Source organism: Streptomyces sp. NRRL F-5126 (genome assembly GCF_000721265.1).
Lineage (GTDB): Bacteria > Actinomycetota > Actinomycetes > Streptomycetales > Streptomycetaceae > Streptomyces.
In genome coordinates this window covers 57672-288357 of record NZ_JOFZ01000005.1, presented here as the reverse complement: position 1 = coordinate 288357, position 230686 = coordinate 57672, and the positions used below count along the sequence as shown (strand labels likewise).

The 230686-nt window shown below is 71.9% G+C and carries 188 protein-coding genes and 3 pseudogenes (1 of these 191 running past the window's edge); 63 read left to right on the top strand and 128 right to left on the bottom strand.

Features of this window, described 5'->3' with window-relative positions; all coding sequences use genetic code 11:
• Positions 1 to 44 precede the first annotated feature (44 nt).
• Both IH48_RS0112460 and lpdA read left to right on the top strand, forming a co-directional pair.
• Positions 45 to 992 (top strand): asparaginase, encoded by a 948-nt coding sequence (locus IH48_RS0112460; RefSeq protein WP_037841736.1) that lies wholly within the window; start codon positions 45 to 47, stop codon positions 990 to 992.
• A gap of 91 nt (positions 993 to 1083) precedes the next feature.
• Entirely contained in the window at positions 1084 to 2484 is a 1401-nt protein-coding gene (gene lpdA, locus IH48_RS0112455) for a dihydrolipoyl dehydrogenase (RefSeq protein WP_030902976.1), read from the top strand.
• A 24-nt stretch (positions 2485 to 2508) separates the two neighbouring features.
• On the opposite strand, the gene pspAB is transcribed toward lpdA, so the two are convergent.
• Entirely contained in the window at positions 2509 to 3126 is a 618-nt protein-coding gene (gene pspAB, locus IH48_RS0112450) for a PspA-associated protein PspAB (RefSeq protein WP_030902973.1), read from the bottom strand.
• Positions 3127 to 3199: 73 nt separating this feature from the next.
• Entirely contained in the window at positions 3200 to 4105 is a 906-nt protein-coding gene (gene htpX / locus IH48_RS0112445; protein ID WP_030902970.1) for a zinc metalloprotease HtpX, read from the bottom strand.
• 123 nt (positions 4106 to 4228) lie between these two features.
• Here htpX and IH48_RS0112440 point away from each other — a divergent pair, with 123 nt between their 5' ends.
• Entirely contained in the window at positions 4229 to 5452 is a 1224-nt protein-coding gene (locus IH48_RS0112440) for a GDSL-type esterase/lipase family protein (protein ID WP_051839634.1), read from the top strand.
• 24 nt (positions 5453 to 5476) lie between these two features.
• Here IH48_RS0112440 and IH48_RS0112435 read toward each other — a convergent pair whose 3' ends face one another.
• Positions 5477 to 6397: a serine hydrolase gene (locus tag IH48_RS0112435; protein ID WP_030902966.1), complete on the bottom strand. Its 921-nt coding sequence runs from the start codon at positions 6395 to 6397 to the stop codon at positions 5477 to 5479.
• The gene (locus IH48_RS36995; protein ID WP_234434222.1) at positions 6394 to 7491 is read right to left on the bottom strand and encodes a LysR family transcriptional regulator; all 1098 of its coding nucleotides are present in this window, start codon (positions 7489 to 7491) and stop codon (positions 6394 to 6396) included. The genes IH48_RS0112435 and IH48_RS36995 overlap by 4 nt, the downstream gene beginning before the upstream one ends.
• 82 nt (positions 7492 to 7573) lie before the next feature.
• Between IH48_RS36995 and bla the strand changes: the two genes are divergently transcribed.
• Positions 7574 to 8509 carry a class A beta-lactamase gene (bla, locus tag IH48_RS0112425; RefSeq protein WP_030902962.1) on the top strand — a complete coding sequence of 312 codons (936 nt, stop codon included), beginning with the start codon at positions 7574 to 7576 and terminating at the stop codon, positions 8507 to 8509.
• Between the two features lie 43 nt (positions 8510 to 8552).
• Positions 8553 to 8949, top strand: a pseudogene (locus IH48_RS33200) (GNAT family N-acetyltransferase).
• A gap of 186 nt (positions 8950 to 9135) precedes the next feature.
• On the opposite strand, the gene IH48_RS0112415 reads toward IH48_RS33200, so the two are convergent.
• The 5 genes from IH48_RS0112415 to IH48_RS0112395 form a co-directional block, all read right to left on the bottom strand.
• The gene (locus tag IH48_RS0112415; protein ID WP_078849664.1) at positions 9136 to 10581 is read right to left on the bottom strand and encodes a PucR family transcriptional regulator; all 1446 of its coding nucleotides are present in this window, start codon (positions 10579 to 10581) and stop codon (positions 9136 to 9138) included.
• Positions 10582 to 10656: 75 nt separating this feature from the next.
• Positions 10657 to 11943: a cytochrome P450 gene (locus tag IH48_RS0112410; RefSeq protein ID WP_078849663.1), complete on the bottom strand. Its 1287-nt coding sequence runs from the start codon at positions 11941 to 11943 to the stop codon at positions 10657 to 10659.
• Entirely contained in the window at positions 11940 to 13166 is a 1227-nt protein-coding gene (locus IH48_RS0112405; RefSeq protein ID WP_030902953.1) for a beta-ketoacyl-[acyl-carrier-protein] synthase family protein, read from the bottom strand. Before IH48_RS0112405 ends, IH48_RS0112410 begins: the two co-directional genes overlap by 4 nt.
• Positions 13163 to 13423: an acyl carrier protein gene (locus IH48_RS33195; protein WP_051839632.1), complete on the bottom strand. Its 261-nt coding sequence runs from the start codon at positions 13421 to 13423 to the stop codon at positions 13163 to 13165. Before IH48_RS33195 ends, IH48_RS0112405 begins: the two co-directional genes overlap by 4 nt.
• A 5-nt stretch (positions 13424 to 13428) precedes the next feature.
• A complete protein-coding gene (locus tag IH48_RS0112395) occupies positions 13429 to 14664 on the bottom strand; it encodes an SDR family oxidoreductase (RefSeq protein WP_107059287.1) in 1236 nt (411 codons plus the stop codon).
• 328 nt (positions 14665 to 14992) lie between these two features.
• Between IH48_RS0112395 and IH48_RS0112390 the strand changes: the two genes are divergently transcribed.
• The 3 genes from IH48_RS0112390 to IH48_RS0112380 all read left to right on the top strand — a co-directional run bounded on the left by IH48_RS0112390 (position 14993) and on the right by IH48_RS0112380 (position 19258).
• A complete protein-coding gene (locus IH48_RS0112390; RefSeq protein ID WP_158710280.1) occupies positions 14993 to 17407 on the top strand; it encodes an MMPL family transporter in 2415 nt (804 codons plus the stop codon).
• Positions 17408 to 17621: 214 nt separating this feature from the next.
• Positions 17622 to 18866: a glycosyltransferase gene (locus IH48_RS0112385; RefSeq protein WP_030902946.1), complete on the top strand. Its 1245-nt coding sequence runs from the start codon at positions 17622 to 17624 to the stop codon at positions 18864 to 18866.
• Positions 18863 to 19258: a hypothetical protein gene (locus IH48_RS0112380; protein WP_030902943.1), complete on the top strand. Its 396-nt coding sequence runs from the start codon at positions 18863 to 18865 to the stop codon at positions 19256 to 19258. The genes IH48_RS0112385 and IH48_RS0112380 overlap by 4 nt, the downstream gene beginning before the upstream one ends.
• Before the next feature lie 3 nt (positions 19259 to 19261).
• On the opposite strand, the pseudogene IH48_RS33190 reads toward IH48_RS0112380, so the two are convergent.
• A pseudogene (locus tag IH48_RS33190) lies at positions 19262 to 20085 on the bottom strand (SigB/SigF/SigG family RNA polymerase sigma factor).
• 300 nt (positions 20086 to 20385) lie between these two features.
• Here IH48_RS33190 and IH48_RS0112370 point away from each other — a divergent pair.
• Entirely contained in the window at positions 20386 to 20625 is a 240-nt protein-coding gene (locus IH48_RS0112370) for a CDGSH iron-sulfur domain-containing protein (protein ID WP_037841734.1), read from the top strand.
• On the top strand, positions 20622 to 21686 hold the full coding sequence (locus IH48_RS0112365) for an iron-containing redox enzyme family protein (protein WP_051839625.1): 1065 nt from the start codon (positions 20622 to 20624) through the stop codon (positions 21684 to 21686). The genes IH48_RS0112370 and IH48_RS0112365 overlap by 4 nt, the downstream gene beginning before the upstream one ends.
• Here the strand turns inward: IH48_RS0112365 and IH48_RS0112360 are convergent.
• Positions 21665 to 22390 (bottom strand): winged helix-turn-helix domain-containing protein, encoded by a 726-nt coding sequence (locus tag IH48_RS0112360; RefSeq protein WP_051839624.1) that lies wholly within the window; start codon positions 22388 to 22390, stop codon positions 21665 to 21667. The two genes, IH48_RS0112365 and IH48_RS0112360, sit on opposite strands and share 22 nt — an antisense overlap.
• A gap of 190 nt (positions 22391 to 22580) precedes the next feature.
• Here IH48_RS0112360 and IH48_RS36605 point away from each other — a divergent pair, with 190 nt between their 5' ends.
• From IH48_RS36605 to IH48_RS0112335, 5 genes are all read left to right on the top strand, one after another.
• Positions 22581 to 24701 carry a molybdopterin oxidoreductase family protein gene (locus IH48_RS36605; RefSeq protein ID WP_037841796.1) on the top strand — a complete coding sequence of 707 codons (2121 nt, stop codon included), beginning with the start codon at positions 22581 to 22583 and terminating at the stop codon, positions 24699 to 24701.
• Complete coding sequence (locus tag IH48_RS36600) at positions 24698 to 25909, top strand: NAD(P)/FAD-dependent oxidoreductase (RefSeq protein WP_234434221.1); 1212 nt, start codon at positions 24698 to 24700, stop codon at positions 25907 to 25909. Before IH48_RS36605 ends, IH48_RS36600 begins: the two co-directional genes overlap by 4 nt.
• A 119-nt stretch (positions 25910 to 26028) precedes the next feature.
• Complete coding sequence (nirB, locus tag IH48_RS0112345) at positions 26029 to 28638, top strand: nitrite reductase large subunit NirB (protein WP_030902933.1); 2610 nt, start codon at positions 26029 to 26031, stop codon at positions 28636 to 28638.
• Entirely contained in the window at positions 28635 to 29024 is a 390-nt protein-coding gene (nirD, locus tag IH48_RS0112340) for a nitrite reductase small subunit NirD (RefSeq protein ID WP_078849660.1), read from the top strand. Before nirB ends, nirD begins: the two co-directional genes overlap by 4 nt.
• Positions 29025 to 29139: 115 nt before the next feature.
• The gene (locus IH48_RS0112335) at positions 29140 to 29490 is read left to right on the top strand and encodes an SCO4225 family membrane protein (RefSeq protein WP_199809939.1); all 351 of its coding nucleotides are present in this window, start codon (positions 29140 to 29142) and stop codon (positions 29488 to 29490) included.
• Between the two features lie 132 nt (positions 29491 to 29622).
• On the opposite strand, the gene IH48_RS0112330 is transcribed toward IH48_RS0112335, so the two are convergent.
• From IH48_RS0112330 to IH48_RS0112320, 3 genes are read right to left on the bottom strand one after another with little or no spacing between them, the layout of a single operon-like run.
• Entirely contained in the window at positions 29623 to 31377 is a 1755-nt protein-coding gene (locus IH48_RS0112330) for a glycoside hydrolase family 15 protein (protein WP_030902928.1), read from the bottom strand.
• Between the two features lie 5 nt (positions 31378 to 31382).
• Positions 31383 to 33194, bottom strand: a complete 1812-nt coding sequence (locus tag IH48_RS0112325) for a thiamine pyrophosphate-requiring protein (RefSeq protein WP_030902925.1) — start codon at positions 33192 to 33194, stop codon at positions 31383 to 31385.
• 53 nt (positions 33195 to 33247) lie between these two features.
• Positions 33248 to 36349, bottom strand: a complete 3102-nt coding sequence (locus IH48_RS0112320) for an FAD-binding and (Fe-S)-binding domain-containing protein (RefSeq protein WP_078849659.1) — start codon at positions 36347 to 36349, stop codon at positions 33248 to 33250.
• Between the two features lie 631 nt (positions 36350 to 36980).
• On the opposite strand from IH48_RS0112320, the gene IH48_RS0112315 reads away from it, so the two are divergent.
• The gene (locus IH48_RS0112315) at positions 36981 to 39203 is read left to right on the top strand and encodes a catalase (RefSeq protein ID WP_030902922.1); all 2223 of its coding nucleotides are present in this window, start codon (positions 36981 to 36983) and stop codon (positions 39201 to 39203) included.
• Between the two features lie 290 nt (positions 39204 to 39493).
• Here the strand turns inward: IH48_RS0112315 and IH48_RS36590 are convergent, their stop codons facing one another.
• The 3 genes from IH48_RS36590 to IH48_RS0112290 all read right to left on the bottom strand — a co-directional run bounded on the left by IH48_RS36590 (position 39494) and on the right by IH48_RS0112290 (position 42574).
• A complete protein-coding gene (locus IH48_RS36590; protein ID WP_037841731.1) occupies positions 39494 to 40354 on the bottom strand; it encodes a hypothetical protein in 861 nt (286 codons plus the stop codon).
• Positions 40355 to 40608: 254 nt separating this feature from the next.
• Positions 40609 to 41226: a DUF397 domain-containing protein gene (locus IH48_RS37485; protein ID WP_324604299.1), complete on the bottom strand. Its 618-nt coding sequence runs from the start codon at positions 41224 to 41226 to the stop codon at positions 40609 to 40611.
• A 961-nt stretch (positions 41227 to 42187) separates the two neighbouring features.
• Positions 42188 to 42574: a winged helix-turn-helix transcriptional regulator gene (locus IH48_RS0112290; RefSeq protein ID WP_051839622.1), complete on the bottom strand. Its 387-nt coding sequence runs from the start codon at positions 42572 to 42574 to the stop codon at positions 42188 to 42190.
• Between the two features lie 66 nt (positions 42575 to 42640).
• On the opposite strand from IH48_RS0112290, the gene IH48_RS0112285 reads away from it, so the two are divergent.
• From IH48_RS0112285 to IH48_RS0112270, 4 genes and pseudogenes are all read left to right on the top strand, one after another.
• Positions 42641 to 44122, top strand: coding sequence for an MFS transporter (locus tag IH48_RS0112285; RefSeq protein WP_030902912.1), 1482 nt, complete (start codon positions 42641 to 42643; stop codon positions 44120 to 44122).
• Between the two features lie 59 nt (positions 44123 to 44181).
• Positions 44182 to 44643 (top strand): annotated as a pseudogene (locus IH48_RS36985) (hypothetical protein); the annotation flags it as partial.
• A 194-nt stretch (positions 44644 to 44837) separates the two neighbouring features.
• Positions 44838 to 45734, top strand: coding sequence for a phosphotransferase family protein (locus IH48_RS0112275; protein ID WP_030902907.1), 897 nt, complete (start codon positions 44838 to 44840; stop codon positions 45732 to 45734).
• A gap of 4 nt (positions 45735 to 45738) precedes the next feature.
• Positions 45739 to 46998 (top strand): MFS transporter, encoded by a 1260-nt coding sequence (locus IH48_RS0112270; RefSeq protein ID WP_051839620.1) that lies wholly within the window; start codon positions 45739 to 45741, stop codon positions 46996 to 46998.
• Between the two features lie 51 nt (positions 46999 to 47049).
• Here the strand turns inward: IH48_RS0112270 and IH48_RS0112265 are convergent, their stop codons facing one another.
• Entirely contained in the window at positions 47050 to 47379 is a 330-nt protein-coding gene (locus IH48_RS0112265) for a hypothetical protein (RefSeq protein WP_030902905.1), read from the bottom strand.
• Positions 47380 to 47555: 176 nt separating this feature from the next.
• Here IH48_RS0112265 and IH48_RS0112260 point away from each other — a divergent pair, with 176 nt between their 5' ends.
• Positions 47556 to 48008 carry a peroxiredoxin gene (locus IH48_RS0112260; RefSeq protein ID WP_030902904.1) on the top strand — a complete coding sequence of 151 codons (453 nt, stop codon included), beginning with the start codon at positions 47556 to 47558 and terminating at the stop codon, positions 48006 to 48008.
• Positions 48009 to 48072: 64 nt separating this feature from the next.
• Here IH48_RS0112260 and IH48_RS0112255 read toward each other — a convergent pair whose 3' ends face one another.
• Positions 48073 to 49068 (bottom strand): aldo/keto reductase, encoded by a 996-nt coding sequence (locus IH48_RS0112255; protein ID WP_030902903.1) that lies wholly within the window; start codon positions 49066 to 49068, stop codon positions 48073 to 48075.
• A gap of 126 nt (positions 49069 to 49194) precedes the next feature.
• Here IH48_RS0112255 and IH48_RS0112250 point away from each other — a divergent pair, with 126 nt between their 5' ends.
• Entirely contained in the window at positions 49195 to 50055 is an 861-nt protein-coding gene (locus IH48_RS0112250) for a helix-turn-helix transcriptional regulator (protein WP_030902901.1), read from the top strand.
• A 22-nt stretch (positions 50056 to 50077) separates the two neighbouring features.
• On the opposite strand, the gene IH48_RS0112245 is transcribed toward IH48_RS0112250, so the two are convergent.
• The 8 genes from IH48_RS0112245 to IH48_RS33185 all read right to left on the bottom strand — a co-directional run bounded on the left by IH48_RS0112245 (position 50078) and on the right by IH48_RS33185 (position 61968).
• The gene (locus IH48_RS0112245; protein WP_030902899.1) at positions 50078 to 50299 is read right to left on the bottom strand and encodes a hypothetical protein; all 222 of its coding nucleotides are present in this window, start codon (positions 50297 to 50299) and stop codon (positions 50078 to 50080) included.
• Positions 50300 to 50748: 449 nt separating this feature from the next.
• Entirely contained in the window at positions 50749 to 51510 is a 762-nt protein-coding gene (drmC, locus tag IH48_RS0112240; RefSeq protein ID WP_030902897.1) for a DISARM system phospholipase D-like protein DrmC, read from the bottom strand.
• Positions 51507 to 53417, bottom strand: coding sequence for a DUF1998 domain-containing protein (gene drmB / locus IH48_RS0112235; protein WP_030902895.1), 1911 nt, complete (start codon positions 53415 to 53417; stop codon positions 51507 to 51509). Before drmB ends, drmC begins: the two co-directional genes overlap by 4 nt.
• Positions 53414 to 57292 carry a DISARM system helicase DrmA gene (gene drmA, locus IH48_RS0112230; protein WP_030902892.1) on the bottom strand — a complete coding sequence of 1293 codons (3879 nt, stop codon included), beginning with the start codon at positions 57290 to 57292 and terminating at the stop codon, positions 53414 to 53416. Before drmA ends, drmB begins: the two co-directional genes overlap by 4 nt.
• 119 nt (positions 57293 to 57411) lie before the next feature.
• On the bottom strand, positions 57412 to 59643 hold the full coding sequence (locus IH48_RS0112225; protein WP_051839618.1) for a hypothetical protein: 2232 nt from the start codon (positions 59641 to 59643) through the stop codon (positions 57412 to 57414).
• A 123-nt stretch (positions 59644 to 59766) separates the two neighbouring features.
• On the bottom strand, positions 59767 to 60687 hold the full coding sequence (locus IH48_RS0112220) for a hypothetical protein (RefSeq protein WP_037841728.1): 921 nt from the start codon (positions 60685 to 60687) through the stop codon (positions 59767 to 59769).
• Between the two features lie 253 nt (positions 60688 to 60940).
• Complete coding sequence (locus IH48_RS0112215) at positions 60941 to 61144, bottom strand: DUF397 domain-containing protein (RefSeq protein ID WP_030902885.1); 204 nt, start codon at positions 61142 to 61144, stop codon at positions 60941 to 60943.
• Positions 61141 to 61968 carry a helix-turn-helix domain-containing protein gene (locus IH48_RS33185; protein ID WP_078849657.1) on the bottom strand — a complete coding sequence of 276 codons (828 nt, stop codon included), beginning with the start codon at positions 61966 to 61968 and terminating at the stop codon, positions 61141 to 61143. Before IH48_RS33185 ends, IH48_RS0112215 begins: the two co-directional genes overlap by 4 nt.
• Positions 61969 to 62084: 116 nt before the next feature.
• Here IH48_RS33185 and IH48_RS0112205 point away from each other — a divergent pair, with 116 nt between their 5' ends.
• Positions 62085 to 62312 (top strand): hypothetical protein, encoded by a 228-nt coding sequence (locus tag IH48_RS0112205; RefSeq protein ID WP_030902882.1) that lies wholly within the window; start codon positions 62085 to 62087, stop codon positions 62310 to 62312.
• Positions 62313 to 62720: 408 nt separating this feature from the next.
• On the opposite strand, the gene IH48_RS0112190 is transcribed toward IH48_RS0112205, so the two are convergent.
• The 5 genes from IH48_RS0112190 to IH48_RS0112170 all read right to left on the bottom strand — a co-directional run bounded on the left by IH48_RS0112190 (position 62721) and on the right by IH48_RS0112170 (position 74793).
• Positions 62721 to 66977 carry an Eco57I restriction-modification methylase domain-containing protein gene (locus IH48_RS0112190; protein ID WP_030902878.1) on the bottom strand — a complete coding sequence of 1419 codons (4257 nt, stop codon included), beginning with the start codon at positions 66975 to 66977 and terminating at the stop codon, positions 62721 to 62723.
• Positions 66974 to 70210 carry a DISARM system SNF2-like helicase DrmD gene (gene drmD, locus IH48_RS0112185; RefSeq protein WP_078849656.1) on the bottom strand — a complete coding sequence of 1079 codons (3237 nt, stop codon included), beginning with the start codon at positions 70208 to 70210 and terminating at the stop codon, positions 66974 to 66976. Before drmD ends, IH48_RS0112190 begins: the two co-directional genes overlap by 4 nt.
• 116 nt (positions 70211 to 70326) lie before the next feature.
• A complete protein-coding gene (locus tag IH48_RS0112180; protein ID WP_030902875.1) occupies positions 70327 to 71508 on the bottom strand; it encodes a hypothetical protein in 1182 nt (393 codons plus the stop codon).
• The gene (locus IH48_RS0112175) at positions 71505 to 72005 is read right to left on the bottom strand and encodes a DUF4365 domain-containing protein (protein WP_030902873.1); all 501 of its coding nucleotides are present in this window, start codon (positions 72003 to 72005) and stop codon (positions 71505 to 71507) included. Before IH48_RS0112175 ends, IH48_RS0112180 begins: the two co-directional genes overlap by 4 nt.
• Before the next feature lie 142 nt (positions 72006 to 72147).
• Positions 72148 to 74793, bottom strand: coding sequence for a GmrSD restriction endonuclease domain-containing protein (locus tag IH48_RS0112170; RefSeq protein WP_234434219.1), 2646 nt, complete (start codon positions 74791 to 74793; stop codon positions 72148 to 72150).
• A 52-nt stretch (positions 74794 to 74845) separates the two neighbouring features.
• Between IH48_RS0112170 and IH48_RS0112165 the strand changes: the two genes are divergently transcribed.
• Complete coding sequence (locus IH48_RS0112165) at positions 74846 to 76975, top strand: UvrD-helicase domain-containing protein (protein ID WP_030902867.1); 2130 nt, start codon at positions 74846 to 74848, stop codon at positions 76973 to 76975.
• 36 nt (positions 76976 to 77011) lie between these two features.
• Here the strand turns inward: IH48_RS0112165 and IH48_RS0112160 are convergent, their stop codons facing one another.
• The 7 genes from IH48_RS0112160 to IH48_RS0112130 all read right to left on the bottom strand — a co-directional run bounded on the left by IH48_RS0112160 (position 77012) and on the right by IH48_RS0112130 (position 84611).
• Positions 77012 to 78748: a CocE/NonD family hydrolase gene (locus IH48_RS0112160; RefSeq protein ID WP_030902865.1), complete on the bottom strand. Its 1737-nt coding sequence runs from the start codon at positions 78746 to 78748 to the stop codon at positions 77012 to 77014.
• Positions 78745 to 79701, bottom strand: a complete 957-nt coding sequence (locus IH48_RS0112155) for an MBL fold metallo-hydrolase (protein ID WP_030902862.1) — start codon at positions 79699 to 79701, stop codon at positions 78745 to 78747. The genes IH48_RS0112160 and IH48_RS0112155 overlap by 4 nt, the downstream gene beginning before the upstream one ends.
• The gene (locus IH48_RS0112150; RefSeq protein WP_030902859.1) at positions 79698 to 80624 is read right to left on the bottom strand and encodes an alpha/beta hydrolase; all 927 of its coding nucleotides are present in this window, start codon (positions 80622 to 80624) and stop codon (positions 79698 to 79700) included. The genes IH48_RS0112155 and IH48_RS0112150 overlap by 4 nt, the downstream gene beginning before the upstream one ends.
• Positions 80625 to 80628: 4 nt before the next feature.
• A complete protein-coding gene (locus IH48_RS0112145; RefSeq protein ID WP_030902858.1) occupies positions 80629 to 81759 on the bottom strand; it encodes an FAD-dependent oxidoreductase in 1131 nt (376 codons plus the stop codon).
• 12 nt (positions 81760 to 81771) lie between these two features.
• Positions 81772 to 82725, bottom strand: coding sequence for a phosphotriesterase family protein (locus IH48_RS0112140; RefSeq protein ID WP_030902856.1), 954 nt, complete (start codon positions 82723 to 82725; stop codon positions 81772 to 81774).
• 55 nt (positions 82726 to 82780) lie between these two features.
• Positions 82781 to 83755 carry an aryldialkylphosphatase gene (locus tag IH48_RS0112135; RefSeq protein ID WP_030902854.1) on the bottom strand — a complete coding sequence of 325 codons (975 nt, stop codon included), beginning with the start codon at positions 83753 to 83755 and terminating at the stop codon, positions 82781 to 82783.
• 94 nt (positions 83756 to 83849) lie between these two features.
• A complete protein-coding gene (locus IH48_RS0112130) occupies positions 83850 to 84611 on the bottom strand; it encodes a TetR/AcrR family transcriptional regulator (RefSeq protein WP_078849655.1) in 762 nt (253 codons plus the stop codon).
• A 110-nt stretch (positions 84612 to 84721) separates the two neighbouring features.
• On the opposite strand from IH48_RS0112130, the gene IH48_RS0112125 reads away from it, so the two are divergent.
• From IH48_RS0112125 to IH48_RS0112105, 5 genes are all read left to right on the top strand, one after another.
• Entirely contained in the window at positions 84722 to 85585 is an 864-nt protein-coding gene (locus IH48_RS0112125) for an NmrA family NAD(P)-binding protein (RefSeq protein WP_030902848.1), read from the top strand.
• 88 nt (positions 85586 to 85673) lie between these two features.
• Positions 85674 to 86846 (top strand): cytochrome P450, encoded by a 1173-nt coding sequence (locus IH48_RS0112120; RefSeq protein WP_030902845.1) that lies wholly within the window; start codon positions 85674 to 85676, stop codon positions 86844 to 86846.
• The gene (locus IH48_RS0112115; protein ID WP_030902843.1) at positions 86843 to 87031 is read left to right on the top strand and encodes a ferredoxin; all 189 of its coding nucleotides are present in this window, start codon (positions 86843 to 86845) and stop codon (positions 87029 to 87031) included. The genes IH48_RS0112120 and IH48_RS0112115 overlap by 4 nt, the downstream gene beginning before the upstream one ends.
• A complete protein-coding gene (locus IH48_RS0112110) occupies positions 87028 to 88173 on the top strand; it encodes an NAD(P)/FAD-dependent oxidoreductase (RefSeq protein WP_030902840.1) in 1146 nt (381 codons plus the stop codon). Before IH48_RS0112115 ends, IH48_RS0112110 begins: the two co-directional genes overlap by 4 nt.
• Before the next feature lie 10 nt (positions 88174 to 88183).
• Entirely contained in the window at positions 88184 to 89104 is a 921-nt protein-coding gene (locus IH48_RS0112105) for a LysR family transcriptional regulator (RefSeq protein WP_030902837.1), read from the top strand.
• A gap of 24 nt (positions 89105 to 89128) precedes the next feature.
• On the opposite strand, the gene IH48_RS0112100 is transcribed toward IH48_RS0112105, so the two are convergent.
• From IH48_RS0112100 to IH48_RS0112070, 7 genes are all read right to left on the bottom strand, one after another.
• The gene (locus IH48_RS0112100) at positions 89129 to 89737 is read right to left on the bottom strand and encodes a TetR/AcrR family transcriptional regulator (RefSeq protein WP_030902834.1); all 609 of its coding nucleotides are present in this window, start codon (positions 89735 to 89737) and stop codon (positions 89129 to 89131) included.
• Between the two features lie 87 nt (positions 89738 to 89824).
• Positions 89825 to 90508, bottom strand: a complete 684-nt coding sequence (locus tag IH48_RS0112095) for a 3-oxoacid CoA-transferase subunit B (RefSeq protein ID WP_030902831.1) — start codon at positions 90506 to 90508, stop codon at positions 89825 to 89827.
• The gene (locus IH48_RS0112090; RefSeq protein ID WP_030902829.1) at positions 90508 to 91200 is read right to left on the bottom strand and encodes a 3-oxoacid CoA-transferase subunit A; all 693 of its coding nucleotides are present in this window, start codon (positions 91198 to 91200) and stop codon (positions 90508 to 90510) included. Before IH48_RS0112090 ends, IH48_RS0112095 begins: the two co-directional genes overlap by 1 nt.
• On the bottom strand, positions 91197 to 92495 hold the full coding sequence (locus IH48_RS0112085) for an FAD-dependent monooxygenase (RefSeq protein WP_051839616.1): 1299 nt from the start codon (positions 92493 to 92495) through the stop codon (positions 91197 to 91199). The genes IH48_RS0112090 and IH48_RS0112085 overlap by 4 nt, the downstream gene beginning before the upstream one ends.
• A gap of 34 nt (positions 92496 to 92529) precedes the next feature.
• Positions 92530 to 93240: a maleylpyruvate isomerase family mycothiol-dependent enzyme gene (locus tag IH48_RS0112080; RefSeq protein ID WP_030902825.1), complete on the bottom strand. Its 711-nt coding sequence runs from the start codon at positions 93238 to 93240 to the stop codon at positions 92530 to 92532.
• A complete protein-coding gene (locus IH48_RS0112075) occupies positions 93240 to 94094 on the bottom strand; it encodes a fumarylacetoacetate hydrolase family protein (protein ID WP_030902823.1) in 855 nt (284 codons plus the stop codon). Before IH48_RS0112075 ends, IH48_RS0112080 begins: the two co-directional genes overlap by 1 nt.
• The gene (locus IH48_RS0112070) at positions 94091 to 95260 is read right to left on the bottom strand and encodes a cupin domain-containing protein (RefSeq protein ID WP_030902821.1); all 1170 of its coding nucleotides are present in this window, start codon (positions 95258 to 95260) and stop codon (positions 94091 to 94093) included. Before IH48_RS0112070 ends, IH48_RS0112075 begins: the two co-directional genes overlap by 4 nt.
• A 77-nt stretch (positions 95261 to 95337) precedes the next feature.
• Here IH48_RS0112070 and IH48_RS0112065 point away from each other — a divergent pair, with 77 nt between their 5' ends.
• The 5 genes from IH48_RS0112065 to IH48_RS0112045 all read left to right on the top strand — a co-directional run bounded on the left by IH48_RS0112065 (position 95338) and on the right by IH48_RS0112045 (position 100106).
• Complete coding sequence (locus IH48_RS0112065; protein WP_030902820.1) at positions 95338 to 96114, top strand: IclR family transcriptional regulator; 777 nt, start codon at positions 95338 to 95340, stop codon at positions 96112 to 96114.
• A 189-nt stretch (positions 96115 to 96303) separates the two neighbouring features.
• The gene (locus IH48_RS0112060) at positions 96304 to 97944 is read left to right on the top strand and encodes an MFS transporter (RefSeq protein WP_078849654.1); all 1641 of its coding nucleotides are present in this window, start codon (positions 96304 to 96306) and stop codon (positions 97942 to 97944) included.
• A 79-nt stretch (positions 97945 to 98023) separates the two neighbouring features.
• Positions 98024 to 98344: a hypothetical protein gene (locus IH48_RS0112055; RefSeq protein WP_030902814.1), complete on the top strand. Its 321-nt coding sequence runs from the start codon at positions 98024 to 98026 to the stop codon at positions 98342 to 98344.
• 194 nt (positions 98345 to 98538) lie between these two features.
• Positions 98539 to 99513, top strand: a complete 975-nt coding sequence (locus tag IH48_RS0112050; RefSeq protein WP_030902811.1) for a GlxA family transcriptional regulator — start codon at positions 98539 to 98541, stop codon at positions 99511 to 99513.
• A complete protein-coding gene (locus tag IH48_RS0112045) occupies positions 99510 to 100106 on the top strand; it encodes a DJ-1/PfpI family protein (RefSeq protein ID WP_030902807.1) in 597 nt (198 codons plus the stop codon). Before IH48_RS0112050 ends, IH48_RS0112045 begins: the two co-directional genes overlap by 4 nt.
• A 431-nt stretch (positions 100107 to 100537) precedes the next feature.
• On the opposite strand, the gene IH48_RS0112040 is transcribed toward IH48_RS0112045, so the two are convergent.
• From IH48_RS0112040 to IH48_RS0112025, 4 genes are all read right to left on the bottom strand, one after another.
• Positions 100538 to 101827 (bottom strand): GDSL-type esterase/lipase family protein, encoded by a 1290-nt coding sequence (locus IH48_RS0112040; RefSeq protein ID WP_051839614.1) that lies wholly within the window; start codon positions 101825 to 101827, stop codon positions 100538 to 100540.
• 80 nt (positions 101828 to 101907) lie between these two features.
• Positions 101908 to 103230: an MFS transporter gene (locus IH48_RS0112035; protein WP_051839612.1), complete on the bottom strand. Its 1323-nt coding sequence runs from the start codon at positions 103228 to 103230 to the stop codon at positions 101908 to 101910.
• Between the two features lie 106 nt (positions 103231 to 103336).
• Positions 103337 to 104065 (bottom strand): enoyl-CoA hydratase/isomerase family protein, encoded by a 729-nt coding sequence (locus IH48_RS0112030; protein WP_158710278.1) that lies wholly within the window; start codon positions 104063 to 104065, stop codon positions 103337 to 103339.
• A gap of 56 nt (positions 104066 to 104121) precedes the next feature.
• The gene (locus IH48_RS0112025; RefSeq protein ID WP_030902799.1) at positions 104122 to 105345 is read right to left on the bottom strand and encodes a CaiB/BaiF CoA transferase family protein; all 1224 of its coding nucleotides are present in this window, start codon (positions 105343 to 105345) and stop codon (positions 104122 to 104124) included.
• 185 nt (positions 105346 to 105530) lie between these two features.
• Here IH48_RS0112025 and IH48_RS0112020 point away from each other — a divergent pair, with 185 nt between their 5' ends.
• Complete coding sequence (locus IH48_RS0112020) at positions 105531 to 106238, top strand: FadR/GntR family transcriptional regulator (RefSeq protein ID WP_030902798.1); 708 nt, start codon at positions 105531 to 105533, stop codon at positions 106236 to 106238.
• 22 nt (positions 106239 to 106260) lie between these two features.
• Here IH48_RS0112020 and IH48_RS0112015 read toward each other — a convergent pair whose 3' ends face one another.
• A complete protein-coding gene (locus tag IH48_RS0112015) occupies positions 106261 to 106470 on the bottom strand; it encodes a DUF397 domain-containing protein (RefSeq protein ID WP_030902796.1) in 210 nt (69 codons plus the stop codon).
• Complete coding sequence (locus IH48_RS0112010; protein WP_030902794.1) at positions 106458 to 107294, bottom strand: helix-turn-helix domain-containing protein; 837 nt, start codon at positions 107292 to 107294, stop codon at positions 106458 to 106460. The genes IH48_RS0112015 and IH48_RS0112010 overlap by 13 nt, the downstream gene beginning before the upstream one ends.
• A 196-nt stretch (positions 107295 to 107490) precedes the next feature.
• Between IH48_RS0112010 and IH48_RS0112005 the strand changes: the two genes are divergently transcribed.
• Positions 107491 to 107727 (top strand): hypothetical protein, encoded by a 237-nt coding sequence (locus IH48_RS0112005; protein ID WP_030902791.1) that lies wholly within the window; start codon positions 107491 to 107493, stop codon positions 107725 to 107727.
• Positions 107724 to 107957, top strand: a complete 234-nt coding sequence (locus IH48_RS0112000) for a hypothetical protein (protein WP_051839608.1) — start codon at positions 107724 to 107726, stop codon at positions 107955 to 107957. The genes IH48_RS0112005 and IH48_RS0112000 overlap by 4 nt, the downstream gene beginning before the upstream one ends.
• Positions 107958 to 107990: 33 nt before the next feature.
• Here the strand turns inward: IH48_RS0112000 and IH48_RS0111995 are convergent, their stop codons facing one another.
• A complete protein-coding gene (locus IH48_RS0111995; RefSeq protein WP_420705475.1) occupies positions 107991 to 108866 on the bottom strand; it encodes an SDR family NAD(P)-dependent oxidoreductase in 876 nt (291 codons plus the stop codon).
• A 69-nt stretch (positions 108867 to 108935) separates the two neighbouring features.
• On the opposite strand from IH48_RS0111995, the gene IH48_RS0111990 reads away from it, so the two are divergent.
• A complete protein-coding gene (locus tag IH48_RS0111990; protein WP_030902785.1) occupies positions 108936 to 109610 on the top strand; it encodes a TetR family transcriptional regulator in 675 nt (224 codons plus the stop codon).
• Here IH48_RS0111990 and IH48_RS0111985 read toward each other — a convergent pair.
• Positions 109607 to 110581, bottom strand: coding sequence for a helix-turn-helix transcriptional regulator (locus tag IH48_RS0111985; protein WP_030902782.1), 975 nt, complete (start codon positions 110579 to 110581; stop codon positions 109607 to 109609). The genes IH48_RS0111990 and IH48_RS0111985 overlap by 4 nt on opposite strands.
• Before the next feature lie 117 nt (positions 110582 to 110698).
• Here IH48_RS0111985 and IH48_RS0111980 point away from each other — a divergent pair, with 117 nt between their 5' ends.
• A complete protein-coding gene (locus IH48_RS0111980; RefSeq protein WP_030902779.1) occupies positions 110699 to 111121 on the top strand; it encodes a VOC family protein in 423 nt (140 codons plus the stop codon).
• A 71-nt stretch (positions 111122 to 111192) separates the two neighbouring features.
• Here IH48_RS0111980 and IH48_RS0111975 read toward each other — a convergent pair whose 3' ends face one another.
• Positions 111193 to 112926, bottom strand: a complete 1734-nt coding sequence (locus IH48_RS0111975) for a glycoside hydrolase family 6 protein (RefSeq protein ID WP_030902777.1) — start codon at positions 112924 to 112926, stop codon at positions 111193 to 111195.
• 530 nt (positions 112927 to 113456) lie between these two features.
• On the opposite strand from IH48_RS0111975, the gene IH48_RS0111970 reads away from it, so the two are divergent.
• Positions 113457 to 114164 (top strand): helix-turn-helix transcriptional regulator, encoded by a 708-nt coding sequence (locus tag IH48_RS0111970; RefSeq protein ID WP_324604298.1) that lies wholly within the window; start codon positions 113457 to 113459, stop codon positions 114162 to 114164.
• A 1-nt stretch (position 114165) separates the two neighbouring features.
• Here IH48_RS0111970 and IH48_RS0111965 read toward each other — a convergent pair whose 3' ends face one another.
• The 13 genes from IH48_RS0111965 to IH48_RS0111905 all read right to left on the bottom strand — a co-directional run bounded on the left by IH48_RS0111965 (position 114166) and on the right by IH48_RS0111905 (position 131085).
• Positions 114166 to 115071: an NAD-dependent protein deacetylase gene (locus IH48_RS0111965; RefSeq protein WP_030902774.1), complete on the bottom strand. Its 906-nt coding sequence runs from the start codon at positions 115069 to 115071 to the stop codon at positions 114166 to 114168.
• Between the two features lie 45 nt (positions 115072 to 115116).
• The gene (locus IH48_RS0111960; protein ID WP_030902772.1) at positions 115117 to 117186 is read right to left on the bottom strand and encodes an iron ABC transporter permease; all 2070 of its coding nucleotides are present in this window, start codon (positions 117184 to 117186) and stop codon (positions 115117 to 115119) included.
• Between the two features lie 4 nt (positions 117187 to 117190).
• Positions 117191 to 118255, bottom strand: a complete 1065-nt coding sequence (locus IH48_RS0111955) for an iron-siderophore ABC transporter substrate-binding protein (protein ID WP_030902771.1) — start codon at positions 118253 to 118255, stop codon at positions 117191 to 117193.
• 64 nt (positions 118256 to 118319) lie between these two features.
• Positions 118320 to 119183: an ABC transporter ATP-binding protein gene (locus IH48_RS0111950; protein WP_030902769.1), complete on the bottom strand. Its 864-nt coding sequence runs from the start codon at positions 119181 to 119183 to the stop codon at positions 118320 to 118322.
• A gap of 168 nt (positions 119184 to 119351) precedes the next feature.
• Positions 119352 to 120191 (bottom strand): helix-turn-helix domain-containing protein, encoded by an 840-nt coding sequence (locus IH48_RS0111945; protein ID WP_030902767.1) that lies wholly within the window; start codon positions 120189 to 120191, stop codon positions 119352 to 119354.
• Positions 120192 to 120254: 63 nt separating this feature from the next.
• Positions 120255 to 122627: a glycoside hydrolase family 3 N-terminal domain-containing protein gene (locus IH48_RS0111940; protein WP_037841718.1), complete on the bottom strand. Its 2373-nt coding sequence runs from the start codon at positions 122625 to 122627 to the stop codon at positions 120255 to 120257.
• Entirely contained in the window at positions 122624 to 124576 is a 1953-nt protein-coding gene (locus IH48_RS0111935; protein ID WP_030902762.1) for a glycoside hydrolase 5 family protein, read from the bottom strand. Before IH48_RS0111935 ends, IH48_RS0111940 begins: the two co-directional genes overlap by 4 nt.
• Before the next feature lie 89 nt (positions 124577 to 124665).
• Positions 124666 to 125727, bottom strand: coding sequence for a LacI family DNA-binding transcriptional regulator (locus IH48_RS0111930; RefSeq protein ID WP_030902759.1), 1062 nt, complete (start codon positions 125725 to 125727; stop codon positions 124666 to 124668).
• Positions 125724 to 126551, bottom strand: a complete 828-nt coding sequence (locus IH48_RS0111925; RefSeq protein WP_030902757.1) for a carbohydrate ABC transporter permease — start codon at positions 126549 to 126551, stop codon at positions 125724 to 125726. Before IH48_RS0111925 ends, IH48_RS0111930 begins: the two co-directional genes overlap by 4 nt.
• 13 nt (positions 126552 to 126564) lie before the next feature.
• Positions 126565 to 127506 (bottom strand): carbohydrate ABC transporter permease, encoded by a 942-nt coding sequence (locus IH48_RS0111920; protein ID WP_030902754.1) that lies wholly within the window; start codon positions 127504 to 127506, stop codon positions 126565 to 126567.
• A 33-nt stretch (positions 127507 to 127539) separates the two neighbouring features.
• Positions 127540 to 128829, bottom strand: coding sequence for an ABC transporter substrate-binding protein (locus IH48_RS0111915; RefSeq protein ID WP_030902752.1), 1290 nt, complete (start codon positions 128827 to 128829; stop codon positions 127540 to 127542).
• Positions 128830 to 129053: 224 nt separating this feature from the next.
• The gene (locus IH48_RS0111910; protein ID WP_030902751.1) at positions 129054 to 130073 is read right to left on the bottom strand and encodes a P1 family peptidase; all 1020 of its coding nucleotides are present in this window, start codon (positions 130071 to 130073) and stop codon (positions 129054 to 129056) included.
• A gap of 388 nt (positions 130074 to 130461) precedes the next feature.
• Positions 130462 to 131085: a TetR/AcrR family transcriptional regulator gene (locus IH48_RS0111905; protein WP_030902748.1), complete on the bottom strand. Its 624-nt coding sequence runs from the start codon at positions 131083 to 131085 to the stop codon at positions 130462 to 130464.
• A gap of 178 nt (positions 131086 to 131263) precedes the next feature.
• Here IH48_RS0111905 and IH48_RS0111900 point away from each other — a divergent pair, with 178 nt between their 5' ends.
• The 3 genes from IH48_RS0111900 to IH48_RS0111890 all read left to right on the top strand — a co-directional run bounded on the left by IH48_RS0111900 (position 131264) and on the right by IH48_RS0111890 (position 133698).
• The gene (locus tag IH48_RS0111900; protein ID WP_030902745.1) at positions 131264 to 131929 is read left to right on the top strand and encodes a peroxiredoxin-like family protein; all 666 of its coding nucleotides are present in this window, start codon (positions 131264 to 131266) and stop codon (positions 131927 to 131929) included.
• Positions 131930 to 132043: 114 nt separating this feature from the next.
• Positions 132044 to 132802: an SDR family NAD(P)-dependent oxidoreductase gene (locus IH48_RS0111895; protein WP_030902741.1), complete on the top strand. Its 759-nt coding sequence runs from the start codon at positions 132044 to 132046 to the stop codon at positions 132800 to 132802.
• Positions 132803 to 133008: 206 nt separating this feature from the next.
• A complete protein-coding gene (locus tag IH48_RS0111890; RefSeq protein ID WP_030902738.1) occupies positions 133009 to 133698 on the top strand; it encodes a TMEM175 family protein in 690 nt (229 codons plus the stop codon).
• A gap of 581 nt (positions 133699 to 134279) precedes the next feature.
• Here IH48_RS0111890 and IH48_RS0111885 read toward each other — a convergent pair.
• The 3 genes from IH48_RS0111885 to IH48_RS0111875 all read right to left on the bottom strand — a co-directional run bounded on the left by IH48_RS0111885 (position 134280) and on the right by IH48_RS0111875 (position 136479).
• The gene (locus tag IH48_RS0111885; RefSeq protein ID WP_030902735.1) at positions 134280 to 134672 is read right to left on the bottom strand and encodes a type II toxin-antitoxin system death-on-curing family toxin; all 393 of its coding nucleotides are present in this window, start codon (positions 134670 to 134672) and stop codon (positions 134280 to 134282) included.
• Positions 134669 to 134863 carry a ribbon-helix-helix protein, CopG family gene (locus IH48_RS0111880; protein ID WP_007445201.1) on the bottom strand — a complete coding sequence of 65 codons (195 nt, stop codon included), beginning with the start codon at positions 134861 to 134863 and terminating at the stop codon, positions 134669 to 134671. Before IH48_RS0111880 ends, IH48_RS0111885 begins: the two co-directional genes overlap by 4 nt.
• Positions 134864 to 135150: 287 nt before the next feature.
• A complete protein-coding gene (locus IH48_RS0111875; protein WP_030902728.1) occupies positions 135151 to 136479 on the bottom strand; it encodes a class I SAM-dependent RNA methyltransferase in 1329 nt (442 codons plus the stop codon).
• 423 nt (positions 136480 to 136902) lie between these two features.
• Here IH48_RS0111875 and rpmB point away from each other — a divergent pair, with 423 nt between their 5' ends.
• Complete coding sequence (gene rpmB, locus IH48_RS0111870; RefSeq protein WP_030902726.1) at positions 136903 to 137127, top strand: 50S ribosomal protein L28; 225 nt, start codon at positions 136903 to 136905, stop codon at positions 137125 to 137127.
• A 183-nt stretch (positions 137128 to 137310) separates the two neighbouring features.
• Here the strand turns inward: rpmB and IH48_RS0111865 are convergent, their stop codons facing one another.
• The gene (locus IH48_RS0111865) at positions 137311 to 139362 is read right to left on the bottom strand and encodes an APC family permease (RefSeq protein WP_030902724.1); all 2052 of its coding nucleotides are present in this window, start codon (positions 139360 to 139362) and stop codon (positions 137311 to 137313) included.
• A gap of 307 nt (positions 139363 to 139669) precedes the next feature.
• Here IH48_RS0111865 and IH48_RS0111860 point away from each other — a divergent pair, with 307 nt between their 5' ends.
• Both IH48_RS0111860 and IH48_RS0111855 read left to right on the top strand, forming a co-directional pair.
• Positions 139670 to 140338, top strand: a complete 669-nt coding sequence (locus tag IH48_RS0111860) for a potassium channel family protein (protein ID WP_030902723.1) — start codon at positions 139670 to 139672, stop codon at positions 140336 to 140338.
• On the top strand, positions 140338 to 141006 hold the full coding sequence (locus IH48_RS0111855; RefSeq protein WP_030902722.1) for a potassium channel family protein: 669 nt from the start codon (positions 140338 to 140340) through the stop codon (positions 141004 to 141006). The genes IH48_RS0111860 and IH48_RS0111855 overlap by 1 nt, the downstream gene beginning before the upstream one ends.
• 587 nt (positions 141007 to 141593) lie before the next feature.
• On the opposite strand, the gene IH48_RS0111850 is transcribed toward IH48_RS0111855, so the two are convergent.
• The 11 genes from IH48_RS0111850 to dut form a co-directional block, all read right to left on the bottom strand.
• Positions 141594 to 142406, bottom strand: coding sequence for a DUF3159 domain-containing protein (locus IH48_RS0111850; protein WP_030902721.1), 813 nt, complete (start codon positions 142404 to 142406; stop codon positions 141594 to 141596).
• A gap of 6 nt (positions 142407 to 142412) precedes the next feature.
• Positions 142413 to 142799, bottom strand: coding sequence for an OB-fold nucleic acid binding domain-containing protein (locus tag IH48_RS0111845; protein WP_199809938.1), 387 nt, complete (start codon positions 142797 to 142799; stop codon positions 142413 to 142415).
• A gap of 57 nt (positions 142800 to 142856) precedes the next feature.
• Positions 142857 to 143579, bottom strand: a complete 723-nt coding sequence (locus IH48_RS0111840; RefSeq protein WP_051839606.1) for a response regulator — start codon at positions 143577 to 143579, stop codon at positions 142857 to 142859.
• A gap of 26 nt (positions 143580 to 143605) precedes the next feature.
• Positions 143606 to 146149 (bottom strand): sensor histidine kinase, encoded by a 2544-nt coding sequence (locus IH48_RS0111835; protein WP_030902715.1) that lies wholly within the window; start codon positions 146147 to 146149, stop codon positions 143606 to 143608.
• 197 nt (positions 146150 to 146346) lie between these two features.
• Positions 146347 to 147084: an ABC transporter ATP-binding protein gene (locus IH48_RS0111830; RefSeq protein ID WP_030902713.1), complete on the bottom strand. Its 738-nt coding sequence runs from the start codon at positions 147082 to 147084 to the stop codon at positions 146347 to 146349.
• Between the two features lie 84 nt (positions 147085 to 147168).
• Positions 147169 to 147861 carry a K(+)-transporting ATPase subunit C gene (gene kdpC, locus IH48_RS0111825; protein ID WP_030902709.1) on the bottom strand — a complete coding sequence of 231 codons (693 nt, stop codon included), beginning with the start codon at positions 147859 to 147861 and terminating at the stop codon, positions 147169 to 147171.
• Between the two features lie 5 nt (positions 147862 to 147866).
• Positions 147867 to 149978, bottom strand: coding sequence for a potassium-transporting ATPase subunit KdpB (gene kdpB / locus IH48_RS0111820; protein ID WP_030902707.1), 2112 nt, complete (start codon positions 149976 to 149978; stop codon positions 147867 to 147869).
• A 44-nt stretch (positions 149979 to 150022) separates the two neighbouring features.
• Positions 150023 to 151714 carry a potassium-transporting ATPase subunit KdpA gene (kdpA, locus tag IH48_RS0111815; protein ID WP_030902705.1) on the bottom strand — a complete coding sequence of 564 codons (1692 nt, stop codon included), beginning with the start codon at positions 151712 to 151714 and terminating at the stop codon, positions 150023 to 150025.
• 4 nt (positions 151715 to 151718) lie between these two features.
• Positions 151719 to 151826: a potassium-transporting ATPase subunit F gene (locus IH48_RS35760; protein ID WP_030902703.1), complete on the bottom strand. Its 108-nt coding sequence runs from the start codon at positions 151824 to 151826 to the stop codon at positions 151719 to 151721.
• Between the two features lie 324 nt (positions 151827 to 152150).
• Entirely contained in the window at positions 152151 to 152957 is an 807-nt protein-coding gene (locus IH48_RS0111800) for a DUF3710 domain-containing protein (protein ID WP_030902701.1), read from the bottom strand.
• A 1-nt stretch (position 152958) separates the two neighbouring features.
• A complete protein-coding gene (gene dut, locus IH48_RS0111795; RefSeq protein ID WP_030902699.1) occupies positions 152959 to 153486 on the bottom strand; it encodes a dUTP diphosphatase in 528 nt (175 codons plus the stop codon).
• Positions 153487 to 153542: 56 nt separating this feature from the next.
• Here dut and IH48_RS0111790 point away from each other — a divergent pair, with 56 nt between their 5' ends.
• Complete coding sequence (locus IH48_RS0111790; protein WP_030902697.1) at positions 153543 to 154001, top strand: DUF3093 domain-containing protein; 459 nt, start codon at positions 153543 to 153545, stop codon at positions 153999 to 154001.
• Between the two features lie 29 nt (positions 154002 to 154030).
• Here IH48_RS0111790 and IH48_RS0111785 read toward each other — a convergent pair whose 3' ends face one another.
• The 4 genes from IH48_RS0111785 to IH48_RS0111770 form a co-directional block, all read right to left on the bottom strand.
• Positions 154031 to 154864: a hypothetical protein gene (locus tag IH48_RS0111785; RefSeq protein ID WP_030902694.1), complete on the bottom strand. Its 834-nt coding sequence runs from the start codon at positions 154862 to 154864 to the stop codon at positions 154031 to 154033.
• A gap of 14 nt (positions 154865 to 154878) precedes the next feature.
• On the bottom strand, positions 154879 to 155175 hold the full coding sequence (locus tag IH48_RS0111780; protein WP_030902691.1) for a DUF4193 domain-containing protein: 297 nt from the start codon (positions 155173 to 155175) through the stop codon (positions 154879 to 154881).
• Between the two features lie 405 nt (positions 155176 to 155580).
• The gene (locus IH48_RS0111775; protein ID WP_030902689.1) at positions 155581 to 156816 is read right to left on the bottom strand and encodes a sensor histidine kinase; all 1236 of its coding nucleotides are present in this window, start codon (positions 156814 to 156816) and stop codon (positions 155581 to 155583) included.
• A 5-nt stretch (positions 156817 to 156821) separates the two neighbouring features.
• A complete protein-coding gene (locus IH48_RS0111770; RefSeq protein ID WP_030902687.1) occupies positions 156822 to 157475 on the bottom strand; it encodes a response regulator transcription factor in 654 nt (217 codons plus the stop codon).
• A gap of 384 nt (positions 157476 to 157859) precedes the next feature.
• Here IH48_RS0111770 and IH48_RS36585 point away from each other — a divergent pair, with 384 nt between their 5' ends.
• Positions 157860 to 158033, top strand: a complete 174-nt coding sequence (locus tag IH48_RS36585; RefSeq protein ID WP_199809937.1) for a hypothetical protein — start codon at positions 157860 to 157862, stop codon at positions 158031 to 158033.
• A gap of 129 nt (positions 158034 to 158162) precedes the next feature.
• Here the strand turns inward: IH48_RS36585 and IH48_RS0111760 are convergent, their stop codons facing one another.
• Both IH48_RS0111760 and IH48_RS0111755 read right to left on the bottom strand, forming a co-directional pair.
• Positions 158163 to 158996 carry an inositol monophosphatase family protein gene (locus IH48_RS0111760; protein ID WP_234434217.1) on the bottom strand — a complete coding sequence of 278 codons (834 nt, stop codon included), beginning with the start codon at positions 158994 to 158996 and terminating at the stop codon, positions 158163 to 158165.
• A gap of 11 nt (positions 158997 to 159007) precedes the next feature.
• Positions 159008 to 160135 (bottom strand): ferrochelatase, encoded by a 1128-nt coding sequence (locus IH48_RS0111755; protein WP_030902684.1) that lies wholly within the window; start codon positions 160133 to 160135, stop codon positions 159008 to 159010.
• A 118-nt stretch (positions 160136 to 160253) separates the two neighbouring features.
• Between IH48_RS0111755 and IH48_RS0111750 the strand changes: the two genes are divergently transcribed.
• Complete coding sequence (locus tag IH48_RS0111750) at positions 160254 to 161573, top strand: MFS transporter (protein WP_030902683.1); 1320 nt, start codon at positions 160254 to 160256, stop codon at positions 161571 to 161573.
• Positions 161467 to 162879, top strand: coding sequence for a D-arabinono-1,4-lactone oxidase (locus tag IH48_RS0111745; protein ID WP_078849646.1), 1413 nt, complete (start codon positions 161467 to 161469; stop codon positions 162877 to 162879). Before IH48_RS0111750 ends, IH48_RS0111745 begins: the two co-directional genes overlap by 107 nt.
• A gap of 25 nt (positions 162880 to 162904) precedes the next feature.
• Here IH48_RS0111745 and IH48_RS0111740 read toward each other — a convergent pair whose 3' ends face one another.
• Positions 162905 to 163801 carry a hypothetical protein gene (locus IH48_RS0111740; RefSeq protein WP_037841710.1) on the bottom strand — a complete coding sequence of 299 codons (897 nt, stop codon included), beginning with the start codon at positions 163799 to 163801 and terminating at the stop codon, positions 162905 to 162907.
• A gap of 454 nt (positions 163802 to 164255) precedes the next feature.
• Between IH48_RS0111740 and sepH the strand changes: the two genes are divergently transcribed.
• From sepH to IH48_RS0111725, 3 genes are all read left to right on the top strand, one after another.
• Positions 164256 to 165362 carry a septation protein SepH gene (gene sepH, locus IH48_RS0111735; RefSeq protein ID WP_078849645.1) on the top strand — a complete coding sequence of 369 codons (1107 nt, stop codon included), beginning with the start codon at positions 164256 to 164258 and terminating at the stop codon, positions 165360 to 165362.
• A 118-nt stretch (positions 165363 to 165480) separates the two neighbouring features.
• A complete protein-coding gene (locus tag IH48_RS0111730; RefSeq protein WP_199809936.1) occupies positions 165481 to 166077 on the top strand; it encodes a PadR family transcriptional regulator in 597 nt (198 codons plus the stop codon).
• The gene (locus IH48_RS0111725; protein WP_030902674.1) at positions 166050 to 167558 is read left to right on the top strand and encodes a DHA2 family efflux MFS transporter permease subunit; all 1509 of its coding nucleotides are present in this window, start codon (positions 166050 to 166052) and stop codon (positions 167556 to 167558) included. The genes IH48_RS0111730 and IH48_RS0111725 overlap by 28 nt, the downstream gene beginning before the upstream one ends.
• Positions 167559 to 167619: 61 nt before the next feature.
• Here the strand turns inward: IH48_RS0111725 and IH48_RS0111720 are convergent, their stop codons facing one another.
• Together IH48_RS0111720 and IH48_RS0111715 are read right to left on the bottom strand one after the other, a co-directional pair.
• Entirely contained in the window at positions 167620 to 168462 is an 843-nt protein-coding gene (locus tag IH48_RS0111720; RefSeq protein ID WP_030902673.1) for a sulfurtransferase, read from the bottom strand.
• A 27-nt stretch (positions 168463 to 168489) separates the two neighbouring features.
• Complete coding sequence (locus tag IH48_RS0111715; RefSeq protein ID WP_030902671.1) at positions 168490 to 169059, bottom strand: NADPH-dependent FMN reductase; 570 nt, start codon at positions 169057 to 169059, stop codon at positions 168490 to 168492.
• A 330-nt stretch (positions 169060 to 169389) separates the two neighbouring features.
• On the opposite strand from IH48_RS0111715, the gene IH48_RS0111710 reads away from it, so the two are divergent.
• Positions 169390 to 169767, top strand: coding sequence for a hypothetical protein (locus tag IH48_RS0111710; protein ID WP_030902668.1), 378 nt, complete (start codon positions 169390 to 169392; stop codon positions 169765 to 169767).
• A gap of 51 nt (positions 169768 to 169818) precedes the next feature.
• Here IH48_RS0111710 and IH48_RS0111705 read toward each other — a convergent pair whose 3' ends face one another.
• The 4 genes from IH48_RS0111705 to IH48_RS0111690 all read right to left on the bottom strand — a co-directional run bounded on the left by IH48_RS0111705 (position 169819) and on the right by IH48_RS0111690 (position 175769).
• A complete protein-coding gene (locus IH48_RS0111705; protein ID WP_030902666.1) occupies positions 169819 to 170469 on the bottom strand; it encodes a thymidine kinase in 651 nt (216 codons plus the stop codon).
• Positions 170470 to 170554: 85 nt separating this feature from the next.
• Complete coding sequence (locus IH48_RS0111700) at positions 170555 to 171787, bottom strand: alkaline phosphatase family protein (protein ID WP_078849644.1); 1233 nt, start codon at positions 171785 to 171787, stop codon at positions 170555 to 170557.
• Positions 171784 to 172380: a DUF5998 family protein gene (locus IH48_RS0111695; protein WP_030902662.1), complete on the bottom strand. Its 597-nt coding sequence runs from the start codon at positions 172378 to 172380 to the stop codon at positions 171784 to 171786. Before IH48_RS0111695 ends, IH48_RS0111700 begins: the two co-directional genes overlap by 4 nt.
• 92 nt (positions 172381 to 172472) lie before the next feature.
• Entirely contained in the window at positions 172473 to 175769 is a 3297-nt protein-coding gene (locus tag IH48_RS0111690) for a bifunctional GNAT family N-acetyltransferase/acetate--CoA ligase family protein (RefSeq protein ID WP_030902660.1), read from the bottom strand.
• 92 nt (positions 175770 to 175861) lie between these two features.
• On the opposite strand from IH48_RS0111690, the gene IH48_RS0111685 reads away from it, so the two are divergent.
• Complete coding sequence (locus tag IH48_RS0111685) at positions 175862 to 176143, top strand: HPr family phosphocarrier protein (RefSeq protein WP_030902659.1); 282 nt, start codon at positions 175862 to 175864, stop codon at positions 176141 to 176143.
• A gap of 264 nt (positions 176144 to 176407) precedes the next feature.
• Here the strand turns inward: IH48_RS0111685 and IH48_RS0111680 are convergent, their stop codons facing one another.
• Positions 176408 to 177775: a M16 family metallopeptidase gene (locus IH48_RS0111680; RefSeq protein ID WP_199809942.1), complete on the bottom strand. Its 1368-nt coding sequence runs from the start codon at positions 177773 to 177775 to the stop codon at positions 176408 to 176410.
• A gap of 17 nt (positions 177776 to 177792) precedes the next feature.
• Positions 177793 to 179166: a M16 family metallopeptidase gene (locus IH48_RS0111675; RefSeq protein ID WP_078849643.1), complete on the bottom strand. Its 1374-nt coding sequence runs from the start codon at positions 179164 to 179166 to the stop codon at positions 177793 to 177795.
• Positions 179167 to 179377: 211 nt separating this feature from the next.
• Here IH48_RS0111675 and IH48_RS0111670 point away from each other — a divergent pair, with 211 nt between their 5' ends.
• Complete coding sequence (locus IH48_RS0111670; RefSeq protein WP_030902656.1) at positions 179378 to 181831, top strand: DNA gyrase/topoisomerase IV subunit A; 2454 nt, start codon at positions 179378 to 179380, stop codon at positions 181829 to 181831.
• 29 nt (positions 181832 to 181860) lie between these two features.
• On the opposite strand, the gene IH48_RS0111665 is transcribed toward IH48_RS0111670, so the two are convergent.
• Positions 181861 to 182532 carry a response regulator gene (locus IH48_RS0111665; RefSeq protein ID WP_030902654.1) on the bottom strand — a complete coding sequence of 224 codons (672 nt, stop codon included), beginning with the start codon at positions 182530 to 182532 and terminating at the stop codon, positions 181861 to 181863.
• Positions 182529 to 184316 carry a sensor histidine kinase gene (locus tag IH48_RS0111660; protein ID WP_051839604.1) on the bottom strand — a complete coding sequence of 596 codons (1788 nt, stop codon included), beginning with the start codon at positions 184314 to 184316 and terminating at the stop codon, positions 182529 to 182531. The genes IH48_RS0111665 and IH48_RS0111660 overlap by 4 nt, the downstream gene beginning before the upstream one ends.
• Before the next feature lie 216 nt (positions 184317 to 184532).
• Here IH48_RS0111660 and IH48_RS0111655 point away from each other — a divergent pair, with 216 nt between their 5' ends.
• Positions 184533 to 185954 (top strand): GntP family permease, encoded by a 1422-nt coding sequence (locus IH48_RS0111655; RefSeq protein ID WP_030902650.1) that lies wholly within the window; start codon positions 184533 to 184535, stop codon positions 185952 to 185954.
• Between the two features lie 33 nt (positions 185955 to 185987).
• Here the strand turns inward: IH48_RS0111655 and IH48_RS0111650 are convergent, their stop codons facing one another.
• Positions 185988 to 187160 carry a citrate synthase gene (locus IH48_RS0111650; RefSeq protein WP_030902648.1) on the bottom strand — a complete coding sequence of 391 codons (1173 nt, stop codon included), beginning with the start codon at positions 187158 to 187160 and terminating at the stop codon, positions 185988 to 185990.
• Positions 187161 to 187258: 98 nt separating this feature from the next.
• Between IH48_RS0111650 and IH48_RS0111645 the strand changes: the two genes are divergently transcribed.
• The gene (locus tag IH48_RS0111645; protein ID WP_030902646.1) at positions 187259 to 188512 is read left to right on the top strand and encodes a citrate synthase; all 1254 of its coding nucleotides are present in this window, start codon (positions 187259 to 187261) and stop codon (positions 188510 to 188512) included.
• A gap of 52 nt (positions 188513 to 188564) precedes the next feature.
• On the opposite strand, the gene IH48_RS0111640 is transcribed toward IH48_RS0111645, so the two are convergent.
• The 10 genes from IH48_RS0111640 to IH48_RS0111595 all read right to left on the bottom strand — a co-directional run bounded on the left by IH48_RS0111640 (position 188565) and on the right by IH48_RS0111595 (position 204371).
• On the bottom strand, positions 188565 to 190175 hold the full coding sequence (locus tag IH48_RS0111640; protein ID WP_030902643.1) for a glycoside hydrolase family 13 protein: 1611 nt from the start codon (positions 190173 to 190175) through the stop codon (positions 188565 to 188567).
• Positions 190176 to 190472: 297 nt separating this feature from the next.
• A complete protein-coding gene (locus tag IH48_RS0111635) occupies positions 190473 to 191429 on the bottom strand; it encodes a carbohydrate ABC transporter permease (RefSeq protein WP_030902640.1) in 957 nt (318 codons plus the stop codon).
• A 10-nt stretch (positions 191430 to 191439) separates the two neighbouring features.
• Positions 191440 to 192402 (bottom strand): carbohydrate ABC transporter permease, encoded by a 963-nt coding sequence (locus IH48_RS0111630; RefSeq protein WP_030902636.1) that lies wholly within the window; start codon positions 192400 to 192402, stop codon positions 191440 to 191442.
• 7 nt (positions 192403 to 192409) lie between these two features.
• Positions 192410 to 193777, bottom strand: a complete 1368-nt coding sequence (locus IH48_RS0111625) for an ABC transporter substrate-binding protein (RefSeq protein WP_030902633.1) — start codon at positions 193775 to 193777, stop codon at positions 192410 to 192412.
• Positions 193778 to 193933: 156 nt separating this feature from the next.
• On the bottom strand, positions 193934 to 194944 hold the full coding sequence (locus IH48_RS0111620) for a LacI family DNA-binding transcriptional regulator (RefSeq protein WP_030902631.1): 1011 nt from the start codon (positions 194942 to 194944) through the stop codon (positions 193934 to 193936).
• Between the two features lie 118 nt (positions 194945 to 195062).
• On the bottom strand, positions 195063 to 199340 hold the full coding sequence (locus IH48_RS0111615; RefSeq protein WP_051839602.1) for a discoidin domain-containing protein: 4278 nt from the start codon (positions 199338 to 199340) through the stop codon (positions 195063 to 195065).
• Between the two features lie 368 nt (positions 199341 to 199708).
• The gene (locus IH48_RS0111610) at positions 199709 to 200389 is read right to left on the bottom strand and encodes a response regulator (protein ID WP_030902625.1); all 681 of its coding nucleotides are present in this window, start codon (positions 200387 to 200389) and stop codon (positions 199709 to 199711) included.
• The gene (locus tag IH48_RS0111605; RefSeq protein WP_234434216.1) at positions 200386 to 201588 is read right to left on the bottom strand and encodes a sensor histidine kinase; all 1203 of its coding nucleotides are present in this window, start codon (positions 201586 to 201588) and stop codon (positions 200386 to 200388) included. The genes IH48_RS0111610 and IH48_RS0111605 overlap by 4 nt, the downstream gene beginning before the upstream one ends.
• A complete protein-coding gene (locus IH48_RS0111600; RefSeq protein WP_030902618.1) occupies positions 201585 to 202106 on the bottom strand; it encodes a hypothetical protein in 522 nt (173 codons plus the stop codon). Before IH48_RS0111600 ends, IH48_RS0111605 begins: the two co-directional genes overlap by 4 nt.
• A gap of 138 nt (positions 202107 to 202244) precedes the next feature.
• A complete protein-coding gene (locus IH48_RS0111595) occupies positions 202245 to 204371 on the bottom strand; it encodes a DNA gyrase/topoisomerase IV subunit B (RefSeq protein ID WP_030902616.1) in 2127 nt (708 codons plus the stop codon).
• Between the two features lie 446 nt (positions 204372 to 204817).
• Here IH48_RS0111595 and IH48_RS0111590 point away from each other — a divergent pair, with 446 nt between their 5' ends.
• The gene (locus IH48_RS0111590) at positions 204818 to 205048 is read left to right on the top strand and encodes a DUF7455 domain-containing protein (protein WP_030902613.1); all 231 of its coding nucleotides are present in this window, start codon (positions 204818 to 204820) and stop codon (positions 205046 to 205048) included.
• A gap of 136 nt (positions 205049 to 205184) precedes the next feature.
• Here the strand turns inward: IH48_RS0111590 and IH48_RS0111585 are convergent, their stop codons facing one another.
• From IH48_RS0111585 to IH48_RS0111565, 5 genes are all read right to left on the bottom strand, one after another.
• Positions 205185 to 206063, bottom strand: a complete 879-nt coding sequence (locus IH48_RS0111585; protein ID WP_051839599.1) for a serine protease — start codon at positions 206061 to 206063, stop codon at positions 205185 to 205187.
• A 151-nt stretch (positions 206064 to 206214) separates the two neighbouring features.
• A complete protein-coding gene (locus tag IH48_RS0111580; RefSeq protein WP_030902607.1) occupies positions 206215 to 207777 on the bottom strand; it encodes an RNA polymerase sigma factor in 1563 nt (520 codons plus the stop codon).
• 340 nt (positions 207778 to 208117) lie between these two features.
• Entirely contained in the window at positions 208118 to 209005 is an 888-nt protein-coding gene (locus IH48_RS0111575) for a FadR/GntR family transcriptional regulator (RefSeq protein ID WP_078849641.1), read from the bottom strand.
• Between the two features lie 169 nt (positions 209006 to 209174).
• Entirely contained in the window at positions 209175 to 210971 is a 1797-nt protein-coding gene (locus tag IH48_RS0111570) for an ATP-binding cassette domain-containing protein (RefSeq protein ID WP_030902603.1), read from the bottom strand.
• A 124-nt stretch (positions 210972 to 211095) separates the two neighbouring features.
• Positions 211096 to 211860: an NUDIX hydrolase gene (locus IH48_RS0111565; protein ID WP_030902600.1), complete on the bottom strand. Its 765-nt coding sequence runs from the start codon at positions 211858 to 211860 to the stop codon at positions 211096 to 211098.
• A gap of 240 nt (positions 211861 to 212100) precedes the next feature.
• Here IH48_RS0111565 and IH48_RS36205 point away from each other — a divergent pair, with 240 nt between their 5' ends.
• Positions 212101 to 212241: a hypothetical protein gene (locus IH48_RS36205; RefSeq protein ID WP_158710277.1), complete on the top strand. Its 141-nt coding sequence runs from the start codon at positions 212101 to 212103 to the stop codon at positions 212239 to 212241.
• Positions 212242 to 212529: 288 nt separating this feature from the next.
• Here the strand turns inward: IH48_RS36205 and IH48_RS0111555 are convergent, their stop codons facing one another.
• From IH48_RS0111555 to IH48_RS0111525, 7 genes are all read right to left on the bottom strand, one after another.
• A complete protein-coding gene (locus IH48_RS0111555; protein WP_030902598.1) occupies positions 212530 to 213858 on the bottom strand; it encodes a DUF4192 domain-containing protein in 1329 nt (442 codons plus the stop codon).
• A 142-nt stretch (positions 213859 to 214000) separates the two neighbouring features.
• Positions 214001 to 216160, bottom strand: a complete 2160-nt coding sequence (locus tag IH48_RS0111550; RefSeq protein ID WP_030902596.1) for a RecQ family ATP-dependent DNA helicase — start codon at positions 216158 to 216160, stop codon at positions 214001 to 214003.
• Positions 216161 to 216292: 132 nt separating this feature from the next.
• Positions 216293 to 216955 (bottom strand): hypothetical protein, encoded by a 663-nt coding sequence (locus IH48_RS0111545; protein WP_030902592.1) that lies wholly within the window; start codon positions 216953 to 216955, stop codon positions 216293 to 216295.
• Between the two features lie 125 nt (positions 216956 to 217080).
• Positions 217081 to 217791: a ribonuclease HII gene (locus tag IH48_RS0111540; protein WP_030902589.1), complete on the bottom strand. Its 711-nt coding sequence runs from the start codon at positions 217789 to 217791 to the stop codon at positions 217081 to 217083.
• A gap of 207 nt (positions 217792 to 217998) precedes the next feature.
• Entirely contained in the window at positions 217999 to 218946 is a 948-nt protein-coding gene (locus tag IH48_RS0111535; RefSeq protein ID WP_030902587.1) for an ADP-ribosylglycohydrolase family protein, read from the bottom strand.
• Between the two features lie 50 nt (positions 218947 to 218996).
• Entirely contained in the window at positions 218997 to 219644 is a 648-nt protein-coding gene (locus IH48_RS0111530; RefSeq protein ID WP_030902585.1) for a histidine phosphatase family protein, read from the bottom strand.
• Between the two features lie 47 nt (positions 219645 to 219691).
• The gene (locus tag IH48_RS0111525) at positions 219692 to 220297 is read right to left on the bottom strand and encodes a YdbC family protein (RefSeq protein WP_078849640.1); all 606 of its coding nucleotides are present in this window, start codon (positions 220295 to 220297) and stop codon (positions 219692 to 219694) included.
• Between the two features lie 131 nt (positions 220298 to 220428).
• Between IH48_RS0111525 and IH48_RS0111520 the strand changes: the two genes are divergently transcribed.
• Positions 220429 to 220953, top strand: coding sequence for a TerD family protein (locus tag IH48_RS0111520; protein ID WP_030902579.1), 525 nt, complete (start codon positions 220429 to 220431; stop codon positions 220951 to 220953).
• A 265-nt stretch (positions 220954 to 221218) separates the two neighbouring features.
• Here the strand turns inward: IH48_RS0111520 and IH48_RS0111515 are convergent, their stop codons facing one another.
• Entirely contained in the window at positions 221219 to 221992 is a 774-nt protein-coding gene (locus tag IH48_RS0111515) for a TetR/AcrR family transcriptional regulator (RefSeq protein WP_051839661.1), read from the bottom strand.
• A gap of 143 nt (positions 221993 to 222135) precedes the next feature.
• On the opposite strand from IH48_RS0111515, the gene IH48_RS0111510 reads away from it, so the two are divergent.
• Entirely contained in the window at positions 222136 to 223332 is a 1197-nt protein-coding gene (locus IH48_RS0111510) for an FAD-dependent monooxygenase (RefSeq protein ID WP_030902573.1), read from the top strand.
• Between the two features lie 310 nt (positions 223333 to 223642).
• Entirely contained in the window at positions 223643 to 226873 is a 3231-nt protein-coding gene (locus IH48_RS0111505) for a TIM-barrel domain-containing protein (RefSeq protein WP_078849639.1), read from the top strand.
• Positions 226874 to 227037: 164 nt separating this feature from the next.
• On the opposite strand, the gene IH48_RS0111500 is transcribed toward IH48_RS0111505, so the two are convergent.
• The 4 genes from IH48_RS0111500 to IH48_RS0111485 all read right to left on the bottom strand — a co-directional run.
• The gene (locus tag IH48_RS0111500) at positions 227038 to 227340 is read right to left on the bottom strand and encodes a hypothetical protein (RefSeq protein WP_030902563.1); all 303 of its coding nucleotides are present in this window, start codon (positions 227338 to 227340) and stop codon (positions 227038 to 227040) included.
• A gap of 52 nt (positions 227341 to 227392) precedes the next feature.
• Positions 227393 to 228571: a hypothetical protein gene (locus tag IH48_RS33180; protein ID WP_158710276.1), complete on the bottom strand. Its 1179-nt coding sequence runs from the start codon at positions 228569 to 228571 to the stop codon at positions 227393 to 227395.
• Between the two features lie 1178 nt (positions 228572 to 229749).
• The gene (locus IH48_RS0111490; RefSeq protein WP_030902561.1) at positions 229750 to 230070 is read right to left on the bottom strand and encodes a helix-turn-helix domain-containing protein; all 321 of its coding nucleotides are present in this window, start codon (positions 230068 to 230070) and stop codon (positions 229750 to 229752) included.
• Positions 230067 to 230686: the 3' portion of a tyrosine-type recombinase/integrase gene (locus tag IH48_RS0111485; RefSeq protein WP_030902560.1), read on the bottom strand. 508 nt of this gene lie beyond the right edge of the window; the window shows 620 of its 1128 coding nt (coding positions 509-1128); its start codon lies beyond the right edge, outside the window; the stop codon is at positions 230067 to 230069. Before IH48_RS0111485 ends, IH48_RS0111490 begins: the two co-directional genes overlap by 4 nt.

Genomic DNA, 230686 nt, shown 5'->3' with positions numbered 1-230686 from the left:
TAACTGTCAACAGTTGACTCGCGTACTGGAAGGCGGACGTACTGATGCACAGCGTGGTGGCCGAGGTCTGGCGTGGGGACTTCCTGGAGTCCGTGCACCACGGGACGGTCCTCGCGACCGGCCCGGACGGTTCCGAGATCCTGCGCATCGGGGACGTCGACGCCCCGATGTACCCGCGCTCCTCCAACAAGCCCCTCCAGGCGCTCGGCATGCTCCGCGCCGGGCTCGGCCTGGACGGCGAGCTGCTGGCGCTCGGGTGCGCGAGCCACTCGGGTGAGGACATACACCTGGACGGCGTGCGGGCGATCCTCGCGTCGGCCGGCCTCGGCACGGACGCCCTGCGCTGCACGGCGGCCCTGCCGATCGGCGAGGGTGCGCTGCGCGCGTACCTCGCGGGCGGCGGGCAGCCGTCCCCGCTGACGATGAACTGCTCGGGCAAGCACGCCGCGATGCTGGCGACATGCGTCGCGAACGGGTGGGACACGGACACGTACCTCGACCCGCACCACCCGCTCCAGGACGGCCTGCGCGAGACGCTGGAGGACATGGCGGGCGAGAAGGTCGCGTCCACGGGCGTCGACGGCTGCGGCGCGCCCCTGTTCGCCATCAGCCTGCGCGGCCTGGCCCGTGCCTTCGGCCGCATGGCGTCGGCGCCCGAGGGCAGCCTCGAACACCGCGTGGCCCGCGCGATGAACACCCACCCGCGCTACGTCGGCGGCACGGGCCGTGACGTCACCCGGCTCATGGGCGCACTGCCGGGCGCGATCGCCAAGGACGGGGCCGAGGGCGTGTACGCGCTGGGCCTGCCGGACGGTTCGGCGGTATCGCTCAAGATCGCGGACGGCTCGCAGCGGTCGCGCCCCGTGGTGATGGTCGCGGCGCTGCGCCGCCTCGGGGTGGACGTGGAGGGCGACGAGACGCTCAGCGCGCTCGCCACCGCGCCGGTGCTCGGCCACGGCGAGGTGGTCGGCGCCGTCCGCCCCACGTTCTGACGCGGGCGGCGCACCGATCGCCACGATCGCGTCCCCCGATCGTGGCGATCGGGTTGCATGCCGGCACGGGCGGCATGAGGATTGTCCTTCTGTGAGCCAACATTTCGACGTCCTCGTCCTCGGCGCCGGCCCCGGCGGCTACACCGCCGCCGTGCGCGCCACGCAACTCGGCCTGACCACCGCGGTGGTGGAGGAGCGCTACTGGGGCGGCGTCTGCCTCAACGTCGGCTGCATCCCGTCCAAGGCCCTGCTGCACAACGCCGACATGGTGCGGTTCGTCGCCAATGAGGCCGCCGCCTACGGCATCGGCGTCGGCGGCGACGTCTCGGCCGACTACGGTCCCGCCTACGCGCGCAGCCGCAAGGTCGCCGACGGCCGGGTGCGCGGCGTGCACTACCTGATGAAGAAGAACTCCATCACCCAGTTCGACGGCCGCGGCTCCTTCACCGACGACCACACGGTGACGGTGGCGCTCACCGACGGCGGCACCGAGACGGTGACGTTCGGCCACTGCATCATCGCGGCCGGCGCCACCCCCCGGCTGCTGCCCGGCACGTCGCTGTCGGACCGCGTGGTCACCTACGAGAGCCAGATCCTCAGCGAGACGCTGCCGGGGAGCATCGTCATCGCGGGCGCCGGCGCGATCGGCGTGGAGTTCGCCTACGTGCTGCGCAGCTACGGCGTGGACGTGACCATCGTCGAGTTCCTCGACCGCATGGTGCCGCTGGAGGACGAGGAGGTCTCGAAGGAGCTGGCGAAGCAGTACCGCAAGCTCGGCATCGAGGTCCTCACCGGCACGGCGGTCGAGTCCATCGACGACTCGGGCGCGCGCGTACGCGTCACCGTCGGCAAGGGCGGCGAGCGCAGGACGCTGGAGACGGACAAGGTGCTCCAGGCCATCGGCTTCGCCCCGAACGTCCGGGGCTACGGCCTGGAGGCGGCCGGGGTGCGCCTCACCGAGCGCGGCGCCATCGACGTCGACGGGCGCTGCCGCACGAGCGTGCCGCACATCTTCGCGATCGGCGACGTGACGGCCAAGCTGATGCTGGCGCACGCCGCGGAGGCGATGGGCATCGTGGCGGCGGAGACGATCGCGGACGCGGAGACGATGGAGCTCGACTACGTCATGATCCCGCGTGCCACGTACTGCCATCCGCAGATCGCCAGCTTCGGCTGGACGGAGGCGCAGGCGCGCGAGCGCGGATTCGACGTCCGGGTGGCGAAGTTCCCCTTCACCGCGAACGGCAAGGCGCACGGACTCGGCGACCCGGTCGGCTTCGTCAAGATCATCAGCGACGGCCGGTACGGCGAACTGCTCGGCGCCCACCTCATCGGGCCCGAGGTCACCGAACTGCTCCCCGAACTGACGCTCGCCCAGCAGTGGGACCTGACGGTGCACGAGGTCGCGCGCAACGTGCACGCGCACCCCACGCTCGGCGAGGCGGTCAAGGAGGCCGTCCACGGCCTGGCCGGCCACATGATCAACATGTAGCGCCGAGCGCCGGCCGTAGGCCGGTCACAAACCCGGTGCGCCCCACACGGGGAACCAGCGGGCCAGGTCGGGCTCGACCCGCAGGTCATTGCCGAGCAGGGCACGGACCTGGAGTTCGCGCTGGTTGTCCCGCTTGTCGGTGGCGCCGGGAACGGGGGCAAATGGGTAGAAACTACCTCGTTTGTAGAGGTACACGAGCGCGAGCGGCCGCTCGTCGGCGTCGCGGAAGCCGACAAGGGAGCAGAGCAGCTGCGGGCCGAACCCGCCCTCCTGCAGCAGGGTGTTGACCGCGTGCAGGTCGTTGACCAGGGCAGCCGTGTCATCGGGCGGCCGACGCGCGAGCAGCCAGGTGTAGCCGTACGAGTCCTGGCTGAACTCCACGGGGTGGCGCCCCCGGCCGGCGTCGGTGCCGGAGTCGGCGGAGGCGGAGTCGGCGTACGCGTTCAGCAGGTCCTCGACGTCCTGCTTGATCCTCGCGAAGCCGCCGCCCTCGACGGCCGCGAAGCACACCGAGCCCAGGCCCGTGGGCGTGTAGCCGGCCCCCGCCTTGAGGGTCAGCGCGGCGGACGGGACGGCGAAGAGCTGGTCGAGGTCGGGGCGGACGGGTTTGCTCCGGCCGAGGATGGTGTCGAGGAGGCCCACTCAGGCCACCCCCTCCCTGTGAGGATGTCGTCGGCGGACTCCAGGCAGGGCCTAAGGCCCTGTCCGTACGCGATCACGGGCGGCCGAGTTCGACGGAGATGCGGGCGAGCTGCTCGAGCCGCTGTTCCAGCGTCGGGTGCGAGGAGAACAGCCGGCCGATGCTCTGCTTCGACGAGAACGCGGGTACGAAGTAGAAGGCGTTGTACGGCTCGGCCCTGCGCAGGTCCTCCGTCGGGATCCGCGCCATCTGGCCGCTCACCTTCGTCAGCGCGGAGGCGAGCGCCGAGGGGCGGCCTGTCAGCTGCGCGGCCGTGCGGTCGGCGGAGAGCTCGCGGTAGCGCGAGAGCAGCCGCGTCAGCAGGAAGCCGATCACGTAGACCACGGCGCTGACCACGGGGACCAGCAGGATCGCGAGCCCGGCGGGGCCCGCGTTGCGCGCGCTCCTCGACAGCCCGCTGTAGAGCGCGATCCTGGTGATCACGCCCGCCAGCACTCCGAGGAACGAGGCGATCGTCATCACGGCGACGTCGCGGTGTGCGACGTGCGACATCTCGTGCGCGAGTACGCCCTCCAGCTCCTCGGGCTCCAGCCTGCGCAGCATGCCCGTGGTGACGCAGACCAGGGCGGTGCGCTCGCTCCTGCCGGTGGCGAACGCGTTCGGAATGTCGCTGCGTGCGATGGCGACCTTGGGCTTGGGCATGTCGGCGAGCGCACAGATCCGGTCGACAGCGCCGTGCAGTGCGGGTGCCTGTTCCTGGGTGACCTCGTGCGCGCCCATGCCGAAGGCGGCGATCTTGTCGCTGAACCAGAACTGCACGACGAAGAGCACCCCGGCGAGTACCAGGATGATCGGCCAGAACTTGCCCAGCGCGACAAGCAGCACGCCCACCAGCACGACGTAGAGCAGGCCGATCAGGAACATGGAGGTCACCATGCGGGTGGTCAGTCCGCGGTCCTGCTTGTAGCGGGTCTGTGTCATCGAACGCCTCCGTCGTTTCACGCTCCCGCCTACATCTTGCTCCTTTCCCCGTCCGAACGTGATAAGCGGGGGATATGAATAACGGGTGTGCGGTCCGCCCGCCCGACCGGCAGACTTCCCCCCATGAACGACAGGCTCGACGACGCCCCCGACGCCCCGGCCGCGCACCGGGCGGCGGACCTGATCACCACCCCCATCACCGCCGCCCTGCTACGCGGTGTGCTCGATCTCGAACAAAGGGAGAGGGGTCTGCTGCCGCACCGGCTGCCGGCGCGGGCACGCGCACAGAACAACGACGGCCAGCTGGCCATGGCGGAGGCCCAGCCCTCCGGAGTGCGCCTGGTGTTCCGCACCCGCGCCACCGCCATCGAGCTGGACACCCTGCGCACCAAGAACGCGTACGTGGGCGTCCCGCCACGCCCCGATGGGCGCTACGACCTGCTCGTGGACGGCCGGCCGGCCGCGCAGGCGAGCGTGACCGGCGGCAACGTCCTGCTGATCGACATGGCCGCGGGGACCACGCAGACGCAGCCGGGGCCGGTCGGCACGGTCCGTTTCGCCGGCCTGCCCGACCGCGGCAAGGAGGTCGCGATCTGGCTCCCTCACACGGAGATCACCGAGCTGGTCGCGCTGCGCACCGACGCCCCCGTCGAGCCGGTCACGGACAGCGGCCGCACGAGGTGGCTGCACCACGGAAGCTCCATCAGCCACGGCTCCAACGCCGACAGCCCCAGCACCACGTGGCCCGCGCTGGCCGCCTCGATCGCGGGCGTGGAACTGACGAACCTGGGGTTCGGCGGCAGCGCCCTGCTCGACCCGTTCACCGCCAGGGCGCTGCGCGACACGCCCGCCGACCTGATCAGTCTCAAGATCGGCATCAATGTCGTCAACGCCGACCTCATGCGGCTTCGGGCGTTCGGCCCCGCGGTGCACGGCTTCCTCGACACCATCCGCGAGGGCCATCCCACCACGCCGCTGCTGGTCGTCTCGGCTCTGCTGTGCCCCATCCACGAGGACACTCCCGGTCCTTGCGCCCCCGACCTCGAGAACATGGAGGACGGGCAGCTCCAGTTCCGCGCCCTGGGCGATCCCGCCGAGGTGCGGGCGGGGAAGCTGACGCTCAACGTCATCCGGGAGGAGCTGGCCCGCATCGTGCGCGAGCGAGCGGCCGACGACCCGAACCTGCACTACCTCGACGGCCGCGAGCTGTACGGCGAGGCGGACTTCGCCGAGCTGCCGCTGCCCGACCAGCTCCATCCGGACGCCGCCGCGCACCGCCGCATCGGCGAGCGCTTCGCCGCGCTGGCTCTGGCCCCCGAGGGGCCGCTCGCCGCACGCCGCGCCTGAGCGGCTCGCTGCCCCCTACCGGGTTCACCGGCCGCGCAGGTGGTCGTGGAGTGCGCGGGCCACCCGCGCCATGGCCGCCTCCGCGGCCGGCTGCGCCGCCGCGGGGACGCGTGACTCGGTGAGCGCGGCCACGGCGAGCATGTCGCCGTCCTCGTGCTCGACGACGCCGACCTCGTGGCGCAGGTTCAGCAGCGTCCCCGTCTTGGACGACCAGGTCTCCGCGTCGGAGGCGAAGTCGGGGGCCAGCCGCTGCCTGAACACGTTCTCGCGCATGAGCAGGCGCAGGCGCTCGGCGACCTCGGGTGGTACGCGGGTGGGCTGCCACAGCTCGTGCAGCAGGTCGGCGAACGCCCGCGCGGAGCCGGCGTTGGCCCGGCTCGCGTCCAGCTGCGCGACCTGATGCCCCTGCCCGGGTGTGGAGGCCCCGATCGCCAGGGCGTGGGCCAGCCCCGCCCTGTGCGGGGTGAGGCTGCCTGCGGCGGCGTCGGAGAGATCCCGCATGCGGTGGCGTACGGCGATGCCCTCGAAGCCCGCGTCACGCAGCGCGCCGTGGACGTCCCGCGGTGGCACGAGCCCGAACAGCGCGTCGGCTGCCGCGTTGTCGCTCATCGAGACGCTCAGGTACAGCAGGTCGTCGACCGCGACACGGGCGGGGTGGCTGAAGCGGCTCAGCCCCACGGGGCCCGAAGCGGAACCGTCGCCGGGCGCGCGTTCGCCGCCCGGCAGCACGTCGATCGCCTCCGCCCCGTCGAGCAGACCGGCGTGCCGCCGCTGGAGCACGGCCAGCGCGAGCGGCAGCTTCACCAGGGAGGCGACGGGAAGCACCCGGTCGGCGTCGATCCCGACCTGCTCGCCGCTCGCCAGGTCGCGGACGAGGAACGAACCCGCGAGCCCGGCGTCAGCGAGTACGCCCCTCAACTCGGCGACCAGCCGGACGCTGTTCACGCCTGCCCCCCGCCACGATGGGCCCGACGCTCCTCGGCCGGGCGCGGCCGGTCAGGCCGGCCACCGTCCGCACGGCCCGCGCAGACCGCCGCGTGGCCCGGTGGGACGGCCGCATGCTCCTGGGCGGCGGCTCCTGTGCGCGGTGGTGCGCCCTCCGGTGACGGCTGCGGCGCACGCGGCGCCCCCAGCGCCTGTGCCACTTGCTCCCGCAGCGCCCCGGTGAACCTCGCGGTGTCCGAGGAGCCCGCGGCCGCCCCGGGGCCGTGCGCGGCGGTGGCCGACGCGACGTAGCCGCGTGCGGCAGGGTCGCCGGCTATCCCGCGCCACTCCATGTCCCATTCGCGCGCCTGCTGTTGCGAGCAGACCAGCAGGTCGTCCCGTCCGCACAGCACGGCGGCCACGGCTCCCGCGCCCGACGAGGCGACCGCGATCTGGGCGGGCAGCAGCGCGGCACGGTGGCCGAGTTGCTCCAGGCGGCCGCGCACGTGCGGCACGTCGTCCTCGGGCTGCAGCCAGAGGTGCCGGGCGGCCCGCGTCCTGCCCGGGCGCAGCGTCTCGAGGCGCAGGGGACCGTCCTGGCCGGACGCCGCGTGCCCCGCGGGCACCGCGCCTGGCGCGGAGGCGACGCCCAGCGGCACGGTCCAGTCCGCCTCCGCCGGCGGCACGGCGAGGAGGGCGACCCTGACGTCGAGGGACCTCAGCAGCTCCGCGCGCTCGCCGGGCCCCGCCGCCTTGAAGTCGAGCGCCGCCCCTTCGCGGCGCGCCGCCGCGTCGAGCTCGGCGAGACGCATGACGGAGCAGGTGGCGGGGACGGCCACGGCGAGCGGGCGCAGCCTCACCTGCTCCGCGTGGAACTCCATGGCGTCGGCCAGCCGGACGAGCCGTTTCGCGGACGGGAGCATGGCCCGGCCGAACGCGGTGAGCGCCACGCGCCGCGTGGACCTGTCGAAGAGGCGCTCGCCGAAGTGGCCCTCAAGGGCGGCGATCCGCCTGCTCGCGACGGACTGGGGCACGCGGGCGGCGGAGGCTCCGAGCGTCACGCTCCCGTACTCCCCCACGCGCACGAACACGCGGCAGGCTGCTATCAGGTCCACGGCCCGATCGTATGCGGAAACGGCATGAGTACGGTCATGCGGGTCTTTGACCGCATGAATCGGCGGGACGAGGCTGCCGTGCATGTACCTCGCGAAACTACGGATCGCCCTGCCCGCCGCCGTGCTCGCCACCACTTCCGCACTGCTGGCAGGGTGCTCCTCCGCCTCCCCCGCCTCGTCAGGCGCGTCGTCCTCGGCCCCGGCCGCCGCCGTGTCCGCGAGCGCGTCCCCCGCGGCGCTCGACCGGAAACTGGCAGCGCTCGAGAAGCGCTATCACGCGCACGTCGGCCTGTACGTACTCGACACGAAGACCGGCCGGACCGTGAGCTACCACGCCGACCGCCGGTTCGCGCACTGCTCCACGATCAAGGCACTCGCCGCCGGCGTGCTGCTCAAGCGGACGAGCGACGCGCGACTCGACCACGTCATCACGTACCGCAAGGCGGATCTGGTCAGTTACTCGCCGATCACCTCGAAACACGTGGCACACGGCATGACACTGCGTGCGGTCATCACCGCCGCGCTCGAATACAGCGACAACACCGCCGAGAATCTGATGCTGGCTCAGCTCGGCGGCCCCGAGTCGCTGGAGAGCGCCCTGCGGAAGATGGGCGACGCGACGACGAACGCCGACAGGACGGAGCCGTCTCTGAACGACGCCACACCGGGTGACACCCGCGACACCAGCACGCCGCGCGCGCTCGGCACGGACCTGCGCGCCTTCCTGCTCGGCGACGCGCTGCCGGCCGGCCGGCGGAGCATGCTCAGGAACTGGATGGTGCACAACACGACCGGCACCGACTACATCAGGGCGGGGGTGCCCGCCGGCTGGAAGGTCGGCGACAAGACGGGCAGCGGCGGCTACGGGACGCGCAACGACATCGCGATCGCCTGGCCCCCGGCGCGCGGCCCGGTCGTCATCAGCGTGCTGACCGACCGCGGCACGGCGAACGCGCCGTCCGGCGACGCGCTCATCGCCGACGCGACCAGGACCGCGCTGGCCGCGCTCGGCGGTTGATGCCGGGCGCGCCCGGCATCAACCCGCTTGCGATACTCCGGCCATGAATGGCGAGCCGGCAACGGAACGGACGGCGGGCAACCGCCCGGGGTGGCGGCTGCGTTCCGCCCTGGCGGAGGACGTCGAGGTGATCGCGGAGTTGAGGGCCGGGGTGATGCGCGCGGACCTCGAACGCCTGGGGCGCTACGACGAGCACCGGGTGAGGCAGCGGCTACCTCGCGCCGGACCACCAGGGTCTCGGCCTCGGCTCCGCCGTCCTGCGTGCGGTGCTTGAACGGGCGGACGCCCAGGCCGTGGGCGTCGGGCTGATCGTCCTGCGGGGCAGCGCCGCCCGCCGGCTGTACGAGCGCCACGGATTCGCGGTGGAGTCCCAGGACCCGATCGACGTCGTCATGTCCCGCCCGCCCGGCGGCTCCGCGGCGGCCCCGGCCGCGCCGTGAACCGCCGGCGGGGTCACGGCCAGGCCGCCACGGCTCCCCCGTGGGCGTGGCGGCGTGGCCCGGTCGGCCGCGTCGCGGCCGTGCCAGTTGGACAGTAGAGGAGCGCCACGGACCAGGGCGAGGTCTGACTCGCACAGCGACCGCGCCCGCCGGTTTCGTTCCGCACAGCGAGCGCGCCGCTCGCGTTCACAGCAGGCCGAGCGCCGTGAGCGCCAGCCACAGTTCGTACGTCGCGCTCGGCGCGTCCAGCAGGGATCTGCCGGTGGCCTCCTCCGCGCGCACCAGGCGTTTGCGCAGCCCGGGCGGTGAGAGGCCGAGCGACGCGGCGCCCGCGGCGAGCCGGGTGTCGGCGCGCAGCCAGGCGCGCACCGCGTCGCGGCACGCGGGGGTGAGCGGGGCGACGCGGGCGCGCGCCCACGTCAGCGTCGCGGGGGCGGCGAGCAGCGCGTCCAGGTCGGCGAGGCGGCCGGGCGCTGGCGGGGTGTGCGGGGCGCGCAGCCGGAGCGCGAGCCACACCGCGGACCGGGGGCCGACGCCGCGCAGGAGGTCGAGTCCGAGTAGTTCCTGGACGAGCCGCAGCCGCGCGGTCAGCGTGTTGCGGTGGATCTTCAAGTGCTGGACGGCGCCCGCGCCGAAGGTCAGCCAGGAGGCGAGGGTGGCCAGCAGTTCCTCGGGGCCCGGGTCGGAGCTCCTGCCGGGCTGGTGGGCCAGTACGGGTCGTAGCAGCTGAGCGGCCCAGCGCGCGCCCTCGTCTCCCAGCAGCGGCGCGAGCCCGTCGTGGCGGCCGAAGCGCGACCACCGTCCGGGCGCGCGCCGGGCCACCGCGAGCGCGTGGAAGGCCTGCTCGTAGCCGAGGGCCGTGTCCCGCAGCGGCACGTCGGCGCTCACCCCTATCCGGCACCCGGGTATCTCGTCGAGCACCGCGTCCTCCCAGCTGGGGACGTCCGCCGGCACCAGGGCGATGAGGTGGCGTGAGCGCACCGGGCACGGCACGACCCACGCCACTCCCCCGGCCGTGCGCTCTAGGCGCTCGCCGGCCGCGGCGCGGTCGAGGCCCGACGACTCCACCACGCACACGCGCAGCGGCCCGGGCAGGATGTCCCCCATGGCACCGGCGACGCGGTGCGCCAGCGTCACGCTGCCGGCGACGAGCAGGTGCAGCACCGCCTCGCGCCCGTGCGCCCGCACGTCCGCCATGCGCCGGCGGTCACGCGCGCACTCGTCGGAGCGCAGCGCCAGCTCGACCAGGGGCGCCGCGTCCGCGAGCAGCGTGCCGTGGCGGAAGCCGTCGCGTCCGTGGAGCACGAGGTACGCGCCGCTGCCCACGGCCGCCATGTGCACCGTATGCTGCCGGTCCGTCCCGGTGACCCCGGACGGCATGCCCCGCCTGTACAGGTCGCCGACGGCGGCGACGGTGTCCTGGGCCGGGCTGCCGGGGGCTGCCGCGACCACCGCTCCTTCGCCCGTCACCACCGCGGCCGTGCCGCCGGCGCGGCGCGCCAGCCAATCGACGAGCGCCGCCACCGGCCGGGCGCCGCCCGCGAGCCTCACCAGCGCGAGTGCGTCCTCGGCACGTGCCGTACCGGAACGGGGGTACGTGCCTGCGTCGGTACCGCGCGGCGCCTCTCCCATGACGGACACGGTAACCGTGCGGATCCGGGACGCGGCAACCGTGCGCCGGCCCGGGGCGTGGGGGCCCGGGCGCGGTCAGCGTCCTCGTGCGTGCGCCGTGCGGGCCGCGGCGCCGGTGTGGACGGGCAGCCGGCGCAGGCGGCGCAGGCACTCCCCGTGCCAGTCGAGTTCGTCCGCGCGCAGGACGGACGACATGGCGGGGAAGCGGGCGAACAGCCCCGTCAGAACGTCGTGGACGACGCGGCGGCCCAGGCCCGCGCCGAGGCAGTAGTGGGGGCCGTGCCCGAATGTCAGATGTCCTGCCGGGTTCGGCCGCCGCGGGTCGGCTCTCAGCGGCCGCGGCCAGGCGGCGGCGTCCAGATTGGCGCGCAGCAGCGCGGCCACGACGACGGAGCCCCGCGGCAGGTCGGTGCCCGCGATCCGGCAGTCCTCGCGGGTGAAGCGCCAGCTCCCGTACTGGAAGGCCGGGTTGAGCCGGAGGATCTCCTCGGTGAGTGGCACGGTGGTGTCCTCGCCGCGCCGCAGGGCGTCACGCAGCCGCGGGCGGCCCAGGACGGTGAGCACCGCGGCGGGCACGACGGTGGTGAGGGAGTCGAGAGTGCCGACGAGCAGCATGCCGGCCATGCCGGCCAGTTCCTCGTTGGTGAGCAGGCCGTCCGTGTGCGCCCGCAGGAGTGCGGAGGCCGGCGTGGCGCGGGCCGCGCCGCGCGCGGCCCCGACGACGTGGAGTACGGAGCGGGTGAACGCCCGCTGCGCCGCCGTCTGACCCGGGGTGCCGGGGCCGGTGGTGCCCGCGTCGACGACGGCACGCACGGCGGCCCTGCGCTGGTGGGGCGGGAGCGCGAGTACTTCGCCCGCCGCGGCGTCCGCGACGGGAAGCGCCAGGTCGGCGACGATGTCGATCCGCTCGTTCGCGGGCAGGGCGCGGAGCAGTGCGGCCGTCGTCTCCCCGATTCGCGCGGCGGAGCGCGCGGCCGCGGCCGCGGTGAAGAACGGGGTGACGAGGGAGCGCATGCGGCGGTGGCGCTCCCCGGAGGCGGCCAGCAACTGCGGCGTGCGGGCGAAGAAGTCGTCGGGGTAGTGGCGCGCGGGGAAGCCCTGCACGGTCCCCACCTCGCGCACGTCGTTGGTGAGCCGCGCGTCGGCAAGGACGGCGCGCGCGGTCGCCGCGTCCTCGGCCGCCCAGGCACGCAGGCCGCCGCCCAGGGTGACGGGCCTCAGGCGAGGCGCGTTCGGCGGCGCGTGCCGGGCGTCCGGGACGGTGAATCCCCTCTCGTGCAGTACGGGACAGGCCAGCCGCGGCGCGTCGCCCCCGGCGGGTCCCGGCGTCCCGCCGCCCGCCACGGCTGCGTCCGTGCTCATGGCCCGGTGAGGACGAGGGCGGTGTTCTGGCCGCCGAAGCCGATGGAGGTGCTGACCACCGCCGACATCCGCCGCTGCCTCGGCCGCTTGGTCACGACATCGAGGTCCACCGCGGGGTCGGGCCGGTCCAGGTTGGCGGTGGGGTGGATGCACTGGTGCTGCAGGGTCAGCACGCTGACGGCCGCCTCGATGGCGCCGGCGCCCGCGATGGCGTGCCCGATGACGCTCTTGGTCGCGGTGACCGGCGGCGGGGTGCCGAAGACGGCGCGCAGGGCCTGCGCCTCGCTGGTGTCGTTGGCCTGCGTCGAGGTGGCGTGCGCGTTGACGTGGTCGATGTCGGCGGGTTCGAGGCCGGCGTCGCGCAGGGCTCCGTGCAGCGCGAGTACGGTGCCGCGTCCTGTGGGGTGGGGCGTGGTCCAGTGGTGGGCGTCGCTGGTGATGCCGCATCCGGCGAGTTGGGCGCGGATCGACGCGCCCCGCGCCCTGGCGTGGCGCGACTCCTCAAGGACGAGGATCCCCGCGCCCTCGCCGAGTACGAAGCCGTCGCGGTCGGCGTCGAAGGGGCGCGAGGCGCCCGCCGGGTCGTGGTGGCGGGTCGACAGGGCGCCCATCCGCCAGAAGGCGCCGGCGGCGAGCCGGGAGTAGGCGGCGGACTCGCTGCCGCCGGCCAGCACGATGTCGCAGGTCCCCGAGGTGATCAGGTCGCGCGCGAGCGCGATGGCCGTGGCCCCGGACGCGCAGGCGGTGGAGACCGCGAAGTTGGGTCCTGTGGCGCCGCAGTCGATGGCGATCTCGGCAGGCGCCATGTTGGGCATGGAGCGCGGCACGTCGGTGGGCGACAGCGCGCGGTGGGCGCCGCGTGCCAGGTGCCCGTACTCGCGCTCGGCCGTGTCCTGGCTGCTGGCGCCGACGCCGATGACGACGCCCACACGCGTGGAGTCCCAGGCGGCCGGGTCGAGGCCGGAGTCCCCGAGCGCCTCGCGGGCCGTGGCCAGCGCGAGGTGCACGAAGCGGTCCGTGCGCCACACGATGCGGCGCCCGATGAGGCGCACGGCGTCGAAGTCCGGGACCTCGCAGCAGAACGTGACCGGCAGGTCCCCGAGCCTGGGCGTGTGGGCGGCGGTGGGGGTGCCGTCGCACAGCCGCTCCCAGGTCGCCTCGGCGCCGATGCCGGCGGGGGTGGTCATGCCGAGGCCGGTGACCGCGACGGATCGGCGCGTCACGGCGCGGTGGTCGCGGTCGGGCAGAGCCCTGCGACGGCGTCCGCAGCCTCCGCGAGCGTCATGCTGGGCGAGAACCCGCTCTCCATGTCGGGGAGTTGGATGCCGAGCTGCTCTTCGAGCACGACGACGGTCTCGGCGAGGGCGAGCGAGTCCATCTCCAGCTGTTCGAAGGTGGTCGACGCGTCGATGTCGGCGGGGTCGACCCCGAAGTGCTCGGTCATGATGGCGGTGAAGCGGTCCAGCATCGGGCTGCTCATGCTTCCTAACCTCTCGGGGTGGGGGCGGCCTGGCCGTTCGGTGCGTGGGGTGCGTGCGGGACACGGGGCAGGTGGGTGGGGGGTGCGAGCGCGGCGTCCAGGTAGGCGCTGTCGATCGGGCGCGGGAAATCCGTCACGCGGCGGCGCTCCAGGTCTGCCGGCACGGCACGGGCGTAGGTCCTGTGCAGGCCGAGGTAGGCGGTGACCTCCACGCCGTACGCGTCGAGGCCGCGTTCCAGGTCGGTGGGGTCGTCCCGCTCGGTGACCAGCGAGAGCCGCAGACCGGGTACGGTGCGCTCGATCGCCGCGTTGACGAGGGACACCGGCGTGTCGTGCGGGTGCACGACGTGGTGGACGGCCACGCCGGGCCGCCCCGTGGCGCGGTCGGCGAGGCAGAGCATCGACGTGACCGCGTCCTGCACGGCCAGCAGGTTGACCGTCGCCTCGGGGTTCCCGAGCAGTCGTACGTGGACCGGCGCACCGGTCCCCCGCCCGGCCGAGCCCGGTGCCGCCACCCCCAACTGCCGCAGGACCAGCGCCATTTTCGCGGCGAGCACGGCATAGGTGTGGCGCGGTGCCCTGGGCAGGGCCCTGCGCGCGCTCAGCAGCACGGAGGGGCGGTACACCGTGGCGCCGCGCCCGGCGGCGGCCGCCCATGCGTGGACCAGTTCCTCGGCGCGGTGCTTCGACTCCTCGTAGGGAGTGACGAATCCGCCGTGCGCCGGGAGACGCTCCTCGGGGATCACGCCGTGGCTGCGCCGCCCGGCGACGAAGGCGGTGCTGATGTGGTGGAGGTGCGGCCGGCGCGCACCGCTTTCCGTCCATTCGAGAACGCGCCGCGTGCCTTCGACATTGGCCAGGTGCAGTGCGTCGGGGTCACCGTTCAGGGTGGTGAGGGCGGCGCAGTGCCAGACGGCCGAGACGGTGTCGGCGAGTTGGCGGTAACGCATTTCCGGCAACCCGAGGCGCGGGCGGCCCAAATCGATCCGCACGGGCGTCACCTGCCCGGGAATTCTCGCGAGTGTGCTCTCGCCTGCGCCCGCGGAACGGAGTGCGAGGGCCAGGGAACGGGCCACCGCGTGTTCGTCGCGGCGCCCGAGGGCCACGACGTGGCAGCCGCGTTCGAGGAGGCGGATGAGGAGGTGGGAGCCGAGGAAGCCGGTCGCACCGGTCAACGCGACGGTCCGGTCGGCGCGTCGGCCGTTCTCCGTTTCCACCGTCGCTTTTCCGGGTGATGACATCGGGCTTTCCGCCTCCTTCGTCCTCTTCACGGGCTTCCACGGATTCACTGCCTCACGGCGAACGGATTTGGGACTGTACTCGCCGCCGGGTCGTCCGGCGGTTCCGACATGGGTATTTCGCGCGGGCCTTCGGAAGAACGCTTTTCTGGTTTTTCCATTCGCCGCGCATATCACCCCATCACCTCCGGCAAATGGCGGGTCGTGTCCGAGGCCGCGTGCCGTGCGGCGGCCGTTCGTCGTTCCGTCAGGGGACCGGCAGGCCCTCAGGGTGGGCGGCGGCACGGCGACGGAGGTGCACGGGATGGGCGGGACGGGCGCGAGGTGGCGCGTGCGGCAGCGGCGACGGAGTGCGGGCACGGTACGGGACGGTGCCCCACTACCGGCTCTCGACCGGGCGCTCGCCGCCGTCGGCCGGCTGGCGGTGCGGCGGCGCGGTGCCGTGCTGCTGCTCGCCGCCTGCCTGGCCGCGCTGTGCGCCGTGCTCGGCCACTCCGTCAGCACCCGGCTCGTCAACGGCGGTTTCGTTCCCGGTTCGGCACCGTCCGCCCGGGCACACGCCGACATGGCTTCCTTCGGGGGCGGCGCACCCGACCTCGTCCTGCTGGCGCGGACCAGCGCCTCGGTCGACGGCACGGCGGAGCGGCGGGCCGGTCTGCGGCTGGTCTCCCGGCTGCGGGCCGACGGCGGTGTGCGCGACGTGGACTCGTACTGGACCGGCGAGTTGCCGCGCTCCCCGTCCGGGCGGGCCGGAGGCGGCGGGCCGGCGAGCCTGCTGCGGCAGGAGCTTCGCTCCGCCGACGGCCACACCGCGCTGGTCCTGGTGCGGCTGCGGGGCGGCGCCACTGAGGCACGCGGGACGCTGGCCCGGCTGATTCCCGAAGCAACGGGCTCCCAAGGGCCGTTGACGGTACGGGTGACGGGGCAGGCCGCGGCGCTGGAGGATCTGCAGGAGCAGAGCCAACAGGACCTGCGGACCGCGGAGACCGTGGCCGCGCCCGCCGTGCTCCTCCTGCTGCTGTGGGCGTTCGGCAGCCTGTGGGCGGCGCTGCTGCCGCTGGCGGTCGGCGGGCTGGCCGTCGCGGGGGCGACGGCCGTGCTGACGGCGCTCACGACGGTGACACCGGTGTCGGTGTTCGCGCTGAACCTCACCACCGCGGTGGGTCTTGCGATGGCGGTCGACTACAGCCTCTTCCTCGTCGTGCGCTACCGGCAGGAGCGCGCCGCCGGCACACCGCACGACGAGGCACTGGCCCGGATGATGCGCTACGGCGGCCGCACCGTGGCGGTGTCAGCGGCGGTCGTCGGGGCGGCGCTCACCGGTCTGCTGATCTTCCCGCTGTACTTCCTGCGGTCCCTGGCGTGGGCGGGGCTCGCGGTCGTCGCCCTGGCCGCGGCAGGCGCCCTGTTCGCCGTGCCCGCCGCACTGTCCCTGCTGGGAGCGGAACGAGCGGGCCGTGACTGGTTCGCCCGCCGGCGGCACAGGGGCGCCCCGGAGGAGGGCAGGTGGTTCCGGCTCGCGTGTGCGGTGATGCGGCGGCCCGTGCTGGTCACAGCGGCCGCCGTGGTGTTCCTCGGGACGCTGGCGCTGCCGTTCCACGGCGTCCACTTCGGGCTCAGCGACGAGCGCGTGCTGCCGAGGTCCGCGCCCGTCGTGCAGGCCGCGCGGTCGCTGCGGGCCGGCTTCCCCGCCGTCGCGGGCTCCGAGATCGACGTGGTGCTGCCGCACTGGCGCGGTGAGACCCCGGCGGGACGGCGCGAGTTGGACGTGTACGCGCGCCGGCTGTCCGCGCTGCCCGGCGCGCACGGTGTGCGCACCACGACCGGGCTCTACGCCGAGGGCCGCCGGGTCCTGGCCTGCCCGGCTCCCTCGCGGGCTCCGGTCGTCCAGCGGGCCACCTGCGCCGACCTGCTGGGCCGCCACACCTCGACCACGGGCACGTGGGTGGCCGTGAGCGGGCCGAACGCGCCGTACGGTGTGGCGTCCATCCGTCTCGTGCACGCGGTCCGCGGCACCGCGGCGCCCGTCGCGGCCCGGCCGGCCGGTCCCGCGGCCGAACTCGCCGACCTCAAGAAGGTGCTCGTCGAACGGATGCCGTACGCCGCGACGTTCGTCGTCCTGATCACACTCCTGCTCCTCGCACTGTTCACCCGCAGCGTCTTCCTGCCGGCGAAGGCCCTCGTGATGAACACACTCAGCCTGACCGCCACGCTCGGCGGGATGGTGTGGATCTTCCAGGACGGCCATCTGCGCGCCCTGGTGGGGCACTTCACCGTCACCGGCACCACCGACCTGCTCACGCCGGTGGTGGCGATGTGCCTCGCCTTCGGGCTGTCGATGGACTACGAGGTGCTGCTGCTCTCCTGCATCGGCGAGGCGCGGCTCGGCGGCCGCGACACGGTGCGGGCGACCGCGGTCGGCCTGCAGTCGGCGGCGCCGCTGTTCGTCGCCTCGGCGGCCGTCGTCGTGGTGGTGCTGCTCGCCCTCGTGTTCGCGGGCATCACCGTGATCAAGCTCATCGGCGTCACCGTCGCGCTGTCCCTCGTCATCGACGCGCTCCTGATCAGGCCCGTGCTCGTCCCCGCGGTGATGGCGCTGGCCGGGCCCGCGAACTGGTGGTGGCCGCTGGGTCGCCGCGCCGCCGCCCACGCCGGGGTTGCCGTGCCGGGGCCCGCGACGGCATCCGACAACGGCTCTCAGGTGCCCGCGGCGCTCGACAGGCGCGGCCCGGGAGGCGCGGGGTGAGGCACGGTCGCACCCGGCGGGGCCGGTGACGGGGCGAGAAGGGTACGGCGCACCGGCGCCAGGGGCGAGCCGGGTTCGGCCGGTGGTTGAGATGCCGCGTCCGTCACGGTGATGCTCCCTGCTTTCCCGGTGCGGTGCCTTGCCAACCGGGTACTCCCGGTTCGTGCGCTCGTGGACAGGCGGGGGCGGCGCTCAGACGACCGGAGGTGGCCCGATGAACAGGCACAAGCGCACACCGAGCCCGCCCAGGCACATCGCTATGGTCTCCGTGCACGCGAGCCCGCTCGCGGCGCTCGGCGACCCCGGCGCGGGGGGCCAGAACGTGTACGTGGCGGGGCTGGCGGGGCGCCTCGCCCGGCGCGGCCACCGCGTCACCGTCTACACCCGGCGCGCCGATCCCGGCCTGCCCCCGCACGTCCGCACGGCGGACGGCTACCTCGTGGTGCACGTCCCCGCCGGGCCGGCCACGTACGTCCCGAGAGACGAACTGCTCGGCCATATGCCCGCGTTCGGCGAGTTCCTGACCCGTAGCTGGTCGCTGGAGACCCCCGATGCCGCGCATGCGCATTTCTGGATGTCCGGCATGGCGGCGCTGGCGGGCGCCCGGCAGCACGGTGTGCCCGTCGTGCAGAGCTATCACGCTCTCGGCACCGTCGCGAGGCGCCACCAGGGCGACGAGGAGATCGGCCCGCACGAACGGCTCGCCGTCGAGCGGGCCATCGGCCGGGAGGCCGCGCATGTGGTCGCCACCTGCACGGACGAGGTCGCGGAGCTGCGCGAGATGGGCGTGCCGCGGCGGCGCATATCGGTGGTTCCGTGCGGCGTCGACACGGACCGCTTCACGCCCATGCCCGGCACACGGCGTCCGCAGGGCGCGCCTCAGCGGCTGCTGGCCGTCGGACGGCTGGTGCGGCGCAAGGGGTTCGACCGGGCGATCCACGCGCTGGCGGACGTGCCCGACGCGGAGTTGCTGATCGCGGGCGGCCCCGAGGCCTCGCTCCTGTTCGCCGACCCCGAGGCGGAGCGGCTGCGCAAGACGGCCGAGGAGTGCGGCGTGTCCGAGCGGGTCAAGCTGCTGGGGGCGATCTCCCGCGAGGAGATGCCGCATCTGATGTCGGGGGCGGACCTCGTCCTCTCGCTGCCGCAGTACGAGCCGTTCGGCATCGTGGCGATCGAGGCGATGGCGTGCGGGAAGCCGGTACTGGTGACTGCCGTGGGCGGGCACCTGGACACGGTGGTCTCCGGTGTGACGGGCGCCCTGGTGCCCACGTCCGCCGGCCACGACCTCGCGGACACGATCAGGAAGCTGCTCGACGACCCGCGGCGGCTGGAGCGCCTCGGCGCCTCGGGCCGTGAGCGGGTGCTCGACCGGTACACCTGGGACCGGGTGACGGACGGCGTCTCGCGCGTCTACAACCGGCTGTCGCGCGCCCCCTCGCCGGTGGGGTCCCCGCGATGACCGCGCCCGCCACGGCGAAACCGCACCGCGAGGGTCTGATGCCGCGGCTCGGCGGGGGCGCGTCCCCCGTGCGTACCGCCGTGTGCGACGTGCGCGACCGTGACACGGTCCGCACGCTCTTCGAGGAGGCGGCCGAGGCGACGGCGATCGGCGCGGACGAGTTCGCGTCCGCGACGGACACCATGTTCATGGGGCCCTGCACACGTCGCTCCAAGCCCTCCACCACCTCGGGCGGGAGCCCGGGCGGCGGCCGGTTCGGCCCGGTGGGGTCGGTCGGCGGGCTGCTCGGCGGGTCTCGCGCACGGTGTGGCGCCCGCGCATGGGGCAGCGCGCTCAACGACCGTGCCGCGACCCGGTACAAGGAGCGCGACCCGGCGTGCGGGCGGGGCTGACGGTCAGCCCACCGGCCGCGGGACGCGTTCGCGCGAGACCTCGCGGCGGATGCGCTCGCAGGAGCGGCTGATCAGCCGGGAGACGTGCATCTGCGAGATGCCGAACTCGCCCGCGATGTCGGACTGGCTCATCCCGCGGAAGAACCGCAGGTAGAGGATGCGCTTCTCGCGTTCGGGCAGCCGGCGAAGCCGCGGCCTGACGGTCTCGCGGTCGACGACCCTGTCCATGCCGGGGTCGGGGCTGCCCAGCGTGTCGCCGAGGGAGCGCCCGGCCTCCCCCGCGGTGAGTTCGGCGTCGAGCGAGAGCGCGGCGAAGCTGTTCAGCGCCTCGTTGCCCTGCCGCACCTCCGTCTCGGTGAGGCCGGCCGCGGCCGCTGTGTCGGACGTGGAGGGTTCCCGACGCCCGCCGCCGCGAGTTCCTGGCGCGCCAGGCGGACCCGGCGGCGCAGTTCCTGCACGCGGCGCGGCACGTGCACGGTCCACATGCAGTCGCGGAAGTGCCGTTTGAGCTCGCCGTCGATGGTGGGGACGGCGTAGCTCGCGAACGCTGTGCCGCGCTCCGTGTCGTAGCGAGTCACCGCCTTCACCAGGCCGAGGGCCGCCACCTGCTTGAGGTCCTCGAGGGATTCGCCCCTTCCCCGGTACTTGGCCGCCAGGCGGTGGGCGAGCGGCAGCCACTGCCGCGTCACCTCGTCCGTCAGCCTGGCCTTCTCCGCGCACTCGCCCAGTGCGGCGATGCGGAGGAACGCGTCCTGCGTGTCGGGCGCGTCGTCGTGCGGGTGCCTGTTGCGTCGGGTCGCCGTCCCGGCCTTCACATCTGTTGCCATCGCTACGCTCACTGCTCCTCGGACCCTGTCGCTGTCCTGGAGGGCGCGGTCCGGGCTGCACGCCAGGGTCCGCACCCTGAACGTGCCTGCTCTCCGAAGCACGACGACCGCCTGCCCCCGGCTCCCCGGCGCAAACACCGTCCCGGCGGGACTTCTCGGACGTGCCGGACGGGCACCGCCGGGGCCCCGGCGGACTCGGCGGTGTGACGCGGTCCGCGAGGGGCACCCGTACCGCGCCTGCCCCCGCCAGGCCGCCTGGTCGACTGGTTCGGGCCGCCCCTCACGGAGGAGAGATACGCCATGCACCCACCGGCCGAACGCGCACGTCGCGTCACGATCGACCCCGGCGGCCCCCTCGTGGTGGAGGGGCCCGTCGAGGTGGCGCTGGACGACGGCAGTGTCGAGCGCTCCGAGCGGCCCGCGGTCGCGGTGTGCACGTGCAGGCGTTCCCGGCGCTACCCGTGGTGCGACACGAGCCACCGGCGCCGCTCGCGGCCGGCCGGCCCCGACGCGGGCAAGGAAGGCGGCAGTGGAGCATGACCGCCAGGGCGGGACTGCCGAAGCCGCGCGGACCGCTGTCGGGGGCCCTGGTCGGCGCCCTGCGCGACGCGCAGGACATGGAGCGGGACGTACTCCCGCGGGCAGCGTCCGCCGACCCCTGCGGCGACGACCTCCAGCTCGCCCTCTACATCCTGTACGAACTGCACTACCAGGGGTTCGACGGCGTGGGCGACGAGCACGAGTGGGACCCCGGCCTGCTGCGGCTGCGCGCCGCCCTGGAGGCCACGTTCCTCGACGCCCTGAGGGGCGACGTGGCGCAGGGCTTTCCCGCGTCGCGCGTCGACGAGGCGCTGTCGGACCTGCTCGTCGAGCCCGCGCGTGACGACGGCACCGGCCTCAGCCACCATCTCGCACGCGAGGGCACCCTCGGCCAGTTGCGCGAGCACGCGGCGCTGCGCTCGCTCTACCACCTCAAGGAGGCCGACCCGCACGCCTGGGTCATCCCGCGCCTGCGCGGACGCGCCAAGGCGGGGATGGTCGCGGTCGAGTACGACGAGTACGGTGCGGGCCACGCGGACCGGCTGCACCAGCGGCTCTTCGCCGACCTGATGGGCGACCTCGGCCTCGACGCGTCGTACAACCACTACCTCGGCGCCTGTTGCGCCGAGATGCTGGCCGTGGTCAACCTCATGTCCCTGCTGGGCCTGCACCGCGCCCTGCGCGGGGCTCTCGTCGGACAGTTCGCGACGGTCGAGGTGACCTCGTCACCCGGCTCGCGCCGGCTCGCCGACGCCATGCGCCGCACGGGCGCGGGGCCCGCCGCGGTCCGCTTCCACGACGAGCACGTCGAAGCGGACGCCGTGCACGAGCAGTTGATGCGGCACGAGGTCGTCGGCGGGTTGCTGGCCGACGAGCCCGAGCTGGAGAAGGACGTCCTGTTCGGCATCGGGGCGACGGTCCTGCTCGAAGACCGCTTCTCGGCCGCCGTGCTGGCCGCGTGGCGCGAGGGCCGCAGCGCGCTGCGCGAGCCGCTGTGGGCGAGGCGCCGGAACGCGCCGCCGCCAGGCGTGGGTCGTGCTCAGCCGGTCGCCAGACGGTAGCCGCGTTTGGGGACCGTCCTGATCAGGTCGCGGTGCTGCCCGAGCGCCGATCTGAGCCGCCCGATCGCGGCCTCCACGGCGTGCCCGTCCGCGCCGGTCTCCGGCCACGCGCGACGCAGCAGCATCTCCCGGCTCACCACCCGGCCGGGGTGCTCGGCCAGCGCCCCCACGACCGCGGCCTGCCGCGGCGTCAGGCGCAGGCTCTCGCCCGACACGAGCAGGGCGTCGCCCTGGAGGACGACGTGCCGTCCGGCGACCTCCATGTCGCGCCGCGCCCTGGTGGGCAGCGTCACGGTGACGGTGCGCACCAGCGCGGCGAGTCCGGCGCGCCCCGGCCACACCGCGGGCACCCCCAGGACGCGCAGCCTGCGCCCGGGCGCGGGACCCGACGCCACGGGCACCACGTCCGCCCGCATCGCGTCGACCACGGCCGCGCGCCTCCCGCACGCGTCGGCGGCGGCGAGGAAGGTCACGAGGGCGGGCGCGCCGATGAACGTCACGGCATGCACCTCGCGCCTGGCCGTCCGCTCCGCCAGGCTCCGCACCGGCGCGTCCAGGACGCGGGCGCCACGCGCGGCCAGCGCGGCCACGAGCTCATCGTGGCCGCGCGCCGCGACGACCCCCACGGTGAAGCCGGCGAGCGGCCCGCCGGGGAAGGGCGTGCGTGGGCCGTGCCGGGCGGAGGGGTTGTCAGGGTTCGCCATGGACGCAGGCTGGGCGCAGCGGGTTTCCGGCACGTTGCCCGGGTGTCTCGGCGCCGTGTCCGTCGTGCTCGCGGTGTTACGTCGAAGGGCGGCCGCGCGGCACCGCGACCGGCGCGGTGTGAGGGACGCGTACCCGGCGTGCAACACGGCGGACCCCTCGGCGAAACCGGCGCCCGCCACGCTCGGTGCCATGGACGACACCGGCACGGACACCCACTGCCCGTACTGCTCGCTGCAGTGCGGGATGCGCGTCGCCGCCACGCCCGGCGGCGGGGCTCAAGTACGCGAGCGGCCCGCGTACCCCGTCAACCGCGGTGTGCTGTGCGGGAAGGGGCGGTCGGCGGCCGAGGTGCTGCGGCGCGGGACGCGCCTGGCCACGCCGCTCGTGCGGGACGGACGCGACGGTGCCCTGCGCCCGGCGTCGTGGCGCCAGGCGCTGGACGTGGCGGCGCGCGGCCTCGCCGACGTGCGCGGCAGGTACGGCCCCGACGCGGTGGGCGTGTTGGGCGGTGGCGGGCTCACGAACGAGAAGGCCTACCTGCTCGGCAAGTTCGCGAGGGTCGTACTGGGCACCGCGAACATCGACTACAACGGGCGCTTCTGCATGGCGTCCGCCGCCACGGCGCACCGGCGCGCCTTCGGACTCGACCGCGGCCTGCCGTTCCCGCTCGCCGACGTCGCGCGCACCGGCTGCCTGGTGCTGGTCGGCGCGAACCCCGCGGAGACCATGCCGCCCGCCGTGCGTCACCTGCGGGAGTTGCGGGCACGCGGCGGCACGCTGATCGTCGTCGATCCGCGCCGCACCGCCACCGCCGAGCTGGCCGACCTCCATCTGCGCGCCAGGCCGGGCAGCGACCTGGCGCTCGCCCTCGGCCTGCTGCACCTGGTGATCGCGGACGGCAACGTGGACGGGGAGTTCGTCGCGGCCCGCACGACGGGCTACGAGGAGGCGCGCGCCGCCGCGATGGCGCACTGGCCGGAACGTGCCGAGCGCCTCACCGGCGTCCCCGTGTCCGAACTGGCGCGCGCAGCAAAGATGTTCGGCGAGGCGGACACCGGCATGGTGCTCACCGCGCGGGGCGCGGAGCAGCACAGCAAGGGCACCGACACCGTCGGCGCGTGGATCGACCTGTGCCTCGCCACCGGCAACGCGGGCCGCCCGTACAGCGGCCCGGCCACCCTGACAGGCCAGGGCAACGGCCAGGGCGGCCGGGAGCACGGCCAGAAGGCCGACCAGCTCCCCGGCTACCGCGACCTGGACGATCCGGCGGCGCGTGCGCACGTGGCCGCCGTCTGGGGCGTCGACCCCGGGGCCCTGCCCGTGGCGGGGCGCTCCGCCTACGAACTCCTCGGCACGCTCGGGCTCGACGGCGGTGCGCGCGCCCTGCTGGTGATGGGCTCCAACCCGGTGGTGTCCGCGCCGCGCGCGGCGCACGTCACGGAGCGGCTCGGCGCCCTCGACCTGCTGGTGGTCAGCGATGTCGTGCTGTCGGAGACCGCACGCCTGGCCGACGTGGTGCTGCCGGCCGCGCAGTGGGCCGAGGAGAGCGGCACCACCACCAACCTGGAGGGCAGGGTGATCCTGCGGCAGCGCGCCCTCGACCCGCCGGAGGGCGTACGCACCGACCTGGCGATCCTGCGCGGGCTCGCGGCGGCGCTCGGCCGGCCCGAGGGCTTCCCGGACGACCCGGAGGAGGTCTTCGACGAGTTGCGGCGCGCCTCGGCCGGCGGCCCCGCGGACTACGCGGGCATCAGCCACCGCCGGCTCCGCGGGGGCGACGGCGTCTTCTGGCCGTGCCCCGACGAGGCGCACCCCGGCACGCCGAGGCTCTTCCTCGACCGTTTCGCGCACCCCGACGGCCGCGCCAGGTTCGCCGCCGTGACGCACCGGCCGGCCGGCGAGGAGCCGGACGCCGAATACCCGGTGTACCTCACGACGGGGCGTGTGACGGCGCAGTACCAAAGTGGCGCGCAGACCCGCCTGGTCCCCGCGCTCAACGCGGCGTCGCCGGGCCCGTTCGTGCAGCTGCACCCGCGTCTCGCGCGCAGCCTCGGTGTGGTGGACGGCGAGCCGCTCTCGGTCACCAGCCGGCGCGGCCGGGCCGTGGCACCCGCCAGGGTCAGCGAGGCGATCAGGCCCGACACCGTCTTCATGCCGTTCCACTGGCCGGGCGAGGGGCGCGCCAACACCCTCACCAACCCGGCGCTCGACCCGGCCTCCGGCATGCCGGAGTTCAAGCTGTGCGCGGTCCGCGTCGAGCGCGCGGGTGCGGCCGCACCGGCGGCGCCCGGTGCCGGAGCGGCCGCGTGAACGGCCCGCGCGTCGCCGTCGTGGGCGCGGGCATGGCGGCCGCGCGGTTCGCCGAGCGGTACGCCGCGTTCGGCGGCGCGGGAAAGGTGACGCTGTACGGCGCGGAGCCCCACCGCCCCTACAACCGTGTCCTGCTCGCCGACGTGCTGGCGGGCCGCTTCGCGCCGCGCGACATCGCGCTGCCGCCGGGTACGGCGCGCGTGCGTACGGGGGCCGAGGTGGTCCGTGTGGATGCCGCCGCGCGCACGCTGGCGCTCGCGGACGGCTCGGTGCACGGCTGGGACCGCCTCGTCCTCGCCACGGGCGCGAACCCGGTGCTGCCGCCGATACGGGGCGTGCGGCTGCCCCACGGTGCGGGTCTTGCCGGGGGCGTGCACGTCCTGAGGACGCTCGACGACTGTGCCGCCCTCGCGCGCGACGCGGCGACGGCGCGGCGGGCCGTCATCGTCGGCGGCGGGGTGCTCGGGGTGAGCGCCGCACACGCGCTCGCCTCGCTCGGCGTGGCCGTCGAGATCGTCCACCAGGGGCCGCACCTGGTCGAGCGGCACCTCGACGCGGACGCCGCCGCGGTGCTCGCGCGGGGCCTGGCGCGGCTCGGCGTCGTGTCGTACCCGGGCAGCAGGGCCCGTGCGGTGCGGTGCCGCGGGGGCCGCGTGTCCGCGGTCGAACTCGCCTGCGGTCCTGGCCTGTCGTGCGACCTCGCCGTCCTCGCGTGCGGCGCCAGGCCGCGCACGGCGCTCGCGTACGCGGCCGGGATCGGTGTGCGGCGCGGTGTCGGCGTCGACGACGCCCTCGCCACGTCCGCGCCCGGCGTGTACGCGATCGGTGACTGCGCCGAGCACGACGGGGTCCTGCACGGCCTGGCGACGCCGGCCTGGGAGCAGGCGGACGTCCTCGCCGCCCGGCTCTCCGGCGCCCGCCCGTCGGCCCGCTACCGGGGCTCGCGCGCGCCGGCCAGGCTGGCGGCGGGCCCCCTGCAGTACGCGGCCTTCGGCGAGGTCGACGAGGACGCGGACCCAGGCCTTGACGTGCTGCGGCTCGTCGACGCGACCCGCGGCAGCTACCGCAAGGTGCTGATGCGGGGCGACCGGCTGGCCGGCGCCGTCCTCGTCGGCGACATGACGGCCGTGGACGCCATCGCGGAGGCGTTCGGCCGGCGCGACGGCCCGGCCACCGGGGACCTTCACCATCTGCTGGTCCCCGGCTGAGCCGCGCGGGCGGCGCGGGCGGCGCATGCGCCGAAAGGCCCGCCGGGAAGCCCGTCGACACAGCCGGTCCAGGACACCTACGGCCGCCATCGGCCGCCTCACACCCCACGGAGCCCACGATGACCCGTCCCACGGCGCCCCTCGCGCCCCGTCACGCAGGCCGCAGGCATGTCGTCCTGATCGGGCACGGCATGGTCGGCCAGCGCTTCCTCGAAGCCCTCGTCGCGCTGCCGGGCGCGGCCGCCCTGAGGATCACCGTGCTCGCCGAGGAACCACGCCCCGCCTACGACCGGGTCCACCTGACGTCATGGTTCTCCGGCACGAGCGCGGACGAGCTGACGCTGTGTCCGCCCGGGTTCGCCGCGGAGCACGGCATCGACCTGCGCCTCGGCGACCCGGCCACCGCCATCGACCGCGCCACGCGCACGGTGACCACCGCGAGCGGGGCCGTTTTCGGCTACGACACGCTCGTACTGGCCACCGGCTCCTACCCGTTCGTGCCGCCGGTGCCGGGTACGGACGCGGCGGGCTGCCACGTCTACCGGACACTTGACGACGTGGCGGCCATCCGCGCCGACGCAGCCGGGGCGCGGGTCGGCGCGGTGGTCGGCGGCGGGCTGCTCGGGCTCGAAGCGGCGGGGGCGCTGCGCGCCATGGGGCTGGCGACGCACGTCGTGGAGTTCGCGCCGCGCCTGATGGCGCTCCAGGTCGACAAGGGCGGCGGCGACCTGCTGCGGCGCAAGGTGGAGGACCTCGGGGTGCGGGTGCACACCGGCGTGGGCACGCAGGCCGTGCTGGCAGGCGACTCGGGCCGGGTCCGTGCCATGGCCCTGTCCGACGGCGGCGAACTCGCGGCGGATCTGGTGGTGTTCTCGGCGGGCGTGCGCCCACGCGACCAGCTGGCGCGGGAGTGCGGGTTGGAGGTCGGGCAGCGCGGCGGGATCGTCGTGGACGACGAGTGCCGCACGCGGGATCCGCGCGTCCACGCGATCGGCGAGTGTGCCCTCACCTCGGACGGCCGCGTCCACGGCCTCGTGGCGCCCGGCTACGCGATGGCCGAGACGGCGGCCCGGGCCGTGGCGGGCGGCGAGCCCGCCCCGTTCACCGGCGCCGACACGTCGACCGAGCTCAAGCTGCTCGGTGTGGACGTCGCGAGCTTCGGCGACGCCCACGGCGCCACGCAGGGGGCCCTCGACGTCGTGTACAGCGACGGCCGTTCAGGTGTCTACCGCAAGCTCGTCGTCGGCGGCGACGGGGCGCTGCTGGGCGGGGTGCTCGTCGGCGACACCGGTTCCTACGGCGTGCTGCGCCCGCTGGCGGCCGCCGGGCGGCCCCTGGACACGGCCCCCGGGCAGCTGGTGCTGCCCGCCGGGCTCGCCCCTGCCACCGGTCCGGTGGAACTGCCGGACGACGCCGTCGTCTGCTCCTGCCACAACGTCACCAAGGGCAGGATCAGGGCGGCCGTCGCCGACGAGGGGTGCACGAGCGTCCCCGAGGTCAAGAAGTGCACGAAGGCGGGCACCGGCTGCGGCTCCTGCGTCAAGGTGCTCGGCACCGTCGTCGACGGGGAGCTGGCCTCGCGAGGCGTCACCGTGGAGGACCGGCTGTGCGAGCACTTCGCGCACACCCGCGCCGAGCTGTACGACATCGTCCGCGTGAAGGGCGTCGCCACGTTCTCCCGCCTCGTCGAGGAGCACGGCACCGGTGAGGGGTGCGACGTGTGCAAGCCGGTGGTCGCCTCCATCCTGGCGTCGCTCGCGGGCGGCCACATCCTCGACGGCGAGCAGGCGGCCCTTCAGGACACCAACGACCACTTCCTCGCCAACCTCCAGCGCAATGGCTCGTACTCGGTGGTGCCGCGCGTGCCCGGCGGGGAGATCACCCCGGAGGGCCTCATCACGATCGGCGGGATCGCCCGCGACTTCGGCCTGTACACGAAGATCACCGGGGGTCAGCGGATCGACATGTTCGGGGCGGCCGTCGACCAGCTCCCGGCGATCTGGCGGCGGCTCGTCGATGCCGGGTTCGAGTCGGGGCACGCGTACGGCAAGGCCCTGCGCACGGTGAAGTCCTGCGTGGGGCAGGCCTGGTGCCGTTACGGCGTACAGGACTCGTCGGCACTCGCCATCGAGCTGGAGCTTCGCTACCGGGGCCTGCGCTCGCCGCACAAGCTCAAGTCGGCGGTCTCCGGCTGCGCACGCGAGTGCGCCGAGGCGCAAGGCAAGGACTTCGGCGTCATCGCCACGTCGTCCGGCTGGAACCTCTACGTCGGCGGCAACGGCGGCATGACACCGCGCCACGCCGACCTGCTCGCGCAGGATCTCGACCACGACACGCTGGTGCGGATCATCGACCGGTTCCTGATGTTCTACATCCGCACCGCCGACCGCCTGGAGCGCACCTCCACCTGGCTGGAGCGCATCGAGGGCGGCCTCGACCACGTACGTGCCGTCGTCGTGGACGACTCGCTCGGCATCTGCGCGGACCTGGAGGAGCTGATGGCCCGCCATGTGGAGGCCTACGAGGACGAGTGGGCGGCCACCCTCGCCGACCCGGACCGGCTGCGCCGGTTCACGTCCTTCGTGAACGCGCCGGGCACCCCGGACCCGGCGGTCACGTTCGTGAGAGAGCGCGGGCAGATCCGCCCGGCGCGCACGGGCGAGCACGGCACGCCACTGCAGCGACCGGTGCTGATCGCCGGCGACCGTGTGGAGGTGCGCACCGCATGACGCTGACGACGACGAGCGCCGGTCCGCGGGCGGCCCTGGAATCGGTGGAGATCCACGACGGCCGGCGGTGGCACCACGTGTGCGCGCTCACCGACCTCGTGCCCGGGCGCGGTGCGGCCGTGCTGCTCGGCGGCGAGCAGGTCGCCGTCTTCCGCGACCGGTCCGGCACCGTGTACGCCGTGGCGAACCGGGACCCGTTCAGCGGCGCCCACGTGATGTCCCGCGGGCTGCTGGGCAGCCGAGGGCCGGTGCCGACGCTGGCGTCGCCCATGTACAAGCACGTCTTCGACCTGCGCGACGGCCGCTGCCTCGACGAGGACGCCGCGCCCGACGGCTCCCCGGCCGTCCTGCGCGTGTGGCCGGCGCGCCGCACCACAGCGCGGTGAGTGTCCGCACGGACGGGGTCTGAGTTCCGGTACTCATGCGCGGTCGGATCCCTGCCCGGAGCATGGGGCATGTCCCTGCTTCCCCCCGGGGCCCGACCGTGCAGACTGGAGAGAGATGACGCGCGCCGACAAGCGCTACCGGCGGCCGCGGGCCGCCGCCGTGGACAACTGGTTCTCGCGCTGCTACCTGATCGTGGTGGCCGCTGTGCTGCTGTGGGTCGTGGCCGACACGCTGTTCGTGCCCCATGCCGACGCGTCCTTCGCGGGCGTGTGGCCGTTCTTCCTGACGGCGCCGACCAGCCTGCTGCTGCTCGCCGTGCCGGGGTTGGACGGCTGGGGCCTGCTCGCCGGGATCGCGGTCGCGGCGGTCGTCAACGCGACGCTGCTCGGCCTCCTCGTGCGCGCGCTTGCCCCGTCGGGCCGTGGCGGCGGCTCCGGAGCGGGCCTGCGCCCGAGCCGCCGGTGACAGGGGCCCGCCGGGCCGGGGGTTGTGCTTGCCCCGCCACGTTGTGCCGCGGTGCGCACCGGTGATGACGACTCCGGGTCATGCGTCCGCCTCTCGTGGGTGGGTGGCCGGTGTGCTCAGGCCCCGGTGTGCTCAGGCCCCGGCGAGTCGTACGGAGCTCTCCAGCATCAGCGCGTGGACGAACGCCTGGGGCAGGTTGCCGCGCATCTCGCGCTGCGCGATGTCGTACTCCTCGGAGTAGAGCCCGGCGGGGCCGCACGCGGCGCGGTTGCGCTCGAACCACCGGTAGGCGGACGCCGTGCGCCCCTGCTGGTGCTCCGCCATGGCGACCGCGAAACCGCACATCACGAACGCGCCCTCGGCGTGCGCCAGCGGCCGGCCGTCGTGGCGGAAACGGTAGGCGAAGTGGTCGTCGGTCAGCTCGGCCTTGTACGCGTTGAGCGTCGCCGCGGTGCGCGGGTCGTCGGCCGGGATCGCGCCGCGCAGCGCGGGCAGCAGCAGCGCCGCGTCGAGGCCGTCGTCGTCAAAGGCGCGCTGCCACCGCCCTGTGGGGTGCAGGCCCTCGCGGTCGGCGTCGGCGACGATGGCGTCGGCCAGCGCGTTCCAGCGTCCCGCGAGCGAGGCGGGCGCGGCTTCCCGCGCGATGGAGCGCAGGCCGGCCGCGCAGATGAGCCTGGAGTGCGTCCAGCGCCGCGGGTCGAGTTCCCAGACGCCCGCGTCCGGCTCCGTCCTGCGCCGGGCGATGGCGTCCGCCGCGGTCTGCGCGGCCTGCCAACCGTCGGGCCCGAGCCTGTCGTGCCGGGCTGCTGCCGCCAGCAGGAGCAGGCACTCGCCGAACGCGTCGAGCTGGAACTGGTGGCGTACCTGGTTGCCGACGAGGTCGAACCCGCCCGGGTAGCCGGGCAGGTCGAGCTTGCGCTGGTCGGGGATGGGACTGCCGTCGACGGTGTAGGCGGGCGCCAGGCCGGGGCCGTCCTCGTGGAGCCGCGCGGAGATGAACCGCACGGCGTCGTCGAGCAGGGGGTGGGGGCCTGCGGCCGCGACCGCCTGGCCCGCGTAGCACTGGTCGCGGATCCAGACGTACCGGTAGTCGTAGTTGCGGCCCTCCTCTGCTCGCTCCGGCAGGCTGGTGGTCGCAGCGGCGACCATCCCGCCGGCCGAGCCCGTCAGGCCGCGCATGACGGCGTAGGCCTGCCGGGTGTCGCGCACCGCGAGCGTGCCGGACAGCTCGGGCACCGCGTCGCGCCAGGCGTTCTCCGTCGCCTGCCACGCCTCGTCGGGGTCGGGCGGTGGCCCGTCGAGCGGCCGGTCCGAGATCTCCAGCACGAGGTCGTAGGGCGTGCCGGGCCGTGCCTCGAAGTCGAGTCGGAGCCGCTGGTCGTGGACGCGCGCACGGCCCGCCCCCGACCAGCGCAGCGACATCCCGCCCACGCGAGCGTGCCACACGCCGTCCTCGTCGCGCCGCAGGTCGCGCACCGGGTCGGCGCCGAAGTCGCCCGCCGGGTCGAGCAGGGCCCGCAGCTCAACGGGCGCGTCGTGGGCCAGGACGCGGCGCAGGACGACCGTGCGGTGCGGGTCGCCGGGGAAGGCCAGCGCCTCACGGCACTCCACGACTCCGCTCTCGCGGGTGACCCAGCGGCTGCGCCAGATCAGCGAGCCCTCCTCGTAGTAGCCGCCCCACACGTAGCGCACGCTCGGGTTGAGCGCGTACACGCCGCCCCCGCCGATCAGCGCGGAGAAGACCGCCGGCGAGTCCCAGCGCGGCGCGCACATCCACACGTACTCGCCGTCGGGTCCGACGAGCGCGCCGCGTTCGCCGTCCGCGAGCAGCGCGTAGTCGCGCAGCGATCGGGGGCGGTAGGGGACCTGGGTCTTCTTCGTGGTCATCCGCCTCAGCCCTCGCCCCCGGGCCGGCCGCCGTGCTGCCGGTGTCCTGGCAGCATCTCCTGCATCTTGGACTTGATGCCCTGCCTGATCATGCCGGTGCGGTCCGGGTCGCCGTGCAGCACGGACGAGGCGGCCGCCTCGATCTGGTCGAGCGATGCGTGCGGCGGGATCGGGGGGACGGCCGGGTCGGTGCGGAATTCGATGACGAACGGCCGGTCGGCGGCGAGCGCGCGCTGCCAGGCGCCGACCACGTCCTCCGGCTTCTCCACGCGCACGCCGTCGAGGCCGATGGAGCGGGCGAAGTCCGCGTAGGGCACGTCGGGCAGGCTCTGCGACGGCAGGAACTGCGGGGCACCCTCCATGGCGCGCATCTCCCAGGTGACCTGGTTGAGGTCCTGGTTGTTGAGTACAGCCACGATCAGGCGGGGGTCCTGCCACTCGGGCCAGAACTTGGCCGCCGTGATGAGCTCGGCCATGTTGTTCATCTGCATGGCGCCGTCGCCGACGAGTGCGATCGCGGGCCGGTCCGGGTGGGCGAACTTCGCGCCGATCGCGTACGGCACGCCGGGGCCCATGGTGGCCAGGTTGCCGGACAGCGAGCCGCGCATGGAGCCGCGCATCCGCAGGTGGCGCGCGTACCAGTTGGCGGAGGAGCCCGAGTCGGCGGAGATCATGGCGTCGTCGGGCAGCAGTTCGTCGAGTGCGTGGATGGCGTACTCGGGGTTGATCGGCTCGGCGTCGACGGCGGCCCTGCGCTGCATGACCTCCCACCACCTGGCGGTGTCCTTCTCGATCTTCTCGCGCCACGCGCCGTGCTTCTTGCGCTCCAGGTGCGGCATGAGCGCGTTCAGTGTGGTGCGGGCGTCGCCGACGAGGTTGACCTCGAAGGGGTAGCGCAGGCCGACCATGAAGGGGTCGATGTCGATCTGCACGGCCCTGGCCTGGTCCAGGTCGGGCATGAACTGCGTGTAGGGGAAGCTGGAGCCGATCATCACGAGCGTGTCGCACTCCTGCATCAGCTCGTAGGACGGCCGGGTGCCGAGGAGCCCGATGGCGCCCGTCACGTAGGGCAGTTCGTCGGAGAGTACGTCCTTGCCGAGCAGCGCCTTGGCGACGCCGGCGCCGAGGTGGTCGGCGAGCTGCTCGACCTCGGCGCGTGCGCCCCTGGCGCCCTGGCCGACGAGGATCGCGACCTTCTCGCCCTCGTTGACGACCTCGGCGGCGCGCCTCAGGTCGGCCTCGTCGGGGACCGGCGCGTAGCGTCCGATGCCGAGGCTTGAGGGGACCATCTTGAAGGCGTGCGTCGGCGGCGAGTAGTCGAGTTCCTGCACGTCGGCCGGGATGATGATGGCGGTGACGGTGCGCTTGGCGTAGGCGGTGCGCATCGCGCGGTCGATGACGTTGGGCAGTTGCTGCGGCACGGTGACCATTTCGCAGAAGTCCGCGGCCACGTCCTTGTAGAGGCTCAGCAGGTCGACCTCCTGCTGGTACGAGCCGCCCATGGCGCTGCGGTTCGTCTGGCCGACGATGGCGACCACCGGCACGTGGTCGAGCTTGGCGTCGTACAGGCCGTTGAGCAGGTGGATGGCGCCGGGCCCCGAGGTCGACGCGCAGACGCCGGCCCGGCCGGAGAACTTGGCGTAGCCGACCGCTTCGAACGCGGCCATCTCCTCGTGCCTGGCCTGGATGAACCGCGGTTCGTCCTCCGCACGTCCCCAGGCGGCGAGCAGTGCGTTGATCCCGTCGCCCGCGTAGGCGAAGACGCGGTCCACGTCCCATTCGCGCAGGCGCTGGAGAACGTAGTCGGAGACTTTCATGGACACGGTCGGTTCCTTTCGTCGTGTGGTGGCCGTGGCGCGCTCGCGGTTCCTCAGCGGCGCAGCCTGCGCAGCACGGTGTAGGCGGCGGTGGTCACGGCGCCCGCGGCGGCCACGGCGGCGGCGCCGGTGACCAGGCGCGCGGCCCCTTCATCGGGGGCCTCGGGGCGGGATGCGGCCTTCTCCGGGTGGTCCTGCGGCACGGAGCCGTCGAGTCCGAGTGCCAGCGCCTCGGCGAGGTGCAGCACTCCGCGACCTGTGCCGCCCTGTTCGATCTGGGTGCGGCAGCTGAAGCCGTCGGCGAGGACGAACGCGTCGGGTGCCGCCTCGCGGACGGCGGGCAGGACTCCCTGCTCCGCGATCCGCATGGACACGTCGTGGTGGCCGGCCTCGAAGCCGAAGTTGCCTGCGAGTCCGCAGCAGCCCTCGTCGAGTACGTCGGCGTCGATGCCGGCGCGCCGCATCAGCTCGCGGTCCGCGTCGAACTTGGTGACGGCGTGCTGGTGGCAGTGTGTCTGCACCGTGGCGGCGCGGGTGAGTGCGGGCGGCTGCCAGTCGTCGGGGGCGTGGCGCAGCAGCAGTTCCGAGAAGGTGAGGAACTGCCCGGCGAGGCGCTTGATGTCCTCGTCGTCCGGCATGAGTTCGGGCGCGTCGGCGCGGAAGACGGCGGTGCACGACGGTTCGAGGCCGACGACCGGCGTGCCGGCCTCGATCCACGGCCGCAGCGTTCGCACGCTGCGACTCAGCACCCGCTGCGCGGTGTCGAGTTGGCCGGTGGAGATCCAGGTCAGGCCGCAGCACACGGCTTCCGTGGGCACGGCCACGTGGAACCCGGCGTCCTCCATGACGCGCACGGCCGCCTTCGCGATGGAGGGGTGGAAGTAGGTGGTGAAGGTGTCGGGCCACAGCAGGACCGCGCGCGGGTCGCCGGGGTGCGGGTCGGGTACGGAGCGGGAGCGCCACCACTGCACGAAGGACTCCTGCGCGAACAGCGGCGCTTCCCGGTCGGCCACGCCGGCGAGCTTCTTGCCCAGCCTGGACACGACCGGCGCGCGCAGCACGGTGTTGATCAGCCCGGGTGCGATACGGGAGGCGCGTGCCCACAGCGGCAGCCGGCCGAGCGCGTAGTGTGCGGCCGGACGCAGCCGCCCCTGGTAGTGGTGGGAGAGGAACTCGGCCTTGTAGGTGGCCATGTCGACGCCGGTCGGGCAGTCGGACCTGCACCCCTTGCAGGCGAGGCACAGGTCGAGCGCGTCGCGTACCTCGGTGGAGCGCCAGCCGTCGGTGACCGGGGAGTCCGCGTGGCCGCCGATCATCTCGAACAGCAGCCGTGCGCGGCCGCGCGTCGAGTGCTCCTCCTCCCCCGTCGCACGGTAGGACGGGCACATGACGCCGCCCTGGTGGCTGCGGCAGTTGCCGATGCCTACGCAGCGCAGCACCGCCTGGTTGAAGGAGTGGCCGTCCTCCGGGTAGCCGAAGTGGGTGTCGGTGTCGGGGCGCGGCCGCCAGTCGGCGCCGAGCCGCAGTTGTCCGTCGACGGGGTTCGGGGAGACGATCTTGCCCGGATTCATGCGGTCGTCCGGGTCGAAGAGCCTCTTGAGTTCGCCGAAGGCGCGGACGAGCCGCTCACCGAACATCCTCGGCAGCAGTTCGCCGCGCGCCTGCCCGTCGCCGTGCTCGCCGGACAGCGAACCGCCGTAGGACGCCACCAGGTCGGCGGCCCTGTGCAGGAACTCGCGGAAGGTGGCGACGCCGTCGGCGGTGCGCAGCCCGAACGGGATACGGGTGTGCACGCACCCCTGCCCGAAGTGCCCGTACAGGGAGGGGTGGTCGTAGTCGAACTCGGCGAACAGCGCCTTGAGGTCGCGCAGGTAGTCGCCGAGCCGCTCCGGGGGCACCGCGGAGTCCTCCCAGCCCTCCCATGTCTCGCGGTCGTCCGGCGGGCGCGCGGTGACGCCGAGGCCGGCCTCGCGCGCCTTCAGCATGCGCTGCTCGCGGTCTGGGTCCTCGGACAGCGCGACGCGCGGATCGTCCATGTCGCGTTTCAGTGCGCGCAGCAGCTCGTGGGCCTGCCGGTCGACGTCGTCCTTGCTGTCACCCGAGAACTGGACGAGCAGCCAGCTGCCGCCCTCGGGGAAGGACTTGAGCGATTCGAGGTGGCTGCCCTCCTCGCGCATGAGCTGCGCCATCCGGCCGTCGAGTGCTTCCAGTTGGGAAGGTCCGCTGTGTTCGAGGAGCGCCGGGACGTCGTCGGCGGCGGCGCAGATGTCGTCGTAGCCGAGGACGAGGATGGCCTGCGCGGCGGGCTTGGGCACCACGTCGAGCTCGGCGTGCAGGACCGTCACGAGCGTGCCCTCGCTGCCGACGAGGGCGCGGGCGACGTGGAAGCCGCTCTCCGGCAGCAGGCTGTCCAGGTTGTATCCGGAGACCCGGCGCGGGATCTTCGGGTAGCCGCGGCGGATGTCGCCGAGGTACTCGTCCGCGAGCGAGCGCAGACCTGCGTAGAGCTCGGCGCGGCGGCCGCCGGCCGCGACGATCTTCTCGTACTCCTCCTGGGACGTGGCGCCCGTCCACATCCGGGTGCCGTCGTAGGTGAGGACTTCGAGGCGGCGGACGTTGTCGACGGTCTTGCCGTAGGCCTGCGCGGACGCGCCGCACGAGTTGTTGCCGATCATCCCGCCGAGCGTGCAGTGGCTGTGCGTGGCCGGCTTCGGCCCGTACATCAGGCCGTGCGGGGCGAGCTGCCGGTTCAGCTCGTCGAGGACGATGCCCGGCTCGACCACGCAGGTGCGGGCCTCGGGGTCGATGGACACGACGCCGCCGCAGTACTTCGTCCAGTCGATGACCACGGCCGTGTTGGTGCACTGGCCGCCCAGGCTGGTACCGCCGCCGCGTGAGAGTACGGGCGCGCCGAACCGGGCGCACACGGCCACCGCGACCGCCCCCGCGTCGACCGTGCGCGGCACGACGACGCCGATGGGCACCTGCCGGTAGTTGGAGCCGTCCGTGGCGTAGGCGCCGCGGCTCCCGGCGTCGAAGCGCACCTCGCCGTCCACCTCGGCGCGCAGCGCGCTCTCCAGGGCTGTCGCGTCCAGTCGCAGCGGACTCCCAGCGACTGCGGCGGTGGGAGGGGCGGATTCCTCGGTCGTCGTCATGCGTGCCTTCCCAGCAGGGGCGGTCCGCTCCGCCGGGCCTTCGTGAGGCACACGGAACGGAGGCGCCGGACCGGTCGCCCTGCTCCCATGGGTCGTCTCGGACGATTTCGCAAGCGTTGTTCGGAAGGTGTGCCCGGCCGGCCCCCGGTCAGTGGTGGGGGCAGGCCGGTTCGTCTCTCACGGCGACGGCTGCTCCGTCTCGCTGCGACATGCCCGGCTCCTTCCCTGTGCGTGTGTGCCCGCTCCCCCAGGGTGAGCCCACTCTGGCAGTCCGACTACCCGAGATCTCCGCCGGCACGCGCGCCCCCCGGCAGAGGCGTCGGACCGGCGACGAACACGAGGGCAAGAAGACCAGTTCGGATTACGTGTAGGACGCCGCGAGCCGTGCCGGACGCCAGCGCGGTGTGATCCGGGGCTCGCCACCCGCGGCGGCAGTCACCTGGGCCTCAGCGGTGCCTTGCGCCGAACGGGTGTGCCGCCGGCCGGCGGAGGTCCGCTGCCGCGGCCCGGAACACCGGCGTGACGCAAGAGGCGCAATGCCGAGTGCCCGGCCGCGCGACCGCTGGTATGCCTGGCTTCATCACGTTTTGTCGTTGTGTCGTCCCCCGCGCCCAACCAACAGGAGCGAAGTGTGAGTGACAAGAAGGCGTCCATCAGGGCCGCCGCCGCGAAAGCCGTAGGCGCAGTACTCGGAGACGACAGGCCGAAGGACGGTGTGCCGGGCAAGCCGGGGAGCGGCGCACCGACGGTGGAGGAGCGCACCGCCCCGCAGGACCCGCTGCCGCCGAAGGCGGACCAGTCGGGCCCGGAGACGGTCAGCCCCACGGGCCAGGCCACGGGCGACAACCCCGCCCGGATGGCGCAGAGCGGCCCGTACCTGACGACCGCACAGGGAGCCCGCCTGTACGACAGCGACCACTCGCTGAAGGCGGGGCCGCGCGGCCCGGTGCTCCTCCAGGACCACCACCTGCGCGAGAAGATCACCCACTTCGACCACGAGCGCATCCCGGAGCGCGTCGTGCACGCGCGGGGAGCCGCCGCGCACGGCGTCTTCCGCGGCTACGGCACGGCGTCGAACATCTCCAAGGCCGCCTTCCTGGCCAAGGACGTGGAGACCCCGGTGTTCGTGCGGTTCTCCACCGTCCTCGGCTCGCGCGGCTCCGCCGACACCGTCCGGGACACCCGTGGCTTCGCGACGAAGTTCTACACCGAGGAGGGCGTCTTCGACCTCGTCGGCAACAACATGCCGGTGTTCTTCATCCAGGACGCGATCAAGTTCCCGGACATCATCCATGCCGGAAAACCGCACCCGGACCGGGAGATCCCGCAGGCGCAGAGCGCACACGACACCTTCTGGGACTTCGTGACACTGCACACGGAGGCCACACACCACACGCTGTGGAACATGTCGGACCGCGGCATCCCCCGCTCCTTCCGCATGATGGAGGGGTTCGGCGTCCACACCTTCCGGCTCGTCAACGCCGAAGGCGTCTCCACACTGGTCAAGTTCCACTGGAAGCCGAAGCTCGGTGTGCACTCCCAGGTGTGGGAGGAGGCACAGATGACCTGCGGCTTCGACCCCGACTTCCACCGCCGCGACCTGGCGGACGCCATCGAGGCCGGGGCCTTTCCGCAGTGGGAACTCGGCGTGCAGACGTTCCCGGACAACCCTGAGCAGATGTTCGAGGGGATCGACCTGCTCGATCCGACGAAGATCGTGCCGGAGGAACTGGCGCCCGTGCGGACCATCGGGCTGATGACGCTCGACGCCAACCCGTCGAATTTCTTCGCGGAGACGGAGCAGGTCGCCTTCCACGTCGGCAACATGGTTCCGGGCGTGGACGTCACCAACGACCCGCTGATGCAGGGGCGGCTGTTCTCCTACGTCGACACCCAGCTCACCCGGCTCGGCGGGCCCAACTTCCCGCAGCTGCCGATCAATCGCACGCACGCCCCGGTCAACGACATGCTCCGCGACGGCATGCACCAGACGGGCGTGCACCGCGGTGTGGCCCCGTACCGGCCCAACTCGCTCGACGGGGGCTGCCCGTTCCTCGCAGGCGAGGACACGGGCGCGTTCATCGAGGTGCCCGTCGAGGTGCCGCAGAGCAGGAAGGTGCGCGACGCCGCCGCCTCTTTCGACGACCACTTCAGCCAGGCGCGCCTGTTCTGGCTCAGCATGTCGCCGGTTGAGCGCGAGCACATCACCGCCGCGTACACGTTCGAGCTGGGCAAGTGCTACGAGCAGGCGGTCAAGGAGCGCGGCCTGAAGTCGCTCGCACGGATCGACGCGCAACTGTGCGAGCAGGTCGCCACCGGCCTCGGCCTGCCCGCGCCCGCGCCGGAGGAGCCGCTCGCCGACCCGCGGCCGAGCCCCGCGCTGTCGCAGGTGGGGAAGGTATGGCCGCTGGACGGCCGCGTCGTCGCCATCGTCACGGACGGGGAGTCCGACCTCGACGGTGTGCGGGCCGTGCGTCAGGCGGTACTCGACGCCGGCATGGTGCCGCTGGTCGTCGCGCCTTCCGGCGGCAGGCTGGACCCGTCCGGCGACCCGATCACCGTCCAGCGGACGTTCGCCACAGCCCGGTCCATCGAGTTCGACGCGGTGCTGCTGGCCGGGGTGCCTTACGGCGACCCGGTGGATTCCCGTGTGGTGCTGCTGCTGTCGGAGGTGTTCCGCCACGGGAAGGCGATCGGTGTGTGGGCCGGCGGCCGGAGCGCCCTGCCCGCTGCCGGTGTTTCCGCGGACGCGCCCGGGGTGGTGGGCGGCGACAGCGGTGTGGCGACGCTTGAGCAGGTCAAGGAGTTGCTCGGTACGCACCGCGTGTGGGACCGCTTCCCTCCGTCGGCCTGACACGGCGCGGCGGCCGGATGCGTCCCGACCCCGCCCGCGAGGTCGCCGTCACATCGCCGCACCACCCGGAGGGCCACCGCGCCATGCTGCGCCCGATGTCCTTGGACAAGCCGCCTGACGCGGTGTTCTGCTTCACCGACGAACTGTCTCTCGGCGCGCTGCGGGCGGCGCGCGAGGGCGGCCTGCGGGTGCCGGGAACGGCCTCGCCGGCCGCAGCCCGCAGCTCATCGCCGACCGCCTCTACGGGCGCCTCGACGCGCTGCCCGGTCGGCGACGTCCGGCACTTCACCTCACGCGGCGCACCGGCCCGGGACGGGCCCGCACTCCGCGCACCGCGCGTCGGGGTCGCGGCTGCGGAAGGCGCGCTCACACCCGTCGCAGGTGATCAGGGGCGCGGGCCGCGCCGGGGCCGCCTCGGGCGGTGGGGCGGGCAGCGGTGGCGGCAGGAGGGCGGAGAGCCGGTGCTCCAGGAAGCGCGGCGGGTGGTGGATGGGCACGGCGGCCGGCGGCAGGTTGGCGGTAAGGGTACGGACGACCTGCGCGGGCGTGACCTGGCGGCCCAGCCACTCCTCGACGGCGGGCGCCAGCCTGCGGACGTCGCGCGCGGCGAGGACCAGACGGCCGTCGACGGCGCGGAGCCCGGCGAGGAGGTCCGCGGCGGGGCCCGTGGCGGGGCCCGTGGCGACGGGGTCGGGCGCGGGCGCCGCAGGAGCGGACGCGCGGGCGGGCACGGGCACGGGCAGCGCAGCGGGCGCCGCCGCGGGTACGGTTCCCGGCAGGCAGCCGGGCTTGTCGTAGGAGAGGGTGCGGGTGGCGAACCGGCCCCCGCCCAGCGGAACGCGCCTGCGTTCCAGGTAACCCGCTGCCTCCAGCTCGTTGAGGGCACGTCGGACGGTGGTCTCGCCTTCGCGGAAGCGGAGGGTGAGGGCCTTGGCGGTCACGCTGACACCGTCGGGAAGGGACTGGATGTACACGGCGATGCCGATCGCGGCGGCGGAGAGCCCGCGATGCTGGGCGAGGTGGTTGCCGACCACCGTGAACCGGTCGGTGTGCCGGTGACGTACGTGGATCACCCCGGCGCTGGGGGCGTCCTGCGGGATCACATGGGCCGGGCGCGGGGGCGCGCCCGCGTTAGACTGCGGATCAGCCATCGGGAAGCTCTTCTTCCAGATCGGTCAGGCTCCCGCCAGGATTGCGAGTCCTGTCGGGGGCCGTCTTTATTTGTGGGGTGTCGGGACCGACCGTACCCCACCACTCCGACTTCCTGAGCACCCGTCACCCGATCGTGTGGCGGGTGTACTTCGCGCCCGCGCCCGGTTTTGGTTGGGCGGTTCCTCACCCGTTTCTTTGAAGGAGGACGCGCCCCACCGGGACGCGCAAATCCGCGCCCCGGTGGCGGGCGGGGCTACGCGTGCCGGAGGTGCCGTACGAATGCACTCCAGGCGGCTTTGGGGATGAGCAGCGCCGGGCCGGCGGGGTTCTTGCTGTCACGGACCGGGACAACATCCGGTATGTGTTCAGCGACCTCGACGCAGTCGCCGCCCTGCGTGTTGCTGTAGCTGGACTTTCGCCACCTTGCGGCGCTGGCCTCTCGTCGGGAGACGGCCGTCACGGTGAGGGTCGCCTGCGCCCGGAGATGACCGAATGCCAGGACGTACTCTGCGACTGTCTCTTGCGTCTCCACAAGCTCTCCGGAGTGCGAACTCTCCACGTAGGCAACGCCGGCGCGGTTGGCGAACGACATGTACTTGCGGGCCCAATCCGGAAACGGCGTGCGGCGCACGTGGCCCCACAGGTCGACGAGGTCGCCGTCCGCGTCCAGCAGAAGATCCAGCTTGCCGTTGACGTCCTCCGGAGGCACCTCCTTGCCCAGCTCGAACTGCGCGATGCGGCTGTGGGCGATCGGAATCCCATCGCCGAACTGCCGCTGCGTAAGCCCCGCCCGCACGCACAGCTTGCGTAACTTCGCGCCGTAGAGCGCGGCGAGAGAGGCGCTCGGATCGAGCTCCCTCGGTGCGGGCACTGCCGACCCCCGTTTCCGTTCCGACGTCCCGAAAACCGTAACCCTTGGTGAGCGTGCCGCTACCCGCTCATGCTCAGTCCTGTGAAGCAGTGATCGACCTGGAGAGGTGCGCGCATGGAAGCAAACGGGCCCAGGAGTACGGACGCGAAGCTCCGGGAGGCAGGCGCGGCACGCAACGAACTGCGGGCGGCGCCGGCCGCAGCAGGCCTCTCGCTGCCGGACCGACGTAGCCCGCCAGTTGGCAGCCGCCTTGCGGAAGGCCGCCCCGTGACGCAGGGGCCGGCCGAACCGGGCGACCGGGACGAGGACACCTCACACGTCTCGGCGCGCCGCGCCGCGCCGCGTTGCCGGCCAAGGTTCGCGAGGCCCGAACCGGACGCCCGGGCCCCGCGAAATCAGTGGTTCTCGATCATCCACACGACCAGGCCCATGAGGCCGAGCCCTGCACCGTAGGCAACGCCTCGGGCGAAGTGGGCGACGATTCCACGGCGGTTCCGGCTCACCCATCGCCGCATCCTGACCCGGCGGGTGAGCACCTGATCATGGCGCGTGATGGTTCCGGACGGCGGGGAATGGGGATTATCCTCCATGGCGGCTCCGTAGGTCGATTGCGGAGTGTCGTCGTGTTGGGGAGCTCTGTCGCGGCGCTGCTTCCAGGCTCCCGCCGTCCGGAGCTCCTCGCACGAGTCGAACTGTCGGCCAGGCAGGGCAGGATGACAGCTCGTCTGTTTCTCATAGTCCGCCGTGCAGGCACGCACCCGCCCCTGCGGTCTGGAACAGTCTCCCGGCAGGGAACTTGTGCAGGTCGGACAAAGCCCGGTTGCCTGCCTCCTGACGGCTTCCGGCACTTGTGGCCGGATGGCATCGGCAGGCCGAGAGGCGGGCCCGTGCGAGGTATGGCCGTTGAGGGCGTCCGCCCATAGGTGTTCGTTTCAACCGCTGCCGGGTCCCTGCGCGGGTGTCAGGGAGCCGATGCGGCGGCGTCGTAGGTGGCGCGGGCGGTGGTGATGTCGGCTCGGTGGCGTTCCGCCCAGCCGACGAGCCCAGTCAGGGTCGCGTGGAGTTCGCGGGCCATGGGTGTGAGGCTGTATTCGACCTTGGGCGGCACGGTGGGGTAGATGGTCCGGATGAGCAGGCCGTCGCGTTCCAGCTTGCGCAGGTTCAAGGTGAGCATGCGTCGGCTGATGCCCTTGATGGCGCGCTCCAACTCGGTGAACCGGACCGGACCGTTCGCGGCAGCGACGAGAATTCCGATGCTCCACTTTCCCGCGACGTGGTCGAGGACTTCGGTGAGGGGGCACGCCTCGTTGCTGACCTGCTCGGACACATCGGTGTGACTGCGTGACACGAAAGTGCCTCCTTCCGGTGCGCGCCATGGTTACAGAAGATGACGGCTGTAACAAGTCGTGCACCAATGGAAGGGGGCCCCTTGCCCAGAACCGTCTCCTCGGCACCGACATCCCGTTGGGCGGCCTTGGCCGTGCTCTGTGCTGGTCAGTTGATGGTCATCCTCGACGGGACCATCGTGAACGTGGCGCTGCCGACCATCCAGCAAGACCTCGGATTCTCCTCGTCGGGCCTGGCCTGGGTGGTCAACATCTATCTGGTCCCCTTCGGCGGTCTGCTACTGCTCTCCGGTCGGCTCGGCGACCTGATCGGGCGCAAGCGCGTCTTCATCACCGGCTTGGGCATCTTCACGACCGCCTCGCTGCTGTGCGGTGTGTCGCAAGATTCGGCAATGCTGCTCGCCTCCCGGTTCGTCCAGGGCATCGGCGGCGCGGTGACCTCAGCCGTCACCCTGGGCATGGTCGTCACGCTGTTCCCGCAGCAGAAGGAAAGGGCCAAGGCCATCGGCGTCTACAGCTTCGTCCAGTCCGCCGGTGGCTCGTTGGGCCTTCTCGCCGGCGGCGTCCTGACGCAGGCCATCGGCTGGCACTGGATCTTCTTCGTCAACGTTCCGATCGGCTTCGTGGCCGTGCTATTGGCCGGGCGCATGCTCGCGTCCGAGCACGGCAGCGGGCTCGGTGAGGGGTTCGATGCGATGGGGGCGCTCCTGGTCACCTCCGCACTGATGCTCGGTGTCTACACGATCGTCGAGACCGCCGGCTACGGCTGGGCATCCGCGCACACCTTGGGCTTCGGCGCTGCGGCACTCGTCCTGCTCCTGGCAATGGTCGCCCGTCAGGCGAAGGCGAGTCACCCGCTTCTGCCGCTGCGTGTGTTCCGCTCGCGCAACGTCTCAGGAGCGATGGGCATCCAGGCCCTCATGGTGGCCGGGATGTTCAGCTTCCAGTTCCTGTGCGTGCTTTACCTGCAGAAGGTGCTCGGCTTCGACGAGGTCCACACCGGCCTCGGCGTTTTCCCGGTCTCGGTCGCGATCGGCGCGTTGTCGCTCGGCTTCTCGGCCAGGCTGATTTCACGCTTCGGCCCCCGTGGCGTACTCCTTCCAGGACTCTTCCTGATCACGGCGGGCCTCGCCGTCCTCAGCCGCGCGCCGGCGGACGGGAGTTACCTCGCGGACGTCCTGCCCGCACTGCTGCCGCTCGGTATCGGCTTCGGCCTCGCGATGCCGTCGCTGGCCACGCTCGCGATGTCAGCGGCCACGCCCCAGGACTCAGGGATCGCCTCCGGCATGTTCAACACCATGCAGCAGATCGGCAGCGCCTTCGGCCTCGCGGCCCTCAGCACTCTCGCCGCCTCGCACACCAATGCCCTCCTGGGCGACGGCTCCAACTCCACCTCAGCACTCACGGGCGGCTACCAGTTCGCCTTCCGCATCGGCTCGTGCCTCGTCGCCGCTGCTCTCCTCCTCGCCGCCACTCTGCTGCGCCCTGCCACCACGGCGCAACGTGCGGCGGCCGAGAAGAAGCCGGTCACGGAGAACGCCACTCGCTGACCAGACGACGACGCCACCCCGGGGCCGGGGAGGATCTGTGTTTGCAGGAGGAGATGTGCCTGTCGTGCCATCGCCGACGGATCCCGAACGACGTGATCTTCGGCAATCTCAATCGAGGTGCTGGTGTCCGGGATGGGGTACGAGCGAGTGGCGGACGCGACGTGCTCGCCGACCACCTTGCGCAGGCGCCGTGACGAGTGGACGGCCGCCGGCGCTGGCGAGGTCGCCCTACACCTGGCCGCGCTCTCCGCGTACGACCCCATGATCGGCCTCGCAAACGCTCACAGCGCACCGATGTCAAGACGCTGGGCCCGCTTCCCGAACAACCGGCGCTGAGCCTGGATGCGGGCTACGGCTACCGGCCGGTCCACGTCGGCCTCGACACGCGAGGCATCACCGCGAAGATCGCCGAACGGGGCGAACAGACCCCGATCCACTCCGAGGGATGGTGGGTCGTAGAGCGCACGAACTCGTGGATGAACAACTTCGGCCATCGGCGCGGGTGCACCGAACGGCACCGCGTTCTTCGTCGCCCTCGCCACCGAGATCATCAGGTGACTTACTGGCGGACGCCCCAAGTCGGCCGACTCGCCGGGGCGCGGACTCGGTGACGCGATCGACGGGCTGCCGGGAAGGCACGGTGGGAAGGCGGCACAGCGGCCGCTCACTACAGTGGATGCCGAACCGAGCAGCTCCGGCGAACTGGGGACGGCGCTTGACACTCCCGCACCTCGAACTCACCGACGGTTTCACCGTGAGCCGACTGACACCGGCATCCGGCGGTCAGAACAACTGGGTGTTCTTCGGCCGCTCCCCCGACTCCGAGGCGGTTGTCGCCAAGGTGGAGGGCGCTGCCGGTGGGCTGTGTGCCGAGTACCACGCTCTGGCATGGGCGGTGCGGCACACGGCAGCCGTGCCGCACGTGTACCGGTGGGGCGAGGTCCGTAGCGGGGAGTACGAGGGTGCCAGATGCCTCGTACTGGAGCGGGTGCGGGGGCACCGCCCCGTCACCCCGTTCGACTGGCGGCGCATGGGTACCTGCCTGGCAGGCCTGACGCGGCTGCCCGTCGGCGGCTCGGGGATCCGCCTGTTGGACGCGGACGACACGGTGAGCAACCACGAGCGCGCCACGGCGGTGCTGGTGGCACAGTTGCCCGGGGCGCAGGCCGCTGCCGTGAAGCGAGCGGCTGCGGCCGCCACCGGGCCGTCCCTGTCACGCCCGGTGTTCACCCACGGGGATCCGGGGCCCGGGAACTTCATGGTCAGCGACGACGGTCCTGACCACCTGATCGACTGGGAGACCGCCCAGGCGACCCCTTTGGGCCTTGATCCCGCCCGCGCAGCGGTCTTGGCGCTCCTCAGTCCCGATCCCGCGGACCGCGGCCTGGCCGAGCGCCGAGCCGCTGCCGTCTGGCACGGCTATGCCGGGGACACCGGCTGGCAGCCGGACGCGGAGACGACCCGCTGGTGGCTGACCGTGGCATGCGTGCAGTTCCTCGCGGGGCGCTGGCGGCGGCGCGGCGACGCGCGGGTGCGCCCGTGGCAGGACGCCGTGACCGTGCTGGACGGGCTGGAACGGATCGTCGGCGCTCTCGACGAGTGCGAAGGATGACGGGATGGACTGGGGCGGACAGCAGGTCTTACGCGATCGCAATACGACGCTGTACCTGAGTGGTGTCGTGGTCTCAGGTTTTGGCACCTCGGCCATGTTGCTGGCCGCCGGCGTGTGGGCCAAGTCGCTGACCGGGTCGGACAGTCTGGCCGCCCTGACGCGGTTCTGCGTGTGGGCGCCCCTTCTCTTCGGCCCGCTGATCGGCACGGTGGCCGACCGCGTGCGTCGGCGGCCGCTGCTGATCCTGGTCAGACTCGGTATGGCCGTGGCGCTGATGCCTCTCCTCGCCGTCGACTCCAGAGACCGGATCTGGATCCTGTTCGCCGTGCTGACCGTGTACGGCGTCAGCTCCGTGCTGCTGGATGCGGCGGAGGCCGCATGGGTGGCGACCACCGTGCCGGAAGCGCTGCGCGGTGACTTCAACGGCCTGCGGATGACGGTGAGCGAGGGCATGAAACTGGTCGCCCCGCTTCTGGGAGCCGGCCTGTTCGTGCGATTCGGCGGCGGGGCCATGGCCCTGCTTGACGCGGTCACCTTTGTCGTCGCCGCAGCGGCTTTCACCCTCATACGCGTTGCCGATCCTGCGCCCCGCCCTGCCGCCGCCCGCCGGTGGAGCACCGAGGCCGCCGAGGGAGTCCGCTACCTGCGAGGCCGCCCGCATCTGTGGCGCCTGGTTCTGGCCGGTGCCGCAACCATGGGTGTGGCCGGGCTGAACGGCGCGGCCGTGTACGCGGTGGTCGATGCCGGCCTGCACCGTCCGCCCGCGTTCGTCGGAGTGCTCTACGCCGCGCAGGGCACCGGCTCCGTGCTCAGCGGGCTGTTCGCAGGCCATCTGCTGCGGCGGATGCCCGAACGAGTCTTCGCCGCAGCGGGCATCGTGCTGTTCGCGTCGGGCGTCGCCCTGCGCGTCATCCCCTCGGTGCCCGTCTCCCTGTTCGCCGGCGCCATGATCGGCGCGGGCCTGCCCTGCGTGCTGATCGCGGCCATGACCGCCGTCCAGCGTGAGACACCGGGCGAACTCCTCGGCAGGGTGGCGGCCACCGCGAACACCCTTGTCTTCGCGCCCAACGCTCTCGCCCTGGCCGCCGGGGCCGGCCTGGTGGCTCTCGTCGACCATCGGATCCTGCTGCTCACAGCCGGCGCCGCAGGGGTCATCACTGCGGTGGGCTGCCTCCCTGGCAGCGATGCCCGAGCGCATGCGGCAGCCCCCGGGCCGCAGGAGGTGGGAACCGACGGCGAGAACGCAGAGGCCGCAGGGGCTTGAGGGCATCACAGGCGCCGCGGTGCGATACGACGCCTTTCGTCCCGCACCGGTTCACTTGGTCATCTCGGTGAGGATCCGAGTGACTGCGGCCGGATCGTCGGGGGTGATGGTGGGGTATACGCGGCGTCCGACGTGGATCACGAGCGCCGTGTTCTTCTTCGGCCGCGAGGGGTCGAGGTTCCACCAGTGGATGAAGTCTCCTGAGCCCCAGATGCGCCACTTCCGCGCCCTGCTCAGTCCGGTGAGAGGGAGGGTTTCGACGTCCTGGATCGAGGCGTAGCGGATCCGCTTCGCGCCCCATGGGTAGTAGCGGCGGATGGTGAGCCCCTGGTCGTCGCAGCGGATTGCTCCGTCGTCATAGACGGCTTTGTGCGTGCTCATGGCATCTCCTCGTGTTCGACCAGCCCAGAGTGCCAGCACTGCGGTTCAGTCGGAGGCGACCCGCGCTTTCATGTCACCGGCCTCGTAGCAGGGCGCGGCGTCGACGAACCGCGCTGGGCGTGAGTGCACCCTGCGACACGGCGGCGAACTCGTGGGTCGAGTGGCATGGTGGGGTCATGAAAGAAGGCGAGCTCGTCCCTGACTTCGAACTGCCCGACCAGACCGGTGAGAAGCGCTCGCTCAGCGGGCTGCTGGCCGGTGGGCCCGTGGCGTTGTTCTTCTACCCCGCCGCGATGTCGGCCGGCTGCACGAAGGAGGCATGCCACTTTCGCGACCTGGCCGGCGAGTTCGCCGCCGCCGGTGTGCAGCGCGTAGGGATCAGCCGGGACGCGCCGGCGAAGCAGAAGGAGTTCGCCGACGCGCACACGTTCGACTACCCGTTGCTGTCCGACGAGGACGGCGCCGTCGCGGGCATGTTCGGTGTCGCGCGTGGCGGCCTGCTGGGCAGGCTCACACCGGTGAAGCGCTGGACCTTCGCCATCGGCACCGATCGGCGCGTGGTCAAGGTCATCAGCAGCGAGACGAACATGACCCGGCACGCGGACGAGGCGCTGCGCGCCTTTGGGTGATCTGTTCCCTGGTGTCCGAGCCAGGAGTCCGGGCCGCCGGAGCGGGCCCGGCGGAGAGTGGGGCTCAGTTCCCGACGCCGAGGCCGGACATGAACGCGGACGGGTACCGGTCGCCACGCGCGGCGCCCGCCGGCACTGCCTTCTCGATCTCGGCGAGCTCGTCCGCGGAGAGGTTCAGTTCCATCGCCGGCAGCGCCTCGGCCAGTCGCTCCCGGGTGCGGGCACCGACCAGAGGCACGATGTCCTCGCCCTGTGCGGCCACCCAGGCGATGGCCAGCTGGGCGACGGTGCAGCCCTTCGCGTCGGCGATCCGGCGCAGGGCCTCGACGAGGGTGAGGTTGTGCTCCACGTTCCCGGCGGAGAACCGGGGGCTGAAGCCTCGGCCGTCGCCGGGGTCCATGGCACGGCCGGCAGACCAGTGCCCCGAGATGAGTCCACGGCTGAGGACGCCGTACGCGGTCAGGCCGATGCCGAGCTCCCGCAGCGTGGGCAGTACGTCCGCCTCCACCGCTCGGGAGATCAGCGAGTACTCGATCTGCAGGTCGGCGACGGGGTGAACCGCGTGCGCCCGGCGGATCGTCGCCGCGTCGACCTCCGAGAGGCCGAGGTGGCGCACATAGCCGGCGTCGATCATCTCCTTGATCGCGCCGACGGTTTCCTCGATCGGCACCGCCGGGTCCAGCCGCGCGGGACGGTAGATGTCGATGTGGTCGGTGCCCAGTCGGGTCAGCGAGTAGGCCAGGAAGTTCTTCACAGCCTCAGGGCGGCCGTCCTGTCCACCGAACCCGGGGCCCGGCGCCCGCAGCATGCCGAACTTGACGCTCAGCCGGTAGCTGTCCCGGTCCCGGCCACGCAGCGCCTCGGCGAGCAGCAATTCGTTGTGGCCCATGGCGTAGAAATCGCCGGTGTCGATCAGCGTGACGCCCGCCTCCAGCGCGGCGTGCACGGTGGCGATACTCTCCGAGCGGTCGGCCTCGCCGTAAGCGCCCGACATGCCCATCGCGCCCAGGCCTAGCGCGGAAACCGCAGGGCCGGTGGTGCCCAGATTTCGAGTCTGCATCGGGTTCTCCTTCGTCGCGGGTCTCCCAACGAGCCTGCGCCCTTACCGCGGCACCCGGGAGTGGAGCGTTCATCCTGGGAGAGCCGGTCCCTGGCTCGGCTGCCTGCCGCGAGGGACCATGGGGTCATGGAACGTGACCAGCTCGCGGACTTCCTGCGCCGCCGCCGCAAGGCGATCCGCCCGGCCGATGTCGGCCTCGCCGACGGCCCCCGGCGCCGCACCACGGGGCTCCGTCGGGAAGAGGTGGCCATGCTCGCCGGCATGTCGGTGGACTACGTCGTACGGCTCGAGCAGGGCCGCAGCAGCCAACCCTCGACCCAGCTCCTGGGCTCGCTGGCCCGGGCACTGCGCCTGTCCGACGACGAGCGCGACCACCTGTTCCACCTCGCCGGCCACCACCCACCGCCCGCCGACGGGGTGGCGCGCCTGGCCCGAGCCGGCCTGATCCGCATGCTCGACCTGCTCGGCGACACCCCGGCGATGGTGCTGTCGGACCTGGGTGAAGTCCTCGCACAAAACCGCGCGGCCGCTTTGCTGGCGGGCGACCGCGGCGGCTTCTCCGGCGACCTGCGGTACCCCGTGTACCGCTGGTTCGCCGACCCCGCTTCCCGCGCGGTCGTCGCCCCCGAGGAGCGGGAGGGTTACGGGCGCCACCTCGTGGCCGACCTGCGCGCGGCCGTCGGCCGCCGGTCAGGTGACCCCACGGTCGCCGGACTCGTCGACCGGCTGCGGACCGCGAGCACCGACTTCCGCCGTCTCTGGGACGAACACGAGGTGGCGGTCCGCCGCGCCGACCGCAAGACCCTGCTGCACCCGCGGGTCGGCCGCATGGTGATGGAGTGCGAAACACTGGTCACGCCTGACCAGGGCCAACAACTGCTGGTACTCACCCCTGCGGATTCCGAGACGCGCGAGCGGCTGGAACTGCTGCGCGTACTCGGCAGCCAGGAATTCTCCACCGGGGTGACGGGCACGCCGACCCGCTGATCCGCGTGCACGCGGGCGAGGCTCAGCCCTGCGCGGACATCGCCTGTTCGCGGGCGTAGATCGCGCCACCGTGCTCCAGGCGTGACGCGTACGCGGCCAGCGGCATGTGCCGCAGCGCCGCGAGTTTCGCGCCGTAAACGCGGACCGTCAGCGGGAGCAGGCCGACGGCGGCGACGATGCGTTCCGCGGCCGCGCGGTCGGCCAGAACGCGGTGCGCGCCGACCAGGCCGCCGAGGAACTCCACCGCGTCACGCAGCGGGTAGGGGCCGAGTTCGATGCGGTGAGCGAGCCGATGCCGGGCAGGCCGCGGCGTGTGGTGACCACCGCGGCGCTGTCGCCCGCGCCGGGCAGCAGCGGACGTACGGACGCGGCGATCCGCCGGACCTCGGCGAGCAGGCACGGCACCGGCCGGGGCGTGCCGTCGGGGCGGCGCATCCGGATCAGCAGGCAGCCGTCCGGGAAGTCCGCGGCCAACCGGTGCGTGGACGGCCAGGGCGGTCTTGCCGGCGCCGAGCGGCCCCGACAACTGCACCGACCTGCGGCGCGTTCCGACGGTGTCCAGCAGTTCGGCGGTCTCGGGCGTACGGCCGGTGAAGTTGTCAACCGTACAACTCCGCTGGCCAGGACAACCCGTGGCCGTGCACCGGTTGCGTGCAGGCAGCGGTCAGGGCGCCCGCGCGACGTCGGCCCGGCTCACCACAGGCGCTGCAAGACACCCGTGCGCTGGAGTTCCCTCACGTGTTCCGTGGCTCTCGCAGGAGCGGTGCCGCCCTTGACGAGGGTCCCCGCCTCGATGTTGCGGTCCACTCCCGCTTGCGTGAAGTTGGCACTGGTGATCAACAGGCTTCGGCGGTCCACCGCCGCCAACTTCGCGTGTGTCTTGGCCCCGGGCGCCCCCCTGCTGCCTGGCGGCCAGTGCCACAGGCGCGCCCCCTCCACATCGGCGAATGCGCCGGCCGGTTCCTCTCCTGCGAGGGCACTGCCGGCTCCTTGCAGCGTCTCCACCACGATGTCCACGCCGACGCCCCGCGCGACGGCGGCGCGCAGGGCCTCGATCAGCGGGGGGTAACGGCGCGCCGAATAGGTCATCAGGATGGCCTCTTCGCCTGCTTCGGCGATGAGGCCGAGCAGTGCACGGCCGGTGGACCGCACTGGCACGCGGTGCGAGGAGGGCCCGCTCCACACCAGCGACACCTCCAGTCCCCCGTCGCGCTCGGCGCGGCCCGCGGCGAACCCATGGAGGCAGGCCGCGGCTGCTTCTCGTGACAGGCCGTCCGCAGCCGTCGCGTCGAGCACGGCCGCGGCGGCTTCCGCGTAACCGGGCGCCGACCTGGCGGTGAGCAGTGCGGCACGGGACCGCCCGGCGGACATCTCTTCGGCCAGCATGCTCAAGGCGGCGGTCCCCGCGGCCGTCTCGACCTCAGCGGCCGCCTTCAGCAGCCGCGCCCATTTCACGTGAGGCCGTTCAGGAGCGCCAGGTCGGGGTCGCCGATGGGCACGACGAACCGGCGGTCCAGGAAGCGGTTGCCTCGCTCGCAGGTCGTTTCCGACACGAAGAGGCACACGTGGCAGGCGGCTCCGTGGAGGAAGTCCTCGTGTGGGGGCCGGGGCAGCCGGTCCGCGCACAGGGGGTCGGACGAGCAGCGTTCGGCGTCACGCAAGGCCCGCCGGACGACTCTGCCGAGCTTCTCGGGTTCGGCCAGCGCCACCAGCCCGCCCAAGGTCCCCTCGGCGTCCGGCACCGCCGTGTAGATGAGGATGCCGGTGCGCCGATTGTCGCCGCTTCCCGCGTAGATCCGTTCGGAGAGACTCGCCGAGGAATAGCCGCACTCCAGCGAGATGGCCCTGATGAGCAGGTGCGAGAGGGTGTGCAGTGCGATGTAGCGTGCGCCCGGCCAGCCTCGCAGGGGGTCGTCGTTGTCCTGGACACGACCCGAGTAGCGGTTGCGGCGGAACTCGACGTACGCCTCGCGGTGGGCTGCGAGGGCGGCGCTGTCGGCCACGCTCTTCTCCCAGTCGGCGACGAGCGCCTCGGACAGCCGCAGGAAGATGCCCTCGCCGCGTACCTCACTGGCAGGCACCCAGGCGGGGACGCGGCTGCGCGAGAGGGGCGCCCGGGCCACCAGGGTGGGGTCTTCGGGGTCCGGGGCGTCGAGCCGGGTGAAGCCGATCAGCGCCCGCACTTCCCGCAGCCGCTGTGCCTGGAGGACGTGGGAGAAGACGCCTTCGAACGCCGGTGACACGGGAACGGGATTGAGCGCGAAGTCCTCGGTCGCCTTGGGGGCTTGGGGGCTGGTGAAGATCTCCCATTCGGGCGTGAGGAGGTCCGGGTAGGAGGGGGCCTCCGAGGGCGCTGCGTCGGTCTCGGCGGCCCGGTGCGCCTCGATGGTGTCGAACACCTCGGCCTGGCTCCACTGGTGCAGCGGCTTGCACTGCGGGAAGTCCCAGATCATGTCGAGGAGTTGCGGGGATGTGGCCTTGCGCAGGTACTCCCACAGCTGCTCGACCTTGCCCCGCAGGGCGCTGCCGCTGGTCGGCGGCACCGCGAGGACGCTGAGGGTCTGGGCGAACCACTGGTTCGATGCGCCGATGACGAGGGGCTTGGGCCGCTGATCGCATCCGGCGGGGTCGAAGGTGGAGAGGTGCGGGTGACGCCCGCGGCAGCGCGGCAGCGTGGCCTCTCCCCGCTGCCCCATGGCGTCCCGGATGTTGCGTTCGTCGCCGCAGCTGACGCACCGCACCTTCACGTTGGCCGCCTGGTTGCCGCCGTGGTCGAGCATTTCCAGCCGCGGGTGGGTCGCCTTCGCGCAGTCGCCGCCGCGGTGGACGAACGACGCGTAGGGGAAGTCGTCCAGGTGCCCGGCCTGGCAGACCAGGACGAAGCGCGCGGCCACCGCGAGGGGGTGTTTGCCCTTGCGTTTGGCCGTGCAGTTGCCATGTGAGAACCGGGCCTGGTCGGGCCGGCGGGGTCTGGCGTTCTCGAACGTGAAGACCTGGGAGTCCAGGCCGGCCAGTGTGTTGCAGGCGGTGCAGCGCAGCCACTGCGGGAAGGGCAGGACCGGCACGCCCACGCGCGACGCGGGCCCGGTCGGATCGCTGTCCGTCCCGTCCATCCAGGGCGCCGGGCGCAACTGGGTGACCTGCGCGCCGTACGGCTCCCCTATCAGGCCGTTGACGGCCCGTAGCAGCCTCGGCTCCTTCAGGTCCTCCCACTCGAACGTGTCATAGTTCCAGTCGTCGATCCCCCTGACCAGGACGGCGAAGTTGGGGAGGTCGACGAGCGCGCCGACGCCGCCCGTGTACATCAGGTGGCTGGGGCGTACGGCTCCGACTCTGCGGCGGTGCTGGGTCGTGTCGGTCATGCCTGCGCCTTCTTCCCGTGACTGCCGGTCCTGCCCGTGCCGCCGTCCAGCACGGCGCCGGTCTCGTCGCCCTCGGACACGTCGTCGTCCTCGGGGCCCGCCTGGCCGCCGGGAGGTGCGGTGTAGCTCCACGGGGGCGCTCCGCCGACGACGTCGTAGAGGCCGCTGCCCGGCACGAGCAGGTTGATCTCGTTCTCCGTCTCGCGCATCGACCGGGCCACGGTGAGTTCGTCCCACAGGGCCCCGGTGGCCCGGCCGAGCAGGCCACGGAGCCGCTGCCCCTGCCAGGTGGCTTCCTCGTACCCGAGACGTGCGCTGCCCTCCTTCTTCAGCGCCCACGCGTCTTTCAGGACGTCGATGCGCTCCTTGAGGTACTCGCGGGCGCGTGGCCCTCCGACCGTCTCCGCGCGGGCCAGGAAGCGGGCGGTGACCTCCGCCGCGACCGGACCATCGAGGTCGACGTCGTAGGCGTCCTGGTTACGGGAGTGCGGCGCGGCGGAGTTGCGTACGGCGGCGATCCAAGCGGCCGCCGTCGTGCGGTCGAGGGACCGCCGGGCGAAGGGGGTGACGGACAGGGCTTCGACCTGGCGGTAGAAGGTGGCGTGGTAGTGCCCGAAGTCCTCGAAGTGCGCGAGGTCCCTGGGCCGGGTCCAGTTGTAGAGCGTGACGACGAGTCCCGGGCGCCGGGCGTCACGGCCCACGCGGGAGGACGCCTGGATGTACTCAGCCGTGTTCTTCGGCTGGCCGACCACGAGCATGAGGCCGAAGCGGGAGACGTCGACACCGACCTGGAGCATGGACGTCGCGATGACCGCGTCGACGGCTCCGTTGCCTTCGTTGCGGAGCCCGAGCTTCGCGACGTCGACGCGCTGCTTGTGCTGGGCCGCGGCGCGGAGTTCGTCGAGGACGGCCTGCCTGCGCACCGTGGTGTCCATCGACTCGTCGAAGGACACCTCCAGGCGGGAGAGCACCTCCGTGATGTCCCCGGAGGAGATCCGCGACGTCAGCTCCTGGACGGAGAGCATCTCCGTGCGGCGGACCAGGCGGTTCGACAGGCCCTTGCGGCTGCCGTGGATCCGCACGCGGGTGGCGATGTCGTCGTCGAGGAACCGGCGCATGCCGGCGAGTTCGCGTGTGGCGTTGAAGTACCCGACCAGCGTCATGTACGGATCCGCGGGCGCGCCGTGCTGGTCGAAGAGGGTCTGGCCGGCCAGCAGGAGGATCTCGGCCACGCGGATCTCGGCCTGCTTCATCCGGACGCCGTGCGCGCAGATGCCCAGGTAGCGGCGTCCCGGCGCCTCGGGCGACAGCTCGACCTGCTGGGAGAAGAACGTGTCGCCGACGTCGATCACCTGCGGCGGGAAGATCGCGGCGTCGCGTGCGAAGACGCCCCTGATCTGTTCTGCGGCCCGCTTGGTGGTGGCCGTGGAGGCGACGATCTTCGGACCGACCCTGACGGTCGCCCCGTCGGGGCTCTGTGCCGACCAGCCGCACAACTCGTCGACGGCTGCCTCGAAAAGCCCGACTGTCGTACCCAATGCACCGGAGATCAGGTGCAGTTCGTCCTGGATGATCAGGTCCGGCGGGCGCAACCGGGTCACCGGCGTGCTCTTGACCATCTCGTACTTGCCCTTGGCCAGGTGCTTGTTCCCGCACTTGGTCCTGGCGTCGAGGTCGGCGTGCCGGTAGCCGTGCCGCGGGCAGTAGGTGTCGACCCGGCCGAAGAGCATGCCCGCCTCGCCCCGCCAGGGCAGTTGGGCCAGCTTGTCGACCGTGGCGATGAGCAGGCTGGGAGCCAGCCGGTAGATCTCCTCGTCCACCGTCAGGATGGGCAGTCCCTCGCCCGGCGAGCGGCGCTGCGAGAAGGGGCATGCCTGCTTCCCCTCGCCGTTGGCGCAGTACAGCAGGACACGGCGGAGGTCGTCGTCGGGGTGGAGGTCGCGCTGGGCGCTCAGCGCCGTCCCGCACCAGGGGCAGACGAGCGTCTGCAGGACCTTCGCGGCCTTGCCGTCCCCGGCGTCCTTCGCCTCGGCGACCTGCCGTGCCGCCTCCTCGTAGCGGTTCGGGGAGACCGCGCCGCCGACCCACAGGCCGATCCGGAACGGCGTGCTCCCCCAGCGCAGATCGCCGCCGTCGTACGCCTCGCGGCGCAGCACCTCGGCTGCGCACACCAGCGCCGCGGCTCGCTGGAACTGCTGGGCCGTCAGCAACCGCAAGGTGTAGCGCATCAGTACGGCCGCCCCCGCCTCGCCGCTGCGGGCTGCGTCGCCGGTGCCGATGACTCCCTGGAGCCGCCGGATGGCGAAGGTGAAGGCCGCCAGGCCGAGGTACGCCTCGGTCTTCCCGCCGCCGGTCGGGAAGAACAGCAGGTCGACCACGGCGTCCGGGCCCGATTCCCGTTCCTTCAGCGTCGGGTCGGCCAGCGCCCTGAGGTTGAGCAGGACGAACGCCAGCTGGAACGGGCGCCAGGAGGCGGCGGCATGGCCCTGTGCCTCGATGCGTCTCCTGGCCTCCGGGAATGCGAGGTCCTCGCGCTCCCGGAGCGCCGCGATGGCGGTGTGCCGCCGCTGCAGGGCCATCGCCCGGTTCGCGAAGCGGAACGCCTCCAGCACCTCGGGATGCTGCGGGTTCGCGAGGAGGTCCACACCCAGGGCGATCCGTACGGCGACGCTCCGCGCGTCCTGCACCGCGTCGAGACCGCGTTGCCTCAGGGCGCCCTCCAACTGCTCCGCCTGGGTTTCCTTTTCGTCGAGCCAGGCGCTGTAGCCGTCGGCGAGTGGGGCGAGGGCCTCGCAGAGGGCGGAGGGAGGAAGCACGGCCAGCTCGTCCATGGAGAGTTCCAGGCCGTCGAGGTGGTGGGCGCGCTCTCCCGAGGGGGCGATGGTGGCCGGGACGTCGTGAACCGGCAGCCAGGTGGTCGTCAGGGCGTGTGCCTTGCGCTCGCCCTCGCCGAGAGCGACCGAGACGGCCACGTTGCGGCCCGCCGCGTGCTTGAGCTGGTCGCGGTAGAGCAGTGTGAGGTGCTGTTCCTCCGGATCTGCCGCGCCGAAGGCGTCCTGGCCGGCCTGGGCCGCCTCGTCCAGAGGGTCGGCGATCGGCAGGAAGACGGGGGTGGTGCCGTCCGCCGCCGTGATGTGCAGCTCGGCCTGGAACAGCCAGGCGGTGTCCTTGGCCCGCGCGGGTTCGTCCTGCGCGTTGACGAGCGACAACTCGATGACGCGGCGGGAGCCCGCGGCTCCCGTACGGATGCGCACTTCCGCTGCCAGCCGCACGCCCGCGGCCTCCGGGTCGTCGGCGGTGAGCGGCAGCGTCTGACGCGGTCCGGCGTCGAGCGGAAGGGTGACGTCCTTCTCGACCTGCTCGCGCTTCCAGGTGGAACGCGCGGCTCCCTCGTCGTTCAGCACCTGTACACGGTGGTACTGGCCCCAACGGACCCGGACGGCGACCGTCCGCATGTCGTCGCTCGCCGGCACGGCGAACATCAGGCCCATCGAGGAGGCCCACATGCGACCGGCGTTCTGCACGGTGAGCCGCTCCCGGAGTTCCCGGTCGGTGACGTCTCCCTCCCCGTCCGAGTCGTCGAGCAGTTGCTCGGCGGCTGCCGCGAGCGAGGTGGTCAGCGCCCGCTTCGGGCCGAGCCTGCCGACCAGGTAGCGGTCGCTGGGGCCGGCGGCCCGGTGGTCGAACTCCTCGTCGGGCCCGCCCCACGGGCCGAGCAGATCCCGGCTGATGAGGTCGCCCAGGGCGTCCCTGACCTCGTACGACGTGGCGGGCTCGAAGGCCTGCTTCACCTCCCGGACCCGTTGGAGGATGTCCTCCTCCAACGCGGCGCTGCCCGTCCTGCCCGGCCCGTCGGCGGTCTTGCCCGATGCCATCAGCGCATCCTCTCGTCCTTCGCGCGGCGCCCTCGCGGGCCCCTCCCCACCCCACGGCCGAGGCCGCGCGGACCTGCTACGGCCCGCCATGAAACCGATGTTAACGAGCGGCACTGACATCAGAAGGCCGGCAGCACCCCGGCGAGTGCCTGTTCCAGCAGTTCGCTGATGTCCTTGTCCCCGCGCTCGGCCAGCCGCTCCAGCAGGGCAGCGCCGTCCTGGCCGTCCGCCATGCCGATGCGGCGCGCGATCACGGCGACCGCCTCCGCCGGGGTCACCGGGGCCGTCCATCCGGTGAGCCGCGCCGCGCCCGCCTCGGCGGCGAGTCCGGCCGACGGTGCGGGCAGCCGCAGCGCACTCAGGCGGCTGTCGGTCACGTTGAGGAACACCTGGTCGCCCGCGCAGGCCCCGATGTGCTCGAACAGCGGCTTCACCGAGCCGAGCTGCGGCTGGGCGTGCCAGGCGAGTGAGGTCTCTCCGGCTTCGTGCCGCAGACGGACCGGTTCGCAGGAGGGGGCGGCGCCTATGTGGGCGGCCCAGCCCGCCGGCACCGGGCCACCGGAGCCGCGTAGGTGCTCGGCGGTGACTTCGACCCGGTACCACCAGCGTCCGTCCGTCCCGACGAAGCACCGCCGGGTGCCGGAGACGTCGTTGCGCGGCACGTACGGCGTGTCCTGCTCCGCGTCCAGGTCGGCGACCCTGACCCAGCCGCGCCTGGTGCGGGCGAATCCGGGCCCGCCCAAGTTGGTGCGGACGGACGACGCCGAGACGTCGAAGCGTGCGCTGAGAGCCTCCGCGATCGCGCTGGCCTCGGCTTCACCGCCCGCCTTTTCGATCTCGCGGGCGATCATCTCCCGGATGCCGAGGTACTCCTCGCCGCCCCAGGAGCGCAGGCCGTACACATTCCGGTCGAGCCGGATGAAGCGCTCGTCGGCCCAGATCTGGTTGCGCATGCTGCTGATAGCCGTGCCGTCGGCGAGCCGGTCGTGAATGCCCTCCGTGGACAGCGGCTCTCCGTGCAGCGCGAGCACGGCGGCGGCCCGGTCGCCGACGGAGCGTCCCCAGTGCAGCAGCTTTCCGTCCCTCACCCGGAAGCGGCCGAGCTCGGCGGCCCAGTCGCCGAGGACCTCGGCGCGGACGCCGTGACGTCCTCCGAGGGCCACCGCCTCGTCCCACGTCAGCGGGGCGTCCCCGCACGCGGCGAGCAGTTCCTCCCGCATCGCCGCCTTCAGTGAGTCGGGGTCGCCCTCGACGAACCAGGCTCCTTCGGGGGTCCGTCCTGGCAGCAACCGCGCTATGACGTCACCGAGCGGCACTCCGAGGGCGTCCACCGTGCGCGCGTGGTCCGGGTGCAGCGCGCGCACGTCGACCGTGCGGCAGACCGCGCCGAGCCGCTCGGCGACGGCGGCCAGATGCCCGGCGAAGGCCTGGCCATCGACGGTCGACGCGAGCCACCGTTCGACGGAAACCGTGACGGCACGCTCCAACTGCCGGATCCGCTCCCGGCTGACGGAGAACCGTTCTCCCAAGTCGTTGAGCCTCTCGGGCTCGTCGGCGAACATCCGCCGCCCGGCGATCGCCACGGCACGGTCGTCCCACTCGCTGACGAACCGTCCGAACGCGGCGAGCGGCTCGGCCATCAGCTCGGGCGAGGGCGCGGGGGCGGGGGCCTCGGGCACCGTCTCGGTGTCGGTGTCGGTGTCGGTGTGGGCACGGGGGTCGCTGTCGGCGTCGAGGCGGGCCCGGGGGTCGGTCTGGACGCCAGCAGAGTCTGCGTCGCTCACGGAGGCGGCAGTGGCGGCTGCGGGGGCGGGCGCCGACGTGTCCCCGGCGCTGTCTCCCTGCCCCAGCAGCACGGCGAGTGCGGCCCGCACCTCGGCGGGGGCGTCGGCCGGGAGCCACCGGGCGATCACCGATACCGCTTCGCGCACGTCCGCGTCGTCCCCGGCCGGCGTCCGGGGCGCCCCGCGCCCGTGCAACCGGTCGAGGACCGCGCCGAACACGGCCGCCAGCACCCGGTCGCCGTCCTCGATCATGGGACCCGCCTCGCGTGCGACCTCCGCGACCGTCTGCCTGGGCTCGGCGCCCGGCTCGTCCAGCATCCGCAGTACAGGCAGTACGTCTCCGAGCTCCGCGTGCGGCCAGAGAGCTCGGATCGTCCGCGCGACGTGATGGCCGAGCGCCTCGGCCCCGACGATCCGCTCGACCTCCATCAGCGGCGTGGCGTGCCACCAGGTCAGCGGCAGCCGGGCATCGTCGAGCCGGTCGGCGACCAGCCTCGGGTCGGCGTACCGCACGGCGGGCAGGAGGTCGGCGAGCGAGGTGGACGCGTACGGCGCAGAGGGTCTCATGGGCGGGCGGCACTCCAAGAACAGGGCAGACGGCCATGGTTGGCAACTGACACGTCCACGCTATCGGCGCCCACTGACAGTCGGCCTCCGTCGGCGGCGTCGGTGCGGGAACGTGCCTCGCCGTCACGCGGCGGACCGGTACGGCACCGGGCCGCACTCCGCGCACCTGGCGTCCGGTACGTGGCTTCGAAACGCCCGCTCGCAGCCGTCGCAGGTGATCAGGGGCGCGGGTCGCGTGTGGGCGGTTTCTGACGGTGCGACGGGAAGCGGCGGCGGGAGGAGGACGGAGAGCCGGTGTTCCAGGAAACGCGGCGGGTGGTGGATGGGCACTGGCGCGGGCGGCAGGTTGGCCGTGAGGGTGCGGACGATCTGGGCGGGTGTGGCCTGGCGCGCCAGCCACTCCTCGACGGCGGGCATCAGCCGGTGCACGTCTCGCACCGAGAGGATCAGGCGCGGATCGATGCCGCGCAGACCGGCCAGGAGGTCCGCTGCCGGGCCCGTGGGGAGCGGGGCAGCGGGCCGACTGGTCCAGGTCGAGCGCGGCGGTCCGGGTTTCACCGTGGCCGGTTGAGGCTCAGGCGGGGACGGTGGTCCGCTTGCGGGGCCGGGCGTTGGTGCGAGGCCACGTGCGGGTGCCGGTGTCGGTGCGGGCGTCGGTACGGGTCCCGGCACACAGCTGGGCTTGTCGTAGGCGAGGGTGCGGGTCGCGAACCGGCCGCCGCCGAGCGGGACCCGTCGGCGCTCCAGGTACCCGGCTGCTTCCAGCTCGTTGAGCGCACGTCGGATGGTGGTCTCGCCTTCCCGGAAGCGGAGGGTGAGGGCCTTGGCGGTGACGCTGACGCCGTCAGGGAGGGACTGGATGTAGACGGCGATGCCGATCGCGGCGGCGGAGAGCCCGCGATGCTGGGCGAGGTGGTTGCCGACGACCGTGAACCGGTCGGTGTGGCGGTGACGTACGTGGATCACCCCGGCGGTGGGGGCGTCCTGCGGGATGCTGTAGGCCGGGCGCGGGGGCGCGGCCGCGTTAGACTGCGGATCAGCCATCGGGAAGGTCTCTGCTTCCTGATCGGTCAGGCTCCCGCCGGGATTGCAGTCCTGTCGGGGGCCGACTTGGTTTCTGGGTGGTCGCGGCCGACCGTACCCCACCGGTCCGCGTCCCTGCACCGTCGTCACCCGATCGTGTGACGGGTGAAGTTGGGGCAACCACGGGTTTGGTTGGGTGGGTTCTCACCCGTTCCTTGAAAGAGCGGCGCGCCGCACCGGGGCGCGTAAATCCGCGCCCCGGTCGCGGGCGACGCTACGCCTGGCCGACGTGCCGGACGAAGGCGCTCCATGCCGCGTTGGGGATGAGGAGGGCCGGGCCGGCGGGGTTCTTGCTGTCGCGGACCGGGACGCGGTCCGCGACATGCGCGGCGACCTCCACACAGTCGCCACCGGCGCCGTTGCTGTACGTGCTCTTCCGCCATGAAACGTTCGCTGCGTCTATCCGTACGGCACTCATGTTCCGAACTCCTTCATCGCCTTCTGGATCAAGGCTGTTGACGCCTCGGGCGACAGGCCTTGGGCATGCACAAGATCGTAACGATACGAGTGCTTCGCCACCATGGCCCGATCCTCGACCAGTTCACCGGAATGATCAGCTTCCAGATAGGCCACATCAGGCCCACTCTCGAACGAGAGCACGGTCAGGGACCCTCCCATAGCGGAGTGTGCACCAGCGGCGAAGGGCAGGATCTGAACCTCGACGCGGGGAGTCATCGCCGCCTTCATGAGCCGCGTCAACTGATCCCTCATGACAACGTTCCCGCCTACGGGCCTGCGGATCACCGCCTCGTCGAGCACAACCCAGAGCAACGGTGGGCGCTCGCTCTGGAGGAGTGCTTGCCGCTCCATGCGCGCGGCTACCGCCTCATCGATCTCTTCACTCATGCACCACGGGAGGCCAAGTCTCAGCAGTTCACGGGCGTACGACTCGGTTTGCAGGAGCCCGGGCACGCTGTGCGCCATGTACTTGTGCATGGCGCACGCCCGTGCTTCGTAGGCCATGAACTTTCGCGCCCAGTCTGGGTACGGAGTCCGCTTGGTGTGACCCCACAGGTCGACCAGGTCGCCGTCCGCGTCCAGCAGGACGTCCAGCTTGCCGTTGACGTCCTCCGGTGGCGTCTCGTTGCCCAGCTCGAACTGCGCGATCCGGCTGTGCGCGATGGGGACCTTGTCCCCGAGCTGCCGCTGAGTCAGGCCCGCGCGGACGCGGAGCTTGCGTAACTTCGTTCCGTAGAGCGCGGCAAGAGAAGCGCTCGGATCAAGTTCCTTCGGTGCGGGCACTGGCGGACTCTCCGTTTTCGTTCCGATGCTCCGAAAACCGTTACCCCTGGTGAGCGTACCGCTACAGCCTCATGCTCATTGCTCGAAGGCAGTGATCCACGAGGAGAGGTGTGGGCATGGAAGCGGACAGGCGCAGGGGCTCGGACAGGAAGATCCGAGAAGCGGGGGCGGCACGGGACGAGTTGCGGACGGCGCTGGCCGGAGTCGGCGTGGTGTTGCCGTCGCTCGGCATCGACCTGCCGTCCGTGACAAGTGACTGCCTGCCGCCACTGGTGGAACTCGGACGCTGCCGGACCGACGTGGCACGACAGTTGGCATCGGTCCTGAGGAAGTCCACGCCGTGACGGAGGAGTCGGACTGTGACGCCGAGGAAGCGGCAGAACCGGGCGAGGACGCAGACGACACGGGCAGAGTGACACGCCACGAAGACCTGATGGCCAAGGTCCGAGAGGCCAACTGGTGGAGCCGCGCGCCGTGGCGGTAGACGGACGAAGGAAGCAGACATGCGGAGTGTTGAAGTCTTGCCCGCCAGGGTACGGCGAGGGGACGTGATCGCCGTGGGCGGCGTCCCGCACCGAGTCAGGGACGTGCGGGAACTGCGGGGCCGCCGGAGGCGGCTGGAGTTCGAGGACGGCAACGTCTTCGTGTTGGGGCCGTGGGTGACGATCAGGGTGAGGCGGGAACGGACGGCCGCCGGCGGGCCGGTACATCGTTGACGTTGACCGACCCGCACGCACTGCCCGTCCCTACGCTCAGAAGAGGCTCGGCGGTTCCTCCGCCGGAGGCTTCGGCTTCCGACGAGCAGGCGCCGCCGCCTTCTTCTTGGCGCCCTTCTTGTCGTGCAGCCCGGCAGCGACTTCGGCGGCGTAGCGCCGCTGGTTCTCTTCGAGGAGCCGGTCGAGGATCTCCTGTCGAACAGCGGGCCCCACGGTGTAACGGGGGCCTTGCCGGGTGGGGTGGAACCCGTGATCGAGGCCGCCGGGCTGGGCCAGGAGGTCATCCCAGCCGTAGGCGTGGGCGACCTCTTCGTCGATGGCGCGGTGGATTTCGCGGAGTTCGGCGATGTCAGCGTCCGTACAGCTCTCATCATGGACGAGGTTGTATGTCGCAGTGAGGCCGCCACGCACCAGCATGATTTCTCTGCGACGAGTATCGAGCCGAACTCCTGTAGCTTGCAGCATCGTAGAGATCTTTGGACGCGGAAAGGTGCTTGTAACATCAGATGGCGAGTAACTCAGATCGCCTTTCATAGTAGCGCTACGCATGATGCTCCACCAGTAATGAACTGCGCTACTCAAAAGTGCCATCTGCCCGTAGTCTTCCGACGGGAAGACTACGACCTTGTGCGAGTAAACCTGACCCGTGGGCAGCATGAGCGGAATAAGCGTTTTACTCACCTGGGCTAGAACAATCACCCGACTCAGCGCGATAATCGAAGATTGCAGCGCTGGACGCTTGTCGGCGTATTGCCAATAGCGCTCCGGAAGTGGATGGCGAAGCACGTAAGCCCCGCTGACATCTCTCCTTCTACGCTCTGGCTTGACCTCATTCTCGACGATCCGAAAAACATCCTCGTACGTCCTAGCTCGCTCTTCTGGCCAATCGTGAAAATCAATGACCCAGCGACTCGCCGAAGCGTCGGGGCGAGAGTTCAGATCTTGGCCGTTGAGGTACGGAAATAGCACTTCTCCGTATCGCTCGTTCTTCTCCATAAGCGCCCGCGCATAATCCGGTCCCATCGTAAACCCGAGGCCCAAAATGTACGACCCAATGAAGGCCACGCCTTTATTCTCCACCAACCTTTCGGCAGGCCCAGAAACCCGGGAAACGGGATCCAACGACGAATTGATTCCACGAACTAGAATTTCATCAGCGTAACGTGGCACACTCTTCGCGACTGGCGCCCTACTCGTCCACGCTGCACAGTATTCCAGTACGACACTCTTCGACGGCCACGGCTCACTCTTCACCGACTGCCTGACCGTCACGCCAGCGGAAATCAGTTGATCAAGGCCGACTTCCCGCGTGTCTCCCTGCGCCAAAGTATTGGTGGCAATGAGACCAGTTTGCCCAATTTCACACAACAATTCATGTGCACGCAAAAGGAAATACGCAACCAGGTCAGCATTACCCCGAGCCCCTCGACCCAACCACTCGACCAACTGCTCCCGATAAGCGACCCCCAACGAACCCGTCAACTTCTTCCCGCCCAAAAACGGCGGGTTCCCCACCACCGCATCGAACCCGCCCCGCTCGTCCCACACCTCCGGAAAGACCAGCGGCAGATGCACAGGCTCCCGCTCGAACGCCCCCTCCGGCTTCCCGGTGGCGAGCCACCCCCGCGCCAACTCCCCCGCGCGCTCCAGCTCCGCAGCCGCCAGCTCCCCGTCGTCCCCCGCGTCCGCCACCGCGTGCGCCGCCGTGACCGCCGCGAACGACAAGCGGTCCTGTTCCTTCTCCCCCCGTCCCGCGCCGGCCAGCGCAGCGCCCACCACCAGGTCCGCGAAGACGCTCGCCCGGCGGGTCTTCTCGCGGACCGACGCCAGCATGGCGCGCTTCTCGTCCAGCGCCTCCAGCCCCGTGTCCGGAATGCCCGCCAGCTTCCGGCGCTCCTCGGCGACCTCCGAGACCAGCCGCCCCACGCCACCCGTGAAGTCGATGCTGTTCTCATGGATGCGGCGGCCCCGTACCGGGTCCAGGTGCATGGACTCCAGTTGCTCGACCGACGTGATGCCCAGCAGCGAGTCGCCCGCCACCAGGCGGTCGTCCAGGAACGTGAACGGGCGGTCGCGGTCCATGGAGACCAGCCACAGCGACAGCTTCGCCATCTCCACGGCCATCGGATTGATGTCCACGCCGTACAGGCAGTGCTCGATGATCTGCCGCCGCGCCTCCACCATCACCGGCTCGTCCTCGGCCTCCACCGCCGACGTGGACAGCGATTCCACGCCCGCCAGGTAGGCCACGGCCCGCTCGTCGCCCTCCCTGCTCCACGCCTCCACCAGCGCGCCCGCCAGGTAGCGGCAGGACGCCACCAGGAACGCCGCCGAGCCCATCGCGATGTCCGCGACCTTCAACTTCAGGATGTCGCCCGACGACTTGGGTCGCCACTGGCCGCGGTCCGCCGTCTGGAGCGGGCCGTACTCGTACACCAGCGGCTCAAGCGCGCCGTCCGCGACCTGCTGGGCCAGGGACTTCGGTGTGTAGTGCGTGCCCGTGTTCTTCCGCAGCGAGGACTCCGTCACGTACAGGCCGCCCGCCGCGATGACCACCGGCAGTCCGCGCAGGTCCGGGCGGATGAGGCGGTAGAACGGCAGGAGGCGGTCCGCGAGCGCCGGGTCGTTGGCCGTCGCGGCCAGCAGCTTGCCCCGGGCCTCGGCCCGCTCCGTGTCCCCCAGCGGCGCCAGCAGCTTCGCGACCTTGCCCGCGCTGCCCAGACCGGTCGCCTTGTTGTACTCCTCAGCCAGCACGGCCGCCAGGCCGTCGTCGCCGTCACCGTCGCCGTGCGTACGGGCCAGGGACTCCAGCCGGGTCAGCAGCACCTCCGCCTCAAGGCCCGGCTTTCCGACGAGGCCCACCACCGTGTCCTCGGCCCGGCGGCCCTGGTACGAGAGCAGGCCCTCGTACACGTAGCCGATCTGCTCGACGTCCAGCGTGCGGAAGGTCAGGCGGCGGCGCTCCCGCTTCCTGCCCGTGCCGATCCAGACGTGCTGCACGGACTGGAGCATGTGCAGGACGGTCCGGTCGTCGATGGGCAGCGGGTCCGCGGGGTCGCCCTCCGCCGTTCCCCGGCCCTCCAGCCACGGGAACGCGTCCGGGTCGAAGATCGAGCCGTCGTACGCGTGCATGCGCAGCGCCGGGTGCTCCACTCCCCCGTACACGGCGTTGAAGAGGGCGATGAGGCGGTGCCAGCCCACCCCCGTCTGCTCCAGGTCGTCCTCGGTGGTCTCGCGGGCCAGGTCCTCCAGCTCCTGGCACAGACGGCCGGCCGAATACGCCTGCGTGTACAGCTCGTTGTCGCTCGGCAGCAGGCCGCGCTCCTCGGCGAAGAGGAGGAAGACCACGCGCATCATGATGGCGACCGCGCCCCGGTACACGTCACGCGCCGGTACGTCGGCAAGGCCCTTGCGGCCGCGTGCGCGTTCGCTCACGTCGGCGCGTCCGATGGCCTCCACCAGCAGTTCGACGGCTCGCCTGACCTGGACGCCCAGGGCGTCCGTGACGTCTTCCTGGCTGTCCAGTGACTCCTTGAGCAGCGGCAGCAGCGTCTCGTCGTCCGCGACGGCGAAGAAGCGGCGCCTGCCGAGCAGCGACATGAAGGCCCGTACGACGACCCGCTCGACCGGCTCCGTCCACGCGACCGTGTCGAACAGCGCCGACGTCGTGACCCCGCCGCGCGGCGCCCAGACCAGCGCCCACCAGCGGCCGTCCGTCACCAGGCCCAGCTCGACGCCGTGATGGCGGCACAGGTGGGCCATCCGGTCGACGGGCGTCGCGGACCAGGCGGAGCCCGGCACGCGCTGGGCGGGGTGCACGCCCGCGGCAACGGTCATGCCGAGGATGGCGCAGTCGGCGACCAGCCCCGCCGTGTCGCCGGCCTCGCTGCCCGGTTCGAGGAGGGCGAAGTCCGGGACGATCCGCTCCCCGTGCTCCGGGACGTCGACGGCGAGGGCCTCGGCTAGCTCCGCGCCCTCGCACAGCGCGTCGCCCCAGCCCAGCAGCTCGTGCAGGACGAACTGCGTCCACGCCCGCTGCCCGGCGGCCGTGTCCGACAGCCACACCCCGTGCTCGTAGCGCAGCCGGGTACGCAGCGGCTTGTCGATCGAGTCGAGCTGCGGCCAGGTCTTGAGCAGGACGGGCAGCGTGAGGAAGGGGCCTGACACGTCGACCAGGCCGAGCCAGTCGATGTGCTGCTGCCGGCCGTCGGGTGCCGGGGCGCCACCGCGCGGGCGCCCCGAGCCGCCGGATGCACCCGCGCGGCCCGTGTTCTTGCGCTGGTTCGTGCTCACTTCACGGCCTCTCTGCGGGGAACGACGAAGACGACGGCGACGGGGAAGAGCAGGGCCTTGGGCCGGGCGTAGCGGGCGGCGATGGCGGCGAGTTCGCGCTCCTTCTCGCTCTCCAGGGCGTCCGCGCGCTTCTCCCAGTTGTCCCGGTCGCGGCGCTGCTGCTCCGCCTCGTCGAAGGCCAGTTCCAGCTGGCCCTCCTCGCCGGGCGGCTTGCCGATGGCCCGGCGCAGGGACTGCCGGAAGCGGTCGATCTGGGCGGTGATGCGCTCGGCGTCCTCGCGTCGGCGCGTCTCCAGCCGGCCCTCCAGCGCGGTCTGGCGGTTGCGGGCCCGCCATTCGAGGGCGGAGACCAGGCCCTCACCGACATGCGGCCAGGACTCGGCGAGCCTGCCGCGCAGAAGCGGGGCGGCCGGGGTGGCATGGTCGGCGAACGCGTCGTCGAGGATGTTGCGGACCGTGGTCACCTTCTCCAGGCGGCTGAAGCGGGACTGCCCTCCCGTGTCGGCATCGCGGAGCCAGCCGCCCGCCTGGAGGACCTCCTCGTGGAGCCGTACCCCGTCGGCGCCGACGAGGACGAAGCGGGCGAACGCGCCGACGAGGGTCGTCTCCAGCTCGGGATGGTCGCTGACGACGGCGCTGACCCGGGCGAGACCGGCCTGGTCCTTGTTCCACACGGCCGCGCGCAGCAGGCGCGTGGACATGGCGACAAGGGGATGCCCCAGGTGGGCGAGGACGACGTCGTCGCGATCCCGGACGCCGGCGGGGTCGAAGGTGACGGGCCGCCGGATCTCGGGGCGCAGCTTGTCGGCGAGGCCGTGGCCGGCCCGCTCCCAGGAGCCGGTGAGGGTGGGGACCTCGTAGAAGCCCTCGGCCGCCTCCCTGTCGTCGAGCACGGGGTGGATGTCCTGCTGGCGCGCGAGCGGCAGTGCCGTGGAGACGACGCGGGCGATCCGGTCCGGGGTGATGCCGAGTGTGCTCACCGTGGCCGCGACCTGCTCGCTCAGGCGCTGGGCCTGGGCCTGGGCCTCGCGTTCCGAGGGAACGTTCCCGCCACGCCTGGCCTGCCTGCCGGCGTAGAGCTCCGCGCGGTCGACGTCGAAGTCGGTGCCGAGGTCGCCGGTCATGCGCCGCTGCACGGCGTCGGCCAGCACGGCGTTGACCTTGCCGAGGTCCTCCTCCATACGGGCGACCTTCACGGCGACGCGGGCGAGGAACTCGAGGTCGGCCTCGTAGGTGTCGCCGCTCTCCTCGTAGTTGCTGCCGACGAAGTGCACGACTTCCGGGGTCTTGCGCTGGCCGTAGCGGTCGATGCGGCCGATGCGCTGTTCCAGCTTGTTGGGGTTGAAGGGGATGTCGTAGTTGACCAGGCGGTGGCAGTGGCGCTGGAGGTCGATGCCCTCGCTCGCGGCGTCGGTCGCCAGCAGGATGCGCACCGGGTTCTCGGCGGGCTCGGCCTGGAAGGCGAGGCGCAGTTCCTCCCGCTCCGCGGTGTTCAGGCCGCCGTGCAGGAGGGCGACGCGGTCGCCGCCGAGGCCGTGGTCGCGCAGCAGGTTCTGCAGCCACACCTGGGTGTCGCGGTACTCGGTGAAGACCACCACACGTTCGTGCTGCCAATGGCTGCCGTCGGGGATGCAGTTGGCCTTGAGGTAGGTGATGAGTTCGCGGGCCTTCGAGTCGGCCTGTGCCTGGTGGCGCCGTGCCCAGTCGCGCATCTGCTCAAGCAGGGCGGACTCGTCTCCGTCGGTGCCGGGCTGGAGGGTGGTGGCGCGGGCGATGGCGTCGTCCTCCGCCTCGGCGAGCGGCTCGTCGTCGTAGTCCGCGTAGTCGTCGAAGAAGGTCTCCTGCCAGGCCTCGACGTCCTCGGCCGCCTGCTGCTTCTTCGTCCGCAGGGTCTCGAGGTAGACCTCGATGGTGCGGGCGAAGGCGTCGGGCGAGGAGAACAGGCGCTTCTTCAGGAGCAGGGTGACCAGGTCGGCCGCCTTGCGGCCGCCCTTGAAGCGGGTACCGAGTTTGGCCCTGCGCAGCTGGGCGTACTCCTTCAGCAGGGCGTGGATGCGCCGCTCGTCCCGCGTGTACTCCACGGGAAGGGCCTGTGTCCTGCGCTCCAGGAAGCGCCGCTCGCCGGTGACCGGGTCGCGGATGTCGGACTTGAGGCGGCGGACGACGGTGTCCTCGACGGCCTTCGGGTCCGGGTCGACACCGCGCGCGAAGCGCTGGTTGTCGACGATCTCCAACAGGGCCGTGTAGGACTGCTGGTAGCCGTTGTGCGGGGTGGCCGACAGGAAGAGCCGGTGCTCGAAGTGCGGGGCGAGCCGGCGGATCAGCTTGGTCTGCTGGGAGTCGACGGGGTAGAGCTGCTTCGGCGCGGAGGGCGCCACATGGTGGGCCTCGTCGAGGATGAGCAGGTCGAAGGCGCGCTTGCCCGGGATCACGGCCTCGGCGTCCTGGGCGGGCAGTACCTCGGCGAGCAGACGCTGGGCCTTGGCGCCGCGCAGCCACGGCAGGGAGACGATGCACCGCGGGTGGATGTTGAAGGGGTTGGCGGCGCTGCCGTGCGTGCGGCGGACCTCGGCCGCGCATGCCGAGTCGACGATGGTGAAGTCGAGCCCGAACTTCTCCGCCATCTCGTCGCGCCACTTCACGGTGAGACCGGCCGGACAGACGACCATGATCTTGTGGGCGCGATTGCGGAGGATCAGCTCCAGGGCGACCAGGCCCGCCTCGACGGTCTTGCCGAGTCCGACGTCGTCGGCGAGGAGCAGGTTCACGCGGGGCGCGGCCACCGCCCGGGAGACCGGTTCCAGCTGGTACGGCTCGACGGCGACACCGGAACGGAAGGGCGCCTGCAAGGTCCGCGCGTCGGCGGAGGTCACCGCGGACCAGCGGACGGCGTCGAGGAAGGCGGCCAGGCGCTCCGGGGGGTCGAAGCGGTCCGCCGCCACCTCCGGCAGCGAGCCCGCCGGGAGCCTGCGGCGGCCCGGCTCGATCTCCCAGATGACCGAGAGTGTGTCGTTGTAGCGGCCGTCCTCGACGCTGTTGAGCGTGACGAGGGTGCCGGCGGCGCTGACGGCCGGGGAGGCGTTTCCGTGGTCGATGTCCGCCACGACCCAGCGCTGCCCGCGCACCTCGACGAGATCGCTGATCTCGGGCAGGCCCGTGTGGTCCTGCGCGCCGGCGCGGCGGCGGACCGCCCGCTGCGCCACTCCGGCCAGGTCGGTGGTCGGCGTCGTCATCGGATACCCGCCCCTCCATACCGCCCCACCAGGGCGATGCACGTCAAACAGAGCAATTCAAGCACGCGGCGCGGACCGCGCGAGCGCCCACCGGAACACCCGCCGCGGCCGGACCGTCACAGTACGTCGAAGGCGGTGACGTTCGTCAGCTCCAGGTACGTGCCCCTGCGTGCGAGGTCCCCGCTGATCTTCAGGTCCAGGCGCTCGCGGTGGGCGTCCGTGGCCCGGTCGTAGTCCTCCTGACGCAGGCGGAGGTGGATCTGTCGCTCCTGGCCGCTCAGGTCACCGTTCTCCTTCAGCAGCCGGGCCTCGATCGTGACCTCACCCGGCCCGAAGTCACCGGCGCGCTTGAGTTTGGTCGTGCGTCCCACGATGGTGACGGCCAGCTCGGGCTCCTGGCGCCGCAGGTCCTGGGCGGCCTCCCGCACCACCCCGACCAGGCGGGGGGAGAAGGCCGCGGGTGGGGCCACCGCGGGCGCGGGCCACCTGGGCGACCAGACGAAGCTGAGGGCGAAGCCGTGCGACGGCCCGGAGCCGCGTCCGTCGTTCCCGCCGATGGCGGCGAGCGCTTCGCACAGATCCGCGGACACGCCCTGCTCCGCGCCCGCCGCGAAGGGCGAGACGTCGTCGGTACCCGCGGTGTGCTCGGCCGCCGTCAGGGTGGCCGCCACCGCGGCGTGCATGCGGCGGGTCACTGTGCGGGCGAGCGGTTCCGGATCCAGCCGCCATGCCGGGTCCTCGTCGAAGAGGTGCCCCTGCGGCGATTCCGCGTCGGGCAGAGGCAGCTGCAGATTGAGGATGTAGCTTCCCGGAGTGCTCGGGCCGAACCGCGCGCTGTCCACGATCTGCCTCGCGCGTTCCGGCTTGCGGCGGGGCTGTACGAGACGGGGCTCCCCGCTGACCGCGGAGCAGGCCGCGGCCATCAGCAGGTCCTGCGCGCCCATGGCCGCCAGCACGCCGGCACGGACCGGGATGGTGCCGGAGGGCGTGCGCGGGAACATCCTGATGTACTGCACGTCGAATCCGGTCCGGATCAGGTCCTGGTGGACCGCCGCCGGCGTCCGTCCTTCGGCAGCGGCGAGCCCATCGAGCAGGTCGGCCATCCGGTCCGTGTAGTCGGCGAGGCCTGGATCCATCGGCAGGAGAACGCGCCGCCGCTGCCCGCCCCACTCCCGCTCCCATCGGTGGCTGTAGCGGACCCGGCCGCTCTCCCGCCAGCCGCGGCCGTGCAGGTAGCGCGCCACGTCGCCGGGCCTGAGCGCCGCCAGCTCGTGCTCGGGTACGCCGACGGCGCTCATACCGGCACCTCCTCGCAGGCCCGGTCGAAGAATCCCCGCAGAACGTCGACAGTGAGAAGGTTGTCACGCGGCACCGTGACCGTCACGCTCTTCTGCCCCTGCTGGCTCGGTAAGGGCCTTTCCGCGAGCGAGACCCAGTACGCGGAGTGCCGGAGAACCAGTTCCCTCTCCAGGACCTCGATATACGCGGCGGGGGTCGGGGGAACCACGACCAGCACCAGGAAGCAGGGCACCTGCCTGCGACCGCACAGGCGCCTGAACTGCTCGATGGACAGCGTGATCCTGAACCCGGAGCCGGTGCGATCGAACTCCCCCACCCTGCGCGTCTTCACCTGGAGCGCGATCTGGACGTCCAGCTCCGGCACCTCGTGATCCCGCCCCAGGATGAGGTCCTTGCCGATGTCCGGATACGGCACAGCCACCTGGAACCCGGCAGCGGCGGCGATGGCAGCCACGAAGGTCTCGCCGTACCAGCCCTGATGGTTGTTGAGTTCCATGCGCCCCCGTGCTCCTGTCGCGGCCACCACCACGCGCACAAGCCCGGAGTGACACCGATCACTGCCTTGGGCAGACTAGCCGAGTGGTGATCTTGGGGTAAGCCATGATCCGGCCATCCGGAGTCACCGGGACGGCAGCGCCTCAGAACACGGACTGCGCCCCTTCGTCCTCAAGGGGACGGCGAGCTTCCGCCAGAGCGGCCTCGGTGACGAACCACTCAAGCACGGTCCTGATCTCCTCGCTGTGGCCGGCGAACACCTCAAGCGGGAAGGAAGGACGCAGATCCAACTTGGCTTCGGCCAGGTCGATTCCGTCGACGGCGTTGAACCGCTCCATCAGAGCCCGCCGCATCGGCTCGTCGTCGAACGGCGGCCGCCGCTTGAGGTGCTGGAAGACCACTTCGACCGTGCCTGACACGGGGTAGATGCCGACAGGCCACAGCGGACGCCGAACGTGCGGACCGCCCGCTTCCACCGTGGGGAAGCAACTGGTCTCCTGTGCCCTGCCGTACATGAGGTGACCGCCCAGTTCCTCCCAGAACCGCAGGGAGGACAGGACGCCTTCCACGACGTCGGGGGCCTGATTGTCACGCAGCAAGGTCTCGAAACGGGTGGCGGCACCCGCTCCGGTCTCGTCGGCGGCGCTTGGCACGGGCTCCGGCAGGAACTCTTCGGCGGTCTCCCTGCCCACCAGCACCGCGAGATCATTGGTGGTCAGCCGGTGCGACTTCCGGGCCCGGCTGTTCTCGTCGAAGGTGACGCCCTCGGCTTCCAGGACGGCCCTGGGGTCGCCGGAATGGGTGTCGTCCGTCCACCGGAAGCCCGCGGCGATACGGCCGTCCGCCGTCAGCACGCGGTAAGCGCCGCGCAGGCCTTTCGCGGAGGCGACATGGCTGCCCACAGCGACAGCGCTGGTGCCGATCAGGGCCGCGAGGTCACCGTACGACGTCCACGTACCGGCGGGCATGGCGAGCAGCGCCTCCCGCAACTCTCGCCAGCCCTTCCACTCGTCGTCGGCGTGCTCGGCCGTGTCCAGCGGCCCAGGCCACAGCCGCACGGCCCGATCGGCCAGTTCCTCCGCCCTGGCGGCGATCTCCGCCCTGCCCCAGCGTTCCTGCGCGGCGATCCGCTGGTTCATGCGCAGAGCGCTGGTGTCGAGCAGCTCCTGCTTGCGGCGGAACGGATGGTTGGACAGCCGGGTGTTGTCGCCGGAAAGAGTGAGGTTGCCGAGCGTGTGCACCATCGCGGCATGGATCTCCTCCGGGCTCTCGCCGTCGCCGGCCTCCTCCGCGAGCAGGTCGAACCACTGCTGCGCCGGACGTTGCGGCAGCACGTGCTCGACGGTGAGCTTCGCCTTGCCGTAGTCGACGGGCTCGCTCGACTCGTAACTCTCCTCCAGCCGCCGCAGGATCTGGAGGCGCTGGTTGCTGCGTCCCGTCTTGTAGAAGGGGCGCGTACGGATGGCCTCGCGGACCGTGTCGTCCGCGGGCCACACCCGCGCGCCCGTCCGGTTGCGCGAGAGGAACCGGCGTACCGCGTCGGCCGGTGCTCCGCCCTTGTCCAGCTCCTTGGGAAGCTCCATGAACACCCGGTTGCTGCCCATCGTGGACAGCCCCGCGAACAGGCGCCGGACCATGTAGCTCTCGGCGCACACAAGAGCCTCGGCCGCCTCGCCGGCGGAGACGGCTCCCTCGTCCACCAGGTCGAGCAGGTGCAGGGCCAGCGGGTAGTGCGTCTGCCCTCCCCAGCGGGCGAGCCGTTCCAGCACCGCCCTCAGCCGCGGATCGCTCTCCCGCTCCGGCTCCAGGATCCGCATGAGGCGGCCCGCGCGCAGGGAGAACCGGGCGATCTCCGCCTCCAACGCCTCCTCGTCGGCGCCGAGTCGCTCCAGACGTCTCTTCTGGTCCCGGTAGATCTCGCTCTGCCGGGCACGGCTGTTGCCACCGACGACGAGGTCGAGCCAGACCAGGAGCTCCAGATTGGCGGGCCCCAGGAGTTCCTGCATGGGCAGCCAGCGCTTGCGATACACGTCCTCGCCCCTGGTGGGCAGGCACATGAACAGGTAGTTGCGCAGCAGGTCGCTCTGGCTGAGGCCGACTCCGGTGTTGTTGATCGATTCGAAGATGCGGTAGACGTTGTCGCCCTCGGCCGCGGTGATCGCCACGATCGAGAGGCTCTCACCGAGCACCGACTCGACCGCGTCCACCCACGAGTCCCCGCCGCTTGCCGCCCCTTCGGCCAGGACGGCGACGAAAAAACGGTACGCGGCGCCGACGTTCCCGGCACCACCGGCCTTCGGAAGACTGTCGACGCAGGCGATGTACGCCTCGCGGTCCGCCTGCGTCGGCAACAGCCGATAGCCGTCGTTCCCGTCCTGGAAGGCGTTGACCAGCAGCAGGTCATTGATGCGGGCGGCCTTCTTCGCCCGGCCCGCGCCCCGGTGGTGATCCCGAAGGGCAGTGAACGCCAGCATCAGCGTGGTCATGCGCTGCTGGCCGTCGACCACGAGCCAACGCCGCAGGCCGCCGGCGGCGACGCGCTCCGGGGCGAGCACGACGGAGCCGAGGAAGTGGCCGCTGTGGGAACGCCCCTCCTGCCGCTCGTCCACCAGCTCCTCTACGTCGTCCCACAGTTGACGCAGCTCGTCCAGCTGCCAGCTGTAGGTGCGCTGGTAGAGCGGAACCTGGAACTGCTGCTCCCCCTGAACCAGTTTGCTGAACGTGGTCTCCTGAGCGTGCACGCCCGTCCCCTCCCAGACCGTCGGCACCGATCCGTCATTGTCGCCCATACCGTACGGTGATCAACCGGAACGTCGACACTCGTACCGGCCGGGGGCAGACATGGCGACACTGGGAATCCACAAGGACTTCCTCCTGGAGTTCGCCAAGCTGGAAAAACCCGTCCAGAAGCGTGTACACGAGATCTTCGACAAGTTCCGTGCGCATCAGCACGCCGGACTCCACCTCGAGAAGCCGGCGAACCCCCGAGACCCCCGCATCCGCACCATCAGGGTCAGCAAGTTCATGCGCGGCGTCGTTCTCGCGCCGGAATCCGGGAGCAGCTTCCTCCTGCTCAAGGTCATGCCGCACGACGAGGCCATCGCCTGGGCCCTGAGCCATCGTGCGTCGGTGAACTCCGCGACGCAGGGCATCGAGCTGCGCGACGACATCGCTCTCGAACGTGCGGTCGCCGACGCGCGGGTGGCCGCGCCCGCACGCGCGGATCTCCTCTTCACCCACGTGTCCGACGGCGAGCTGATCCGCCTCGGCATCGATCCCGACCTGCTGCCGCTCGTGCGCGACTTCAGCAACGAGGCCCAGCTGGACGCGCTGCGCAAATTTCTACCCGAGCAGCAGTACGACGTGCTGGCCGGTCTCGCCGCCGGTCTCACCCCGGAAGAGGTGTGGCGAGAGTCCGTCGCCGTTCATGCGGAGGCCGACGCAGCCGAGATGCCGCGCTCCCCGGCGCAAGATGAACTCGCCGCGGCCATGGCCCGCTCCCAGAGCCGTATCGCGGTGCTGTCCGGACCGGAGGAGCTGCTCGACATCCTGTCCCGGCCGTTCGACGCCTGGCGTGTCTTCCTGCACCCGAGCCAGCGGCGCATCGCCTACCGGCCCTCCTACAACGGCCCGGCACGCGTGACGGGCGGCCCCGGTACAGGGAAGACCGTCGTCGCCCTGCACCGGGCGCTGCATCTGGCGCGCCGGCTACCCGCCGACACGCCCGACGGGTCGATCCTGCTCACCACTTTCACCCGGGACCTCGCTACTGACCTGCGACGCAACCTCCAACTACTGGTCCCTGACGAACCGTTGCGGGCCAAGGTCCAGGTCGTCAACGTCGACGCTCTGGCCAACCGGTTCGTCCGCGCGGAACGGAAAGAAGCACTGAACATCCTGACGAGCCAGAAGGAGATCCACTCCCGCTGGAGCCGGATCATCTCGCGGGTGGGCGTCGATCTCAGTGAAGTCTTCCTCGACCAGGAATGGCGGCAGGTGGTGCTGGCACAGGACCTGCGCACACCCGAGGCATACCTCAAGGCGTCCCGAAGCGGTCGGGGTACCGCACTGAACCCGCTGCGACGCGCCCAGGTGTGGCGTGCCGTCGAGGCGTTCACCCGGGAGCTGCGCCAAGCCGGCGAGTGGACATTCCTCCAGGTCTGCGCGGAGGCGGCCCGGCTGGTGGAGCCTCGCGCCGACCGGCCGTTCCGCCATGTGGTGGTCGATGAGGCCCAGGACCTCCACCCCGCCCAATGGCGCCTGCTGCGAGCACTGGTCGGTCCTGGCCCGGACGACCTGTTCATCGCCGGTGACACACACCAGCGCATCTACGGCAACAAGGTGTCGCTGCGGAGCCTGGGATTGAGTGTGACCGGCAGGTCGCACCGCCTGCGTGTCAACTACCGCACCACACAGGAGATCTTGCGGTGGTCGGCCACTCTGCTGACGGACGAGAAGCCTGACGACATGGACGGCGGTACCGAATCGCTGTCCGGCTTCCGATCCGTGCTGCGGGGTGCCCAGCCCGAACTGCGCGGGGCCGCCGTGAAGAGCGAGGAGGTCGAGGACCTCGTGGCTGCGATCTCACAGTGGATCGCGGACGGCGTGCTGCCGAGCGAGATCGGAGTGGCCGTGCGGTATCTCCAGTTCGGCAGGGAGATCGCACACGCACTGGAGCAGGCAGGCCGGCCGGTGCACGTCCTGGGCGCAGGCCGGGAGCCAGGAGAGGGTGTCCGCATCGGCACCATGCACCGGATGAAGGGACTGGAGTTCCGCTGTGTCGCCGTGGCGGGTGTGAGCGAGGGAGTACTGCCCATGGCGTCGGCACTGACGCCCGAGGCGGTGGACGCGCAGCAGCACCGGGACGACGTGCTGCGCGAGCTCAGCCTGCTGTTCGTCGCCTGCACCCGTGCACGTGAAACCCTACGTGTCTCCTGGCACGGGGCTCCTAGCCCGTTCCTCGGGCTGTGAGACGGCCCGTTCCGCCGCGGGCACGTGGTGGCCGCTTCAGGCCACGGCCACACCCGCCGCCGTCGTGAACGGCAGGACCAGCCGGGACGGGTGCGCCGCGTCGCGGTAGATCTTGTGGGTGACGGGGCGGCCCACCGGCAGGTGGAACGCGTCCGGCGGCAGCAGCGCGTTGTGGGCGTCCGCCAGCGGCTCGTCGTTCGACAGCTCCACCACCAGGCGGTGGCCGGGCCGGAAGGTGGCCGCGAACGGGTAGAGCCGTACCACGTACTCCTGGATCGTCCCGGGCTCCACCGGCACCGCGCGGGTGTGCGGGTGGTATGGGTCGCCGTCGGTGGTGCGCTCCTCGTCGAGTTCGCGGTGGGAGGCCTTGAGGTAGCCGGTGGTGATCAGCTGCCGGGCGCCGCCGCTCGCCTCGTCCCACAGGCGCAGGATGAAGTTGGTGTCGTCCTGGTCGATCTCCGCGAACAGGTGCGCCGCCCCCGTGCCGATCAGCTCGGTGGACTGCTCGAAGGGCTCGGTGGACCAGTGCAGGACCTCCACCTTGTCCGTGACGGTGAGCGGTGCCTGGTAGAAGCCGTCGGGCGCGGCGTGTTCGGCGCCCATGTGCTCGGGCTCGGCGGAGAGCCGCTGCCTCGGCCGCAGGTACAGCGGCCGGTGCTCGGCGGGCTTCGGGGGCCACTGGTCCGCGGTGACCACCTCGCGGGAGCCCTCGACGAAGACACTGACGGCGGGATCGTCCATGACGCCGTTGTCGATGCCCTTGAGCCAGTACTCGTACCAGCGGAACATCTTGTCGTGCTCCTCGACCCACGGCCGCGACTGCATCGGCGGGTACGAGCCGATGTCCAGCTTCTTCGGGCCCTTCAGTGTGTTGAACAGCTCGATATGGCCGTCGAGCGTCCAGCCGCGTCCCTGGTCGATCTGCAGGTGGACCGGTATGTCGATGTTCCGTGCCAGGTTGACCGGGTTGCGCTCCTCGTACCAGTCTCCGTCGAGGTGGTTCATCACGATGTCGAACCAGAACTCGCGGTTCTTCGGGTACTTGAGCACGTGGACGAGGTTGGGCCAGGCCGCCACGTCCGGGTCCTTCAGGCGTTCCTCGACGAGCTTGTCCAGCTCCTCGGCCGAGTACTCCTGCCGCATACGGGACTTGACGTCGGTGTGTGCGATGCCGGAGTCGCCGCCGCGTCCCTCGCGTGCGGCGCGCGGCATGAACCACATGACGCCGCCGTGGTAGGTCGTCTCGTAGAAGTCGTAGTGGCCGCCGCTGACGAAGATCGCCTTGAGGTGCGGTGGCCGCTCGGCGGCGGCGAGCACCTGCATGGAGCCGAAGTACGAGATGCCGGTCATGCCGACGTTGCCGTCGCACCACGGCTGCGCGGCCACCCACTCGATCACGTCGTACAGGTCCTGGCCCTGCGGGACCCCGCCGGCGTTGTAGTTACCGATCATGACGCCGCCCGAGTCGCCGGTGCCGCGCATGTCGCCGATGACGTGGACGTAGCCCTCACGAACGACGCGCGCGATGTCGCCAGCCTCGATGCAGCCGTCCCACATCGGGCTCGGCCGCCGCTGCGGCGGTGTGGTGAGGGCGAGTGCCTGCAACTCCTTGCCGTAGGCACTCATCGCGATCAGCGCGGGCCGCGGTGTGCCGTCGTCCGCGCCGTGGTAGGCGTCGACGGCGAGCTCCACACCGTCCCGCATCGGCACCCGCAGGTCCTTGCGGACGGCGATGGTGTGAGCGCCCGCCTCTATGGTGTGGAAGTCGGTCATGGCTGCGAGGCTCCTGTGGGGCTCTGGGGGTGTGTACGGTAGCCGTGCATCGACGTGAAGAACGGCGACGGTTCGAGCGTGGGGTCGCCGGCGTACCCGAGGTCGCCGGCGGCGCGGGCGAACGGCGAGTACGGGGAGTCCGTCCCCGCGAGGCCCGCCGCAAGGCAGCCGCACGCGGCGCGGGCGACGCGGGCCTCGGCGGCGATGCTCTGGTCGATGGCCTCCCCGGCCTGAGCCGCGTCGAGTTCGACGCCGTACGGTGTGCCGTCGGCGCGGCGGTAGGGGTGCCCGAGGTAGAGGTGACGCGGGCGGAGATCGCCGCGGAGGTACGCGAGGCTCGCGCGGTAGGCGTCCGGGTCGGTGTAGCCGGGGAAGCCGTTGGCGGCTCCGTGCACCTGCACGGCGTCGCCCGTGAACACCGCGCTCTGGCCGTCGACGGCGTACGCGACCGACCCGGGTGTGTGCCCGGGCATCGCGTGCACCGAGACGGTGACGCCGCCGCCGAGTGAGAGCGTCTCGCCGCCCTTGACGAGCAGGGACGGTTCCATCTCCCCAGAGATGACGGCGTTCGCCGCGGCCGTCACCTTCGCCTCCCCGTCCGGGTCGTTCAGGTACCGGCCCCGGCCCGCGAGGTACTCCTCGACGTGGGCGCGCCGCGAGCGGAGCATCGGCGCGTCGGCCTCGTGGATGACCACCTGCGCTTTTCGCACAGTGAGTTCCCACAAGGCGTGCGCACCGCCGACGTGGTCGATGTGGCCGTGGGTGAGCAGGATCCAGCGCACGTCCTCGATGCGGCGCCCGATCGCCGCGAGCGCGGGCGCCATTCCCTCGGCGGGCGAGGTGGCGATCCCGGTGTCGACGACGGCGGGCTCGGGCGCGTCGATGAAGAAGCTGTAGAGCCCGAAGCGGCCCCACGGCGAGACCAGGGGGTGGATCGTGACTGGCTGGGTCATGGCTGCCTTTCGAGGAAGGCGCGCGTGCGCGCGAACACGGCGTGGTACTCGGGGATCCAACCGAAGTGCTGGACGAATCCGTGTCCCGCGCCCTCGTACCGGCTCACCTCGGTCGCCACACCGGCCTTCCGCAGCCGAGCCCCGTACAGCTCGCCCTCGTCACGCAGTGGGTCGTACTGCGCGGTGACGATGAGGGCCGGGGGCAGCCCGGTGAGGTCCGCGCGTTTGATGGGCGAGACGAGCGGGTCGGCGGGGTCGGCGCCGCTGCCGAGGTAGAAGGCGTTGAAGGGCCCCAGCCCCGCCGTCTCCATGCCGTATCCGACGGCGTTCTCGCGCAGCGAGGCGTAGCGGGCGGTGTCGAAGTCCAGGTCGAGTGACGGGTAGTAGAGGACCTGGTGCGTGATGCGGTGGAAGCCGTCGTCGTGCGCCCTGGCGGCGATGGCGGCGGCGAAGGTGCCGCCCGAACTGTCGCCCGCGACGGCGAACGTGCCGCCGTCCCAGGCCAGGGCCTCGGCCTGCTCTGCTGCCCAGCGCACGACCGCGTAGCAGTCGTCGAGGCCGGCGGGGAAGGCGGCCTCGGGCGCGAGGCGGTAGCCGACGGATATGACCTTGAGCCCGGTCTCCTTCGCCAGCGAGCGCGCGACGTGGTCGTGCGTGTCCAGGCTGCCGAGGAAGAACGCGCCCCCGTGGAAGTAGACCAGCAGGCCGTGGTTCTCCGCCCCGTCCGGTGTGTAGACGCGCACCGGCACATCACCGGACGCCGTACGCACTGTCACATCCTCGACGGTGTGCAGTGGCAGGCGCTCTTCGAGGGAGACGGCGTGCGTCCCCTCCGCCGCGCGCATCGCGACCGGATCGAGCGACCCTTCGGGCGGCGTGGGCAGCGCGGCGAGCGTTCGGGCGATCTCGGGGTGCAGTGGCACGGTGTCACTCCCTCACGCCAGGAGCGGCGGGCGCGGCCGGCGCGGACTTCTGGCCGGGGAAGACCTCGTCGATCCCGTCGTCGTCCCAGCCGTGCCGCGAGACCTCCTGCAGCTTGTCGGTGACCGGCTTGCGGGTGGCCTGGAACAGGGCCAGCGCCTGCGCCACGGTCTCCGCCTGACGCAGGGCGTCGGCGAGTGCGCCGCCGTCCTCGATCGCGGAGTTCGCGCCCTGGCCCTGGTGGTGCAGCATCGAGTGGGCCGCGTCACCCATGAGTACGACACGGTCCGAGTGCCACGTGCCGACCGGGTCGATGTCGTACACCGCGCGGGCGTTCACGGTGTCTATGTCGAGGCCGCGCGTGATGCTCACGAGGCGCTCGTCGAAACCCTGCACCGTCGCCAGCAGGTCGTCCTTCGTGACCTGCGGGTTCCAGGTGCTGTCCGCGCACCGTGCGGTGATGTCGAAGGACACCTGGCCCCGGTGGCGCAACGGCAGCAGGTACACCTTCGTGCCCCTGCCGATGTACATGCGGAAGTTGTCGTCGACGACCATCCCGTGGGCGTCGTCGGCGGAGATGACGGCGCGGTAGGCGTGCTCCCCGGAGAACACCGGGACCTTGTCGCCGAACAGCTCCGACCGCACGACCGACTTGATGCCGTCGGCGCCGACGACCAGGTCGGCCTCGACGCTGTTGCCGTTCGCGAAGGTGAGGACGGCGCCGTCGTCCTTCTCCTCGACGGCCTCCAGCTTGTGGCCGAGGTGCACCATGCCCTCGGGGAGTACACCCAGCAGCGCCTCGATGAAGTCACCGCGGTGGATCAGGTGGGTATGGGTCTGCTCGCCGGCGGCCGGCCACTCCTCCTTCATGATCGGTTCCCCGGTGGGCGTCAGGATCTCGAAGTAGTCGCTCGGCGAGCTGACCTCGGCGATCGCGTCGAAGATCCCCCACTCGCGGAACCGGTTCATGGTGGCGGGCCGCAGGCCGATGCCGGCGCCGACCTCCCGGATACGGTTCGCCTGTTCGTAGACGTCGACGTGGGCGCCGAGCAGGCTCAGTGCCTTTGCCGCCGCGGCGCCGCCGTATCCCGCTCCTACGACGGCGATCTTCAGGTTCTGCAGGTCTGAGGGGTGCATGGGTTCTCTCTGCTACTTCTGGACGGACAGGAAGCCGGCCGGGTTGTCGACGAAAATGGTCTTGATCGCGGTGTCGTCGAGGCCGGCGGCGCGCAGGTCGGGGATCAGGTCCTCGAAGAGGTAGTTGACGGTGTGCTCCTTCACGCCGGGCCAGCCCAGCGGTGAGCAGTTGGCGTCGGCCGAGGCCAGGACCTGCGTCAGCCGGCCGTCGCCGATGAACCGCAGGAAGTGGTCGAGCCGCTCCCTGCGTGGGCGCGCCCAGAACGGCGGGTCGGGCAGTTCGGTCTCGTAGCCGAAGGTGTCGAACCCGACGCGGCCGCCCTGTTCCGCGATCCAGAGGTCGCGGGTCTTCCCGGCATTCACCCCGTCGTCGACATGCCCGAACAGGACCCGGTGCAGAGGCAGTCCCTCCTCGTGGAAGATCGCGATCGCGTTCTCGGCGTCGATCGCGAGGTGGGTGAGGATCGGCACGCCGGTGGTGAGCGAGGCGCGCGCGGCCGCGCGGTAGATGCGCTTGTCCAGGCCCGTCATGCGGCCGCCGCGGCTCACACCGACCTTGATGACACCGGCGAGGCTGCCGGTGCCGCCGATGCCGACGGTGATCTCGTGGACGAACTGGCTGGTCAGGTACTCCACACTGGCCGTGGCGAAGTGCGGCAGCGCGGTGTCTCCGCCGACGAATCCGGTGCAGGCGACGATGTGGACGCCGGTCTTCGCGGACAGCGACTTGTAGTGGTCGACGTCGCGGCCGTTGCAGATGCCCGTCACGTCGACGAACGTGCCGCCGCCGTACTCGTGGAAGGCGCGCAGCTTGGGGATGGTCTCCTCGTACCGCTGTTCGGGGGACTTCCACCACTGCGTGTCCAGTTCGGAGCCCGGCATGCCGTAGCCGATGTGCTCGTGGACTGCCACGAACCCCAGCTCCTCGGCGGGGACCGGCCCGAGGACGGTGTTCACTCTCGACACAACACTCACCTTCGAGGGGAGGGACTGACTTGACGGTCGTCGGCGTCGGAGCGGGTCAGCGCCCCGACAGCAGGTCGCGCGGGTTGTCCACGAGGATCCGGCGCGTGTCCTCGTCACTGAGGCCCTGTGCCTCCAGGAGCGGGACGAAAGTCGTCAGGAGATGGCTGTACGGCACGTCGTTGCCCGGGTGGCCCTTCGCCACGCCGGTCGCGCCGCAGGAGAGCAGGACACGGTCGCCGTGTCCCGCCCGTACGAGCTGGGCGGCCAGAGCAGCGCGCTCGGCGTCGCTGATGTGGGCGCCGTCCTCGGTGCCGACGTGGTCGAGCACGGCGTAGGCGCCGCGGCGGGCGACGGCGAGGGGCGCGCCGGCGGCGACGGCGTCCTCGCGATCGAGCCCGCCGACGGCGACGCGGCCGGCCTCCAGCTTCTCGTCCAGGACGACGTCGAGTTCTTGGACGGCGTCGCTGCCGTGGCGGAAGGAGACGGCGACGCCCGTGGTCAGGGCAGCCCGTGCCGCGCCGCGCAGCAGGCTCTCGTCCGTCGCGGTCATGCCCTCGCGGGTCGCGGAGGTGGCCACGATCCCCGCCCCGCCGCGGCGCTCGACGCGGGGGACCACCATACCGTCGGTGACCTCCCTGGCGAAGAGGTCCGCGAACCTGTCGGCGGGCCACGGCGTCGGCGGGTTGGTCTGCGGTGTCAGGAAGTAGCCGCCGAGCATCGCGTCGGGCCCCTGCCCGGTCGAGGCGACGATGTGCACGCCGCTCGTGCGGGAGAGGGTCGCGTAGAGGGGCACGTCGCGGCCGTGGAACATGCCGGTGCTGTCGACGATCGTCCCGCCGCCGTGCTCGTGGAAGTCCTTCAGCTTCGCGGCGAGGACCTCGAAGATCTCAGCCCGGTCGATGGTGATGTCGAAGGCGTGTTCCGCGCCCGGCACCACCGAGAGCAGCGCCTCGTGGACGGAGACGACGCCCAGCTCCTCGGCCGGCACGGGGCCCAGGACGGTGTTCACGGTGTTGCTCTCGACGCTCATACCGTGACGGTAGCGATTCGGTTTACATGACGTCAATGAAATGAACGGCAAGAAAAATTATTAAGCTGTGAGTAGGACAGGTTGAGGCCGGCGGTCAGCCGTCGGCGGCCAGGCGGTTCAGCCACTCCCCCAGCAGGTGCCGCTCCGCGCCGCTGAGGGACGTCTGCTCGGGCAGCGAGGCACGCAGGGCGCGCGCGGCGCCCGCGGGCCCCGCGTCCCGCACGGCCGGCCGCTCGTTGGTGACGGCGGCGACCATGGACTCCCGCAGGGCGGTCAGCAGGGCGGGGTCGCGCCTGCCCTCGGGCAGGGACAGCCAGGTGAGCACCGCGCCGCGCACCGTTGCATGGATGATCTGGGCCGCGAGCGCCTCACCGACACGGAGCCATCCGCCGGCGGCAAGGCGTCGGATGCGGCCCATCAGGATCTCCATGCCGGCCTGGAAAGCGGCCGATTCGGTCCGGGCGGGTTCGGCGTACATGAGGGTGAACAGCGCGGGGTTGGCCAGGCCGAACTCGGCCGCGACGTCCCAGCCCTCCCGCAGGTCCTCGATGGGGTCCTCGGGGTCGGGGTTGATGTGCTTGGTGGCGAGGAAGGCGGCGAAGCCGTGCTCGGCCACCGCGTCGAGCAGCCCGTCCTTGTCTCCGAACAGCCGGTAGATGGCGGGTGGTTGGAGCCCCGCCGCATCGGCCACCGCCCGGGTGGTGACGGCGTCGCGGCCCCCGCGCGTCAGCAGGTCGATGGCGGCCTCGATGACGCGCCGCCTGCTCTGCTCGCGCCCCGGGGTCGCGGCGCCGGAGGACGCGGCTTCGGGCTTCGCGGCGAGCAGGCCGTCGGTGGCGCGTGAACATGGTGGCATGAATCAACGATACCGCACTCACGTTTCCGACGTTAGTATCAGTGTTAGCGTTGTATTGATTCCGACGGAACCATCCGTCTGGAACGAACTCGTCATGACTGGAGCGCATCGTGATCATCGTGACCGGAGCCACCGGACTGCTGGGGCGCCAGATCGTCGAAAGGCTGCTCACACGCGTGCCCGCCGGCCAGGTCGGCGTCAGCGTCCGCGACCCGCGCAGGGCGCAAGACCTCGCCGACCAGGGCGTGCGGGTGCGCCAGGGCAGCTTCACCGACGCCGCGGGACTGGCCCACGCCTTCGAGGGCGCGTCCCAGGTGCTCATCGTCTCCGTCGACAAGATGGGCGAGGAGTGCGTCGAGCAGCACCGCACCGCGATAGAAGGGGCCGTGGCGGCGGGCGCCCGCCGGATCCTCTACACCAGCCAGATGGGCGCGAGCGCCTCATCGCGGTTCCAGGCGTGCCGCGACCACGCGGACACCGAGGAGGCGCTGCGCGCCTGCGGCGTTCCGTTCACCTCGCTGCGCAACGGCTTCTACGCCCGCAGCGCGGCGCACTTCCTCGTCCCGGCGGTGGATTCCGGGCGGATCACGCTCCCGGCGGACGGCCCGGTCGCCTGGACGGCGCACGCCGACCTCGCCGAGGCGGCCGCCGCCATCCTTGCCGACGAGGGGCGCTTCGAGGGCCCCACACCGCCGCTCACCGGCGGCCAGGCGCTCACCTTCGACAACATCGCGGACGTCGCCACCGAGGTCACGGGCCGCACGATGACGAGGACCACCGTGCCCGACGGCGCGTTCCGCGAGCAGCTGGCGGGCCAGGGTGTGCCCGCGGAGGCGGCGGAGCAGTTGCTGGGCATCTTCGCCGCCGCGCGCGCAGGCGAGTTCGCCACCGTCGATCCGACGCTGTCGGCCCTGCTCGGCCGCGCACCCATCACCCTTCGCGAGGTGCTGCGCGAGCAGTTGCCTCGCGCCTGAGAAGCATCAGGACATCGATCCCATGCATGTGACGGCATACCAAACATTCACTTTCTGGATGCGATACAGGCCGCTTTGACTTAAGGGCATGAACGCGCCACCCACCTCAGACATCGATCTCTTCGACGACGAGGTCCTCCTGGACCCCTGCCCGGTCCACGCGACGCTGCGGGAACTGGGCCCCGTGGTCCACCTGCCCGCGGATGACGTCTACGCGCTCACCCGGTACGACGTCATCCGCGGCGCCCTCGCCGACTGGGAGTCGTTCTCCTCGGCGTCGATCGCGTTCAACCCGGTGGCCGACCAGGCCCTTGCCGGCACCTCGCTCGCGTCCGACCCACCGGTCCACACTCAGCTGCGCGCCGCCCTCACCGAGAACCTCACGCCCCGTGCCCTGCGCGGCTTGAAGGGCCGGATCGAGGCGAAGGCCGACGCCCTGGTCGCCGAACTCGTCGAGCGTGGCTCGTTCGAAGCCGTCGACGCCCTCGCCCGCGCCTTCCCGCTGGAGGTCGTCGCGGACCTCATTGGCTTCACCGGCCACGTGCGCGACAACATGCTGCGCTGGGGCCAGGCCGCCATGCAGGTGCTCGGCCCGATGAACCAGCGCACCGCCGACAACTTCCCCATCGCCGGCGAGCTGTACGCCTGGTGCTCCGAGGTCACGGGCGGCGACCTTGCCGAGGGCTCCGTCGGCCGCGGCATCTTCGACGCCGAGGCCCGTGGCGCCATCCCCGAGGGGGCGGCCGGCCAGATCATCCACCAGTACCTCGGCGCCGGTGTCGACACGACCGTCGCGGCCATCGGCAACGTCGTCGCGCTGTTCGCCGCACATCCCGGCGCGCTCGACGCGGTCCGCACCGAACCGGCACTAATCCCAGGGGCGTTCAACGAGGTCCTGCGGTACTGGCCCCCCGTCAACGTCTGGGGCCGCGTCACCACACGGGATGTCGAGATCGAAGAGACCGTCATTCCGGCAGGCGCGCAGGTCGCACTGCTGCTCGGCTCAGGCAACCGCGACCCGCGCCACTACGAGGACCCGGACTCCTTCCTTCTCGAGCGCAACCCGGCCGATCATCTGGCCTTCGGCTACGGCCCGCACGGCTGCGCCGGCCAGGGGCTCGCGCGGCTGGAGGCACACGCCGTGATCGCAGCGCTGTCCCGGCGTGTGAAGCGCCTCGTCGCCGGGGACGAGGTCCGCGTTCCGGGCAACGTCACCCGAGCCATCGAGAAGCTCCCCGTCCTGCAGGTGGTACCGGCATGAGAGTCGTTGTCGACCGCGCCCGTTGTGAGGGCCACGGCCTGTGCGAGGAGGCCGCCGCCCAGCTCATGCACCTCGACGACGAGGGCGAGTTGGTACTTGACCGCGAGGAGGTCGAGGGAGCCGACGCGGCTCTCGCCCAGGCCGCCGCACGAGTGTGCCCGGTCGCCGCGTTGAGGGTCGAATGAGTGGCCGAACGAGCGGCGCCCTGAAGCGGGTCGTCGTCGTGGGCAACGGCATCTCCGGGCTCACCGCCGCCCACACGCTTCGCGAGGCCGGCTTCGACGGCGAACTGACCGTCGTCGGCGACGAGGTGCATCCGGCGTACAGCAGGCCCGCCCTGTCGAAGGCACTGCTACTCGACGGCGACTCTCCGCATCTCCTGCCTCCGCCCACCCACGGGGCGAGGGAACTGCTCGGTGCGCGCGCGACGGGGCTCGACACCGGCAGGCGGCTCATCACACTCGACGACGGCACCGCCCTGCCCTACGACGGAGCCGTCCTCGCCACGGGTTCCAGGGCACGGCGGCTGTCCGACCTGCCCGACGAGGTCACCGTTCGCGCACTCGACGACGCGCTGGCGCTGCGCCGCCGCCTGGCGCAGCGGCCCTCCGTCCTCGTCGTCGGCGGCGGCCCGCTCGGCATGGAGATGGCCTCGGCGTGTCTGGCCGCCGGGTGCCGGGTCACCCTCGTCTCGCGGGGGAAGCCGTTGACCGGCCGGCTCGGGCCCCACCTTGCGCACGTCCTCACCGCTGCCGCCCGCGAGCGGGGCCTGACCGTGATCGAGACCGGTCGGGTACGGGTCGAGGGGCGGGCGGGTGACGCCCGTATCGCGCTCGGCGACGGCACGGTGCTGCGGGCGGAGGTGCTGCTCACCGCCGTCGGTGACGTCCCCAACACCGAATGGCTCACCCGCACCGGACTCGTCGTGGACGGCGCCGTGCCGGTCGGCACGCGCTGCCTCGCCCGTCCCGGCGTCGCGGCCGCAGGCGACCTCGCCGCGTTCCCCACCTCGCGGGGGCTGCGCCGCGTCCCCCTGTGGAGCAGCGCCATCGACCAGGCGAAGGCCGCGGCGCGGGCGCTCGTGCACGGCGACGGCACTCCGCCGCTCTCGTTCCAGCCGTACTTCTGGACCGAGCAGTTCGGGCACACCCTCAAGGCCGTCGGACACCTGCCGGCGGCCGGCGAACCGGTGTACGCGGCCGGGAAACCCGGCGGCGGCCCGGCCCTGATGACCTGGCGGCGGGACGACGGCAGCACCACGGCCGTCGCGCTCGACCACCGCATCCCGATACCCCGGCTGCGCCGCATGACGAGGACGCCCGCGTAGGGTGCGCGCCATGAGCGGCGAAGAGGGCACCGGAACGTCGGGCCTCGATCGGCTGGCGTCGGTCGATCTCAACCTGCTGGTGCCTCTTCTCGCGCTGCTGGAGGAGTCGTCGGTGACCAGGGCTGCCGAGCGGGTCGGATTGTCGCAGCCGGCCATGAGCCACGCCCTGGCACGGATGCGCCGCCTGCTGGGCGACGACCTCGTCGTCCGGCAGGGCAGCGGCGTCACGCTCACCCCGCGGGCGCTCGAGCTGATCGCGCCGTTGCGCGGTGCACTGCAACAGGCGGCGGGGATCGTCGACTTCCCGTGCTTCGACCCCGCCACGGACGAGCGGGTCATCACGGTCGCCATGACGAACAGCACGGCGTTCGTCGTCGGCCCCCGGCTGACCCGGCTCGTCGCCGAGCGCGCGCCGCGCGCCACGCTGCGGCTGCGGACGATCACGGTACCGACCGAGGCCACCTTCACCGAAGGGGGCGTCGACGTCGTCCTGATCTCGGAGGGCCACTCCTCGCCGTATCCGCGCGAGCGGCTCTACGACGACCGTTGCGTGGTGGTGGCCGCGCCGGACACGCCTTCGCGGGCGAGTGCGCTCGACTTGCTCACCACCGAGCCGCACATCGTGGTCGACACGGACCGCCGGGTCTTCCCGTACTCGGTACTGGAGGACGAGGGCATCCCCTACCGCGTCGGCCTGTGGATCTCCGACTTCCTTCTGGTGCCCCTCCATGTGGCTCGGGCCGGCGGCGTCGCCCTGCTGCGGTACCGGGTGGCCGCCACCATGCGCGCCCTGGCCGACCTGCGGATCGAGGAGTTCCCGTTCCCGCTGCCGGGGCTCGGCATCGACATGGTGTGGAACCCGCGACTGCCCGACGTCCACTTCGCGGTCTGGCTGCGGGCACTGCTGCGCGACGCCGCGGCCGAGCGATGAGGCGTACGCGGCGCACGTGCGGGGTCAGATCAGGAGTGCCACCCAGCTCGCGCCGAGCTCGTCGAGCATCTGCTCGCGCGTGAGCTTCCAGTCGGCGCGCTCCCAGTTCTGGGCGACGTAGTCGAGCTGGGCCATCGCCAGGACGCCGCGGAAGTGGCGCTGATGGGGCTGGAGGCGGCCGGCCGCCGCCAGCCCGTCCTCGATGTCGCTGATGGCCTCCTCCAGCCATCGCTCGACCAGATCGGTGAGTTCGGGGTCGACCGCCGCGGCGTCGCGGCCGACGCGGATGATGGGGTGGATGGCAGACCAGCTCTCGGCGGTGCGCCGCAGCCACGCCGTGATCGCCTCTGGTGTCCCCTCGCGGACGGTGGCGACGAGGTCCTGCGCCGTGGAGCCGTGCCCTGACGAGCCGACGCGCTGCAGGGCCTCGTTGAGCCGCTCGTCGATGAGCGCCTGCATCAGTGCGCTGCGTGAGGGGAAGTACGCGTAGAAGGTGACGCGCGTGGTGCCCGCCGCGGTGGCGATGTCGTCGACCGTGGTGGCCGCGTACCCCTTCGTCTTGAACAGCTCGAGACCCGACTCAAGGAGCAGACGGCGCGTCATCTGCTTCTGCGCCTCACGAAGGTTCGCCATGGCCCGAATCCTAGCGCGCCACCGCACGTCGAGCGTACACACCGCCTCCGCATGATACGCAGCGTATGAAATTTTTACGCAGTGTACTCAGGTGAGCAGGTCGACGGAGAGCCGTTCCCGCAGGTCGGCGACCGTGGCGCCGTACGTCTCCAGTACGCGCACACCGTCAGGGCCGGGGGCGAAGATGCCGTAGTCGGTGCAGACGAGGCTGACGCAGGCCGCGCCGGTGAGCGGGCAGGTGCACTCGGATACGAGCTTGGGTGCACCGTCGCGGGCGAACAACTTCATCATCACGAGCACGCGCCGCGCCCCGACCGCCAGGTCCATCGCGCCGCCGACGGCGGGGATCGCGTCCGGGTCGCCGGTGTGCCAGTTGGCCAGGTCACCGCGGGCCGAGACCTCGAACGCACCGAGTACACACACGTCCAGGTGGCCGCCGCGCATCATCGCGAAGGAGTCGGCGTGGTGGAAGTAGGACGCCCCCGGCATCTCGGTGACCGGCACCTTGCCGGCGTTCGTGAGGTCGGGGTCCACCTCGTCGCCCACCGCGGCCGGTCCCATGCCGAGCATGCCGTTCTCGGTGTGCAGCACGATCCCCGCCTCCGGCGGCAGGTGTTCGGCGATCCTCGTGGGCTGCCCGATGCCGAGGTTGACGTAGGAACCCGCCGGGATGTCGCGGGCGACTCGCGCCGCGAGCTCCTCGGTCGTCAGGGGTCCTCTGCCGGTGTGTTCCACCGGGCCCTTGGGCGGTGTGTTGCCGGTGGCAGTCATCAGCGCGCTCCTCGGACGGTGAGCCCGCGGGCCTCGGCCCGTACCAGGCGGTCGACGTAGATGCCTGGGGTCGCCACGGTCTCCGGGTCGATGCCGCCTGCAGGCACGATGTCCGTGACCTGGGCGACGACGGTGGTGGCCGCGGTGGCCATGACGGGCCCGAAGTTGCGGGCGGTCTTGCGGTGGACGAGGTTTCCCGCGGTGTCCGCCCGGTGTGCGGAGATCAGGGCCAGGTCCCCCTTGATGGGGTACTCAAGGACGTAACTGCGCCCGTCGATCTCCCGCGTCTCCTTGCCCTGCGTCAGCGAAGTGTCGACGCCGACCGGGCAGTAGAACGCGCCGATGCCGGCCCCGGCGGCCCGTATACGCTCAGCCAGGTTGCCCTGCGGCACGACCTCGAGACCGACGCGTCCGCTTCGGTACAGCTCGTCGAACACGTACGAGTCGCTCTGCCGGGGGAACGAGCAGACCACCTTGCGCACGCGGCCCGCCGCCAGCAGCGCGGCCAGGCCCACGTCGCCGTTACCGGCGTTGTTGGACACGACGGTCAGCTCGCCCGCCCCCTGCCGGATCAGCGCGTCGATGAGGTCGAACGGCATGCCGGCCAGGCCGAACCCGCCGACCAGCACCGTCGACCCGTCCTCGACGTCCGCGACGGCCTCGTCGGCCGTGGCGGCGATGGTCGTGGTCACGCCCGGCTCACCTCCGCCGCCACGTGTGCCGCACCGACCGAGGCCAGCGGGATCGGTGTGAACATGGGCGGCTCCTCGTCCGGGGTGAGCGCGGTCGGCCCGTACACCCAGTCGGTGAAGGAGTAGTCGTGGGTGTCGCGTGCGGTGAGGATCGCGTTGCGCCGCAGCCGGTCGTCGCCGTCGAGGTGCCACAGCTCGCCCCAGGCGCGTGCCGTGGTCTGCACCCGGCGGCAGTGCTCCACCCGGACGGCCTCGTACTCGGCGAGCGCGGCGTCCCAGTCGGGCCCGGCGCCCGACGCGGCGGCCGCTGCATGCGCGGCGTACTGCTTGGCGAGTACCCAGCCGTCCTCGATCGCCATGATCGCTCCCTGCGCCATGTACTGCAGCGGTGGATGGGCGGCGTCGCCGAGCAGGGCCACGCGGCCGTGCACCCACGTGTCGATCGGGTCGCGGTCGAGCATCTGCCACCAGCGGTCGCGCCACATCAGCGGGATGCCGTCGCGCACGGTGTCGCAGGTGCGTTCGAAGGCCGCGTCGAGCTCGTCGGGCGTTCCCCAGTCGTCCCGGCCGGCCAGGGCCTTGGGCGAGCGGAAGACGGCGACCTGGTTGAACATCTCGCCGCCGCGCAGCGCGTACTGCACGAAGTGGCAGTGCGGGCCGATGTGGACGGTGACGTCCTTCTCCGCTATGTCGTTGCCGCGCACCTGCTCGATGGGGACGGCGGCGCGGTAGGCGACGTAGTCGGAGCTGACGACGTCGTCACCGACGAGCCCCAGGCGGGCCGCGGAGTGCAGACCGTCGGCGGCGACGACCAGCGGTGCCTGTTCTGTGGTGCCGTCCGCGAGGCGGACCAGGGCGCCGTCGGCGGTGTTCTCGTAGCCGGTGACGGTCCGGTCGGTCAGCAGTTGCACACCGGCTCTCTCGCAGGCACGCAACAGGACGCCGTGCAGGTCGCTGCGGTGCATCACCATGTAGGGGAAGCCGTAGCGGCGTTCCAGGTCACGCAGGTCGAGCCGGCTCAGTTCCCGGCCGTCGAGCGCGTCGCGCATCACGATGTTCTCGGGGACGACGCCCAGGCTCTTGGCCTCCTCCAGCAGGCCGTACTCGGCGAGTATGCGGGTGCAGTTGGGCGCGATCTGCAGGCCCGCACCCACCTCGCCGAACGCCGCCGCCTGTTCGAGGACACGTACCCGCAGCCCTTGCCGGGACAGGGCGAGGGCGGCGCCGAGGCCGCCGATGCCGCCGCCTGCCACCAGGACGTCGGGCTGCCCGGCGGGGCGTGGTTCAGGGCTCATTTTCCGTTCCTTCGCATCGTGGGGCGCTCTCGCGTCACAGCCAGGCGCCCAGCGCGGGGGCGGGCACGCCGTCCGCGGTGTGCGGGCCGGCGGACCGTCCGGTCAGGTAGGCCGCGATGTCGTGGGCCTCGCCCGTGACCCGGGCGGCCGGGCCTTCGCCCGGGAGGTCCCATGCTGCGCCGGCGGCCGGTACCCGCAGGGTCAGGGCCGGGCCGGGGGCCGCGGTGCGCTTGGCCACGACGTCGTCGCACAGTGCTGTGAGGAAGCCGTCCGGCAGGTCGGCGAAGGACACACCGTTCACCAGGTCGACGGCGTGCACGCACACCTCGCGCGCACGCATCCACGGCAGTTCGGTGGCGGGCACGGTACGGCCCTGCGCCGTGCGGACCTCCGCCGACCACTGCTCCCCGCCGAGCGCGGCCATGCCCGCTTCAAGCGCGTCCGCGGAGCGGCGCAGCCACGCGGTGAGCTCCCCGGCCGGCAGGGCCCGCCCCCGTTCGATGCCGGCGGCGCGCGCCTCGGCGGAGGCGTACATCGGTGTGGGCTCGCCGGTGGCGGCCCAGTGCACCAGGTTGGACAGAGCCTCGGCGTTGGCGGCGACGTGCGCCGCCACGTGTGCGCGGCTCCAGCCGGGCAGCGCGCTCGGGGCCGCGTACCCGACGTCGTCGAGAGCGGCGGCGGCGGACAGCGTCAACTCGGTGCCGCGCAGCGCCCAGTGGCGCGCGGAGTCAAGGGTGCGACCCATCAGGATGCCGCCCTCTCGGCGACGACGCGGTTGTCCAAGCGGCCGATGCCCTGGATCTCGGTGACGACACGCTCGCCTCCGGCGAGGTAGCGCTCGGGCCTGCGGGCGTGGCCTACGCCGCCCGGGGTGCCGGTGGCGATGATGTCGCCGGGGCCCAGCCGGACGACCGTGGAGACGTACTCGATCAGGTCGACCGGGTCGAAGACCAGATCGCCCGTCGAGTCCGACTGCATGACCTCGCCGTCGACGAGCAACCGGAGGTCCAGCGACGGCCGTACGCCGCCGGGCAGCTCGTCGGGGGTGACGAGGTAGGGGCCGACGGGGGTGGTGGAGTCCCACGTCTTGCCCTGGAGCCACTCGGGGCTGCGGTACTGCCAGTCGCGGCAGGTGACGTCGTTCAGCACGGTGAAGCCCGCGATGGCACGCTCGGCCTGTTCGCCGCGTGCGCGGCGCACGGATGCGCCGACGACGACGGCGAGTTCGGCCTCCCAGTCGAAGCCGCCGGTCTCCGCCGGGCGCACGATGTCGTCGCCCGCACCGATCAGCGCGTCGGCGAACTTGGCGAAGAGGGTGGGGTGCTGCGGCAGCTCCCGGCCCATCTCCTTGATGTGGCCCCGGTAGTTGAGGCCGACGCACACCACTTTCGACGGGGCTGGCACGACAGGCGCGAAGCCGGCTCCGGCCACCGGGTACGTGGCCGCCGCGTTGGCCGGTGTGACGGCCGCTGCCCGCTCGGCCCATCCCTCCTGGGCGAGCAGGGCCCCCAAGTCGGGGGCGCCGAGGTCGACCAGGACATCGCCGTCGAGCCTGACGGCCCGGGTGGCACCGCCGGTGCGGAGGGTGGCGAGCTTCATCGGGAGGTTCCTTCCACATGGGTGCGGGCGAGCCGCAGGGCTTCGAAGACGGGCGAGTCGCTGAACCTGAACAGGTCGAGTGCGCCCGAGTCGGAGTCGCCGGGGCCGGCCTCGGAGCGGATGGAGACCGGCTGCCAGGACGGGACGGCGAACAGGTCGCCACGCGCCACCGACCAGGTGGTGCCCCCGACGGTGACGGTTCCCGAGCCGTCGAAGACCTGGTAGACGGACGAGCCGGTCTCGCGCACCGGCGCGGTCTCGCAGCCGCGTGCGACCCGGTGCATCTCGGCCCGGATGGTCGGCAGCACGTCGGCGCCGGTCGACGGGTCGGTGAACCGGACGGCCGCATGGCCGTGCTCCACCGCGCCCCCATAGCCTTCCGCGTCGAGGGCGAGCTGGTCGGACAGGGCTCGGTCGGTGTGTTCCCACCGGTAGGCGAGCAGCGGGGAACCGGCGCCGCCGGGACCCGCGGACACCGGGCGCAGACCGGGGTGGCCCCACAGGCGCTCGGCGCGCGAACGGCCGGGGGTGGTCCGCTCGTCGTCGCTGATCTCGTCCCGGCCGAACTCGAAGAACTGCGCCTCGGTGGCGTACTGGAACGGGATGTCGAGGCCGTCGATCCAGGCCATCGGCTCGGCGGTGGCGTTGTGGTGTGCGTGCCAGTTCCAGCCCGCCTGGGGCAGGAAGTCGCCGCGCCGCATGGCGACGGGGTCGCGCCCGACGACCGTCCACACACCGTCGCCCTCGACGACGAAGCGGAAGGCGTGCTGGGTGTGGCGGTGTTCGGGTGCGTCCTCGCCGGGCATGAGGTACTGGATCGCCGCCCACAGCGTGGGGGTGGCGAACGGTCTGCCGCCGAGGGACGGGTTGGCCAGCGCGATGGCACGGCGCTCGCCGCCCCGTCCGACGGGGACGATGTCGCCGGCCCGTGCCGCCAGCTCCCGCAGCCGCCCCCAGCGCCACAGGTGCGGCACGGCGTGCGAGCGCGGGTGGGCCGGCATCAGGTCGCCGATCTCGGTCCACAGCGGCACGAGCAACTCACGTTCGAAGCCCCGGTAGAGCTCTTCGAGCGCCGGGGTGACATCGGGTTGCCCTTCGGCGGAGACGGCCTTGAGCCGGACCGGGGAACCCGTCGCGGTGTCTTGGGCGGTGGAGGAGGGAGTCACAGGCTCAGCGTGCATCGCGTCTTCGGAGAGGACATGTAGATTCTGGAGAGCAGAACCACTCTCGTGTGAGGCCCGCCGTGGACAAGCCGCTGAAGACTCCCCCGCCCTACCCCATCGCCAGCGTGGACCACGCGCTGCGTGCGGCGACCATCCTGCAGATGGAGGGCGGCGCTACGGTCTCGCAGATGGCGGAGCGGCTCGGCGTCGCCAGGTCGACCGCGCACCGCGTGCTGGCGATGCTCGTCCACCGCGACTTCGCCGTGCACGGCGAGGACCGGGTCTACCGTGCGGGTCCCGTGCTGGAACTCGCCGCGCACTCCCAGTCCCTCGTATCAAGGCTGCGCGCGGCGTCCCTGCCCCACCTGCAGCGCGTCGTCGGCCTGCTGGACGAGACCACGAACCTGATCGTGCGCACCGGGGACACGGCCAGGTTCATCGCCAGTGTCGAGTGCCGGCAGGCGCTGCGGGTCGGTTCCCGCGAGGGCATGGTGTTCCCCGCCCACCGCACGACGGCGGGTCTCATCCTGCTCGCCGACCTCTCCGACGCGGAGCTGGAGGAGGTCTACGCGCCCGAGCGCTACCGAGACCGCCCGGCCGACCGCCCGGACCTCGACCGGCTGCGGACGGAGCTGAGGCGCCTGCGCCGCAACGGGTTCGCCGTGAACAAGGAGCGCTCGGAACGCGGCCTCGTCGCCGTCGGCGTGCCGGTGCGCGACGAGGCCGGCACGGCGCTTGCCGGGCTGTCGGTGTCGATGCCCAGCGTGCGCTACGACCCCGGCACGCTGCGCTCCCTGGTCGCGGCCCTGGACGCGGCGGCGCGGGCCCTGGAGCGGGACCTGGCGGGTCAGCGCTGAGCAGTCGGCACCGTCGGCAAACACCTAGCATGAACTATTGACGCGACGTAAAGCTAATGCCATTCTCCACCACACGCACCCGGCTCTCGTCGCGCCCTCTCCCCCACCGTGCACGCCAGGGACGGGCCCGCGCACTCCGCGCTTCCGCTTGCGGAGCGCTCACACCTTCCCAGCCAGGGAGAAACAGCAATGTCGCTCAACAACGGGACGTCGGCGTCCCACGGCCCAGCCGCGGGGGCCGCCCGGACACCGGGCTACGCGGGAACACTGGCTGCCGCATGCTGCGCCGTCTTCGTGGCCCAGGTCGCCAACGCGCTGCCCGCCTCGCTGAACGGGCTCTTCCAGCAGGACCTGCACACGCACGGCTCCCAACTCACCTGGATCACATCTGCGTTCATGATCGCCGTGGTGTGCTTCGAGTTCACCTTCGGCGTCCTCGGCGACCTCTTCGGACGGCGAAGGCTCGTCGTGGCCGGCACGGCCCTGGTCGCGGTGGGCAGCGCTGTGGCCGCGCTCGCTCCGTCCATCCACGTGCTCTGGATCGGTGCGGCCGTCAACGGCCTGGGCGCAGGCGCCATGTTCCCCGGCTCGCTCACCGCGATCACGGCCGTCACCCGCACGGCGCGGGAGCGGGCGCATGTGGTGGCGGTGTGGAGCGGCTTCCTGTCCGCGGGTGCTGCCGTCTCGCCCCTGCTCGGCGGGATGTTCGCCAAAGTCGGCTCGTGGCGCGGTTCCTTCTGGGTGCTCGTCGCGCTTGCCCTGGTCAGCGCGGTGCTCACCCTGACACTTGCCACGGAGTCGCGGGCGCCGGAGGGCCGCAGGCTGGACGTCGCAGGTCAGATCACGTTCACACTCGGCTTCGTCCTCTTGCTCTACGCCGCAACCGAGGGGCCGGAATCGGGCTGGACCGCCCTTCCCGTCATCCTCGCCTTCGCCTTCGGCGCGTGCGCTCTCGCCGCGTTCGTCGTGGTGGAACTCGGCGCCGAGTCCCCGATCTTCGACCTGAACCTGTTCCGCGGCAGGGCCTTCACCGTGTCGTCCGTCGCGGCCGTGATCGGCATGCTCGCCTTCCTCGGAGCCTGCTTCTCGACGAGCATGTGGCTCGGCCCCGTGCAGCACCAGGACCCCTTGCGCGTCGCCATCCCGTTCCTGCTCCTGCAAGGGCCGGCCTTCGTGCTCATCCCGGTGGTGTCGCGGCTGCTCCACCGGGTCGCCGCGTCGTGGCTGCTGACCTCCGGGTTCGTCCTGATGGCCGTGGGCTGCCTGCTGTGCACTCGGCTCGACGTGAAGGACCGGGGGCTCGGCGCCCTCGTGGCGCCCGACCTGCTGATCGGCGTCGGCTTCGCCCTGACCGTCAGTTCGGTGACGGCCGTGGCGCTCGGCAGTGTGCCCCTGAAGCTGGCCGGCATGGCGAGCGCCACCACGAACATGCTGCGCGACCTCGGCTTTGTCCTCGGCCCCGTCATCGTCACCGCGGTCGCCTTCAGCGGCGCGGGCCGGGCGTTCGCGGCGCACCTGTCAGGCGCGCATCTCCCGGCCGATCAGCTCGCGGCGGCTCGCGGCGTCGCCGAGTCAGGCGGGACCATCGCCGTGAACGGCCTGCCGGCCGGCACCCCGGGCGCCGCCGCGCACGGTGTGGCGCTCGAGGCCCTTGGCAGCGGCTTCAGCACCGCGTTCCTGGTGTGCGGCGTGGCGGCGGCGGTCGCGGCGGCGCTGACCGCGTTCGGCATGCTGGGCCTGCACGCCCGCAAGCCCACGGAGACCGACGCGCCCGCGTCCGTGCCGCAGGGGCCCGACACCGGCAGCCCGGAGTCGGCGCTGACGGCGTAGGTGCGCGGCCCGCGCAACCCGCTTCGGCGCCCCGGCGTTCCACACCACGAAGGACGACGGCGATCAGCCGGGAGAGCACGTGGCGAAGAAGGACCCGACGGCGAAGGCCGCGGGGGAGAAGGAGTGCGAGAAGTGGCTGGCGCGGTTCCAGCTGCGGCTGGCCGTGCAGCCGGGCGTGGACCGGGCCGTCGTGCTCCAGGCCGTCAAGGAGGTCACGGCCCACTACGCGGACACGGGCGAGCACCCGCGGGCCGCCTTCGGCGACCCGGACGCCTACGCCGCCCAGGCCGCCGCACGGCTGGTGCCGGCGGACCGGGCGGCGCGCGCGAGGCGGCAGAACGCCGTGGTGGACGCCCTGGACTCCGCGCTGAGGAAGGCCGGCGGCATCGCCGGCCTCTGACCGTCCATCGGTGCCAACACCGTTGTGTGTTGAGCCGGTGGCCTGTGGGGCAACCCCGCTGTGAACCTGATCTCGGGATTTCTCGCCTCACCGGCAGCTTGTCCACCAAGCTGCTCCGACCTCTCGACTCGATGGCGCGAATCGTGGGGTCTGTGTCGTTGACCTCATGGTGCGAACCGGGCGAGCCTGTAGGCATGCGCCATGTTGTGTTCGTGGTCTTCGAAGGGTTCCAGCCGCTCGACCTCACCGGTCCGCACGAAGTATTCGCCCATGCTCACGTGCTGGCGGGCGGCTACCGGCTGCAGGTGGTGGCACCGCGGGCGGGACCGGTGCGGTCCTGCAGTGGGTTGCCGATGCTCGCCGAGTACGGGGTCCTGGACCTCGCTCCGGACGGAATCGACACACTCGTCGTCGTCGGAGGCCGGGGCGTGGACCACGCCCGGGAGAACGCAGATCTGGTCGACTGGGTACGGGCCGCGGCCACGACGGCCCGACGGGTGACATCAGTGTGCAGCGGCGCGCTGCTGCTCGCGGCAACCGGCCTGCTCGAGGGGCGTCGGGTCACGACGCACTGGGAGCGTGAGACGCAGTTGCGCCGGGAGTGCCCCGCTATCCATGTGGACTGCGATCCGATCTTCGTGCGCGACGGCCGGTTTTGGACGTCGGCCGGCGTGACGGCGGGCATCGACCTCGCCCTCGCGCTGGTCGACGACGACCACGGTCGCGGTGTCGCGCTCGACGTCGCACGGGAATTGGTGATGTTCCTGCGCCGGCCGGGCAGCCAGTCGCAGTTCAGCGTTCCCCTATGGACGACGCAGCCGGAATCCGACCCGATACGGACGGTGGTGGAGGCCGTGCACGCCGACCCCGGTGCCGACCACACGATCGCGGCCCTCGCGGATCGGGCCGGCTGGAGTACCAGGCACCTGCAACGCAGGTTCCCGGCGGAATTGGGCATCGGGGCCACCAGGTACGTCGAACAGGTCCGGGTCGAGGCCGCGTGCCGCGCCCTCACCGAGAGCGACGAGCCCATCGAGGCGCTCGCCCGGCGACTCGGGTTCGGGTCCGCGGAGACACTGCGACGAGCGTTTCACCGAAGGCTCGGAGTCAGTCCCTCCGAATATCGGGACAGGTTCGCAACCGTGGCACCCAAGGAAGGCACGAGATGACAACATACGGATTGATGATCTTCGACGGCGCGGAAGAGCTTGACTTCGTCGGGCCGTGGGAGGTGTTCACAGCGTCCTCGATGGTCCGCGACGGCGCCGACACCGCGGTGCTCATTGCCGAGCGAGAGGGCCCGGTACGGTGCGCGAAGGGGATGCGCGTGCTGCCGGACCACACCTTCGGCGACCACCCGGCGCTGGACGTGCTACTCGTCCCGGGAGGCAAGGGCGCACGCACGATGCAGCTGGTCAACCGGGCGGCAACCGACTGGATCGCACACGCCGCCTCCCAGGCGGAGTGGGTCACCAGTGTGTGCACTGGTTCGCTGCTGCTGCACGCGGCGGGGCCGGCACGCGGGCGGCGGGTGGCCACACACCGGACCTCGGAGGACCGGCTCGAGGCGATGGGTGACGTGACCGTGGTGCGGGACGCGCGGTACGTCGTGGACGGAGACCTCGTCACCAGCCAGGGTGTCTCTGCAGGAATCGACATGGCACTGTGGCTGATCGGCCGGATCCACGGCCGCGACCACGCCAACGCCGTGCGCGACTACATCCAGTACGAGCCCGCGCCTCCCTACCAGGCCGAGGTCTGAGGCCCCAAGACAGCACCCCGGCTGTCCTCGCTGCAACATCGACGGCATCGACCGGGAAGTCTGCGCCCTGCTGACCACCTACCAGGCATTGTTCGTGGTCGCGCTCCTGCGACGTACAGCTACTGCGAGCCGCTGCATCCGTAGGCGGCCGCATGTCATCCGTGCAGCCGCCGGAGCGGCGGATCGTCGTCGATGGGATCGCCTGGGCTGCCTTCGCCCGTGGCGGCGCGAAGTCCACGCTCTTGGTCAACTCACCCTGGTGCCCGAGCACCCAGGTGCATGGGCTCCCGGCGCCGTCCCGAGCGCGGACATGAGGGCAGATGGCTCCTGCAACGGGACCCCCGATGATATCCGCGCATGGTCGCAAGATGATCTATCAGGGGTCCCGTTCCACGTTCACAGGCCACCGGCTTGACGCAACGGTGTTGCCGTCAGCGCCCGGGAGTGATCAGCGGCAGCGAGATGTAGTCGGCGATGGCCTGCTGCCCGGCGATGTTGGCGTGGATGCCGTCCCCGTTGTCGTAGGCGGCCAGCAGGCTGTTCGGCTTGACCGGGTCCTTGAGGACCTGGTCGAAGTCGATGACGCCGTCGCAAGTGCCCGCGCAGTCGCCGAACTTCTTCACGTAGGTGTCGACCGTGTACCTGGCCCGGTTCTGCGGGTCGGTGTAGCCGGGCCGCGGGGTGACCGGCGTGACGTAGACCTTGAGGCCGGCGGCGTGCAGCCGCTTGAACACCGCCTTGTAGCTGTCCATGATCTGCTGCGCCGTGCAGTTGTCGCCCACGTCGTTGGTGCCGTAGTAGTAGATCACCCCGGTGACGCCGTGCAGTTGCAGCACGTCGCGGTCGAGGCGGGAGAGCGCGTCGAGACCCTTGACGGAGCTCGGCATGCCGGGGCAGCCGGCGGCGCTCGTGGTGCCGCCGATCCCCTCGTTGGCGACGGCGACCTGCCCGCCGGCCGGCGCCTCTGCGACGACCCGCCGCGCCAGGTCGTCGGTCCACCGCCGGTTGGTGCCGAGCTCGGTGCAGCCGGGACCGCAGTTGGTGCTGCCGTTGCCGTCCACCACCGAGCTGCCGAAGGCGACGACGGTCCCCTTGAGCTTGGGGTTGAGCACGTCGACGGCGCTGACCAGGTAGGTGGAGTCGACGGTCTGGGTGTACGCGGAGCCCGCGGCGTCCTTGGTGTGGTCGCCTGAGCCGGCCGGGGACAGGTAGTTGTGCCGGAAGGCGCTGCCGTGCTCGCCCGGCTTCACCTGTCCGGGTACGGACAGCGAGACGGCGACGTCGTCCTGCGGACGGGTGGCCAGCCGCGCCGGGTCGCTCCACACCTGCCCGCCGGCCGGGACGACGACCTTGGCGTGCCCGCCGAACGTGAGCCGGTGCGCGGCTCCGGCCAGCGCCGCATCGCCGCCCGATTCGGCGACGGTGGCGGCGTCGACCGTGAGCGGCGTGGAACCGAAGGTGTTCTGGATGCGGATGCGCACCGCGCTGCCGCCCTGGCTCAGGTGGGTGATCATGCGCACCGACTGGTCGTCGAGCGTTCTGCCGGCCTGCGACTGCTGGGACTCGGCCCAGGAGGTGAACCAGTGATGGCCCGGGCGCTGATGGGCCGGGGTGGCCGCGCTCGACACGGTGGCCGCGGTGGTGCCGGCGGCGGTCAGGCCGGCGAGTGCCAGGGCCAGGGTCGCGCGGCGCAGGTTCTTCACGGACATGGACAGGTGCATGGGCGTCTCTCCCTCGTTCGGCGAAGGTGGCGGGGGTGGCGCAAGTGGTGACGGTGGCGAATTTGGTGACGGTGGCGCGGTCAGTCGGGCAGGGTCTGGCCTGTGGTCTCCCGCCCGTACCTGACGATCGCCAGGCCGGCCACGAAGAAGACCGCGGTCAGGGACAGCGGCAGAGCCAGCGAGCCGCTCGCGTGGATGCCGTAGCCGATGAGGAAGGTGCCTCCGGCGGCGACCCAGCGAGAGAAGGTGGTGGTGGCGGCGAAGGCGGTGGCCCTCATCCGGGTCGGGTACTGCTCGGGCAGCCAGATGGTGAACACCGCGAAGTTGGCGCCGCCCAGCCCGAGCAGCGGAAGGAAGGCGAAGGTCAGGCCTATCGAGTGCATCGGGTAGGCGAGGCCGTAGGCGCCGACCGTACCGACGATCATCAGCGCGAAGAGCACGGCGAGGGCGCCGCGGCGGCCCATCCTCGCGGCGAGCCAGGGCACTCCGACGCAGCCGAGGATGGTGAAGGCGGCGACCGTCATCGAGGCGAGGCTGGCCAGGTGCACGACGGTGCCGTGCGCGTAACCCGCGTCCTTCGCCAGGTTGGTGACGGCGGTGGCGACGTACGTGGACCCCGCCCACAGGCCGATCACGCAGACCACCAGCAGCGCCAGGTTGACGATGGTCCGCCCGCGGTACTCGGCGGAGAACACCTCGGCGAGCGGCTTCCAGAAGGAGCGCCGGGACTGTTCGCCCGCGTTCTGTGACCAGCGCTCGGCCTCCGGCGTGCCGCGCCTGATGAGGAAGACGGCCAGCGCGGGGAGCCCGCCGATGAAGAACAGGCCGCGCCAGCCGAGGGACGAACCGAAGGCCAGGTAGATCAGCGAGACGACCAGCACGCCCACGTAGGCGGCGGTGTGCATCAGGCCGCCCCTGCGGTCACGGCGCTCCTCCGGCATGACCTCGGCGAGCAGCGTGCCGGCCATCGCCCACTCGCCGCCGACGCCGATCGCCGCGAGGAACCGGAAGGCGTTCCACTCCCACAGGCCGGTGGAGACGCCGGCCAGCGCGGTGAACACCCCGTACATCAGGATCGACGCCATCATGGCCGGCTTGCGGCCGAACCGGTCGGCGAGCGGGCCCCAGATGAACGAGCAGCCCCAGCCGACCAGGAACAGCGCGGCGCTGATCTGCCCGTACCAGCCGACGTTGTCAGGCGTGTCGGCGATTCCGGCGCGCGGCAGCAGCGCGGCCATGGTCGGGGCGAGGACCAGGCCGAAGATCGTCCAGTTGAAGCCGTCCATCGCCCAGCCGCCGAAGGAGCCCCAGAAGGCGCGGCGTTGCGCCGGGGTCATCGCGGTGGAGGAGTCGGGCGCGGCGGCGGACGGCGCCACGCTGGTTCGGTGCTCGTTGATCGCCACGGGAACCTCGATTCGTGGTGTTGCTCGGCTCAGTGGTGGTGCTCGGCTCATGGGTGCGGGACGGGTACATGGAGCGGTGAGGAGCGTGGCGCGTTACGGCGGCCGCTCAGCCGGTGTCGCCGGGGTGGTGAAGGAAGGCCCGCAGGCCGCGGCGCATGGCCTCCGCGTCGGTGGTGGGGTTCTGGTCGAGGCGGGCCAGGCGCTCGCGGGCCGGGGCGTCCAGTGCGTCGACGGCGCGTTTGGCGGCCCGTACCGCGGTCGGCGGCTGCCGGGCGATCGCGTCCACCACGGTGGCGGTGAGCGTGTCGAGTTCGGCGGACGGCACGCGCCGGCCTGCCAGGCCGTGCCGCTCCGCCTCCGCGGCGTCGAGCAGCCGGCCCGTGTAGAGCAGGTCGCGGGCGAGACCCGGTCCGGTGAGGCGGGCCAGCCGGGCGGCGAAGGCGGGCGGCGTGAGGATGCCCCAGCGGACGATGGGCATCCCGAGCACCGCCGTGTCGGCGACGAGGCGCAGGTCGCAGGCGCAGGCCAGTTGGCAGCCCGCGCCGAGTGCGGCGCCGCGCACCGAGGCGACCACCGGCACCGGAAGTTCCTCCACCGCGGTGAACGCCGCCTCCATCGCGGCGAAGCAGTCGTCCACCTCGCGCCGCCCGGCGTCGACCCACTCGCGCATGTCCGAGCCGGCGCAGAAGGCCCCCCGACCGTGTCCGGCCAGCACCACGGCGCGCAATCCGCTCTCCACGGCCAGCCGTTCGCGGAACAGTTCGGCGAGAGCGCGCCAGTCGCGGCTGCCGAGCGCGTTGGCGCGGCGCCCGGTGCCGACCCGCACGGTGGCCACAGCCCCCTCCCTGACCACCTCGATCGCAGCCGGACGCCCGGCGAGCACGCCGCCGCTCACCGGACGGCCCCGCAGGCGCGCAGGTCCGCGATCTCCGGCCCGGCGTAGCCGAGTTCGGCCAGGACCTGCTCGGTGTGCTGGCCGAGTGTCGGCGGCGGGGTGCGGACGGCGGGCGGCGTGGCGCTGAGCTTGAGCGGCGAGCCAAGGGTGCGCAGCCGGCCCGCCGTCGGGTGGTCGATCTCGGCCACCATGCCGCGGGCCCTGGCCTGCTCGCCCTCCAGCGCCTCGGCGACGGTGGCGATCGGCGCGCACGGGACGCCGGCGGCGTCGAGTTCCGCGGCCCAGTGCGCGCGTGACTTGCCGGCGAGCACCGCCTCGAGCAGCGGCAGCAGTTCGGCGCGGTGCTCGACCCGGTCCGGGTTGCCGCGGAACCTGGGGTCATCGGCCAGCTCGGGCACGCCGAGCGCGGTGGTGAAGCGCAGCCAGAGCCGGTCGTTGCCCACCGCCACCATCAGGTGGCCGTCGGCCGTGGCGAGCGCCTGGTACGGGACGATCGTCGGGTGCGCGGAGCCCAGTGGGCGGGGCAGTTCACCGGTCGCGAAGTAGCCGCCTGCCACGTAGGTGAGCCAGGCGAGCTGGCCGTCGAAGAGCGACACGTCGACGTGCTGGCCGCGTCCGGTCCGCTCCCTGGCGTGCAGCGCGGCGAGCACTCCGATCGTGGCCCACATCCCGGCGCCGATGTCGGCGGTCGGCACGCCGGGCCGCACCGGTGCGCCGTCCGGTTCGCCGGTGATGCTCATCATGCCGCTCTGCGCCTGGGCGATCGCGTCGTAGCCGGGCCTGGCGGACCACGGCCCGGTCTGCCCGTAGCCGGAGATCGAGGCGTAGATCAGGCGCGGGTTCAGCTCGGCGAGCTCCTGGTAGCCGAGTCCGAGCCGGGCGGCGGTGCCGGGACGGAAGTTCTCCACCAGCACGTCGGCTCCCTCGGCGACGCGCCGGACCAGGTCGAGACCGCGCGGGTGTTTCAGGTCGACCCTGATGCCGCGCTTGTTGCGATTCGCCGAGAGGAAGTAGGCCGATTCAGGGCCCTGGAACGGCGGGCCCCACTGCCGGGTGTCGTCGCCGCGCGCAGTGTCCTCGATCTTGATCACGTCGGCGCCGAGGTCGGCGAGGACCATCGTCGCCATCGGCCCTGACAGGATGCGGGAGAGGTCGAGGACCCGCAGACCGGACAGCGCGCCGGGGGCCGCGGGGACTGATGAGGACGGGGACTGGTTCATCCAGGCACCTTTCGTTGGTCTGGCTCGGAGGTAAAGTGGATGGACCACTGAGCCTGTCGACCATGGGCTAGAGTGTGAGACGCCCTGACAAGCCATGTCAACCACCCGGCACGGACCCGGTTTTGCCGGTTCGGACAGCCCTGGACGAACCGGACTGCCCTCTACTACGACAAGGAGAGGCGGCGGTGACCGACTCGCTGCGCCCCGTGGCCAGGACCCGCCTGTACGAGCAGGTGATGGAGCGGCTGCGCGAATTCGTCGAGCAGGAGGCGATGCACGCCGGGGACCGGCTGCCGCCGGAACGCGACCTCGCGGAGCGCCTCGACGTCTCCCGTACCTCGGTGCGGCAGGCGATCGTCGCGCTGGAAGTGCAGGGCCTGGTCGAGGCACGGCACGGCGGCGGCACCTATCTGCTGCGCGACCGCCTCGACGCGGAACCGCTGGAGACGATGATCGACCGGCGGCGCAGGCTGCCGGACATACTGGACGCGCGGGACGCACTGGAGACGAAGCTCGCGGCGCTGGCCGCCGACCGGCACACCGCGGCGGACGTGGCCGCGATCGACGCCGCGCTGGCCGAGATGGCCGAGGCGGTGGAGCGCGGCGAACTGTGCGCCGCGGAGGACCAGCGGTTCCACGGGGCGGTCACCGCCGCGGCGCACAGCCCGCTGCTGGCGGACTTCATGGCCGAGATCGCGCAGCCGATCGCGGAGAGCCGCACCGAGTCGCTGCGCCAGCCGGGGCGGCCGGCGCAGTCGCTGAAGCAGCACCGGCGGATCGCCGCGGCGGTACGGGCCGGCGACGCGGACGCGGCCGCGGCCGCGATGCACCACCACGTCGCCGCGGTCGGCCACGTCAAACTTCTCGGTTGGCACGACGAGACGGACGGCTGAGCCGTCGGCGCGCCGCGCCGGCTCAGTCGCTCAATTGCCCGCCGCTGAGCGCCGATACGAAGGAGGCCCAGCCGGCGGTCGGGAACATGAGCACGGGGCCGTGCGGGACTTTGCTGTCCCGCACCGGAACGAGGGCGGCGAGGTCGTCGCAGACCTCAAGGCACTCGCCTCCATCCTGATTGCTGTAGCTGCTCTTGCGCCAGGCTGCGGCACTCAGCTCTATGGGTCGCACAGCACTTCCTCCAACGTGGCCAGGACGAACTTCCGCGACTCAGCAGGGGACAACGCCAGGTCGCGCATCGCATCGTACGCACGCTGCAAACGCTCAACCGGAGCGTTCTCCTCGATGAGATCGCCTCGGTAGCCGTTCTCCGTGTAAGCCACGGTACTTCCGCTCGCCAGTCGCAGGAACATCACGGTGGCGTTCATCAGGCCGTGCAGCCCCGCGCTCAGCGGAAGCACCTGCATGGTCACACCCGGCCGCTCAGCCACTTCCGCCACGTACTCCAACTGGGCGCGCCACTCCCCCACATCGCGCAGCGGCGCCAGCAGCACCGCCTCGGACAGGATCGTACGGAACGGCGGCGCGGCCTCCCCCTCCAGTAGCTCGCGCCGTCCCATCCGCGCCTCGACCTGCTGCTCAAGCTCCTTCCCCTTGAGCCCGCCCGCCGCGAGCACCTCCCGCGCGTACCCCGGCGTCTGCAGCAGCCCCGGCAGCACGCTCACCGCGAAGTGCCACAGGCTCACGGCCTCCGCCTCCAGCGCCATGTACCGCCGGTACCGCTCGCGGAACTGCGTATGGTCGCCTGCCGCCAGCTCCCACAGCGCCAGCAGCAGCCCCGGCGTCCCGTAGTGCGTGTCCAGGGCCTGGACGACCTCCGGGCTGCCCAGCGTCTCGCCCTTCTCCATCTTGCCGAACAACGACCAGTCCCACCCCAGCCGTTCACCCAGCGCGCGCAGGCTCGTCCCGCTCCCCGTCCGCAGCGTCCGCAACTCCTCGGCGAACCGCTGACGGGGCTCCTGACTGCGGCCGGTGATGACGCGTCGTTGCGGCATTCCGCTGCTCCCTCCGGGTGTGGAACGTGTGGCACCACCTCCCTGCGGCGGGGAGCCGAGATCCCGTCCACAGCATGGCGGTTCGCCTCCGGGCGCATGATCGTAGCGACCAGGCTACTCAGCGTAATCCACGCAGCGCAGCCCGGTCATGGAAACAGCGGAACCCACCCACCCCATCGCATTGACGAGGACTCGGATGACCTCCACGCCGCGCACATCCCGCACGCCCAGGATCCAGGAGGCCGTCGAGGCCCGCGACGCCCTCGCCGCCGCGCTCTCGCTCGCCGGCGTCCAACTGCCCGCGATGGACGTCCGTACCCCCTGGGCGGACGACCGCGAGACCGACCGCCCGGGCCTCGTGCACCTCGGCGTCTGCTCGGCGCCGGTGGCCCTGCTGCTCGCGGACGCGATCAGGCGGGGGGCCGCCCGGTGACGGAGGAGGCCGAGGCGGCGATCCCCGCCCCCGGCGCCGCCGTCCGCGACACCGTCCGCGACCGCGTCGGGCGGGTCATGGGCCACGCGGGCCCGTACGTCCAGCTCCGCCCGCTCGCCGGCGGGCGCGAGTGGGACGCCGAGCCCGGCCTCGTCCGCGTCCTCACCCCTGCGGAGTTACTGAGCGCTCTCGTCGCCGAGGCGAACGCCCGCAGCCGACGCCCCCGCTGAGGGGCCCGGCACCCGGCTCGGCCGCGGTGCCTGTCAGGGCAGGTCGACCGGATAGGGCTCGCCGAAGTCGGCCGAGCGGCCGACCTTCTCCCAGGCCATCGCCTTGGCCGTCTGATCACGGGAGTGGTCGAGGGCCATGGTCACCGCGTTCACACCGAGCGGTAGGTGGCCGGGGATGTCGGCGCGGTGAACGGTACGGACGATGATCTCGGCGGCGCGACGGGGGTCCCCGGCCGCGCCCGCCGTGTTCTGGCGCACCCGCCTGTTCATCTCGCCCACCGTGGCGTCGTACGCCTCTGGAATGTCGCGCACGGTCATCGAGGCGCCCGCCCAGTCGGTGGCGAAACCGCTCGGTTCCACGACCATCACCCGTACTCCGAAAGGCGCCGTCTCCGCCGCCAGGACGCGGCTGAAGCCGTCGACCGCGAACTTGGCCGCCTGGTACGAGGCGATGCCGGGCGAACCGCCGACCCGCCCGCCGATCGACGAGAACTGCACGACCGTGCCCGACCCCTGGCGTCGCAGCGTGGGCAGGGCCGCCTTCGTCACGTTGTAGACGCCCCAGAAGTTCGTCTCGAACTGGGCGCGGAAGTCGGCGTCGTCCGAGCTCTCGATCGGCGAGACGTTGGCGTACCCCGCGTTGTTCACGAGCACATCGATCCGGCCGAAGCGCCGCACCGCCGCGTCGACCGCGGCGCGGGCCGCCTCGGGGTCCGTCACGTCCAGGGCTACGGGGAACACGCGGTCGCCGTAGGCGCCGAAGGGTTCGGCGAGGGTTTCGGGACGGCGCGCGGTGGCCACGACGAGGTCGCCCGCCTCCAGGGCGGCGGTCGCCAGGGCACGGCCGAGGCCGCGGGACGAGCCGGTGATGAACCAGACCTGCCGCTTGCTGTTCATATCGTCACTCATGGATTTAGTGAAACACTGTTGCCTTAATATCGCAACGCTGTTGCGGTAAATCCTCCTATCATGGCGTGCATGACTGATCAGGCCGCGTTCCAGCGGGCCCGCAGCGCCCAGGCCAAGCAGGCGCGCGAGGCCTCGATCCTCGACGCGGCCCGTGCCCTCGGCGCCCGGCGCGGCATACGGGAAGTCACGCTCACCGACATCGCCGCCGAGGTGGGCATGCACAAGTCGGCGTTGCTGCGGTACTTCGAGACGCGGGAGCAGATCTTCCTCGACCTCACCGCCGAGGGCTGGCGGGAGTGGTCCGCCGCGCTGCGCGCGGACCTCGGGCAGCGCGAACAAGCCGCGCCGGCGGAGGTCGCCGCCGCCTTCGCCGCCACACTGGCGGCGCGCCCGCTGTTCTGCGACCTGCTGGCCCAGGCGCCCCTGAACCTGGAGCGCAACGTGTCCATCGAGGCCGTGCGCACGTTCAAGCTCATCACCCTGGAGGAGGTCTCGCGGATCGGCGCTGAGCTGCACCGGTTGCTCGGCCTGGGCGAGCAACCGGCCGTCGACACGGTCGCCACCGCGACCGGCATGGCCGGGGCCCTGTGGCAGATGGCCACGCCCGGTGCTCGCCTGCGGGAGCTCTACACGAGCGACCCGCGGCTCGGCCACGCCCTCGTCGAGACGGAACCCCGCCTGCGCCGCGTCCTCACGGCTCTGCTGATCGGCCTGGGCCCGGCAAGTCCCGTTCAGGCCTCCTAGGTTCGGGAGCAGGCGCGGGCGTAGCGGGCGGCGAGTTCCTCGCACGCCCGGGACAGTTCGGGCGGTCCGATGACGTCCACGTCGGCGTCGAAGCGGCCGACGGCGGCCGCGAGCCCGGTCCATGACCACGAGCCGAGAGTGAGCCGGCAGTGGCGGGGACCGAGTACCTCGACGCTGCCGTCCTGGACGAAGGGTGCCACGTCGGCGGCGGGACGGTGGAGGACGACTTCGCCCCGGCAGGGCCAGTCGGCGGCAGGTCCTTCGCTGCCGCGGAACCTGCCGGTCAGGAAGGCGGAGACGTCGCCGCCCGGGAGTTCGCGCGGGTCGAAGCGCGGGCCGGTGGGTACACGGGTCCGTATGCGGTCGGCGCGGAAGATGCGCCAGTCGTCACGGTCGAGGTCCCAGGCCACGAGGTACCAGCGGCTTGACCAGGTGACCAGATGGTGGGGTTGCGTGCGGCGGGTGTCGCCGGGCGGGCCGCCGGGACCTGACGTGTAGTCGAAGCGCAGTTCCTCCCGTGCGTGGATGACCCGGCTCAGCTCCACCAGGGTCGCGGTGTCGATGTCGGGCCCGCCATGGGGATCGGGCGGCCGGACGGCGGTGAAGCGCAGCGAGTCGATGCGGTGGCGCAGGCGGGGCGGCATGACCTGGCGGAGGGCGGCGAGGGCGCGGGCCGCGTCCTCGGCCACGGCCGCGCCGGTGGCCGCGGTGCCCAGCGCGACGGCCAGGGCCACGGCCTGATCGTCGTCGAAGAGCAGAGGTGGCATGTGTGCGCCGGCGTCCAGCCGGTATCCGCCGGCCGGGCCCTTGACAGCCGTGATCCGGTAGCCGAGCTCGCGCAGGCGGTCGATGTCACGGCGCACGGTGCGCGCGGTGACATCGAGGCGCTGGGCGAGCCGCTCGCCGGGCCATTCTCGGTGCGTCTGCAGCAGCGAGAGCAGCGCGAGCAGCCGGGAGGACGTCTTCTGCATGAGGAGACCCGCGTTTCCGTCGTACGTGCAGGACACGAGTGCAGGACACAACCTGTCCTCTTCATTCGCCATGGTGGCACACGAGCGAATGGCCACACCGATGCGAGGAGCACCGACATGTCCGTCACGACCACCACTCATCTCAACTTCCGGGGCACGGCGCACGAGGCGCTGGAGTTCTACCGGTCCGTCTTCGGCGGACGCACTGCCGTGGTCACGTACAAGGACGCGGGCGCGGTGGGGGACGAGAGCGAGGCGGACTGGGTGATGTGGGGGGAAGTGGCCGGCGACAACGGCTTCCACGTCATGGCCTACGACGTGCCCTCGCAACTCCCCTGGTCCCAGGGCGAGAACGCGTTCTTCGTCTCCGTACGCGGGGACGGCGCCGAGGAGATCGCCGCCCTGTGGGACGGGCTCGCCGAGGGCTCGGCCGTCGTGCGGCCGCTGGGGCCCGCTCAGTGGGCGCCGTTGTACGGCATGCTCACCGACCGGTTCGGTGTCACCTGGGTCCTGGACGTCACCGCTCCTCACAACGGCTGAGCGTCTTGTGCTGTCCGCCGGGGCCCGGGCCCGAACACCCGGGCCCCGGCGGGCTGTTCACGCGCCGCCGGTCACGGCAGCGGCGGGTAGGCGTTCTGCATCAGCTGCTGGAACTGGGCGGAGAACCAGTGCCCGGCCAGCGGCGCGTCCGGCAGCGCGCCCGTGGGGTTGTTGCCGTTGCGTGCGTTGCCTCCGTACGTCGGGTCGCACATCCGGTCGAAGCCCTTGCCCTCGTCGTTGGGGATCGCGGTGCTCGATCCGTCCGACTCGCCCGGGGGCTTGGCCCATACGTAGGCGTCGATGCCGGCGGCCGGGGCCGTGGTCGGACGCTCTCCGAGGCCCGCGCCGCTCTGGTTGCACCAGTTGCCGACGTGGATGCGGCGGTCGATCCGGCCGCCGTTGACGTAGTCGTCCACCGAGGTCAGCGGGCCCGCGCCGGTCGGCCGTGCGGATCCGCCCCAGCCGTTGCGCGAGGTGTCGATCAACATGCCGGTACCGGAGTCGAAGCCGGCCGAGACGAGCTTGGTGCGCAGCGCCTGGGCGTAGGACTGCTCGTCCACGTAGTTGTTCCAGTCCACCCACGTGGACTGGCGCACCGTCTGCCCGTTCACGCTGTCGGTGACCTTGAAGTACGGCTCGGTGGTGGCGCTGTAGTTGGCGGTGTTGACGATGAAGCCCGCGACGTCGTCCACACTGGCGCCGTTGGTGGTCGCCACCTTGTGGAACTCCTGTACGGCCGGGTCCAGGTTGGTGTCCCAGCCGAGCCAGCCGTGGTGGGCGGCGTCGATGTAGTTGTACACGTTCGGGATGGCGCCGAGCTTCTCCAGGGCGTAGCTGACGCCCTTCTCGTAGTTGCCGTTGGCCTTCATGGTCGTGCACGCCTCGGTGGTGGTGTCGGTGCCACCCGCGTTGGTGACCAGGTTGGGCAGGGAGTCGGGCTCGACGATGGTGGAGATCCGCAGCCCGGCGTATTTCGGGTCGGAGAGTATCGAGGCGATCGGGTCGATGTACTGGGTCTCGTACGCGTCGATGTCGGTGGGCCCGAGCTCGCCGTTGGAGGCGAGAGCGGCGCAGTCGCGCCCCGGCAGGTCGTAGATGACCAGCTGGACGACCAGTTCGCCCGAGCCCTTCTGCGTCAGGGCCGTGTCGAGGTGGTCGCGCAGCCCCATGGCGCCGTTCACGCCGTCTATCGTGCCGATGCTGTCGAGCCAGACGGCGGTGGGCTCGCCGGAGACGCGGCTGCCGCCCGGCTCGGCGGCGGCGTGCGCGGACCACTCGGGGTTCACGTAGACCTTGGCGTCGACGTAGGGGTTGTCGACGCGGCCGCTCGGGTCGGTGGCACCGCCGCCGTTGTCGCCACCGCCGCCGTCATCGCCGCCGCTTCCGTCGTCGACGTTGCAGGTCACCCCGTCGAGGGTGAAGGTGGCGGGGACGGCGTTGGTGCCGCCGTAGGTGCCCTGGAAACCGAAGCCGACCGACCCACCGGAGGCGAGCGCTCCGTTGTAGCTCTCGTTGGTCGCGGTCACGGCGGCGCCGCTCTGCCGGATCTGCGCGCTCCAGCCGCCGGTGACCTGCTGGTCGCCTGCGTAGGACCACTTCAGCGACCAATTCGACTTCGCAGAGCCGTTGTTGGTGACCGTGACGGCGGCGGTGAACCCGGTGGACCACTGGTTCTGGACCTGGTAGTCGACGGTGCAGGGCACCGAGGCGGTAGCGGCGCCGGCGGGCGCGGCGCCGAGCGCCATGCAGGAGCTTCCGGCGACGAGGGTGAGAGCGGCGAACACCGCGGATCTCGTGCGGTTCATGAGCGTGCTTTCCCTCCTGTTGGACGGACGTGCTGCACGTACGGATGCGCGATCGCGCCCGGGAGGGGCGCGGCCGAACTGCGGACGGCGTCAAAGTCCTGAACACGGAAGGTGTCGCATGAGCGACCCCTGACAGCTCTTCGCGTCTTGGCGGACGCGCCGTCCGATGGAATCGCTCCCACTGGTGCGAGTGAAGGTAGCGCTCGGCGGCAGCGATGAACAGAGGGCACGGCACTTCGGCCGACTTTGCCTCGAATCCATCGTTCGCGGGCCGACGGGCACTTGACGGGCTCCTGACATGCTGCTCATTATGGGAGCGCTCCCACTAATAGTCACTCCTCAGCAGTTCGTGCAACTCCTGAACGCTTGGCGGCGCTCAGGACGATGGTGGGCGGTCCAGGCGGCGATACGTTCCGGACCGCCCACCGGCTCCCCCGTACGTTCCTACGGAGTTGCTCCACGGCACTCCGGGCGAGTCTTGGCGTTCCGCACTGTAGGCGCGGCGCGTGCGCGTCACTTACGGTGTGCCCGTGAACACGACGGCAGGAACGGCGGGCGGGCCGCCCTTCGACGCCGGGGCCGCGCGGCGCATGCGCGAAGCGCTCGGCATGACCCCTGCCCACGTCGCCCACGCCCTGCGGGCCGCATACGGCGTTCAGGTCCCCACCGCGACCGTCATCGCGTGGGAGCAGGGTCGCGATCGTCCCACCGAGAAGGAACTGACCGCTCTGGCGGGCGCGTTGTGGTGCGCGCCGGGCGAATTGCTCGGCGCCCCTCGTACGCTGCGCGAGTACCGCCTCGCGCGCGGCATCGGCGTCGTCGACCTCGCCATGGCCATCGGCATGGACGTCGCCGTCTACCAGCGCGCCGAGAACGACGGCCGGTGGGAGGGCAACGACCGGCAGGCGGCGGAGCTGGCCGACGCGCTGGCGCTGCCGCTGTCCTCGCTGATCAGCTTCACCGGCCGTGCACCGCGGCTGACCGAGATGCTGGTCAGCGCCGCCACGACCCGCTGGCAGGGCTACGTCGGCCCGGTGCGGGAGACGGTCGGCCTGCCCAAACGGGATGTACAGGACGCGCTGGCGCACGTCCACAAGGGGTACCAGGCCCTGATGGCGGCCAGCACGAACTGGGGCGAGGGCAGCAGCTCGCACAACGCCGGGCGTGCGGGCGCCGCCTACCTGGCGGACATCCAGCAGCACTTCTGGGACCGGCTGGGCGAGCGGGGCATCTCCTAGGTCATGCGACCTCAGCGGGCCCGGCGTCGAGCACGATGCCCAGCCGATCCGCCACCGTGGTCAGCGCCGTGCCCAGGGGCAGCGCGACCCGGGTGACGGCATGCGGATCGCCCCTGGTCGGATCCCGGTTGACGATCAGCACCGGCTTCCCGGCCTCGGCCGCCTGGCGCACGAACCGGAATCCGGACATCACCGTCAACGACGACCCGAGCACCAGCAGCGACGTCGCCCGGCGGACCAGCTCACGGCAGTGCTCGACGCGCGCGGGCGGAACCGTCTCCCCGAAGAACACGACGTCCGGCTTGAGGACACCCCCGCAGTCGAGGCACGGCACCACGCGGAAGCCCACGACCTGCTCGTCGGTCAGGTCGGCGTCCCCGTCCGGGTTGATCCCGGCGGCGACCGGCTCGAAACCCACGTTGGCCCGCTCCAGTCGCCCGGCGAGTTCACCGCGGGCGCTGAACGCTCCGCAGGTGAGGCAGAGCACCCGGTCGAGACTCCCGTGGAGTTCCACGACGCCTTCGCTGCCGGCCGCCTGGTGCAGGCCGTCGACGTTCTGGGTGATCACCCCCGAGAGCGCGCCGTGCCGTGCGAACGCGGCCACGGCCCGGTGCCCGGCGTTGGGGCGGGCGCGGACGAAGGAGCGCCGCCCGAGGTGGCTGCGCGCCCAGTACCGGCGCCTGGCCCCTGAGGTCGCCGTGAAGGCCTGGTACGTCATCGGCGTGTGCCGGCTCAGGCTCCCGCCGTCGCCCCGGTAGTCGGGGATGCCCGACTCGGTGGAGATGCCGGCACCGCTGAGTACCAGCACGCCGCCCGCGGTCAGCGCGTCGACGACCGGCGTGAGATCGGTGGTGCCCGGCGGCAGGTCCTCGGCGGGGGTCCAGCTCAGAGTCGGGCGTATGCGCATGCTGCCAGGGTACGGAAGCCGGACGGGGGCGGGCGCGGCTCGGCGTCACACGCGGGAACGCCGGAGCACCCACACGAAGTACGGCGCGCCGACCAGCGCGATCATGAGCCCGGCGGGCACCTGGGCGGGTGCGGCGACCGTGCGGCCCAGGGCGTCGGCCACGCAGACCAGCACCGCGCCCAGCACCATCGCGACCGGGATCGCACGGCCGTGCCGTGCGCCCACCAGCGAACGCGCGAGGTGCGGGGCCACGAGCCCCACGAAGCCGACGACGCCGACGGCGATCACGCTGAGCGCCGCGAGCACCGCGGCGATGGCCAGGGCGGCGAAGCGCGTGCGTTCGACCTTGACGCCGACGATGCGCGGGGTGTCCTCGTCGACGGCGAGCAGATCGAGCCGTCCGCGCATGGCGAGCAGCGCGGGAAGCGCGAGCGCCAGCGCCACCGCGACCGGCACGGCGTCGGACAGCGTGCGGCCGTAGGTCGTGCCGGAGAGCCAGGTGAAGATGCGGGGTGTGTTGTACGGGTCGGCGTGCAGCAGCAGGAAGGTGGTGACGGAGGTCAGTCCGTACCCGCAGCCGATGCCGACCAGCACGAACCGGTCGGGCAGGAAGCCGCCGCGCCAGGACAGCAGGGCGATCACCCCGAACGTGGCGAGGCCCGCCGCGACCGCCACCGCGATGAGCACGGGCCGTCCGCCCGGCAGCCCCGACGTGACGACGCTCACCGCGCCGAGCCCGGCACCCGCCGTGATGCCGAGCACCCCGGGCTCGGCGAGAGGGTTGCGCACGGCGCCCTGCACGACGCATCCGGCCAGTCCGAGCGCGGCGCCGGCGAGAACCGCGGCGATCACGCGCGGGACCCGGTCGTCGAGCGCCTGGCCGATCAGGCCGGGCGCGCCGCCCCTGGCCCAGAGCGCGACGTCCCCTGTCCGCAGCCAGAGACTCCCCGCGAGGACCGCCACGAAGGCCACCGCTGCCAGCAGTGCCACCGAGCCGAGCACCACGAGGACGAACGCGCGGCGCGACCGTGCGGCGACCCGGGCGTGCGCGGGCCGCCGGGCCTGGCCCGTGTCGCGCAGGCGCAGCGCGAGGACCACGATCACGACGGAGCCGAGCAGGGCGGTCGGCACGCCCGTGGGGATGGCGGCGGCGCCGTCCGCGCCCTGCACCGCACGCAGGACCGCGTCCGCGAGCAGGATGAGCAGCGCGCCGGCAAGACCGGTGGCGGGCACCGAGTAGAGATGCCGGCGCAGCGCCCGGACCCGCCCCGCGATCAGGCGGATCAGGACGGGGGCGCCGAGGCCGACGAACGAGATCGGTCCCGCGAGTGTCACCGCCGTGCTCGTCAGCAGCACCGCGCAGAGCACGGCGGTCACCCGGGTGGCGCGGATCGGCACGCCGAGGGTGGACGCGGTGTCGTCGCCGAGGGCCATCACGTCCAGCCGCCGCGACAGTGCGAGCGCCAGGCACAGCACGACGGCCACGAGGGGCCAGGCGCGTACCGACGCGTCGATGTTCAACTGCGCGAGGGAGCCGCTCCCCCAGGCGAAGAGGCCGGTCGTGTTCTGGTCGAACAGGATGAGGAGCGCACCGGTCGCCGCGTCGAGCGCCATCGCCGTCGCCGATCCGGCGAGGACGAGGCGGGTGCCCGCGGTGCTCGCCGCCCGGCCCGCGAGGAGCAGCACGAGGGCCGCCGCGGCGAGGCCGCCGGCGAACGCGACGGCGCCCGACGCCCACAGCGGGACGGTGAGGCCGAACGCCGCGACGAGGGTGAGGGTGAAATAGGCCCCGGCCGTGACCGCGAGGGTGTCGGGCGAGGCGAGTGCGTTGTGCGTGACGGACTGGAGGAGCGCCCCGGCGGCGCCGAGTGCGAAGCCGACCGCCACACCGGCCAGCAGGCGCGGCAGGCGCGAGCCTGTGAGGATCTCACCGACCGGCGCGCCACCGTGCTGTCCTTCCCCGGCCAGGTACCGTACGAGGTCGCCGACGCCGACGTCCGAAGTCCCCTGCGTCAGATGCCACATGCCCACCAGGGCCGTGACGGCGAGGAGCGCCGCGAGCACGGCCGCTCCGGTGGGGCCGCCGCCGCGTGCGGGCGTCCGCGGTGTGCTCACTTGTTCACTTCTTGTCGAGAACGTCGGCGTACGCGTCGATGGCCTGCTCGCAGGAGCGCGGCCCGCCGGCGCCCCACACACCCGCGGGGAACGAGTGCGCGCGGCCCTCCTTCACGGCCGGGAGGTCACGCCAGATGGGGTTCTTCTCCAGTGCCTTGACGTAGCCTCCGGCTCCGTCGTCGTTGGCGTAGAAGAGGTTGGCGTCACCCACGGCGGTGAGTCCCTCGACGTCCGTCTGGGCGAGGCCGTAGGAGGGGTCGACGCCGCCGTGCCCGTGGTCCTTGTTGACGGCGTCGGTCCACGCGGGCTTCATGCCGAGTTGCCTGCCTATCTCCGTGAACAGGGCGCCGTCGCTGTAGGGGCGGATGGTGAGGTTGCCGCCCTGCAGCCATCCGTCGAAGAACAGGAAGCGCTTCGTCGGCAGGGCGGCGTCGGCGACCTTCCGCTTGGCCTCTGCCAGGTGCTGGTCGAACTCCTTCAGCACCTGGCCGGCCCGCTCGGTGCGGCCCGTCGCCTTGGCGATCATGCTGAACACCTGCCGCATGTTCCCGATCGGGTCGTCCGGGTTCGCGCCCCGGGTGGCCATCACGGGGACGCCGCGCTTCTCCAGCTTCTTGATGGTCTCGTCGTCGGCGTGGAACGCCTCCACGACGATGAGGTCGGGCTTCGACGCGTAGAGGGTGTCGAGGTCGGGCTCCTCGCGGGTGCCGATGTTCGTCACACCGCTGGGCAGCTTCTCCGCACTGTCGTAGGTCCTGTACCCCTTCGCGTCCGCGACCGCGGTGGGGGTGACGCACAGGGTCAGCGCGTCCTCGACCTGCTGCCACTCCAGGACCGCGATGCGTTTGGCGGGCTTGGCGAGCTTCACCTGACGGCCCACGCCGTCCTTGAAGGAGACGGGCTCGGTGGAGGTGGTCGTGGTGTCCGAGGCGCAGTCCTTCGACGCGGGCGACGCGCTCGCGCCGCCGCCGGCCTCCGTCTTGCCGACGTCGGTCGTGCCGCAGGCCGTTGCGGCGAGGAGGGCGAGCCCTGTGGCGGCTGACGCCGCCAGGCGACGGGCACGGTTCATGAGGGGGCTTCTTTCTTGCGGTACGTGTGATGTGTGCGGTGTGTTGTGGAGCGGGAGCCCCGCCTCAGGCGGGGTGGCGCCCGACGGGGTCGATGCGGAGACGGCCGGTGCGGGGGTCCGTGCCGACCTCGACCCGGATGTCGTAGACCTCGCCGATGTTCCCGGCAGTGAGGACGTCGGCGGGTGGGCCCGCCGCGTGCACCCGGCCCGAGCGCATCAGGACCAGCGTGTCCGCGACGCGTGACGCCTGGTCGAGGTCGTGCAGCACGATCCCGACCGCGATGCCGTGCTCCTCCACGAGGTCGCGCACCAGGTCGAGCGTCTCGACCTGGTAGCGCAGGTCGAGGTGGTTGGTCGGTTCGTCCAGCAGCACGACGCCGGTGTCCTGGGCCAGGCACGCCGCGAGCCAGACGCGCTGCATCTCGCCGCCGGACAGTTCCCCGACCGGCCGTCCGGCCATGTCCGTTACGCCGGTGACCCCCATGGCGCGCTCGATGGCGGTCCTGTCCTCGTCGCCGAGTCCGCCGAAGCCCCGGCGGTAGGGGTGGCGTCCGAAGGCCACGACCTCCGTGACCGTCAACCCCTGGGGCGCGGGCCTCGACTGGGAGAAGAGCGTGACCTCACGGGCGAACCCGCGGGCGCTGAGCAGCGCCGCGTCGCGCTCCGGGAGTCCGTCGTCGGCCCCGAGCGTCACCCGGCCGCCGTCCACCCGGTGCAGCCGGGACAGCGCCCGCAGCAGCGTGGACTTCCCGCTGCCGTTGGGCCCCACCAGGGCGGTCGCGCGGCCGGGTGCCAGGTCGATCGAGACGCCGTGGACGACCGGTGTGCCGTCGTACCGCAGTACCAGGTCGTGCCCGCGCAGTGCGGACACCGATGCGGCGGTGCGGGCAGCCGGGCGGCCGGCGTGCCGGAAGGGGCGTGTGAACATCGACGAGTCCGGAGGGTCGGAGGGGCGAGGACCAGCGGCACCCCTCCGGCCGGCCGTCACCGGCCGGACCGCGCACTCGACCGCGAACGGGCAGGGCCGTTCACGTCGAGCACCAACTAAGGGTTACCTAACTTCGAGCAGGTTATAGTCCGCTCGCCAGGCCGACAATCAGGAGTTCTGGACATCCGGTACGGGATTCCGGACATCACCCGAGGACCCGCCGGCCGCGTCGAAGAAGGCGCCGGGCGTGGTTCCCATGATCCGGCGGAAGGCGGCGATGAAGGAGCTGGGCTGCGCATACCCGAGGGTCTCGGAGACCGTCATCACATCGAAGCCCTGCGACAGGAGGGTCAGTGCCCGGTGCACGCGCAGCATCTGCCGCCACTGCGCGAAGGAGAGACCCGTCGCGTGCCGGAACGCGCGGGTGACCGTGCGCTCGCTGATCCCCAGCCGCAGCGCCCACTCCTCCAGCGAGCGGCCGTCGGCCGGATCGTCGAGCAGGGCCTCGGCGATCGCGTCGATCCGCGTGTCGTCGGGCAGCCGCAGCGCGAACTGGCGCTCGGACGGCCGCAGTACGTCGAACACGACCGACTCCGCCCGCGCCCTGGCGGCCGCGTCGAGATCCGTGCGGGACAGGTGGGTCAGCAGCGCTTCGAGCAACGGTGTCATCGCGATCGTTCTCGGTTCCCCGAAGTCGACCGGCGTGCGGTCGGGGGCGAAGACGGCGTCGTGGAACCGCGCGCCGGCCGTGGCCCGTCCCCCGTGCACCACACCGGCGGGCATCCACAGCCCGTGCCCCTCGGAGACGGTGAAGACGCGGTTGCCCACGCGGGACGTCAGCGTTCCGCCCCGTACCCAGACGAGCTCGTGCGACGGATGCGAGTGCGGTGCCCACTCGGTGGGCACGCGCGGAATGCGGAACCCGGCGGTGATGGCGAAGGGCGCCGCCGCCTGCTGCGCAAGCGCGGCAACCCGGCGCACCTCGGTGCCGGCCTCGCGCAGCCACATCCCGGGGTTCCCCTCACCACGGGACGATCGAGCCATGCGCACGAGTCTATCCGGGGGCCGTACTCAGGCCGGCTCCACCACCAGCCGCACTCCCCGGGCAGTGGCAGCACAGGAGCCCACCTCGATCTCCACCTCTCCCGCTTCCACCTCCCGTTCCAGCCCGCGGGTGACGGACTCCAAGGTGTGCGCGTCGACCCGGAAGACCACGTCGGTGTGTTCGCCGGGGGCGAGCTCGGCGCCCAGGAAGTCGCGCAGCTCCCGTACCCGGGGCCACGACGTACCGCCGCTCAGGCGGCGGATGTACAGCTGCACCGTCTCCCGCACCGCGCGCCCACCCGTATTGGCGACCCGGACCGTGCACTCGGTCACCGGGTCGCCCGTCGTCACCCGCTCCCGGGACAGCCGGGGCTCCCCGTACTCGACGGTGGTGTACGAGAGCCCGTGCCCGAACGGGTAGCGTGCCGTGGCCGGCTGGTCCACGTAGCCCCGGTAGCCGTGGTCCTTGGCGTTGTAGTGGACGGGGAGCGCGGCCGCCGAGCGCGGCACGGACACCGGCAGCCTGCCGGACGGCGCCACGCGCCCGAACAGGATCTCGCCGACCGCCGCGCCTCCCCACGGCCCCGGATACCAGGCGCTGAGCAGTGCGCCGACCCGGCCGGACAGGTCGTCGAGGGCGTGCGGGCGGCCCTGGACCAGGACGACGACCACGGGTGTCCCGGTGGCGGCGACGGCGTCGAGCAGCGCACGCTGGCCGGCCGGCAGCGCCAGGTCGGCCAGGTCGACCCCCTCGCCGCTCGTCATGCCGGCCGGGCGCGCCGAACCGACGACCGCGGCGCCGTTGTCCTCGAAGCGGGTGTCCGGCTCGCGTGCGCTCGACCCGCCGAGCACCAGCACCGCCGCGTCCGCCTCGGCGGCGAGGCGTACCGCCTCGGGCAGCGCGGAGTCGTCGTCGCTGACGAGTCCGCTGCCCCGCCCGTACGTGACGCGGACCCCGGCGGGCGCGGCCGCGCGGATGCCTTCGAGGACGGTGGTGCCGGAGCCCGGCGGCTGCGGCGCGGTGTAGTCGCCGATCTGCTGGGGCACCGAGTCTGCGTTGGGTCCGAGGACGGCGAGCGACCGCATGCGGTCGCCGAACGGCAGTGTGCTTTCGTCGTGCTCCAGCAGGACGACGCAGGCACGGGCCAGCGCCTCGCTCGCCTCCCTCGCGCGTGCGGTGGGAACGCCCCCCGGCGTCTCCGTTGTGGTGGTCGCGGTGGTGGCGTGGCCGTCGAAGAGGCCGAGCCGGAACTTGAGCGTCAGGACGCGCGCGACGGCCGTGTCGAGGACGTCCTCGGCGACGAGGCCGCGTTCCACCGCCTCCACGAGCCGGGGGAAGCAGTCGTCCCACAGGCCCATGTCGGTGCCGGCCTCAAGGGCGAGCGCCGCGGCCGACGCCTCGTCCCCGGCGAGCCGCACCAGCCGGTCGACGGCCCGACCGTCGGCCATCACGATGCCGTCGAACTTCCAGCGTTCGCGCAGCAGTTCCGTCAGCAGGGGACGTGAGGCCGCGCACGGCAGCCCGTCGAACTCGTTGTAGGCGGCCATCAGCCCCGCGGCGCCCGCGCGCACCCCGGCCCGCGCGGCGGGCAGGTGGATCTCGTGGAGTTCGCGTGCGCCGAGCTCGGTGGCGGGGCTGTTGCGTCCGCCGACGGTGGAGCCCTGGCCCGCGAAGTGCTTGAGGACGACAGCGGCGCGGTCGGGCGCGAACGGCGTCCCGTCCCCGCGCCCGTCCCCTTCCCCGCGCCCGTTCCCGCCTCGCACGTCGCCCTGCATGCCGCGCACGAGGGCCTCGGTGAACCGGGCGGCCAGGTACGGGTCCTCGCCGAAGCACTCCTCGGTGCGTCCCCAGCGGGGGTCACGCACCAGGTCAAGGGCCGACACCAGCGCCACATGCCCGCCCCTGGCGCGCAGTTGGGCGGCGCACGCGTGGGCTGCCTCCTCGTACAGCGCGGGGTCCCAGCTCGCCCCCACCGCCAGGTTCACCGGCAGGACGGTGCCGTCGAGCGCCTGATGGCCGTGCGGCACCTCCTCCACCATCAGCACGGGGATGCCGAGCCTGGTGTTCCCCGCGACGTGGCGCTGCACGGCGGCGGCGAGTTCCGCCGCGTCCTCGGCGCGCACACCGTCGGCGAACGTCACGCCCGACCAGGGGTCGGCACGCTGCAGCCCGTAGAGCGCGCCCATGCCGCCGAACGCGTCCACCTCGGCGCGGAAGGCGTCGGTGAGCCTGAACCCGGACGGGGTGCGTTCGTAGGCGTGCCAGCCGTACATGCGCTGGTTGACCTGTCCCGCCTTCTCGGCGAGCGTCATCCGGCCGAGCAGGTCGGCGACCCGATCCGCGACGGACGCCGACGGGTCACGGTAGAGCGGCGGTTCGGCCGTGTCCCTGCCGCTCACGACTCCTCCCGGCGCGGGCCGAGTTCCAGGACGCGGACACCGAACGGGGCCAGCGTCACCGTGTCCACCGCGTCGCCGCCCCGCAGCTCACGAAGCGGCCCCGCGGACTCGGGCCGCACCGTCAGCTCCTCGTCGCTCTGGCTGACCAGCCAGACGAAGCGGCGGCCGTCCTCGTGCTCCAGGGTGTCGGCGGCGACGTGGGGCGAGTCCACGGTCACCGGTCGCGAAACACCCGCCACCTCGGCCAGTGCCGCGTACAGCAGATGGGTCTGCTCCGGGTTGACGCGGGCGCTGCGCGCCGCCATGTGTTCGAGGGGGTAGGTCGCGAGCACGGTGCGGCCCCGGCCCGTGGTGTGGCACAGCAGCGCCGGCCTGCCGTGCGCGTCGGTGGCGATCACGCGGGCGCCGCGCGGCACCACGGGCAGGTAGGCGCGGCTGTCCTCGTTGCCCGCCACGCGGAACGTCAGGGTGCGGCCGGCCTCGATGCCGCCGAAGTTCTCCGTGAACGTCATCTCCAGGACGTCGTCCTCGATGGGTTCGGCGACCCCGTAGGTGAGTTGGTGTTCCACACCGAACAGCGCGTCCAGCCCGTCGAACCACGGGCCGCGTGTGACCGGGTGCTCTCCCGAGCAGAACGACAGGTACACCGTCGCCCCGTCCCTCGCCCTGCGTTCCAGCTCCCGGCGCGTGCGGGTGGTGAACTGCCGCGTGGAAGGCAGCAGGTAGAGCCGGGCGGTGCCGGGCAGGCCGTCCGCCTCGCGGGCCGGCGCGACCGGCAGGTCGGCGGCGCGCGCGGCCACGTAACCCTGGTGGAGCGAGGTGAAGATGAGGGGGCGGTCGGCCGGCCTGCTGTACGGATAGCCGCGTTCCAGGAAAGCGGGCACGACGAGGGCCGCGTCGGCGTCGGTGCGGCGGCAGCGGGCGAAGTCCGTGGCCTCCAGGATTTCGGCGAACGCGGCGAGTTCCCGCAGGGGAGGCTTCGGCGCGCCCTGCCCGTCGGTGATGCCGAAGTGCATCTCGAACGGGTGATGGTCGTAGGGCGGCTGTTCCCACAGGGCGTCGTAGTCGGTGTTGTTCCAGGCCATCCAGCCGGTGGCGCCGCCGAGCAGGGAGTTGTGCAGGGTCTGCCGGTAGTAGATCGCGGCAGCTTCCGCGGAGACGGTGTCGGTGGAGAGTCCGAACTCCTCCAGCACGACCGGCAGCCCGGTGACCGAGGCGAGTTCGCACTCGAAGGCGGCCCTGTAGTGCTGCCGCACCCGGTCGGTGTCAGAGCGGTAGACGTGCGGCCCGACGAAGTCCACGTACTCGGCGGTCTCGCGCAGCGAGAAACCGTTGTCGCGGCCGGTCACCTCGATGCCCCAGGCCCCGTCGCCCAGGGAGACGGGCTGGGTGGCACCCGCGGCGCGCACCGCGTGGCACATCGTCTGCGCCCAGGCCGTGACGACATCGCTGGAGGGCGGGTCGAGCTGGTGGACACGTCCGTAGCCGGGCATCTCATTGGTGATCAGCCAGCCGGTGACGGCCGGATGGTCCTTGAACCGCCGGGTCATGGAGTGGACGAACCAGGCCTGGCGGCCCACCATCCACACGTCCTCGTACAGGTCGCGGCCGCCGCGCCAGGCCGGGTCCCAGTTCTCGCCCGACATGTGGCCCACGATGAACGTGGGCACGGTGCCCATGCCGAGTTCGGTGTGTGCGTCGAGGAAGTCCGCGAACCGCTCGCACAGTTCGTCGTCGATCCGGCCGGGCTCGGGGTGGAAGTCGGGCCAGTAGAAGAACGAGCGGGTCATGTTCAGGCCGTGGTCGCGCAGCACCGCCAGCTCCTCGCGGACGACTGCCGGGTCGTAGGTGCGCCACATCAGGGGGCCGCCGGTGCGCGACCAGAAGTTGGCGCCGAGCCAGGGCAGGACGGGGGCGTCGTGGGCGAGCTGTGCACTGTGGCGTTTCATGGTCTCTCTTGGTCGTTTCGGTGTGGGGGGCGGGGTGACGTGGGCGCGGGCGCGCGGGCAAGCGCGAAACGGGGCCGGCCGAGGCGGCTTCAGCGCCGGGCTGCCGCGCCCGTGGACTCCCGTACGACCAGCCGGGGCCGCTCGTCCAGCGGGGGGACGTCGATGTCCTCCCCGCACTCGGCGAGCAGGGTGCGCGCGGCAACCGCGCCGACCTTCTGCACCTGCTGGTCGACGGTGGTCAGCCGTGGGTACATCCAGCGCCCGAGCGGCAGGTTGTCGTAGCCGACGACGGACAGGTCGCCGGGCACCGACAGGCCGGCGCGCAGCGCGGCGCCGATGCCGCACACGGCCATGGAGTCGTTGGCGTACACCACGGCGGTGGGCCGTTCCGGCAGGGCGAGCAGGCCTTCCGTCGCCGCGAGCGCGGCGGACTCGGAGAAGTCGGTCTCCACCACGGCGGCCGGCGTGAGGCGCGCGCCCGCGAGCGCCTCACGGAACGCCGCGAGCCGCACCGCGGTGTGGCGCAGCTCGGCGGGCCCGGTGACGTAGGCGATGCGGCGGTGGCCGAGCAGCAGCAGGTGTTCCACCGCCTCCCGCAGTCCCGCCCCCTGCTGCCGCAGCCCCACGCAGGGCACCCCGCTGCCCGCGTCGGCCCCGCCGAGCAGCACAGCGGGCAGGCCGAGGCCGCGCAGCAGGGCGGGCCTCGGGTCGTCGGCGCGCGCGTCGGTGAGGACCGCGCCGTCGGCCCTGCCCTCCGCCACCAGCCGCTCGTACAGGGCGCGTTCCTGTTCGAGGCCGGCGACGAGGTGGAGCAGGAGGCCGTACCCGAGCGGGGCGAGCTCGCCCTCGAGGCCGGTGATGAGCTCGCTGAAGTGGGGGTCTGCGCCGAGCACGTCGGTCGGGCGGCGCACCACAAGTGCGAGGGTCCTGGTGCGTGCGCTGCGCAGCGCTGACGCCGAGGCGTTCGGCGACCAGCCGAGGTCCTTGGCGGCCGCGAGGACACGGCGGCGCGTCGCCTCGGAGATGCGGCCCGTGCCGTTGACCGCCTGCGAGACCGCCGCGGTGGAGACCCCGGCCGCCGCCGCCACCGCCTTGATGGTGGGACGCCCGCCGGCCTGCTGCCGAGGTGCGTCCGGCGTGCGCCCGCTCACATCTTCACCGCCCCACTGACCAGCGCCTGCTGCATGCGCTTCTGGAGCAGCGTATAGACCACCCAGACGGGCACCAGCGTCAGGATCGTGCCCGCCGTGAGGACGCCGTAGTCGGTGCCGGTCAGCGCGCGCAGGGTGGGCAGCGCCACCTGCACGGTGCGCTGGGAGGAGTCGGGGCCGATGATGACGAGTGAGTACAGGTACTCGTTCCAGAAGTTGAGGAAGTTCAGCAGCAGGACGGTGGCGATGCCCGGCAGGCACATCGGCATGTAGACGTGGCGCAGCACCGTGTAGGTGGAGGCGCCGTCCAGGCGGGCGGCCTCCTCCATCTCCCGCGGGATGGTGCGCATGAACTGCACCAGGATCACCACCGAGAGCGGCATCGCCGTGGCCGGCAGGAACAGCACCATGAACAGCCTGGTGTGGAACAGGCCGGTGGCGGCGGACAGCAGGAAGGTCGGGAAGAGCGCGGCGAAGGTCGGGATGAGGAACCCGAGCGAGAACACCCGCTCCACCAGTGCGCCGATCCGCCCGGAGGCGCGTGCGACGGCGAACGCCGCGGGAATGGCCAGTACGAGGGTGAGCAGCAGCGCCAAGCCGGTGACGAGCACCGAGTTGATGACGGCCGGGCCCAGGTGTGCGGTTTCGAACGAGTGGCTGAAGTTGTTGAACGACAGCGAGCTGGGCAGCGAGAACGGCGTGGCGAAGATCTGGTCGTTGGTCTTGAACGCCGAGACGATCAGGTAGTAGATGGGCGCGAGGAGCAGCAGGGCGTAGCCCCAGGCGAGTACGTGCGCGGGCAGCCAGGACTTTCCGTGTTTCACGTGACCGCTCCGATCAGTAGTTCTGGCGGAAGACGCGGCGGATGACGAGTAGGCCCACCAGCCCCACGAGGAAGAGGACCACCCCGACGGTCTGGCTGTAGCCGAGGTCGGCCGCGATGAACGCCTTCTGGTAGACGAGGAACGACAGCGTCGTCGACGAACTGCCCGGCCCGCCCTGCGTGAGCAGCAGCACGTTCTGCGCGGAGCCGAAGAGGGTCCACAGGAACTGGAGCATCGTCACGACGCCGACGTAGTCGCGGATCACGGGGAAGTGGACGCGCCACATGGTCTGCCAGTGCCCTGCGCCGTCGAGCTGTGCGGCCTCGCCCAGCTCCTCGGGCACACTGCCGAGGCGGGCGGCGAACAGTACGGCGGTGAAGCCGATGCCGCTCCACACGTCGAGCAGCACCAGGCAGTACAGCGCGGTGGAGGGTGAGGCCAGCCATGCGGTGGCCCACGAGCCGAGACCGACGGCCTGGAGGCCGCCGTTGAGCAGGCCCTGGGGCGAGAGCACCGCGTAGAACACCATCGCCTTGGCGGAGGCGGAGATCAGACCGGGGATGAAGAGCAGGTACCGCAGCACCCGGTGGCCGCGAGGCCGCTGGACGACGTAGTAGCCCAGCATGTACGAGCAGGCGATCATCACCGGTATCGCGATGGCGAGTTGCACCGCGGTATTGCGCACCGAGTCCCAGAAGACCGGGTCGGTGAAGACCGTGCGCACGTTGGAGAGCCCGGCGAAGGACACCGGTTGCAGCATGCCGGGCCAGCGCAGGGCGGCGATGACGAAGATGGCCGCCATCGGCCCGATCATGAAGATCAGGTACCAGGCCAGCGCCGGCACGGCGAGGATCGTCCCGCCCTGGCGGCGCCGCGGCCTGCCCGCGGCGGGTGCCGGGCCGGGCGCCCGGCGGGACGCACCGGCCGGGGCCGGTGTCGAGGAAAGCGTGGTCACTTCCAACTCCCCAGTATCGCTCGGTGGGCCGCGTCAGGCACCGCGGTAGGCGTTCTCGAGTCCGGCACGCACCTTTGCGGCGCTGGTTCCCGGCGTGAAGGCGACGCTGGTCGCCGATATCAGCGGCTGGTTGGCCGCCGGGGGGACGTAGACGTCCGGCAGTACCACCTGGCTCACGGTGTCGCCGAGCCGCTGCGCGGCGCCGACGAGAGGGAACTGCGTGGTGACGGTGTCCGATTTGACAGCCATGTCGCGGCCCGACTCCCGGATGAAGCGGGAGACGATGTCCGGCCGGTACATGAACCGTATGAACTTCTCGACGGCGGACAGCTTCTTCGTCCCGTTGGGGCTGATCCAGAGTGCGAGCAGGGTGAAGGCGCGCAGGATGGTCGGCTTGGGGTGCGCCGCGTGCGGTGCGAGGGGCCAGCCGCCGACGACGGTGTGCCGGGCGACCTTGTCGGGGACCTGCGCGAGCGCCGACGACTGGGCGGACTCGGCGGCCGCCCTGCCGGTGTTGTACTGCGTGAACATGAGGTCGGAGGTGAGCCCCTGCGCCTTGTCGGCGAACACCCCGGCGTCGCGCAGCGCGACGAAGTAGTCGATGCCCTCACGTGCGCCGCGGCTGCCGAAGTCGCCGGTGCTGTAGGCGTGGATCGCCTCGTCCGCGGTCAGACAGGTCTGGATGATCTGGGCGAGGAGCTTCTGCCCGGTCCAGTCCTCGCCGCCGACGGTGACGGGGCTGACGCCCTTGGCCCGCAGCTTGCGCGCGGCCCGGATCAGGGCGTCCCCCGTCGTGGGCACATCGCCGACGCCCGCGGCGCCGAGAAGCGCGGTGTTGTAGGCGACGGGCCAGTTGGTGGCGAAGTAGGGGAAGGCGCGCAGCCGCCCCTCGGTGTCCGTCCACGCGGCCAGCGCCTCGGGCACGATGCGCTCGCGCAGTCCCCAGTCGTCGAGGTACGGCTTCACGTCGACAGTGGCATCGACGCCGGTCCACGCCAGCGTCTTGTCGTACAGGTTGACCATGACGACGTCGGCTTCCTTGCGGGCCAGCCGGGAGGTCTCGTACACCTGCGGCAGGTCGTCGCCGTTGATCAGGTTCTTGATCCGCAGCCCGGGGTTCTCCTTCTCGAACCGTTTGACGACGGCGAGATAGGTGGCTGATCCGGGGGCGGTGGTGCCGAGTTGGGTGTGGACGACGATGGTGTCCGGGTCCGCCTCCGCCCCGTCCACGAGCCCGCAGCCGGAAAGCCCGAAGGACGCGCCGCCGGCGGCCATGCCGGCTCCCGCGGCGAGAACCCGTCGCCGACTCAACGATGAGCGCACGACTGACTGCCTCCAACCTGGGTGGTGGAAAGGATGATGGATGGTTAATCGATATACCTGGTGGGCTGGGGGAACTGTATGAGCGCGACGGGGCGGGGTCAAGCCCCGGTGCGGCACGAAAGCGGGGCCGGACCGGCAGTCGCCGGACCGGCCCCGGCTGGGGCACCGTCAGTGTGTCTCGAAGGGTGCGCGGCACACCGAACGGGCGGGGGCGCCGTACCGCCTCACGGCCGGAGCGCCTCGTGCGGGAGGGCGACGGCCTCGCGGCCCGCCGGAGTCCGAATGGTGCGTGCGGCCAGCAGGGCGTCGATGACCGCTTCCTCCGTCGATTCCAGGGCGGCCGCGAACACGGTGTCCAGCTCCGCCGGCGTCAGTGTCCTGGGACTGTCGGAGGGGACGGAGGAGAAGGCCAGACCGTAGTCGCCGCTGCCGTGGCTGTAGGAGGCGCCGACACGGCCGAGGGCAAGGACGCCCCGGGTCGCGATCCGGGAGAGTTGCAGGCCGCTGCAGGGGATGTCGAGCGCCAGCACGACGACACACGACCCGCGCTGGGAGGAGGGTCCTGCCCTGCGTGCTCCCAGGCTCTCGGGGGTGACGGTGCCCCAGGGAAGGCGAAGGTCGCCGCCCATGTTCGCCTGGACGAGCACACCGACCGTGGCCGCGCGGCCGGACAGTTCCACGCGGCGCGAAGCGGTGCCGATGCCCGCCTTGAAACCCAGGGCGCAGGCTCCCGTACCGCCGCCGACGTTGCCCATCTCCACCGCGTCGCCGGCTCCGTCGAGTGCGGCGTGCACGTGGGCGGCGGTGACGGGGCGCGGGTCCCCTGTCGAGAGCCAGCCGTTGTTGACCTCGCCGACCACCGGGTTCACCGACACGAGCGGCTCGTGCGCCCGGTCGAGCAGCCAGGTGAGCAGGGCGTCGGCGACGCGGAAGGTGGAGAGAGTGGCCGTCAGCAGGACAGGGGTCTCCAGCTCGCCGAGCTCCATGACCTGGGTGGCACCGACGAACTTCCCGTAGCCGTTGCCGACGTGGAGCCCGGCGGGGAGGCTGCGGGCTCCGCGTTCGGTGAGAGCGGTCGGCACGATGGCGGTGACACCCGAGTAGATGCCCTGCGCGTCGTCGACGACGGTGCTCTGGCCCACCAGGAGCCCGGCCACGTCCGTGATCGCGTTGCGGCCACCCGGCTCCAGACGGCCGATCCGGTGGCCGAAATCCCGCAGGCGGCTTTGGTGCGTGTCAGTCATCGTTCAATGATCGCGCAGGTCGCGGCGTGGCGGACGGGCGCACACCGCTCCCTCCCTCACGGAGCGTGCCCACGACCCGCGTGGCGGGTCGACCCGCCACCGGGCCCACCCCCGGGAGAGCGCGGTACAGAGCCCATGCGCATCAGCGGGGCCACATGGCACGGGGGACACGGCGTTGTGCGCACGAGTCACCCGCGGCCCGGGCCGCGTGTGGGCCTCGCGGGTCCTGGAGTGACCGGATTCCTGCCGACCGGGGCATCTTCGACCTCGTCGACGGCGCCAGGATCGCCGCGCACCCCCTGACGGCCGGAGCCGTCCAGTCGCGGGGGGGGCACTGCGACCGTGCGTCCCGGACGTGCGGCGTGCGGCGTGCGGCCCCGGCGTGCTCTCACACGAGGGCGTGGCAGTGAATCCGCTCGATCATGGCGTTCAGTACGGTTTCGAGGGCGACCGTGTCGCGCCTGGCCTGATTCATGATCAGGCCGCCCTGCAGGGCCGTGAGCAGGGCGAGTGCCAAGTATTCCGGATCCTCCTCCTGCCCAAGCTCTCCCCGTTCCTGCATCGCCCGCAGGCCCTCGCAAAGGGCGTCCTCCCACTGACCGTAGGCCGCGGCGAGCCCCGCACGGGCCCTCGGGTCATGGTCGGACAGTTCCGCGGACAGGGAGCCGATAGGGCAGCCGCCCTGGCATCCGATGGCGCGCTGCGCATCGACGACGGCATCGCGCCAGGCTTCGAGTGCCTCGAAACTGTCCAGCCGGCTCAGCAGTGGACGCTGGAAACCGAGAACATGCTCCGTCTGGTGCTCGATGACGGCCTGGACCAGCGAGTGCTTGTCGCCGAAGTAGTGGTAGAGCTGCGAAGGACTGGTCACGCGTGCGGCCTTGAGCACATCTTCGGTGCTGGTGCCTGCCACGCCCTTCTCGAACATCAGCTGAGCCGCTGCGGCCACAATGCGGCCCCGGGTGGCCCGGCCCTTCGGGGTCAGTCGCTGCTGGTCGGTGGAGCTCTTCACAAGTGACCAGTCTAGCAACTTTATGGAACGCACCCTCTACTGTCGACAGGCGCCTTCTAGATTTGACAGTCTATTTTTCCCCAGGCACTATTAGATGACTTACTCTAAAAATTGTCACCGGCACCACCGATGCAGTCGTCGCCGTACCTGATCAGCGACTTTCCCTGGAGGGCTCAACGTGACCACCACTCCCACACCCATCGCCGACCAGGTCGCGGGCATCGCCACCGGCCAGGCGCAACAGTTGTCCGCGGAGGTGCTGCAGGTCTTCGCTTCGGAACAGAGCGCCCTGGACGCCGCCGGTGCGCCCGCCGGGATCGCCGAAGCGGGGGCGCCCATGCCTGACGCCGAACTCCTGGACGTCGACGGCAATGCCACCACGCTGGAGCGCACGCGTTCGGGCAGAGGCGCAGTTGTCGTGTTCTACCGCGGGGTCTGGTGCCCCTTCTGCAACGCGGCCCTGCACGCCTACCAGCGGGAACTGGCGGCTGTCCTGGAAGACCGCGGCCTCGCGTTGATCGCCGTCAGCCCGCAGAAACCGGACGGTTCGCTGACGATGAAGGAGGCCCACGAGCTCTCCTTCGCCGTGCTCTCCGACCCCGGGAACCAGATCGGCCGCCGGCTCGGCATCGTCACCAGGCCGACCGACGACGTGCGGCAGGCGCAGGCCTCTCTTGGACTTGACCTGACGGCGGTGAACGCGGACGGCACCCACGACATCGTCATGCCGACAGTGGCGATCGTCGACGCCGAGGGCATCGTGCGGTGGATCGACGTCCACCCGAACTACACCACCCGCACCGAGCCGGCCGAGATTCTGGCCGCCCTCACCACGCTCGACTGACGCGGGCGGCAGACCACCGGGCCGCCACCCCCTCCCATGGAGGTGGCCCCGCGTGCACGTCGGCGCTCCTGCGGCCCGCCGACGATGACAACCGATCCGGATACGGAGTGAATCATGTCTCTGAACGGCAAAGCCGCCCTGGTGACCGGCGCGGGTCGTGGCATCGGGCGGGAAATCGCACTCGCACTGGCGGACAGAGGCCTGACGTCGGCCCTCGTCGCGAGGTCCGAGGGTGAACTGTCCCTGACAGCCCGGATGGTGGAGGACCGCGGAGGCAAGGCGCTCCCGCTGGTCGCGGACCTCGCCGACCCGGCCTCGCTCGCCGAGACCGTGCGGCGGGCGGTCACCGAACTCGGCACGGTGGACGTGCTCGTCAACAACGCCGCGACCGTCGAGCCGCTCGGCCCCAGCGCCGGCATGGACCCCGATGTGTGGGCCTCCTCCCTCGGCATCAATGTGACGGCCCCGGCATCCCTGGCCTTCGCCTTGCTGCCCCGGATGATCGAAGTCGGCTGGGGGAGAGTCGTCAACGTGTCCAGCAGCATCGTGGCCCACCCGGGGGCAATGATCGGAGCCAATGCGTACGCCATGACGAAGGCCGCTCTCGAGGCGCACACCCTCAACCTTGCCGCCGAACTCGACGGCACGGGAGTCACCGCGAACGTCTACCGCCCCGGGTCGGTGGACACCGCGATGCAGGCCCTCATCCGCACCGAGGGTGCCGGCCGCGTGAGCGAAGCGACCCACGCCCGCTTCCTGCAGAACCACGAGCAGCGGTCACTGATCACCGCGGAGCAGTCCGCCCTGGCGCTGGTCGAGCGGCTCGCATCCGACGCGTCTGGCGAGATCTGGGATGTGTCCGACTCCCGCTGAGGCGGCCGCGCCGGCCTCCCACCGGTCACACCCGCCGACACCCTGCCGTGGGTACACGGCCGGGTTCGAAGGTGGGCCAGGGCCGGCTCGGCGGCGGTCGTGCGTGCGTTGCCGCTCGCGGCGGCTGAGCTGTGCGGCGCTCATGGGGCGTGTCTCCTGGGCGCCGGGCAAGAGCTGTGCGCCAGAGAAATCGATAGAGTCCAGCCATGGGAGACGTACCGGATTCCGAACCTACGCCTGACGGGTCCAACGGCGATCTCCGGCTCTCGGACACCAACCGTGTCGAGGCCTTCAGCGACGCTGTCTTCGCCATCGTCGTCACGTTGCTCGTACTGGACCTGCGCGCACCGCGATACCGGCCGGGCGACCTGCTGTCGGCACTGGCTTCGCAGTGGCCCGCCTATGTCGCCTTCCTCGTGTCTTTCGTCTATGTGGGCGTGATCTGGCTCAACCACCACGCGCTGTTCCGCCGGATCCGGCGCCTGGACCTCGGCATGCAGTGGATCAACCTGATCATTCTGCTCAGCGCGGTCATCGTCCCCTTCCCCACAGCGGTACTCAGCTCGGCACTGGCCAGTGGCGACAGCCGCCACGACGCACGTGTGGCCGTCGTCCTGTATGCGCTGGTGGCAGCCGTCATGGCGGCACCCTGGTGGGGAGTCTTCACCTATCTGCGCCGCCATCCCGACCTGCTCGAACCCGGTGTGCCGAGCGCCTACATCAAGGCACAGCGCATTCGCCCCCTCACGGGCCTCGGACTCTACGTACTGTGCGGTGTCGGAGGCTGGTTCATCAGCCCGGCCGTCGGCCTGGGCTGCATCGGCGCCGTCATCCTCTACCACGCGCTCACCAGCGAGGGACTCCACGAAAACCCGCTCGGCCGCATTCTGCGGTAGCGGTGTGCGTCCCCTGGCGCCTTCAGTTCCAGGAAGCCGGTGATGCGCCCCGACGTCTCCACCGCATAGTCCGGACGCACCCGGGCCTCGGGCAAGGGGTACTCAGGATGAAGGCGAGGACTCAGCTTCCAGTGCGCTCCGAAGGTTTCCACCAGCTTCGCAACCGGCAGGCTGATGGACGCCTCCGTGTCGCTGACCCGCAGACGCTCCCTGCACTCGGATCCGACGGTGGATCACCGCAAGACACAGCTTGTTGGAGGCGAAGGGACCAGCTCAGTGCGCACGGGGGGCGCGTGAGGGGCACGGACGGCACGTTCCGTGACCGCTGTGAAAGCAGGGACGGGTGTTGGTTGGGAAGAGACCGTCGTAGCCAATGTGGACCTTGCCTGCCCCCCAAACGGGAAGGCGCGTGGGACGCCATTCGCGCGCCGAGCGGGCCCGCTGCCCCATCTCGCGAAAGCATACGAATCAGCGGCTGAACGAACGGGTCCTACAAGAACGGGATCAGTCCGCCCGGCGGACCGCCAGGAGCGGCACCGCTCCCGGAACCTCTTCCCTTCCCATACCCACGACCTCGAACGTCAGGAAACGGGGAACCAGGCCGACAGGCGCTTGGCAATGGCCGGTACATCGATGTTGTCCTGCGCGACTTCCTCGACGAACGGGCCGGCCACGGAGACGGGTGGCGGGGCGGTACTGGCGCTGACGCCGTTGAACCGCAGGAAGACACGCATGGCGAGCCAGGCGGTGCGCTTGTTGCCGTCGATCAGCGCGTGATTGCGGGCAACGGAGTGCAGCAGTGCCGCCGCCTTCTGGTGCAGCGTGGGATACAACTCGGCTCCGAACACATTCGTCCGGGGCCTCTCGATCGCCGACACCAGAAGACCCGTGTCACGCACGCTGTGCTCGGTACCGTTGACCGCGCGGGCGATGGCCAGGATCTCGTCGATCTGGAGGTAGCGCACGTCCGTCACTTCAGGTAGTCCAGGATCTCCGCATCGCTGTCCATCAGCTCGGCCAGGACGTCATCGACCTTCAGTTCGGCCCGGTCCTGGGCGTCGCGGATGGCCTCGATGGCAAGCTCCTGCTTGCTGCGACCCTCCCGACGAGCCCGCTCGGTGAGCTTCGCGTCAAGGTCGTCGGGGAGTCGAAGTGTCATCGCCATACAAGGATGATACCTGAGCGGTATCAAACGGACCGGTCGAGCCGCGTCCCCAAAAACGCAGGGCCGAAGAAGGCGGCTCGCTGCGCCTGCGGCGGTGCAGCAAAGACTTCCGCTACGGGCGTCATCCGAGTGTCAAGAATCTCCGAACTCCCTCTGAGGGCGTGGCCAATACAGGCAGCTCGCTCACGAATCCGCAGGCCAGCGAGGTACAGAGATCGATCCGTCGGCGCGAACCGCTCACGAAGGGGAACAGGTCAAGTAACCCACCCGCACAACAAGAGTCCAGGTCAGGACCTCTTGTCCGCGGGTTCGAGGATCGCCACGCACTCCACATGATGCGTCATCGGGAAGAGGTCGAAGACCCTCAGCATCCGCGGCCTGTAGCCGCCCTCGCGGAAGTACGCCAGGTCGCGGGCCAGGGCCGCCGGGTCGCAGGCCACGTAGGCGATGCGGCGTGCGCCGAGTGTGGTGAGGTGCGTGACCGTCTTGCGGCCCGCGCCCGCGCGGGGCGGGTCGAGGACGATGAGGTCCGTCTCCGTGATGCGGGTGCGCGGCAGGACCTGGTCGACCTTGCCGTGTTCGATGCGTACGCGCGGCATCCCGCGCAGGTTGTGCGCCGCGTCCTCCGCCGCGCGCTTGCCCGACTCGATGCCGAGCACCGCGCCGCTGTCGCCGACGCGTTCGGCGATCGCCCCGGCGAACAGGCCCACGCCGCAGTACAGGTCGAGGGCCGTGTCGCCCTTCCTCGGCAGGAGGCCCTGCATCACGGCCTCCACCAGCATCGCCGGCGCCTGCGTGTGGACCTGCCAGAAGCCGCCCGCGCCCACCCGGTACGTGCGGCCGTCGGCGCGCTCGCGGACGAAGTCGCGGCCGTGCACGCGGTGCACTCCCCCGTCGCGTTCCTCGACGCGCAGGACGGAGACCGGCTTGTCGAGTTCGACCAGCGGGAGCCGGCCGCCCGGGCGGGGCGTGAGGACGACCTGGCGGTCAGCCGAGCCCGTCGCCGCGATCGCCTCGACCGTGGCGATGTCCGGCCACTGGCGCCGCTCCACGCCGAGTTCCTCGACGCCGGGCGCCGCGATCAGGCAGCGGTCGACCGGCTCGACGTCGTGCGAGCGGTGTTTGCGCAGGCCCACCCGGCCCTCGGCGTCGATCGCGTACTGGACGCGCGTGCGCCAGGCGGGCACCTCGCCCGCGGGCAGCTTGTCGCCGGGCGCCGGCACGACCGTGCCGTCCCAGCCGGCCTGCTCGGGCGTGAGCCCGGCGAGGCGCTTGAGCTGCTCCGCCACCACCTCACCCTTGAGGCGGCGCTGCGCGCCGGGCTTCGCGTGCTGCCAGTCGCAGCCGCCGCACCGGCCGGGTCCCGCGTACGGGCACGGCGCGTCGACCCGGTCCTTGGACGGTGTGAGGATCTTGACGGCGTCGGCGCGCAGGAAACGCGCGTCCTCCGCTCCCTCGGTGATCCGGGCGACCACCCGCTCCCCCGGCAGCGCGTGCCGTACGAACAGGACCCTGCCCTCTTCCGTGCGGGCCACGCAGTGGCCGCCGTGCGCGACCGGGCCGACCTCGACCTCGTACTCGTCCCCGACTGGCGAGGCGTTCGACTCGGTTGGCATGAAGGGGGGACTCCAGAGCGTCGGGAGGTTGCGGAGGCCGGGCCGTTCGCGTCCGTACCTCTGTCAGGCGGCAGCGCACCAGTTTACGGGCCGCCGGCCGGTGCTCTGTGCGGGTTCTGCGTGTGCATTTCGACGGTCCGCGTTCTGCTCCGGCGGTTTCCCGGCGTAATTCCGGCAGCCAATTCGGGGGCGCTCCCGCCTCCTCAGGCAGGTAGCCTGGGCCCGTGCACTCCGTGACGGCGGTTCGCCGTCACGACCCGCATCACCGGCCTGACCAGGCGTTTTCGTGGACTTCCCGCGTGCAGCACCCGCGCATTCGGGGGCGCGGGCTCTGGTAGGCTAGACTGCCTTGGCAAAACTTTTGGTGCCTGGCTCGTACTCGGCTTGTTCGCACCCCCTACCACCACGTGGAGAGAAATTCCGATGTCTCAGCGTTGCGACTTTTGCGACAAGGCACCCGTCTTCGGCAGGACCGTCTCGCGTCTCGGTCGCCAGGCCATCAAGCGCCGCGTGAAGGGCCGCAGCCCCCGTCGCTTCAACCCGAACATCCAGTCGGTGCGCACCGTGGTGAACGGCACGCCGAAGAAGCTGAACGTCTGCACCTCCTGCCTGAAGGCCGGCAAGGCCACGCGCGCCGTGAGTGCCTGACGACTTGACGCGCCGGATGGTCCGCGTGGCCGGTTCGAGCGGTCGTTACAGACTTTCCAGATTCACCACCGCGCATGCTCCCCCCGGGAATCGGCCCGAGGGGAGTTTCGCTTTTCCGGGCTCGTGGGTGCACGTGCCGTCGGGACCCGTGGCGGGCCGGCTTCCTCGACCGGCCCGCATCCCTCAGTTCTTGCCGCCCGCGTCCTTGCGCCGCACGTCGACGGGCCCCCGCCGCACCGAGCCAGGCGCGGTCCACTCCGCGCGCCTGCGCGCCCGCTTGCGGGCGACTTCCGACGACTCCAGCTGGTAGGGCACGGACGTGACCATCACGCCCGGCATGAACAGCAGCCGCCCCTTGAGCCGCAGCGCGCTCTGGTTGTGCAGCAGGTGCTCGTACCAGTGGCCCACGACGTACTCGGGGATGAAGATGCTGATCGCGTCGCGCGGGTTCTCGGTGCGCAGTGACTTCACGTACTCGATGATCGGCCGCGTGATCTCACGGTAGGGCGAGTCGAGGATCTTCAGCGGCACGTTGATGTTGCGCCGCTCCCACTCCTCGCGCAGCGCCTTCGTCTCCGCCGGGTCGACGCTGATGCTGAGCGCTTCGAGCGTCCCGGTGCGCATCAGCTTGGCGTAGCCGAGTGCCCGCAGCGTCGGCCTGTGCAGCTTGGACACCAGCACGATGGAGTGGACGCGCGACGGCTTGACGGTGTCCTCGGACGGGTCGTCGGCGGCCGCGAGTTCGTCCGCGATCCGGTCGTAGTGCTTCCTGATCGCCGTCATCGTGCCGTAGAAGATCACCATGCCGAGCACGGCGACCCATGCGCCGTGGCTGAACTTGGTGGCGAGGACGACCACGAGCACGACGCCCGTCAGGAACGCTCCGAAGGCGTTGATCGCGCGCGAGCGCATCATGCGCCGGCGCTTGGACCGGTCGCGTTCGGTGCGCAGGTGCCGGTTCCAGTGCCTGACCATGCCGGTCTGGCTGAGGGTGAACGACACGAACACACCGACGATGTACAGCTGGATCAGGCGCGTCGACGAGGCCCCGTAGATCACCACCAGGAGGATGGCCGCACCGGCCAGCAGGACGATGCCGTTGGAGAAGGCGAGCCGGTCGCCCCTGGTGTGCAGCTGGCGGGGCAGGTAGCGGTCCTGCGCGAGGATGGAGCCGAGCAGCGGGAAGCCGTTGTAGGCGGTGTTCGCCGCGAGGAACAGCACGAGCGCGGTCGCGGCGGCCAGCACCACGAAGAAGAACGTGCCCCTGCCGAAGACCGCTGCCGCGACCTGTGTGATGACGGGGTCGACGACGAACGAGCCGCCGACGGCGTGGCCGTTGGCGCGCAGCAGGTCGACGGCCGGGTTGTCCGCCATCCGCACCCTGGTCCCGATCGCGAGAGCCATGATCCCGCAGAACATGACGACGGCGAGGCCGCCCATCAGGGCGAGCGTGGAGGCCGCGTTCCTGCTCTTGGGCTTGCGGAACGCGGGCACGCCGTTGCTGATCGCCTCGACCCCGGTCAGGGCCGCGCAGCCGGACGAGAACGCCCGCAGCAGCAGGAAGAGCATGGCGAACCCGGCCAGGCCGCTCTTCTCCGGCTTGATGTGCAGGTGGGACGTGGGGGCGTGCATGACGTCCCCGAGCGCGAGGCCCTTGATCGCGCCCCAGGCGATCATCACGAAGACGCCGCCGACGAAGACGTACGTGGGGATCGCGAACAGCTTGCCCGACTCGCGCACGCCGCGGAGGTTCATCAGCGTCAGGACGACGATGACGGCGACGGCGCAGATCGCCTTGTGCTGGACGACGAAGGGGATGGCGGAGCCGAGGTTCTCCACCCCGGACGAGATGGACACCGCGACGGTCATGACGTAGTCGACCAGCAGGGCACTGGCGACGGTCAGCCCGGCCTTGGGGCCGAGGTTCGTGGTGGCGACCTCGTAGTCGCCGCCGCCGCTCGGGTACGCGTGGACGTTCTGCCGGTACGACGCGACGACGGTGAACATCAGCACCGCGACAGCGAGCGTGATCCACACCGAGAAGTGGTAGGCCGACGCACCCGCCACCGACAGCACGATCAGCACCTCGCCGGGTGCGTATGCGACGGACGACAGCGGGTCGGACGCGAAGACGGGCAGCGCGATGCGCTTGGGTAGGAGTGTCTCCCCGAGCTTGTCGCTGCGCAGCGCCCGCCCGATCAGGATCCGTTTGGGCACGTCGGTCAGTTTGGACACGGGCGGAATGGTATGCGTTCGAACAGCCGGGTGCGCAGGCAGCACCCCGAATTCCCGGTTCACCTGCTCACACGGGGTGCGGTGGCGCACGGTGACGGGCTCCGTACGTTCTCTTGTCGCAATCTTGTCGCCTTCCGGGGAACGCGGCCGGGTACGGGGATGGCGGCGGGCAGGGGGGCGCCGCTTAAGCTCGTGCCTCTGGGCAGCCTTTCCCGGCGGCCCACAGGTGCCCGGCACGTCGACAAGGATGAGTGAACAGGGTGTTTTCGCAGATCGGTGCGGCAACCAGGAGCGCGGGAGACGTCACGTGCACATCGTGATCATGGGGTGCGGGCGGGTGGGCGCCGCGCTCGCGCAGACGCTGGAGGAGCAGGGCCATTCGGTCGCCGTGATCGACCAGGACTCGACCGCGTTCCGCAGGCTGGGCGCCGGCTTCGGGGGCCGCAGGGTCACCGGCGTCGGCTTCGACGGCGACACCCTGCGTGAGGCAGGGATCGAGGAGGCCGGGGCGTTCGCCGCGGTCAGCAGCGGCGACAACTCCAACATCATCGCGGCGCGTGTGGCGCGCGAGATGTTCGGCATCGAGAACGTCGCCGCGCGCATCTACGACCCGCGCCGCGCCGAGGTCTACCAGCGCCTCGGCATCCCCACGGTGGCCACCGTCCGATGGACGGCCGACCAGATGCTGCGGCGGCTGCTGCCGTCCGGCGCGGAGCCGCTGTGGCGCGACCCGAGCGGCGGGGTACAGCTCGCCGAGGTGCACACGCCTGAGACGTGGATCGGTCAGCGGATCAGCAGGCTGCAGGAGGAGACCGGCGTCCGCGTGGCGTTCGTCACCCGTCTCGGCGAGGCCATGCTGCCGACGGCGGACACGGTGCTGCAGGAGGGCGACCTCGTGCACGTGGTGATGCGCACGGACGAGGTCGAGAAGGTCGAGACGGCGTTCGCCGCGGGCCCGGACGGAGGGCACAACTGATGCGCGTCGCGATTGCCGGAGCGGGCGCGGTGGGCCGGTCCATCGCCGGCGAGCTGCTGGAGAACGGCCACGAGGTGCTCCTCGTGGACAAGGCGCCGACCGCGATCTCCGTGGAGCGGGTGCCGATGGCGGAGTGGCTGCTGGCGGACGCGTGCGAGATCACGTCGCTGGACGAGGCGGCGCTGCAGCGCTGCAACGTGGTGATCGCGGCCACGGGTGACGACAAGGTCAACCTCGTCGTGTCGCTGCTCGCGAAGACGGAGTACGGCGTGCCGCGCGTCGTGGCGCGCGTGAACAACCCCAAGAACGAGTGGCTGTTCAGCGAGGCGTGGGGGGTGGACGTGGCGGTCTCGACGCCGCGCCTGATGTCCGCGCTGGTGGAGGAGGCGGTGAGCGTCGGCGACCTGGTGCGCCTGCTGCGCTTCAGCCACGGCGACGCGAACCTGGTGGAGCTGACGCTGCCGCCCGAGTCGGCTATCTCGGGAACGCAGGTGGGCGACGTCACCTGGCCCGAGGACACGTCCCTGGTGACGATCATCCGCGGGACGAGCGTCCTGACGCCCAGCGCGGACGAGACGCTGGAGGCGGGCGACGAGCTGCTCTTCGTGGCGGCCCAGGCCCGCGAGGAGCAGCTCGAGGACCTGCTCTCGGTCCACCGGGAGCAGTAGCCCGCGGCCCGGCGGCCCGCGCCGTGCGCTCACCGCGTGCGGCGCGAGCCGCATGCCGGTGGCGGGCCGCGCCACCGCGGGCCCACCGCCCGCACGGCGCCGGTCCGCTGCCCGCAGCGCACCCCGGGGCGCTGCCCCGGACCCGCGCCGGGGCCACCGGCCACCGCGGGCTTGCCGCGGGCCCACCGGTCCGCTCGCCCGCCGGTCACACGCTGCCGAACACTGCCCGCAATGCTCTCCTCCCCGGGGGGCGCTGCCCCCGGGACTGGTGCCCGGGCCACCGGCCACTGTGCGCGTGCCCCGCGCGACGCCGCCCACCGGCACAGCCGCCGCACACCCGCTGTCGGGCACTCCCCCGGCCACCGGCCGGTGCCCGCACCTCGTGCGCGGCCGCTGGACGCGCGGGCCGTCGCACACCCACCGGGGCCTGTCACCGGTGCACCCTGCGCACCGGTCGCCGTACCAGGCAGCCGCTCGGTGCGGGCAGCGGGCCCTGAAGCGGGGCGCCCGGCATGGCGGCGGCAGCGGGCGTGCGACGCGACACGGCTGGGCGCCGGGCAGCGGCCGCCCGGCGGCCGGCGCCGGCGTCAGCCGGTGCGGCGGTGGCGTGCCGGGGGCTTCGGGGTGTCGGCGGCGTCCGCCGGCACCGGCGGCGTCCCGGCGGCGGAGGCTTCCGCCTCAGCCTTCTCCGCGGCCTCCGCCGCCTCCATCTCCGCGAACACGTCGATCGGCGCCGGCGCCTTGGCGAGGAACAGCCATGTCAGCCAGACCGCCAGCAGGAACGGCGGGATCTTCAGCGACACGAGCACCCAGCCGAGCTGCTTCGTGTCGGCCCACAGGTAGAGCGGGAAGAGGATCGCGCTCTTGGCCAGCAGGACGAGCCCCCAGGCCCAGCTCGCCTTGGTGTATGCCTTCTTGCGGCCCGGGTTCCGGGTCCGCCAGGAGAGGTTCTCCTTGAAGATCGGGCCGAGGATCAGCCCGATCAGCGGGACGCCCGCGAGCGCCGTCACGATGTAGGCGAGCGCGAGTCCGAGCGTGTACAGCATGCCCGGCAGGTAGAAGTCCTTGGCGTTGCCGGTCACCATCGCGAAGGCGACGCCGAACGCGACGCCGAAGACGCCGCTGAAGGCGTGCTTCACGGTGTCCCGCCGCGCCAGCCGCACCACCAGCAGGACCACCGACACGGCGACGGCGGCGATCGCGGACGTCTTCAGGGACTGGTCGATGGTGTAGATGGTGACGAAGAGCAGGCCCGGCAGGACCGTCTCCACCATCCCACGCAGCCCCCCGAACGCCTCGAAGAGCGCGGCTTCGGTGACCGCCCTCGCGTCGTCGGAGGAACCGCCTGACGAGAGCTCGGCCGAATCCGCCGGCTCCGCGGGCTTGTCCAGTGACGTCACCGGCTACTACTCCTGTCCGAGCGGTCGCAGCTCGTATCGGGGGTTGAACAGGACCCGGCGGCCGTGGCTCATCGAGATCCGGCCGTACGCGGTCATCCTGCGTCCGGGCTCGATGCCCACGATCGAGCGCCGGCCGAGCCACACCACGTCGAGCAGGGCGGTGCCGTCGAACAGCTCCGCCTCCAGGGCCGGCACGCCGGCCCTCGGCCGCAGGGTGACCGTCCGCAACGTACCAGCGACCCGCACCATCTGGCGGTCGTCGCACTCGGAGATGCGCATGCAGCCGGATGCCTGGGCGTCCTCGCGCAGCTCCTCGGACTCCAGGTCCTCCTGGGAGCTGGAGAGCCGGTCGAGCATCCGCCGGAACCGGCCGGTGGCCTTCTCAGCACTCATACGTAGAGCGTACCGGGCGCCTGTGCGCCGCATGCCCCGGCGCACACCCCGGCCGGATCAGCGTTCGAAGCGGTAGCCCATGCCGGGTTCGGTGACGAAGTGCCGCGGGTGGGACGGGTTCTGCTCCAGCTTGCGGCGCAGCTGCGCCATGTACACGCGCAGGTAGTTGGACTCGGTGCCGTACGAGGGGCCCCAGACCTCCTGCAGCAGCTGCTTCTGGCTCACCAGCCGCCCCGTGTTGCGCACGAGCACTTCGAGCAGGTGCCATTCCGTCGGGGTGAGCCGCACGTCGCGGCCGTCCCTGTTGACCTTCTTCGCCGCGAGGTCGACGGTGAAGCCGTCGGTCTCCACGACGGCCGCGCCCTCGTCGCCCTCCGTGCCGACCGGCTCCGCGCGTCTGACCGCGGCGCGCAGCCTCGCCAGCAGCTCGTCCATGCCGAACGGCTTGGTGACGTAGTCGTCGGCGCCCGCGTCGAGCGCCTCGACCTTCTCGTCCGAGGTGTGGCGCGCGGACAGCACGAGGATCGGCACGCGCGTCCAGCCGCGCAGCCCCCTGATGACCTCGACGCCGTCCATGTCGGGCAGGCCGAGGTCGAGCACCACCACGTCGGGGCGGCGGGCGGCGGCGAGCTCCAGCGCGGAGGCGCCGTCGGCCGCGGCGTCCACCTCGTACTTGCGCGCCCTGAGGTTGATCACCAGGGCCCGGACGATCGCCGGTTCGTCGTCCACCACGAGCACCCTTACGGGGGTGCGGGGCTCCACCCCGGCGGGGTGCTGCATTCCTGCCTGCCTTTCTGCGGGCCGGGTCACGAGGTGACCTCGGCGGGTAGCTCGGGGCGCACCGGCGCCACGCCGGCCGCCGCCTTGAGGGTGAGCACCATGGTCATGCCGCCGCCGGGGGTGTCCTCCGCGAAGAGCGTGCCGCCCATGGCGTCGACGAAGCCGCGGGCGACGGCGAGGCCCAGGCCCACGCCGGCTCCCCGCGGCGCGTCGCCGTGGCGCTGGAAGGGCTCGAAGATGCGCTCCTTGCCGTCGTCGGGGACGCCCGGTCCGCGGTCGACGACGCGCACCTCGACGCGGTCGCCGATGGCGCTGGCCGCGACGGTGACGCGGCGGCCCTCGGGGCTGTACTTGACGGCGTTCTCGACGATGTTGGCCACGGCGCGCTCCAGCAGGCCGGTGTCGACGGCGACCATGGGGAGCGTCTCGGGGATGTCGGGCTCGACGCTGTCCTCGGGTACGCCGACGAGCGCGAGGGGCACGACCTCGTCGAGGTCGACGACGCGGATCATCGGGGTGACGGTGCCGGTCTGCAGGCGGGTGATGTCGAGCAGGTTGCCGACGAGGTGGTCGAGCCGGTCGGCGCCCTCCTCGATGCCTTCGAGCAGCGCGGCCTCGTCCTCCTCGGACCATTCGACGTCCTGCGAGCGCAGGGAGGTGACCGCGGCTTTGATGCCGGCGAGCGGGGTGCGCAGGTCGTGGCTGACGGCGGCGAGCAGCGCCGTGCGGATGCGGTTGCCCTCGGCGAGCTCGCGGGCCCTGGACGCCTCGCCGACGAGCCGCTGGCGGTCGAGGACGACGGCGGCCTGGGCGGCGAACGCGGCCAGCACGCGCCGGTCCTCGGCCGGCAGGACGCGGCCCGACAGGGCGAGCGCCATGTGGTCGCCCACGGGCATGTCGACGTCGGCGTCCTCGGGGCGCCGGCACGGCTGGGGCCCCACGCTGCCGGCGCACGTCCACGGCTCCACGTCGCTCTTGCGTTCGAGCAGGGCGACCGAGTCCATCGCGAACGTCTCGCGGACCCGTTCGAGCAGCGCGTCCAGGGTGGTCTCGCCGCGCAGCACGCTGCCCGCAAGGAACGAGAGGATCTCCGACTCGGCGCGCAGCCGTGCGGCCTGGTGGGTACGGCGGGCCGCCTGGTCCACGACGGACGCGACGCAGACGGCGACGGCGAAGAACACCACGAGGGCGACGACGTTCTTCGGCTCGGCGATGTCCAGCGTGTGCGTGGGCGGCGTGTAGTAGAAGTTCAGCAGGAGTGAGCTGAGGGCGGCCGAGGCGAGCGCGGGCAGCAGCCCGCCGAACAGCGCGGCGAGCACCGTCAGGAACAGGAACAGCAGGACGTCGTTGGACAGGCCGAGCGGGTCGGAGAGCGACGAGAGCAGCAGCGTCAGCAGGACCGGGGCCACGACGGCGAGCAGCCAGCCCCAGATGATGCGGGGGCGGCCGAGCCGCGCGCCCCGCGCGACGGGCAGGCCGCGCCCCTTGGCGACGCGGTCGTGGGTGACGATGTGCACGTCGAGGTCGGGCCCCGAGTCGCGGGCGACGGTCGCGCCGACGCCGGGCCCGAACACGTACTGCCAGGTCTTGCGGCGGCTGGAGCCGAGCACGATCTGCGTGGCGTTGACGCCGCGTGCGAACTCCAGCAGCGCGGACGCCGTGTCGTCCCCTATGACGTGGTGGAAGGTGCCGCCGAGGTCTTCGAGCAGGGTGCGCTGGACGGCGAGTTCCTTGGGTGAGGGCGCGGTGAGTCCGTCGCTGCGCGCGATGTAGACGCCGAGTACCTCGCTGCCCGAGCCCTTCGCGGCCACCCGGGCGGCGCGGCGGATCAGCGTGCGGCCCTCGGGGCCGCCGGTCAGGCCGACGACGATGCGCTCCCTGGCCTGCCAGGTGGAGCGGATGCCGTGCTCGCCGCGGTAGCGCTGGAGGTACGCGTCGACGCGGTCGGCGACCCACAGCAGCGCCAGCTCGCGCAGCGCGGTGAGGTTGCCGGGCCTGAAGTAGTGGGAGAGGGCGGCGTCCATCTTGTCGGGCTTGTAGATGTTGCCGTGCGCCATGCGGCGCCGCAGCGCCTCGGGCGACATGTCGACGAGCTCGATCTGGTCGGCGCGCCTGACGAACTCGTCGGGCACGGTCTCGCGCTGCCTGACGCCGGTGATCGTCTCGACGACGTCGCCGAGCGACTCCAGGTGCTGGATGTTGACGGTGGAGACGACGTCGACGCCCGCCTGGAGGAGTTCCTCGACGTCCTGCCAGCGCTTGGCGTTGCGTGAGCCCGGCACGTTGGTGTGCGGCAGCTCGTCCACGAGCGCGACGGCGGGCCGCCGCGCCAGCACGGCGTCGACGTCCATCTCGGTGAAGAGGGTGCCGCGGTACTCGATCTGCTTGCGGCCCACCTCTTCGAGGCCGCTCAGCAGGGTACGCGTGCGTGGCCTGTCGTGGTGCTCGACGAAGGCGACCACGACGTCGGTGCCGCGTTCGGCACGGCGGTGCGCCTCGGAGAGCATCGCGTACGTCTTGCCGACGCCCGGAGCGGACCCGAGGTAGATACGAAGCTTGCCGCGTCCCATCGCTCCATTGTCTTCCGGGCTGGGCCGGTGGATCCCGGCGCTGGGCCGGTGCGTCCCGGCCGGGCCGGCGCGCGTGCCGCGCGCCGGCTCCTTCGACGCTACAGCGCCTGACCACGGTGGAAGGGGGCGAGCAGGGGTCTCGGGCACGTCTTGACACGACCCTGATGCGCCGGCACGGCCGGAACGCGTGGCCGGGGTCACGCCTCGGTGATGTGCCCGTCGCTCAGTTCGATGACCCGGTCGGCCAGGCCGAGGAGCTGGGCGTCGTGCGTGGCGACGAGCGCGGTGACGCCCTCCGCCCGTACGACAGCCCGCAGCAGCTCCATGACGGCGAGCCCGGTCTCCGCGTCGAGCTGCCCGGTCGGCTCGTCGGCGATGAGCAGCGCGGGCCGGTTGGCGAGGGCGCGGGCGATCGAGACGCGCTGCTGCTGGCCGCCGGAGAGCTCGCCGGGCCGCTGGGCGGCGTGGTCGGCGAGCCCGACGAGGGCGAGCAGCAGCTCGACGCGTTCCTCGCGCTCGCGTGCGGCGGTCTTGCGCAGCCGCATGGGGACGCCGACGTTCTCCGCGGCGCTGAGGATGGGGATGAGGCCGAAGGACTGGAAGACGAAGCCGATCCGGTCCCTGCGCAGGGCGAGCAGGCCGTCCTCGCCGAGCGTGGACAGGTCGGTGCCGTCGACGGTGACGGTGCCGCTGTCGGGGGTGTCGAGGCCCCCGACGAGGTTGAGCAGGGTCGTCTTGCCCGAGCCCGACCGGCCCTTGAGAGCGACCAGTTCGCCGCGCGGCACGGTGAACGAGACGCCGCGCAGCGCGTGCACGGCCGCCGCGCCGGAGCCGTAGGAGCGGTGCAGGTCCGCCACCCGCACCATGGTGTCGGCGCCCGGGCCTTCGGCCAGTGCCGTGCCGGATGCCGTGCCGGCGCTCTCGTTGCCGCTCATGGGTCCCCCCTGTCTGGTCCGCGCACCGCGCCAGTATGGCGGACGGCGGGCCGTGCGCACACGGCCCGCCGTGGCCCGATGCCGTCAGTCTTCCGGATGCGTGACGAGGTTGCGTACCGCGATGTTGAGCTGGAGGACGTTGACCTTGGGATCGCCCGCGAAGCCGAGGTCGCGGCCCTTGGTGTGGTCGTCCACGATCTCGCGCACGCGCGCGACGGCGAGGCCGTTCTCCCGCGCGACCCGGTGCACCTGGAGGCGCGCGTACGCGGGAGAGATGTCCGGGTCGAGTCCCGATCCGGACGACGTGACGGCGTCAGGCGGCACCTGCGAGGGGCGCACGGTGTACCCGGGCACCGTGTTGTCCCTGACGACGGCGGCCTTGCGAGCCCTGACCGCCGCGAGCAGGGTCTTGCTGTCAGCCGCGAGGTTGGAGGCACCGGACACCAGCAGGTCGCTCCGCGCGCCCGGCCCGCCCACCCGGGCCGAGCCGAGGCCCGCGGACGGGCGTGGCTGGAACCAGTGGAGGTCGGGCGCGGCGGCCTGCCCGTCCTTCCCGCGCGGCAGGTCGAACCTCTGCCCGATGGAGGAGGAGCCGACGACCTTCCCGTGGTCCTTGATCTCGGAGCCGTTCGCCTGGCGGGGGAACGCGGCCTGCGCGACGCCGGTCACGGCCAGCGGGTAGAGGACGCCGGTGGCGACGGTGAGGACGAGCAGGGCGCGCAGCGCGGCCCACAGGAGCCGGGCGGTGGCGCCGGCCCGGGTGTGTGCGGGGGTCATGGGGATCACCTCACGCCGGGGATGGTGGAGAGGGCCAGGTCGATGACCTTGATGCCGGCGAACGGCGTGACAAGACCGCCGAGGCCGTAGACGAGGAGGTTGCGGCGGAGCATCCGGTCGGCGCTGCGCGGCCGGTAGCGCACGCCCTTCAGGGACAGCGGCACCAGCGCGACGATGATCAGCGCGTTGAAGACGACGGCGGACATGATCGCGGACTGCGGCGAGTCGAGCCGCATGACGTTGAGCCTGTCGAGGCCGGGGTATGCGGCGGCGAACATGGCGGGCAGGATCGCGAAGTACTTCGCGACGTCGTTGGCGATCGAGAAGGTCGTCAGGGCGCCGCGCGTGATGAGCAGCTGCTTGCCGATCTCGATGATCTCGATCAGCTTCGTCGGGTCGGAGTCCAGGTCGACCATGTTCCCGGCCTCCTTGGCGGCGGAGGTGCCGGTGTTCATGGCCACGCCGACGTCCGCCTGCGCGAGAGCGGGCGCGTCGTTGGTGCCGTCGCCGGTCATGGCGACGAGCCGTCCGCCGGACTGCTCGCGCCTGATCAGTGCCAGCTTGTCCTCGGGCGTTGCCTCGGCGAGGAAGTCGTCCACGCCGGCCTCGTCCGCGATGGCCCTGGCTGTCAGCGGGTTGTCGCCGGTGATCATGACGGTCCTGATGCCCATGCGCCGCAGCTCGGCGAACCGCTCGCGCATGCCGGACTTGACGACGTCCCCCAGGTGGATGACGCCGAGCACCCGGGCACCGCGCGCGTCCGCCTCCGCGACGAGCAGCGGGGTGCCGCCGGCCTCGGCGATGCGGTCGGTGAGGGCCTGCGCGCCGTCCGCTACCGTGCCGCCGTTTTCGCGGACCCAGGCCGCGACGGATCCCGCGGCCCCCTTGCGGATCCTGCGCACGGCGCCGTCCTCGGCGAGGTCGACGCCTGACATCCGGGTCGCGGCCGTGAACGCGATCCACTCCGCGCCGCGCACCCCGGAGCGCTCGCGCTCGGGAAGCCCGTAGCGCTCCCCGGCGAGTACGGCCACCGAGCGGCCCTCCGGTGTCTCGTCGGCGAGCGAGGAGAGCTGGGCGGCCTCCGCGAGCCGCGACTCGGCGGCACCGTCCACCGCCACGAACTCGCAGGCCTGCCGGTCGCCGAGCGTGATGGTGCCCGTCTTGTCGAGCAGCAGCGTGGAGACGTCGCCCGCGGCCTCGACGGCGCGCCCCGAGGTGGCGAGGACGTTGCGCTGCACGAGGCGGTCCATGCCGGCGATGCCGATCGCGGACAGGAGGGCGCCGATCGTGGTCGGGATCAGGCAGACGAGCAGGGCGATCAGCACGATGACGGTCTGCGGGTCGCCGGCGAAGGTCGCGAACGGCTGGAGGGTGACGACCGCGATCAGGAAGACGACGGTGAGGGACGCGAGGAGGGTGTTCAGCGCGATCTCGTTGGGTGTCTTCTGCCGCGCGGCGCCCTCGACCAGTCTGATCATGCGGTCGATGAACGTGTCGCCCGGCTCCGCCGTGATCCGTACGACCACGCGGTCGGAGAGGACCTTCGTGCCGCCGGTGACGGCGCTGCGGTCGCCGCCCGACTCGCGGATGACGGGGGCGGACTCGCCCGTGACGGCCGACTCGTCGACCGAGGCGACGCCCTCGACGACGTCGCCGTCCCCCGGGACCGTGTCGCCCGCCTCGCAGACCACCAGGTCGCCGGCGTGCAGCGCCGTGCCGGGCACACGTTCCTCGGCGCCGCCGGAGATCCGGCGCGCGACCGTGCCGGTCCTCGCCCTGCGGAGGGTGTCGGCCTGCGCCTTGCCGCGTCCCTCGGCGACGGCCTCGGCGAGGTTGGCGAAGAGCGTCGTCAGCCACAGCCAGGCGGCGACCGCCCAGCCGAACCAGTCGCCCGGCGACGCGAACGCGTAGGCCGTGGTCAGTACGGAGCCGATCTCGACGACGAACATGACCGGCGACTTGACCATCACCCGCGGGTCGAGCTTCCTGCACGCCTCGGGCAGGGACCTCAGCAGCGCAGCCGGGTCGAAGAGGCCGCCGCCCACGCGGCCACCGCCCGGATCGCGGCCCGATGGGGTGGTGCGGAGCGCGGCCCTGGCCGCGGTGGAGGTGGACATGGGTGCGTCCTCTTGCTTCAGACGTTGATTCAGACGGGGGAATGTCATGACGCGAGCCCCTCGGCGAGGGGCCCGAGGGCCAGTGCGGGGAAGTACGTGAGGCCGCTGACGAGGACGGTCGTGCCGACGAGCAGCGACGCGAACAGCGGCTTGTGGGTGCGCAGGGTGCCCGCGGTCTCGGGCACGGGCCGCTGCTCGGCCAGGGATCCCGCGAGCGCGAGCACGAAGACCATGGGCAGGAAGCGGCCGAGCAGCATGGCCAGGCCGAGGGTCGTGTTGTACCAGTCCGTGTCGGCGTTCAGGCCCGCGAAGGCGGAGCCGTTGTTGTTGGCGGCCGACGTGTACGCGTAGAGGATCTCGGTGAACGCGTGGGCGTGGGAGTGCGATACCGCCGCCGTGGCGGAGTTGAGCACGGAGTGGGGCGGGGTGGCGAGCGCCGTGGACAGGGCCGTGAGGACGAGTACGAGTGCCGGCGTGACGAGGATGTAGAGCGCCGCGAACCTGATCTCGCGCGAGCCGATCTTCCTGCCCAGGTACTCGGGCGTGCGCCCGACCATCAGGCCGGCCACGAACACCGCGATGACGGCCAGGACCAGCATGCCGTAGAGCCCGGATCCGACGCCGCCCGGCGCGACCTCGCCCAGCATCATGCCCAGCAGGGTGAGACCGCCGCCGAACCCGGTGAACGAGGAGTGGAAGGAGTCCACCGCGCCGGTCGAGGTGAGGGTCGTCGAGGTGGCGAACAGCGAGGAGCCGCCGACGCCGAAGCGGGTCTCCTTGCCTTCGAGCGCGCCGCCCGCGGCCTGGAGCGCGGGGCCGCCGTGGTGGAACTCCGTCCACATCATGAGCGCGGAGAAGCCGACCCAGATCACGGCCATGGCCGCGAGGATCGCGTAGCCCTGCCTGACGGAGCCGACCATGGTCCCGAAGGTGCGGGTGAGCGCGAACGGGATGACGAGGATGAGGAAGATCTCCAGCAGGTTGGACAGGCCGTTCGGGTTCTCGAAGGGGTGCGCCGAGTTGGCGTTGAAGTAGCCGCCGCCGTTGGTGCCGAGTTCCTTGATGGCCTCCTGGGAGGCGACGGCTCCGCCGTTCCACTGCTGGGGGCCGCCGATGAACCGGCCCACCTCGTGGACGCCCGCGAAGTTCTGGATGACGCCTGTGGCGACGAGGAGGACCGCGCCGGCGAACGCCATCGGCAGCAGGATACGGACGGTGCCACGCACGAGGTCGGCCCAGAAGTTCCCGAGTTCGCCGCTGCCACGTGACGCGGAGAAGCCCCGGACCAGCGCCACGGCGACCGCCATGCCGACGGCGGCCGAGACGAAGTTCTGGACGGCCAGGCCGCCGGTCTGGACGACGGCGCCCATCGTCCGCTCGCCGGCGTACGACTGCCAGTTGGTGTTGGAGACGAAGGAGGCGGCCGTGTTGAACGCCTGGGCAGGGCTGACGGACGCGAGGCCGGACGAGCCCGGCAGTACGCCCTGCACGCGCTGCATCGCGTACAGGAGGACCACGCCCGCGAGCGAGAAGGCCAGGACGGCGCGCAGGTAGGCGGGCCGGCGCATCCCGCGGTCCGGGTCGGCACCCACGCACCGGTAGGCCCACCTCTCGACCCTGAGGTGCCTCTTCGACCGGTAGACGCCGGCCATGTAGTCGCCGAGCGGCCGATGGACCAGGCCGAGGGCCCCGGCCATGGCGAGAAGCTGGAGCGCGGCGGAGGGTACGGGGCCCATGGCCTCAGAACCTCTCCGGGAAGACCAGCGCCACTACCAGGTAGACCAGTACGGCGGCGGCCACGGCGAGCCCGATCGCGTTCTCCGCGATCTCGGCGGATGAGCCGCTCACAGTTTCGCCACCGCCTTCGCGATGACGGCCACCAGCGCGAAGGTCGCGCACGCGGTGAGGACGAAGGCCACGTCGGCCATCGTGTGCTCCTAGGGAGGAGGAGGAATCCTGACGTATCGAGGAAACCTCCGCTTCCGCCGCGCGCGACGCGCGTTGACGGGTCCCATACGGCCGGGGCCTCGTCCTGTACGCACCCCTTACGTCTCAGCCCGTGACCAGCGGGAACGCACCACCGACGGCGACAGGGAACGGCGACGGGCCGCACCCCCGTGAGGGATGCGGCCCGTCGCCGTACGTCTGTGCCGGCTCACACGGCCGTCGCCGTCAGCGCACCTCGGTGATCTCGGGGCCACGCTGGAGCTGGCCCATGCCGCCGGAGAAGCGGGAGCCCTCCTGCTCCTCCTGCTGCACGCCCTCGGGCACCATCTGCGCGTCGTTCGGCAGCTTCAGCACGATCGGGTCGCGGGGGGCCATCGGGCCTTCGCCGCGCACGATCACCGTGTCCTTGAAGACCTGCTCGAGCAGGCCCGCCGTGTCCGGCTGGGCGGCGCCCTGCCCGGAGATCACACCGCGCAGGAACCAGCGCGGCCCGTCGACGCCGACGAAGCGCACCAGCTGGACGCCGCCGGTGCCGTCCGGCAGCTGCACGGGGACCTGGGCACGCAGCTCCCAGCCGAGCGGGCCCTCGACCTCGTCGATGATGCCGCCCTGCTGGGTGATGCCGGTGGCGATCTCCTCGCGGACCTCGCCCCAGATGCCCTCCTTCTTGGGCGCCGCGAACGCCTGGAGCTGCACGGCGCTGTCGTTCAGCACGACCGTGGCGGCGACGATGGCGTCGCCCGCGACCTCCACGCGCAGCTCCATGCCCTCGACTCCCGGCACGAACATGCCGCCGAGGTCGACCCTGCCCTCGTCCGGCTTCGAGACCTCCGTGCTGTCCCACGGTCCGTCCGGCCGGGGAGCCGGAGGGAGGTTCACGCGGTCGCCGCCGGCCTCGTCCGCCGGTGCTTCTTCGGCGTCCCCGCCGTCCCCGCCTTCTTCGCCGGCGTCAGTGCCGTCGAGGAGCTCGTCCTCGCCCGCCGCGTCCGTCGCGTCCTGAGCGGAGCCGTTCTTCTTGCGACGTCCGAACACGTCACTGTCCTTCCCGGTCGGATACGACCGAAGCGTATCGATTCCCACCCTGTGCACCGTCCGTGGCGGCATGACCACCGGTGGACCCGAAGCCCCCCTCGGCCCGCGCGGATCCGGGAAGCTCCGCCACCTCGTGGAAGCGGACCTTCTCGACCTGCTGGACGACCAGTTGGGCAATCCGGTCGAACCGAGCGAACCGCACGCTCTCGCGCGGGTCCAGATTGACCACGATCACCTTGATCTCTCCACGGTACCCGGCATCCACCGTGCCGGGGGCATTCACGAGAGCCACCCCGCAGCGCGCTGCGAGACCGGAGCGCGGATGCACGAAGGCCGCGTACCCGTCGGGCAGGGCAAGGGACACCCCCGTCGGCAGAACGGCACGCTCGCCGGGGGCGAGGTCCGCCGCGAGCGTCGTGACGAGATCGGCGCCCGCGTCGCCGGGATGCCCGTACGCCGGCAGAGGCACCTCGGGGTCGACCCGGCGGATGAGGACGTCGACAGGGGATCGTTGTGGGGTGTGGCTCACATGCGCGACCTTACCCGCGCGGCAGCGCCCACAGCCGCCCGTGTCAAGCTTGCTTCATGCAGCCTGCCGCCCCGCGTTACGAAGAACGCCTCACCGCGCCCGCGTCCTGGTGGATCATCGCCGGCCTGATGGGGGTCTGCGGCGCGCTGATCCTGCTGCCGCTCGGGCCGATCCCGATGCTGGCGGGCCTGGTGGGCGCCGGCGCGATCGCGATGGGCTGCGTCAGCTCGTACGGTTCCGCGCGCGTGCGCGTGCTGGGCGACTCGCTGGTCGCGGGCGACGCGAGGATCCCGCTGTCGGCGCTGGGCGAGCCCGAGGTGCTCGACGCGGACGAGACGAGGGCCTGGCGGCTGCACAAGGCGGATCCGCGAGCGTTCATGCTGCTGCGCAGCTACGTGCCGACGGCGGTGCGCGTGGTGGTCACGGACCCGCAGGACCCCACGCCCTACGTCTATCTCTCGACCCGCGACCCGCAGGGGCTCGCGGCGGCCCTCGAAGGCGCCAGGGCGGCCTGAGGGCGCCGGACAGCGCCCCGCGCGGGCCGTCAGTGGCGGAGGTCGCCGGGCAGCTCGGGCGGCGGTTGCGCGGGGCGCTCCAGGGGAGGCAGGGCGGGCAGCGCGTCCCAGGCGACCTGTTTCCTTCTCAGATCCTCGCGGACGTGTTCCGCGACATGCTTGGTGTCCCGCCGGTTCATCATCGCGCCGACGGCGGCGCCGATCATGAAGGGGACGAGGTTCGGGAGGCTGCGCACCGTGCGCTTCATGATCTGCTGGCGCAGCTCGCGCTTCATGCGGCCACTGAGCGCGCCGTTGAACGTCGCCGGCTTTGTGACGTCCACCCCGCGCTCCTCGGTCCAGGACTGCACGTAGGCCATGCCGCGCTGCCTGAGGGAGCCGGGGGGCCGCTGCCCGTAGACCTCGTGCAGTTCGGCGATGAGCTTGATCTCGATCGCCGCCACCGCCGTGATCTCGGCGGCCAGCTCCGCGGGCAGGGCCGGCGGCACCGGCAGCATGGCGGCCGCGCCGACGCCGGCGCCGACGGTCGCGCTGCTCGCCGCGGCGCCCGTCACCAGCTTGTCGGCGATCTCCTCCGGGCCGAGGCCCGGGAACTGCTCCCGCAGCGTCGCGAGGTCGCGTACGGGGATGCGGGGAGCGATCTCGATGACCCGGTCGGCCACGAATCCGAGGCCGGCCGCGGCACCCGAGCCGCCCTTGCGTACGCCGCGCCTGACGCGCTCGAATCGGCCCTTGGTCGAGGGGAGCCGGTCCGTGCCGTCCTGCGCGGCGTCCGTACCGCCGGGCGGGTCCTGCGACGGCGCTCCGCCCGGGCCCGGTGCCGGCAGGAAGCGCCGCTTCCTGGACGGGGAGTCGCCTGCCATCATCGCGACGGCTCTCAGTCGCAGTCGCGGCAGATCGGCTGGCCGTTCTTCTCCCTGGAGAGCTGCGAGCGGTGGTGCACGAGGAAGCAGCTCATGCACGTGAACTCGTCGGCCTGGCGCGGCAGGACCCTGACCGACAGCTCCTCGTTGGAGAGGTCGGCGCCCGGCAGCTCAAGGCCTTCGGCCTGCTCGAACTCGTCGACGTCGACCGCGGAGGTCGACTTGTCGTTGCGACGCGCCTTCAGTTCCTCCAGGCTGTCCTGGTCGACGTCGTCGTCTGTCTTGCGTGGAGTGTCGTAGTCGGTAGCCATCTCGGTGCTCTCCCCCTGTGGGTGTCTGTGATGTCTTCAGCGCACGTAACGCATGAGAGGCCGGACTTGTGCCCGACCCGAAGCGGAGATTTTGCCTCACATCAAGGTCTGTTACTCAATCGACACCCGACGGCGCCGCTCACGAATGATCGGCTTCGGGTGGCGAAGGGGACCGTACACGGTCCCGAGGTAGTACTTCGCAGGCACCACCCCGTGTACTTCCCGTGATCCCACCCCCCGGAAACCCGGACTTTACCGGCCTTCCGACAGGTGTTTGATCACTGAACGTAGGAGGGTGGACAAACATTCCTGTGATCCGTCGCACAAAAGACCGATCGCCCCCGATGACGAAAATTCCGCTCAAAGCGAACGGCCTCTCGGCTGCCGGGACCCCGACCGGGCGGCTCACATCGGCAACGTGACACGCATCACGAGCCCGCCTCCCTCGCGCGGTTCCGCCGAGATGCGTCCACCGTGCGCCCTCGCGACCGAGCGCGCGATGGAGAGCCCCAGGCCGACGCCCTTGTCGCTGCCCGTGCGCTCCGTACGCAACCTGCGGAACGGCTCGAACAGATTGTCGATCTCGTAGGCGGGGACGACCGGGCCCGTGTTCGACACCTCAAGGACCGCCTGGCCCTGCCGCACGTCCGTGCACACCTCCACCCAGCCGTCCTCCTGGACGTTGTAGCGGACGGCGTTCTGCACGAGGTTCAGCGCGATCCGCTCCAGCAGCACGCCGTTGCCCTGCACGACCGCCGCCACGCACCGCGTCCGCATCTCGACGCCCTTCTGCTCGGCCTCCGCGGTCGCCTGGTCGACGGCACGCGCGGCGACCTCCGCGAGATCGACCGGTTTTCGCTCCACCAGCTGGTTCTCGCTGCGGGCGAGCAGCAGCAGCCCCTCGACGAGCTGCTCGCTGCGCTCGTTGGTGGACAGCAGCGTCCTGCCGAGCTGCTGGAGCTCGGCGGGGGCGCCCGGGTCGGAGAGGTGCACTTCGAGCAGCGTCCTGTTGATCGCCAGCGGCGTGCGCAGCTCGTGCGAGGCATTCGCCACGAAGCGCTGCTGGGAGGAGAAGGCGCGCTCAAGGCGCTCCAGCATCTCGTCGAAGGTGTCCGCCAGCTCCTTGAACTCGTCGTCGGGGCCGTCCAGCTCGATACGGCGCGAGAGGTCCGTGCCGACGACGCGGCGCGCCGTGCGTGTGATCCTGCCGAGCGGCGACAGGACGCGGCCGGCCATCGCGTAGCCGAAGGCGAACGCGATGATCGTCAGGCCGACCAGCGCGAACAGCGAGCGCGTGAGCAGGTCGTCCAGCGCCTGCGCGCGCTCGTGGTTCACGCACTGGTTCATCGCACTGTTGAGCTCGTCGGCCGTCGCGTGGCCGGGGAAGTTGCAGATGTTGCTGGTGACCGAACCGGAAACGATCGTGAAGGGAAGCTCGCTTCCCACGTGCAGAGCCTGCGCGGCGAGCAGGTAGATGATCGACAGGAGCAGGATGCCGGCGATCAGGAACATGCCGCCGTACAGCAGCGTCAGGCGTATCCGGATCGTGGGCCGCAGCCACGGCACCACCTGCTCGGCGGGCCAGCGCGGGTCCCAGGTCGGTTTCGGGGGCGCGCCGGGCGGCGCGGGATGGGAGGCCACGGGCGTCAGATCCGGTAGCCGGAGCCGGGCACGGTGACGATGACCGGAGGCTCACCGAGCTTCCTGCGCAGCGTCATCACCGTCACCCTGACCACGTTGGTGAAGGGGTCCGTGTTCTCGTCCCACGCCTTCTCCAGCAGCTGCTCGGCGGAGACCACGGCGCCCTCGCTGCGCATCAGCACCTCGAGGACGGCGAACTCCTTGGGGGCGAGCTGGATCTCGGCGCCGTCCCTGAAGACCTCGCGCCTGTTGGGGTCGAGCTTGATCCCGGAGCGCTCCAGGACGGGCGGCAGCGGCACCGTCGTGCGGCGGCCGAGCGCGCGGACGCGGGCGGTCAGCTCGGTGAAGGCGAAGGGCTTCGGCAGGTAGTCGTCAGCGCCCAGTTCGAGCCCCTCGACGCGGTCGCTGACGTCGCCGGAAGCGGTGAGCATCAGGACGCGTGTGGGCATGCCGAGCTCGACGATCTTGCGGCACACGTCGTCGCCGTGCACCAGCGGGAGGTCGCGGTCGAGCACCACCACGTCGTAGTCGTTGACGCCGATGCGCTCCAGGGCCGCCGCCCCGTCGTACACGACGTCGACGGCCATGGCCTCGCGGCGCAGTCCGGTCGCCACGGCATCGGCGAGCAGCTGCTCGTCCTCGACGACGAGTACGCGCACGTCGCTGATCCTTCCTTCAAGACCCGTGCCCGTGTCCCGGGCAGGCGTCACCACGTCCTTGCGTCCCCATCCTGCCCTTTTCGCGGATAAACCGGCGGTAAGGCGGTGCCGGGCCGCCGCCCCGGCACCGGTCCCGGCGGCGAGCCCGGGTGAATCCGCGGGGAATATGCGGCATCGCCGGGGCGGTTGAGGTTTCCTGTCGGCCCGGCTTGGGGATGAGGTCCTCACACCTCAGATCACGCCCGAGCGCGGCTGTTCCTCCCGCGTTCTGCTTTCCAGTAGGCAGAGGGCTTGTGATCACCCGCTTGTCGGCACATCCCGTGCCACCCGACCACCACGTCGGCACACCCCCGTGCCACTGACCCACGACGAGGGGGCGCACCCATGGACGCATTCACAGCAGGGCTTCTGCAGCGCATAAGGACCACCGAGACCGAGATGAGCCGGGCCCGCGAGGCGGGCGACGACTTCCTCGCCGACGTCGAGCAGGAGGAGCTGGACGATCTGCGCCGGCTCGCCGCCGAACACGGCGTGGAGGTGAGCACGGCCGGGGCGTGAGCCCGGCCGTCCACCGTCGCCGCCGTCGCGCGGCAGTGCTTGCGAGGGGCCCCGGTGCCGGGGGAGGCACCGGGGCCCCTCGCTGTCGTGAGCGGCTTCGCGGAGGGGGCTCCGCCGCACGTCGTGCGCTCAGTCGTGCCAGGCGCCGTACTCCTCCAGCAGCTCCTGGAGCGGCCCGAAGACGCCCGGGGACGCGGCGACCGTGAGCCCGTCGTGCGGCCGTTCGCCTGGCCTGCCGCCGGTCAGCGCGCCCGCCTCGCGCGCGATCAGGTCGCCCGCCGCGTAGTCCCAGGGGTGCAGCCCGCGCTCGTAGTAGCCGTCGAGCCGCCCTGCCGCCACATCGCACAGGTCGATCGCGGCAGAGCCCGCGCGCCTGATGTCCCGCAGCCTGGGGATCAGCCGGTGCGCCACCTCCGCCTGGTGGGCGCGTACGTCAGCGACGTAGTTGAACCCCGTCGAGACCAGGGCCTGGTCGAGGGTGGGCGAGGGGCGCACCGCGAGCCTGTGCTCCCCCAGGTGTGCCCCGCCGCCGCGCACCGCGCGGTAGGTCTCCGCGCGCATCGGGGCCTCGACGACGCCTGCCAGCGTCTCGCCGCCGCGCTGCACGGCGATCGAGACGGCCCAGGTGGGCAGCCCGTACAGGTAGTTGACGGTGCCGTCCAGGGGGTCGATCACCCAGCGGATGCCGGTGGTGCCCTCCCTGCTCGCCCCCTCCTCGCCGAGGATCCCGTCGTCGGGCCTGCGGTCGGCGAGGAAGTCGGTGATCAGCTTCTCCGCCGCGATGTCCATCTCCGTCACCACGTCGATGGGGCTGGACTTGGTGGCCGCGACGGCCAGGTCGTCCGGCCTGCCGTCGCGCAGCAGGGCGCCCGCCCTCGACGCCGCCTCCAGGGCGACGGCGAGCAGGTCGGAGGCGAGGGTCCGGTCGCCGGGTGCACCGGCCGTGCCGCTCACGTCACTCACACGGGGCTCCTTCACGCGTAGGGGCTGTCGGCGCCCGCGGCGGCGGGCCTCGGGGTGCGGGCCGGGCAGCAGCCCACCGGGCATACGTCGTGGCTCGGGCCGAGCGCGCCGAGCGCGCACCGCTCGCGCGGTTCGCCGCGCTCGGCCGCCGCCCGTTCGAGTACGAGGTCACGGACCGCGGCCGCGAAGCGCGGGTCGGCGCCGACCGTGGGCGAGCGGCGCACCGGAAGGCCGAGTTCCGCGGCCTTGGCCCTGGCCTCGGTGTCGAGGTCGTAGAGGACCTCCATGTGGTCGGAGACGAACCCGATGGGCGCCATCACGACCGCGGGCACGCCCTTGCCGTGCAGGGTCTCCAGGTGGTCGCAGATGTCGGGTTCCAGCCACGGGGTGCCCGGGGCGCCGCTGCGCGACTGGTAGACGAGCTCCCACGGGTGGTACTCGCCGGTCGCCTCCCGGACAGCCTCGGCGACCAGACCGGCGACTTCGAGGTGCTGGGCCACGTAGGCGCCGCCGTCGCCGTGCGCGGGCTCGGGGCCCGAGGTGTCGGCGGCGCCGGTCGGGATGGAGTGCGTGGTGAAGGCGATGTGCGCGCCCGCGCGCACGTCCTCGGGCAGGTCGGCCAGCGAGGCGACGACCCCGTCGGCCATGGGCCGCACGAAGCCGGGGTGGTTGAAGTAGTGCCGCAGCTTGTCGACCCTCGGCGGCGTGAGCCCCTCGTCCGTGAGGGTGGCGAGCGCGTCGGCGAGGTTCTCCCGGTACTGGCGGCACCCCGAGTAGGAGGCGTACGCGCTGGTCGCCAGGACGGCGACGCGACGCCGGCCGTCGGCGGTCAGCTGCCTGAGCGTGTCGGTCAGGTACGGCGCCCAGTTCCTGTTGCCCCAGTGGACGGGCAGGTCGACGCCGTGCCCGTCGAAGTCCTCGCGCAGGGCGGCGAGGAGGGCACGGTTCTGCTCGTTGATGGGGCTGACCCCGTCGAACAGGTAGTAGTGGCGCCCGACCTCCTTGAGGCGCTCACGCGGGATGCCGCGGCCGCGCGTCACGTTCTCCAGGAACGGGATGACGTCGTCCGGACCCTCGGGGCCGCCGAAGGACAGCAGGAGGAGGGCGTCGTAGGGGGATGTGGCTGACTCGTCGGGCATGGCCTCGATCCTGCCACCGCGCGGATATTCAGGAGCGACCGGCACAGCCAGGACCGTAGCCTGTACGGACGCCTTTCATCCCTTACGAGTCGTCCCTGACGAGTCATTCCACGAGGACGTGGCCGTGTCGTACCGCGAGATCTTCGCGTCGCCGGGTGCCTGGAAGTTCAGCGCCGCGGGGCTGCTCGGCAGGATGCCGCTGTCCATGACCGGCATCGGCGTCGTGACGATGATCTCGCAGCTGACCGGCCGCTACGGGCTCGCCGGCGCGCTGTCCGCCGTGATGGCGCTCTCGAAGGCGGCGCTCGGGCCCCAGGTGTCACGTCTTGTGGACCGGTACGGGCAGCGCAGGACGCTGCGGCCCGCCACGCTGGTCTCGGTCGCCGCCCTGGCCGGGCTGCTGGTGTGCACGCAGCAGGGCGCCCCCGACTGGACGCTGTTCGTCTTCGCGGCGGCGAGCGGCTGCGTTCCGGGGCTCGGCGCGATGGTGCGTGCCAGGTGGGCGGCGCTGCACCAGAACGTGCCCGGCAGGCTGCACGCGGCGTACGCGTGGGAGTCGATCGTCGACGAGGTCTGCTTCATAGCCGGGCCGATCGTGGCCATCGGCCTGTCCACGTCGTGGTTCCCCGAGGCAGGCCCGCTCGTCTCGGCGGTCTTCCTGCTCGCGGGCGTGGGCTGGCTGACCGCCCAGCGCGCGACGGAGCCGGTGCCGCATCCGCCCGGGGAGCACACCGGCGGCTCGGCGCTGCGCTCCCGGGGGCTCCAGGTGCTGGTGGTGACGTTCGTGGCGACGGGGGCGATCTTCGGCTCCGTCGACGTGGTGACGGTCGCCTACGCCGGCGAGATGGGGCACAAGAGCAGCGCGAGCCTGGTGCTCGCCGTGTACGCCCTCGGCTCCTGCCTCGCGGGGGCGGTTTTCGGCCTGCTGCGTATGCGGGGGCCGGCCGCGCGGCGCTGGCTCGTGGGCGTCGGCGCGATGGCCGTGAGTATGATCCCGCTCCAACTGGCCGGGAGCCTGCCGCTCCTGGCCGCGGCGCTCTTCGTCGCGGGGCTCACGGTGGCACCGACCATGGTGTCCACCGTGGCCCTGGTCGAGGCGCACGTACCGCGCAGCGCGCTGACCGAGGGCATGACCTGGACCAGCACCGGGATCTGTGTCGGCGTCGCGCTCGGCTCGTCGGCCGCGGGATGGGTGGTCGACGCGGCCGGCGCCCGGGCGGGGTACGCGGTGCCCGGCGTGGCGGGGGCGGCCGCGGCCGTGGTGGCGGTCGCCGGCTACCGCCGGCTGTGCAGGCCGGCCACCGTGTCCCGGCGGAAAGGGCGTGAGGCCGATGGAGTCCCGCAGAACCCCCACGAGCACCCCGGCGGCGCGGGGCGGCCCGGGCAGGACGGACGCGAAGGGCAGGACGGGCAGGAGGCCGCGCGCCCCGTGGCGTGATTCCGCCGCCGCCTTGCCGTGGCGCAACTGGGCAGGGAACGTGTCGGCGCGCCCCGCGCGCACCGTCACCCCTGGCGGGCCCGACGAGTTGGCGGACGTCGTGCGCAGGGCGGCGGAGGACGGCCTCAGGGTGAAGGCGGTCGGCACGGGTCACTCGTTCACGGCCGCCGCGGCCACCGACGGCGTGCTGGTGCGACCCGACAGGCTGACCGGCATCCTGGCGCTCGACCGCGCGGCCGGCAGGGTCACGGTCGCGGCGGGCACCCCGCTCAGGCTCCTGAACGCGGCGCTCGCCCGCGCGGGGCTCTCGCTCACGAACATGGGCGACATCACGGCGCAGACGGCGGCGGGCGCGATCTCCACCGGTACGCACGGCACCGGCCGTGCGTCCGCGTCGATCGCCGCGCAGGTCACCGCCCTGCAGCTGGTCACGGCGGACGGCTCGACGCTGCGCTGCTCGGCGCAGGAGAACGCGGACGTGTTCGCCTGCGCGCGCATCGGCCTCGGCGCGCTCGGCGTGCTCACCTCGGTGACTTTCGCCGTGGAGCCGCTCTTCCTGCTGACGGCGCGCGAGGAGCCGATGCCGCTCGATCGGGTGCTGGCCGAGTTCGACGAGCTCGTCGCCGGCAACGAGCACTTCGAGTTCTACTGGTTCCCCCACACGGACAACTGCAACACCAAGCGCAACAACCGCAGCGAGGGCCCCGCCGCGCCGCCCGGCCTGCTGCGCGGCTGGCTGGACGACGAGCTGCTGTCCAACGGGGCGTTCAAGGTCGCGTGTTCCGTGGGCCGCGCGGCGCCGATGGCCATACCCGCGATCGCCCGGGTGTCGAGCCGTGCCCTGTCGGCGCGCACATACACGGATGTCCCCTACAAGGTGTTCACGTCTCCGCGCCGGGTGCGGTTCGTGGAGATGGAGTACGCGCTGCCCAGGGCGGCGGCGCCCGCGGCGCTGCGCGAGGTGAAGCGAATGGTGGACGCGTCGCCGCTGAGGGTGAGCTTCCCCGTGGAGGTGCGCACGGCCCCGGCGGACGACATCGCCCTGTCGACGGCGTCGGGCAGGGACAGCGCGTACATCGCCGTGCACCTGTACAGGGGCACCCCGCACCAGGCGTACTTCGGGGCCGTCGAGAAGATCATGGTGGCGCACGGCGGCAGGCCGCACTGGGGGAAGATCCACTCGCGGGACGCGGAGTACCTGTCCGGCGCCTATCCGCGGTTCGGCGAGTTCACGGCCCTGAGGGACCGTCTCGACCCGGACCGGGTCTTCGCCAACGACTACCTGCGGCGCGTGCTCGGCGAATGACTGCCGGCGCCGGGCGGTGCTTGCCTCAGTCGCCCGCCCCGCTCGGCGCGATGTCCGGTCCCTGCTGCGTGCCGCCACTGCCCGTGGCGGACGTGGACGGGGTGGGCGTGGGCGCGGAGGGTGTCTGCCCGGTGGATCCCTGCTGGGAGCTGCCGGGTGACGGGTCGCCCGACGGGGCCTGCCCGTTCGGGTCGGCCGAGCCCCGGCCGTCGCCGCCGGTGCCCGGCGACGTGGCCGGGTCGGCTCCGCCGCCCGTGCCGGCGGAGCCCTGGCCCGTATCGCCTGAGCCGGTGGAGTCCGAGGGGGTGGTGGCGGGCGTCGACGGCGTCTGCTTGCCGTCGTCCCCTCCCCCGCCGCCGACGACGGACCCGATGGTCGTGCGGGCGTCTCCGGCGAGGTCGTGCCCTGCGGCCAGCTCGTAGCCGGTGATGCAGACCATGGCGACGGCGAAGACGGCGACGGCCGTGAGCACCGGGCGCTTCCAGCCGCGGCGCCGCTTCCCGTGCGTGGTGGCTTCGCCGTAGTCCGCGTCCAGTACGTCCAGGGTGTCGGGCAGCCCGTCGTGGCCTGCTGAGGGGCGGTGCCCGGCCGCCTTGCGGATGGCCAGGGTCCGGTCGTCCACCACGGGGACCTGGCGCGCCCTCGGCCGCACGCCGTCCGCCGCGCCGCGCAGGTGGTGGCCGGTGCGGCGGAACAGGTAGTGGAAGACCGAGCCGCCGCAGGTGGCTATGACGCTGACCACGCCTGCGCCGATGATCGTTCCGTACACGTTGAGCTGCGAGGCCAGGATCGCCGCCGCGATGGCCGCGAGTGCGCTGCCGGCCACCTGCGGCAGGCTCAGGTCGATCCGCTTCTCCCTGGGTTCCGTGCCGTTCGTCCCGCTGTCGTAGCGTTTCGTACCGCTGTCCAGCTTCTGATCCATCCCGGCCCCTGCTTGAACGACTGTCACGGCTTGCACCAGATAGGGACAGATGGGCGAAGCGAGGAGTTCCGATTCGGCGGATTGTGTGAACAGTGCCACCGAGTGGGCGGAGTGAACGCGGCGCGGCGGCGGCGTCACGGCGGACCCGGGCGGCGCGTCCCTCCACCTGGATGGCCCGAATGGAGTACTGTTTGGAGCCCTGGGGCCGGACCTCCTCGCGGTTGTCCGGGACCTTCGGAAGGGGGCCGCACGTGGCACTCGATCCGGCGGGGCCGTTGCACCGCACGGGCGCCTGCTGCACAGAGTGACCAGGTACGTCACTCTGCGTCGCAAACAGGTAACCGTGCCATAACGGCGATCCAGGGCTACTGCCCGACACGCCGGGCAACACGGCAAGGTTGTGGCAGGCTGCACCCGGGCAGGCCACACTCGACCAGCGGAAGCAGCGACGCACGTGACGTCGGCAGGCACCACCCGGGAGGTTCCCATGCCCGAACTGCGTGTCGTGGCCGTCTCCAACGACGGCACACGACTGGTGCTCAAGGCTGCCGACAGCACGGAATACACCCTTCCCATCGACGAGCGGCTGCGCGCCGCCGTCCGCAACGACCGTGCGCGCCTGGGCCAGATCGAGATCGAGGTGGAGAGCCATCTCCGCCCCCGTGACATCCAGGCGCGTATACGAGCGGGTGCCTCGGCCGAAGAGGTGGCGCAGCTCGCGGGCATCCCCGTGGACCGGGTGCGCCGCTTCGAGGGGCCGGTGCTCGCGGAGCGCGCCTTCATGGCCGAGCGCGCACGGAAGACCGCGGTGCGGCGCCCCGGCGAGAACGCGGGCCCCCAGCTGGGCGAGGCCGTGCAGGAGCGGCTGCTGCTGCGCGGTGCCGAGAAGGACACCGTTCAGTGGGACTCGTGGCGGCGCGACGACGGCACCTGGGAGGTGCTGCTCGTCTACCGCGTCGCGGGCGAACCGCACTCGGCGAGCTGGACGTACGACCCGCCGCGCCGACTCGTCCAGGCCGTGGACGACGAGGCGCGCGCGCTGATCGGCGACACGGACGACACGGTCGCGGCCCAGGAGCCGAGCTTCCCCTTCGTGCCGCGCATCGCCCGGCTGCCGCGGGAGCGCCCGGACCGCTCGCTGGAGCGAGCGCTCGATCGCGCTCCCGAGCGTCCCGCGGTCACGTCCGAGGAGCCGGACGCGGACGGCGCCGAGGCGCGCGACCCCCGTGAGCGCGAGCGCGACTCGCTCACCAGCCTGCTGGAGGCCGTGCCGAGCTTCCGCGGCGATCTGGTGGTCCCGGACAGGACGGCCCCGGCCGAGCCGGTGTCGCCCGAGCCCGTGGAGGAGCCGGAGGCCGAGGAGACGGTGGCTCCCGCCGCCTCCGCCGGGTCCGCGTACGCGGACGTGCTGATGCCGCGGTCCGTGTCGGGACACCGCGACAGGCTGACGGGCACGACGGACCGTCAGGCCGAGGCCGACGGGGTACGGCCCGGCCGGCGCGCGGCGGTGCCGAGCTGGGACGAGATCGTCTTCGGCACGCGCCGCAAGAAGAAGGAGTAGGACCGGGCAGGGATCCGCGGAAGGGCCCGTCGGTGCGCAGGCACCGGCGGGCCCTTCCCATGTGCGCGGGCCTTTGCACTCCCCCGAGTGGGTTAATATTCCAGTAGGAATATTTCACTTGGATCGAGGAAACGCAGCCATCTCCCCGCTCACCCCACTCGCTGTCGCCTGTCTCGCGGTGCTGGTCGAACGGCCGATGCATCCGTACGAGATGTTCTCCCTGCTCAAGGAGCGGCACGAGGACCACATCGTCAAGGTCAGGCCCGGCTCGCTCTACCACACGGTCGAGCGGCTGGCCCGGGACGGCCTGGCCGTCTCGTGCGGCACCGCCAAGGAGGGCAACCGGCCGGAGCGTACGACGTACGAGATCACCCGGGCCGGCAGGGCCGTGCTGTCCGAGCAGGTCAGCGCGATGCTCGACTCGCCCGTCAACGAGTACCCGAGGTTCCCGCTGGCGCTCGGCGAGTCGCACAACCTCCCGCGCGGCCAGGTCGTAGGGCACCTCACGCACCGGGCCGAGCGGCTGACCGAGATGGTCGACGAGGCCGACCGCGTGCTGGCCGGGCTCCGCACGAGCGACGTGCCGGAGGCGTACTGGTTCGTCGCCGATTACCTGCGGACCATCCAGGCCGCCGAACGGGACTGGCTGCGCGCCCTCATCATCCGACTGCAGAACGAGGAGCTTCCGTGGCCGTATCGGACGACCGACCAGTGAGCCCGTGGCCGGCGCTGTGGGCGCTGGTGGTGGGCTTCTTCATGATCCTTGTCGACCAGACGATCGTCTCCGTCGCCACCCCCGCCCTGATGAAGGGGCTTTCGGCGGACGTGAGCAACGTGGTCTGGGTGACCAGCGCCTACCTGCTCGCCTTCGCCGTACCGCTGCTGCTGACCGGTCGGCTCGGTGACAGGTTCGGGCCGAAGAACATCTATCTGGCCGGTCTCGTGCTCTTCACCGGCGCGTCCATGTGGTGCGGGCTCAGCCACACCATTTCCGGGCTGATCATCGCAAGGGTGGTGCAGGGCCTCGGCGCGTCCATGATGACGCCGCAGACCATGGCCGTCATCACGCGCACCTTCCCCGCCCACCAGCGCGGCCGGGCCATGAGCCTGTGGGGAGCCGTCGCGGGGATCGCGACGCTCGTGGGGCCGATCGTGGGCGGCGTCCTGGTCGACTCGCTGGGCTGGGCGTGGATCTTCTTCATCAACGTGCCGGTCGGGGTCGTGGCGTTCGTCCTGGCGGTCCGCCTGGTACCGAAGCTGCCGACGCACACGCACCGCTTCGACCTGGCCGGCGTGGCGCTCAGCGGCCTCGGCATGTTCCTGATCGTGTTCGGCATCCAGGAGGGCCAGACCTACCACTGGGGCACCATCTCGGGCCCGATCACCGTATGGCGGCTGATCATCGCCGGTGTCGTGGTGATGGCCGCCTTCGTGTTCTGGCAGTCCCGCAACAGGGGCGAGCCGCTGGTGCCGCTCGGCCTGTTCAAGGACCGCAACTTCAGCCTCGCGAACATCGCCATCACCACCGTCGGGTTCTCCATCACCGCCATGTCGTTCCCGCTCATGCTGTGGGCGCAGGTCGTGCGGGGCTTCTCCCCGACGCGCGCGGCGCTGCTGCTGGTTCCGATGGCCGTGCTCTCCGGCGTCCTGGCGCCCTGGTCGGGACGCCTCACCGACCGGGTGCACCCGCGGCTGCTCGCCGGCATCGGCATGACGGCGTTCCCCGTGTCGCTTCTCTGGCTCAGCCGCGTCATGTCTCCGTCCGTGCCCATCTGGCAGTTCCTGCTGCCGGTCGCGCTGCTGGGCATCGCCAACGCGTTCATGTGGTCGCCCATCGGCACCACCGCCAACCGCAATCTGCCCATCCACCAGGCAGGCGCGGGCGCGGGCGTCTACAACACGACGCGGCAGGTCGGCGCCGTGCTGGGCAGCGCGAGCATCGCCGCCCTGATGCAGGCACAGCTCGTCTCGCACCTGGGCAAGGCCGCCGGCGGCTCCGCCGAGTCCTTCGCCGGCGCGTCCGGCAAGCTCCCGGCCGCCCTGGGTTCCGGGTTCAGCACGGCCATGGGCAACTCCCTGCTGCTGCCCGCGGCCGTGCTGGTGATCGGGCTGATCGCGGTGGTCTGCTTCGCCGTTCCGCGCCATATGAGCCAGACGCACGTCAAGGAGGAGGAACCCGCCCCCGCGAGCAGGTGACGCGCCTGCTCGGGCGGCGGGCCGGGCGCCCGCTTCCGGGCGCGCCTCCTCCGGGCGCGGCCTAAGCGCCGCGCTCCACCGGGCGCTCCTCGTCACGTGACCACTCCGACCAGGAGCCCGCGTACAGCGCGGCGGGGACGCCCGCGAGTTCCAGCGCCAGCACCTCGTGCGCCGCGGAGACGCCCGAGCCGCAGTAGACGCCCACCCCGGACGCGCGCCCCGCGCCCAGTGCCTCGAACCTCGCGGCCAGTTCGGCGGCGGTCCTGAAGGCACCGTCCTCGGTCACGTTGTCCGTCGTGGGCGCCGAGACCGCGCCGGGGATGTGCCCGCCGACCCGGTCGACGGGCTCCACGTCGCCCCGGTAGCGCTCCGCCGCGCGTGCGTCGAGCAGCAGGCCCTCGCGGGCGAGCGCGGCGGCGCCGTCCGCGTCGAGCAGGCCGATCGCGCCGGGCACGGGCAGGAAGTCGCCCTCGGCCGCTTCCTCGACGCCGGTGGAGAGCGGGCCGGGCCACGCGGCGAGGCCGCCGTCCAGGACACGCACATCTTCGTGGCCCGTCCAGCGCAGCAGCCACCACGCGCGCGCCGCGGCCCAGCCCTGCCCGCCGTCGTACGTGACGACCGGGGTGCCGGCGCGCACCCCGGCGCGGCGCATCGCGGCACCGAACTCGGCGGTGTCGGGCAGCGGGTGGCGGCCGCGCTCCCCCGGCGGGGCCGCGAGTTCGCGGTCGAGGTCGACGAAGACCGCGCCCGGAATGTGGCCCGCCGCGTACTGCGAGCGCCCGTCGAAGGGCGGCGCGCCGGCCGCCGCGGCCGTGCTCAGCTGCCAGCGGACGTCGAGCAGAACGGGCGGACGCTCCCCCGCCAGGGCCTGCCCGAGTTCCCGCGCGGTGATGATGGCTGTCATGCGGCCATCATCACCCACGCGCGGTGGTCAGGCGGACCGCAGCGGCCGCAGTGCGGCCTCCTGGCGCACGAGCTCGTCGAACATCGACTTGGCCGAGCCCTCGAGCATCTCGTTCGGCGTGAACACCGCCTCGTCGTCGAGGAACTGCTGGACGAAGGGTATGGACACCGCTTCGAAGACCGGGGTCATCTTGAGCGTCGTGACGACCTGCTTGATCATCTGCGCGGCGCGGGTGCCCGCCGCCACACCGCCGTAGCTCGCCAGGCCGACCGGCTTGTAGCGCCACTCCCTGTGCAGGAAGTCGATCGCGTTCTTCAACTCGGCGTTGTAGCCGTAGTTGTACTCCGGCATGACGAACACGAACGCGTCGCAGGCGTCGATCCGGGCACTCCAGTCACGCGTGTGCTGGTGCGTGTACTGTCCGAGCCTCGGGTGGCTCGGCTCGTCCATGAACGGCAGGCCGACCTCGGCCAGGTCGATCAGGTCGACCTCGTCGAAACCGCCGTGCCCGCGGGCCTCCTTGTCGAGCCACTGGGCGACGGGCAGGCCGACCCTCCCGGGGCGAGTGCTCGCGATGATGATCCCCAGCTTCGGCATGCGTGCTCCTTCGATACGTACGGGCTCCGTACGCGTAACGCTCCGGCGGCCACTTTGATTTCGCGATCAACGATCGTACGTGTCCGGCGCGGTACGCCGGGCGCCGCCCCGCCACCGGGCGTCCGGTGCGGCGCGCAGCCCGCTCCGCGTCCCGCGGACGCCTCATCCCGACCGGCGAATGCGCAGGTCACCGGGTGGGACGTCCCGTCCTGCGGCCAAGGGTCCTGACGCACTGGCCGGTTGTACCCGGCCGGCGGCAACGTGGTGCGGGCAAGCCCGGCGACACGTTCGGCAGCGCGTCCCGGGATCAGCCGAGCACAGGAGGTCCTCATGCGACTTCGTCTCGCCACCGCGTCCGTCCTCGCCGCGTGTGCCATGGCCGGCGGCCTGGCCACCTCAGCGCAGGCCATGGCGTCCGCCGACGCGCACTCCGCGTCGGCGGCCGCCCGCCCCGCGTGCCCCTACCCCTACGTCTGCTTCTACAACGGCAACACGATGACCGGGAGGTTCAAGGACACCGGTTACTGGCAGACACTCGGTGCCAGCCGCAGCGCGAAGGGCGCGATGAACACCCGCCACGACGACGTGGCCTATGTGCGGTTCTCGAACCACAAGACGATCTGCATGAAGCCGCGTGAGGGCTGGGCCTTCAACGGCGCCAAGCCCACGCAGGTCTACATCAGCACCAGGAGCGTCTGCCCCTCCTGAGGTGCCCTCGGCTCCGGCGGGCGACCCGCCGGAGCCGTCGCCCGGCACCTTTCAGTGCGAGGCGATGGGCAGGACGTCCGGCGAGAGCGCGCCTGCGCGGGCCGAAGCGCTCGTCATGCGCCGGCGGTGGTGGCGCCGGCACAGCACCTCGTAGCCGACCTCCGCGGCAGGGCCGTGCACATCGCCGACGACGACCTGCTCGCCTTCCACCACCATCTCGCCACCCACCGTGCGGGCGTTGTGCGTGGCACGAGCCCCGCACCAGCACATCGCCTCCACCTGGAGCGCCTCTATCCGGTCCGCGAGCTCGATCAGCCGCTGCGAGCCGGGAAAGAGCCGGGTGCGGAAGTCGGTGGTGATACCGAACGCGAAGACGTCGATCTCCAGGTCGTCCACGACGCGTGCCAGCTGGTCGATCTGGCCGGGCAGCAGGAACTGCGCCTCGTCCACGACGGCGTAGTCGGCCCGGCCGCCCTTCGTGATCACGTCGACGACGTGCCCGTACAGGTCGAGCTCCGCGACCGCCTCCACCGCGTCGGCCACCAGGCCGAGCCTGGAGGAGATCTTGCCCTGCCCGGCCCGGTCGTCACGCGCGAAGACCACGCCCTGCAAGCCGCGGGCGGAGCGGTTGTGCACGATCTGGAGAGCCAGCGTGCTCTTGCCGCAGTCCATCGTTCCGCAGAAGAACACCAGCTCAGGCATGACGGGACGGAACCCTTTCGATCGGGTGCGGGTACGTGGGTGCGGGTACGTGGGTGCGGATAGGTGCGTGCGTGCGTGTGCGGCGCTAGGAGCGTACTTCGATGAGGGGTACGAGCTGTTCCACGGGGGTCATCGAGCCGTGCATGCCGACCATCACCGACTCGCGCGGCTCGGCCACGGACGCCGTGACCACCACGTCGTCGCGCGCGGCCGCGACCACGTCGCCGATCCGCCCGTGCGTGCGGGCCTCCACCGCGCCGGGCGGGCCGAACCAGCCGGCGGCGACGGCCTCGTCGCGGCTCGCCACCCAGAACTGCTCGCCCAGCACGTCCTGCCAGACGGCCAGGACGTCGGCCGCGGCGCCCGGCACCGCGTAGACGTGGCGCGCCCTGCCCTCGCCGCCGAGGAGGGCGACCCCCGCGCGCAGCGCCCAGTCCTCGTCGAAGTCGATGCGGGACTCCTCGTCGAACGGGATGTCGATCATGCCGTGGTCAGCGGTGACGTACAGCGCGCAGCGCGGCGGGAGTTGCTCGGCGAGGCGCTGCGCCAGGCGGTCGGCGTACATCAGCTGGCCGCGCCACGCGTCGGAGTCGACGCCGAAGCGGTGGCCGTTGCCGTCGACCTCGCTGTAGTACGTGTAGACCAGCGACCTGTCACCCGCGGCGAGTTGCTCGGCGGCGAGGTCCATCCTGTCCTCGCCGCCCAGCCTGCCGTGGAACGTGCCACCGCTCAGGGCGACCCGGGTCAGGGGCGTGTCGGCGAACGCCGGGGACGACACCTGCGCGGTGTGCACGCCGGCCTCGTGCGCCAGCCGGAAGACCGTGGCGTGCGGCTGCCACGCGTGCGGGTCCGTCCAGGGCTTCCAGCGCAGCTGGTTCATCAGCGCGCCCGTGGCCGGGTCGCGCACCGTGTACCCGAGCAGGCCGTGGTCGGCGGGCACGGTCCCGGTGCCGACGGAGGCGAGGGAGGTGGCGGTCGTGGCGGGGAAGCCCGCCGTGATGGGGCGGCCCGTGCCGCCTCTGGAGGAACCCAGCAGGGAGGCGAGGAACGGCGCCTCGTCGGCGTGCGCCCTGATCTGCTCCCAGCCGAGGCCGTCGATCAGGAAGACGCAGTTGCGGTCGGCCGGGGCGAGTTCGGGTATGGCGGCGGCGAAGCCGGGCACGCCCTGGCCCGCCGCGAGGGTGGGCAGCAGGTCGGCGAGCGAACCCTTGCCGTACTCGGGGACGGGGGCGCGGGCCGGGTCGAGGCGGCCCCCGTCCAGGCGGCCCTCGTCGAGGCGCGGGGGCGCGGCCCCGTACCAGTCGGCGCCGTCGGTCATGCGCGGCCGGCCGACGGTGTCGCCGTGGCCTCCGAGAGCGCCTGCGCGAAGCTGAGGGTCTCGCGGACGGCGTCGATCCCGTCGCCCGCCTCGCTGACCCTGAGGCTGAGGTCGTCGGCGGTGGAGTTGCCCGTGTAGCCGTGGTCGGCCTCGCAGTCGGGGTCACCGCAGGCTGCGGGCTCCAGGTCGATGCGGGAGACGGCGCCCCAGCCGATCGTGAGGACGACCTCGCGGGGCAGGGCGCCGGGAGTGTACGACTCGGGGTTGGCGACGACGCGGCTGACCACGACGGACGAGATCCGGTCACGCTTGACGGACTCGGTCGACGTCGTGGCGTACGGCGTGGGCGAGCCGGAGTCGGCGGCCTGCTCGTCGGTGTGGCTGACGATGAAGCGGTGCTCGGTCAGGACGAGGACGGTGACGTGGCGGCGGACCTCGTTGGCGTCGAACGTGGTCTCCTGGTGCACCAGGAACGACGCGATCCGCTCACCGCCGACGGCGGCCTCCACCGCCTCGGCCACGAGCGCGGGGTAGTAGCCGCTGCGCTCGATCGCCGTACGCAGGCCCTGGGTCGTGATGCCGCTCTTCGCCATGGGGCCCATCCTACGGGGGCCGGACGGGCGGCCGGGCACCCGCGCGGCGGCCGGGATCGGCGCGGCTCGCCCGGACCGGAGCGGGGGCCGGATCAGTAGTTGGGCAGCCGCCTCGGGCCGAGGTCGTCGAGTGCGGGCGGCGGCGCGAGGCGCACCTGCGCGTCGAGGACGGACAGGCCGCGCGTGGCCACCACGACCGGCTCGAGGGAGAGCGCGACGATCTCGGGGTGGTCGTCCACCAGCCGTGACACGCGCAGCAGCAGCTCCGCGAGCGCATCGGTGTCCGCCGGGTCCGCGCCGCGCCAGCCGAACAGGAGCGGCGCGGCCCTGATGGAGCGGATCAGCCCGGCGACGTCACGGTCGGTCGCGGGGACGAGGCGGTGGCCCAGGTCGCCGAGCAGCTCGGACGGTGCGCCGGCGAGGCCGAAGGAGAGCACGGCTCCCGCGGCGGGGTCGATCGCGGCCCTGACGACGGTGTCGACGCCGCGCGGCGCCATCGTCTGCACGACGGGGCGCAGTTCGGCGGGCCCGCCGAGCGCGCCGGTCAGCTCCCGGTAGGCGGCGCGCAGCTGCGCCTCGTCGCCGAGGCCGAGCCGTACGCCGCCGAGGTCGGCGCGGTGGCGCAGGTGCGGCGCGGTGGTCTTGAGCGCCACGGGGTAGCCGAGTTCGTGCGCCGCCTCTGCCGCCTCGTCGGCGCCGGGGGCGGGGCGGGTGGCCCGCACGTGGATGCCGTAGTGGCCCAGGAGCGCGCGGCACTCGCCGTCGGTCAGGGCGACGCCGTGCGGCTTGGCCGCCCGGCCGAGCGCACGCTCGACGAGGGCGCCCGCGGCCGCCTCGTCGATGTCCTCGTAGGCGGGAACGCGCCCGGCCTCCGCGGCCTCGCGCCGCCACCGCCCGTACTCCACGGCCACGGCAAGCGCGCGCACGGCGCGCTCGGCGGCGGGGTAGGCGGGGATCCGCGCACGCGAAGCGTGCGCGGCCTCCCGCCGGCCTTGGGCCCCTCCGGGCCCCCCGTCGCCGCCCACGGGTGCACCGCCGCCAGGGGCCGGGCCGCCCGCCCGAGGTGCGCGGCCGGGCCCGGCCGGTGCGCCGCTGTCCCCTGCGGCGCCCGGCTCCGACCGGTCGGCGTCACCGTGCCCGCCAGGTTCCGGCCCGCCGGGACGCGGTTCGCCTCGGCCGTGGCCCGCAGGCACCGCCCTGCTGCCCGCCGGCGTCGAGGGTCCGGCGGATGCGGCGCCGGACCCGGCAGCGACCGGAGCGCTGGGGCCGTGCGCGCCGGCGCCGCTGTCGGCATCCCGCCCTGCGGTACCGCCGCCCACGTCGGGTGCCGCACCGCCACTCGCTCCGGCCGCCGCGCCGGGGCCCGCAGGCCGGGGGGCGCCACGCTCCCGCACGCCGGCTTCGGCAGCGGCCGGGCCACTCGCCCGGCCGGTGTGGACGCCGCGGTCCGGCACTCCGGAGTGCGGATCGCCGCGGCCGCCGCCTGCGGGCACGGACCTGCCGCCCGGGGCGGACGAATCGGCGGGCGGGCGCGGGGCCGTGCCTGCCGCCGCGGACAGGGCCTTGGCCAGGCCGCCGATCTCGACGTACACCACGGCGACCGGCTTCGCCGGGGACGCGGCCGCCGCGGCCCGCAGCGCCGACGCCAGGGCGTCGCCCGCCGCGCGGGTGTCCGCGGCGACGCCCGGGATCGCCGTGACCACCACCGCGTCGCAGCCGGGGTCGTGCAGCGCCTGTTCGAGCGCCGTGCGGAAGTCGTCCGCCGTGGCCGACGTCGTCAGATCGCGCGGCGGCAGCGGACGCAGCCCCTCCGTGAGGCACGCGTCGTACGTCAGCAGGCCGAGCGACTCGGAGTTGCCGAGAATCGCGACGCGCGGGCCCGCGGGCAGCGGCTGGCCGGCGAGCAGGATGCCCGCGTCGACGAGTTCCGTGACCGTGCCCGCCCGTACCACGCCCGCCTGGCGCAGCAGCGCCGAGACCGTCGCGTCGGGGACGCGGATCGCGGGGACCGCGTGCCCCTGCGGCATGGTCCCGCTGTGGCGCGCGCCCTTGACCACCACGACCGGCTTCTGAGCGGCCGTGCGCCGCGCCAGGCGCGTGAACTTCCGCGGGTTGCCGATGGATTCGAGGTACATGAGCACGACGTCCGTGTCCGGGTCCTCGTAGCAGTACTGCAGGAAGTCGTTGCCCGAAACGTCCGCCCTGTTGCCCGCCGAGATGAACGACGACAGGCCCGTGCCCCGCCGGTGCAGTCCGGCGAGGAGGGCGATCCCGATCGCCCCCGACTGGGTGAACAGGCCGACGCGCCCCTGCGCGGGCGGCTCCGGCGCGAGGGAGGCGTTCAGGCGGACGGCGTCAGCCGTGTTGACGATCCCGAACGCGTTGGGCCCGATGACGCGCATCCCGTACGTGCGCGCCCTGCGTACGAGTTCCCGCTGGCGCGCCCTGCCCTCGGGGCCGCTCTCCGCGTACCCGGCCGACACCACCACGAGCCCCTGCACGCCGTGCTCGCCGCAGTCCTCCACCACCTCGGGCACGCGCTCCGCCGGTACGGCGACGACGGCGAGGTCCACGGGACGCGGCAGTTCCCCGACGGAACGCGCGGCCGGCGCCCCGTCGATCTCCGTGACGCCGGGCGCGAACGCCGCGTTCACCGCGTACAGGCGCCCGGCGAAGCCTCCGGCGACGAGGTTGCGCAGCAGGCTGCGCCCGACCCCGCCCTCCTCGCGCCCCACGCCGACGACGGCGACGGACCCGGGCGCGAGCAGCCGCTGCACCGAGCGCGCCTCCGCGCGCTGCTCGCGGCCGCGCTGGACGGCCAGGGACTGCTCGGTGGGTTCGAGGTCGAGCGTCAGGCGCACGGCGCCGTCCTCGAAGCTGCGCCGCTGCGTGAACCCGGCGTCCGTGAACACCTTGATCATCTTGCGGTTGTTGGGCAGCACCTCTGCCGCGAACCGCCCGATGCCCCGCTCGCGCGCGACGGCCGCGATGTGTTCGAGCAGCGCGGACGCCACCCCTCTGCCCTGGTGCGCGTCCTGGACGAGGAACGCGACCTCGGCCTCGTCGGCCGACGCTCCCGACGCGGCGCGCCCGTCGGGGCCGATGCGGTCGTAGCGCACGGTCGCGATGATCTCGCCGCCCGCCGTCATCGCGAGTCCCACCCGGTCGACGTAGTCGTGGTGGGTGAAGCGGTGCACGTCGCGGTCGGAAAGCCGGGGGTAGGGCGCGAAGAAGCGGTAGTACTTGGACTCGTCCGAGACCTGTTCGTAGAAGCTGACGAGCCGGCCCGCGTCCCCGGGCGTCATGGGCCGGATCCGCGCGGTGCCGCCGTCGCGCAGGACCACGTCTGCTTCCCAGTGCGCCGGGTAGGCGTCGGAGGGTTTCTCCATGGCGAAAGCCTACGGCGGGCCGTCCCCTGAGGCCCCGCCGACGCGTGAGAGACTGGTCTAGACAACCTGCGTCAGATTTGAAGGGCAACACCATGGCTGAGCGCCGTGTCAACGTCGGTTGGGCCGAGGGCTTGCACGCCCGCCCCGCCTCCATCTTCGTCCGCGCCGCGACGGCTTCCGGCGTGCCCGTGACCATCGCCAAGGGGGGCGGCTCGCCCGTCAACGCCGCGTCGATGCTGGCTGTGCTCGGCCTGGGGGCCCAGGGCGGCGAGGAGATCCTGCTCGCCTCCGACGCGGACGGCGCCGAGATCGCGCTCGACCGCCTGGCGAAGCTGGTCGCCGAGGGCCTCGACGAGCTGCCCGAGACCGTCTGACGCTCCGGCGCGCGGGCGCGCGCCCGGGAGGACACCGGCCCCGCGCCGGGCACACATGCGTGCCCGGCGCGGGGCCGTTCGCGTGCCAGGGACCCGTACGCGTTCACGCGCGCGTCGCGGTTTTCGCCTCGCACTCGCGCGCCGGGACTGCCGTGGGCGCGCGTGGCGCCGGCGGTGACGTGGGCCACGGTCCGCGCGTGCGACCGGGACGGTGCAGGCCGGGGCCGTGCGCGGCCGGGAGCCCGGGCGCGCACGGCCCGCCCGTCAGCCGCCGGCGACAGCGACAGGGCCGATGCCCAGGGCCTCGACCGGCTCCTTGATCCGCGAGGCGTCCCCGACGAGCACCGTGACCAGGCGGTCGACCGGGAAGGCCGCGACGGCCGCGGCCGTCGCCTCGACGGTGCCGGTCTCGGCGAGGCGCGCGTACAGCCTGGCCTGGAAGTCGTCCGGCAGGTGCTGCTCGACCTGGTCGGCGAGCGTGCCCGCGACGGACGCGGCCGTCTCGTACTTGAGCGGCGCGACACCCACGAGGTTCTGCACGGCCACGTCGCGCTCCGCGTCCGTCAGCCCCTCGGCGGCGAGCGTGCGCAGCACCTTCCACAGGTCGTCGAGGGCGGGCCCGGTCGACTCGGTGTCGACGGATCCGCTGATCGCGAGCAGCGAGGCGCCCGTGCCGTCCGCGGAGGAGCGCAGCACCTGCCCGAAGGCCCGCACCCCGTACGTGTAGCCCTTCTCCTCGCGCAGGACGCGGTCGAGGCGCGAGGTGAGCGTGCCGCCGAGGCAGTAGGTGCCGAGCACCTGCGCCGGCCACACGCGGTCGTGCCGGTCCGGGCCGACGCGGCCGATCAGGAGCTGCGTCTGCACGGCGCCCGGCCGGTCCACGATCACCACGCGGCCCGCGTCGTCCGCCGTGACGGCGGGCACGGGGCGCGGGGTGCCCGCGTCGCCCGTCCAGGCGCCGAGGGTCTCGGCGAGCACCTGGTCCACGTCGATGCCCGCGAGGTCGCCGACGACGACCACGGTGGCCGTGGCGGGACGCACGTGCGCCTCGTAGAAGGCGCGTACGCCCGCGGCGTCGATGCGCGCGACGGTCTCCTCGGTGCCCTGGCGGGGCCGGGACATGCGCAGCGACGCGGGGAAGAGCTCCCTGGAGAGCTGCTTGGCCGCGCGCCTGCCCGGGTTGGCCGTCTCGTGCGGGATCTCGTCGAGCCGGTTGCGTACGAGCCGCTCGACCTCGCTCAGGGCGAAGGCGGGTGCCCGCAGCGCGTCGGCGACCAGGCCGAGCGCCTTGGGCAGGCGCCTGACCGGCACCTCCAGCGACACCCTGACGCCCGGGTGGTCCGCGTGGGCGTCGAGCGTGGCGCCGCAGCGCTCCAGCTCGGCGGCGAACTCCTCGGCGCTCAGCTTGTCGGTGCCCTCGGACAGGGCGCGCGCCATGATCGTGGCGACGCCGTCAAGGCCCTCCGGCTCGGCGTCGAGGGGCGCGTCGAGGCACACCTCGACGGCGACGACCTGCTGGCCCGGGCGGTCGCAGCGCAGCACGGTCAGGCCGTTGGGCAGCGCGCCGCGCTCGGGCGCGGGAAACGCCCACGGTTTGGCCCGGCCGGCGTTCGGCCGCGGGTGGAGGTCCATGGTCACGGTGGCCTCGGTCACTTGGCCGCACCTTCCTGCTCGTCGCTCTGCCCGGCCGCGCCTGCCGCGCCCTCGGCGTCTTCCTCGGCCGGCAGCGGCTCGTACACCAGGACGGCCCTGTTGTCGGGGCGCAGGCGGGCCGCGGCGACGGCCTTGACCTCGTCGGCGGTGATGTCGAGTACGCGCTGCACGGCGGTCAGCGCCAGCTGCGGGTCGCCGAACAGGACGGCGTACCTGCACAGCTCGTCGGCGCGGTCGGCGACGGTGCCGAGCCGGTCCAGCCACTCGCGCTCGAGCTGCGCCTGCGCGCGCTCCATCTCCTCGGCCGTCGGGCCCTCCTCGGCGAGGCGGGCGAGTTCCTCGTCGACGGCGGCCTCGATCTTCGGGATCTCCACCCCCGCCGACGTCTTGACGTCAAGCCAGCCCAGCGACGGCGCGCCGGCCAGGCGCAGCAGGCCGAACCCGGCGGCGACGGCCGTCCTGTCCCTGCGCACCAGGCGGTTGTGCAGCCGGGACGACTCGCCGGCGCCCAGCACGGTCAGCGCGAGGTCGGCCGCGTCGCACTCGCGCGTGCCGTCGTGCGGCAGCCGGTATGCGGCCATCAGCGCGCGGGCGGGGACCTCCTCCTGGATCTCCTCGCGCAGCTCCTCGCCGATGACGTCCGGCAGGGACCCGTCGCGCGGCGGCTGCTTGCCGTCGTGGGACGGGATGGAGCCGAAGTACTTCTCGACCCAGGCGAGCGTCTGCTCGGGGTCGATGTCCCCGACGATCGCGAGTACCGCGTTGTTCGGCGCGTAGTTCGTGCGGAAGAAGGCGCGCGCGTCCTCCAGGGTCGCCGCGTCCAGGTCCGCCATCGAGCCGATGGGCGTGTGGTGGTACGGGTGGCCCTCCGGGTAGGCGAGCGCGGTGAGGCGTTCGAACGCGGTGCCGTAGGGGACGTTGTCGTAGCGCTGGCGGCGCTCGTTCTTGACGACGTCGCGCTGGTTCTCCATCGACTCCTCGTCGAGGGCGGTCAGCAGCGAGCCCATCCGGTCGGCCTCAAGCCACAGCGCGAGTTCGAGCTGGTGGGCCGGCATCGTCTCGAAGTAGTTGGTGCGCTCGAAGCTCGTGGTGCCGTTGAGGGAGCCGCCCGCGCCCTGCACGAGCTCGAAGTGGCCGTTGCCCTTCACCTGCGACGAGCCCTGGAACATGAGGTGCTCGAAGAGGTGGGCGAGTCCTGTACGGCCCTTGACTTCGTGGCGGGAACCGACGTCGTACCACAGGCAGACCGCGGCGACCGGGGTCAGGTGGTCCTCGGAGAGCACCACGCGCAGACCGTTGTCCAGGCGGTGCTCGGTAGCTGTCAGGCCGCCTGAACCGGCCTGCTCGGTGGCCGTGTGACCCATGGGCATGTACGTCCCTTCGCTCGCGACTGACGCTGTCGGTGCCAGCCTGCCACTGTATGCAAGCGAGCCGGCGGGCGCCCGGGTTCCCGCGGTGTCCGCGCCCCTTCCGCCGCGCTCTCCACGGGTCGATTCCTGAGTTGTCGGTGGGGCGGTCCACAATGGTCCCCGTCAGCAGCAGAAGTTGTCGTACAGGAACTGTGAAGGAGCCGCAGCAGCGATGGCCCGCCGCAGCACGAAGACCGCGCCGCCCGAGGACTTCGAGGAGCGGATCCTCGACATCGACGTGATCGATGAAATGCAGGGCTCCTTCCTCGAGTACGCGTACTCGGTGATCTACTCCCGCGCCCTGCCCGACGCGCGCGACGGCATGAAGCCGGTGCACCGCCGCATCGTGTACCAGATGAACGAGATGAACCTCAGGCCCGACCGCGGGTACGTCAAGTGCGCGCGTGTCGTCGGCGAGGTGATGGGCAAGCTGCACCCGCACGGTGACGCGTCGATCTACGACGCGCTGGTGCGCATGGCGCAGCCCTTCTCGATGCGCCTGCCGCTGGTCGACGGGCACGGCAACTTCGGCTCGCTCGGCAACGACGACCCGCCGGCGGCGATGCGGTACACCGAGTGCCGCATGGCCGACGCGACGTCCCTGATGACGGAGTCGATCGACGAGGACACCGTCGACTTCGAGCCCAACTACGACGGCCAGGAGCGCGAGCCGGTCACCCTGCCGGCGGCCTACCCGAACCTGCTGGTCAACGGGGCGTCCGGGATCGCCGTCGGCATGGCGACGAACATGCCGCCGCACAATCTGGTCGAGGTCGTGCAGGCCGCGCGCCACCTCATCAAGCACCCGGGCGCCGACCTGGAGACGCTGATGCGGTTCGTGCCGGGCCCCGACCTGCCGACGGGCGGCCGGATCGTGGGCCTGTCCGGCGTGCAGGACGCGTACGCGACGGGCCGCGGCACGTTCAAGATCAGGGCGACGGTCTCGGTGGAGGACGTGACGCCGCGCCGCAAGGGCCTCGTCGTCACGGAGCTGCCGTTCGCCGTCGGCCCCGAGAAGGTGATCTCGAAGATCAAGGACCTCGTCTCCTCGAAGAAGCTCCAGGGCATCGCGGACGTCAAGGACCTCACGGGCCGCGAGCACGGGCTGCGTCTCGTGATCGAGGTCAAGAACGGCTTCGTGCCCGAGGCGCTGCTCGAACAGCTCTACCGGCTCACGCCGATGGAGGAGTCCTTCGGCATCAACAACGTCGCGCTGGTCGACGGGCAGCCGCTCACGCTGGGCCTCAAGGAACTGCTCGAGGTCTACCTCGACCACCGGTTCTCGGTGGTGCGCAGGCGCAGCGAGTTCCGCCGCACGAAGCGGCGCGACCGGCTGCACCTGGTCGAGGGGCTGCTGGTGGCGCTCCTCGACATCGACGAGGTCATCCGGCTGATCAGGTCGAGCGACAACTCCGCCCAGGCGAAGCAGCGCCTGATGGAGCACTTCTCGCTGTCCGACGCGCAGACCCAGTACATCCTCGACACGCCGCTGCGGCGGCTGACCCGCTTCGACCGGATCGAGCTGGAGGGCGAGCGCGACAAGCTCACGGCGGAGATCGCGGAGCTGACCCGCATCCTGGACTCGGACACGGAGCTGCGTAAGGTCGTCTCCGCCGAACTGGCCTCCGTCGCCAAGAAGTTCGGCACGCCGCGGCGCACGCTGCTGATCGAGGGCGGCTCAGCGGTTGCGGCGGTGCCTGTGCCGCTCCAGGTGGCGGACGACCCGTGCCGCGTGCTGCTGTCGTCGACGGGGCTGCTCGCCCGTACGGCGACGGGCGAGGCGCTGCCCGCGGCGGACGGCAAGCGCGTCAAGCACGACGTGATCGCCTCGGCGGTGCCCGCCACGGCGCGCGGGGACGTGGGCGCGGTGACGTCCGCGGGACGGCTGCTGCGGGTCTCCGTGATCGACCTGCCGCAACTCCCGGAGACCCCGGCCGCGCCGAACCTGTCGGGCGGCGCGCCGGTCGCCGAGTTCCTCGCCCTGGAGGCGGACGAGACGGTGATCTGCCTGACGACGCTCGACGAGTCGTCCCCGGGGCTCGCCCTCGGCACGCTGCACGGGGTGGTGAAGCGCGTGGTGCCCGACTACCCGGCCAACAAGGACGAGTTGGAGGTCATCTCCCTCAAGGACGGCGACCGGGTCGTGGGCGGCGGCGAACTGCGCACGGGCGAGGAGGACCTCGTCTTCATCTCGACGGACGCGCAGCTGCTGCGGTACCAGGCGGCTCAGGTGCGCCCGCAGGGGCGCGCGGCGGGCGGCATGGCCGGCATCAAGCTGGCCGAGGGCGCCGAGGTGCTCTCGTTCACGGCGGTGGATCCCTCACAGGACGGCGTCGTGTTCACGGTGGCCGGCTCGCACGGCACGCTGGACGACTCGGCCCGCACGGCGAAGCTGACGCCGTTCGACCAGTACCCGCGCAAGGGGCGTGCGACCGGTGGCGTGCGCTGCCAGCGCTTCCTGAAGGGCGAGGACGTGCTGGTGTTCGCCTGGGCGGGCGCGGGCCCGGCGCGTGCGGCGAAGGCCAACGGCTCCGCGGCGGCGCTCCCCGAACCGGACCCGCGCCGCGACGGCTCGGGCACGCCGCTGACCCACGAGATCGCGGCGCTGGCGGGCCCGGCGCTCTGACGCGGGCTTCCCTGACCGCAGGCGTGCGGTCAGGGAAGCCGGTACTCCTGCTCGGGGCGCCCCGTGGTCCCGTACCGCAGCTTCATCCGCAGCAGCCCCGAGCCGGCCAGGCCCGCGAGGTAGCGCTGCGCGGTGGCGCGCGACACGCCGATCAGCGCGCCCACCTCCCCGGCGGACAGCGGGGCGTCGGACCCGCGCACCGCTGAGAGGACCGCGTCCCCGGTCGCCGTGCGGGCGCTCGGCCTGCGCGCCTGCCGGGCCGCCGACGTGCCCCGCAGCGCCGTGTACGCGCTCTCGACGACGTCCTGGTCGGCGCTCTCCGCGCCGGTCAGCTGCCGGAAGCGCGCGTAGCCGCGCAACTTCTCCGCGAGCAGTTCCGCCGGGAACGGCTTGACGAGGTAGGCGAGGGCGCCGGCCGACATGGCGCGGCGCACCGTCGGGCCGTCGGTGGCCGCGCTGAGCACGAAGGCGTCGCAGTCCATCGAGCGCAGCAGGTCGATGCCGGAGCTGTCCGGCAGGTAGATGTCGACCAGGGCCAGGTCCACGGGGGACTCGGCGGCGGCCCGCAGGGCGGCCCCGGCGGAGTTCGCCGTGGTGGCGACGGAGAATCCGGGGACGTCGGCGACGAGCGCGGCGTGGATACCGGCGACGCGGAAGTCGTCGTCCACGACCAGCACGGAGAAGGATCCTGGCGGGGTCATCGGCTGTCCTCCAGCGCTGCCGGGTCCGTGGCTCCCGGCTCCATCACTCCGGGCAACCGGGCGACGAACACCGCGCCCCCGGAGACCCGGTCCTGTTCGGCGGCCTGTTCTTCCGGGACGTCCCGCGCGCCTGTGCCCGGCGGGCCGCCCAACTCCGCGAGGCGGATGCCGCCGCCGCGTGAGCGCGCGATCCCCAGCGACAGCGCGAGCCCGATGCCGCGCCCGCCGACCGCGGTGGTGTGGTCCTTCGTCGACACGCCCTCGCGGAAGACGGCGTCCGCGAGGACCGGCGAGATGCCGTCGCCCGTGTCGGCGACGGTGATGAGGAGCGTGGTGCCCTCGCTCATCAGCTCGACCTCGACGAGGCGAGGGGTGCGGGCACCGTGCCGGGCCGCGTCGATCGCGTTGTCGACGAGGTTGCTGAACACGGTGGTGACGTCCACCGGGGCCGCGACGGTGGCGTCGACCCAGGTGGCTCCCCCGATGACCAGGGTCACGCCGCTCTCGCGCGCGTGCGCGGCCTTCGCGGTGAGGAAGGCGCGCATGTACGAGTCCCTCACCGCGTCGATGCCGGGCAGGGCACCGCCGAGCCTTCCCGTGCCGAGCAGCGTGTCGACGTACTCGGTGGTCTCCGCGAGGTGTCCGCCGTGGGCCAGCGCGGCGAGCACGTGCAGCCGGTTGGCGAACTCGTGGCCCTGGGCGCGCAGCGCCGAGCTCATCGCCTGCACCGCGTCGAGCTGGCGGGTCAGCGACTCGACGTCGGTGCGGTCCTGCACGGTCAGCACGGTGCCGAGGTCCCGGCCGTCGCGGCTGACCCGGCGTGCCGAGAGCACCAGCACCCGCTCGCCGACCGCCGCCATGACCGGGGTGCCGACCGGCGTGCGGATCACCTCGAGCACCCGCGGCGTCAGCCCCAGGGCAGCGATGGCACGGCCGGGACGCGCCTCGGCCGCGAGCAGCCGGCGTGCCTCGTCGTTGACGACGGTGACCTTCTCCTCTCCGTCCACGGCGAGTACGCCCTCGCCGATGCCGTGCAGCACCGCTTCCTGCTCGTGCACGAGGCCGGCCAGTTCCTCCGGCTCAAGACCGAGGGTGAGCCGCTTCCAGCGCCGCGCCAGCAGAGCCGACGCGGCGAAGCCGAGCAGCAGGGCGGCCGCCAGCCAGCCGAGGCCGCCGGCCAGCACCCGGATCAGCTGGGCCCTGACATCGGAGACCGCGACGCCCGCATTGGCCTCGCCGACGACCGTGGACGAGCCCGGCGCGTACACGGGCACCTTCGCGACCACCTCGTTGCCCAGGTGCGCGCGGTGGTTCGCCAGCACCTCGTGGCCGGAGAGCGCGCCGCTGGGGTCGGTGCTCACCATCACGCCGAGCTGGGAGAGCTGCGGGTGGGCGAGCCTGATGCCGTGGTCGTCGGTGACCACGACGAACAGGGACTTCGTGCGCTTGCGCGCCGCCTGCGCCGCCGTCTGCACCGGCCCGCCGGCGAGGACGGCGCGCGGGGTGTGCGCGGCTCCGCCGCCGGGGTGGTCGTTGGCCGCCGAGTACTGCGCGGCGCCGCGGCGGACGGCGGGCTGGGCGGCGACCGTACGGGCCACCGCGAGCGCGCGCAGCTCGTACTCGCGCACGAGCCGGTGCTCGTTGAAGTAGGCGAACACGCCGAACGCCAGGGCCAGGGTCACCGCCACGACCGCCCACTGCAGCAGCAGGACCTGGGTCCTCAGCCGGACCCGTTTCCGCCGGGAGGCGGGCGGCCACCAGGCGGTCCGTCCGAAGAATCTCACCGTCCGACGCTAACCCGGGCCGCGGGATGCACAGAACGCACACAACGCGCGGATCACGGCTTATGCGGGTTGCCCGCAGAACCTGGAGCGCGGTGGCACGGGGCGGATAGCTTCCCGCCGGAACACAACGAGCCGCAGACCAGGAGTTTCCACCTTGCCGAAGATATCGCGATCAGGATCGCAGGACCTTTCCCGCCGCGCCCGCCGGGGCCGGCTGTGACGGGGCACACCTGGACGCTGCTGATCATTCTGGCGGCCGCCATCGCCGCGCTGATCCTCCTCATCAACTCCCGGCTGCGGTTCCACCCCTTCGTGGCGCTGATGACGGTGTCGGTCGGCGTCGCGCTGGCTGCGGGCGAGCCCGTGGAGAAGATCGCCGACTCGCTGGAGTCCGGGGCCGGCGGCATCCTCGGCAACGTGGGCGTGACCCTGGCCTTCGGCACGATGCTGGGCAGGCTGCTGTCGTTGTCGGGCGCCACGGACAGGATCGCCCGGATGATCGTGGACCGGGCGGGCACGCGCTCACTGCCCTGGTACATGACGGCGGCCGCGTTCGTCATCGGCATCCCCATGTTCTTCGAGATCGGCCTGATCGTCCTGCTGCCGCTGATCTTCAGCGTCGCCAGGCGGCTGCAGACGGAACACGACGTGAAGGGGTCGCCGTACATCTACCTGGCCACGCCGGCGATCGCCGCGCTCGCGACGCTGCACGGCATGGTGGCGCCCCACCCGGGCCCGCTGGTCGCCGTCGAGGGGCTGCACGCCAACCTGGGCCTCACCATCGGGATCGGCCTGATCTGCGCGATCCCGACGGTCATCGTCGCCGGTCCGGTGTACGGCAGGTGGATCGCGCCGCGTCTCGACGTGCGCCCCGACCCCGAGCTGATCGCCAGGTTCGCCGGCAACGAGCCGACCGGCACGGGCGCCCGGGAGGGCGCGGGCCCCGAGGGCGTCGCGCCGGCGTCCCGGAACACCGTCCGCACCGGATGGGCGCTGGCCGCCGTGCTCGTCCCCGTGGCGCTGATGCTGCTGCGCACCCTCGCCGAGCTGGTGTACGGCGAGTCCAGCCAGGTGCGGCACGTGCTGACCTTCACCGGTGAACCGGTGCCCGCCATGCTCGCCGGCTTCCTCTTCGCCCTGTTCGCTCTCGGCTACCGCAGCGGCGTGAGCGCCGACGAGATCAGGTCGTCGCTGACGGACAGCCTCAAGGCCGTCGCGTCCATCCTGCTGATCATCGCGGGCGGTGGAGCGTTCAACCAGGTGCTCGAGGACTCGGGCATCGGCAAGGCGGTCGAGTCGGCCGCCTCCGGCATGCACATCAACGTGCTGCTGCTCGGCTGGCTGCTCGCGCTGCTGCTCTCGTTCTCCACCGGCTCGGCCACCGTGGGGATCGTCGCCGCCACCGGCATACTCGCGCCGGTGGCGGGCAGCGGCAGCAGCCTGCACACCGCGCTGCTCGTCGTCGCCATCGGGGCGGGCTCCATCGGCCTGAACTACGTGAACCACGCCGGGTTCTGGCTGGTCAAGGAGTCCTTCGGCATGACGCTCGGACAGGCCACGAAGTCCCACACGGCCATCCAGACGATCGTCAGTGTCTGCGGCCTGCTGATGGCGCTGCTGATCTCGATCTGGGCCTGACCGCGGCCGGCCGGGGGCGTCCTGCCCGACGTGTCATGCAGGACGCCCCGCCGGGACCGGCTGCGGCGGAGGCGGTCCCACGTACCGCGCGGCCGGCCTGATGATCTTGCGGTCTCCCGCCTGCTCCAGGATGTTGGCGCTCCAGCCGACGACCCGGGCCACGGCGAACGTCGGCGTGAACATCTCCCTCGGCAGCCCGCACTGCTCCATCACGACGCCCGCGTAGAACTCGACGTTGGTGTGGAGCTCACGGCCCGGCTTGAGCTCGGCGAGAATCGCCTCGACACGCTCCTCGACACGCACGGCGAAGTCGATGAGGGGACCGCCGAACCCCTGCCCGATGGCGCGCAGCATGCGCGAGCGCGGGTCCTCCGTGCGGTAGACCGGGTGGCCGAACCCCATGATCCGCTCGCCCGCGAGCACCCGCTCCCTGATCCAGGGGTCGATCCGCTCGGGCGAGCCGATCGCGTCCAGGGTGTCGAGTGCGCGGCTCGGCGCGCCGCCGTGCAGCGGGCCGGAGAAGGCGCCGACCCCGCCGACCAGGCAGGCCGCCAGGTCCGCGCCGGTGGAGGCGATGACGCGGGCGGCGAAGGTGGAGGCGTTGAAGCCGTGGTCGGCGGTCGAGACGAGGTACTGCCCGATCGCCCGCGCGTGCTCGGGACCGGGTTCGCGGCCGGTCAGCATGTACAGGTAGTTGGCCGCGTGCCCGAGGTCGTCACGCGGTTCGACGGGCTCCTCGCCCAACCCGATCCTGTGCAGCGCCGTCAGGATCGTCGGTACGGCCGCGCAGGCGGCGAGCGCGTCCTCGGCACGCTGGGCGGGGTCGGTGTCGTACAGCGGCCGGAGGCCGGCGGCCGCGCCGTAGAGCGAGAGCGCCGTGCGCAGGCCGGTGAGCGGGCCGGCTCCCCGCGACGCGCGGGCGATGACCGGCAGGGCGTCCTTCACCTCGGACGGCAGGTGGCGCAGCGCGGCGACGCGGGCGGCGAAGGCGGCGGACTGCGCCGCGCCGGGCAACTCGCCCTCGAACAGGAGGTGCCAGACGTCCTCGAAGGACCGGCTCCGCGCCAGTTCGACGGCGGAGTACTGGCGGTAGTGGTAGAAGCCCTCGCCACCTCGCACGTCCCCGAGTGACGTATCGGTGACGACGACGCCCGCGAGCCCCCTCGGCACGTCGATGGCGGTCGGTTCGGCCCTGCTGTCCGTCATGATCTCTCCTCCTTGCCTTGACACAACTGTCCATGGTTGAGAAATCACTGTCAATATTGATTGAATCAATATATGCATTGCGCGTGTACGGTGATGCCATGACGGACACGACCGCCGATGCGCGGGGCGCGGACGGCGCGCGGCTGACCACGCGCGAGGCCGCACAGCGGCTCGGAGTGAAGCCGGAGACGGTGTACGCGTACGTCAGCCGCGGGCAGCTCACCAGCCGGCGCGATCCGGCGGGCCGGGGCAGTACCTTCGACGCGAAAGAGGTCGACGCCCTGGTGCGCAGGGCGCGCAACCAGCCGCCGGCGGGCAGCGACGCCACGCAGCGCATCACCACGGGCATCACCCTGATCGAGGCGGACCGGTACTGGTACCGGGGCGTGGACGCCGTCGAGTTGGCGCGTGCCCTCCCGTACGAGGAGGTGGCGGACTGGCTCTGGACGGGCGTGCGCAGCCCCGGCGTCCGGTTCACCGCTCCCCCGGGCACGCTCGCGGCGGCGCGGCGGTCGGTCGGCGCCCTGCCCGCGGACGGCGGCAGCGCGGACCGGCTGCGGGTGGCAGCGGTCGCGGCGGCCGTGGCCGACCCCCTCCGCTTCGACCTGTCGCGCGACGCGGTGCTCTCCACGGCGCGCGCGCTGATCCCCGCGCTCGTCGACGCGCTCCCCCTCGCGGGAGCCCGGGAACCGGCGGCGGACGACCCGCTGGCACACAGGCTCTGGGCACGGCTGGCGGAGCGTGCGCCGGCCGAGGCGGAGGTACGGACCCTGGACATGGCGCTGTCGCTGCTGATCGACCACGATCTGGCTGCCTCCACGCTGGCGGTCCGGGTCGCGGCCTCGGCACGCGCGCACCCGTACGCGGTGGTGTCGGCGGGGCTCGGTGCGGTGGACGGCCCGCTGCACGGGGCGGCGAGCGGCCTCGCCCACCGGATGCTGCGGGAGGTGCTCGAACGGGGCAGCGCGGCCGCGGTGGTCTCGGACCACCTGCGGGCGGGGCGCAGGGTGCCGGGCCTGGGGCACCGGCTGTATCCGCGCGAGGACCCGCGCGCGGTGGCACTGTTCGGCGCGCTGGCCGACGTGCCGGGTGCGCGGGACGCGCTGGCGGCGGCCCGTGAGGTGGAGGCGACGACGGCCCGCCACGGCGAGTTGCACGCCAACGTCGACCTCGCGCTCGCCGTGCTGACGGTCGCTTCCGGCATGGAGCCCGACGCGGGTGAGACGGTGTTCGCGATCGCCCGTACGGCGGGGTGGATCGCGCACGCGCTGGAGGAGTACGAGGAGCGGCCGCTGCGGCTGCGGCCCAGCGGCCACTACAACGGGCCCCGCCCGCCACGCCCGTTGCCCTAGGGCCGTGTTCAGGCCTCCGGCAGGAACGGGCGGCGGGCCCCGTCCGGCCGGTTCACACGCGCAGCCACACCGCCGTGTCACGCGGCAGCCGCCCGTCCCCGGTGAGCGGGCCGCCGGCGAGCAGCAGACGCGTGTGCGGGGGCAGCGCGGCGGGCTCATCGGCCAGGTTGGCCACGCACACCAGGCCTTCGCCGCGGCTGAAGGCCAGCACGCCGTCGGCGGCGTCCAGCCAGGTCAGCCCGGCGCCGCGGAACCCGGGCTCGGTGCGGCGCAGCCCGAGCGCCGCCCGGTAGAGGGACAGCATGGACCCGGGATCGGCGGCCTGGCCGTCGGCCGCGTACGCCTCCCACCCCTCGGGCTGGGGCAGCCACGGCTCGGTCGTGGAGCCGAATCCCGCGTACGGCGCGTCCGCCGTCCAGGGCAGCGGGACGCGGCATCCGTCACGGCCCGGGTCGACGCCGCCGGAGCGCTCGTGCATCGGATCCTGGATCCGCGCGCGCGGTATCTCGGCCTCGGGCAGGCCGAGTTCCTCACCCTGGTAGAGGTAGACGGTACCGGGCAGCGCGAGCGAGAGCAGCGCGGCGGCGCGTGCCCTGCGGGTGCCGAGCGACAGGTCCGTGGGCGTGCCGAAGCGTTTGCGTTCGAAGGCGAACCCGGTGTCGTCCGCGCGGCCGTAGCGGGTGACGGTGCGCGTCACGTCGTGGTTGCACAGCACCCAGGTCGCCGGCGCCCCGACCGGGGCGTGCTCGGCGAGCGTCTCGTCGATCGACGCACGCAGCCGCCGCGCGTCCCACGGGCTGGCCAGGAAGCCGAGGTTGAAGGCGGTGTGCAGTTCGTCGGGGCGCAGGTAGCGCACGAAGCGCTCGGTGTCGGGCAGCCAGACCTCCCCGACGAAGATGCCGTCGTACTCGTCGGCGATCGTCCGCCAGGACCTGTAGACGGCGTGCAGGTCGTCGCGGTCGACGTACGGGTGCGGGTCGGTGCCCGGCGTGAAGTCCGGCAGCGCGGGGTCCTTGGCGGGCAGCACGGCGGAGTCGATGCGGACGCCGGCGACGCCGCGGTCGAACCAGAACCGCAGGACGTCCTCGTGCTCCCGGCGCACGGCCGGATGGTCCCAGTTGAGGTCGGGCTGCTCGGGCGCGAAGAGGTGGAGGTACCAGTCCCCGTCGGGCAGGCGCGTCCAGGGCGTGCCGCCGAATTCGCCGACCCAGTCGTTCGGCGGGGTCCGGCCGCCCTCGCCGCGGCCCTGCCTGAAGTGGAACAACCGGCGCTCGGGGCTGCCGGGGCCGGCCGCGACGGCCGCCTTGAACCAGGCGTGCTGGTCGGAGACGTGGTTGGGCACGATGTCGACGATCGTGCGCATGCCCATCTCGCGGGCCTCCGCGATGAGTTTCTCCGCCTCGGCGAGCGTGCCGAACTGCGGGTCGATGGCGCGGTAGTCCGCGACGTCGTAGCCGCCGTCGGCCATCGGCGACAGGTACCAGGGGGTGAACCACAGGGCATCGACGCCGAGTTCGGCCAGGTACGGCAGCCTGGCCCGGACACCGGCGAGATCACCCGTGCCGTCGCCGTCGCCGTCGGCGAAGCTGCGCACATAGACCTGGTAGATCGCGGCGTCGCGCCACCAGTCCCGGTCGGCGACTTCCGGAGGGCTGCCTTTCATGCGGTGTTCCTTTCGGGCGTGTGCTGGGGCCCTCACGGGAGTGGCGCCCGTGGAGAGGCGACGGTGGTTCGCGGGCTGCGCACCGCCGTCCCTCGGCGGGGACGTTGGCGGGCGGCGGTGCGCAGGTCGTGCGGCCGGGGCCGGTGCGCCGGCCCGGCCCGCGGGGGTGGCGCCGCGCCGCCCCGGACCGCGGGCGTTTCGCCGTGGGACGCGCGGTCCCCCGGTGTTTTCGGGCAGGGGGCAGCCGTCCCGCGGCGCGCGGCCTGCGGCTGGAGTGGTGGCGGGGCGGTGCCGGGGCTATCCCTTCGTGCTCCCTGCGCTGATGCCGGCGATGATGTGGCGCTGGAACACGAGGAACATGACGACCATCGGCACGCTCGCGATGACCATCGCCCCGATGAGGTCGGTCTGCGGCACGTCCTGCGAGAGCTGGACGAGTGCCACGGAGATGGGCTGGTTGTCGGGGGCCGCCGAGAACACCATCAGCGGCCAGAGGAAGTCCTGCCAGACGGCGACGAGCGCGAAGATGGACACGACCCCGAGCACCGGGCGCGACATCGGCAGCAGGATCGACCAGAGCTGGCGCAGCTTGCCCGCGCCGTCGATCTCGGCGGCCTCCATGACGTCGCGCGGTATCTGGTCGAAGAACCGCTTCAGCAGGTAGAGGTTGAAGGCGTTCGCCACCGCCGGCAGCCAGATGCCGGCCGGGTTGTTGAGCAGGCTGGTGTGGATGAACGGCAGGTCGGCCACGGTCAGGTACTTGGGGATGACGAGGGCCTGGGCCGGCACCATCAGTGTGGCGAGGATGGCGCCGAGTACCACCTTGCCGAACACCGGCTTGAGCTTGGACAGCGCGTAGGCGGCGGCGGTGCAGAAGACGAGCTGCAGCAGCCAGGCGCCGGCCGCCTGCACCACCGTGTTCCACAGGTGGTCGGGCAGTTGCATCAGGTTCCACGCGTCGCCGTAGTTGCCCGGATGCCAGTGCTCGGGCGCGAGCGTGGGCGGGTTGCTGTTGAGCTCGTCGGGCGACTTGAAGGCCCCGGTGATCATCCAGTACACGGGGAACAGGAAGGCGAGGGCGAACAGGAACAGGACGAGGCCGAAGACCGTCCAGTACACCGCCTTGCCCCTGCGGCTCGCGAGGGCCAGCGGGGAGACGAGGGTGCGGATGGCGGCGGGCTCCGCCCGCTTGCGGGCGCGGCGCGGGGTGGTGGGCGGTGCCTGCCGGGGAGGAGGTGCGATCGTGGTGGTCATGGCCGCCCTCTCAGTCGTCGGTGCGGGTCAGCCGCAGGTAGGCGGCGGAGAAGAGGCCGAGCATGACCAGCAGCATCACGCTGAGCGCGCAGGCCCCGCCGAAGTTGTTGTACTGGAAGGCGTACTTGTAGATCAGGTAGAGCACGGTGACGGTGGAGTCCTGCGGCCCGCCCCCGGTGATCACGAACGGCTCCGTGAACACCTGCATCGTCGCGATGATCTGCAGCAGCATCAGCATGAGCATGATGAAGCGGGTCTGCGGGATCGTGACGTGCCGGACGCGCTGGAGGATGCCGGCCCCGTCCAGTTCCGCGGCCTCGTACAACTCCCCCGGGATGCCCTGGAGCGCGGCGAGGTAGATGAGGACCGTGCCGCCCATGTTCGCCCAGGTGGAGACGAGGACGATGGAGACGAGGGCGGTCGACGTGCCGTTCGTCCAGTTCGACGTCGGCAGGTGCAGGAAGCGCAGCGCCTCGTTGAAGAGCCCGGCTCCCGGGTCGTAGAACCACTTCCACAGCAGCGCGCTGACCACCGGCGGGATCATCACCGGCAGGTACACGACGACCCGGAAGAACGACTTCATGTGCCGCATCTCGTTCAGCACGAGCGCCGTGACGAAGGGGACGAGGAAGCCGATCAGCAGGGCGAGCAGCGTGAAGTAGAAGGTGTTGCGCCACGCGGCCGCGAACTCCGGGTCGTGGAAGACGTGGGTGAAGTTCGCGGTGCCGACCCACTGGGGCGACGAGCCCGGGATGTACTTCTGGAAGGCGATGATCACCGCGCGGATCGCCGGGTACCAGGAGAACAGCGCGAAGCAGATCAGCCCGCCGAGGAGGAAGGCGTAGGCGCGCGCCTGGTCGGTCAGCCGGCGGCTGAGGGGCCTGCGGGGGGCCGTGGGACGGCCCACCGGGCGCGGCCCCCCGTTCAGGGGCGGCGCCGCGGCGGACCGTGCGGGAGCCTGGGCAGTCTTCATACGGACGTCAGCCCTGCTGCGCGAGCACGGAGTCGATCTTCGTCTGGGCGCCCTTCAGGAGCGCGTCGATGTCCGCGTTCTTGTTGGTGAGGACCGCGGAGACCGTCGAGTCCAGCACGGAGTAGATCTGCTGCGCGTTCGGGGGTTCGATCCGCGGCGTGAGGTTCGGGTTGCCGTCGGCGAATGCCTGGTAGTTCTCGACCGGCACGTTGGCGTAGCTCTTCTTGAGCGCCAGGTTCTTCTTGTCGTAGTCGCCGCCCTGGGTCCACAGGCGCGGCTCGGGGAGGCCCACCGGCGACTTCTGCTCGCTCAGGTACTGCCAGTTGCTCAGGCCCTTGCCCGGGGTGTTGGTCTCCAGGGTGAGGAACTTCAGGCCCGCCTTGATCTGCGCGGGGGTGTCCTTCTTGTTGAACATGTAGCCGTCGCCGCCGGCGAGCGTGCCCTTGCCGCCCGGCATCGGGCCCAGCGCCATGTTCTTGTAGTCGCCGCCGTACTGCTTGGCGATGGTGGGGATGTTGTCGGGCGCGGAGATGTACATGCCGAGCTTGCCGGTGCCCATCATCTGCTGCACGTCGTTGATGATGAGCAGCTGCTTCGAGCCCATCGAGTTGTCCTTCCACCGCATGTCGTGGAGGTTCTGCAGCACGGCCTTGCCCTGCGGTGTGTCGACGGTCGCCTTCTTGCCGTCCGCCGAGACGGCCTGGCCGCCCTGCGAGTAGAGCTCGGCGACGAAGTGCCAGCCGCCCTGGTTCTGCGCGCTGTAGTCGGCGTAGCCGACCGTGCCATGGCCGAGCGCGGCGATCTTCTTGGCGTCGGCGCGCACCTCGGCCCAGGTCGTGGGCGGCTTGTTCGGGTCGAGGCCGGCCTTCTTGAAGAGCGTCGGGTTGTAGAGCAGCCCCATGGTGTAGTTGGTCCTGGGGACTCCGTACACCTTGCCGTCGACGGTGTACATGGCCCGCAGCTTCGGGTCGATCTCGTTCCAGCCCGGCATGTCCTTGACGTAGTCCGTGATGTCGGCGGCCTGGTTGATGGACACGACGTGCTTGACGTCCGTGAAGTACGTGTAGAAGACGTTCTCCATCTGACCGCCGGCGAGCTTGGCGTCGAAGGTCTTCGGGTCCTCGCACGGGAACGTGTCGTGCGCGGTGAGGTCGATCTTCGGGTTCTGCTTCTCGAACGTCTTGATGTCGTTCTGAAAGCTGGTGCGGTCGACCTTGTTGGACTTGGGCGGCATGCAGTTGACGGTGAGCGCCGTCTTGCCGTCCGCGGTCGTTCCCCCGCCGCCCTTGCTGCTCGAGCAGGCGGCCACGGCGGTGAGTGCCAGGCTTACGGCTATGGCGGTGGTGCACGTACGGCGGAACCCGGGACTTCTCATCGGTGGGACCCCTCTAGGGCAGGAGCGTGGGAAGCCGCACAGCTGCTCGCTGTGTGGCGCCGCTCACTCAACCACTAACTACGGATGTCCGCAAGATGTCGCTCTCATTTCGCAAATCTTTGACAGTTGTCTGCATGCACGGGGCGGCGTGGGTGCTCAGCCCCTGGGCGCCTGCGCGGTCGAGCTGCGCACGACGAGCTCCGGCTCGAACAGCAGCTCTCCCGGCGGCACGGAACCGCCCTGGATCTGCGCCGACAGCATCTCGACCGCCGCCCTGCCCATCGCCTCGATGGGCTGGCGGACGGTGGTCAGCGGCGGCTCCATGCAGTTCATGAACGCGCTGTCGTCGAACCCGACGACCGAGACCTCGTCCGGCACCTTGAGCCCCCTCCTGCGCGCCGCGCGCACGGCTCCGAGGGCCATCGGGTCGCTCGCGCAGATGTAGGCCGTCACCCCGCGGTCCAGCAGGCGTGCCGTGGCCGCCTGGCCGCCTTCCAGGGAGAACATGGTGCGCTCGACGTACTCGTCGGGCAGTTCGGCGCCCGTCGCCTTCGCCGTGGCCATGGCGGCCTGCAGCTTGCGCCGGGACGGCACGTGGTCGTCGGGGCCCAGCACCAGGCCGATGCGCTCGTGGCCGAGCGAGGCCAGGTGGCGCCACGCCTGCTCGACGGCGACCGCGTCGTCGCAGGAGATGCAGGGGAAGTCCAGGTTCTCGATGGGGGCGTTGATGAGCACGACCGGAATCTTGCGCTCGGCCAGCAGCCGGTAGTGGTCGTGCGGCGCGTCGGCCTGCGCGAACAAGCCGCCTGCGAACACCACCCCCGAGACCTGCTGCTGGAGCAGCAGGTCCACGTAGTCGGCCTCCGAGACACCGCCCTTGGTCTGCGTGCACAGCACGGGGGTCAGCCCCTGCTGGGCCAGTGCGCCGCCGATGACCTCGGCGAACGCGGGGAAGATCGGGTTCTGCAGCTCGGGCAGGACCAGGCCGACCAGCCGGGCGCGCTCGCCGCGCAGCTGGGTGGGGCGCTCGTAGCCGAGGACGTCGAGCGCGGTCAGCACGGACTGCCGGGTGGCCTCCGACACCCCGGGTTTCCCGTTGAGGACCCGGCTGACCGTGGCCTCGCTGACTCCCACTTTCTTGGCCACCTGAGCAAGTCGTCGCGTCATGGGCGCAAGAGTATCGCAAATTATGCAAACTGCTTTCTCGCGTGTGTAAGCCGGTGACGGCGCGGCCGGGAGCGTACGTTCCGCTCCCGGCCGCGCCGGGTCTCCCGGTCAGGCTCCTCTACGGGTTGATGTCGATCTTCATCGTGGTGGTGGTGTTCCTGACGTCCTGCGCGTTGTCGCTCAGCTTGAGGTTGTTGAACGTGACCTCGCCGACCGCCGGCCCCTGGCCGGCCTCCGGCATCTCGTTGGCCCACAGACCCCAGCCCGACTTCGCGTCGAACTCGTCACCGCTCTTGTGCGCCCCGCTGATCGACACGTCCGTGAAGACCGTGTCCTTGATCGGGTAGAGCGCCTTGCCGCCCGAGTAGTCGGTCTGGAACATGATCCCGCCGTACGTCGGATCGGTGATGTCCAGATCGCTCACGCGGATGCCCTGGAACGGGTCGGTGGCCGAGAACACCCAGACCGCGCCGAACACCTGCTTGCCCCAGAAGTGCCCGCCGTCGCGGATCAGCGAGACGCCCTTGACCACGGTCTGCGGGGTGGCCCCGAACCCCGGGAAGGGGTAGCCGAAGTCCAGCGAACTGAGGGTGAGGCCCGAGTAGGTGAGCGTGTCGGAGACGGTGATGTTCTGCAGGGTGTTGCCCTCGCCCCCGTAGACGGCGAGGCCGGCGGCACGCCACGGCAGCTTCGCCGTGAGGTTCTGGAACGTGTTGCCGGTCAGCGGGGAGGAGTTGTGGTCCTCGGCGGCGAACAGCGCGAAGCTGTCGTCGCCCGTGCTGCGTGCCTCGTCATTGCCGACCAGGTTGTCCTGGCTGCCGTTGGTGAGGTTGATGCCGTCGGCGAACGTGTCCCTGATCCGCATGTTCGTGGCCTTCAGGCCATTGACGTGCGTGCCCCAGATCGCGCACACCATGTGCTCGATCCATACGTTGTCGACGGTGATGTCCGAGACGTCCGTCAGGTCGAACTCCTTGCCCGGGCCGTCGATGCGCGACGTGTAGTTGCCGAAGGCCGCGAACCCGGAGAACGTGGAGCCGTTCGCCGACGACTCCACGCGGAAGCCGATGTCGGTGTTGTCCTGCGTCGTGGGCGCGTGGAAGCGGGTGAACCAGGGGCCCGCGCCGGTCACCTTGACCGGCTTGCCGTAGACCTGGAACTTCGTGGAGGTCTGGTAGTCGCCTGCCGGCAGGTAGACGCCGACGAGCTTGCCCGTGGTGTCCATGCGGACCTTGTCCAGCGCGTTCTGCACGTCCTGCTGGCCGAAGCCGGCCGGGGTCACGTACGCGGCCGGGTCGGGGTTCTGCGCCTGCGCCACCTGCTCGAGGTCGACGAAGTCGATCGCGTACTTCGAGGTGTTGGCCGCGTCCTTCTGCAGCCGGATCGTGCTGCCGGCCTTGACGGTCGTGCCGAGCAGGACGTTCGCCTCGTCGTAGACGTGCCGCGGGGCGCCGGATCCCGGCGAGTTGCCGGGCGCCGTCTCGTCGCCGTACAGCCAGGCGTACTTCGACGTGAGGTCGACGGCCTTGAGGAACTTGCCGTCCACGTAGACGTCGAGGGTGGCGTCGGTGCCGCCGCCGCCCGCGGAGTCCGGGATGGAGAACCGTGTGACGAGCGAGTTCGTGTCGGCCCTCGTGGTGAACTCGACGTAGTTGCCGGTGCTGTCGAGCGTCACGGCCTTGCGCCCCGACGCCTCGCCCGCGAGGTCGCCGATGGTGCGGTTGGGGCCGATGACCTTCGCCCCGCCGCCGACCACGCCGTCCTCGGCCTCGTAGGTGTCGTACGGCATGTCGGCGCCGCGCCCGACGAAGAACGACTGCGTGGATGTGTTGTTCGCCTGCTTCACCGGCAGTTCGTTGTCGTCCTTCGCCACGACGACCTTCTCCGTGTACGACCCGTCGGCCGCCTTCCAGGTGCCGAGCGAGACCGGGGAGGAGGTCGCGCCGGGCGCGAGGGCGCCGCTGAACGAGCCGGTCAGCGTCTTGACGGTGCCGCTCTTCTCGTCGAGGAGCGTGAGCGTGACGGCGTGCGTGCCGGACGCGGCGGCGACGGTGCCCTGGTTCTTCACCGCGACGGAGAAGGTGACGGTGTCACCGGCCGACGGGGCGGACGGCGAGGTGGCGACGGCGGTCGCGACCAGGTCGGAGCTGGCTACCGGCTTGACCACGAGGCCGGACGGCGCCGTGAAGGTGTTGTCGGTCTCGTTGGACTCGATGACCTTGTTGTCCGGGTCCGCCACGGCGCTCAGCACGTAGGTGCCGGCGCTCTGCGCGCCGATGTCCGCCGTGACCTTGGCCTCGGCGCCCGCGGCGAGCGCGCCGACGTCCGCGGTGGCGACCTTGCTGCCGCCCAGGTCGAACGCGACCGTGCTCGCGGGGGCCGCCAGCGCGCCGGTGTTCTTCACCGTCGCGGAGAGGGTGATCGGGTCGGACTCCACGGGCGAGGCGGGCGACGCGGAGACGGCAGTGACCTGGAGGTCGGGGTTGGGCGCGGGCGTGCCGAGCACCTGGAGCTCCGCCACCTGGCCGGCGGGCGCGCCGCTGTTGGCGGTGAACTTGAGCTGCACGTCGGCGACGCGCGCGGACACCGGGATCGTCACCGTGTTGCCGCTCGCCGGGTCGAAGGCGTAGTCCTTCCCGGGCACCAGGCTGGTGAAGCCGGACGCGTCCTGCTCGCGGCCGAGCACCTCGATGTGCTGGGTGCGCGCGGACCACACCGATGCCGGGTCGAGCTTGACGACGACGCTCTTGGTGTCCGCGTTGGCCCCCAGCTTCACCGTCAGGGTGTCGGGGTAACTGCCGCCCGCGCCCTCCCAGTACGTGGAGGTGTCGTTGTCGTTCGCGTTCGCCGCGACGTACGTGTAGACGGACGAGGACGCCGTGATCGGCTTGCCGACGGCGAGGTTGGACGCCGTGCCCGCCGAACCATTGCGTGTGACGCTGTTGCTGTCGGCCGACACGTTGCCTGCCGCGTCCTTGGCCCGCACGTAGTACGTGACGGTGCCGCTGCCCGCCTTCGTGTCGGTGTAGGTGGTGGTGGAGCCGTCGACCGAGCCGATGCGCTGGTCGCCGCGGTAGATGTCGTAGCCCGTCACGCCCTCGTTGTCGGTGGACGCGGTCCAGGTGAGCTTCACCTGGCCGTCGGCGGTCTCCGTGCAGGCGAGGCCGCCCGGCGCGGTGGGCGCCTGCGTGTCGCCGGTGTCGCCCTTCCTGGTCACGCTGTTGCTGTTGGCCGAGACATTGCCGGCCGCGTCCCTGGCCCGCACGAAGTAGGTGACGGTGGCACTGGCCGGCTGGCTCTCGGTGTACGAGGTGACGTCGCCCGCGACGGTGGAGACCAGTTCGCTGTCGCGGTAGATGTCGTAGCCGGTCACCGCGGTGTCGTCGGTGGACGGGTGCCAGCCGAGCCGGATCTGCCCGGTGGACGGCTGGGTGAGGGTGAGGCCGCTCGGCGCCGTGGGCGCCTGCGTGTCACCGGTTGCGGGGCCGTAGACCTCGAACTCGGAGACCTGCCCCGCGGGCCACCCGGTGTTGGCGGTGAACGTCGCCCTGATGTAGCGCGTGGTCAGCGAGTTGAAGCTGATCGTCGCGGTGTTGCCGGACGACGGGCTGAACGCGTACGCCTTGGAGGCCGCGATGTCGGAGAAATCGGTTCCGTTGGACGATCCCTGCAGGCGGAGGGTCTGGTTCCTGGCGGGCCAGTCGGCGGGCAGCTTGAGCACGACGCTGTTGACGGCGACCGACGAGCCGAGGTCGACCTGTATCCATTGCGGGAAGGCGTTGTTCTTGCTCTCCCAGTAGGTGGACTGGTTGCCGTCGTTGGCGTTGGGCGCGGGGTAGACGTCGTTGTACCCGCTCGCCGTCATGGTCTTGCCGAGCGCGAGGTCCTGCGTGGCGGCGGTCGCGGTGTGGACCACCAGCTCGGACAACTGGGCCCTGGATCCTGCCGAGTTGTGGGTGATGTTCGCGCGTATCCAGCGCTCCTTCGTGGCGGGGAAGGAGACGGTGACGGTGTTGCCGGAGCCGGGGCTGAACGTGTACGCGGCCGATGTCTTGAGCGTCTCGAAGCCGCTGCCGTTCCGGCTGCCCTGGAGGGACAGCGTCTCCTTGCGCGCCTTCCAGTCGGCGGGCAGTTTCAGGGTGACCCTGTCGACGCGCCGGGTGGCGCCGAGGTCCTTCTGCACCCACTGGTCGCCCTTGCCCGCGGACTGCCAGTAGGTGGACTGGTCCCCGTCGGTGACCTTCTTCGTCGCGGCCCGGTGCGCGGCGGCCGCGGTGTGGCCGCCGGCCGGGTGGTGCCCGTCGGCCGCCGCCGCGAAGGACGGCCAGCCGACCAGCAGGAGGCTGGTGGTGGTGACAACGGCGAGTGTTCGCCGTCTGGAACGTTGCACTCTCATGGATACCCGCATTCTGCGTTGATCAACAGAGTCTTTTGCGTAGTCCGGTCAGAGAGTTGCAGAGAAATGCTATGTCGTCTACGGCTGGAACACGATGGACTTGTCATGCTCTCTGGACATCGGGACTCGTGCACGCACAGAGCCCTGGGGCGGCACGGGAATATGCGTCAACGCAAGCGAACAGAAAGGAACGCAAGCCGCTTGCGTTCCTTTCGGGATGTCGACGCAATCGATGTCAGGAGAGCACGGTGCCGAGCCGGCCCGCGAGCACGGTCGCGGCGGCGGCGGGACGCCGCCGCGGACAGCAGTGTCCCGCCGGTTGTTCCCGCTCCCCCGCAGAGGTCGAGCGCCCCCGGCGGTCGCCGGCATCAGGTGATGGATGTCCCGGGTGGCTCGATGAGTCCGCGCTGGTAGGCGTACCGAACGGCCTGGGCCCGGTCGCGGACCCCGGTCTTCGCGAAGAGGTTGTTGATGTGGGTCTTCACCGTCGCCGCGCCGATGTGCAGGCGGCCGGCGATCTCCTTGTTGGACAGTCCCTCGGCGACCAGGGAGAGCACCTCGGCCTCGCGCGCGGTGAGCCCGTCGGGCGGCTCCGCGGGCGCGGGGGCCCGCTGCGGCTCGGTGACGCGCTCGAGCAGCCTGCGCTGCATGGCGGGCGCGAGCCCCGCCTGCCCGGCCAGCACGTCCGTCACCGCCTTGACGATGTCGTCGCCCTGCGCGTCCTTGGTGAGGTAGCCGCGCGCGCCCGCCCGGAGGGCGGCGAACAGGGACTCGTCGTCGGCGAAGGTGGTGAGCACCACGACCTGGGTGCCCGGGTGGTTTCTGCGGATGCGGCGCGTGGCCTCGACCCCGTCGCAGCGCGGCATCCTGAGGTCCATCAGTACGACGTCGGGAGCCAGCCGCGCGACGAGCTCCACGGCCTCGTCGCCGTCCTTCGCGGCCCCCACCACCTCGATGCCGGGCAGCAGGCCGAGCAGCATGACGATGCCCTCCCTGACCACCGCCTGATCGTCCGCGACGACCACCCTGGCGGGCCCCGCGCCCGTCACGCCGGCACTCTCAGCCGCACGCTGTACCCCTTCCCGCCGTCCCCGACCGGGCCGGCCTCCAGCGTGCCGCCGAGGAGCTCGGCGCGTTCACGCATGCCGAGGAGACCGTATCCGGAACCCGAGGAGGCGAGTTCCTGCGGTGCCGCTCCCCCGCCGCCCGAATCGCGCACGCACAGCGCCAGCTCGTCGGGGCCGTAGGTGAGGTCGATGTGCACCCGGGCGCCGGGCGCGTGCTTGCGGACGTTCGTGAGGGCCTCCTGGACGACCCTGCGCACCGTCTGCGAGGCCTCCGTGGGCACCGGCCGCGGCGTGCCCTCCACGTCGACCTCGGCGCCGTCGCTCGCCGCCACCTCGCGCAGGTAGTCGCCGAGCGGGGCCATCTCGCCGCGCAGCGCCGACAGCGCCTGCCGGGTCTCGGCGAGGCCGTCGCGTGCCATGGAGCGCGCGGCGACCACCCGTTGAAGTATCTGGTCCCTGAAGGGCCCCGGCTCCTCCTGCTCGATACGCAGCCGGGCCGCCTCCAGGTGCACGAGCTGCGCGGAGAGGCTGTGGGCGAGTACGTCGTGGATGTCACGCGCGATCCTGGCGCGCTCCCCGAGCGCGGCGGACTCGGCCTCGGCGGCGCGCGCCGCCCGCTCCTGCACCTTCAGGCGGTGGCGGGACCCGGCGTCAAGGCGCATCACGCACCCGGCGAGCCCCATGCCCACGAGCGTGACCACGCTGCTGATCAACGTCTGGTGGTTGGCGACCGTGTAGCCGCCCAGCGCCACGGCCGCGACCGGGACACCGGCGGCGAGCGGCATGCGCTGGATCGCGACGAGGGCGCAGCCGAAGGTGAGCATCGCCACGGCGACCGAGAACCCCTGCCACTGCCCGACGGCGGCGGCCACCAGCAGCAGCCCTCCGGAGAGCAGCGAGGGCACGAGCCTGTGCTGACGCGTGGACCGGTTGAAGACCCACATCAGCCAGCCGGCGGCGGCCACGGCCGCCGCCTGCACCACCCCGGCGAGCCAGCCGCTGATGTGGTGCTCGGAGAAGATCGCGTAGATGACGGACATCGGCACGACGGCCCGGAGGGCGAGGCGGAACTGCCTGCCCCCGCCGGTCGCCGGAAGTGACGCCGCGACCGGGGAAGACGCGATGATGTGCGCATCGCCGGCCTCCCACGCGGGCCACTGCGTCCACGTCGCTGGTCTCACACCCTGTCCTTCCACGCACGCCCGGCCACGGCGCCACCGTACGACGCGCCGGCGCCGGAAGGCAGTGCGCCGGCGCGGTGCATGAGCAGCAGGCTGCGCAGGGCGAACGAGATGCCGAGCGTGATCAGCAGGGCGCCGTAGGACTGGTGGATGCCGACCAGGGCGCCGAGACCCATGATCCCCATGCGGCCGGCGAAGCCGGCGAGCCAGACACCCGCGGTCGCCTTCGTGCCGCGGGACCACACGGAGCCGTCCTGCTCCCGCCACACCTTGCTCGTGACGGCCCAGCCGACGCCCATGAGGACGCCGACCAGCAGCTCGGCGGCGAGGAGCGCGACCGAGACGCCGGCGTGGTCCGCGTCGACGAGGTGGCCCTCCCGCACGCCGAGGACCACCATGACGATCGGGAAGACGAACGAGCGGCGGGCGTCGCCGCCGATGCGGCGCGGCCGCGCCTGGCGCATGACCATGACGACGACCAGGGCGATGATCGCCAGCACGTACAGCAGTTCCTTCACGGTGTCCTCCGGGAACGAAGCGGTCCGACTCCCTGAAGGTACGGAGGAAGCACAGGTCAGCGGATCAGCGCCCGGGTGGAACGCAGGTGGATTCCTGCTCTCCACCCGGGGGTGGAGAGCAGGAATTCCCGGTGTCGCTCAGGTGTCGATGCGGGAGCGGTCGAGCGTCGCCGCCGAGCTGGTGATGAACTCCTTGCGCGGCGCGACCTCGTTGCCCATCAGCAGGTCGAAGATCTGCTCGGAGGCGTCCAGGTCGCTGATGTTGATGCGCCGCAGCGTGCGGTGGCGCGGATCCATGGTGGTCTCCGCCAGCTGGTCCGCGTCCATCTCGCCGAGGCCCTTGTAGCGCTGGATCGAGTCCTTGTAGCGCACGCCCTTGCGCTGGAACTCGAGCAGCGTCTGGCGCAGCTCCGCGTCCGAGTAGGTGTACACGTACCGGTCCTGGCCCTTCTTGGGCTGCACCAGCTCCACCCGGTGCAGCGGCGGCACCGCGGCGAAGACCCGGCCCGCCTCGACCATCGGGCGCATGTAGCGCTGGAACAGCGTCAGCAGGAGGATGCGGATGTGCGCGCCGTCGACGTCGGCGTCGACGAGGAGCACGATCTTCCCGTAGCGTGCGCTGTCGATGTCGAAGGTCCGCCCCGACCCCGCTCCTATGACCTGGATGATCGCCCCGCATTCGGCGTTGTTCAGCATCGCGGAGACGGACGACTTCTGGACGTTGAGGATCTTGCCGCGGATCGGCAGCAGCGCCTGGAACTCGCTGTTGCGTGCGAGCTTCGCCGTGCCGAGCGCCGAGTCGCCCTCGACGATGAACAGCTCGCTGCGGTCCACGTCGTCGCTGCGGCAGTCAGCCAGCTTCGCGGGGAGCGAGGAGGACTCGAGCGCGGTCTTCCTGCGCTGGGCCTCCTTGTGCTGACGCGCGGCGATGCGGGTGCGTGCGGCGGCGACGACCTTGTCGAGGACCGCGCGCGCCTGCGCCTTCGCGTCGCGTTTGGTGGACGTCAGGAACTCCTTGAGCTCCCTGGCCACGACGTTCGCGACGATCCTGTTGGCTGCGGAGGTGCCGAGCACCTCCTTCGTCTGCCCCTCGAACTGCGGCTCCGCGAGCCGTACCGTGACGACGGCCGTCAGGCCTTCGAGGGCGTCATCCTTGACGACGTCGTCCTCGGCGACGCGCAGCAGCTTCGCGGAGCGCAGCACCTCGTTTACCGTCTTGGTCACGGAGCGTTCGAACCCCGTCACGTGCGTGCCGCCCTTGGGGGTGGCGATGATGTTGACGAACGACCTGACGGCCGACTCGTAGCCGGTGCCCCACCTCAGGGCGATGTCGACACCGAGGTCGCGCGTGACCTCGGTCGGCGTCATGTGGCCCCGGTCGTCCAGCACGGGGACGGTCTCCTTGAACGTGCCCTGCCCCGACAGCCTGAGGACGTCGCACACGGCCTTGTCCTGCGCCAGGTAGTCGCAGAACTCGCTGATGCCGCCGTCGTAGCGGAACGTCTCGACGCCGCCGCGCCCCGCGTCGCCGTCCTCGATGTACCGCTCGTCCTTCACCAGGATCGTGAGGCCGGGGACCAGGAAGGCCGTCTGGCGGGCGCGCTGGTGGAGCGTGTCGAGGGAGAGCTTGGCGTCCTTGAGGAAGATCTGCCGGTCGGCCCAGTAGCGCACCCGGGTGCCCGTGCGCGACTTCGGGACGCGCTTGCCCTTGAGCAGCCCGCCCGAGGGGTCGAACGGCGCGTCGGGGCCCTGCTCCGTGAAGATGCCGGGGACGCCCCTGCGGAAGCTGACCGAGTGCGTGGCGCCGCCGCGGTCCACCTCCACGTCGAGGCGCGAGGAGAGCGCGTTGACCACCGAGGCGCCCACCCCGTGCAGGCCGCCGGAGGCCGCGTACGAGCCGCCGCCGAACTTGCCTCCGGCGTGCAGCTTCGTCATGACGACCTCGACGCCGGACAGGCCGGTCTTCGGCTCGACGTCGACCGGGATGCCCCGGCCGTTGTCCTTCACCTCGACGGACCCGTCCTCGTGGAGGATCACCTCGATGTGGTCGCAGTAGCCGCCGAGCGCCTCGTCGACGGAGTTGTCGATGATCTCCCAGAGGCAGTGCATCAGGCCCCGGCTGTCGGTGGACCCGATGTACATACCGGGCCGCTTCCTGACGGCTTCGAGGCCTTCGAGAACGAGCAAATGCCGCGCGGTGTAGTTGGAACCGTCACGGTCCGCTGTCAGCAGCGCGGTGGACGGCACGGACGTATCGGCGGTCACTCGGTTCGCTCCTCGCTGAATTTGAGATATGGCCTCGTGGGGTAAAGGCCCGGCTCCGGTCATCGGTCAGAGGGTACAGAGGCCTGGTAGAGCCGATGTAACGCCACCCTCGTCGTACGGCATGCTAGTGCATGCTCGCATGTATGTTCGATATATTGCGTGACTGCCGCACAGCTCACGTTCCCTTCCAGGCATGAACCATTTAGGCTCCGGGCACGTCCTCATCAACAACCGGCAAGCCGGCCGGGAGGACCGAGGACCAGCACCACCCCCGACATCCATGCGAAATCCGTAAAGCTCAGCAATACGGCTCATTCGCCGCCAACCGTCAGCACCCACACCACTTCGGAAGAATTTTTCGAAGAACGGCCGCGAGCGGGAACGTTTTCGGCCTGGTTGGATGTTGACCCTGGTACGACAGCTCGTCGAGCTAGAGAAGAGGCGACGTGACTACTGTTCTGACCCCCGCGAGCCCCCTGACGGCGGGCGACCGTTGTGACCGCTGCGGCGCCCAGGCCTACCTGCGTGTCCTGCTGACCAGCGGCGGTGAGCTGCTCTTCTGCGCCCACCACGGGCGCAAGTTCGAGCCGGAACTCAAGAAGATCGCCGCGGAAATACAGGATGAGACCGACCGGCTGACGGACGTACCCGCCGTCGCCGGCGAAGAGGAGCGCTGACACCTCACATCCGACACGACGAGCCGAGGGCCGTGCAACGAGACGGCCGACGGGCGGCCGCCACCGCACCAGCGGATGGCGGCCGCCCCATCTCTGCGCCAGGAGGCCCTCACGGCCTCTGTGAGCGCTTGGCGGCTCACCGCCCGACGGCACCCGCCACCGGCGCCAGATCGGACGTGACACGGGCGTAGACGCCCGGCGCGTCCGCGAGCCCGCAGCCGCTCCCCCACGACACCAGCCCGATGAGGCGCCCGTTGGCGACCAGGGGGCCGCCGCTGTCGCCCTGGCAGGCGTCGTGGCCCCCGTGCGGGTCGCCGGCACAGAGCATCGAGGACGCCGCGTAACGGGCCGACGAGCCGCCCGGGTAGGCCTTCTCGCACTGCGCGTCCGGCAGCACCATGACGGGCGAGGAGCGCAGCCCGCCCGCATAGTCGCCGCGGCCTGTCGTATCGCCCCAGCCCAGCACCTGCGCCTTGCTCCCGGGCTTCGCCCCCGCCCCGCCCGGCCGCTCCGGCGCGATCGCCGACGAGGCCGGCAGCGCCGTCTTCAGCGTCAGCACGGCGATGTCGTTCTCGTTGCTGCTCGGCCGGTACGCGGGGTCCACCGCGTACGACCGCACCGCGACGGATTCGCCGCCAGGAGCGGTGAGCCGGTCCCGCCCCGCGATCACATGCAGGTCGCCGATGTTGTCAGGACCCTTGCCGAGGATGTCGTCACTCACGCAGTGGGCCGCCGTGAGCACCTTGGTCGGCCCGACCACCGCGCCCCCGCAGAACTGTCCCGCACGCCCGGAACCGAAGCGGTCCTGACTGACCAGCGCCACCACCCACGGGTGGTCGGACGTGGAGGCGGGCGCGCCCCCGATCACGGCGCTGCCCGCCGCGGGGGCCGCCGCGGCGAGCGGCAGCAGCGCCGAGGCGGTCAGCGCGGCGAGTCCCCCGTACAGCGCCCGGGAGGGCACCGGGGTACGGCCGCGGGGCGCGGTGTGGACGGCTCTGGCGAAGGGGCGACGCATCTGCTCTCCTGACTCTCCGTGGAAAAGTGATCCACTCGGAGTCATCCAACCTGTCCTGGCGCCGAAGCGCGAAACGCGGCAGGGCCCGGGTCCCCTCGAAAGAGGAACCGGGCCCTGCCGCGTGCGTCGTACTGGTGTGCCTCCGACCGAATCAGTCGAGGTAGTCCCGAAGGACTTGAGAGCGCGACGGGTGGCGCAGCTTCGACATGGTCTTGGACTCGATCTGCCTGATGCGCTCACGGGTGACCCCGTAGACCTTGCCGATCTCGTCCAGCGTCTTCGGCTGGCCGTCGGTGAGGCCGAAGCGCATGGAGACCACGCCGGCCTCGCGCTCGGACAGGGTGTCGAGGACCGAGTGCAGCTGCTCCTGCAAGAGCGTGAAGCTCACGGCGTCCGCCGGCACGACCGCCTCGGAGTCCTCGATCAGGTCGCCGAACTCGCTGTCGCCGTCCTCGCCCAGCGGGGTGTGCAGCGAGATGGGCTCGCGGCCGTACTTCTGGACCTCGATGACCTTCTCCGGGGTCATGTCGAGCTCCTTGGCGAGCTCCTCCGGGGTGGGCTCGCGACCCAGGTCCTGGAGCATCTGGCGCTGCACGCGCGCCAGCTTGTTGATGACCTCGACCATGTGCACCGGGATGCGGATGGTGCGTGCCTGGTCGGCCATGGCGCGGGTGATGGCCTGCCTGATCCACCAGGTCGCGTACGTGGAGAACTTGTAGCCCTTGGTGTAGTCGAACTTCTCGACCGCGCGGATCAGGCCGAGGTTGCCCTCCTGGATCAGGTCGAGGAAGAGCATGCCGCGGCCGGTGTAGCGCTTGGCCAGCGAGACCACGAGTCGGAGGTTGGCCTCCAGCAGGTGGTTCTTGGCGCGCCTGCCGTCCTCGGCGATGATCTCCAGCTCGCGTTTGAGCTTCGGCGCGAGTTTGTCCGCGCCGGCGAGCTTGTCCTCACCGAAGAGGCCCGCCTCGATGCGCTTGGCGAGCTCGACCTCCTGCTCGGCGTTGAGCAGGGGGACCTTGCCGATCTGCTTCAGGTAGTCCTTGACCGGGTCGGCGGTGGCGCCGGCGACCGCGACCTGCTGGGCGGGCGCGTCGTCCTCGTCGTCGGACAGGACGAAGCCCTTGGCCTCGCCCTCGGCCTCCTCGTCCTCGGCCTTGCCCGCGGGCGTTTCCTCCGCCGGCTCCTCGGCCTCGCCGAGCTCGTCGGCGTCCTTCTTCGCGGCGGTCTTCTTGGCAGCCGTCTTCTTGGCGGTGGCCTTCTTCGCCGTGGCCTTCTTCGCCGCCTTCTTGGGGGCGGCGGACTTCTTCGCGGGAGCGGCGGCGGTGACGGCCTCCTCGGCCGGTGCCTCGACGACCTCGGCGGCGGGCGGGGCGACAACCGCCGCGGCGACCGTCTTGGCCGGTGCGGGGGCGGCGGCCACGGGCTTGGGCGCGGCGGGGCGTTTGACCGGACTCTTCGCCGCGACGCTCTTGCGGGCCCGCTTGGGCGACTCCGCGGCACTGACCATCAGCGTCACACCCTCTTCCTCGAGGATCTGATTGAGGCTGCGCAGGACGTTCTTCCACTGGGTCGGCGGAATCTGGTCAGCGTCGAAGGCCCGACGCACGTCATCGCCGGCGATCTGTCCATCAGCCTTACCCCGCTCGATGAGCGCCATCACAGACTCGGACTCGGCGATCTCCGGCGGGAGCGTACGGGATGTGCTGGCCGACACGAACAACCTCTCGGAACGATGGGAAGGGCTTCAGGCCCAGCCCGGGAGCGGACCGGAACCGACGACCGACGGCTGGGGATGTCACCGACGGCGCGGGCTGGAGCCGGGAAGGATCACAGCGCCGCGGCGGGCGGATGCGGTCCCCACTCGACTGTCACCTCTTAGGTCATCGCCCTGCCTCGGAGAGTGTTACGCCCAATCCGCGTGGCCCGAGTCACACCCCATATGGGACAAGTTTCGCACAATGGGGCAACACACCCCGCATCTGTGTCGCCGGACCACGCCGGTCCGGCGACACGCTCCTCGCGGACGCCCGCGGGGAGGGACGTACGCCGCCCGGTCAGTGCTCGCGCGGAGCGGGCACGACGCGCTCGACGTCCGGGTGGACTGTGAGCAGTTGGCGCATCGCGGACTCGGCCGCCGCCCCGTCGCCCGCGCCGAGCGCGTCGACGATGCGCGCGTGCTGCGCGAGCGAGGCGTCGGTGGGGCGCTCACAGCCCGTGACCGGGCCGCCGGACACCTGGAGCGCGGAGGCCACGATGCCGGACAGGTGGTCGAGCATGCGGTTGCCGGCGAGCTGGATCAGCAGTCCGTGGAACTCGGCGTCGGCGCGGCCGAAGGTGATGGCGTCGCCCTGTGCCAGCGCGTGGCCCATGATCTCGACCATGTCCACGAGGCGCGTCTGCGCGTCCTCGCGGCCGTGCCCGGCGGCCAGACGGGCGGCGAGCGGCTCGATCGTCCAGCGCAACTCGGTCAGCTCACGGCGCTGGTCGTCACGGTGCGGGCCGAAGGCGCGCCACTCGATGATGTCCGGGTCGAGCAGGTTCCAGTCGCTGACGGGACGCACCCGGGTGCCCACGTTCGGGCGTGCGCTCACGAGGCCCTTGGCCTCCAGGACGCGCAGCGACTCGCGCACGACGGTGCGGGAGACCTCGAAACGCTGGCCGATCTCCTCCGGCACGAGCGGCCGGTCCGCACCCAGGTCGCCGGAGACGATCATCTGTCCGAGCTGCTGGACGAGTTGGCCGTGGAGCCCGCGCCCGCGGCTGCCCGCGGGGCGCCGGCCCGCCCGGGAGAGGTCCACGTCGGGGCCCTCCCAGACGGGGGCGGCCGGCCGATCGGAGCCGGACGCCTGGGGGAACGGATAGCGGTTGAGGTCACCCGGTCCTGTCAGGCCGGAATCGGCGGAACGGGCGGAGGTCATCATGGTGTGCGCAAGGGTACTCACGCATCCTTTGTCGGCGTTGCTCCGACTGCCCTTGAGGGCTTTGGTGAAAAGCACACGAAAGGGTGATCGGCGCTCGCGCCTCCATTGACGGACGGTGACTGTTAGGTCCGAAAGATCCGCTTTGCCTGGCTAGTTATGGCCAACGCGATCCGAAACAGTCGAACAACGATCACCAACGGGCCTTACGACGAAGACTGGTGAACGCGAACGCGCAGAACAGGGCCGTCAGGGACAGCCCGAGAGCTGCCGCCTCCGGCCGGGTGACCATGCGCAGTGCGGAGAGCAGCCATCCGTCCGTCTCATGGGGACGTCCCAGCCAGGTGAGTTCGCGCAGCTGTCCGGGAAGTCCCGTCAGGGGATGGGCGGACGGGCCGGTGAGCGCCTTCCTCACGAGGGGCACGACGAGCACGGGCACGGCGACCACCGCGGTGACCCCGGCGGCCGTGACGCGGAAGATGCCGGCGCCGAGCAGTCCCGCCCAGGCGCAGCCCAGTGAGAGCCCCGCCCACCCCGCGCAGAGGGCGGGCCAGTCGTGCGGGACGGGAAAGGCCCCGGCGCCGTAGAGCAGCCGCAGCACACCCCCGTCCGCGAAGGCCGCGAGGAGGGCGAGCACCACGGCCGCGGTTCCCGTGACGGCCAGCTTGGCGCAGAGCAGTCCGAGCCTGCGCGGGACCGTGCCGCGCGCCCCGGTGATCGCCGGGTGCCGGAACTCGTCCCCGTAGGACAGGGCTCCGATCAGTCCCGCGCCCATGGCCGCGGGCGGCAGCGGCAGCAGCGCCGGCCAGGCGGCGAACAGCCCGGACGGCGGTGTGCCGCCCGTACGGGCGAGCACCAGGGCGACGGCCAGCGAGACGACGAGAGCCGCGGCGACGATCAGGGGCGCCGTCCGCACCCCGAACATCCTGCGCAACTCGTAGCGCACCGGCCGCAGCGGGCTGCGGGCAGGGCGGCCCTCGAGAGGCGGCGGCAGAGCGGCGGTACGGCGGGCGGCGGGTACGGGCAGGCGCGCGGGGACATCCCCGCCGCCCGCCGGGCCGCCGCGCCCTTCCGCCGGCACGTCGTCCTCGCCGCTCTGCCGGGCTGCGGGCACGGGGCCGGTGTCACCGATCTCGTCCGCGAGCTGGTGCACCAGGACGCCGTGCCGGAAGGCGGTGTCGCCGATCTCGGGGCAGCTGCTGCCGTACACGGTCAGCCTGCTGCCGCCGTCGGCGACCACCTCGACCGAACGCTGCCGCGCCCGGGCCTCCTTGCTCAGCGCGTCCGCGAGGCGGGCGGCGTGCGGAGTCCTGATCGCCACGCGCGGGCGCAGCCGTGTCACGGAGAAGGAGGCGGCGTCCTGGTCGGCCACGAGGCGCCCGGCGTCGATGGTGACGATCCGGTCGGCGGCGCGCGCCGCCTCCTTCGGGTCGTCCGTGGTGAACAGGACCGTGCCGCCCTGGGCCGCGTGTGCGTGCAGCAGCCCGTGCAGCCAGTTCGTCTCGCGAGGGGACAGGTCGGCGGACGGCGCGTCGAGCACCAGGGTGTGCGGATCACCGAGCAGGGCCGAGGCGATACCGAGCCTGCGGTCCATGCCGAGGGAGAGGTTGCCGAGGCGCTCGTCGCGCAGGGCGCCGAGCCCCACGACGTCGAGGAGTTCCTCCGCGCGGGACGCCGGCACCCCGGCGGCCGCGCACAACAGGCGCAGCTGGCCCTTCGCGGTGCGCTGCGGGTGGCCCGGCACGTCGCCGAGCAGGACGCCGACCTCGCGCGCCGGCTGTGCGATGCGGTGCAGGGGCCTGCCCCTGAAGTAGGCGACACCCCGGCCGTGTTCGAGGCCGAGCATCAGTCGCAGGGTGGTGGTCTTGCCCGCGCCGGACGCGCCGAGCAGCGCCGTGACGAGGCCGGGCCTCGCCTCGAAGGTCAGGTCGTTCACGGCGGCCGGCTGGTCGCGACGGGGCGTGCTGGTAAGTCCGATGGCCTGGAGCATCGTTCATCTCTCGCAGGGGGGTGAGACCGCTCCGCGGCAGAGCGAGTACCCCAGCAAGATAACGCTATATGTCCGATTTGCGACGTAAGGCGGAGTGTGCTGTGTCCGGCCGCCGTACGCGGCGTCAGATCTCCGGCCGCAGCATGGGCGGGTTCAGCACGGTCGCCCCGCCGGCCCGGAAGAGCTGGGCGGGCCTGCCTCCCTGACGGGTCGTGGTACCACCCGAAGGGACCAGGAAGCCGGGTGTGCCGGTGACCTTGCGGTGGAAGTTGCGCGGGTCGAGCACCACGCCCCACACCGCCTCGTAGACCCTGCGCAACTCGCCGACGGTGAACTCCGCCGGGCAGAAGGCTGTCGCGAGCGACGAGTACTCGATCTTCGAACGGGCGCGCTCCACCCCGTCGGCGAGGATGCGCGCGTGGTCGAAGGCGAGCGGGGCGGGCTGTTCGCCCTCGCGCGCGTAGGCGCCGTCCCCGCCGAGCAGGTCCTCGACCGGCGCCCAGCGCGCGCTGTGCGCGTCGCCGCCGGCGCGCGGCGCCGGCAGGTCGGGCGCGAGCGCCAGATGGGCGACGCTGACGACCCGCATCCTCGGGTCACGGCCCGGGGCGCCATAGGTCGCGAGCTGTTCGAGGTGGGCGGCGCCCGCGGGGGTGGGCGGCGCGGCGGCCCGGGCGCAGAGCCCCGTCTCCTCGGCCAGCTCGCGCGCGGCCGCCTCGGCCAGGTCCTCGTCGCCCCGGACGAACCCACCGGGAAGCGCCCAGCGGCCCTGGAACGGCGGCTCACCGCGGCGAACGGCCAGCGTGCACAAGGCTTGCCCGCGCACGGTGAGCACGACCAGGTCGACGGTGACGGCGAACGGGAGAAAGGCCGACGGGTCGTAGGGGGACATGCCGGTGATCATAGTCGTCTGCCTGACGATAAACACGCCCCGCGCAGGCTCGACCCCGTCAGGCATCGAGCCGGAGCCCGGACGCGGCCTCCTCGACGACCCCCAGCCCCGTTCGGCCCACGCGAACCGAGGACGCTCGCCCGCCAGCTACGGACCCGCGATGCGGACGGCGCCGAGCGGTACGGCGCGCGACGGGCGAAGTGCCGCCCGTGCCGCCGGGGCCTCGGGGCGTCGGGCGCGATGCCGGCGCCGCCCCGCATACATCTCGGGCAGCGCTACCCGAACGACTCCGCCGCGTCCACCATCCCCTTCGGCAGCCTGCCCGACGCCTCCTCGTGTCCCGCCGCGGCCGAGCCGGACGACGGCGACCCCGGTCCCTGAGCCGTTCGACGCTGAGCTCGGGATCGGGTCCCACGTCGGCGGGCATACGGACCACGGAGAGGAAGCGCGCACGGCCGGAGGAGACGGACGCGCCCTGGAGCGCCGCGGGTTCGCGGTCCGCGACGCGGAGCCGGCGGCGGGAGCGGGGAATCGCTTCGTACGGGAGAGGCGATGGGGGCCATGGGTGGTCCGGTGCGCCTTCTGCGGACGGGGCCGCCGGGAACCGGCGCGGCTCGTACGACTCCGACGCCTCTGTGAACGCCCTCGGCCCCGGCATGGTCACGGCTGTCACCTCTCGCTCCCGCTGTCGCGCCGCCCGCCGCGCCGCCGCATCCGCCCTCTCGCCGCGCCGCCGCCGGGCCGCGCGGCCCCGCTGGGCAGGGCTTTCACGCTGCCGGGCTGCCGCGGGACGCGGGGCCCGGCGCGGCGCACCACACGGCGCGCGGCCCGTACGCCCCTTCGCCCTTCCGGCTCGCGTGCGGCGGGTTCGGCGCCGAAGCAGGCGCGCACCGCGCTCAGATCGAGTCCCTGGTTGCAGGCTTCCTGGAGGAGATGGGCGAGATGGCAGCCCGGATCGACCGAGAGGGCGCGGCCGAGTGCGACCCTCGCCGACGGCTCGTCCCCGGTCGCCCAGGCCGCCCATCCCGCGAGGACGAGCGGCGCCGCGGCGTACTCGACGTAGATGCCGCCGCACCGTCGCGCGAGGGCGCGCCACAGCCGCAGGGCGGAGGGCGACCCCGCTTCCTCCGTCCAGCCGGCGGCCAGGTCGCGTGTCTCCCTGTCCTGCAGCCCGAGCACGACGGCCGCTGCCTCCTCGTCGCTGATCAGTCCGTCGTCGAGGGCGTCGGCGGCCGCCTCCGCGCCGGGCGTCGCCGGCGGGGCCTGCTCGGCGCCGTCGAGACGGCGTACCAGGTCTCGGGCAAGGCCCAGCGTCCTCGTGGAGACCTCCGCCCTGCCCCCGCCGAGGATCTCGGGCACGATCGCCGCCCCCACCGTGTCGAAGGCACGCGCCTGGGCGGCCGTGCCCTCGGGCCCGGGCGGCAGGATCCGGCGCTCCAGGTCCCTGAGCGAGCCGCGTACCCGCAGGCCGGCATAGGCGGCGGCAGCGGCCATGACGGACGTGCCGGGCAGGACCGTCTCGGTGCCCTCGGGCGGGCAGCAGCGCGGGTCCGGGCAGCAGTACGACCAGAGACGGCCGCCCGAGACGCACAGCGCCTCCACCACCGGCACGTCGAGGGCGCCGCAGGCGGTGCGGAGCCGCTGCGCGAAGGGCCGCAGCCGCTCCATGACCTCGCGACCGGTCTCCCCCGCCCCGTCCGGGTCCTGGTAGAGGAAGACGAGGATGCCGTCCGGTCTCGACCCGCGCCCCTGGGCGGCCTCGACGGCGTAAGCGGCCAATTGGTCGGCGACCGCGGGCCACTCGCGCGGCGAGCCGGGGATGCCCAGCCTCAGCCGCCCCCCGAACCGGGCTCGCTCGCCGTGCAGCGTGACGAGGACGACGGAGTCGGTGGGGCGGAAGCCGAGGATGTACGGGAGCGCGTCGGCCAGCTCCGCGGGGCCGCGGAGCGTGACCGCCTGCTCGTCGGCAGGGCCTGGGGTGTCGTGGTGATTGCTCATGGCACGACGGTCCCGCGGAACACGCGGTGACCGCGACCCCTGTGGATAACGTTATCCACAGCACGGTTCCGGCCATGTCGAAGGGGGTGAAGCAGAACCACCGGGATGCGCCGGACGCTGACCTGCCGTCACGTGTACGGCGTCAGCCTGCCGCGGCGAGGACCAGCGGGAGCACGTCCCCGCCGCCCGCCCGGCGCAGCAGGCGCGCAGCGACGGCGAGAGTCCAGCCGGAGTCCGTGCAGTCGTCCACGAGCAGGACGGGGCCCGCCGAGTCCGACAGGGCGGCTGCGAGTTCCCCGTCGACGCCGAACGTCCCGGACAGCGCCTTCAGGCGCTGGGCGGAGTTGGAGCGGTGCGGCGCGCGCACGCCGTCCGGCCCGGTGTGCGTCAGGGTGCCGAGGAAGGGGAGGCGGCCGATGTCCGCGATTCCCCGGGCGAGTGAGTCGACGAGCCGTGGACGGGCGAGGGACGGCACGGCGACGACGCCCACGGGCCGGGCGGATGCGTCCTGCACGTCCGGTGCCCAGCCGCCCGGGGACCTTGCCCAGTCGGCGAGTACCGCGACCGCGGCCCGCAGGACATCGTCGGGCACCGGCCCGTCCGGCGCGCTCTCCGCCAGCAGTGGGCGCAGCCGGTTGCCCCAGCCGATGTCCGACAGCCGCCCCAGGGCCCGCCCGGTGGAGGCCTGCTCCTTGGCCGGGATCCGCCCCTTGAGGTCGATGCCGAGCGCGGGCATCCCCGTCGGCCACATGCGGCGCGGCTCGACCTCGATCCCCGGACGGTCGAGCTCCTTCGCCGCCCCCGTCAGCGTCTCGGCCGAGACGGAAGCGTCGGCCCAGGCACCCGCGCAGTTGTCGCAGCGTCCGCAGGGGGCCGCGCCCTCGTCGTCCAGCTGCCGACGCAGGAACTCCATCCGGCAGCCGGTCGTGCTCACGTAGTCCCGCATGGCCTGCTGCTCGGCCGCCCGCTGCCGTGCTACCCACGCGTAGCGCTCGGCGTCGTAGGCCCAGTCGGCCCCGGTGGCCGTCCAGCCGCCCTTCACCCGCCGCACCGCGCCGTCGACGTCCAGCACCTTGAGCATCGTCTCCAGCCGGCTTCGCCGCAGGTCCACCAAGGCCTCAAGCGCCACGGAGGAGAGCGGCCTGCCCGCGTCGCCGAGAGCGGAGAGGGTCTGGCGCACCTGTGCCTCGGGCGGGAAGGCCGTGTCGGCGAAGTAGCGCCAGATCGCCTCGTCCTCCTTGCCGGGCAGCAGCAGCACGTCGGCGTGGGCGACGCCGCGCCCGGCCCGTCCGACCTGCTGGTAGTAGGCGATCGGCGACGAGGGCGAACCGAGATGGACCACGAACCCGAGGTCGGGCTTGTCGAAGCCCATCCCGAGTGCCGAGGTCGCCACCAGCGCCTTGACCCGGTTCTGCTGCAGGTCGGCCTCAGCCTGGAGCCGGTCGGCGTTCTCCGTGCGCCCCGTGTACGAGGCCACCCGGAAGCCGCGCCCGCGGAGGAAGGCGGTGGCCTCCTCGGCCGCGGCGACGGTGAGGGCGTAGACGATCCCGGACCCGGGCAATTCGTCGAGGTGCTCCGCGAGCCAGGCCATGCGGTGCGCGGCGTCCGGCAGCCGGACCACGCCGAGCCGCAGGCTCTCCCGGTCCAGCGGACCGCGCAGCACAAGGGCCTCGCCCGCGCCGGTCCCCAGCTGCTCGGCGACGTCCGCGGTGACGCGCGCGTTGGCGGTCGCCGTGGTGGCGAGAACGGGCACGCCGGGCGACAGCTCGGCGAGCATCGCCCGCAGGCGGCGGTAGTCGGGGCGGAAGTCGTGGCCCCAGTCGGAGATGCAGTGCGCCTCGTCGACCACCAGCAGGCCGGTCGTGGCCGCGAGCCCGGGCAGCAGGTTCTCGCGGAAGTCCACGGAGTTGAGGCGTTCGGGACTCACGAGGAGAACGTCGGTCTCACCGCGCTCCACCTCGGCGTGGATGGTGTCCCACTCCTCGGGATTGGCCGAGTTGATGGTGCGCGCGCGGATACCGGCTCGCGCCGCCGACTCGACCTGGTTGCGCATCAGCGCGAGAAGCGGCGAGACGATCACCGTCGGACCCGAGCCCCGCCTGCGCAGCAGCGCGGTGGCGACGAAGTACACCGCCGACTTGCCCCAGCCGGTGCGCTGCACCACCAGCGCACGCCGACGCTCCCGGACGAGGGCGGCCACGGCCTGCCACTGGTCCTCCCGCAGTCTCGCCGAACCCCCGGGGTCGCCGACAAGCTCGGCGAGGATGGCATCGGCTTCGGCGCGCAGCTGCGGATCGTCCATGCCCCCATGCAACCCGATGGCTCGGACAATCGGCCAATCCACCCCATCAGCGGGGATCCGACGGTCCGGCCGCCGCCCTTGACTTCTCAGGGGCGAGGCCGGCCGGTCACCTGCGGATCAGAGGCTTTCCCCTCAGACGCCCGCGCCGAGCACGGCGTTGATCCTCTGCGGATCGCCGCACACGACGAGCAGCGCCGTCGCGCGCTCGAGCGCCGGCGGCAGCACCTGGGCCGCGGCTTCCTCACCGTTGACGGCGACGACGACCACGGGCCGCGGACGCGCACGCGAGACGGCCGCGCCGTCGGCGAAGAACACATCCTCGCGCGCGTCGTGCTGAGCCCAGTAGGACGCCTCCCCGAAGGAGAGTTCGTGGGTCGCCCACGGATGCTGCTCGCCCGTGGTGAACACCAGGACGTCACCGGGCGCGCGGCCCGAGTCGAGCAGCAGGTCCACCGCTTCCTCCGCGGCGTCGAGCGCTCCGTCCGCGGACGCGGGGATGAGCTGGATCTGAGGCCTGGAGGACGGCGTGGCGGCCGCCTTCCCGGCGGGCGTGTCACCGGCGGGCGCCTTGGGCTGCCCCGCGGAGGAGTGCGAGCGCTGCGCCGGCGGCGCGGCCGGCCTCGCGGGACCGGGGCCCGGGCGTCCGGGCCGCGGCGTGGCCGCCGATCGCGGCCCCGGCACGGGGCGCGGACCGGGTACGGGACGTGGGGTCGGCGCTGTGCGGCCTGCGGCCGGTGTCGCGCGGGGACCCTGGGCTCTCTCGTGAATCTGAGGCTCCTCGGGTGGGAGAGGCATGACTGGATGTGTATCAAACGCCGACCGGTAAGGCATCGGCGGGTGGGCACATTTGTGCCCATGTCTGCGGCTGTACCCATGTTGTGTCCGTAAGGCACAGGAACAGAAGGCTTTGTTCGGAAGGTTCAGAAATCGAGACCGAGTTGGACCCCGTCCTCTGGTGCGCCGGGCGGTGCGGGGACACGCGTCTTCTTCAGATGGCGCCAGCGGGGCAGCGCGTCGAGGTAGGCCCACGAGAGCCTGTGGTGCGGTGTCGGCCCCCACTCCTCGAGCGCCACCCGGTGCACCGGCGAGGGATAGCCGGCGTTGTCGTCGAAGGCGAACGGCGCGTACTCGGCGGCGGTGCCCCCGAGTTCGGCCATCATCGCGTCCCTGCGGACCTTGGCGAGCACGGAGGCGGCCGCGACGGACACGCAGGACTGATCGCCCTTGATGACCGTACGGACGCGCCAGGGCCCGCCGAGGTAGTCGTGCTTGCCGTCGAGTATCACCGCGTCGGGCACCACGGGCAACGCTTCCAGCGCCCGGACGGCCGCCAGCCTCAGGGCGGCGGTCATCCCCACGGCGTCGATCTCCTCGGGCGACGCGTGTCCCAGCGCGTGGCAGGTGACCCAGCCGTCGAGCACGGCGGCCAGTTCGGTGCGCCGCTTCGGCGTCAGGAGTTTGGAATCGGTGAGCCCCTTGGGGGCCCTGCGCAGTCCGGTGACGGCCGCGCACACCGTCACGGGGCCCGCCCACGCACCGCGGCCGACCTCGTCGATACCCGCCACGATCTTGGCGCCCGTGGTGGCGCGGAGCGAGCGCTCGACGGTGTGCGTGGGTGCTTCGTACGGCATAGCGCGAGCAAGCGTACGCCGCGGGCACGCGCCACGACAGCCGGGGGGCCCGTCGGCGCGGGCCCCGGTCGACCAGGTGGTTGGCGGCCACCGCGCCGCTCACGGGCTGCCGCCGTGCGAACGGGGCGGCGGCAGCCTCACGCGGTGGGTGACGCACGCCGGTTCGCCGTTGGCCCACTCGTCCGGGCAGGCCTGCCGGGAGCGGCGTCAGCTCCCCCGCAGCCAGGCCGGCAAGGGTTCCGTGCGCGCGGCCCATTCCGCCGGCGGCGCACCCGCGCCGCACGAGGCGACCACTCCCCCGAAGATCGCGCAGGTCGTGTCGACATCGCCGCCGGCCTGCGCGGTGGTCCAGAAGCCGCCTTCGAAGTCACCGAGCGCGCGCGCAGCCGACCACAGCGCGAACGGCACGGTGTCGTGGGCGCTGGTGCGGCGGCCGCAGCCGAGGACGGCGGCCACCGTGCCCGGGTCGCCGTAGTCCAGCATGTCGCGCGCCCTGCGCAGCCCCTGGCCCACCGCGCTGCGCGGCACCAGGGCCACGATGCCGTCGAGCAGCGCCTCGGGCCCGGGCGGGCCGGCCGGGTCCGCCGCCAGTGCCGCGGCGGCGGCCACCGCGATCGCGCCCGCGACGGCCTCGCGGTGCTGGTGGGTGGTGTACGCGGAGATCTCGGCCTGGTGGGTGGCCTGCTCCGGGTCGTCGGCGTACCAGGCGCCCAGCGGGGCGATGCGCATGGCAGCCCCGTTGCCCCACGACCCCTGCCCGTCGAAAAGACCGGAGGCGAGGGCACGCCAGTCGCCGCCCTCGCGGATCAGCCGCAGCATGCGGTTGACGGCGGGGCCGTAACCGCGGTCGAAGTCGTGGTGCTCGGCGAAGGAGTGCGCCAGCGCGTCCTGGTCGACCCGGCGGTGCGCGGCGAGCACGGCGAGCACGGAGGCGGCCATCTCGGTGTCGTCGGTCCACTGCCAGGCGCCCGGCGGCGTCTCGCGCCGCTTCAGCAGCGGATGGTTCCCGGGCACGAAGTACTGGGAGCCGAGGGCGTCCCCGACGGACAGCCCCCGCAGGGATGCCAGGGCACGCGCGTAGCGGTTCTCGGGGGAAGTGGCGTCGGGTACGGTCTCCGGCGGGGCCGGTCGTCCGGGTGTGTGGTCAGCGGTCATCGCCCTGCCAATCTAACCGCACGCGCGCGTCCTGGCCCGTGCGCGAAACCCTACGGCTCCGCCGGCTCGCGCCACCTGGCGAAGGGGCGGTCGAGCGCGTACGTCCCGTCCTCGCCGAGCAGCAGGCTCCTGGTCTCCCCGTTGCCCGGGTTGGACAGGGCCTCGAACTCGGCGACCGTCCAGTGGAACCACCGCATGCAGAACAGCCGCATCGTCAGGCCGTGCGTGACGATCAGCACGTTCGGCGGCGAGTCCGGCTGCTCGAACCCGCGGTGCAGACTTTCCAGGAAGGCGCCGACCCTGTCGTAGACGTCCGCGCCCGACTCGCCCTGCGCGAAGCGGTAGAAGAAGTGGCCGTACGCGTCCCGGTGGGCCTTCTGCAGCCGCACGTCGTCGCGGTCCTGCCAGTTGCCCCAGTCCTGCTCCCGCAGGCGGGGCTCCTCCCTGACCCGTACGAGGCACCGGTCCAGCGCGAAGGCCCGCAGCGTCTGGTGGGTGCGCAGGTACGGGGACACGTAGGCGCTGACGCGCCCGTCGCCCAACTCGTCCCGCAGCCGCTTGCCCGTTGCCTCGGCCTGGCGCACGCCGCGCTCCGTCAGGCTCAGTGCGTGGTCGGGGACGCGCTCGTACACCGAGTCGTCGGCGTTGCCCTCGGACTCGCCGTGCCTGACGAGGATGATGCGCCTGGGTCGTGCCATGACACCGACCCTAAGCGGCGCGGCTCGGTGCGGCGCGGTTCGGTGCGTCACACCGTCCAGGGCGCTTCGAGGTCGACAATGTCCCCCGCGAGCGCCGCGACGTCCGTCGCCGTCTGCGCGCGCAGTGTCAGGCGTTCGACGCGCTCCACGCGGTACTTGCCGTGCTCGGCGGCCGACTGCCACATCGAGAGCACGAGGAACTCGTTGCCCGGCGCGTCGCCGAACAGCCCGCGCACCATGCCGGGAGAGCCGGCCATCGCCGGGTTCCAGACCTTCTCCTGCATGAGCGCGAAGTGCTCGACGCGCTCCTCGTGCACCCTGCTGTGCGCGATCCTCACGACGTCCGCGTCGGTGAAGCGGGGCTCGAAGCCCGTCTTCACGTCGAAACGGTGGTCGAACAGCTTCACCTGGGCGTCCGTGAACGTGCCCGCCTGACCGGAGGCGAGGCGGTCGTGGGAGCGCGCCATGAACGAGTCGTAGAACGCCCGGCTCTCCCAGAACGCGAAGACGTGGGCCACACCGGGACGTATCCTGCTCCATCCCCCGCCTTGCCCCCGAAAACCCGGTTCACCGAGCAACCCCGCCCACTTGCGCTGCCCGCGTTCGAACCCACGACGGTCGAGCACGGTGCAGCGAGTCCACTTGACCAGCACCGCGCCATCGTACGGCCCGTGGCGTGGCGCCGGTCACGTTCCGGGTTCGGCGGACCGTTGTCAGCGGCCGGTACTACTCTTTGAGGTGCCACGAGGAAGCGCCGGCGCGCTTCGAGGGGGAGGGCAGAGCGGTGGGCAACGCCAACAAGGGACTGTCGAAGGTCGAGGTCATGCTCCGCTGGGACCCGAGCCCGCTGGGTGCCCCCGACCACGATCTCGACCTGATCGCCGGGGTGTTCGCGGCGGACGCGCCGCATGGGGAGCCCGTGTACGTGGTCCACTTCGACAGCCGCTCACCCGACGGGACGATCACGCTGAACCGCGACAGCAGGACGGGCCAGGGCCTCGGCACGGACGAGGAGATGACGCTCGAACTGGACCGCTTGAGTGACGCGTACACGCGGGTGGTCGTCGGCGTCGCGATCCAGCAGGGCGACGGCGAGCGGACGTTCGGCGAGGTAGCCGACCCGGAGGTACGCATCGTCGAGGACCACGACGAACTGGCACGCTTCGACTTCGCGGAGGTGCCCGACGCCAAGGGCGCCGCACTCGCCGAGTTCTTCCGGGAACGGGCCGGGGCCTGGAGCTTCCGCCCGGACGTGCGCGGCTTCGACGCCGACCCGCAGACGTTCGCACGCAGGATGGGCGAGGCCTGACCGCCCCGCGGCGAGCCCGCCCCTGACCGGGCCCCTGGGCCCCATCCCCGTCGGCCCACGGACGGCCACCTGGCCGCCTATGCGCCGACGGGTCGGAGTCCCGTGATCCGGAGACGCCGTCCGGCCAAGGACGATGCGGACGTCGGCCTGGCCGCACCTGATGCTCGGCGTCCGGCCCCCGTCGCTCAGCGCCGGCACGCGGCCCGGTGCGCTACCGACGCGGGGCGCGGGTCGCGCCGTACGCGCCCTTCGGCGCGGTGTGCGATCAGTGCTGCCTCGCGTGCCCGCCGTCGGGGCGACGTGGCGCGTCGAGCTCTCGTTGCCGTCCCGCCACGAGCAGTTCGACACCGTCGAGGATCCGCGCGAGGCCGAATTCGAGCGCCTGGCTGTGCGACGCATGCTCGGCGGCGGAGGCGAAAGCGTCGGCGAGCTCGGGGAAGACTTCCTCCCGGCTCGCGAGGAGCGGCGCGATCCCGGCCGCCATGGCCTCCTCCGCCCCGCCTCCGGGTACGGCCGCTGCTTGCTGCGCGATCATCCGGACGTGGCCGACGAGCACCACCGCGACGTCCAGCTTCTCCCCGCCCTCCAGGCCGCAGCCCGCGAGCGCGGCCAGAGCTCTCTCCATCCAGCCGAGTTCGTTCGGCCCCATGGGCCGTGCGCCGACCGCCGCCTCCAGTGCCCACGGATGGTCTGCGAACCGTTCGTACAGCCGGTGCGCCCAGTCGTCGAGGCGAACCCGCCATCCACCCGTCACGGCGTCCGCTCCGGGCGGCGAGCCGAGTGCCGCCTCGATCATGAGCGCGACCAGCTCTTCCTTCCCCGGCACGTATCGATAGAGGGCCATCTTCGTGACGCCGAGGGCGGCCGCCACACGCTGCATGGTCAGTCCCGCAAGGCCGTCCTGGTCCGCGATACCGATCGCCGCACGGGCGATCGTGTCGAGTGTCAGCGTGGGGCGCGGTCCACGCCGGGGCGCCCCTGCGGGCCGCCCCCACAGCAGTTCGAGCACCGCCGCCCGATCGCCACCCGCGCCCGTCATGCCCGCTCCCATCCGACCGTCCCACCGGCCAACGGCCTCATGGCCGGCCACCGCGCCTGCCAACACCTCTTGCCGACCTCCAATAACTGTGTCTACAGTACACTGTGTCCACGGTACACAGTTTCTTTCCCGGGGAGGTTCCCATGACCGGCACCGGCACGTCTCGACTGCGGGGCAAACGGATCCTGATCTCGGGCGCGGGCGTGGCAGGCCCCGCCCTCGCCCACTGGCTCACCCATCACGGTGCAGACGTCACCGTGGTCGAAGTGGCCCCGACCCTCCGCGGCGGCGGGTTCGCCGTCGACTTCCGCGGCTCCGCGCACCTCGGAGTACTGAAGCGGATGGGCATACTCGACGAGTTGCGATCCCTTCAGACCCATGGCGGCGCCATGCGGTGCGTTGACGCGCAGGGCCGCGAGATCTTCACGTTGCCCGCCGAATTCGCCGGCGGCGAGATCGAGGTCCGCCGCGCCGACCTGTCACGCGTGCTGTACGAGTGCAGCAAGCCACACGCCGAGTACATCTTCGGCGACACCGTGACGGATCTGAACGAGACGCCGCGAGGCGTTCGCGTGGACTTCGCACGCGGCGCGTCGCGCACGGTGGACCTGGTGGTCGGCGCGGACGGTCTGCACTCGTGCATACGCCGCATCGCCCTTGGACCCGAGTCGCGCTTCGTGCGCCACCTCGGCCACTGCCTCGCCGGCTGGGAGTTCCCGAACACGCGCGGGTGGAGCCCGGAAGCCGAGCAGTTCAACGTCCCCGGCAGGATGGCGAGTGCCGGCGCGGACGGACGCGACGAGAGCCGGGCGGGAGCGTTTCTCGTGTTCTCCTGCCCGCCCGTCACCCACGACTGGCACGACGCCCAGGCGCACAAGGCGCTGATCAAGAGAGCGTTCGACGGTCTGCCGTGGCACGTCCCGGACCTGCTGTCCACGCTGGACGACGCACGCGAGCTCTACTTCGACTCCATCAGCCGCGTGTCGGTGCCCTCATGGACGGCGGGAAGGTTCGCCCTGCTCGGCGACGCGGCCTGGGGTGTAACGCTCGGCGGCATGGGCGTGGGGACGGGCCTGGTCGGCGCGTACGTCCTGGCCGGCGAACTCGCCGCCGCCCGCGGCGACCACCACGTGGCGCTGCCCGCGTACGAGGCGAGGCTGCGCCGCTATGCGGCCGTCTGGCAGAGGGGCGCCAACCCGGGCGAGTTCCTGGCGCCCTCGACGGCGGCCAGGCTGCGCCTGCGCAACGCCATGTTCCGCAGATCCCTGGTCAGGAGGGCGCTCATCGCGAGCACGAAATCGCTCGCATCGAACATCGAGCTGCCGTCATACACCTTCTGACGCAGCGGCGGGCCGCCCGTCGAGCGACCTTCGCGGCCGCACCGACGTATTGACGACGCCTGGCGCCGTGGGTTGATATTGAAGGGAACATGATCTGAGGTACCGGTGCCGGTCGAGGGGCGGTCGCGGATGGCTCGGACGACGTGTCCCGCCGGCAACCGCCGTATTCGCACTGGCGCTTCGAGACGCTCCCACACCCTTTTCCGCACCCCGGTGGTGCGCGTCCCGGCTGCTGCCTCATCGATTTCTGACATCGTTGTCAGAAGTCGGAGTACCCCCTCCAGGAGATACCGAAGGAGTACCGGGTTCCATGGCTCACAGATGGCGACAACGTCACAAGATCACGGCGGCCGCTGCCGCGGCCGGCGTCCTGGTGGCCCTGGGGGCCGCCGGGTCCCCCGCACAGGCGGCGGGGGCCGCGCAGGCGGCTCGCGGACACAGCGCCGCGCGTTCTGAGGTCGTTTCGGGCGACGCCCGGTTCGAGGTCCTCTCCCCGACACTCATCCGCACCGAGTACGCGGGGGACGCGAAGTTCGTCGACGCCGCGACCTTCAACGCCATCGGCCGCGACACATTCGGCAGGACCCCGTTCACGTCGTCGACGCATCACGGCGTGCTGACGATCCGCACGAGCGCCATGACGCTGACGTACAAGGTCGGCTCCGGGAAGTTCACCGCGGACAACCTGGAGGTGACGGAGAAGGCCGGCAAGCAGTCGGTCACCGCCGCCCCCTGGCCGAACGCGCCGGTCTGCGCCGCCGGGACGCGGTGCGAGGCGGAGGACCAGACCCTGAACGGCGTCGGCGTCGCCATGGACCACTCCGGTTACACCGGCTCCGGCTTCGCGGCGGGCTTCCGGTCGACGGGCAACTCCCTGTCGTTCTCCGTCACCGTCCCGAAGACCGGCACCTACCAGGTCGCCACCCGCTACGCGAACGCGGTCGGCGGCGACGGTGGGGACGAGGACCGCACCCTGAGCGTGTCGGCGGACGGCGGCGCCGCCAAGACGCTGACGCTCCCGAAGACCGCGAGCTGGGACACCTGGTCCACCGCGTCGGTCACGCTGGACCTGTCGGCCGGCACCCACACCGTCACCTTCGCCCGCACTGCGGCAGACTCCGGCAACGTCAATCTTGACAACGTTGCCATCCTCGCCCCAGGGGCACCCTACCCGGACCCCGCGGCGCCGAAGGCCGAGGACTGCTCCTTCGGCACACTCTGCGAGGCCGAGACCGCGGGCCTCGGCGGCTCCGCCGCACTCAAGTCCGACCACAACGGCTACTCGGGCCGCGGCTTCGTGGCCGGGCTCGAATCCTCGGACGCGCGGGACACCCTGCACGTCGTCGACGTGCCCAGGGCCGGCGACTACTCCCTCCAGCTGCGTTACTCCAACGGCGACGCGAGCGGCGCCGCCCGTGACATCTCCGTCAAGGTGGGTGCGGCGGACCCGGTCAAGGCCTCGCTCGCCGCAACGAGCGACTGGGACGCCTGGCGCACGGCCACCGTCCCGGTGCACCTGACCGCGGGGGCCAACGACGTGACCGTCGGCTGCCCCGAGGACGACGGCTGCCGCGTCAACCTCGACACCGCGGCGGTCACCTCACGCACCTCGCCGCTGCTGTCCCCGCACGCGCCGCTCGGCGGGTACCGCCGCAGCCTCGACGGCGTCAACGGCGAGGCGCCCACGACGCCCGGCCTGCTCTACCAGGACGGCTGGACGCTGCTCGACGACACCCCCTCCGCGATCTTCGACAACGCCACGCAGAAGGTCAGGCAGCGGGGCGACCACGGGGGCAAGGGCTACCAGGACGGGTACGTGTTCGGCTACGGACACGACTACCGGCAGGGCCTGTCCGACCTCGCCACCCTGACGGGACCCTCAGCACTGCTGCCGCGCTGGGCCTACGGCGTCTGGTACTCCGAGTACTACGACCGCAGCGCCGCGGACTACGAGAACACCATCGTGCCCAAGTTCCGCAAGGACGGCGTCCCGCTCGACGTCCTGGTGACCGACACGGACTTCAAGTCGCCGAGCACCTGGGACGGCTGGGAGATGGACCCGAAGAAGTTCCCCGACCCCAAGGCGTTCTTCGACTGGTCGGCCGCCCAGGGCCTGCACAACTCGCTCAACATCCACCCGAGCATCTCCGGTGACGACCCCAGGTTCGCCCAGGCGCAGGCCACGGCCAAGGGGAAGCTGAAGGACAGCGGGAACAACACCTACACCTTCGACTGGGGCGACCCCGACCAGCTCAAGGCGTACTTCGACCTGCACGAGCCCCTGGACGAGGCCGGCGTGGACGTCTGGTGGCTGGACTGGTGCTGCGACGCGTCCGTCTCGTCCCTCGGCGGTGTCACGCCGGACGCGTGGATCAACCAGCAGTACGCCGACGACTCGGCGAAGAACGGCGAGCGCTCCTTCGCGCTCTCCCGGGCGTTCGGCGCGCTGCCGCAGGGCAACTACAACCCGCACGGCCTGCCGACGGGCCCCTGGGCCGACAAGCGCACCACCGCGCACTTCACCGGCGACTCCACGTCCAGCTGGGCCACCCTCAAGTTCGAGGTCGGCTACACGCCGGGCGAGTCGGCGTCGACCGGACTGTCCAACGTGTCGCACGACATCGGCGGGTTCAACAACGACGGCACACAGGCCAAGGGCGCCGAACCCGGCACCACCAAGCTGCCCGACGACCTGTACGCGCGCTGGGTGCAGCTGGGCACCTTCCAGCCGGTGGACCGCCTGCACGGCAACCACGCCGACCGGCTGCCCTGGCAGTACGGCCCGGCCGCCGACAAGTCGGCCGAGAAGTTCCTCAACCTGCGCGAAGACCTCGTCCCGTACACGTACAGCCTCTCCGAGCAGGCCAACCGCACCGGTACCCCCGTCGTGCGGCCGACCTACGTGCAGTACCCGGAGAGCCAGGACGCGTACGCGACGGCGGGCAGCGAGTACTTCTACGGCCCCGACGTGCTGGTCGCCCCGGTGACCACGCCCGGCGACTCCGCCACGACGTCCGTCTGGTTCCCGGCCGGCTCCTCGTGGACCGACTACTTCACCGGCAAGACGTACGCGGGAGGCACCACGCAGAAGATCACCACCGGCCTGGACTCGATGCCCGTCTTCATCAAGTCGGGCGGCATCATGACGACGCGCACCGGCCACGTCGCCAATGACGTCCAGAACCCGCTCACCAGGGCGACAGTCACGGTGGCGCAGGGCGCGTCGGGCTCCACGAGCCTCTACGAGGACAACGGCACCACGGCCGACAGCAGGCAGAGCGCCACGACGGCGATCCGCTACGCCGAGCGCGGAGCGAACCACACGGTCACGATCGCCCGGGCGTCACGCTCGTTCAAGGGCCAGGTCTCCCACCGCGCGTGGACGGTCTCCTTCGTGAACGCGCACGCGCCGAAGCAGGTCTTCGTCAACGGCCGGAGGGTCTCCGCCTCCCACTGGTCCTTCGACGCGGGTTCGAGGACCCTGACCGTCGACGCACCGGCGCAGTCGGTGCACCGTCCGCTGGAGGTCAGGTACCACTGAGCCGCCGCACCACTGAGGCAGCCTCCTGAAAAAGCCGTGGCCCCCGGAGCGAAACCGCTCCGGGGGCCACACCCCTGTCAGGGGGTCATTCGCGCGTACTGGGGCAGTGCACTTATTCGGAGGATGCAGTATTCCTCCGACTCGGCCCCGAATCCTGTCTGGGATTACGGGGTGCAGTGTGTTTCGAGGTAGGGAGTCCAGGTGTCGGCGAGAACCGCGTTGTAGCCGTTGGCCTGCGGGTCCTGGCCGTATAGCACGGCGTCGTAGACATTGGGACTGTCGGTGAAGTACCGACGGCACCAGCGTTCCTGTTCGGTAGCGGTCGAGGACTTCCAGGTCTTCTCGACGGTTTCGCGGGCGACCTTGGCGGGGCTGATGTCGTTGACCTGCTTCTGGTCTTCGGAGCCGCAGGCGGCCAGGAGCAAGGCAGCCGCGAGGACGGCGGGTGCTGCGGTGCGGGTAGTCATCGTCTTCTTCCCTTGTTCAGTTGATCAGGCTGAGGCGGCAAAGGTCCGGTTCTCAGCTTGTCCTTGGGCCATGGATTGAAGTCCTCGGGTGGCTCTCTCCGCCTCGGCGGTCCTCAGCGGCATCTGCCGCGCGGGCGACGAGGTAGTCAGTCCAGTCCCTCCGGGCAATCCCGGCCCAGCGGACGGCGGTGTTGATGTGGAGGCCGAGGAGGTCGGCGAGGATCGGGGGCGGGATGTCCGCGACCAGGGCAACAAGGGCCCCGTTGCGGGCAGGGCGAGCGTCGATCCCGTGGTCGACGAGCTTGCGGCTGAAGGCGGAGGGGCCGGCGGGCCGTCCGGGGAGTAGGCCAGGGAAGAGCCACTTCGGGCCGGGTTGATCGTCCACGATCCGGGACTGGTGAACGGGTGAGGTCTCGACGAGCTCGTGCAGGAGCACGGCGAGTTTGGGTGGGACCAGGAGCGGGGGCTTGCCGATGCCGAGGTAGGTTTCCCCGTCCTGTTGGTGGAGGTGCTCGGCACGTAGGTGGCGGATGCGTGAGGTGGGCAGGCCGAAGAGCAGCACGATCGCCCCGGCGGCCCGGACGTCCAGTGGCATGGACGTGTCGCTCAGGCACCGCTTTAGCTGGACCCAGCGGTCGTCGTCGTTGAGGATGTGGGCGGGTTCCTGACGGGGGATGCCGGGGACGGCGAGGGTCTGGGTGAGGCCCCGGTTCGCGGCCCATCCGAGGAAGTATCGGATGGTGTAGTCGCGGGTGTTGCCGTCGGCAAGCCACCGGTCGAGATGCTCCTGGGTGAGGTCGCCGAGGACCAGTTCCTGTTCGTCGAGCCAGGTCAGCAGTTCCAGAGCGACGCGGATTCGGGTGCGCAGATAAGACCCGGCCATCGCTGGCTGGCGTCGGCGGGCGGCGCGTCGGCGAGCCCGCTTGAGCAGGAACCAGTGCACGAACGGGCGGATGAGCCGGGCGTGCTGTGGAGGCTTGTCGGCCAGCAGTTGGTCCAGCCAAGCAGGGATGCGGTCCAGGTCCTCATGCCGCTCGGGCAGGACGCCGGTGTGTACGAGGGTCTGACGGACGTAGTGCTCGTAGCGACTGGGCGGCAGCTCGTCGAGCAGGTCGTGGCTGAGCGGCCGCCCTGCGGCCGCGAGTTCGCCCAGAAGCCTGGCGTTCGGACTCCGCTTGAGCCAGCAGAGCACTGCCCGTGCGTCCTCGGCCGCAGCAAGGGAGTCGAGCACGGGCCGGAGCTGGCCGGAGACGTGGTCGTCTGGTCCAGCCAGGTGCTGTTCGAGCCGCTGGGCCAGGACGCAGTGAGGACAGCGTCCGTCAGCATAGAGGCGTCCTCCGCGTCCGCAGCCGGGGCAAAGGTAGACGCCGGGCAGCCCAGAGCACGGACCACAGATCTCCTCGCCGGCCTCGTCGTGGGCGATCAGGGGCTGCCGGGTTTCGCAGCGGTGGCACTGTTCCGGATGGTCAAGGATGCGGACGTAGCAAGCGCCGCAGACCGGGCCGCGGGGCCAGTGCGTGTGGACGGGCCGCGTGCGATCGCAGACCGAACACGACCGAGCGCGGCGCGGTCGGCAGGTCCGGCAGACGGGCTGACCGGCAGCGTTCTTCGGGCAGGGCCGGACCCGACCGCAGACCGAGCACGTTGCGAGGGGCGGCGGGTTGCAGTTCCAGCAAAGATCAGGATGATCGCCGGTGGCCCGGCGGGAGATCACTCTCATCTCTCCGCATTTTCCGCAGGTCCGGCGTGGTTGCCCATGCCGGATGTAACAGGCTGAGCATAGGGCCCCGTTGGGGCCGAGGGACGTCGCTTGCCTGACCCTTCCGCAGGATGAACAGGGGTGGGCTGGCGGTGTCCAGCACTTCTCGCAGAGCGGTCGTCCATCCGGACGCCGGGTGACGGGCATCCGGATGTCACCGCATCCTCCACATTCCTCGACGACCTGGGAGTCGTGTCGGTAGCAGGAGAAGCAGATGCCTCCTTCGTCACGGCGGGCGACGATGCGTGCGGTCCGGCCGCAGCGAGCGCAGGACTTCTTGTTCGCTGGGCTCCGTGCGCTACATGCCTGGCAGATCCGGCCATCGGGACCGACCCGAGGCAGGTCAACGTCCGTTCGGCCGCAGTCCGAGCATCCAGGCGGCTTCGCTCTATGGTGACCGGCCTCGTGTAGAGCACGAGCGAGGCGTACGACCACAGCCGGACAGCGCGGGTCACCCGAAGTGAGTGCGTCCGGGTGGTCGGCGAGGTGCTCGTCAAGCTCCCGCAGTCCGATGCCCCGGTCGGCGCGCACCGCTTCCAGCACCGCGGCGGCCGCACCCGAATCGAGGCCGGGCAGAGTTGCGGTGAGCGCGGTAGTGATCCTGATCCGGCGTTGATGCCGTTCCTCGGCTCGTTGTCTGTCCCGGTTCTTCACTGGCCCGGCCGACGGATCGTGGTCCGTCGCGCCTGGGGCGCGGGCCGGGCATCATCCCCGACCGCCTTGCTCACCTGTGCGTTGACCGTCTGGACCTCGATCAGGTCGTTCGGAGTGCACTGGAGGATGTCGCAGAGCGCCGCCAAGGTGTCCATGGACAGCCGCTGCGGGGGCTGGGTGACCAGCCGGAAGACCTGTTCGCGAGAGAGGTGGACCCCGCGTTCAGCGAGCAGGGGGACCAGGTCGGTGGTCTGGAACATGTCCCGGGTGGCCATGAGCTTGCGCAGGTTCCAGCTGATCCCCATCTTCTTGATCATTGGTCCTCCCAGAGGTCGGGGTGACGGTTCTTGAGCGCGTTCAGCACCAGGCGGGTTCGGTACTCGTCGGAGACACCGGTGTAGATCGCGGTCGTGCTCGCATGATCGTGTCCGACCTGCAAGGACACGAACTTTTCGGGGTAGCCGAACTCCACGAGGTGGGTCACGTAGCTGTGTCTTAGGGCATGCAAATCGAGCTCTTCCGGAAGCCCCGCGGCCTTCCTCGCCTGCTCGAACGCCGTGTTGAGCCCGCGCAACGACATGCGGCTGGACCGCTCGGTGACGAAGAGCGCGGGAAGCCGGCCCGGCCTGAACGCCCGGCGGACCTCGGTGACCCAGTGGTCCAGCACGTCGACGATCCAGTCCATCTCATGGACCGTGAGGACGGTGCGGCGCTTGGGCGGGCTGCCGTTGGACGCCTTGCCGTAGCGAACGAACAACCCGCCGTACTGCTCGTACTGGGGCATTTTCGGCTGACGCCGCCGGTCGGCAAGATCGAGCATCCGGGTTTCGTTGCGGCGTAGTCCGAACGCGTAGACGGTCTTGAGCAGGGCCGCGTCCCGCATCGCGGTGAGGGCGCCCTTGCGGCCCCGGGCCCGGACTTCCTCTACGCGTC

What these genes read in the sequence shown, in the direction of transcription:
- IH48_RS0111695 (WP_030902662.1), bottom strand. Translation starts at nt 172,380, where the DNA reads ATGGCGAAGAGCGGCATCACGACCCAGGGCCTGCGTACGGCGATCGAG.
- IH48_RS0111555 (WP_030902598.1), bottom strand. Translation starts at nt 213,858, where the DNA reads ATGAGCAATCACCACGACACCCCAGGCCCTGCCGACGAGCAGGCGGTC.
- IH48_RS0111990 (WP_030902785.1), top strand. Translation starts at nt 108,936, where the DNA reads ATGACTGATCAGGCCGCGTTCCAGCGGGCCCGCAGCGCCCAGGCCAAG.
- IH48_RS0111975 (WP_030902777.1), bottom strand. Translation starts at nt 112,926, where the DNA reads ATGAACCGCACGAGATCCGCGGTGTTCGCCGCTCTCACCCTCGTCGCC.
- IH48_RS0112100 (WP_030902834.1), bottom strand. Translation starts at nt 89,737, where the DNA reads ATGGCGAACCTTCGTGAGGCGCAGAAGCAGATGACGCGCCGTCTGCTC.
- IH48_RS0111890 (WP_030902738.1), top strand. Translation starts at nt 133,009, where the DNA reads ATGGGAGACGTACCGGATTCCGAACCTACGCCTGACGGGTCCAACGGC.
- IH48_RS36590 (WP_037841731.1), bottom strand. Translation starts at nt 40,354, where the DNA reads ATGGCTGATCCGCAGTCTAACGCGGGCGCGCCCCCGCGCCCGGCCCAT.
- IH48_RS0112080 (WP_030902825.1), bottom strand. Translation starts at nt 93,240, where the DNA reads ATGGGTCGCACCCTTGACTCCGCGCGCCACTGGGCGCTGCGCGGCACC.
- IH48_RS0112365 (WP_051839625.1), top strand. Translation starts at nt 20,622, where the DNA reads ATGACCGCCAGGGCGGGACTGCCGAAGCCGCGCGGACCGCTGTCGGGG.
- IH48_RS36605 (WP_037841796.1), top strand. Translation starts at nt 22,581, where the DNA reads ATGGACGACACCGGCACGGACACCCACTGCCCGTACTGCTCGCTGCAG.
- IH48_RS0112395 (WP_107059287.1), bottom strand. Translation starts at nt 14,664, where the DNA reads ATGTCATCACCCGGAAAAGCGACGGTGGAAACGGAGAACGGCCGACGC.
- IH48_RS0111705 (WP_030902666.1), bottom strand. Translation starts at nt 170,469, where the DNA reads ATGCCTGAGCTGGTGTTCTTCTGCGGAACGATGGACTGCGGCAAGAGC.
- IH48_RS0111635 (WP_030902640.1), bottom strand. Translation starts at nt 191,429, where the DNA reads ATGACCACCACGATCGCACCTCCTCCCCGGCAGGCACCGCCCACCACC.
- IH48_RS0111895 (WP_030902741.1), top strand. Translation starts at nt 132,044, where the DNA reads ATGTCTCTGAACGGCAAAGCCGCCCTGGTGACCGGCGCGGGTCGTGGC.
- IH48_RS0111840 (WP_051839606.1), bottom strand. Translation starts at nt 143,579, where the DNA reads ATGCAGCACCCCGCCGGGGTGGAGCCCCGCACCCCCGTAAGGGTGCTC.
- nirB (WP_030902933.1), top strand. Translation starts at nt 26,029, where the DNA reads ATGACCCGTCCCACGGCGCCCCTCGCGCCCCGTCACGCAGGCCGCAGG.
- IH48_RS0112385 (WP_030902946.1), top strand. Translation starts at nt 17,622, where the DNA reads ATGAACAGGCACAAGCGCACACCGAGCCCGCCCAGGCACATCGCTATG.
- IH48_RS0111515 (WP_051839661.1), bottom strand. Translation starts at nt 221,992, where the DNA reads ATGACGGGCGCGGGTGGCGATCGGGCGGCGGTGCTCGAACTGCTGTGG.
- IH48_RS0112330 (WP_030902928.1), bottom strand. Translation starts at nt 31,377, where the DNA reads ATGACCACGAAGAAGACCCAGGTCCCCTACCGCCCCCGATCGCTGCGC.
- IH48_RS0112370 (WP_037841734.1), top strand. Translation starts at nt 20,386, where the DNA reads ATGCACCCACCGGCCGAACGCGCACGTCGCGTCACGATCGACCCCGGC.
- IH48_RS0111565 (WP_030902600.1), bottom strand. Translation starts at nt 211,860, where the DNA reads ATGTCCCCCTACGACCCGTCGGCCTTTCTCCCGTTCGCCGTCACCGTC.
- IH48_RS0112380 (WP_030902943.1), top strand. Translation starts at nt 18,863, where the DNA reads ATGACCGCGCCCGCCACGGCGAAACCGCACCGCGAGGGTCTGATGCCG.
- IH48_RS0112360 (WP_051839624.1), bottom strand. Translation starts at nt 22,390, where the DNA reads ATGGCGAACCCTGACAACCCCTCCGCCCGGCACGGCCCACGCACGCCC.
- IH48_RS0112045 (WP_030902807.1), top strand. Translation starts at nt 99,510, where the DNA reads ATGACAACATACGGATTGATGATCTTCGACGGCGCGGAAGAGCTTGAC.
- IH48_RS0111710 (WP_030902668.1), top strand. Translation starts at nt 169,390, where the DNA reads ATGCGACTTCGTCTCGCCACCGCGTCCGTCCTCGCCGCGTGTGCCATG.
- IH48_RS0111715 (WP_030902671.1), bottom strand. Translation starts at nt 169,059, where the DNA reads ATGCCGAAGCTGGGGATCATCATCGCGAGCACTCGCCCCGGGAGGGTC.
- IH48_RS0112025 (WP_030902799.1), bottom strand. Translation starts at nt 105,345, where the DNA reads ATGAACCAGTCCCCGTCCTCATCAGTCCCCGCGGCCCCCGGCGCGCTG.
- IH48_RS0111835 (WP_030902715.1), bottom strand. Translation starts at nt 146,149, where the DNA reads ATGGGACGCGGCAAGCTTCGTATCTACCTCGGGTCCGCTCCGGGCGTC.
- IH48_RS0112215 (WP_030902885.1), bottom strand. Translation starts at nt 61,144, where the DNA reads ATGAGTGCCGTACGGATAGACGCAGCGAACGTTTCATGGCGGAAGAGC.
- IH48_RS0111980 (WP_030902779.1), top strand. Translation starts at nt 110,699, where the DNA reads ATGTCCGTCACGACCACCACTCATCTCAACTTCCGGGGCACGGCGCAC.
- IH48_RS0112050 (WP_030902811.1), top strand. Translation starts at nt 98,539, where the DNA reads ATGCGCCATGTTGTGTTCGTGGTCTTCGAAGGGTTCCAGCCGCTCGAC.
- IH48_RS0112325 (WP_030902925.1), bottom strand. Translation starts at nt 33,194, where the DNA reads ATGAAAGTCTCCGACTACGTTCTCCAGCGCCTGCGCGAATGGGACGTG.
- IH48_RS0112270 (WP_051839620.1), top strand. Translation starts at nt 45,739, where the DNA reads ATGGACTGGGGCGGACAGCAGGTCTTACGCGATCGCAATACGACGCTG.
- IH48_RS0111785 (WP_030902694.1), bottom strand. Translation starts at nt 154,864, where the DNA reads ATGGCAGGCGACTCCCCGTCCAGGAAGCGGCGCTTCCTGCCGGCACCG.
- rpmB (WP_030902726.1), top strand. Translation starts at nt 136,903, where the DNA reads ATGTCTCAGCGTTGCGACTTTTGCGACAAGGCACCCGTCTTCGGCAGG.
- IH48_RS0111665 (WP_030902654.1), bottom strand. Translation starts at nt 182,532, where the DNA reads ATGACCCCGCCAGGATCCTTCTCCGTGCTGGTCGTGGACGACGACTTC.
- IH48_RS0112110 (WP_030902840.1), top strand. Translation starts at nt 87,028, where the DNA reads ATGAGTGGCCGAACGAGCGGCGCCCTGAAGCGGGTCGTCGTCGTGGGC.
- IH48_RS0111685 (WP_030902659.1), top strand. Translation starts at nt 175,862, where the DNA reads ATGGCTGAGCGCCGTGTCAACGTCGGTTGGGCCGAGGGCTTGCACGCC.
- IH48_RS0111490 (WP_030902561.1), bottom strand. Translation starts at nt 230,070, where the DNA reads ATGATCAAGAAGATGGGGATCAGCTGGAACCTGCGCAAGCTCATGGCC.
- IH48_RS0111880 (WP_007445201.1), bottom strand. Translation starts at nt 134,863, where the DNA reads ATGGCGATGACACTTCGACTCCCCGACGACCTTGACGCGAAGCTCACC.
- IH48_RS36205 (WP_158710277.1), top strand. Translation starts at nt 212,101, where the DNA reads ATGCCGGCGCCGCCCCGCATACATCTCGGGCAGCGCTACCCGAACGAC.
- IH48_RS0111650 (WP_030902648.1), bottom strand. Translation starts at nt 187,160, where the DNA reads ATGACGGACAGCAGGGCCGAACCGACCGCCATCGACGTGCCGAGGGGG.
- IH48_RS0112120 (WP_030902845.1), top strand. Translation starts at nt 85,674, where the DNA reads ATGAACGCGCCACCCACCTCAGACATCGATCTCTTCGACGACGAGGTC.
- IH48_RS0112225 (WP_051839618.1), bottom strand. Translation starts at nt 59,643, where the DNA reads ATGAGACCCTCTGCGCCGTACGCGTCCACCTCGCTCGCCGACCTCCTG.
- IH48_RS0111540 (WP_030902589.1), bottom strand. Translation starts at nt 217,791, where the DNA reads ATGCCGTACGAAGCACCCACGCACACCGTCGAGCGCTCGCTCCGCGCC.
- IH48_RS0111845 (WP_199809938.1), bottom strand. Translation starts at nt 142,799, where the DNA reads ATGAGTGCTGAGAAGGCCACCGGCCGGTTCCGGCGGATGCTCGACCGG.
- IH48_RS0111965 (WP_030902774.1), bottom strand. Translation starts at nt 115,071, where the DNA reads ATGCGCATACGCCCGACTCTGAGCTGGACCCCCGCCGAGGACCTGCCG.
- IH48_RS0111995 (WP_420705475.1), bottom strand. Translation starts at nt 108,866, where the DNA reads ATGAGTGACGATATGAACAGCAAGCGGCAGGTCTGGTTCATCACCGGC.
- kdpA (WP_030902705.1), bottom strand. Translation starts at nt 151,714, where the DNA reads ATGGGCCCCGTACCCTCCGCCGCGCTCCAGCTTCTCGCCATGGCCGGG.
- IH48_RS0111740 (WP_037841710.1), bottom strand. Translation starts at nt 163,801, where the DNA reads ATGGATCAGAAGCTGGACAGCGGTACGAAACGCTACGACAGCGGGACG.
- bla (WP_030902962.1), top strand. Translation starts at nt 7,574, where the DNA reads ATGTACCTCGCGAAACTACGGATCGCCCTGCCCGCCGCCGTGCTCGCC.
- IH48_RS0111670 (WP_030902656.1), top strand. Translation starts at nt 179,378, where the DNA reads ATGGCCCGCCGCAGCACGAAGACCGCGCCGCCCGAGGACTTCGAGGAG.
- IH48_RS0112205 (WP_030902882.1), top strand. Translation starts at nt 62,085, where the DNA reads ATGGAAGCGGACAGGCGCAGGGGCTCGGACAGGAAGATCCGAGAAGCG.
- IH48_RS0112170 (WP_234434219.1), bottom strand. Translation starts at nt 74,793, where the DNA reads ATGGGCGACAATGACGGATCGGTGCCGACGGTCTGGGAGGGGACGGGC.
- IH48_RS0112135 (WP_030902854.1), bottom strand. Translation starts at nt 83,755, where the DNA reads ATGAGCGTCGAGAGCAACACCGTGAACACCGTCCTGGGCCCCGTGCCG.
- IH48_RS0111550 (WP_030902596.1), bottom strand. Translation starts at nt 216,160, where the DNA reads ATGGACGATCCGCAGCTGCGCGCCGAAGCCGATGCCATCCTCGCCGAG.
- IH48_RS0111620 (WP_030902631.1), bottom strand. Translation starts at nt 194,944, where the DNA reads ATGACGCGACGACTTGCTCAGGTGGCCAAGAAAGTGGGAGTCAGCGAG.
- IH48_RS0111630 (WP_030902636.1), bottom strand. Translation starts at nt 192,402, where the DNA reads ATGAAGACTGCCCAGGCTCCCGCACGGTCCGCCGCGGCGCCGCCCCTG.
- IH48_RS36585 (WP_199809937.1), top strand. Translation starts at nt 157,860, where the DNA reads ATGGACGCATTCACAGCAGGGCTTCTGCAGCGCATAAGGACCACCGAG.
- IH48_RS0112145 (WP_030902858.1), bottom strand. Translation starts at nt 81,759, where the DNA reads ATGCACCCCTCAGACCTGCAGAACCTGAAGATCGCCGTCGTAGGAGCG.
- IH48_RS0112415 (WP_078849664.1), bottom strand. Translation starts at nt 10,581, where the DNA reads ATGGGAGAGGCGCCGCGCGGTACCGACGCAGGCACGTACCCCCGTTCC.
- IH48_RS0112220 (WP_037841728.1), bottom strand. Translation starts at nt 60,687, where the DNA reads ATGGCTGATCCGCAGTCTAACGCGGCCGCGCCCCCGCGCCCGGCCTAC.
- IH48_RS0111985 (WP_030902782.1), bottom strand. Translation starts at nt 110,581, where the DNA reads ATGCAGAAGACGTCCTCCCGGCTGCTCGCGCTGCTCTCGCTGCTGCAG.
- IH48_RS0111570 (WP_030902603.1), bottom strand. Translation starts at nt 210,971, where the DNA reads ATGCTCCAGGCCATCGGACTTACCAGCACGCCCCGTCGCGACCAGCCG.
- IH48_RS0112060 (WP_078849654.1), top strand. Translation starts at nt 96,304, where the DNA reads ATGTCGCTCAACAACGGGACGTCGGCGTCCCACGGCCCAGCCGCGGGG.
- IH48_RS0111755 (WP_030902684.1), bottom strand. Translation starts at nt 160,135, where the DNA reads ATGCCCGACGAGTCAGCCACATCCCCCTACGACGCCCTCCTCCTGCTG.
- IH48_RS0111955 (WP_030902771.1), bottom strand. Translation starts at nt 118,255, where the DNA reads ATGAACCGTGCCCGTCGCCTGGCGGCGTCAGCCGCCACAGGGCTCGCC.
- kdpB (WP_030902707.1), bottom strand. Translation starts at nt 149,978, where the DNA reads ATGTCCACCTCCACCGCGGCCAGGGCCGCGCTCCGCACCACCCCATCG.
- IH48_RS0112005 (WP_030902791.1), top strand. Translation starts at nt 107,491, where the DNA reads ATGACCTCCACGCCGCGCACATCCCGCACGCCCAGGATCCAGGAGGCC.
- IH48_RS0111530 (WP_030902585.1), bottom strand. Translation starts at nt 219,644, where the DNA reads ATGGCACGACCCAGGCGCATCATCCTCGTCAGGCACGGCGAGTCCGAG.
- IH48_RS0111640 (WP_030902643.1), bottom strand. Translation starts at nt 190,175, where the DNA reads ATGAAAGGCAGCCCTCCGGAAGTCGCCGACCGGGACTGGTGGCGCGAC.
- IH48_RS0112160 (WP_030902865.1), bottom strand. Translation starts at nt 78,748, where the DNA reads ATGACCGACTTCCACACCATAGAGGCGGGCGCTCACACCATCGCCGTC.
- IH48_RS0112165 (WP_030902867.1), top strand. Translation starts at nt 74,846, where the DNA reads ATGGCGACACTGGGAATCCACAAGGACTTCCTCCTGGAGTTCGCCAAG.
- IH48_RS0112255 (WP_030902903.1), bottom strand. Translation starts at nt 49,068, where the DNA reads ATGCAGACTCGAAATCTGGGCACCACCGGCCCTGCGGTTTCCGCGCTA.
- IH48_RS0111510 (WP_030902573.1), top strand. Translation starts at nt 222,136, where the DNA reads ATGACCGGCACCGGCACGTCTCGACTGCGGGGCAAACGGATCCTGATC.
- IH48_RS0111505 (WP_078849639.1), top strand. Translation starts at nt 223,643, where the DNA reads ATGGCTCACAGATGGCGACAACGTCACAAGATCACGGCGGCCGCTGCC.
- IH48_RS0112130 (WP_078849655.1), bottom strand. Translation starts at nt 84,611, where the DNA reads ATGCCACCATGTTCACGCGCCACCGACGGCCTGCTCGCCGCGAAGCCC.
- IH48_RS0111700 (WP_078849644.1), bottom strand. Translation starts at nt 171,787, where the DNA reads ATGACCGACGGCGCCGACTGGTACGGGGCCGCGCCCCCGCGCCTCGAC.
- IH48_RS0111680 (WP_199809942.1), bottom strand. Translation starts at nt 177,775, where the DNA reads ATGGACCTCCACCCGCGGCCGAACGCCGGCCGGGCCAAACCGTGGGCG.
- htpX (WP_030902970.1), bottom strand. Translation starts at nt 4,105, where the DNA reads ATGACACAGACCCGCTACAAGCAGGACCGCGGACTGACCACCCGCATG.
- IH48_RS0112075 (WP_030902823.1), bottom strand. Translation starts at nt 94,094, where the DNA reads ATGAAGCTCGCCACCCTCCGCACCGGCGGTGCCACCCGGGCCGTCAGG.
- IH48_RS0112250 (WP_030902901.1), top strand. Translation starts at nt 49,195, where the DNA reads ATGGAACGTGACCAGCTCGCGGACTTCCTGCGCCGCCGCCGCAAGGCG.
- IH48_RS0111625 (WP_030902633.1), bottom strand. Translation starts at nt 193,777, where the DNA reads ATGAGAAGTCCCGGGTTCCGCCGTACGTGCACCACCGCCATAGCCGTA.
- drmB (WP_030902895.1), bottom strand. Translation starts at nt 53,417, where the DNA reads ATGACCGACACGACCCAGCACCGCCGCAGAGTCGGAGCCGTACGCCCC.
- IH48_RS0111675 (WP_078849643.1), bottom strand. Translation starts at nt 179,166, where the DNA reads ATGCCCATGGGTCACACGGCCACCGAGCAGGCCGGTTCAGGCGGCCTG.
- drmA (WP_030902892.1), bottom strand. Translation starts at nt 57,292, where the DNA reads ATGGCATCGGGCAAGACCGCCGACGGGCCGGGCAGGACGGGCAGCGCC.
- kdpC (WP_030902709.1), bottom strand. Translation starts at nt 147,861, where the DNA reads ATGACCCCCGCACACACCCGGGCCGGCGCCACCGCCCGGCTCCTGTGG.
- IH48_RS0111585 (WP_051839599.1), bottom strand. Translation starts at nt 206,063, where the DNA reads ATGCGTCGCCCCTTCGCCAGAGCCGTCCACACCGCGCCCCGCGGCCGT.
- IH48_RS0112155 (WP_030902862.1), bottom strand. Translation starts at nt 79,701, where the DNA reads ATGACCCAGCCAGTCACGATCCACCCCCTGGTCTCGCCGTGGGGCCGC.
- IH48_RS0111720 (WP_030902673.1), bottom strand. Translation starts at nt 168,462, where the DNA reads ATGACAGCCATCATCACCGCGCGGGAACTCGGGCAGGCCCTGGCGGGG.
- IH48_RS0112410 (WP_078849663.1), bottom strand. Translation starts at nt 11,943, where the DNA reads ATGAGCACGGACGCAGCCGTGGCGGGCGGCGGGACGCCGGGACCCGCC.
- IH48_RS0111830 (WP_030902713.1), bottom strand. Translation starts at nt 147,084, where the DNA reads ATGAGCGGCAACGAGAGCGCCGGCACGGCATCCGGCACGGCACTGGCC.
- IH48_RS0112320 (WP_078849659.1), bottom strand. Translation starts at nt 36,349, where the DNA reads ATGACGACGACCGAGGAATCCGCCCCTCCCACCGCCGCAGTCGCTGGG.
- IH48_RS0111545 (WP_030902592.1), bottom strand. Translation starts at nt 216,955, where the DNA reads ATGCCTCTCCCACCCGAGGAGCCTCAGATTCACGAGAGAGCCCAGGGT.
- IH48_RS0111645 (WP_030902646.1), top strand. Translation starts at nt 187,259, where the DNA reads ATGACGGACACGACCGCCGATGCGCGGGGCGCGGACGGCGCGCGGCTG.
- IH48_RS0112115 (WP_030902843.1), top strand. Translation starts at nt 86,843, where the DNA reads ATGAGAGTCGTTGTCGACCGCGCCCGTTGTGAGGGCCACGGCCTGTGC.
- IH48_RS0111535 (WP_030902587.1), bottom strand. Translation starts at nt 218,946, where the DNA reads ATGACCGCTGACCACACACCCGGACGACCGGCCCCGCCGGAGACCGTA.
- IH48_RS0112085 (WP_051839616.1), bottom strand. Translation starts at nt 92,495, where the DNA reads ATGAGCCCTGAACCACGCCCCGCCGGGCAGCCCGACGTCCTGGTGGCA.
- IH48_RS0112440 (WP_051839634.1), top strand. Translation starts at nt 4,229, where the DNA reads ATGAACGACAGGCTCGACGACGCCCCCGACGCCCCGGCCGCGCACCGG.
- IH48_RS0112335 (WP_199809939.1), top strand. Translation starts at nt 29,140, where the DNA reads ATGACGCGCGCCGACAAGCGCTACCGGCGGCCGCGGGCCGCCGCCGTG.
- IH48_RS0112180 (WP_030902875.1), bottom strand. Translation starts at nt 71,508, where the DNA reads ATGAGCGCCGTCGGCGTACCCGAGCACGAGCTGGCGGCGCTCAGGCCC.
- IH48_RS0112265 (WP_030902905.1), bottom strand. Translation starts at nt 47,379, where the DNA reads ATGAGCACGCACAAAGCCGTCTATGACGACGGAGCAATCCGCTGCGAC.
- IH48_RS0111780 (WP_030902691.1), bottom strand. Translation starts at nt 155,175, where the DNA reads ATGGCTACCGACTACGACACTCCACGCAAGACAGACGACGACGTCGAC.
- IH48_RS0111950 (WP_030902769.1), bottom strand. Translation starts at nt 119,183, where the DNA reads ATGTTCACACGCCCCTTCCGGCACGCCGGCCGCCCGGCTGCCCGCACC.
- IH48_RS0111875 (WP_030902728.1), bottom strand. Translation starts at nt 136,479, where the DNA reads ATGCCAACCGAGTCGAACGCCTCGCCAGTCGGGGACGAGTACGAGGTC.
- IH48_RS0111790 (WP_030902697.1), top strand. Translation starts at nt 153,543, where the DNA reads ATGCAGCCTGCCGCCCCGCGTTACGAAGAACGCCTCACCGCGCCCGCG.
- IH48_RS0112010 (WP_030902794.1), bottom strand. Translation starts at nt 107,294, where the DNA reads ATGCCGCAACGACGCGTCATCACCGGCCGCAGTCAGGAGCCCCGTCAG.
- IH48_RS0112040 (WP_051839614.1), bottom strand. Translation starts at nt 101,827, where the DNA reads ATGCACCTGTCCATGTCCGTGAAGAACCTGCGCCGCGCGACCCTGGCC.
- IH48_RS0112095 (WP_030902831.1), bottom strand. Translation starts at nt 90,508, where the DNA reads ATGACTGCCACCGGCAACACACCGCCCAAGGGCCCGGTGGAACACACC.
- IH48_RS0112460 (WP_037841736.1), top strand. Translation starts at nt 45, where the DNA reads ATGCACAGCGTGGTGGCCGAGGTCTGGCGTGGGGACTTCCTGGAGTCC.
- IH48_RS0111945 (WP_030902767.1), bottom strand. Translation starts at nt 120,191, where the DNA reads ATGTGGCTGCGCGAGGCCGGCACCGAGGTGCGCCGGGTTGCCGCGCTT.
- IH48_RS33195 (WP_051839632.1), bottom strand. Translation starts at nt 13,423, where the DNA reads ATGAGCAGCCCGATGCTGGACCGCTTCACCGCCATCATGACCGAGCAC.
- IH48_RS0112260 (WP_030902904.1), top strand. Translation starts at nt 47,556, where the DNA reads ATGAAAGAAGGCGAGCTCGTCCCTGACTTCGAACTGCCCGACCAGACC.
- nirD (WP_078849660.1), top strand. Translation starts at nt 28,635, where the DNA reads ATGACGCTGACGACGACGAGCGCCGGTCCGCGGGCGGCCCTGGAATCG.
- IH48_RS0111935 (WP_030902762.1), bottom strand. Translation starts at nt 124,576, where the DNA reads ATGAAACGCCACAGTGCACAGCTCGCCCACGACGCCCCCGTCCTGCCC.
- drmD (WP_078849656.1), bottom strand. Translation starts at nt 70,210, where the DNA reads ATGACGACGCCGACCACCGACCTGGCCGGAGTGGCGCAGCGGGCGGTC.
- IH48_RS0111615 (WP_051839602.1), bottom strand. Translation starts at nt 199,340, where the DNA reads ATGAGAGTGCAACGTTCCAGACGGCGAACACTCGCCGTTGTCACCACC.
- IH48_RS0112175 (WP_030902873.1), bottom strand. Translation starts at nt 72,005, where the DNA reads ATGGAACTCAACAACCATCAGGGCTGGTACGGCGAGACCTTCGTGGCT.
- IH48_RS0111745 (WP_078849646.1), top strand. Translation starts at nt 161,467, where the DNA reads ATGGAGTCCCGCAGAACCCCCACGAGCACCCCGGCGGCGCGGGGCGGC.
- IH48_RS0111855 (WP_030902722.1), top strand. Translation starts at nt 140,338, where the DNA reads ATGCGCGTCGCGATTGCCGGAGCGGGCGCGGTGGGCCGGTCCATCGCC.
- IH48_RS0111910 (WP_030902751.1), bottom strand. Translation starts at nt 130,073, where the DNA reads ATGACTGACACGCACCAAAGCCGCCTGCGGGATTTCGGCCACCGGATC.
- IH48_RS0112105 (WP_030902837.1), top strand. Translation starts at nt 88,184, where the DNA reads ATGAGCGGCGAAGAGGGCACCGGAACGTCGGGCCTCGATCGGCTGGCG.
- IH48_RS0111500 (WP_030902563.1), bottom strand. Translation starts at nt 227,340, where the DNA reads ATGACTACCCGCACCGCAGCACCCGCCGTCCTCGCGGCTGCCTTGCTC.
- IH48_RS0112285 (WP_030902912.1), top strand. Translation starts at nt 42,641, where the DNA reads ATGGAAGGGGGCCCCTTGCCCAGAACCGTCTCCTCGGCACCGACATCC.
- IH48_RS0111690 (WP_030902660.1), bottom strand. Translation starts at nt 175,769, where the DNA reads ATGGAGAAACCCTCCGACGCCTACCCGGCGCACTGGGAAGCAGACGTG.